This is a genomic window from Bacillus sp. HMA207 (genome assembly GCF_003402455.1).
GTDB classification, from domain to species: Bacteria; Bacillota; Bacilli; order Bacillales; family Bacillaceae_G; genus Bacillus_A; species Bacillus_A cereus.
Map to the genome: position 1 here is coordinate 1977040 of NZ_BEZT01000001.1, position 230686 is coordinate 2207725.

Sequence of the window (230686 nt, forward strand, 5' to 3'; positions counted from 1 at the left end):
GAAAAAACCTGGTAAATGTGTCCAAATGAAATTAGGACCTTCATACAGTCAAAGGGACCTGCTTCCCGCGGCAGGCCCCAATAACTAGATAATGTCGATGAGCAAAAAACTCATCTGGAGTACTTTTATAGTAACAAGTAAAATGTCTTTTGTGTATTGAGAAAGAAGAATTGCATAATTATATGTGAACAATTTAACTCCCAACAATTCATGATAATCATGAATTGTTGGGAGTTAAATATGGTTATAAAATGGAGAAAAGACTTGGAAGTGAGATCGAGGTACACAGAAGTATGTAATCATGAAAAAGACCTGCTAATATAAGCAGGTCAACTTAAGGGGTTTATCCAACAGATTATTATATATGGTAACAACTGAATTGTAGTAAGTCTATACATTTAATATTGAGAAAAATTTTGTGAATGATATATTTTTTGCGCATATATTAACGTCTAAAAAGTTGAGAAAGAAAATTAAAAAGCTTTTTATAAGAGAATAATGGCTGATACTTATAGTATGATTCATATTTCCACGCATCATTATTAGAGAATTGGAGTTTTTGTGTTTTCGTTTTCGCCGTGATGGAACTCATATTACGATGCTTCATATAGTAACCTCCTGAATTTATATGTATACGATTAGTAGTATTCAAGAAAGGGAAATAAAATGAACGTTTAAATTGAAACTCTTTCTTCTTGTGTACTGGATTTATATTATAAATGTTGTAAAACATATAAAATAATGATGCTAGTTAGTATTAAATAGGTGGAGAAACATAGAATAATGAAAAAACAATAAGCATCTAATCATCCCTTTCAAGTCGCATAAGTGATTGATATAATAGAAGTAGATGAAAGATAAAGAAAAGCAGGTGACTCTTTTTTGTTTACTAAAGCACAAGAACTTTTAGCGTCCTACTTTGGTTATTCTTCGTTTCGAAGAGGACAAGATGAAACAATTAAAAACGTATTAGATGGGAAAGATACGGTTTGTATTATGCCAACGGGTGGCGGTAAGTCGATTTGTTATCAAATTCCGGCATTAGTATTTGAAGGAACGACGTTGGTTATATCACCTTTAATATCACTTATGAAGGATCAAGTAGATACATTGGTACAGAATGGCATTTCAGCTACATATATTAATAGTTCTATTTCTATTGCTGAAGCAAATCAGCGAATTCAATTAGCGAAACAAGGACATTACAAATTACTTTATGTCGCGCCTGAGCGTCTTGATTCGATGGAGTTTGTTGACCAACTTATCGATATGAAAATCCCTATGATTGCGATTGATGAAGCACACTGTATTTCACAGTGGGGACATGATTTCCGTCCAAGTTATTTACATATACATCGCATATTAGATTATCTTCCAGAAAAGCCGCTTGTATTAGCATTAACAGCAACAGCAACACCGCAAGTACGTGATGATATTTGTAATACACTTGAAATTAATCAAGAAAATACAATTATGACAACGTTTGAGCGTGAGAACTTATCGTTTTCTGTTATTAAAGGGCAAGATCGAAATGCATATTTGGCGGATTATATTCGTCAAAATCAAAAGGAATCTGGGATTATATATGCAGCTACTAGAAAAGTAGTCGATCAGTTATATGAAGATTTAATGAAGGCAGGAGTTTCTGTATCAAAATATCACGCTGGTATGAGTGATATTGATCGAAATGAGCAACAAGAACTCTTTTTACGAGATGAAGTAAGTGTAATGGTAGCAACATCTGCATTCGGGATGGGTATTGATAAATCGAATATTCGTTACGTAATTCATTATCAGCTTCCAAAAAATATGGAAAGTTACTATCAAGAAGCAGGACGTGCTGGTCGTGACGGATTAGATAGTACATGTATATTGTTATATTCTTCTCAAGATGTACAAGTACAGCGTTTTTTAATTGATCAATCAACTGGAGAATCACGTTTTTCAAATGAACTTGAAAAATTGCAAAATATGACCGATTACTGTCATACAGAACAATGTTTACAATCATTCATTTTGCAATACTTTGGAGAAGAACCGAAAGAAGATTGTGGACGCTGTGGTAATTGTACAGACAATCGCGAGAGCATCGATGTGACAAGAGAATCACAAATGGTTTTATCATGCATGATTAGAACGAACCAACGCTTTGGAAAGCAAATGATAGCGCAAGTATTAACTGGGTCGAAGAATAAGAAAGTTATTGAATTTAATTTTCATACTTTACCAACGTATGGGCTTTTATCGAACCGTAGTGTAAAAGAGGTCAGTGAGTTTATTGAGTTTTTAATTTCAGACGAGTTAATTGCAGTTGAACATGGCACTTATCCGACGTTAAAAGTAACTGAAAAAGGGAAAGAAGTATTACTTGGTAAAGAGAATGTTTTACGAAAAGAACGAGTAGAGACAAGACAAATTGTTCAAGACCATCCTTTATTTGAAGTGCTTCGTGAAGTACGTAAAGAAATTGCACAAGGAGAAGGTGTACCTCCGTTCGTTATTTTCTCTGACCAAACATTAAAAGATATGTGTGTGAAAATGCCGCAAAATGATTCTGAATTGTTGACGGTAAAAGGTATCGGAGAACACAAACTTGTGAAATATGGCTCGCACTTCTTACAAGCAGTTCAGCATTTTATTGAGGAAAATCCAAATTATGCTGAAACGATTAAGACAGAAGTAGTTTCAGAGCGTAAAAAGTCAGGAAAAGCATCCGCAAATTCTCATTTAGAAACATATGAAATGTATAAACAAGGTATTGATTTGAATGAGATTGCAAAAGAACGTAACTTATCAAGACAAACAATTGAAAACCATTTAATTCGCTGCTATGAGGATGGAATGGAAGTAGATTGGCAAAGCTTTGTTCCAGCAGAGTATGAGTCTCTTATTGAAACTGCCGTTCAAAATGCAGATGGTGGTCTGAAATCTATTAAAGAACAGCTTCCGAATGAAGTGAGTTACTTTATGATTCGTGCTTATTTACAAATAAGAAAGTAGAGGCATATAAAGGGGATAAGAATTTATGTATCATGTTTTCGTTTATGGCACGTTAAGAAGAGGACAAACGAATGCTCATTATATGCTAGGTGCAACATGCATCGCAGACAGAGCTTGGACATATGGCAAATTATTTGATACGAACGAAGGATATCCGGCCATGACTTATTCGATTGAAGAACAGGTGTATGGAGAAGTTTATGTAGTAAATGATGAGATATTGTGTAAGTTAGATGAACTAGAAGAATATAGAGGCAATGAGGAGACTGATTTATATGATCGAATCACGCAAACAGTATATGTTGCTGATGGGGAAATTGAGGCATATGTGTATATCGCTCAGGATAAAAAGATGTTAAAGAAAGTGATAGACTCTGGTGACTGGCTTATGTATCAAAAAATATAATAAGGTAGTTTTAAAAATTGGAAAGCAGATAATGACGAATTCATTATCTGCTTTTTATTGTGTGAATAATTGTCGTTCTCTTTTTATTCTTATAGTTCTTAGTACGGTTCCAATTCCGAGAAATAAAACAGTAGCAGCGACCCCGCTAGTAGGATTTAACCAAAAATCACTACTGTTTGTAAGAGTAATAATCCCTGTTATTGTAACTAAAACAGTAGGAACAGCATCCTCGATCGCATGCATGATAACACATGGCCAGACGGATTTTGTAAGTCTATATATTTCAACATACATAATTGACCAACAAACCATAAGGATACAGCCAGATAGAAGCATATTTAATCTTGAGATAGATTCAAAATATTCATTTGAAGAGCCTCCTTTACTTTTATTTATCCTACTATTTATGGGCAGTAAAACGCCCATTGATTAAAGTCTTTAATTTTTACAATGTTTTTTAATAGATAAATTAAATAGGAGACAAATAGAAAGAAGTATCTTTTACATGCATCACTATACTATATGTGTATGTGTGTGATTTAGATGTTGCATATTCTTTTTAAATTAGAAAGATGAAAAGTAAGTTTTTTCGGAAAATTTAAATGGAAACTATTGACTTTATGATTGGATTTTTAATACAATGATACTTCGACTGAAAAATTAGAACGGACAGGAGGGAATCGTCGAAATGAGCAACATATTTGAAGATGAGTTACAAAAAATGAAGGATACTTTACATACGATGGATGAGCAATTGGATAGGCTTGAAAAAATCCCGGTTTATTATGGAGAAGATTTTAAAGAGCAAATTCTTGAAAGTATGAGGGAGTCTAATAGACAAAACTTACGTATTGGTGTGCAAGAGCCGTACTTTGGAAGGTTAGATTTTCAGGAAGATGGAAAAGAAGAAGTTATGCCGATTTATATCGGAAAAGTAGGGGTTTCGGATATGGACACGATGAAGCCAATCATTATTGATTGGCGAGCGCCTGTCGCAAGTATGTTTTATTCATTTACCGGTGGAGAAGAATTAGCATTTTATCAATCACCAGATGGGTTAGTAGAAGGTGATGTGTATTTAAAACGAAACATTTCCATTCGAAAAAGAGAACTTGAACGTGTTGTTGATACATATGTAAAAGGAAATGAAGATGTATCACATGCCGATGATTTTCTTCTATATCGATTAGGTGAGAATAAAGATAATAAGCTAAAGGATATTGTTTCAACGATTCAATCGGAACAAAATGATATTATTCGAGCGGAAAGAAATTTACCATTACTTATTCAAGGGGTTGCAGGGAGTGGAAAGACAACAATTGCTTTACATCGCCTTGCTTTTTTAATTTATGAATATCGTGAACAACTAGAAGCAGAAAGAATGATCGTATTTGCACCGAATAGTCTGTTTTTAGACTATATTTCGAGTGTACTTCCTGAATTAGGTGTAGGGAATATTAGTCAAACAACGTTTCCAGATTGGGCATTACGTACGTTAGATGATTCAGTGAAACTAAAGCAGACAGAAAAAAAATTGAAAGAAGCATTTTCAATTAATCGTGATGAAAAGAAGGTAATGCTAGGTAAATTAAAGGGTACGTTGGAATTTAAGACGTTTATTGAAGAGAGAATGATCCAATTTGAAAATGAGTTAGTTCCGACAAAAGATTTTGAGGCGTGGGATAGAGCGATTATTCCATTAGAAGATGTTAAAAAATGGATGCAAGTTGAATATAAACATTATCCTTTACAGAAAAGAAGAGAACGATTAGTAGGACGAATGAAGCGCTGGATTGAAATTGAACTTAAAAAATTCGGGGAAACAAACGAGAAAAAATTACTAAAAAAAGAAGCGACTAAGAGACTGAACGCATATATGAAGTTTTGGCCGAAAATGAGTGCTCTTTCACTGTATAGTTCAATAGTAAAAAGTAAAGAAATACTTGAGGTATTACCTGAAGAACTTGTTAAAGAAACAGAAAAGAGTTGTCGTAAAAAAGAAGTGTGTGTAGAAGATTTACCAGCTTTAATATACATACATCATCGTATAACAGGGATCGAAATCGGGCAGAAGTTTCATCACGTTGTTATTGATGAAGCGCAAGATTTTTCGCCTTTCCAAGTTTATGTATTAAAAGAAATTACATTAGGTAATTCTTTCACTATATTAGGTGATTTATCGCAAGCGATTTATGATTACCAAGGAATTGAAGATTGGAATGCTTTTAAGGAAGTATTCCAAGAAACCGGTTATTATGAATTGACAAGAAGTTATCGTTCTACAAAAGAAATTATTGAATTTGCAAATGAAATAATTAAAAATGCAGAAATCCCAGTAGGACTCGCAACACCAGTCTTCCGCAGTGGAGAAGATGTGAAAGTAATTCATGCAGAAAATCAATTTACTGAAATTGTGAAGACGGTAAAACATTTGCAAAATGCAGATGTGAAAACAATTGCGGTAATCGGAAGAACAGAAGATGAATGCCGTGATATATATGTGAAATTAACAAATGCAGGATTAACGGTAAACGTAATTGAAGCAAACCAAAGTAAATATGAAGGTGGTATATCAGTAGTACCTGTCTATTTAGCGAAAGGTTTAGAATTTGATGCGGTGCTTTTAATTGATGTGGATGAAGAACATTACAAAAACACAAAACATGATGCAAAGTTACTATATGTCGGATGTACGAGATCACTTCATGACTTATGGATTTTCCATGGTGGGGAAGCGTCACCTTTAATTAAAGGATTAAAATAAAGTAAAACTATAATCAGTGGGGAGTTTTACTGCAAGCTAATGTGGGATACATATAAAAAGAGGATTTTCTAGTACTGTATGAAGATCCTCTTTTTTATATTGAAATAGTAGACGAATTAATGACTTGAGCTGTTGTTTAAATGATATACGATGCTTTTTTCTAATTCCTTAGTTTGTTCTTTTTCCCATATACGAACAGCATCTACTGGAATTTGTGTATGTTTTAACCAATCTAGAATAAGGTGTAGTTGTTCTTGTATTTGCCCAATGTTTTGCTCCTTTATGTTCTTATTCTGAATTCTATCAATTAATTGCAGCATATAGGGAAGTTTTTCTATACATTCGCCTAAATCCCCGCAATAACCTGACGGTAATTCATGTGTACCAAAATCTAAAGTATTGATGTAATTAGAAACTAGGTATATCATGGCTTCTTGTTCGGTATCACCACCTAATTCAATCGCTTTTCGAAGGGATTTTTCTAAATCGTCTTCTTTATTGCTAGAGTCCATATAAATTCCTATCCATCTAAAAGGTCTTGAATCAAATGGGGTGTTTTCTGTCCATCTATATAGAATGTCAATTAGAAAACTATTTAGTGAGAAAGTTAACACCTCATCTTTTTCGTTTGATGCATCTAAAATAGTAAACAGTGAAATGGCAAACTCCTCTTGATCTTTTGATTCCCATTTCTTTGCATTTGTAATAAATGTCTTTAAATGTTTATAAGCTAATTTTCGAAGTCCCGCTTCGCGATGCTGACAGTAACAAATAAAATCATGCCAATGCTCAGTTGTATTCATATGTATAATAATAGTTTGTAATGCAGTGAGAGGTTTATCCATTATAAGTCCCCAATCTATTAAGCACGTGTTGAAAATTTAGTGTTATTATATCATTACATAAATTAAAGTGGGAAGAATTTAAGGTGGATTTTATTGGTCACGGGATCCAATCGATTGGTAATGTAGCGGTTCTAACAGGACTCATTATTGACTTTGAAGATGAAACGTAAAAAAGTTATTATGTTTATCTGAATATTGAAGGAATACAAGAATTTTATTTATTTAATTTTTAGAAAAAATAGACTACAACATTAATAAATGGTATAATTTCCTTGTTATTGGAATTAAAAAGAAAATATTTGAAAAAAAAGGATAGGGTTGGTTTTAATGGGGGATTCTGATCACAAAGAAACAAAGGCAATATTAAAGTTATGGTTTATTTATATACCACTTGCATTTGGAGAGTTTGTCTTTTCGAATATCATAGATTATTTAAAAAAATAAAGATTTTGCATTTGAAAAACAATTAACCTAATTTAATTGTTTTTTTATTTTTCTCTAATAAACCAAACAAAAATAAAAATTTTGAACAAGATGAAGTTTATGAAGGAAATAACGTTGATTAGGTGCTGAAAACGGTGTGAAATCAACAGTGCCTAAAGAATAAAACAGGAATCATTCAACCATGATAATTTTCCGTTTTATTAGCTTCCTATAGTGAGATGTTATGTTCACATCATATGTATACGATAGTTTTCACTTAATATAGCATTACTGGAACTTCAAAATTAGTAGTTAAGGTTGTTACCTTATAGTGTTATATATAACTTAGCTAAAAAAGCACAAATCATATAATTTGCGCTTTTCATTATCTGTTTTTGGTAAAAAATTATAGTTTTTGTCACACTAATACTGTACGATACATAGTATAAAACACATACTGTATGACATATAGTAATGGAAATGAGGTGAGTGAATGGATACTTTATTAAACTCGTTAATTACTGAGTTAAGAAGAGGGACATTAACGTTAGCTGTTTTAAGTCAATTAAGAACGCCGCAGTACGGATATTCACTTGTCCAGTTATTGGAGCAATCAGGGATTACAATTGATCAAAGTACTTTATATCCGCTACTTCGCCGATTAGAAAAACAGGAATTAGTGACGAGTAGTTGGGATAAAACGGAGAGTAGACCTCGTAAGTATTATGTTTTAAGTGATTATGGATTAGAAATATTTTTGCAGTTGAAAAAAGAATGGATAAAAGATTCGAAAGAACTTTATAACTTATTAAAGGAGGAGGAAGGGAATGAATTTAATTGATCTCTATATCCAAGAGGTTGCGAAGAGATTACCTGAAAAAAATCGTGAAGATATTACACTTGAACTAAGGTCAACTATAGAGGATATGTTACCTGAAGATTATAGTGAGGAAGATGTAAAGAGCGTTCTCAAAAAATTGGGGAGTCCGGTTTCATTGGCTAATGGTTATTTGGATAGACCGATGCATTTAATTGGACCACGTTATTTTGATGTATATACAACGTTGTTAAAAATGATTATACCAATCGCAGCTGTCATTGCACTCATATCAATGGTTGCAGAAAATTTTATAGGCTATAGTGGTGATCAAGCGGTATTAAATGTTATTTTGCAATTGATAGGTAAAGGCATTGGGGAAATTTTTGAAGTGGGCCTCCATGTATTTTTCTGGTTGACACTTGTGTTTGTTATTTTAGAAAGAACAGATAAAGACAAAGGTATCGAGCCGTTGACGACAAGTTTAAAAAAATGGACACCAGATGATTTGAAAAACATCTCGTATATCCCAAAGAAAAAAGCAATCTCGAAGTTTGAAGTTTTTGCAGGTTTAATGTGGACAGCAGTTTGGGCTACACTTTACTTTTATGCGAATCATCTTGTTGGCGTATATAACGGTACGGCAAATGGACTGAAGTTTGTTTCGCCAACTTTTAATCAAGATGTTTTATTGCAGTACTGGCCAATCGTTATAATTATGATCGTTTTTGAAATATGTATATCCCTTTATAAATTGGTGCAGGGACAATGGACTCAAAGATTGGCGATTGGGAATGCTATTCTTCAAATAGCTGGGACGATAGTATTCATTGTAATTGTAGTAAATCCACATGTATTTAACGCAGGGTTTATTACGTATTTGGCAAATGCATTTACTATTTCCCCAGAGGGATTTAAAACGTGGCTCATTGGGGGAGGAATTTTCTTCTACACATTATCTGCTGCAATAAATATATTTGATGGTTTCCGAAAAGCTAGTATTCGTATGTAGATAAAAATCGGAAATTTCGATAAAATAAAACTATTAAAAAGATAGTGAAATAAGATGAACATGATGAAAGGAAGAAAACAATGATAAGGGAAGCAACGAAAAGAGATTTAGCATACATTTTAGATATTTATAACGATGCGATACTTTATACAACAGCTGTATATGCGTATAAACCTGTAACCCTTGAAAATAGAATAGATTGGTATGAACAAAAAAAGGCTGAAGGGTATCCAATTTTCGTATGTGAATTAGATAATAAAGTAGTAGGATTTGCGACATTCGGCCCATTTAGAGCGTGGCCTGCTTATAAATATTCAGTTGAACATTCTGTGTATGTAGATAAGGCATATAGAAAAAATGGCATTGGGTCTTCATTAATGAAAGAATTAATCAAAATTGCAAAGGAAAGAGAGTATATGACCTTAATTGCTGGAATTGATGCAGAGAATGAGAAAAGTATTGCCTTGCATCAAAAATATGGATTTGTTCATGCAGGAACAATAAAACAAGCTGGTTATAAGTTTAATAAATGGCTAGATTTAGCTTTTTATCAGCTGGAACTTAACGGTCCTGAAAATCCTATAGAAGAATAAATATTTTTCGGTAGCAAGAAAAAATTCATGCTACCTTTTTCTTATTTAAATAGCTGATATGAGCTGCCGAAAAGTTTTTTTATATTCGATATTGAATTTATTGGTATAATAGGAATGTTTAACGAATTTCCGCTTCTTTATGTGATGGGGGGAAAAGATTTACCGAATCGACGTGAAAATAAAGAGGTAGATGAAGCTTTTGCAGCAGTTTTAAAGTACATATACAAAGAATATAGTGAAAGCATGCTAGGAGTGAGCGATTGAAAAGAAACTTAAAGACTTCAACAATCATTATTTTAATTTTAACGATTATTGTTCTTGAAGTTGGAATCGCACTATATGATCACAATTTGTCATTAGATACAATTTACTTTGCAGCGATCCTTATTTGTATTGTATTGCTTTTTGGCACACGTGTTTCTGAAGAGAAAGAAAGTACATCGAAACGAGGACGAAGAAAAATAGCTGTTATATTTTGGCCATCTATTTTATTGTCTATCGCTTGTTTTGCAGTTATAAGTTACATAAGGGTAGGCTATGTCTCTGTACCAGGGATAATTGGCTTTTCATGCTTTGTTACATATGGTGGATTCGTTTTGATTAGTATTTTAAAGGGGAAAAACAAAATGTAGCTTACTAAGTTGAAAGGAAGCAATGTATATGAAACATATAGAGAACGGTACACGTATTGAAGGAGAATACATTAAAAATAAAGTTATTCAATATAATATGTCCATCTTAACAGATGAAGTAAAACAGCCGATGGAAGAAGTAAGCCTCGTAGTAAAAAATGAAGAAGGAAAAATATTTGGTGGTGTAACAGGTACGATGTATTTTTATCATCTTCATATCGACTTTTTATGGGTTGATAAATCAGTTCGTCATGACGGTTATGGTAGCCAACTTTTACATAAAATTGAAGAAATTGCGAAGGAAAAAGAGTGCAGATTAATATTGCTAGATTCATTTAGTTTTCAAGCGCCAGAATTTTATAAAAAGCACGGTTACAGGGAGTATGGTGTCGTTGAAGATCATCCGAAAGGTCATAGTCAGCACTTTTTTGAAAAGAGATTATAATAGTATTATGTATACTGGTTGATGGGAGAAAGCATATGTACACGTATAAATTGCAACAAGAACAACCAATCTGTGCAGAAAAAATAAAGAAGCTTTATGATTCTGTCGGTTGGTGGCCAGAAAGAAAAGAAGTCGATATTGAAAAAATGTTAAAGAATAGTATAGGCATTGGAGTATGGGAAGAAAATGAATTAGTTGGATTTGCTAGAGTCGTTTCTGATGGTGCTTTTCGAGCATACATTGAAGATGTTGTCGTACATGAGAGTGTAAGAAATAAAGGTATTGGAGAGAAAATGCTTACAATATTACTTCGAGAAATATCTCATATTGATATTGTTAGTCTATTTTGCGGTGAGAAGCTAATAAAGTTTTACGGTGAGCAGCAATTTCAAGCAACGAAGCAAATTGTGATGCATCGTAATCAAACAGGGAAAGAATAAGAGGTGCCAATTAAAATGAATGCAACAAGAGCGTACTGTTTATCGAAAAGAAAAGCGACAGAAGATTCTCCAGATGGCTGGAGTGCAACATGTATGAGGCTTAATAATAAAATATTTGCGATAGTAAATCATGAAGAAGGCGAAAAAGCTGCGATTACATTGAAGTGTGATCCAGAAGTCGCATTAAGAATAAGAGAAGATTATCCAGAAACAATTATTCCAGGGTATCATATGAATAAAAAACATTGGAATACCGTTTATATTCATAAGGGTATAGAGCAGGAGCAAATTAATAAAATGATTGATTGGTCGTATGATCTAGTACTACAATCATTTTCAAAGAAAAAGCAGCAGGAGTTAATGGATTAATATGTATTAGGAGTGTGTGTAATGAAAGATTCGATTAAAGATACGTATGATAAATTAGCGAGTACATATAAAGAAAATCTAGATTTTGCAAATCCATATAACAGTTATTATGAAAGACCGGCGATGATGGAGCTTATTCCAAGGGAACTAGAAGGAAAAAAGATATTAAATGCTGGATGTGCAGCTGGATGGTATACTTCTCAATTCATAGGAAGAGGAGCAAATGTTACAGCAATTGATGTAAGTCCTGAAATGGTAAAAGCAGCAAAAGAAAATATAGGAGAAGAAGCAACGTTCCTTTGTCATGATCTGCAAGAAACATTGCCATTTGAAGATAATACGTATGATGTGATTGTAAGTTCGTTAACTCTTCATTACTTAGAAAATTGGAATCAAGTATTTCAAGAATTTCGTCGTGTATTGAAGCCAGGTGGGGAACTTATTTATTCTATTCATCATCCTTTTATGGATTTCACAAAGTTTCCATGTGAAAATTATTTTGAAAAACAGTTATTAATAGATACTTGGGTTAAACCGAATATTACTATTGAAGTCAAGTTTTTTAGAAGATCATTACAAGACATACTAAATGAAACTACAAATTATTTTGTATTAGAAGAGATAGTAGAACCGAAGGCAATTGAAAAAATGAAAGAAGTAGACGAGAAATCATATTATTATCTAAATACGAATCCACATTTTCTTATCATTAAAGCAACTAATAAATAGCTAGTAAAATAACTTTGTTTTACTAGCTATTTACAGTTTTACATTACATATTAGGGGACTTTAAAATGAATACGAAACGAAATAGAGTAGTATATGCACTATTTACTATAGTTATTATTATTTTAGGTCTTAGCTCAAGAAAGTTTGCTTTTGCACTACCACATCTATTAAATGATTATTTAGGTGATGCTTTATGGGCATTAATGATTTTTACTGGCTTTGGATTTTTGTTTCCTAAAACAGAGACGAAGAAGTTGGCTTTTATTAGTTTAATGTTTTGCTATGGGATTGAAGTGAGCCAATTGTATCATGCGAAGTGGATAGATAGCATTCGTGCAACGACTTTAGGCGGACTCGTATTGGGATACGGTTTTTTGTGGAGTGATTTAGTGGCTTATACAATTGGTGTTGGAGTGGGAATACTTTGTGAGTTTATGTTACGGAGGAAATAATCGATTTTAAAAAGGAGCCCTTTATGAAAAAAATAATATTAATTGGTTCTGGCGGTTCAGGAAAATCCACATTAGCAAGGCAGTTAGAAAATAAATTAAATATTAAGGTGCATCATCTTGATGCATTATTTTGGAAACCGAATTGGGAAGGTGTTCCGAGAGAAGAACAAATAGCAGTTCAAAATAACTTAATTAAAGATGAGAAGTGGATTATTGATGGGAATTATGGCGGGACGATGGGTATCAGACTGAATGCAGCTGATACAATTATCTTCCTTGATATGCATAGAACAATTTGTATTTATCGTGCTTTTAAAAGAATTGTAAAATACCGGAATAAAACAAGACCAGATATGGGCGCGGGATGTGAAGAAAGATTTGATTTGCAATTCTTTAAATGGATATGGGAATATCCTAATACTAAACGACCTACAATTTTAAAAGGGTTAGAGCAATTGTCCGAAGAGAAAAAGGTTATTGTTTTAAAATCTCCAAATGAGGTTCGGAAATTTTTAGAGCACATATAATAATAGAATGTGACACAACAATTCTTTTTGGATCTTACCGATTAGTTTAATTAAACTAATCGTTTTTTATTATGAAAAATTTAACGCTTTTTGAAAATTGTATTTTGTAATGAGTATATGACTATAAGTTCATATAAAATGAACGTTTGGAGGAATAGAAAATGACTAATGATTTAATTCAAACAATCGATTCATTAATGGTAAATATTCCAGTTGGAGAGGTAGTATTAAGAGATGATCGAATAAAAAAAGAATGGATAGTGCAAATTCAACCATTTTTTCTTGCAAAGTATGCTGTAACAATGGAACTATATGATGCTATTACAAATAGTACATTAAATAATTTTGATAAAAATCATAAACCAGTTGTCAATATTTCATGGAACGATGCCATTGCGTTTTGTAATGTACTTTCAAAAAAAGCGGGATTAAAAGAATATTATTCTATTAGTGATGGTGGTCAAATTGTGAAATGTAATTTAGATTCGAATGGCTACCGATTACCATCTGAGGCAGAGTGGCAATATGCATGTAAAGCAAGTACAACTGGATATACATACGGGAAACTCCATGATATAGCGTGGTATAATGAAAATTCAAATGGAGAGATTCATGAAGTTGGCCAAAAAGAACCGAATGCATGGGGGCTTTATGATATGCTAGGGAACGTTTGGGAATGGTGTTATGATTTGTATGATGAAACAGTGTACGGATCATACCGCATTTTTCGTGGTGGTAGTTGGGCTGAAACAGCGAGAGGATGCGGCGCTACTTGTCGTCGTCGAAGCCATCCTACATTTCATATAGATGATCTCGGTTTTAGACTTGCTAGGTCAATTTAGTAGGAACATGTTACGAACAGCTAGGAAAAGAGTATGGAGAGAATCCGTACTCTTGCCAACATAGAAACGATTTAACGTAAGGAGTGTTTATTATGGCGCGTGTTTTATTTATTAACGCTGGATCAGAAGGACATATAAATCCAACTTTACAAGTTGTAGAAGAATTGATTTCTCGTGGTGAAGAGGTCGTTTATTTTTCAATAGAAGCTTTCAGGGAGCGGATTGAGAAGACAGGTGCTACTGTACGAACGATTGATGATCAAAAATTTATAAAAGCGTTTCTATCTGGAGGCAGAAATTATTTACAGGAGAGAATAAATGGCCTTCTACATACAGCGGATATTGTCATACCTAGCGTTCTAGAACAAATTGAAGGTGAACATTTTGATTACATAATTCATGATTCTATGTTTGGCTGTGGCCATTTAATTGCTCAAATCCTTAAACTTCCAGCCATAAATTCATGCACATCTTTTGCGCAGGATGAAAAATCCTTTGAGCAAATGTTAGGTCATCTATCAAAAAATATCTCAGTAGAAATTTATGATAAAATACAGAATGATTTTCAAAACTTAACGAAGGGAATTGCTGAAAAATATGGTGTTGAAATAAAATCATCGTATGAAGTTTTCTGTAATCCTGCACCCCTTACTATTGTATATACAATTAAGGAGTTCCAGCCTTTTGGTGATACGTTTGATGAAACATATAAATTTGTAGGACCATCTATCTCTGCACAAATGAAAAACAGAGACGTTGATTTTACTTCAATTGAAGAAAAAAGTCCGATTTATATTTCATTAGGTACTGTTTTTAATGAAGCGATTGACTTTTATAAACTGTGTATGAAGGCCTTTGAGAATAGTGAGCATACAATTGTTATGTCTATTGGTAGTAAAACAAAAATAAGTGATCTAGGCGAAATTCCTAAAAACTTCATTGTGAAAAACTATGTACCCCAAACTGAGCTGCTTACATATACGAAACTATTTATTACACACGGCGGGATGAACAGTGCGCATGAAGGACTGTATAACGGGATTCCGCTCGTTGTAATACCGCAAAGTGCAGATCATCCAGTAGTCGCAAAGCAAGTGGAGAGTCTTGGAGCAGGAATAAAATTACAAATGCAAGGATTAACTGCGGATCAACTAAGTGAAAGTGTAGAAATGGTATTAAATAATCCGTCATTTAAAGAAGTCGCTTTGAATTTGAAGAAATCTTTCCAAAAATCAGGTGGATATAAGGAAGCTGTTGATGAAATTTTTATATTTGTAGGTCAGTGAAAAAATGAAATTATACATTAGAAAAGCATCTAAATAGGATGCTTTTTATTTAACTTTATAATTCTTATTTTTAATATTTAGTATGGTTAAAACTAAGGCACTGAGAGATATAAGTATAAGAATAAAAGTTAACTAGTTAAATGTATTGTCAATTATGAAGTAAAGATGATAGATAAATATATTCAAATTTTATTTTAAAATGTTAGGACTTAGTTTTACATGTTAGTAATAATTTCACTGTTTCTGCACAACTTCTGCACATACTCAGGTAATTTCTATGTCATGATATATTCGTAAAGTGAAATATTTCACAAGAAAAATATAATTTCACTGCGGTGTATGCATAATTAACACATACATCGGTACAAGTTTGTCTCTTGTTATTCTTTTACATCAAAGCCCACATTCCACTACAAAGTATAACAAGAAGGAGACATGAACATGAATAATCGATTTTTAAAACAACTACAAAATATGAAAATGAACAAAAAAAGTTTAGGAGCTGTAGCATTAACAGCTGGAATTATTAGTACGACACTTATTCCTCAAAATGCTTATGCGCACGGTTTTGTTGAAAAGCCTGGTAGCCGATCTGCTTTATGTAGTCCAACTTATGGTGCGCTAAATGTAAACTGTGGAAGTGTTATGTATGAACCACAAAGTTTAGAAGCTCCAAAAGGGTTCCCACAAGGTGGTCCAGTAGATGGACAAATTGCTTCAGCAGGCGGAAAATTTGGTGGTATTTTAGATCAACAAACAGCAAATCGTTGGTTTAAAAATACAATCACTGGTGGGGAAAATACATTTACTTGGAAGTATACTGCGCCTCACTTAACGAGTAAGTGGCATTACTATATTACTAAAAAAGGATGGAATCCAAATAAAGCGCTAACAAGAGCAGATTTTGAACCAATTGGAACAGTACAACATGATGGTTCTGCAGCTTCAAATAATTTAACTCATAAAATCAATGTACCTACTGATCGTAGTGGATATCATGTGATTTTAGCAGTATGGGATGTAGCTGATACAGCAAATGCATTCTATAATGTAATTGATGTTAATCTTATTAATGATGTGAAACCAGACATAGAAGCGCCAAGTATTCCAAATGGACTTCAGACGCAAAAAGTAACAGCGAATAGTGTAGAACTAACATGGAACGCTTCTACGGATAATGTAGGGGTAAAAGGATATCAAATCTTCCGTAACGGAGAGATGATTGATACAGTACTAGGCACTCATTTTATTGATAAGAAATTACAACCAAGTACAGAATACTCTTATACTGTAAAAGCAATTGACGCAGCTGGAAATGTATCGAAAGAAAGTGCAGCGCTTACAGTAAAAACGACAGTTGAGACTCCTGATACAGAAGCACCAACACAACCAAAAGGATTACATAGTATGGGAACGACAGCGTCAAGTGTGGATTTAATGTGGAGTCCATCTGACGATAATATTGGTGTAGACCATTATGATATTTATAGAGAAACAGAAGGGGCAATGAAAAAGATTGCAACATCCAATACAACTTCTTATTTGGATAAAAATCTGCTCGCTAATACTACTTATAAATATGTAGTGAAAGCTGTTGATGTAGCTGGAAATGAATCCGTACAGAGTGATATATTCACAATTACTACAAAAACTGAAAACGCTTCATATGAAGCGTGGGATGCAAAAAAAGCATATAAAAAGGGAGATAGAGTTCTGCACGAAGGAAAAGTATATGAAGCAGTCCAGAGTTATCAAGGAAATGGTGATCCAAACTGGATTTATGCATTATCATTATGGAAAACAGTGTAAGCTTTACTTAGGTATGAACTAAGAGATGATGGGCTTTGATGCAAAAGGGAATCTTGAGAATTCACTTTTCTATTAATAAAAAAAGGTAGTGTATGAATACATAAGATTCATACACTACCTTTTTATTATGATAATACTTTCGTCATAAGTATGTGCGGAATGCCATCTTCCATAAATATATCAGAAGAAGTTTGATAACCTAGTTTTGTATAAAATCCTTCAGCTTGTGTTTGACCGTGTAGTTTCACTTTTGTAACTTGTTTGTTACGAGCAAGTTCTTCTAACGTTTGAATGATGACTTTACCTAATCCGTATGTACGATAATCTTTTAAAATACAAATACGTTCTAATTTTCCGACACCATCAACAAATCGTATACGCCCTGTGCCTACAGGAAGCTCATGATAATAAACTAAAATATGTTTACATTGCTCTCCGATTTCATCGAATGTATCAAATTCATCTGCAAGAGGGACACCTTGTTCTTTTACAAATACTTCTTTTCGAATATGAAAGGCAGTTTCTAAATCAGCAAGTTCTGTTATAAGTTTGGATTGCAAAATGTTCAGTCCTTTCTAGTGTAATCAGTTTACGTTTTCCTAGTATATCATAATAAAGCACTATTAAGAGAAGAAGAACATACTAAAAAGCCAACTTTAAAAAGTTAGCTTTTATTACAATTTCTTTATCCCATTTTTAGTACCAATAATTGCTGTACTCGTCATACTTATAAACAACCCTGTTTCAACTACACCAGTAATCATTTTTAATTGAGTGTGTAAATGGGCAGGATTAGAAATATGATTAGGGAATATACAATCGATAATCATGTTATTGTTATCGGTTATATAGGTTTCATTGTTTTTCAAACGTAATGTTGTTTGACATCCTAAAGACTGAATTTTATTTTCGGTTTGTTTCCATGAAAAAGGGATGATTTCAATAGGTAATGGAAAAGTACCTAAATGTGTTACAAGTTTCGATTCATCAGCAATGATAATTAGTTTTTTAGAGGAAGAGGCAACGATTTTTTCACGAAGTAATGCACCGCCACCGCCTTTTATAAGTTGTAAATTTGAATCAATTTCATCCGCTCCATCAATTGTAAGATCAAGACTTTGTACGTCGTTTAACGAAATTAGGGGGATATTTAGTTGCTGTGCTAATGCTTCAGTTTCCTTTGATGTTGGTACAGCTTGAAATGATAATCCTTCTTTTACACGCTCACCTAATTTTTGTATTGTCCAATATACAGTAGAACCTGTACCAAGCCCAATTTTCATGCCATCGTTTACAAAGTTAGCAGCATATTCGCCAGCGAGCTGTTTTAAATTCATCGCTTTACTCCGCCGGACGTGGCCCAGCATCAAGACCTGAATTTTCAACTGTAAGTACCGGACGAACGACTATATCTTTATGTACACGCATTTGACAAGATAATCGTAAATGATCTTCAATTCCTTTTTCCGTCATTGCATGTTTCTCATTCGCACTCGCTTCACAGAAATCACCTGCTAGTATTTCTACTCTACAAGTTGTGCAACGTGCATTCCCGCCGCAACGATGAATAATGTTGACACCGCTATCTTCAATTGCTAATACTAACTTTGTTCCTTCTTTCACATCAAAAGTTCCCGCACCTTCAATTGTTAATTTTGGCAAATTTGTTCCTCCTCACGTAAAATTGTACATAACATATTTATGACCGCGAATTATTGAACATAAACATTATTTTTTTATATCCCCGTAACTTTTTTTAATGTTGAATCGTTTATTAAGTAAGCGCTGAAAAGGAGTGGTTATTTTGTGCACAAAAGTAACTCATGTTTTAAAGAACCATATCGATATGAATCATTCAAATATAAACTTTTTAATTGAACAATATGGAGAGTTGAAAAGATACTGTACTTTTTTAACGAAAAACAAATGGGATGGGGAAGATCTCGCCCAAGAAACAGTGTGTAAAGTGCTTCAAAAATATAGAAATAAAGATATTTGTATGACACTCGTCTATAAAATAGCAAGAAATCGTTGGTTAGATCAGATAAAGTCTAAGTCTGTTCATGAAAAAATAAGAGAACAAATCACTTTTGAAGAACCACATGAGAACATTGCAGATTTGCATGAAATGGTAGGGAAAGTATTGTCTTCATTAAATGTACAGCAATCCGCAATTTTATTATTAAAAGATGTTTTTCAATATAGTATCGCTGATATTGCTAAAGTGTGTTTTGTATCAGAAGGTGCAGTAAAGGCTTCTTTATTTCGAAGTAGAAATAGGCTGAAAACTGTAAGTGAAGAAGGGATTGAGATAGTCGAATTCACAGAGGATATTGAAGTTGTTGTAACATCTATTCGTGAGGAAAGACCAGAATTGTTAACGAAACTTCTTCCGACAATAGATTTTACTAAGTTACCATCTAAACAGCCAGTGTTATTATTTAATGTGAAAAACCCTTCTTCCTACAGTTGTATGCTTTGCGCAGCATAACAAGTATTGGAGGAATTTAAAATGCATACAATTCCATATGTAGTAGAACAAACAAAATTAGGAGAACGTTCCTATGATATATATTCAAGGTTATTAAAAGACCGCATTATTATTATCGGCTCAGAAATTAACGATCAAGTAGCGAGTAGTGTCGTAGCGCAATTATTATTTTTAGAAGCAGAAGATGCAGAAAAAGATATATATTTATACATCAATAGCCCAGGAGGTTCAACGACAGCAGGTTTTGCAATATTAGATACGATGAATTTAATTAAACCAGATGTGCAAACGCTATGCATGGGCTTTGCGGCATCATTCGGTGCATTGTTATTATTATCAGGAGCAAAAGGAAAACGGTTTGCGCTCCCTAACAGTGAAATTATGATTCATCAGCCGCTTGGTGGTGCACAAGGGCAAGCAACAGAAATTGAAATAACTGCGAAAAGAATATTAAAGTTAAAGCATGATATTAATAAAATGATTGCAGAAAAAACAGGCCAACCGATTGAAAGAGTAGCACATGATACAGAAAGAGATTATTTTATGACTGCAGAAGAAGCGAAGGCATATGGGATTGTAGATGACGTTGTTACGAAAAAATAAGATGAAAAAGGCTAGAGGATATATTAATTCTCTAGCCTTTTTATTAATCCTTTACCCATTCATCAACTAATGCTTGATTTTTTTTAATCCATTTTCGCGCAGCCTCTTCAGGATCTTTTGTTTTATTTAACATGACCATTAACGTACCGAGCTGTTCATCGTTCATTTTCCATTTATCAAAGTATTTTATAACATCTGGGTGATCTTTTTCGAAACCTTTACGAACGGAGTAATAAATGTCATCTTTTTCACCATATACTTTCTTAGGGTCTTTTAAATATTTTAAGTCAAATTCTGAAAAACCCCAATGCGGATTCCAAAGCGTAACAGCGATTGGTTTCTTTTTTGTATATGCTTTCTTTAGTTCACTCATCATCGCAGCTTCAGAAGATTGGACAAGTTTTAGTTTTATATCATATTCTTTCATTGCTTTATTCGTTAAATTCATAAGACTACTACCGGGTTCGATACCGACAATTTTATTATCTAGTTCATCTTTATGAGCATTTAAATCTTCGATACTGTTTATGTTTTTCATATAAGAAGGGACGACTAAACCTAGTCCAGTACCTTCGTACCATTTTGATTTTAAGACAATATCATCTTTATAACGATCGTTTAGCGGTTTATCTGTAACTGGTAGCCATACTTCTAAATTCGCATCAACATCGCCACGAGCGACACCAGTCCAAATTGCGGCTTTTTCTAAATACATGAGCTCAACTTTGTAGCCTTTTTCTTCTAATAAAACTTTCCACATGTTTGCAGTTGCAATATTTTCTTTCCAACTTGTTACACCAAGTTTAATTTTTCCTTTCGAATTTGCATTTGTTGCATTACATGAAGTGAAAATCATAGTAATAAATAATGCAAGGCATATAAACCAAATTTTCTTTCGCATCGAAAACCTCCTAAGTAACGTTTGCCTTATAAAATAAATGTATAAGTAAGCATTCTTATTATGAACGGAAACGAGAATTTTAAAGAAATCTTATGAATGTCATTTTTATGTAATATTTCTTTGTAAAATCGCAACACTATGTGAATAGATGGGTAGAAAAGGAGTAGTGACATGGATAATACAAAGGTGCGTGTTGAAAACGTAACAAAAGTATTCGGGAAACATCCGCAAAGAGCCCTTTCCTTATTAAAAGAAGGAAAAAGTAAATCGGAAATTTTAAAAGAGACAGGAATGAACGTTGGGGTGAAAAAAGCAACGTTTGAAGTTTACTCTGGAGAGATTTTCGTTATTATGGGTTTGTCTGGTAGCGGGAAATCTACGCTAGTTCGTATGTTAAATCAATTGATTAAACCAACTGCAGGTCATATATACATAGATGGTGAAGACATCGCAACGATGGGAAAAGAAGAGTTACGGAGAGTAAGAAGAACGAAAATGAGTATGGTATTTCAGAAATTCGCTCTATTTCCGCATCGTACAGTTATACAAAATGTTGCATATGGTTTAGAAATACAAGGAGTTCCGGTTGAAGAGCGAGAGAAAAAAGCGTTAGAATCGCTACAGTTAGTAGGACTCGATCATCATAAAGATAATTATCCAAGTCAACTTAGTGGTGGTATGCAGCAGCGCGTTGGAATCGCAAGGGCACTAACGAATAATCCAGATGTATTACTAATGGACGAGTCATTTAGTGCATTAGATCCACTTATTCGAAAAGAAATGCAAGATGAATTGTTAGAGTTACAAGATAAAATGGAAAAAACGATTATATTTATTACGCATGATTTAGATGAAGCGCTTCGAATTGGAGATCGTATCGCATTAATGAAAGATGGAGAAATCGTCCAAATTGGAACGCCAGAAGAAATTATGATGAGCCCCGCAAATGAATTTGTAGAAAAGTTTGTTGCGGACGTGAATTTAGGAAAAGTAATTACGGCTGAGTCTATTTTAAAACGACCAGAAACTTTATTGATTGATCGTGGACCTCGTGTGGCCCTTCAAATTATGAGGAATGCAGGCGTCTCAACTGTATATGTTGTAAACAAAAAGTATGAGTTTTTAGGTATATTAACTGCGGATGATGCGAGTAAAGCAGTACAAAAACAGTGGCCGATTGCTGATTTATTACTTAATGATATTCCGCATGTGTATTTGGATACTTTACTGGAAGAGACATATGCAAAAATGGCAGAGATGAAATATCCGTTACCGGTAATCGATGAGAAGAAAAGGCTAAGAGGAATTATTAAACGTGAAAGTGTCATTCAAGCTCTTGCAGGAAACATTGAGGAAGAGGTGAAAGACGATGAATAGTATACCACGTATTCCATTAGGGGAATGGGTCGACTCATTTGTTGCAAGTTTATATGAACACTTTGAAGGCTTATTCCGAGGATTCTCTTATATTATTGGTGGATTCGTTGATTTACTCACTAATTTTTTAACAATAATACCTGCCATATTGATGATTATTATCTTGTGTTTCTTCATTTGGTACACAACGAGGAAATTATCTTTAGTCATTTTTACGCTTATTGGATTATTATTCATTTTGAATATTAACTACTGGGCACAAACGATGCAAACATTAGCACTCGTACTTACGTCTGTTATTATTTCAATTATTGTCGGAATTCCAATTGGTATATTAGCATCTCAAAATGAGCGTTTCTCAAAATTTTTAAAGCCAACATTAGATTTTATGCAAACAATGCCGGCATTCGTATACCTCATTCCAGCGATTACATTTTTCGGAGTTGGTGTAGTACCTGGAATTATTGCATCGGTAATCTTTGCAATGCCACCGACAATTCGTTTTACTGACTTAGGGATTAGACAAGTTCCAGAAGATTTAATTGAAGCAGCGAATGCGTTTGGATCCACAGCATCACAAAAACTATTTAAAGTACAATTACCACTTGCAACCGGAACGATTATGGCTGGTGTGAACCAAAGCATTATGCTTTCTTTATCGATGGTTGTAACAGCATCACTTGTAGGAGCTCCAGGGCTTGGAGTTGATGTATATCGCTCTGTAACACAAGTTAATATCGGAATGGGATTTGAAGCTGGATTAGCTATCGTAGTAATCGCAATTATATTAGATCGAATTACACAAGGGTTCCATACGAAAAGAAAATAATGACCAAAAAACACACTTTTATAATACAAAGTGTGTTTTTTATTGCATCTAGATTACATATGAACGATAACAGAACCTCCAGCTGGTGCACAAACTTGGTGTTGTTGTTCCATTGATTTGATGAATTGATTATTTTCCTCGATTAATGAGATTAATTTAGTTAATTGACTTTCAAGACTTGCGATATGCTGCATCATATATTGTGAATCATGATGCAATGTATTCCTTGCGGGATGGGGGGAATAAACATACTGTTGATTTATATTTTGATTCCAATGAGGATACATTTGAATTGTTCCTCCTTCAATAAATTACGAAGCTTTCTTATAGTAAATGCCTATGTATAATTAATAGTTACTTGAAAACTTTTCAATATAAAAGGAGTATGTACAGAAAATGGAAAATATTATATGTGAAGTTAAAGTACATTTTTTTGAAATGTTCAAGTGAGATAGTGAATATATTAATACATTCAAGTAAGTGTATGTTGTTTAGCGAGAAATGATGGGAGGAGATGCAATTTTGGCTAAAAATAAAAAAAGAAATGATGCTTTGGCAATAGGTATTGGTATAGGAGTTGTAATCGGTGTATTCCAAGGTTATTTTACAAATAATTTAGTAATCGGAATTGTGATTGGGATCGTAATTGGGATTGCGTTTTTGAAGAAATAATGAGGTTTAAATTCATTTCAAAAATTGCTGTATCAAAAGAGTGAATCTTCGGAATATAAATCCTTTTTTTCCTTTTTTTATGATATTATATATGAAAAGGATGGTGATGAATATGTCAACGAACGATCAAGTAAAACTAAACTGTTTTATTTGTGAAAAGCATAAAGGAAATATTATAGTTCCAGGTGGAGCTATTTACGAAGATGAACTGCTTTACGTTGGACATGTCTACTGGGATAGTGAAGAAACATACTTGGGTTATGTAATGATAGATATAAAAAGGCATGTACCTGGCCTCGCTGAACTAACAGATGAAGAAGCGAAAGCGTTCGGACTTATAACAAGTAGAGTAAGTAAAGCGCTAAAAGAAAGCGAAGGTGCAGAGCATATTTACACTTTTGTTTCAGGGAATGGTGTACCACATATGCATATGCATATCATACCGCGTTATGCAAATACACCAAAAGAGTTTTGGTCACCAACCGAGATAGCGAAATGGACCGGCGCACCATATGGTGACGCAGCGAAAATCAAAAAACTATGCGAAAGAATACGAGAGTATATGGTGAGTGAATATGCATACAACAAATAATAGACAACATTCATGGGTTGGAAGTAGAGAAATGTGTTTAGACGAAATTTCGGTAAAGCAATATGGTGATATCGTGCTCGGTGCATATGGTGGGAATATTAGTGCCGGAGCAAAAAAGAACGAAGATGGTGCGTTAGTTTGGTCAAATGGTGATTGGGAATTTGCAGCTATATTAGATGGACATAATAGTGCAGAAAGTGTTGATTTAGTAGTAAATACAATCGAAAAAGAATATGAAAATATAAAAGTAATTTTGAATGAATCAATTAATACAGTGTTTCAATCTATTGAAAATCATATACTGACAATTTTTCAGTCATCTTCATTTAAGGAAAAGTGCAAAAAAATTAAAGGTGAAACAGCTTGCTTACTATGTGTAAGGAAAGAAAATTATATATGGTGGCTTTCTATCGGTGATGGTTTAGTGTATGTATTTCATGAAGAGTTACATAAGTTAGGACAATATGCATTAAATCAACGTCATTTTTACGAATGGATTGGAAATGTAAACACATTTGATTTACCTGTGCCTTGCTATTCATCAGGTATTCGTGAATTACGTACTGGAAAGAACCGAATTGTAATGGTGACAGATGGTGTATTAGAATGCGGGGAACGCCGATATGAAACACCTGTAAATTTGTATAATGCTATGAATAGAAATGATAAAACACTTAAAGAAAATATTCACAATGTTTTAGAACACGTGCATCATCAGTTGGGACGTGATAGTGCGACAATTATTAGTTGGGACGTAGAAAATAAAAGGAATGCTACGTATCCGAGTGATCAGCCGGAGAAAATGCAAGTAAGAAAATAAAAGGATAGGGTTTTCTGTCAATTATAAAAATAACTCTATTAATTTTATCGGTACTATCTATATTCGTTTTTGAAAAAATAGAAAGAAAAAGGATTAAACATCCCGAAACAAAAGGGATGGGAAATAGATTGTTGTTATACAATACATAAAACATGTCTTGATAAAACTACTACTAAAGAAGATAAAGAAAATGAATACATTATCTACATATTAAAAAATATATAATCCATTTTGTTACGAAAACATAATTAATTTAATAGGAGGGAATGCAATGGGCAACTCTACTATTTGGATTATAGTTATTATTATAATAATTGGAGGATATTTTTTAGAAAAGTTTTTAAGAAAAAAACTAAATATGCCAAAGGGCAATGCTTGGATATATAAGCATGTAAATAGTTTACATGTAAAATTAGAAATAGGTCTTTTTATCGTATATCTTATAGTAAGTTTTATTTATCTGTTCAAAGTAGAAAATGCTAATATAGGAATTGCTGTACTTACTTATTTTGGAGCAATTTCCTTATTACGCGTATGGATGGAATGGAAGTATAGCAGAGAGACAAAGGAATATATTCTTTCTATAATTGGATTCTTTGCATTTGTTTTTATGGTTTCAATGTTACTTTATTTTGATCCTCTTTCTACATACTAATGTCGTTTTGGTTTTTCATGATGAATATTTAAAAAGAGTAGCTACCATTATTTATCTTGATAGTTACTCTTTATATTTACATCTTCTTAAAGCTTCTCAAAACAAGGTATTCCCACAATCTCCAAGGAAGAATCTTCTTCGTAAAGATCATAAATTTTACATCTTTTCCAATAGGATATCGTAAAGTAGTACGCTTTGTTTCAGCAATTTCAACGATTTTATTAGCAACATCTATCGGATTACCAAATGTATCACTACCGCTATTAATATGTTTTTGTATTTTATCCATATACTCTTTGTAAGGAGATGTTGTATCAGATTGATTTTCAGCTAGTTGTTTCCCAACCTCCCATATGTTTGTGTTATAAGAACCTGGTTCAATTAAAGCAACATCTATTCCGAAAGGTTTTACTTCTAAGCGAAGCGATTCACTCCAGCCTTCTAATGCATATTTTGAAGATACATAAGGAGATAAACCAGGGAATCCAACTTGGCCGCTAATGCTGCTTATATTAATGATTTTTCCACTTCTTTGTTTTCTCATATACGGTAAGACAAGCTGGGTAATTGATATAGCTCCAAATAGGTTCGTTTCAAATTGTTTACGGTATTCCTCTACTGGAATTTCTTCTACAAAGCCGCCATTTGCATATCCTGCATTATTAACAAGAAGGTCTACTTTTTGTATTTCTTTTAAAAATAATTGGAAGTTATGTATAGAATTTTGATCGGTTACATCTAATTGTTGAACTTTTATATTTTGCTGTAAGTTAAGTTGAGTAACTTGAGATAGTAAGTTCACTTGTTTTTCAAGGTTTCGCATTGTAGCGATAACTAAATAATCTTTTTTTGCGAGTTCGAGTGTAGTTAATAGTCCAAATCCACTTGAGGCTCCTGTAATTATTGCGATTTTTTTATTCATTTTCTGCCAGCTTTCTTTTTCTTTTATCATAACGAGTTATGATAAGAAAATCTATTATTCTTACATTCAGTATGAAATGAATTTGTATGTAAAAAAGGGGATTATAGGGAATGAGCGTATATAGAGTAGTGTATATTAATATGATAATGAAATGAGGGAAGAAACATGGTCCATGTGAAAGATGTATTAGCAGATCAGTTATTAGCAAATGCGAATGATCCCAGTTGGTATATGCCATTTTCAGATGCAGTTAAGGATTTATCTGAGAGGGAAGCTTTCTGGAAACCGAATGAAGAGTGTAATAGTATAGCCGAAATCGTACAACATTTACTGTATTGGAACTCTACGTGGCAAACTAGGTATAAAGAATCACATGTTAATGCAGTACCCGCTATAGGAGATAATAATAAAAGTTTTATGCTTTCAGATAATCAAATTTTCGATGAATTACGGGAAAAGCTACTAGAAAAACTGTTACAATGGCAAACTCTCATAAATGAAGACAAGGTTGAAAGTGATGTAGCGGGATTTCCCGTTTCTGCAAAATGGTGGGAAGTGTTAGCGAATGTAACAACTCATAATGCATATCATATTGGGCAAATTATTTACATCCGAAAATTACAGCAGAGCTTTGATAATGAATAAGATAATAGTTCTCAAATTAGGTGAACAAAAGTGGACAAAACGAGACAAATGTCTCATTTTGTCCACTTTTTATTATGAAAGAAAAGCGAAAACCTATTAAAGCAAGGATTAGAATTTGGCACGGTACTTGCAATATAAAAGACGAACAAGAAAATAGGAGGGCTGGACATGTTAAAAACAACTGAAAGTAAAGGGAATGAAATTACGAAAGAACAAGCTCGTTGGATGTACGAAAAAATGTTAGAGATTCGTAAGTTTGAAGATAAGGTGCATGAATTGTTCGCGCAAGGCGTTTTGCCAGGTTTCGTTCATTTATACGCAGGTGAAGAAGCGGTAGCAGTTGGTGTATGTGCCCACTTAACGGATAGTGACAGTATTACAAGTACACATAGAGGTCATGGACATTGTATCGCAAAAGGTTGTGATTTAAATGGTATGATGGCTGAACTTTTCGGGAAAGCGACAGGATTATGTAAAGGAAAAGGCGGTTCCATGCATATTGCCGATTTAGATAAAGGAATGCTAGGTGCGAATGGCATTGTAGGCGGCGGTTTCCCACTTGCTTGCGGTTCAGCATTAACAGCTAAATATAAAGGAACAAAAGATGTAAGTGTTTGCTTCTTCGGTGACGGAGCAAATAATGAAGGGACATTTCATGAAGGGGTTAATTTAGCGGCGATTTGGAAGTTACCAGTTATTTTTATCGCAGAAAATAACGGTTACGGTGAAGCAACTACATTTGAATATGCTTCAAGTTGTGATTCTATTGCTGATCGTGCAAAAGCTTATAATATTCCAGGTGTTCAAGTAGATGGAAAAGATCTTCTAGCTGTATATAAAGCTGCTGCAGAAGCAGTGGAACGTGCGCGTAATGGTGATGGTCCAACAATTATTGAATGTATGACATATCGTAATTACGGTCATTTCGAAGGTGAAGCGCAAACATATAAAACATCAGAAGAAAAAGAAGAACATTTAAATGAAAAAGATGCAATTGTGAATTTTCGTAAGCATTTAATTCATGAAGCTTTATTAACTGAGTCTGAACTTGTGGATATGGAAAAGGCAGTAGATGAGGCAGTACAAAGATCAATTGAGTTTAGTGAAAATAGTCCGTATCCAGATGATGAAGAATTATTAAAAGATGTTTATGTTTCTTATAAATAAGAGGAGGGTGAAAAATTATGACTAGAACAGTAAGTATGTCAACTGCAATCAATGAAGCGATGAAAATATCGATGCGCCGTGATGAAAATGTAATTTTAATAGGAGAAGACGTTGCAGGTGGTGCACAAGTTGATCATTTGCAAGATGATGAAGCATGGGGCGGTGTTCTTGGTGTTACGAAAGGACTTGTACAAGAGTTTGGCCGAAATCGTATATTGGATACACCAATTTCTGAAGCGGGTTATATGGGAGCCGCGATGGCAGCTGCTGCAACTGGGTTACGTCCGATAGCTGAGTTAATGTTTAATGATTTTATCGGTAGTTGTCTTGACCAAGTATTAAACCAAGGTGCGAAATTCCGTTATATGTTTGGAGGTAAAGCAAAAGTACCTGTTACAGTACGTACGATGCATGGCGCTGGTTTTAGTGCAGCAGCTCAGCATTCACAAAGTTTGTACGCATTATTTACGAGCATACCAGGTATTAAAGTTGTTGTTCCTTCCACGCCGTATGATGCAAAAGGCTTATTATTAGCAGCAATTGAAGACGATGACCCAGTAATCTTCTTTGAAGATAAAACACTTTACAACATGAAAGGTGAAGTGCCAGAAGGATACTATACAATTCCATTAGGGAAAGCCGATATTAAACGGGAAGGTTCTGATGTAACAATCGTCGCAATTGGAAAACAAGTTCATACGGCGCTTGCAGCTGCTGAGCAATTATCGAAAAAGGGGCTTGAAGTAGAAGTAATCGATCCACGATCTTTATCACCACTTGATGAAGATACGATTTTAGCATCTGTTGAAAAAACAAATCGTCTTATCGTCATTGACGAAGCAAACCCAAGATGTAGTATCGCAACAGATATCGCGGCAATTGTAGCGGATAAAGGATTTGATTTGCTAGATGCACCTATTAAACGAATTACAGCACCACATACACCTGTTCCGTTTTCGCCACCACTTGAAAAGTTGTATTTGCCAACGCCAGAAAAAGTAATTGAAACTATATCAGAAATGATCGGAGACCAATCTTTATTACATGTGTAATGGAACGATGAGAAGGGAGAGAGCAGTATGGCTGTAGAAGTTGTAATGCCAAAGTTAGGTATGGCGATGAAAGAAGGTATTATTACGAACTGGAATATTAAAGCAGGCGATAATGTAGCAAAAGGAGAACTAATTGCTAGTATTAATTCAGAAAAAATTGAAACGGAAATTGAAGCGCCAGCTGATGGTACGGTGCTTGATATAGCTGTAAGTGAAGATGAAGGGGTGCCGCCTGGTACTGTAATTTGCTACATCGGTAAACCGAATGAAAAAGTAGAAATGCAGGAAAGCACACATGTGGTAGAAGAAAAAACATTTAATATAGAAGTACAAAATGTACAAAATCAAGAACCAAATGGGAAAGAAGTAGCCAAGCAAAGAATTAAAATTTCACCTGTAGCGAAGAAAATTGTAAAGTCTGAAAATTTAGATATCAAGGTGTTAGTTGGTACAGGTCCTGGCGGAAGGATTACAAAGGCAGATGTATTAAAAGCACTTGAGGTAAGAGGAATCGTTCCGGAAATATCTGAACAAGAAGAAAGTAACGTGATTCCTGTTACTGGTATGCGTAAAGCGATCGCAAATCGTATGCACGCAAGCTTACAAAATAGCGCACAATTAACGTTAACGATGAAAGTAGATGTAACAGATTTAGTTGCTTTACATAAAGAAATAGCGAAAGTTGTACAAAAAAGATATGATAATAAATTAACCATTACGGATTTCGTCTCGCGTGCTGCTGTATTAGCACTTGGAGAGCATAAAGAAATGAACAGCGCTTATATAGATGATGCAATTCATCAATTTGAACATGTGCATTTAGGCATGGCAGTCGCATTAGAAAAAGGGTTAATCGTTCCAGCTATTCGCTTTGCAAATAATTTATCTTTAGTAGAATTGTCTAAAGAGATTAAGAATGTGGCACAAAAGGCGCGAGCAGGTAGCTTAAGTAGTGATGATATGCACGGAACGACATTTACAATTAGTAATTTAGGTAGCTTTGGTATTGAATATTTCACACCTGTATTAAATACACCTGAGACTGGCATTTTAGGTATTGGCGCAATTGAACATGTTCCTGTATATAAAGGGAAAAAATTAAAAAAAGGTAGTATGTTACCTTTAAGTTTAACATTCGATCATCGTGTACTAGACGGTGCACCAGCAGCTGCATTTTTACGCACAATTAAACATTATTTAGAAGAACCTATAACAATTCTTTTATAAAGAGAAGGTGAGAGAATGAGTAAACTAGTTGTAATTGGAGGCGGACCAGCTGGATATGTAGCGGCAATTACCGCGGCTCAAAATGGCAAAGGTGTCACTCTTATTGATGAAGCTGAACTTGGCGGAACGTGTTTAAATGTTGGTTGTATGCCTACGAAATCACTATTAGAAAGTGCTGAAATACATGACATTGTGAGAAAAGCGAATGATTATGGAGTTACGCTTAATACAGGAAGTATATCAATTGATTGGAATCAAATACAGGCGAGAAAATCACAAATCGTAATGCAACTCGTCCAAGGAATACAATATTTAATGAAGAAAAATAAAATTAAAGTTGTAAAAGGAAAAGCGAAATTCGAAACGGATCATCGTGTGCGAGTTGTACAAGGAAATAAAGAAGAAGTAGTTGATGGAGAGAGCTTTATTATCGCATCTGGTTCCGAACCTACAGAATTACCATTCGCTCCGTTCGATGGAAAATGGATTTTAAATAGTAGCCATGCCATGTCTCTTGAGAGTGTACCATCTTCATTGTTAATCGTTGGCGGTGGTGTAATAGGATGTGAGTTTGCAAGTATTTATAGTAGACTTGGCACAAAAGTATCGATAGTTGAAATGGCACCGCAATTACTACCTGGTGAAGATGAAGATATCGCGAATATTTTAAGAGAGAAATTAGAAAAAGATGGTGTGAAAATTTTTACGGGAGCAGTTTTAAAAGGATTAAATAACTATAAGAAGCAAGCTTCATTTGAGTACGAGGGAATTACTCACGAAGTAACTCCAGAATTTGTTCTTGTTTCTGTAGGAAGAAAACCACGAGTGCAACAATTAGGATTAGAAAAGGCAGGGGTTCAGTTTTCAAATAAAGGGATTTCTGTGAATGAACATATGCAAACGAACGTATCGCATATTTACGCAGCTGGTGATGTAATCGGTGGAATTCAGCTTGCTCACGTTGCCTTCCATGAAGGAACGACAGCAGCATTACACGCAAGCGGAGAAGATGTGAAAGTAAATTATCACGCTGTGCCCCGTTGTATATACACAGCTCCAGAAATAGCTAGTGTAGGGTTAAGTGAAAAAGGTGCAAGAGAACAATATGGTGATATCCTCATCGGAGAATTTCCTTTTACAGCGAACGGAAAAGCTCTTATTTTAGGAGAACAAGTAGGTAAAGTAAAAGTCATTGTAGAACCTAAATACCAAGAAATTGTAGGGATTTCTATTATCGGTCCTTATGCAACTGAACTTATTGGTCAAGGAACCGTAATGATTCATACAGAAGTTACCGCTGATATAATGAGAGATTATATTGCAGCACATCCAACTTTATCTGAGGCGATTCATGAAGCGTTAATGCAAGCAGTAGGACATGCTGTACATGCTTAAATAGAAATATGATAAACCACTATTCTCTAAATGAAAGAGAGAATAGTGGTTTGAATTTTTATAGAAGAAATTAAATATCTTATTACTATTTAATTTCAATCGCTGAAGTAATATCGTTCCAATCAGCAGCTAAATTAGCAGTTTTACCGTACCAATCAGCATGTTTAAATAAAACGCCTTTTCCATATCCTTGTGTTGAAGTGTGCTCCCAAAGTGTAGTTGAATAACTTGCAGAAGGTGACGCTGTACTTACAGAAGAAATTCTGTCATTCCAGCTAGATGGTAAGTTTTTAAAGCCGCTACTCCAGTAAATATATTGTCCACCTTTATCTTTATGTTCATAAAAATCAGTACTACCAGCACCGCTACCTAAAGGATTAATTTTATTTTTAATTGCTTTTTTATCCTTTTCAATATACGCATCTAATGTTTCACGGCTAGTAAAACCATAAGCTAGCCAATCTCCATTTTCATTTTGCTCTGGTAATACCATAGTAATTTGGATATCTTTCTTATCCTGCTCACTTAATTTTGCAAATGAATTAACATTTTGTTCATCCACTTTTAAATAATCAAATGACTTAATTGTGTTACTTTTTTCTTCAGCACTTACCGCACCTAGTCCTCCAGTTAGTGCAAAACCCGCTACTAATGTCCCTGCTACTAATTTCTTCAACATATAACCATCCCTTTTTGTTTGAATTTTTGTACAGGTGAATCTTGTACAGCTAAAATGTATTCTAATTTTATACTTTTGTAAATATTCTGAAGTTTTAGAAATAATAGGCGGAATATTTACAGTTTTACATTTTTTCTTTAGAAAGAATGGTTATTGGAATGATATAATAAGTGGATATATTGTTTTTACTGGATGTAAAGATGTTTTAGGAGAGGTGTCATTGAAATATTTTACAAGAGATTGGTATAAAGAAATGCAAGTTTTAGAATTTGTAAGTTTTATAGATTCTATAAAAGAATGGTCGGAAATGGATATAGAAAGTTTAAAGGAGGAAATTGAGAAAAGGAAAATAGATTTATTAAAGTTCCTTCCTGAATCGATATACTCAATTATACAAAACATCACAACTAATTCAGAATACCCATCAGGTGAACTGAAAAAACGTATGCGAAAGTGGTCAACAGATTATGAGAAAAGAGTGGCACAATTAGATCAATCATACGTAGAATATTTTAATTCCATTGAGAAAAAACTTCCGTCAAATGTCGTTCAGTTACACAAGACATCATTACACGACAGTGTAATTAAAGTAGTAAAGAGAAAGTCAGAAGATACTTTGTCTATCGTATTAGATTGCAGTGGTACTTTTAGTGAATTTGATAAATTTGAAGTAACCTTTATAGGAGTAGCAAAGTGTTCTATGCCGGAAAACTTTGAAAATGCTTGGTGGTTATATCATGAAATAGCTCTTACTGAAGATGGTTTTGAACTAGGTGTTTTATTCGACTGTCCATTTAGAGAAGTGACGATTTGTGCGACAGATGTATTACTTGTGAAGAAATAATTTTTTATGGAGCATTACAAACGTTTGACATAATAAAAAAATAAAGTTATTGTAGATACATGAAGTCTACAATAGGGGCTGTACTATGAAATATTCTAAAGCTACAAATTATGCTCTTCATACAATGCTTTTTCTGGCAAAGGCTACACCAAATAAGTTAGTTAGTGTTCACCAATTAGCAGAAATGCAAAATGTTTCACCAACGTACTTGTCTAAAATACTAACTAAGTTGACGAAGGAAGGGATGATACATTCATCATCTGGTCCAAAGGGCGGTTACTCGCTTAGTAAGAATTGGGAAGATATTTCATTTTTAGATATTATACATGCAATTGAAGGTAAAACATCATTGTTTGAATGTTGTTTACATGACAAACCTGGATGTTTAATTAATGAAGTAATGCTTGCAGCAGAAGAGAAAATGGAAGAAGAGTTACGAAATCAAAAAATCGTAGATCTTGCGAAAAAAATAAAAGTGGATTTTTAATCTGCTTTTATTTTTAAATTAATTAAGGATAAAAAGACTCTTTGATATCTTTAATTGTGGTTAGAAAATGATATGAAGAAGGAGAGAAGATGATGACTAAATTTTGGAATGATCGATATAAATCAGATGAATATTTTTACGGGGAAGAACCTAATACATTTATTAAAGAACAAGCATTTCGTTTAGCAAATCACAATAAAGTAATAGCTTTCGCGGAGGGAGAAGGTAGAAATGCTGTATTTCTAGCAAGACAAGGGAACGAAGTAACAGCTATTGATTATTCGGAAGATGGATTAGAGAAGACAAAAAAATTGGCAGAGAAGCATAACGTAAACGTGCATACAAAAAAAGTAGATTTATTAGCTGATAGTTTGCCAGAAAATGAATATGATGCAGCAATTATGGTATTTGGACATTTTCATGATGATTATAAAAAAATGATATTAGGTAAAATGATACAAACGATAAAGCCTGGTGGTTTAATTATGTTTGAAGTTTACTCAAAAAAACAAATAAACTATGGTACTGGTGGACCAAAAGATGTTGATATGCTGTATGATCCAATTGATATCCTTACTTGGTGTGAAGAGCATAAGGTAATTCATTTCTTTAATGGCGAACAAGAGCGAATTGAAGGGAAAGGGCACACTGGTTTAGCTGATGTTATTCAAGTTGTTATTAGAAAATTATTATAAGTGTTAATGAAAGTTAAATGTATGAATGTAAAAGACCAGTCATGTAAGACTGGTCTTTCTATTTAGATACTAAATTATCAAGCTTCCAATATGTATCTGTTAACGGCGCTGCTTTGCTATCTATGTATAAATACATATTATTTAAATCTTTTGGTGAAGTTTTCATATTAAATTCAATGTCAGTAGTTAAAGAAAATTCAGATGGAATTTTTTTAGCATTTTCATTTTGTATAACTTTACCTTCGTATTTTTCACCCGTTTTGTCATCTTTTATGAAATATTTTATTTCTGAAAGATCTATCGTTTGTCCGTCAACACGAGCGTTATTTATAGTAACGCGAGCTGTGAGACGCCACTCTTTGTCTATTTTTTCGAATTTAGCATTTTCAACAGTTGCTCTATAGTATTCGTTTTTAAATATTTCCCCATAGTGCATTGCATTCTTTTCGAGAGCGCTCTTTTCTTGTTTTGATGTAGTATTGCTATTACATCCTGTTAATATTCCAGTAAATAATAATGCTGTACATGTCGTTTTGATTAATGGTTTCATAGTAATCCCTTTCTGTATTAAAAAGTAAAACATAGGAATAATTTTACATCAATAGGAAGATGAATGGAAGTATTTTTTCGTAATATACAGATATATATTTATTCGGTTGTCAAGTTAACAGGATAGAAAGAGGGAGAAGACTGTATAAAACGGAATAAATAAGAATTGAAAATATTGTAAAATTGAAGAGGCATGCATATAATTAAAATAAAGTTTAAGTTTCTGAATCTTCAATAACGGTGGTGATGACATGTTTACTGAAGAGCGTCGAGAGAAAATTTTAGAGCTACTTAATACAGATGGAAGAGTAATCGCAAAGGATCTTGCGGAAAGATTTGATATGTCTATTGATTCTATAAGAAGAGATTTGTCTATTATGGAAAAGGATGGTTTATTAAAAAGAACGCACGGAGGTGCAATTGAACTTACGCGAGTGAGAAACTTAGCTGCGGAACCAGCTAAACGTTATAGTGATAGCTCAATATATGAGGACACAATTGCAAGAGTTGCGGTATCTTATATACAAGAAGGTGATTCAATTTTTATTGGTGGGGCTTCCGTTCATAATGCGATGCTGAAATATTTACCAGAAGTATCATTTACGGTTATTACGAATTCTATAGAAATAGCTGGTTATCTACGAGAATATAAGAATATTGATACGTATTTAATTGGCGGAAAAGTAAAACCTTCAGGGAATATTACTGATACACTTGCCTCTGAATTGATAAGTAGATTTTCTATTGATCTTTATTTCTCTACAGGTGGAGGCATTTCATTACAAGGTATTAGTACTGCAACACCTGAAGTTGCTTATTTTAGTAAAAGAGTAAGTGAAATTGCTAGAAGAAATATTTGTTTAGTTCCGCATAATAAACTTGGAATAGATTGTTTTATAAGAGGAGAGTCTCTAAAAGAAATTGACATTATTATAACTGACGAAGAGGCTAGTAAAGAAACTGTTCAGGACTTTGAGAAACAAGGTAAACAAGTTGTAATAGCGCCATTATATTCATTTGAAAGGAGTTTGACATGATTGTAAAAGAGCAAGAGTTTTATATAAATGGATTAACTTATACAATTCGTTCTGCAGCTGAGAAAGATGCTGAGCAGTTATCGAAAATTAGAGTTCAGATTGATGGAGAAACTGAAAATATGGATAGAGATGCTGGAGAGGGATTTATAGATGACCTAGGGTTTCAAAAAATAATAAAAACAGATAGTGAAGAGACTAAGAATCTCTTTTTAGTTGCAGAAGTGCACAATCGAATCGTTGGATTTTCAAGATGTGAAGGATCAAATTTTAAGAGATTATCTCATAAAGTGGAGTTTGGCGTTTGCATTTTAAAAGAGTTTTGGGGATATAGAATGGGGAAGAGCCTATTACAACAATCTATTAAATGGGCTGACGAAAATGCAGTGAATAAAATATCTTTACAAGTATTAGAGACAAACGAGAAAGCTATTCATCTTTATAAAAAATTAGGTTTTGAAGTAGAAGGCATTTTGAAAAATGACAAAAGACTATCGGATGGAAAGTATTATAATACGGTAGTGATGGGAAGATTTACCAATACTTTTCATGAAAGAGGTGAAGAAGTATGTTTTACAGAAGGAAGTACTATGTAGTGAAAAATGAATTTATAGAAGTATTTAATGATCATTTCAATAATACGAACTTACCTAATCAATTAAAGCATGGTTCTAGGCTAATAGGACGCTGGATGAAAGATAATAAGAATGGTACGTCTGAAGTATTTGCCATATGGGAATATGATAGTTATGAACAGTATAATGAAATAGAATCGAAAATTAGAAGTGACGAGAGGCATATTAAAGGAATACATGAATGGTATGAAAACCATGGCGGGAAAGAATATGTTTTACAGGAGTACATAGTAGAGATAAAAAATGAAGAGTTAGTATGTACTGTAAAGTAACAGAGGGGTGAGGGATAATAGAAATTAAAACAAAATTATATTTTAGTTTAGCATCCGCTATTTTATTTGCAATAGCCGTGATTGTTTTCTTTATAAATGGTAATCCACAAAAGTGGTTTTGGTTATGTATTTTCTTTGCATCCATTATACAAAATATAGTGCTACTAAAAAAGAATAAAGAAGTGCATTAGGATATTCAAATTATTAACATATTTGTGTCGTATTGCTAGTTGTATTGAAAACGCTTTTATTCAGTTTTATAATAAAAGTATGTTTTATAAATCTCCAAAACAATTAAAAGGGAGATGATACAATGTTAGCTTCACCGTTTTACTTACATACATGGAAAAAGTTTGTTAATGAAGGTGTTCTTGATTCAAATCGTATAAATCAAAGAATTTCAGAATCGTGGCATCGATGTAAACAGGCTAATGTTAATCCTCATATGAATAAAGGTCAGAAAGTTTTGTCTTCTAATATTTTTCGAGAACAAAAGAAAAAGAGTGAAATTTTCCTTGATATAGCATTACCCCAAATACAAAATATGAGAAAAACCATTGATGAACTACAAATGATGGCATTATTAATCGATCCAGATGGTTATGTCCTATCCTTAAGTGGAAATAAACAAACGTTAAAGCGAGCGAAACATATTAATTTTATTGAAGGTGTAAAATGGACGGAAGCAGCTGTGGGGACAAACGCAATAGGAACAGCGCTAGAAATTGAAGAAGCTATTATGATAAGTGGTACTGAACATTACTCCGTGGTATCTCATAGCTGGAGTTGTGCGGCTGCTCCTATTCATAACGATGACGGGAAATTAATTGGTATTCTAGATTTCTCCTGTCCAATTGAATTTTCGCATCCATATATGCTCGGTATGGTAACTTCAATTGCACATGCGATTGAACGTGAATGTAGCATAAGAGTTCATCAAAATGAATTACACTTAATCCATCGTTTTTTAGATGTCATTGATAGTGATGAACAAGTAGTTATTTGTAATCATCGTGATGTTATCGTTTCTGCGAGTAAGAGCGTTCGGGAACGAGTAACTAATTGGTCAAGAATGAAACTTGAAGATTTAGTGCACCATGGATTGGAAACTAAATTAGAGATACCGGTATATAGTAATGAAAGAATGATCGGGAAATGTATGTATTTAAAGGAAAACAAACAAATGAATACATATTCTGCTTTCACATTTATAAAAGGAATTACTTTTCCAGGAGTTACCGGGACAAGTAAAGCATTTCAACACACACTAGAAGAAATTAAGCTTGTTTCACCGACTGATGCTAGTGTGTATGTATGTGGTGAGACAGGAGTAGGAAAGGAATATGTCGCGAGAGCGATTCATGAAAATAGTCCAAGAAAAGACGGACCCTTTATAGCTGTTAACTGCGGTTCTTTGCCTAAAGAATTAATGGAAAGTGAATTGTTTGGTTATGCTGAAGGTGCGTTTACAGGTGCGCGACGTCAAGGATATAAAGGGAAATTTGAACAAGCGAATGGAGGAACACTGTTTTTAGATGAAATTGGCGAAGTACCACCAGAGATGCAAGTAGCCTTATTGCGTGTTTTACAAGAACGCACAATAACTCCAATAGGAAGTTCAAAAGAGGTACCAGTAAATATTCGTATTATTACTGCCACACATAAAGATTTACTAAGGTTAGTAGAAGAAGGGAAATTCCGTCAAGATTTATATTATCGTTTGCACGTTTATCCGTTATATGTTCCATCGTTAATAGAAAGAAAAGAGGATATCCCATATTTTATACAACACTTTTGTGAACGGAAGAATTGGAATGTTGTATTTCCAAAGAGTATATACAATCAATTTTTACAACATACATGGCCCGGAAATATTCGGGAACTAGTAAATGTATTAGAACGTATTTACATTTTGTCGCAAGGACGGGAAATATGCGAAAAGCAAGTCGCTTTTTTGATACAAACAATGACGGGAAATCAACAACAACTTGAGTTACAAGTTGAAAATAAAACAGAACATACATTGAATTTTCGCGAAAAAATACAGCGTGATAGCATGATTGAAGCGTTAGAAAAGACGAACGGAAATGTTTCGTTAGCCGCAAAACTGTTAAATGTTCCTCGAAGTACATTTTATAAACGAATGCAGAAATATAAGCTATAAAGTAGATTTTTGTAATCTACTTTTTCTTTGTGGGCTCATGTTCTGTCGGAATGTGCGCTTACCGGGGAAATAATAGAATTGTTAGAAAATAATTCCCAGAAGGGGGACTTATGTGAAGTATATTGAAATTGGCTTCGGAAATAGGTGGTTCGTTCGAACAGAAACCGAAAATAAAGATGGAACTGAATTTGAAGAACGAGGAATTATAAAACCTATTTATTTTGAGTCACTATATGTACGAATGTGGTTTCGGAAAACGTGTTTAATTTTTGATACGAAAGAAGGATTTAAAAAGATTAAGAAGAAGAGGATTGAATATAAATTTATAGTTGGAATTGTAAGTAGACTGAATAAAGAAAAAGTGTGCTAACATACATAGTTATATTGGCCAGGAAATTCTATTGACTTATATCAAACTCATAAAAAGTAATTTTACTAAATATAAATTGTTAATAAAACCACTAAGGAAACTTAGTGGCTTCTTTTTTTATAGGAAGGATTTTCATATGAATAGGATCTTAACGATTGTACTTGCAATTATTGTAATGAGGTATTCCATTTATAGTTGGAATGATGTTTCGGAACAGAGTATGCTAATTTTACAAACGCTTATAGGGATTATGTTAGTTAGTTTAGGAGTGCAAAATTTTAAAAATAAAGAAAATAAAAGTATGGGCATCGCTTGACTACTCGTTGCGTTATATTTAATTGTTGTATTGTTAGTAAAACATTTTGCATGAATAAGTATTTAAATTATTTATTCATGATTTTCTTATTACGAAAAACATTCTCGCAATAAAAGTTAAAATTCCACTTGTATTTCACTATATAAAATATGGCATAATGATTTAGTTAAATAGAAATGGATAGGGTATTTGAGAGGGGCAGTATAATGAGTTTTGCAATTGAAATAGTAATAAAAGCACCAATGGATATTGTATGTGACTATATAATAGAAGATGAAAAAATAAAAGAATGGAATACGTTTATAATAGAAAATCGCTATCCTTCAAATATGGATAAAGAGAATCCACGTGTAGGAGATAAATATATTACTGTTCAAAAAGTCGGTAAGAAAATATTCGAGGCTGAAGTAGAAATCCTTGAATACGATGCACCGCATATTATTTCACTTGGTAGTGAAATGAAGCAAGGATATTCAGCAATGACTTATATGTTAGAAGAAGATGAGGAAGGTACAGCACTAACATTAATTTCAGAATATGAACCTAGTAATTTTTATTATAAAATGATGTATAAGTTAACAGGCTGGATATCACGAGGTTTAACTATGGAACAAATGGAGCGTCTAGCAGAATGTGTAGAAGCTGCTTATCATAAAGAAGATTAATATTAAAAATATATTAAGGTAAAAGCGTTACTCAATCTCATGAGTAACGCTTTTACTGTTTGAAGATTTTTCATTGAAAATCTCAATAGCTCTTTCATATATTTCTTTATCAACACAAAATCTTTCTGTTATCCAATAATTAAGTTCAGAAGATGTAATGATTTGTTCTCTTTTCTTACCTTGGAAATATTGTTTTAAAACATTATCATTTATAGAAGTCGGAATGCCATTGATATAACCGAAAATCTGAATTTTCTTTAATACAGGAGATGTACGCCAATCGTTAGACCTTGAAATAAGTTCTTTCATATTTGATAAGTGTATTGGTTCTATGTGTAAGGTTTTTGTGGGACCTGGATTTCTAGTAATTTCAATCTTATTATTTGAGACTTCATAAGTGAAAGTTTCTCTTACATTACTTACTTGAAATGATTCATAAAGTGGGTAAGCTTGGAATAAAGGTGCACAGTAACCAACATCAACATAATAAGGTTGGTCTAAGTTAACCCGTAAGCATAAATGTCCGGGGTCCATATACATATATTGAACATCAAAACCAAGATTTGATAATAACCAATGGAATCCAATCGAGTGAGTCCAACAAGTACCGCCCAGACCTTTTGTTGTAATACGGTTTATGTATGTCTCAATGGAAGGAAAATAATTACCTGTTTCATTCCCCTTTTCCCAGTCAATTATTTTAGTAAGGGTTTCCCATTTTATTTTTTCTTGATGAGCTTTAATAAGCTCATTTAAAAACTTTAAGTTAGTAGGTGTTTTGTCGTACCTAAAAATGATAGAAAGCTATTTACTAGTTGTACTTGGGTCATTTTCTTATCCTTTCTATATAGAAATTGTTATTGGTATCATTATAGAATATATGTCAGAAAATACAGTTATTCATTAATGGAGTGGGAGAGAATTATATGTCGATGTCGCTATATTATAAAAAAATCCGGGAGCAATTAGGACATGAACTAATATTCATGCCAAGTGTAGCTGCAGTTATTAAAAACGAGCAGGGAGAAATCTTATTTCAATATCCTGGCGGAGAATACTGGAGTTTGCCAGCTGGAGCAATTGAGCCTGGAGAAACTCCAGAAGAAGCGGTAGTTCGTGAAGTGTGGGAAGAAACGGGTTTGAAAGTGCAAGTAAAAAAACAAAAAGGGGTATTTGGAGGGGAAAGGTTCCGTCATATATATCCGAATGGCGATCAAGTAGAATATATTGTTGTTGTGTTTGAATGTGAAATTACTAGTGGAAAACTGAAATCGATAGATGGTGAATCTTTAAAACTACAATATTTCTCATTTTCTGAAAAGCCTACTTTAGCGCTACCATACCCAGTTAATATATTTTTATAGATGTAAAATAACACACCTTCCTTATTGAAGGTGTGCTATTTATATAACCCGGTCGTATACATCTCCGTTAACGTATACACAATTTCCTCTAAGTTAATCTTTTTGTCATTTTGCGTAATAGTCCAAAGAAACGATTCATTCATCGAGAACCAACCACGTGCTACAATCTCTTTATTTAAATTAGGTTGTGCTAATCCACTTTCTTGAGAGTAAGTAATATCCTGTTTAATGCTTGTTATAAAACGTTCCCGAATCTCATCCCATTTTTGCCGTATTTCTCTTGATAATCCTATCGCTTCCTCTACAACTTGCAAAATAGCGCGTTCTTCATTTGCTAATTGCAGGAATGCTCTAACTTGATTTTGGATCATTATACGTGCTTCCTCTTTTGTTTGTGGAGAAAAAGAGCGTTCAGCGATATTATAAAAACGATTCATAACATCTTCCATTAAACTAATTAGGAGATCATCTTTGTTTTTGAAGTATACATATGCTGTTCCGTAACCAGTTTCTGCATGTTTAATAATTTGTGTAATTGTCGTTTTTTGAAATCCATTATTTATAAAAATAGTGTAACCAGAGTGTAATAGTTTCTTCTTCGTTTCTAAGGAGCGGTGTTTTCTTGATGAAAGAGTAGAGTTTTTCAAAGAATCACCTCTTTATACTGAAATATCTGAAAATATAACTGTATTGTAAAAGAAGTTCATATATAAAGTCAACTGACATAATATCATTGACGTTGTATCAATTAAGGTGATATATTTCAATTAGTTAGAATAAAAAGAAAATTAAGAGAAGGTGACACCATGTATAAAGAACCATTTCAACCAACTTATGAGTATGCGCTTGAATGTGATAAACATGATGAACTGAAAGATTTTCAAACTGAATTCTATAAAAAAGAAGGTACTATATATTTAGATGGAAACTCATTAGGGCTACTTTCAAAAAGAGCAGAGAAATCATTACTTACGTTGCTAGATTCGTGGAAAGAGTATGGCATTGACGGCTGGACAGAAGGTGAGCACCCGTGGTTTTTCCTTTCAGAGAAATTAGGTAAACTTACAGCCCCTCTTATTGGTGCTTTACCGGAAGAAACTATTGTAACCGGTTCTACAACTACAAATATACACCAAGTTATTGCGACGTTTTACGAACCAAAAGGAATACGTACAAAAATACTTGCGGATGAATTAACTTTCCCATCAGATATTTATGCACTTCAAAGTCAAATTCGTTTAAAAGGATTAGATCCAGAGGAGCATTTAGTAAGAGTGAAAAGCCGAGATGGTAGAACACTTTCTGAAGAAGATATTATCCATGCGATGGAAGATGATATCGCTTTAATTTTATTACCTTCTGTTTTATATAGAAGTGGTCAAATTCTTGATATGAAACGTTTAACAACGGAAGCTCATAAACGCGGCATTCACATTGGATTTGATTTATGCCATTCAATAGGATCTATTCCGCATCATTTCAAAGATTGGGATGTCGATTTTGCTGTTTGGTGCAATTATAAATATTTAAATGCAGGACCGGGTAGTGTTGCAGGCCTTTATGTAAATAGTAAACATTTTAATAGACTGCCAGGATTGTCTGGATGGTTTAGTTCTAGAAAAGATAAACAGTTTGATATGGAGCATACATTAACAGCTGCTGATCATGCAGGTGCTTATCAAATTGGTACACCGCACGTATTAAGTACAGCACCATTAATTGGTTCACTTGAAATTTTCAAAGATGCTGGTATTGAACGTTTACGTGAGAAATCTTTACATATTACGAGATACATGCTGAATTTAATTGGACATGAATTAAAAGATTTCGAATTTACAATTGGAAATCCATTAGAGGATGAAAAACGAGGCGGGCACATTTATTTAGAGCATGCAGAAGCAGCACGTATATGTAAAGCACTAAAAGCAAATGGAGTAATCCCAGATTTTAGAGCGCCAAATGGGGTGAGACTTGCGCCGGTCGCTTTATATAACACATACGAAGAAGTGTGGAAATCTGTACAAATATTAAAGAAAATTATGAAAAATGAAGAGTATAAGCAGTTTGAAAATAAGCGAGAGGTTGTGGCATAAATATGAAAACATCAGAGTGGATTGATATTTCACAACCGCTAAATAATAATATTGCAACGTGGCCAGGAGACACACCGTTCTCGTATGAAGTTTCATGGTCAAAAGAAGAAAGTGGCTCAGTAAATGTCGGAAAGTTAACGATGAGTATTCATACAGGCACTCATATTGATGCACCATTTCATTTTGATAATGATGGAAAGAAAGTATTGGATTTAGATGTTCAAGTTTATGTTGGCCCAGCACGGATTATTGACGTTTCTAATCTTGAAAGCATCGGGAAAAAGGAATTAGAAAGCTTTCATTTAGAAGGTGTAGAACGATTATTATTACGTACATCTTCACATGGAAAAGCTGAAGAATTTCCAGAGGTGATCCCTCATTTACGTGCAGACATAGCGTCGTTTCTTTCAGAGAAAGGTATTCGTTTAATCGGAGTAGATGTACCATCAGTTGATCCGCTAGATGATAAAGAATTAGCAGCGCATCATCAATTATTTAAACATGGAATTCATATTTTAGAAAATGTCGTACTAGATCATGTAGCAGACGGTGATTATGAACTTATTGCATTACCACTTGCATTAACTGATGCAGATGGAAGTCCAGTTCGAGCCGTTATTAGACCAATATAAGTAGAATCATATAAAAGGGGCGTTTGGCTAATATGAAAGAAAATGAAAAAGTAATTATGGAAAAAGGGATTCATACGGATTTTAAAGAGAATATGACGTATGGGGAGTATTTACAATTAGATAGTTTACTATCTTCTCAAACAAGATTATCGGACCATCATGATGAAATGTTATTTATCGTTATTCACCAAGCAAGTGAGCTTTGGATGAAGCTCATTTTACATGAGCTAAATGCGGCGATTGAATCTATTAAACAAGATAAATTACAACCAGCTTTTAAAATGTTAGCACGTGTATCAAAAATTCAGTCTCAAATTATTCAATCTTGGGATATTCTTGCGACATTAACACCATCAGAATATATTGAGTTTCGTGACTCACTCGGTCAAGCTTCAGGTTTTCAATCGTATCAATATCGTATGATTGAGTATGCACTTGGCTATAAAACGCCACACGCATTAAAAATTTATGAAAAGGATCCAGAATTACATGCACGACTTCATAAAGCGCTACATGCACCAAGTCTATATGATGTCGCGATTCAAGCATTAGTAAAAGAAGGATTCCCTATTCATAAAGATGTGTTAAACCGTGATATTACGCAGCCTTATGAAGAAGATGCAACAGTAGAAGCAGCATGGTTGGAAGTGTATGCGGATGTGAAAAAATATTGGAATTTATATCAGCTTGCTGAAAAATTGATTGATATTGAAGACTGGCTACAACAATGGCGTTTCCGTCATATGAAAACAGTAGAAAGAATTATTGGACATAAAATGGGTACAGGTGGATCCTCCGGTGTTTCTTATTTAAAGCGAGTACTTGATCAACAATTCTTCCCGGAGCTTTGGAATGTTCGTACAAAATTATAAAAATAAACCTGTCAGTTCATTATGGCTGACAGGTTTATTTTTATTTGAGCACAATTATGTTTAAAATGAAGGAACAAGATATAATAAATGGAGTAACTATTTAAATGGAGGTAAAGTTTTTGGATTTCAAGCAACTAGAAAATAAATTCGAAAAGAAAAAAGTGAATACATTTCTTGTTTATCAAAAAGGGGAATTAACAACTGAGTATTATAAAACACCCGAATGTGCAAATAATTTATATAAAATAAATTCGATTACAAAAAGTATCGTATCTTTATTAATTGGTATTGCAATTGATAAGGGCTATATAAATGATATACATACATCAATTACAGAGTGGATTGAAAATGTACCTGGGGAAAAACATGATTTAACGCTATATCACTTATTAACAATGACTACTGGTGAGGACTGGAAAGAGTTTGGGAATGGAGTAGTATTCCCAAATGACTTTGTAGAATCAGAGAACTGGGTACAGTACATATTAGAGAAGCCAATAATTGAAGAACCTGCTACAAAAATGAATTATAATTCAGGTTCTTCTCATTTACTGAGCTATATTATTCAAGAAGCTACTGGAATGTCGACAGAGCGGTTTGCAAAGAAATATTTATTTGATCCATTAAAAATTAACGAATACGAGTGGCAACAAGATCCGCAGGGTATATATGTAGGTGGCTTCGGTATGAAAATGAAATCTACCGATTTGTTAAAATTAGGGAAATTATGTTTACAAAATGGATATTGGAATGAAAAAGAAATTGTATCAGCGAAATGGTTAGAAGAGTCAAGTAGGGCTCTATTTGAAACATATGAACATGTCGGCGCATATGGGTATCACTGGTGGGTATTACATAACGAAAGATTTCACATACCGTATTGTATATATTTTGCTATGGGATACGGCGGACAATACATCGTTATCATTCCTCAATTAGAAGTAGTAGCTATTATAAGTAGTCATATGCCAAAACGTGGGCTCGTTCCGTTAAAATTATTTATTGAGCATGTACAGGGAAATTCTAATTATATATAAGAAAAGGAGGGAATGTATGAAAGATGAAAAAATTTTATCTTTATTTAGACTATGTTTAAGCCTTCTAGCATTTAGTACAATCATTACGCAATTTATAATACGGGCACAAGTGAAACCGTTCAACCCAGTTAACTTTTTTAGTTTCTTCACTATCGAAAGTAACATTTTAGTTGCATGTATTCTCCTTTTAAGTAGTATCGGAACAGCTACATTTGGTCGCTCAGAACAGTTTGGTATACTTCGTGGTGCAGCAACGGTATACATACTTACGACTGGACTCATTTATTTTTTATTATTAAGAGGGTTAGAAGAATCACTTCAAACGGCAATACCATGGGTAAATACTGTGCTACATTATATCATGCCGATTACAATGCTTTTAGATTGGATTTTAAATCCACCTATTAAGAAAATCACTTGGAAACAAGCTGCAAGTTGGCTTTTATTCCCATTTTTTTACGTTGTATATAGCTTAATACGTGGTCCAATCGTGAATTGGTATCCATATCCGTTTTTAGATCCGAGAATAGGTGGATATGTTAAAGTACTTTTATACAGTATAGGGATAGCAGTTGTAATTGGTGCTATTTGTATATTGGTAAGATTTTTAGGGAATCGAAACTTTAGAAAAGAATTTTAGAAATGCAAGAACCCCCACTGTGTCTGTTTTTAACAGTGGGGGTTTCACTTTATCCAGCTATTTGTCGGGCTGCCCGTAAAAGTCCGATTGGTGAGGGCTGATAATCAGTGGGAGATGAACAAAACCCCCACTGATTAAAGTTTCACTTTATCTACTCGTCTTCTGAAACGACAGCTTTATAAATTTCTCCGTCTTCGTTTCAAATTCTACATCAACAAAAACACCGTATTCTTTTCCGTTCTCACGTAACCACAATTTAAATTTTTCAACAGTTATTTGAACTGTTTTTGGTTTTCTACCTATATGAAGATAGTCAATAATTTCTGCTTTTGGGTATTGTTCTTTCGTCTTTTCTACGGCAAGTTTACCCCATTTGGCATACGGTGGCTGCGCACGAACAATTGATGAGCCTGTATATATATTTGAACATGTTGTTAGGAACAGAATGACGAGTGCGATGTGTTTTAAAGATTTCTTCATGATGAACTCCTTTTATCCTTTTTTTATATTGTTTACATATTTTTTCAACGATATTAGTTTGGATTTTTTTGTCTTCTTTACATAAAAGCGAGGCTTTTACAAAACATAACCAAGAAATCATTTCCGTAATTAAGGAGGGAAAATTATGCGCCAAAAAGCTATTTTTAAAATAGCAGTTTTACTTGCGTTCATAGGACTGTCTTTAATGGTCAGTAGTATACAACTAAAGAATGTAGAAGCTTTTTCTAATCAAGTTATTCAAAGAGGAGCATCTGGCGAAGATGTCATTGAACTGCAATCTCGTTTGAAATATAACGGGTTTTATACGAGAAAAGTGGATGGTGTTTTCGGATGGGGTACATATTGGGCACTTCGGAATTTTCAAGAGAAATTCGGATTACCCGTTGATGGTTTAGCTGGAGCTAAAACGAAGCAAATGCTCGTGAAGGCAACGAAGTATGACAAGTCAACTGCTAATAAAGGGACGACAACAAATAAAGGAAATAGCGGCAGAACTGCACAAGAGAATAAACCACCTCAAAATAAAGGGACAAATGTTCCGAACGGTTATTCTCAAAATGATATTCAGCTGATGGCAAACGCAGTATACGGAGAATCACGCGGTGAACCATATTTAGGACAAGTTGCAGTAGCTGCCGTTATTTTGAATCGTGTTACAAGTGCGTCATTCCCAAATACTGTTTCAGGTGTAATCTTTGAACCTAGAGCATTTACAGCGGTAGCCGATGGACAAATATATTTAACGCCAAATGAAACAGCAAAAAAAGCAGTTTTAGATGCGATTAACGGATGGGATCCAACAGGAAATGCTTTATATTATTTCAATCCAGATACTGCGACTAGTAAATGGATTTGGACTCGTCCACAAATTAAAAAAATCGGTAAACATATTTTCTGTAAATAGAGCGGAGGTGGGACAATGTTACGAGGTATTATCATTGTATTATTAACAGTCGGTGTAGTAGGAACAGGCTATTGGGGCTATAAAGAGCACCAAGAGAAAAATGCAGTTTTAATTCGAGCGGAAAATAGCTATCAACGTGCATTCCATGATTTAGCATACGAAGTCGATTTATTACACGATAAAATTGGCACAACACTTGCGATGAATTCACGATCATCTTTATCACCTGCATTAGCGGATGTATGGCGTTTAACATCTGAAGCTCGCTCGGATGTAGGGCAACTTCCTTTAACATTAATGCCATTTAATAAAACGGAAGAATTTTTAGCGAATATCGGTGATTTCAGTTACCGTGCAGCCATTCGTGATTTAGAAAAAGAGCCGTTAAATGAGCAAGAATATAAAACGCTACAAACTTTATATTCAAATGCAGGAAATATACAAGATGAACTAAGAAAAGTACAACATCTTGTTTTGAAAAATAATTTACGCTGGATGGATGTAGAAATGGCACTTGCATCAAATCGCGATCCAGCAGATAACACAATTATTGATGGATTGAAAACTGTAGAGAAAAACGTAACATCATATTCTTCTACAAACTTCGGACCGACCTTTACAAGTGCGCAAAAAAATAAAAAAGGTGGATTTGAAGCGGAAGGAAAGGCAATTTCTAAAGATGAAGCGGCGAAAATTGCCAAATCATTTTTGAATTTAAAAGGAAATGAAAAAGTAGATGTTGAGAAAAGCGGAAAAGGTGCGAAAGAATCCTTCTATAGTGTGAAAATTAAAGATGAAGCAACGAACAATGAGTTCTATATGGATATTACCGGAAAAGGCGGATATCCAATTTGGGTTATGAATAACCGCGAAATTAAAGAACAGAAAGTTAGTTTAAACGATGCAGGTAGTAAAGGTTTGAAATTTTTAAAGGACCATAAGTTTAATAATATGGAGCTTTATGATAGCTCTCAATATGATAATGTTGGTGTATTTACGTATGTAGTAAATGAAAATGGAGTACGAATTTATCCAGAAGCAATCCAAATGAAAATTGCTTTAGATGATGGTTCTATCGTTGGGTTCTCCGCAAAAGAATACTTAGCGTCACATCAAAAGCGAACAGTTCCATCGGCAAAGCTAACTGCAGCAGAAGCAAGAAAGAAAATCAATCCGGATGTAAAAGTTATGGAAGAACGTAAAGCTTTAGTAGTCAATGATTTGCATAATGAAGTACTTTGCTATGAATTTGTAGGCACTTTAGGAAAAGATACGTACCAAATATTCATTAATGCTAATAGCGGGGCTGAGGAAAAGGTAAAGAAAATGCAAGCTGTTGAAAAAATTTATGATTAAACCTTAATAGTGAAGTGGTGAAAATAATGAAAACTCTAATATATATATTGATGCTTTGCTTCGTTATAACTGGATGCAGTATTGGAAAAAAAGACAATCCAAACGAAAAGCCGGAACAAAAAAATGTTTCAATGAAAAATGTTAATTATACGAATAAATCAAATAAGCCAAATGAAAAAGCAGCAGATCATTTAGCATCTTTAGCAGCAAGTGTGCCAGGTGTGAATGATGCAACAGCGGTCGTTGTTGGAAAATATGCTATTGTAGGTATTGATGTAAAAGCAAAACTTGATCGAACTCGAGTTGAATCAATTAAGTACTCTGTTGCAGAAAGTTTAAAAAATGACCCTGACGGTGCTAATGCAGTCGTTGTAGCAGATGTTGATACGTATGAACGCCTCAAACAAATCGGAAAGCAAATTAAAAAAGGAAAAACAGGTGAAGGTATACTAGATGAATTAGCTGCTATTGTGGGCCGAGTAATGCCACAAGTTCCAAATGATATGATAGAAAATAGAGAAACGAATCCAATTAAAGATAATGATAAACAATTACCAAAAGATGAAGAACAAGAGTTAAGAAAAGAACAGGATGATCAATCAAATAATCATTTGAATAAATGAAATTAGCCTCGTACTTAATTGTACGAGGTTTTTAAATATAATATTAAATATTCAGTTTATTTTTAAGGGAATATATGGTTTAATTATGATGGGAGGGACAACTGTTATGATGAAAAAAAGCGCATGTATATTGTTTAGTTTATGCTTAGGTTTCAGTATGACAGCGTGTGAACAGAGAAAAGAAGTGAAAAACCAAACAGCAACTTCTTCTACTGTGATGGAAAGGCAACAGAAAGAGTCTATCAATATAAATCATTTCTCGAGTATAAATGAAGGAATGACTTATACAGAAGTGAAAGATTTAATTGGTTTTGAAGGAGATTTACTTATAGAAGAAGGGGTAGAGCATTCTACACAAATTAAACAAATTTTTGCTTGGAAAGGGAACGATCCAAATTCATTTGTTGAAATTACCTTTTTAGATGGAAGAGTGCATTCAAAAGCACAGCAAGGTATAAGTTAATAAGCTAAAAAATGGGAGAGTTTAGCATGAACATACACACAGGGGAAATTCAATTAGCTCCGTATAAGGAGAAATATAAAGAAGTTATACAAACATTTACTTTACCAAGTGAACAAGTTCAGTTTACATCAGATCCAAGCGCATTACTGGAGAAAGCAAAAAGTGATCATACAAAAAATGTGATTGTTATTTTAGATCGCAATGGGGTACCGGTGGGTCTTTTCGCATTGGAAACGGGAGATAGAGTAAAGGAGTTCACAGATAATGAGGATGCTTTACTTTTAACTTCATTTTCTATAAATCACAATAGACAAGGGAAGGGATATGCTAAAAAATCACTGTCACTATTACAAGAGTTTGTAAAACGTTATTTTCCAATAAAAAATGAAGTTGTACTTGCTGTGAATGAAAGAAATATTCCTGCACAAAATTTATATGCAAAAGTTGGTTTCCAAGATAAAGGTTTTAGAAGAATGGGACCAATTGGCCAACAAATAATAATGCATTTACCTATAATGAGATAGAAAACTTACTCTTGAATATTCAAGTAGTAGGTTTTTTTATTTTAACAATATATAATATATGTATATAAAATGAAACAGGAATGAAGGATATAAAAAATGAATCAAGATAGAAAATGGAATATCGTTGGAGGAAGAGTGATTAAAACTGGGATTGCAGTTTTTCTTACAGTGTTAGTTTGTGATTTTTTTAACATCCCAACTTGGAGTTATAAAAATGATTTAAAAGATTATAAACCAAATCATTATTATCACCATTTTTCAAGTGAATCTATTATTTTATTTGAGGTATTATCTATTCATGATATGTTAGAAGAATTAAAACAAATATCCGAGAAATATGAGTGGGAAAACCGATTCAATTGATAAGTTCATTTTACTGTGGGGGGGATAATATGACACTTTATATTGCATTACTAAGAGGAATCAATGTCGGTGGCCATAAAGTAATCAAAATGGCTGATTTAAAACGAGTGTTTGAATCAATAGGGTTAAAACAAGTGAAAACATATATACAAAGTGGTAATATTGTGTTCGAATCTGAGGAAGGTATAAACTTTCTAAAGGACCGAATACAATCTGAAATAAAAAAAGAATTTGATTTCGATGTTCCAGTCATGCTAAGAACACATGATGAATTTATAAATATTATTAAACAATGTCCATATGAAGTTCATTCATTGTTAGAAGGAGAAAGTGTTCATATTGCTTTTTTAGCTAATGTACTTTCTGAAGAAGAGAGTAGTCAATTGCTTACATTTAAAAATGAACTTGAAGATTGCTATATAGATGAGAAGGTCGTTTATTTATTTTTCAAAAATAGCATTCGAAATTCTAAATTAATGAACCAGTTTCAGAAGTCACATACACCAGCTACAGTTAGAAATTGGCGGACTGTGAATAAATTAAAAGCAATTGTAGAGAGTATGTAAATATAAAAAGATGAGGTTTTCTACATGTAGAAAACCTCATCTTTTTACTTATATTGTTTTGCAACTATGAGTTCGACAATAGGATAAATAAAGAATGAAGAGCAAATTGCGATGAACAGAGGGAGGTTTTTTACTCCATCTAAATTAGCCCCCATAGAAAATCCTTCGGAGAAGATTAATAAAAGGAACATTACAACTACAAGTACAAAATACGCAATTTTAAAGCTTTTATATGTAATTTGTTGTCCCATCTCATCTTGACTTTCTTCTGACACACCGTGGGGACCTCCCCAAGTAATGTGATTAATTAAATTACTAAGTATTAACGAAATAGCAAAAATCGTACCACCTAAAATAGAACCTTCAGTTATGTATTTATATGTGCCATGTACTAGTATTGCAATTAATGCTAAAACAATGATTATAAAAATAGTTTTTTTAGTATTCAATAAATAATTGCCCCCTCGATTGTAAAAAACTTTTTACAAATATAAGTATAAAATTGGAAAAGTATCATGTCAAATACTTTTTACATGAAATATGTAAGTATGCAATATTTTGGTTTTATGATAAATAAAAAATTACAATACATTTGAATGTAAAAGAATGGGCTCGCATATATTTGGAAGGGATGTCAGATTAATTTAGGGGGTAGTTATGTCTATACTTTTAAAAGCTGGTGCAGATGCAGGAAACAACGGTTTGAAGTTAATGGTGAAAGGGCAAGACCCTATTTTTATTCCGAGTATTTATTCTTTATATATAGGTGAGCCTACAGGACTCTTAGATGAGGTAGATGTTTCATTATCTGAATTAGAAAACCACATTGATGTGACTATAAGTTCGCCATCGTTAATGCTAAATAATGTACGATACATCGTTGGAGAAAAAGTTATTCAAGATCAATTAAAAGGTACTGAGGTAGAGAAGAAATCGAATAAGTCAACGGATGAGTTAATGGTTATTACAATACTATCAGGTTTGGCGGTAAGCGCTATGCGTCAAAGTCCAACTTCTAGCCATATTAATATTCGTTATGATTTATCTGTCGCTCTTCCTATGCAGCTTATTACACAAGAAATAGCTGCTGAAAATGCAAAACGTTATATGGGAAATCATAAGGTTATTTTCCATTATCCGAACGGACGCGATGTGACAATTAATGTTTCAATTGAGTATTGTAAATGCCTGCCTGAGGGCGCTTCTGGTACGTGGGGCATTGTATACGATGAAGAAGGAAATGTTGTGAAACATAAAATAGAATGTGAGCAAAATCAAGTTTCTGAAATTGATTTTGTAGATAAAACTCTACTCTCTTTTGATATTGGTGCAGGGACGACAGAAGAAGTCGTTTCATTAGGGGTGAATTTCCGTCCGCAACTAAGTAAAGGTTTATCTTATGGTGTAAAAGAGACGTTACTACAAATCATTACGAGATGGAACCGGAAGTATCCAACTAAAACGATTGATAGTATTACAGAATTCAATCAAATTTATTTAAATGATAAGCATCCGAGAAATACCTTATTAGTTGAGGAATCACAGCCAGCGCTATTAGGTTTAGCAGCACGTGTTGCAACAGATATTATAAATAAAATTGATGATATGAAAGACGATCCATACGTGTTTATTTATGGCGGGGGTGCAGTAATTATTAAAAACAGTTTAAAAATGATTTTAAAGCAAAAAGGACGACTCAAAAATGTAATCTTTGTAGATAATCCGTTATTTACAAATGCACGAGGATTATTAGTCTATACTTGTTCGCCAAAATATAGAGAGCATAAGCAAAAAGAGTTAGGATTTACAAACTTAACGATAAGTTAGTTGGTGGAAGTATGCGATCTAGGCGATATAAACGTGGTGATCGAGTAAAAATCAATATTCATAAATCGGTATCACCTGAAATGCTTGCGTGGCTGAATAAACAATCAAATCCAACTAATTTCTTCTTTTTTGCTGCGCAGCAACTATTTAAACAAGTTGGAGATATTGACGTTTCAAAAGCTTTACCAAGCAGCCATGTTTTCTCATTATATGTGGAGCCTTCATCCTTATTAAAAGTCGAAGTAAACCCTTTTAAAAACATGACACTAGACACAAATACATCCACCGAAAATGCAAAAAAAAAATTATGGGAATCTGTTGATCAATTAGATTGTCCATTTTTTTAAACATAGAAAAATATACAAAGTCCCCATCACTATACATACGAATACAGTGATGGGTTTTTGTTTGTAACTAGAAGGGGGCACAATTTGTGCCCCCTTCCATTAGTTATTTATCTAAATTTTAGATGTATGTTTAGAAACAGCGTTAATTATGCTTTCCCAGTCATCTGGATGGTTTTCATGGCCTGCCCCTTTAAGGGTTAATAGTACTGAGTTTGGAATTTCATCAATTAGTGCGAGGCCATGTTCAAATGGTAGTGCTGTATCGTCTGTTCCGTGAATAACTAATGTAGGTGCTTGTATGGATTGAAGTACACCTTCATATGCATCATCACCTTGAAGTAAAGCGTGATTAAACATACTTAATAAATTGTTTGCGCGTTCTATTTCTTGTTTTACTTGTTTATAAACTCTATTTTCATCAAATATTCGTTCTGATCCACATAATAGACGAGATCCTGAAACTAAATACTCTGCCACATCATTTTTATTTGCCCAATCTATACTTGTGCCATTTACATGATGTGTTAAAATCCTTTCATCCATTGGAGGTAAATCGCGAGTATTGTCATCAGATCCTATTACACTAGTCGCTAGTAAAGTCAGCGTCAAAATTCTTTCGGGATGTTTTACAGCAGCAATTTGAGCAATCATACCACCTAATGACATACCAAATAGGTGAGCTTTATTAATATGATAAGCATCTAGTACTCCAATTGCATCTTCAGCCATATCTGTTACTGTATAATTGGAAGTTCTAGGTTCATATGTAACAGAGCGTCCAACATCGCGATTATCAAAGCGAATAACAAATTTTCCTGTGTTCGCCAACTGTTCACAAAATTCTTCATCCCAATATATCATTGAACAAGTAGCTCCCATAATTAATAAAATAGCGGGATCATTAGAGTTACCGAAGCTTTCTGTACATATATCAATACCGTTTATTTTAAATATCTTTTCACTCATAAAGTTAGCCCCATTTCTTTTGAATTTAATTAATAATACAGTTTTGAATAATTCTAAGATGTGTGTAAGATTCTTTTTGAAATTCATCCCGCTATTTGCCGGGCAGTAAGAGCCCGATTGGTGAGGAATGATTAAAGTTTCACTTTATAATGCTTTTTGCATAATTACCCCCAAAAATAAGTATATGGTAATTCAAGGCAAAAAATTTTGAGAAATAATTGTATGTTATTAAAATAAACAGCAAGGAGGAGAGGAAATGAAAGCAATCGTTATTGATCGATATGGCAGTGTTGAAGAATTAAAAGAAAGACAAGTTTTAAAACCGGTTGTTAAGAATAATGAGGTATTAATACGTATTTATGCAACATCTGTTAATCCAGTTGATTGGAAAATAAGAAAAGGTGACTTACAAGAGCAGTTACGCTTTTCATTTCCAATCACTTTAGGATTAGATGTAGCTGGAGTTATTGAAGAAGTTGGAGAAGATGTAGAGTGTTTCAATATAGGAGATAAAGTGTTTACGAAACCTGAAAATATAGGAAGCGGCTCTTATGCTGAATTCATTGCAGTACAATTAGATTTAGTATCACATATGCCTAATAATATTAGTTACGAAGAAGCAGCTTCTATTCCTCTTGCAGGACTTACAGCGTGGCAAAGTCTTGTAGATTACGCAAAAATAAAAGAAAATGACCGTGTATTCATTCATGCTGGAGCTGGTGGCGTTGGAAGTTTGGCAATCCAAATCGCAAAATCATTTGGAGCTTTTGTTGCCACGACTGCTAGTAGTAAAAATAAAGAATTTTTACAGTCTTTAGGAGTGGATCTCGTTATTGATTATAAAAAAGATAAATTTGAAGAACTAGTATCAGATTTTGATATTGTGTTAGATACAATAGGTGGCGAAGTGCAAGAAAAAAGTTTTCGAATTATTAAACCTGGTGGTGTTCTAGTTTCCATTGTTCATGAACCACTACAAAAAGTAGAAGGAATAAAATCAGGATTTTTATGGCTAAAACCAAATGGAAAACAATTAGAAGAATTATCAGCTTTAATTGTAAACGGAAAAATCAAACCAATCATAAGTAAAGTGGTGCCATTTAATGAAGCAGGAGTTCAAGAAGCTCATATTTTGAGTGAAGGACAACATGTTAGAGGAAAGATTGTAGTTAAAGTGGAATGATAATAAAGATTACAGCTTATAGAGTAACTAGATTTGAATAACGAAAAAGCTCAACAATAGATAATATCCCATACTATACATTTTCATTTGCGGGTATTATTTATTGTTGGCTAATGTGATATTGCTTCTAACAAATACTTTTTCGTATTGTATCATATAATTTCTCTAATCCAATTTCCATATCTTTCTCGTTTAACATTGAATAGCTAATTCTTAATTGGTTATCATTTGTTTCGTAGTTTAATAGACAAGCTGTTCCTGGTAAAAAAGAGACATCTACTTCATTTGCTTTTTGTAATAAGGTAAAGGGATCTATCGAATCAGGTAGTGTCACCCATAAATTAAAACCTCCATTTGGTATTTCAAAGTGTAGTTCTTTTAATGGCGATAATATATCAATTGTTAAATCACGTCTCATTTGTAAAGCTGTACGTAATTTTTCTAAATGGTTTTTCATACGTTCTGCACGTAAAAACGGTAGAAGTGCCTTTTGTGTTAATAAAGGACTACCGATATCCATTGAACCTTTTACTGCATATAGCCATTCAAAAATAGGACCATCGGCAATAAGTGCTGCAATACGCAGTCCTGGTGCTAACGTTTTACTAAATCCTTTTATATATATTACGTGGCCATCCTTATCAAAACTTTTGATTGGGGGCGGGATTATAGCATCCTCAAAATATATTTCTCCGAAAGAATCATCTTCAATAATAAAAAATTGATATAGCTCCGATAGTTCTATAAGTTCCATTCTTCGTTCTTTACTCATTACTGTACCTGTCGGATTCTGGAAGGTGGGATTCGTATACAATAAAACGGGATTTTTACTTTGACAAATATCATCAATTAAGTCGGAGCGAACTCCATGATTATCAAGAGAAACGGGAATGATTTGAACACCTTTATTGATGAAAATATCAAGCGCAGCACTGTAACATGGACTTTCTACCAATACAATATCTCCAGGTTTTAATAATGTTTGAGCAATTAAATCAATTCCTTGTTGTGCGCCGCTTGTAATTAATAATTGAGATGGGTCTGTCACTAATTTCTGGTGTTCATGTAAGTAATTTGCTATTTCAACTCGCAATTCATAATCGCCTTGAACTGGCCCATAAGTTGCTAACAACATCGGATTTTTATCCAGCAATTTATGCATTTCATCTGCCAAAAATGGATTTGGTAACAGACGAGGATACAGAATTGCTTGTGAAAAATTATAATATTTACGGTGCTTATTCATTGCATATTGAGAACGCATAACATTAATCGTTTTCGTTTGTTGCCATTTATACGGAATTGGTTTGAAATCTTTCTTTACCCGTTTATATATGTAAGCACCTTTTCCTTGTTCGATGCGTATATACCCTTTCGTTTCTAACTGTTTATACGCTTTACGAACTGTTAATACATTGATTTGTAAATCTGTGGCCATACAACGTAAAGAAGGAAGAGATTCACCATGTGAAAGCATACCACTTTGTATTCTGTCAACAATTTGCATATATATTTGCTTGTAATACGGTATGTTTGTTTCTTTACGCAATACAATTTTCATAGGTTCACCTATTTTTCTTTTTAACTTAATTAAAGCGAAAAATATATAGGGAATCAACTACAACTTGAAGTAACTGTTATATGTACCGATACACTGTTATACACCATAGCCTCTATACTCATTCTAAGAGTAAAAAGGAGGAAGCAAAATGGTCATTTTTAATTACATTTTAGTATGTATTATTTTCGGGACAACATTTTTAACGATAAAAATTGGAATTGAAGCAGGGGCGCCACCGTTGTTTTCAGCAGGAATTCGCTTCTTTTTAGCGGGCATAATCCTTATGATTATTTTTAAATTAAAGCGAAAAGAAATTATGCCACATATATTTTCAAAACGCATTATGTATGCTGGATTTTGTTTAACATTTATGACATTCGCAAGTTTATATTGGTCAGAACAATATATTTCTTCGGGATTAGCTGCTGTTCTTTCTGCTACGGGACCAATGATGATTTTATTAATACAAGCAAAGAGGAATAGGGAGAAATTACAAAAGGAACAACTCGTTGCTTTAGTTATTGCACTAATAGGTGTTATATTTGTTTCTTTACCAGGAATGCATCAACAAGTAAGTTTCATATGGAGTATTGCTTGTATTGTTTTAGTTATAGGGGAGTTATTTTACGGAATAGGCTCTATTCGTTCGAAAGAAATACTGTCAGATTTATCAAATGTATCACCATTTCTTATTAACGGTATTCAAATGTTTTATGGAGGGATTTTACTACTAATCGCATCTATTATTGTAGAACAACCAAATGTAACCGTATTAACTTCATGGAGTGTGCAATGGCCTATTTTATATCTCATATTTATCGGATCGATTGGTGGACACGGATTATATTACTGGCTCTTATCAAAAACAAATCCAGTATTTCCATCGACGTGGTTATATGTATCACCATTAATTGCAATAATTGTGGGATATATCATTTTAGGAGAACCTTTAAATCCTACAATGGGAATGGGGGCTTGTCTTATATTGATTGGTGTATTTTTGGCCAATCGTTCAACACTACGGACTTATTTCAAAAAAGGGCGGTTATTAGAGAAGGAGATGTAGTTTAATAAAGCAATAGCCCTGTATATTACAGGACTGATAAAATCAAAAACACAGTTGGAAAAATAACCAACTGTGTTTTTGATAATTAATTCACTTTTTTAATAAAGCCTTTATAATGACGTTTTACAAGCTGGCTTTCTAACGTCTTCATAGTTTCTAGTGCTACACCGACAATGATAAGTAAGCTTGTACCACCAATTTGAGCAGAAGGTGGTAACGTAGCAATTTTCGTGAATACGAGCGGTAATATAGAAATAGCACCTAAGAAAATTGCACCGATAAATGTTAGACGGTATAGAATTTTAGTTACATATTGTTCAGTTGCTTTACCAGGACGAATACCAGGAACATATCCATTTTGCTTTTTCAAATTCTCAGCCATTTGTTCAGGATTTACTTGAATAAATGCGTAGAAGTATGTGAAAGCAACGATAAGACCGACATAAAGTGTCATTCCAATTGGATGTGCGAAATCAAGATTTGCAACTAACCATTTTGATACGCTTGAATCAGGGAAGAGCTGCGCAATTGTACGCGGCGTCATTAAAAATGCAGAAGCAAAGATAACTGGTATAACACCAGCACTATTTACTTTAAGCGGTAAATGAGTGTTTTTTGCTCCTTGATATTGATTGTTTCCTGAAACAGCTTTTGCATATTGGATCGGTATTTTACGTACAGCTTGTTGAATGTAAATAACACCAACAACTATCGCTAAAATTACGAGTCCAATTAAAACAATTTTTATTATGTGCATAAATAGCTGATCGCCAGCATTTTGGAATTGTTGTAAATAAATTTGATTTGCAACATTTGGAATCGCAGCAACAAGACCTGCGAAGATAATCATCGAAATACCATTACCAACTCCGTTAGCGGTAATTTGTTCGCCTAACCAAAGTAAAAATGCAGTACCTGCAGTTAAAACTGTCGCAATAAATAAGTATGTAGTCCAGCTTTGATCTGTTATTAATTGTCCACCTGCTATATTATTAAAGCCATAAGACATTCCGATGGCCTGTATGAATGCGAGAATGATTGTAAAGTATCGAGTGAATTGAGCTGATTTCTTACGGCCCATTTCTCCTTGCTTTGCCCATTCCGAAAATTTAGGTATAACATCCATTTGTAGTAACTGTACTATGATGGAAGCTGTAATATATGGTGTAATACCTACAGCAAAGATTGAGAAGTGTTGCAATGCTCCTCCGCCAAATACGTTTAACATACCTAGAACGTTAGCTTGATCTTGTACTTTTAATACCTCTGCGTTAGTATGAGGAACTGGAATAAACGTGCCAATTCGAAAAACGATTAACATCGCTAGTGTAAAAAGGATTTTCCTTCTTATCTCAGCTACTCTCATGAAATTTGAAATCGTACGAAACATTATGTCGCCTCCTATATTTTTATCAGTAAAAAACTGATTATTATACCCTATGAAGTAACCACAAACCTCCTTCCGCACTAAATTCATTTGACAAATGGATTTTCATACACTTTGTAGTTTTCACGGATATAAAAATATAAGGTGTTATATAAGCGACCTATACACTTCACGTAATCATTCAATACCCATAATATATCGAATAAATTAACAAATGTACATACATACGCATTAAAAATGAATAAATAGGGTCATTTTTTACATTTATTTAATGATAAATTGATAGGACATTATACTGGTAAATGCGCTTCGTATATTCCTTTAATCAATTAAAATCCTCCACCTTTTAAAAAGAATGTAAAATCAAATAAAAGTATGAAAGTACATACTACTTTAGTAGTAATAGTAATCAATTATATTTCAATTCAAATTCATCTCCCGCTGATTAAAGTTTCACTTTATATGATTAGAGAATTCTTTTTATTTAAGAAGGAATAAATGTTAAAGAAAGCTAATTAAACAGTGTACATATTTATAGGGGAGAAGATATAAATGAAAGTTGTTATAAAAAAATTACCACCATTAGAAGTAGCGTATATAAGACGAACTGGTAGCTACTTTGAACCGCAAGATCACTGGAGAAAGTTACTGAATTGGTCAATTGAAAATAAACTGTATCCACCAGAGCAATCATTTATCGGAATATCATTGGATAATCCTGAACTTGTTGCAAGTCATAAGTGCCGGCATGATGCATGTATTACGATTCCTGAAAACTTTGATAAAGAAAAGTATCATACTGTGCAATTTAAAAGATTAGATGGAGGTACATATGGTCTATGCCAGTTCTATGATGAACCTCATAAATTAAGTGAAGCGTATCAATACATGTATGCAGAGTGGCTACCAAATAGTGAGTATGATGCAGATTATGATAGAGATAATTTAGAGTTTTGCTTAAATAATGTTGCTGAAGATCTAGAAGGAAAGTTAAAGGTTGATTTATTTGTGCCAATTAAAAATATATAAAAAACAAATAACTTCATTTGTGGTTTTAAAATGAAATTGGACTAGTAGTGAAAGAAAATCTTTTTTCGAAGATAATATTTCTAGCGTAGAAATTTAAGTATGTAGGCTGCAATGAAAGGAGAATCCACATGGATAAAATTGTAAATGACAAGTTTTATGAAACGAGAAATCAATTAGTTGAGGAAATTACTTTGTTGAGTAATGCTCAATTTAATAGGAAACCAGATAAGGATAAATGGAGTATTGCACAAGTTTGTCATCATTTAGTTTTATTAGATGAGAGAGTGATAACAGTTATTTCGTCAGGATTAAAAAAGTTAGATAGTACCCAAAATGAGCGTAAAGAAATTCACACTATTTTATTAGATAGAACGAAAAAGTTTATAGCTCCAGAAATGATTGAACCAAGTATAGAACCATTTGAAGTGCAGCAAATGCTCAATATGCTAAACGAATCAAGAAAAGAATTGATGCGTTTCCTGAGTACAATAGAAGATGAGTCTGTATTAGCGAAAAAATCAGTGATGCATCCAGCTCTTGGAGAATTGCCCCTTGATCAGTGGATAGAACTGATCTATTTGCATGAACAGCGTCATATGTTACAAATCAAAGAGATAAAATTGCTTTGTGAAATTGAAAAGTAAAAATTATTCCCTATTTATTATCGATACGTATTATAAACAGGGAAAACGGTTGATTCTTATTGATTCAGAAGAAACCAAAAATAGAATGAAATTAGTTGAAAGTAACCAATAAGCTGAAGAAAATATGAAACTATCCGATTTTCTGTATAAGTGTAACCCCCGTCTTAAATGAAGAGCGGGGTTATTTTTTTGAAAGTGTTTTTATTTAGAAGGAGATAAATCAGTAACTGTATATGCCCGTTTTAATAAATTGAAATGATGATTTTTATGATGATAAATGATATGTCCTTATTTTGAAAGTACACTTCACACTCTTAAGAAAGGGGTATTCTGTCAGGACATGATAAAATACAATTCTGTTAGAGGATGTATGCAATTTATTCTCTTTATTTTTGCAACAGAACCACCTTCAAAATTATCTTTTGTAGTTGAAGTTTCCTGAATAATAAGTTACATTTTTAAAGTTCAAGCAACTTTATGAAAGTACAAAAAGGGGAGAAATATTATTATTATGCAAAAAATGAAATGGAAGAACTATGTATGTTACTTTGTAATTCTATTACTGCTTGGAACCGCATTAATAGTCAAACCATCTATCTCTAAGGCTGAGGAATCTGAAGTTAATATCACATTGTTAGGTACTGCAGATATTCATGGTAGATTTATGCCTTGGGATTATGCGCTTGATGGAGCAAATATGAGTGGAAGTTTGACACAGCTTTATACGGTTATAAAGAAGGTCCGTCAAGAAAATCCAAATACCATATTAGTAGATGCTGGGGATACAATTCAAGGAAACTCAGTAGAATTATTCAACGATAAGCGACAATCGCCAATGATGGTAGCGATGAATACAATGGGATATGACGCCTGGGCATTTGGAAATCATGAATTCAATTTTGGATTAGATACATTGAAAAAAGTTAGTGCGCAATATAAGGGAAAAACGTTAGCAGGAAATATTTATAAGGAAAATGGAGAGCGCTTTCTTCCTGCATATACAATTGTAGAAAAAGGTGGAATTAAAGTTGGGATTATTGGTATGAATACACCAATGATTAGTGATTTTGAAAAAGGGACAGATCACTTAGATGGTTTAGTGGTGAAAAATCCGGTAGAAGAGACGAAAAAGGCAATTAAGGAATTAGAAGGTAAAGTAGATGTAATGGTAGGAGTTATGCATATGGGATTAGAAAATGAGAATGGTATCCCTGGTACTGGTGTTCAAGATATTGCAAATGCTTGTCCGGAACTAAGCGCTATTTTTGCGGCTCACATGCATAAACTTGTAAAAAAAGAAGTTGTAAATGGCGTAATTATTACAGAACCAGATAAATATGGAACACATATTTCACGTATTGACCTTACTTTTACAAAGCAAGATGGGAAGTTGGCTTTAAAAAATAAAACTGCTACCGCTATACCTGTAAAAAATGCTGATGGAACAACGATATTATCTGATCCTACACTTGAAGAAACATTAACACCTTTTCACGAATATGCGAGAGGAGATGCAAATGTTGTAGTGGCTCAATTAAAGGGTAGAAATCTTGTTCCTGAAAATGAAATAAAGGGTATTCCAAGTGTTCAGATTCAAGAAACACCTTTATCAGATTTCTTTCATGAAGTCATGCTCTACTACAGTAAAGCAGATGTAGTAGCCCATCAAATTGATAATGATTATGCCCGTTTAGATATAGGTCCTATTAAGAAAAAAGATATTGCGTACAATTACCAATATGCCTTGGGAGAAATTACAGTATATAAGATTTCTGGAAAAGATTTAAAAGACTATATGGAATGGGCAGCAGGATATTTTAACTCATCTCGTGCCGGAGATGTAACCGTTAGCTTTGATAAAACCCGCCGTGCCTCTAAATACAGTACGAACGATTTCTTTGGAGGCGTAAAATACGAAATTGACTTAACAAAACCATATGGAAGTAGAATTACAAATTTACGCTCTATTCGTACAAACAAACCAATCAAAATGAGCGATGCTATGACGCTGGGAATGAATGCATATAGAATGGAGGCTCTTCAGGCAAAAGGAGGAGCTTTAGAGGGGCGTAAGTTTGAACAAATTTGGTCATCTAAACAAGAGAATGCATTTGGAGAAACAGGTGGGACCATTCGTAACCTTGCTATTACATATTTAAAAGAGGTAAAGAACGGTGTATACACGCCAAAAGTTATGCGTAATTGGAAAATTACTGGTGTAGATTTACATTCTTCAGAGCATAAGGCGGTAGTTGATCTTGTGAATAAAGGGATTTTAGAAATTCCAAAAACAGAAGACGGAAAATACACAAATATAGCATCTATAAATACGAAAGACTCAATTTCAAAAGAAGAGATTATATTACTCTCACAAAAAGCAAATATTAATCCAAATCAGTTTAATCATGTAAAGACAAAAGGTGAATTTTACAAAAAACTTAGTAGGATTACTAAAAAAATATAAATTATAAAATTTCTTATAGTAATTGTTATTTTAATAGCATGAAACCCACTCTTAAAATAGTTAAGAGTGGGTTTTTATGTTGTTATTTAGATATAAGTATACTTTTATTAGAATGAATATAGATAATTAATAACTAACCAATTGGATGAGCGTCTTAGGGAGCTCTTTTTTATTGAAATTAATGCATTTATATGAGTTGTTCTTTAATTGTAGCATCATCCTTAATTTATGTAATTTTGCATAATGTTACATAAATTGTGTATTTTCTCTTTTTTTAGACATTAATAGACAGTATACTTTGTACAAGCTTTCTATTTCAAAAATTATACGAGGTGAAATAATGAAAAACAAAAAGACATTAACTAAGGTAGCATTAACAACAGGATTAGCTTTAACAGCTGTGGCACCATATGGGGTAGGTCATGCAGAGGAAACAGATCAACTACAAGTTCAAATTCAGGAGGAATCGTTCCGTTCGGGTGAACTTACACAGCCGTCACAAAAGGCACCAGAAAATGTAGTAAAGGATGCACTTAAGGAGAAAACAGAACAAGCTCTGTCCCAAAAACAAGTCAATGGAGAAGCAGGAGTAGATTATAAAGTCCTTCAAAAACGTGGTTCGTATGATGGAACTACACTTGTGCGTATGCAGCAAACATACGAAGGAAAAGAAGTATATGGACATCAATTAACTGCACACGTAGATAATAAGGGTGTTATTAAAAGTGTTTCAGGCGATAGCGCGCAAAATTTAAAACAAGAAGAATTGAAAAAAACTATTAATCTATCAAAAGATGAAGCAAAACAATATATTTATACGAAATACGGGAACGATATCAAGTTTATTTCTGAGCCAGAAGTTAAAGAGGTTATTTTTGTTGATGAAAATAATGGACAAGCTAGCAATGCATACCAAGTTACCTTCGAAGCTGCAACACCAAACTATGTTTCTGGTACTTATTTAGTAAATGCACAAAATGGTGATATGTTAAAAAATATGGTAAAAGAATCTAACTTAAAAGCAAGTGAAAAACTAGTTGGAGCCTTAAAGAAAAGTAAACAAAGCAGCCTTACATCATTAACGGGAACAGGAAAAGATGATTTAGGTATTAATCGTTCATTTGGTATCTCTAAACAAAGTAATGGCAAATATGCTCTTGCTGATTATACAAGAGGGCAAGGCATTGAAACATATGATGTGAATTACAGAGATATTACTAAAGAAGAAAGCTATTATCCTGGTACATTAGCGACAAGTACTTCGGCAACATTTAACGATCCAAAAGCAGTAAGTGCTCATTACTTAGCAACAAAAGTATTTGATTTTTATAAAGATAAATACAAGCGTAATAGCTTTGATAATAAGGGACAAAAGGTAGTTTCAGTTGTACACGCTTGGGATTCTGAAGAGACGAATGATCCGAAAAATTGGCAGAATGCATTAAGTGCTAATAATGGAAGTATGCTTGTATATGGCGATCCTATTGTTAAAGCATATGACGTAGCTGGACATGAATTTACACATGCTGTTACTTCTAGCGAATCTAATCTTGAATATTACGGGGAATCCGGTGCGATTAATGAGGCGCTATCTGATATTATGGGAACATCTATTGAGAAATACGTAAATAATGGAAACTTTAACTGGACAATGGGAGAACAAACGGGATCTGTTTTCCGTGATATGGAAAACCCAGCTTCTGTGCCATCTTCACTTGGAGTGCCTTATCCAGATGATTACAGTGAATTTAACGATTTTAATGGATGGGATCAAGGCGGTGTTCATTTTAATTCAAGTATTATTAATAAAGTTGCGTATCTGATTGCAAAAGGCGGAACTCATAACGGAGTAACTGTTAAAGGAATTGGTGAAGATAAAATGTTTGATATTTTCTATTATGCAAATACAGATGAGTTAAACATGACTTCTAATTTCAAAGAATTGAGATCAGCATGTATTCGAGTGGCAACTAATAAATATGGTGCGAATACAGCTGAAGTTCAAGCAATTCAAAAAGCATTTGATGCAGCAAAAATTAAGTAATTTAGAAATATAGTTATCATTCATATATTAATACATTATGAAAAACAGCTAATGTCATTTTAAGGATATTAGCTGTTTTTTACGTAGCAATGTATTATTGAAAATAAACTGACTAAGCAATAATGAGGCACTTTATCTGTAAGAAGTTGTGACAAATAAATAAGGTTTAAAATATATAAAAACAGAAAATTAATAATATATTGACCTCTTGATAGAAAGTCTATAAAATGAAAGCGATAACAAACGATTGCTTTAAAATGTTTTCCCTGATCTTTTAGTATTTACAAATATATGAAGGCATAAAAAAATCTATTTTTTTAAGCACTAATGCAAACGTTTTCGTATTAAAAGGTCATTGAAATACATACGTGAAAATAGCCAATATGGAGGTGAAGTAAAAGAGATTTCTAGATTAATTTAAGCAGTGTTATGTAGTGAAAGCATAATAAATCGTTAGTAATATTTGAAGAAAGGGTGTATGTGGTGCAAATTATAAAAAGATTAATTAACAAAACAGTTTTATTACTTACTTTAATCGTTATGTTATCATCTGTTTTCTCCTTTCAGAGTGTGAAGGCAGTTTCAAATTCGAAAACAACTGAAATTATCATTCATTACAAAGAAAAGCTTGGAAATACAAAAGACTGGAATCTTTGGTTATGGGGAGAAAATGCAAATGGTACATCTTATGAATTTACTGGTGAAGATGAATTTGGAAAATACGCTAAGATAAAAATAGACGGTGACTATAATCGTGTAGGATTTATAGTTCGAACAAATGAATGGGAAAAAGATGGTGGGGATCGTTGGATTGAAAATATAAAGGACGGTCGTGCTGAAGTATGGATTCTTTCGGGTGATGAAAAAGTATATAACTCTAAGCCATCATCGGATCTCTCAATTCAAAAAGCAACTATTGATAGTCTCCATGAAATTACTGTAACGACTAATGTCCCGTTTCATATTAAGGAAAAGAAAATTGAAATTGAAGGCATTAAAATTAAGAATATTACTCCTTATGATATAAACAGTGGAGATATTACTAATAAGGTCAAAATAATTACGGAACAGAAAATTGATTTAAAACAAACATACAAAGTTAAAATAGAAAACTTAGCTGATACGAATACTGAAATTGGTAAAGTCATTCGTAGCGAAGAATTTGATAATTTATTTTATTATGGTGGTAACGATTTAGGAAATACATATACTCCGCAACATACAAAGTTCCGTTTATGGGCTCCTACTGCAAGCGAAGCAAAGTTAGTTACATATAAAAACTGGAACGATAAAATAGGTGCTGAAATAAACATGCAACAAGGTGAAAAGGGAACTTGGACAGCAGAACTAAAGGGGAACCAAAAAGGGCTCTTTTATACGTATAAGGTCAAAATTGGTGATAAGTGGACTGAAGCGGTTGATCCATATGTGCGTGCTGCTTCTGTAAATGGGGATAAAGGTGCAGTCGTTAATTTAGAAGAAACAAATCCGAAAAAATGGAAAGCAAACAAAAAGCCAAAATTTAAAAATCCGGAAGATGCTATTATTTATGAGTTACATGTACGCGATCTTTCCATTCAATCTGAAAGTGGTATTAAACAGAAAGGGAAGTATTTAGGTGTAACAGAAAAAGGAACAAAAGGGCCAGAAGGTGTAAAAACAGGACTTGATCATATAAAGGATCTTGGTGTTACTCACGTTCAGTTTTTACCGATATTTGATTATGCTTCTGTAAATGAAGAGACTTTAAATGAACCGCAATATAACTGGGGATATGATCCTAAAAATTTCAATGTTCCAGAAGGCTCCTATTCTACAAATCCTTATGAGCCGACTGTGCGAATAACTGAATTAAAGCAAATGGTTCAAACACTACATGATAATAATCTTCGAGTGGTGATGGATGTAGTATATAACCATATGTATAACGCTGCTGAATCTAATTTCCATAAGTTAGTTCCAGGTTATTATTATCGTTACAATGAAGATGGAACATTTGCAAATGGAACTGGAGTAGGAAATGATACTGCTTCAGAAAGAAAAATGATGAGGAAATTTATGATAGATTCCGTCACATATTGGGCAAAAGAATACAATTTAGATGGATTCCGTTTTGATTTAATGGGTATTCATGATTATGAAACGATGAATGAAATACGTAAAGCTGTTAATCAAATTGACCCTTCTATTATACTACACGGAGAAGGATGGGATTTAAATACACCTCTTGCAGCTGAGCTGAAAGCAAATCAAAAAAATGCAGAGAAAATGAAAGGGATTGCTCATTTTAACGATAATATACGTGATGGGTTAAAAGGTAGTGTATTTGAGGATAAAGAAAATGGTTTTATAAATGGAAAGGAAAACATGGAAGATCGTATTAAAAAAGGTATTACGGCAGGTATTGACTACGATACAAATTCGTCTACCTATCAAGATCCAGAGCAGGTGCTAACTTATGTGGAAGCACATGACAATCATACATTATGGGATAAACTTGAGTTAACTAATCCAGGTGACAGCGATGAAGTGCGAACACAAATGCACAAATTGTCTTCTTCGATTTTATTAACATCACAAGGAATTCCATTTTTACATGCAGGGCAAGAGTTTATGCGGACGAAATACGGTGATCATAATAGTTACAAATCTCCAGACTCAATTAACCAGATGGATTGGCTGCGCCGTGCAACGTTTAATAATGAAGTAGATTATATGAAGGGTTTAATAGAATTACGCAAAAAGTACTCAGCTTTTCGAATGACATCTGCAGAGCAAATAAAAACACACGTATCATTTATTGATGCTCCAAAAAATACTGTAGCTTATATAATAGAGGGGAATAAACATGAATACTTTACAGTGGCTCACAATGCAAATAGAGAAGCTGTTGAAATAACACTTCCATCGAAAGGGCCTTGGAAAGTACTAGTAGATGGCAAGCAGGCGGGAAGTAAACTACTTTATGTTGTCCATGACAATAAAATTAAAGTTCCTGCATTAAGTTCATTTGTCTTAAAAACAGAGAAACCGATTAAATAAAAACGAAGAATGTGGAAATAAATACTGCATTGAGCAAATTTAACAAGGATTGCAAATGAAAAAAGCGAAGTGAAGATTATTCTGACTTCGCTTTTAAAGTTAATGTAATATAATTTCACATACTGTAATTATATTACAATTTAATAAAAGAAATAAGCAATAGATTATTTCTTTTATGACAGTAGGAGGAGAAGATATCTTTGAGTTTATTTATAAAATTACCTGAAATACATTCGTAATTCATATAATGTTTATTATATATTCGAACATATAACGAACTAGATGTTCGAGTTGTATTAACTCCTACAAATCGTTTAAAAATAACAAAGGCGTAAAAAGTATATGGAATTAAAATAGAGAAAAGACACCATTCAAGGTGTCTTTTCTCTATTTTGAATATGAAATGTAAGTAACTCGATTGTATGTAATAGTATGTGATATTTTCACACTAACTGATTAAGAAAAATTTAAAACTCTTTTCTTAATCTATTTGTAATAAATTACATCATAAAATTTTATCGATATAATAAATAAAACTTTCTCAACATTATTTGATTTAATAACTATATTCAACCGTTCTCCAATCCATTACAATAATTTCACATTGGAAATACATGAATATTCTCAATGTTACAAATGGTTTATACCTTATAGGATTACTATGGGAAAGGATGTGAAATATCCAAAAAGAAATCATTTTTTATGATGAAATAAAAAATTTTAATGAAGAAAAAGTTATTTCATTATTTTCAAGTTTTGTTAAAGTGCATGTATTTATAATCACTATGAGACAAGGAGCAGAATCCGAAAAAATTTTTGTAAATTAGAAAATTGCATTTCAAAAATAAGTTAAATGTTTATGGAGGGTTATATGAGCGAGAAAATTTATTACTGGTCTCCGATTAAGCATTGGGAGAAGTTGCATAATGAAGTTTTGATAGGGGAAATGAGATTTACAGGTATTCTGTCTGAGTGGTTTCCAGATTTTTATTTTATGGCTCAAAAAGGTGTGAAAATTAGTGAACTAGTAGAGCGCTTTTCGTTAGGAAATGTAGAAGAGACACAAAAAAACATAGAGCTCATGATAAAAAATCGTGTGTTAGTAAGTAATATATTACACCCAAGAGAAGTATTTTCTTCACAAGAAAAGATTTTTTCAAATCCATATAGCAACCAGATTCGCTTTTCTAAAGAAAAGTTAGATAAGTATATGAGTAAACAATTAAATCGCACGCACGTTGCTGCACGGTCGACCGAAATTCAACTTGAAACAACAAATGAGCTACCTACTATAATCAAGGAACGTAGGTCTTGTCGTCAATTTGATATGGAAAAACATATTAGTTTTTCGGAATTTTCCCGATTCTTATCAACTCTAAAACAGGTTAGGGAAGAAAAAATATACTATCATTACGCAAGTGCAGGCGGGCTCTATCCCATTGATATCTTTGTTTATGTAAAACCAAAACGTATAGAGGATATGAAAGCTGGATTTTATTATTATAACCCATCAAAAAATAGTCTTGTGATTGTAAACAACATTGATCAAGTAATCAAAAGTGATCATGAGTTAATTAATCAGGATTTATTTACTCAATCTGCCTTCTCAGTTTATTTGGTTTATAATGCGAACGCTTCCATCCCGAAATACGGTTCAGATGGATATTTATTTGCTTGTATTGAGTCAGGCATTATCACTGCTACCTTAAATATGGTTGCTGAGACATTAAATTTAGGGGTTTGTTCAGTCGGTCATATGAAATTTGAAGATATTCAGCAATTTTTATGTTTGGATAATCATCAAGTGTTTCTTCATGGGCTTGAAGTTGGCTTGAAAATTAACGAGTAGAAGAAATGAATATTAGGGGGATAAAGATAAAAATGCACATTAAAGATCGAAGTTCGATTCATGAAAATAAAGAAGTAGAAGCGTTTTGGAAGGAGCAATTATCTTCCGAGATTCTCGATTTTTCTGTATTTAAATTTAATAGCGATTACCAACTAAATAAAGAAACACCTTGTGAATACGTTCAAGTCATAGTGAATGTAGAATTTAGTAAAAGTATACAAAAAATAAGTAAGTCTCAAGATTTATTATTATTTAGCTGGTTTCAAGCCGCTTTAAGGGTTTGTTTGGCACATTATACAGATCAAGAAAGAATTACTATTGGTATTCCTATAATTGAAAAGAATCTTGAACAAAGTGAGAATCTTAATAAGTTGATTCCTTTAGGAAGTGAAATCCAGCCGCATCACACCTTTAAACAATTAGTAAATGAGATTGAACAAACGACTTTATTCGGGTATAAAAATCAGGAGTATCCGCTCTCTGAATTATTAGTTAAACACAATTTAACTCCTTTTCAAATTGTAATCGGGATGGAAGGATTACATAATGAAAATTCGCTAGAAGAATACGCAGAGAATAATTTAGCCCTATGGATACGAAGAAAATGGAATGAAATACATAATGAATTTGAATTTCAAATTTCTTGCAAGTCCCGTTCATTCTCTTCTTTGCAACAGTTTGCCAATTCGTATTGTTATGTTTTAAAGCAAGTTTCACAAAATCCGAATTTGGCATTGAAAGATATTTGTATTATTGCAGAAGAAGAAAAAGAGTTGTTAGAAGGATTGAATAATTTTCAAACGGGCATAGACTTGTTTCAATCATTTCAAGATTTGTTTGAAGCGCAAGTATTAAAAACTCCAGATCAAATTGCTGTTGTTTGTAATGATCAATCTTTGACATATAGAGAATTGAATAAGAAAGCGAATCAATTGGCTTCTATTCTTCAAAGTAAAGGTGTTTCAAAAGAAAGTATTATTGGCGTTATGTTAGATCGGTCATTAGAAATGATTATTGGTATGATGGGGATTTTAAAAGCAGGAGCAGCGTATTTACCAATCGACCCTAACTACCCAACTGAACGAATTGAATATATGTTACAAGATAGTCAAGCAAAATATTTACTTAGTAAGCGAACAGAGGAAGTATTGCCACAATTTGCAGGTGAAGTACTGTATCTTGATAAAGAATATCTTTTTCAAGGTGAAGAAAGTAATTTAGTACGAGAACATAATCCTAATGATTTAGCTTATGTTATTTACACATCAGGATCGACAGGAAATCCAAAAGGGGTAATGATAGAACAAAAATCGCTAGTTCATTTTTTAAATGTAATGAGAGAAAAAGTAAAAGCTAATCAATCATTCTTGTTTCTTGCTAGTGTATCTTTTGATATTTCCTTGTTAGAAATATGTCTTCCTTTAACGCAAGGTTCAAAAGTAGTAATTGCTACAGAGGACCAGTTTGCAACAAAAGAATTGGCTCATTTGGTCAAAAAACATAAGGTGGATTTATGGGAATCAACGCCATCGCGAATGGAAGTGATTTTGAGTGATCCAGAAGGGGCGATTTTTCTAAAAGATTTAAAATCTATTTTATTAGCAGGAGAATCATTTTCCATTGATTTGGTTGAAAAAATTCGTTGTATCAGTGAAGCAACAATTTTAAATATTTATGGTCCCACAGAAACAACCATTTGCGCAACAGTAAAAGACTTGAGCACTTCCAAAGAAGTTACGATTGGCAAACCTAACCCGAATTATCATTCCTATATATTGAATAAGTATGGCCAATTAAAACCATTTGGAATTCCCGGTGAACTCTGCATTGCTGGCGTAGCGGTAGCACGAGGGTATCTTGGTAAAAATAAACTGACAGATGAAAAGTTTGTACCGAGTCCTTTTGCGGCAGGGGAAATGATGTATCATACAGGTGATCTCGTTCGTTGGTTGCCTAATGGAGAACTTGAATATTTAGGTAGAATGGATCATCAAGTGAAAATTCGGGGGTATCGGATTGAATTAAGAGAAATCGAAACTCAATTAAGGGAATATCCAGAAATAAACCAGGCTATCGTTGTTGATCAAGTGTATGGAAATAGGAAATTATTAGCTGCCTACTATGTATCGGATAACAAGGTGTCTTTTGATGAAATCAGAAAATATTTAAGTGATAAATTACCTGAGTTTATGATTCCTGAAAAAATGATTCAGGTAGAAGAGATTCCATTGAATCCAAATGGAAAAGTGGATAGAAAAAGATTGTTGGATATAACACAAACGGATTATGTATCAATTCCATACGTTGCTCCGCGCAATGAAATTGAACAAAAATTAGTGCGTGCATGGGAAAAAGTTATGGAGATCGAGGGAATCGGTATTCATGATAATTTTTTTGCATTAAAAGGAGAATCTATTAAAGCACTTCAGGTAATTAATTTATTAAGAAAAGACGGCTTAAAAATAAGTACAACAGATTTTTTTAAGCACCCCACAATCGCTCAACTGAGTTCTTGTGTAAAGCTAGAGCATAAAGAGGAAAACCTTGAAAGTAGACCAACTCATGTTAAAGATTTGTCTAAGCCATTTTCCTTAACAGAAGTTCAGACAGCGTATATGATAGGACGGAATTCACAGTTTGAATTAAGTGGTATTTCCCCTCAAACATATTTTGAATATGAAACAGCTTTGGATATCAATCGTCTTTCAAAAAGTTTTCAAAAGGTAATTCATCGTCATCCAATGTTGCGAGCTGTAATTTTACCAGAGGGAAAACAGCAAATATTACAAAGCGTTCCTGATTACGAGATTGAAATAGTGAGTCTCATAGATTTAGATGATAGGAATCAACATGCTCGCTTACAAGAAGAGCGTTCTCGAATGACTAACCATGTATTCCCTTTGGGGCAATGGCCTTTGTTTGAATTGAAAGCTTTTCTTTTAAAAGAAGACACGTATTTATTATGTTTTCGATACGATGCTTTATTAATGGACGGAGCAAGCATGAACATTGTTGGACAGGATTTGTTGCATTATTATTATAAACCAAATCAAAAATTAGAATCTTTATCTTTTGATTTTCAAGATTATATGTTTATCTATGATGAAATGGAACAAAGCGAAGAATATAAAACAGCAAAAGATTATTGGACAAGTAAGCTTCCTGACTTTCCGTTTGCACCTTCTTTGCTGTTAAAAAAGGATCCAGCAGAGATTGCTACTCCTAAATTCCAATCACTTACAAAAATCCTGGATAATAAAAAATGGACAAAGCTACGAAAGTTAGCACAAGAGAAAGAGGTAACGCCTTCCGCTCTACTTTGTACAATATATGGTGATGTGTTGGCATATTGGAGTAATCAACGTCGATTAGCAATTAACTTGACTGTATTTAACCGTTATCCTGTTCATGATGAAGTAGAACAGATTGTTGGAGATTTCACATCACTTATTTTATTGGATGTTGATGTAAAACCAGAGCAAACTTTCTTTACTAGAGTAAAAGAAACGCAAGCTACTTTATTAGATGGCCTTGAACATCGTCATTACGATGGAGTTAACTTTATTCGAGATTTTACTCGATATCATCAAATGACGCCAAAAGCAGTTATGCCAATCGTTTTCACCTCGATGTTAGCAGGTGCAGGTGCTTTCTCTTGGGAACAACTTGGTTCTCTTCGCTATATTCATGCTCGGACTCCACAAGTGTATTTGGATAATGTAGTAATTGAAAAAAATGGAGAGTTATTAATTAGCTGGAACTATGTTGAAGAGTTGTTTGATGTTGATGTAATAGAAGCAATGTTTTCCCAATTTGTTGACTTATTGGAACAATTGGTGAAACAAAGCGATATAACATCTTTGCAGATGAAAGAATCGGATCAAACTTTAATTAAGCAATACAATGAAACAACAGAAAAAATACCTTCAACTACTCTGTATCAATTATTTACAGACCAAGTAAAACGTACACCGGATGAAGTAGCAGTGGTATTTGAACAAGAATGGTTAACATACTCGGAACTTCATAAACGTTCTAATCAAATTGCCCACTTCTTAAAAGAGCAAGGTATTGGTCTAGGTGACAAAGTGGGTCTTTTAGCAAAAAGGCGAGTTGACACAATTGTTAATATGTTAGGTGTTTTAAAATCAGGTGCCGCTTATGTTCCGATTGATCCCGATCATCCTTTAGATCGCCAAACATATATTTTAAAAAATAGCTCATGCAAGCTTTTATTAGAACCTAGTCTTTATGAAGAAAATCATTTGTCATTTTATACAACAGAAGATATGCCCGCTATTGCTGGTCCAGAAGATATTGCCTATATTATATACACTTCAGGAAGTACAGGAAAACCAAAAGGAGTAATTATTACTCACCAAGCGGTTACGAATACTATTCAAGACATAAATCAAAAATATGAGGTGAATGAAGATGATCGTATTATTGGTATCTCTTCCATGTGTTTTGACCTATCTGTATACGATATTTTCGGAGCTTTAAGCACAGGTGCAATGTTAGTAATGATTCGTGATCCGAGAGACATGCAAGAATTAATCCGCACTGTCGAACGTAGAGGGATTACAATTTGGAATACAGTGCCTGCAATCATGGATTTGGCATTGGAGCAAGTAGGTTCTCATTTTGAATATCCTTCTTTACGTTTAGTTTTACATAGTGGAGATTGGATTCCGCTTTCTTTACCAGAAAAAATAAAACGACATTTTCCGATTGCAGAAGTAGTCTCACTAGGAGGGGCAACAGAAGCATCGATTTGGTCAATTTATTATCCGGTCAAACAGGTGGAATCACATTGGAATAGTATTCCATACGGGATGCCCTTGGCAAACCAAACGTATTATGTGTTGAACTATGAAAAGAAAATGTGCCCTGTTGGTGTAATTGGAGATTTATATATCGGGGGAGTGGGCCTTGCTAAAGGATATTTAAATGATAAAAAGAAAACAAATGAAGCGTTTGTGTCACATCCTGATTTTGGTCTTATATATAAAACAGGGGATTGTGGAAAAATGCATTCTGAGGGATATATTGAATTTTTAGGCCGCCAAGACTACCAAGTGAAAATTCAGGGATATCGAGTAGAGTTAGAAGAAATCTCTCATTGTCTTCTAACTTATAAACAAGTCGAACATGCTGTCGTAATTGATCAAACAGATGAGAACGGAATAAAATTTTTAGTTGCATATGTGGTAACTGAGCAAAATATTAGTACAACAGAACTACGAAAGCATTTGCAAGATCACTTGCCAGATTATATGATTCCTTCTTATTTTGTTTATTTGGACCAATTACCCCTGACTCCAAACGGGAAATTAGATAGAAAAGCGCTCCCTACTCCGGAGAAACAAAAAAATGAAGTATTTATTGCCCCAAAAACTGAAATGGAAAAAATATTAACTAGTATTTGGCAAGAAGTACTCAAAATAGATCAAGTTGGAGTAAATGATCATTTCTTCGCCTTAGGTGGAGATTCGATAAAAGCGATTCAAGTGTCCGTCAGACTGTATCGACAAGGATTCGAGCTTGAACCAAAAAATATATTTTCATTTCCTATATTAAGGGACATGGTTCAATTTGTTAAAAAGCTAGACCAGTTTTCAAGTTCACAAACAAATGATGTAAACATAATGAACGATAATAAAGCTACATTACTAAATGTTAAAGATAAACAACTTAATCAACATACACTTAACAAAATACAAGAAAAAATGCCGGATATAAAAATAGAACGTATTTACCCGTTAGCACCTTTCCAGGAAGTTATTTATGAGCATGCTACGAATGAACCTGATACAAATGCATATTTTGAACAAACAATTTGGGCACTTGAGGGGGAGCTGGATATTAAACTCTTTATTCAGTGTTTCCAACAATTAGTTGATCGTCATGATGCTTTAAGAACAATAATTGTGCAAGATGAACAAGCAAAACCTTGGCAAGCTGTTCTATATGATGTTCAAATAAATTCAGAAATAAAAAACTTGATTGAGATGACGAAACAAGAACAGCAAGAATTCCTAAAACAGTGGATGAATGAAAATTTAAGTCGAGGATTTAAAAATGATGAACTTATGACACGTCTCTGTATATTCCAACTAGGTAATAACGAGCATAAAGTAATTTGGAGTTCCCATCATCTATTATGTGATGGTTGGAGCGTCAGCATTTTGATAGACGAATTATTCCAGCTCTACGAAACTACAAATGCCGGAACTACGGCGGGGTTACCCATGGTAAAACCTTTTGAAACATTTATAGATTGGACTTTGGCACAAGATCATGAGAAAGCACGTCATTTTTGGCGAGATTATTTATCAGGATACAATCAGAAAATTAGTATTCCTAAAAAGAAAGTCCCATCTAAAAGTGAAGGGTTAAACTTCACTTTTATGGATTTAACATTAGACAAGGATTTGACTGATCAGTTACAGACATTTGTAACTAAAAATAATATAACTATGAATACGGCATTACTAGCTGTATGGGGAATATTGCTTGGCAAATTCAACGGAACGAGAGAAGTAGTATTGCCTAACCTAGTATCAGTCAGACCCCCCGAAGTAGAAGGAATTGAAAATATGTTCGGTCTGTTCACAAATGTTTTGCCTATCCGATTAGCATGGACAGAAACGCAATCTTTTGTGGACTTCCTGCAAAAGGTACAACTAGAGACATTGAAATGTAATGAGTATGCATACTATTCATTTGTTGATATACAAAAGCAAAGTGAATTAAAAACTGAGTTGACTGACCATCTTTGGGTTTTTGAAAACTATCCAACTAATCCAGCAATCTTTTCTTCAAATGAAAACAGACATTTTGCTATCACGGATTACGAAGTTGTTGATGAGCCACATGTAAAGTATGGAATTATGTGCTTCCCTGAAGAAAGACTTACAATAAAGTTTGGATATGATCAAACGGTATATGAAACAGAGAAAATACAGGAAATATTAAATCACATCCAGGGGTTAATCAACACGATTCTTCAAAATCCAATACAAACAATTTGTGATTACAAATTATAAAAAATGAAAAGGCGAGCAAAAACTCGCCTTTTTAAATAGAATAGGAGTAAATCAAATGACAAAAAAATTACAGTTATCAGCCGAAGAAATGCGTCAGTTAGGATATCAAGCGGTTGACTTAATTGTTGATCATATGAATCATTTAAAAAGTAAACCAGTTTCAGAAACGATTGATAGTAATATTTTTAGAGACAAGCTAATTGAAACGATTCCGGAAAACGGATCTAATCCAAAAGAATTACTTCATTTTCTTAATAACAATGTGTTTAATCAAATTACTCATGTGGATCATCCTCATTTTATGGCTTTTGTGCCAGGTCCTAATAATTATGTTGGTGTATTAGCAGATTTTTTAGCAAGTGGGTTTAATGTATTTCCTACAGCTTGGATAGTAGGTGCAGGTGCCGAACAAATTGAATTAACGACAATTAACTGGTTAAAATCAATGCTAGGATTCCCTGATTCAGCTGAAGGATTATTTGTCAGTGGTGGTTCCATGGCTAATTTGACTGCACTTACTGTAGCGAGACAGGTCAAGCTGAATAATGACATAGAAAATGCGATTGTTTATTTTTCTAACCAAACTCATTTTTCTGTAGATCGAGCACTTAAAGTATTAGGTTTTAAACAGCATCAAATTTGCCGAATTGAGACAGATGAAGACTTAAAAATTTCAGTTAGTACTTTAAGAAAACAAATAAAAGAAGATCGATTAAAAGGGAAAAAACCATTCTGTGTTATTGCTAATGCAGGGACAACGAATTGCGGAGCGGTGGACTCCCTCGATGAATTGGCTGATGTATGTGGTGATGAAGATATATGGCTACACGTGGATGGGGCTTATGGGGCTGCAGCAATTCTCAGTGAAAAAGGAAGGGAGTTATTAAGTGGAATTCATCGTGCCGATTCTTTAACGTTAGACCCGCATAAATGGCTTTTTCAGCCTTATGATGTTGGTTGTGTACTTATTCGAAATAGCCAATATTTAAGTGAAACATTCCGTATGATCCCAGAGTATATTAAGGATACAGAAACTAATATAGAAGAAAAAGTGAATTTTGGGGAGCGTGGAATTGAACTTTCTCGTAGATTTAGAGCATTAAAGGTATGGCTTTCTTTTAAAGCATTCGGAGTTACAGCTTTTCGTGAGGCAATTGATCATGGCATTATGCTAGCTGAACAAGTTGAAGAGTTTTTAAGGAAAGAAAAAGATTGGGAAGTAGTAACACCTGCCCAATTAGGAATTGTTACTTTTCGTTATATTCCATGTGAGCTAACATCTACAGATACAATTCATGAAATAAACAAAAAATTGGTGGAAGAAATTAATCAAAGAGGATTTGCTATGCTAAGTACGACTAAATTAAAAGAAAAAGTAGTAATTCGACTTTGCTCTATCAACCCAAGAACAACAAAAGAAGAAATACTTCAAATCATGATGAACATAAAAGCATTAGCAGAGGAAATAAATACATCGCCTAAACATCTTATATCTGTTTCTCAACCTTGATATATTAGGCGGATTTTACATATTAATAGCCGATTCTTATTTAGAATCGGCTATTATATTTAAATGATAAATACATATATACTATTTATAAGTGTTTCTCTTGTAATGGGATTAAGCCTCAACCTTGGATACTCGTTTGAAACCAGTCTTTATTGCTTGTACTATTTCGTTCACAGCATAAATAGATACATCGGCATTTGGATTTAACCCTTCAAACCAGTGATAGGCATTTGGATATAAATGAAACTCCACATCAACACCAGCTTGTGCTAGTTTGCTTACATAGGTTAATGTTTCGCTGCGGAATGGATCTAATTGACCAACAAATGTGTAAGTATACGGTAAGTCACTATAATCCTCAGCTCGAGAAGGTGCTGCATAGGCAGGGATTTGATCCGTTCCATACATTTCTCCTAAATACATTTTCCAGCCAGCTTCATTTGCCTTTTGGTTCCAAACAAATCCCTCTTTAATTTCATTCGCTGAAGGTGTATCATTTCTGTCATCAATCATTGGATATAGTGGCATTTGTAAACAAATTGAAGGATATTTTCGATCTCGTGCTAATAATGATAATGCTGCTGTTAGTCCACCGCCAGCGCTTACTCCTGCAACCCCAATTCGATTCGAATCAATGTTTAATGACTTTGCATTATCAGCAATCCATTTTAAAGCTGAATAACAATCCTCAATTGGTGCTGGGTAAGGGTGTTCAGGTGCTAAGCGGTAGTCTACAGACACGACCACACAGCTAGCTTCTTTTGCAAACCTCATACAAGTATCATCGTTATCATCTATAGACCCTAAGATATAACCTCCACCATGTATCCATAATAAGACAGGTAAAGATTCATGATTTGATTTTGGACGATAAATTCGTAATGGTAACGGATTATCATCAGGCCCAACAATGACTTTATCTGTTAAAGAAAGAGAGTCATCAACAACGGTAGGTGGTCTCATTTGAGCTATTCCTTCTCTGATTGATTGCAAATTTTCTGGGCGTAAATCGAGATCCGGAAACATCTCTAACCCTTGTAATAATTCTGGATTTACTCTAGTTTTCATTTTAGCACCTCTATTTGTAATTGTTTTCAAATAAATGAAGTGTATTCTAAGTAGTTTAATTGTGAAAGAACACCACAATTAAATTGTAAATTGGATATGTTATAACGGTCAACAGAATATTCGGAAATTAAAACCTTTCTCAAGAAGGAGTTTCATGCAATCAATAATACAAGTAGTGGATTTAAGAGCAAAGAGGTTTAATGTCGTTGTAATTATGTACATTAGAAAAATTTCTTTTCTAGACTCATGAAGAATTATGAAAAGCAAAATTTTATAGATGGTTATCTTAAAAATAAACAAAGAGAGAAGAATTAACCAATGTTCTTCTCTCTTTTTCATATGTAATTAGGGTATCCATAACTGTAAATACGGATGGTATAGATTAATGGATGAATAATTTATTTTTAAATTAATAACGTAATACATAAAGATTTTTGTATGTAATATTGCATATACAGGGACCACTGGTGAAAATGCTGAGCAATGTTTTTCCATATGGTAAATTAGTTCCTTAGTTATTTATTTTATTTCATTTTCAATCGTGTAAGGCTTGGGGCTAAGATTTACAAAGGTGACTAGTAAAAAATATAACAATACAAGTATAAGATTTTGTACTTAGTAATCTCGCGATTTAAGGCATGACATTGGATAAGTGTGGGGAGTTCAATCGATTTTGAATAAAATCAATAGTATCAGTTGCAATTTTTTTACGTTTAAGAACGATCCCGGCATGCCCGCATGTATAAATATATCGTGGAGGTCTTTCCCAAGATTCCCACAAGTAGTCTGTATCCTCAGAATGCACATATAGATCATGCTTACCTGAAATTAATAAAATATTTTCTTTTTTTACTTTTGGCAATGCTTGACTCGGTTCAGTGATTTTCCAATAATCTATTAAATCATCATACGTAACACCATGATGTTCCAAGTCTTCTCTAATAAATTTACCTGGAGTTGTATTCCAAATCGAATAAGAAAGTCGATTTGCATAGAAAATGGATGCTAACACATCAATTTCTTCTTCAACAAGAGAGGTTAAGTTAGTAATAAATCCGCCTAAACTAATTCCTATTAGAATCAGGGGCCCCTTTTTATTTGCTTTAATCCATTTAATCAAAGCTCGTAAATCAGCTACCGCTTGTCTAGTTGCTTGTAATGTTCGTTCAATATTTGCACTTACCATATACTCTCCACTGAATAAGGATTGATCGGGTTTTCTTTCAAAATGATAGGGTAGAGTGAAATAATACATATTCCACTTCAGGCTGGTCATATGATCGTGGAATATTTTTTTCACACGTTCGTTAGAATCCATTCTCCAACCGTGAACAAAGATAACATGAGGTGCATTTTCATTTTTATGTAAGAATAATTCCCCAGTTACAGAGTCGTTGTGTGAATCACCGGATTGAATCGAACTTTTATAGTTGAATTGCCCAACCATGTATTCATTTTCCTGCTTTGAATGCTTAATGTCAAAATGAAAATGTGATGGTTTTACTTTATAAAAAGATTCTATGTTCTTTATATTTAATGAAGTGTTAGAAAGGGAAGTAAACTGAAACGCTACACTTCTTTTTTTGTGTAAATCATATAAGGCGTACCGATCAATGAGTTTTGAAAAAATCAAATTAACCTCCTCCAAAATACATATTGTTTAAAACATAGACAAAATTTATGTTTTAAATTAAGTAGGAAATATTCTCTTTTCCTAATAGTAGGTGCTTGAATTATAAAAATAGGTGATAAATTTTCATATTATATTATAAAGCTTACAATAAATAATTTATACTAAAATTTAAGAAGTAAGTTAATATTATTATCCTTATAAAAGAATGTTAACTTGCTTCTTTTCTTATTAAAAGCTGTAATTTCTATGAAGAACAACTTACAATTCCCATATAGATATTCACAAATTGGTTCTCTATATTTATTGTATAGAAATTATACAATAAATATATTTTTTATGTTACATACATTAAATCAAGCTTAACCTCTCTTTTCTATAAGTCTCTTAAATTGACTAACTCCTTACCAATATTCAAAAACGACTGCATTTTTGAATTTGTGTTCTAGTTTTTCTGGAACAGGTAAATAACTACACATAAACTCCTTATATCTCTAGTTAAACTACCGATTAGCTCCATATAAACTCTAGATAACCTATATAGAATACAAGTTATCAAGGAGGTAAGAAAAATGAATTTTATGAAACGAGCAATTCTCAGTATGAAAAAAAGGATAGGAACATCATTAATTTTGATGGCAGTTTTTCTGATTGTTACAAATTTGGTTCTTTCAGGTTTCACAATCCAAAATGCATCAAAAAAAGCAGCGGATGCTGCAAGAAAAAAACTTGGTGCAGATGTTACTTTAGGTCTTGATTTCGACAAAATAGGTCAAAAAGCTAAGGAAACTGGAGAAATGCCAAATCCGCCGCAGCTCGATGCAAAAGAAACAGATCAATTAGCGAAGTCCAAGTATGTAAAAGATTATAATTACATAGCTAACACTTTCGGTATTTCTGATGGGCTTAAACTAGTAGGAGCTTCAGAAGGAGAAGAAGAAGGAAAAGGTAAAGTGGGAATGACGGCTGCGCGAGGCGGTTCAAGCTCTAGTACAGAAATAGATATGAATGCTTCTTTTATGATTGAGGGAGTTCGCAAGACTGCATTACAAGAAAGCTTTAAAAACGGAAAAAGTAAAATCATTGATGGAAAACCAATAACAGAGCAAATGAAAGATCAGAATGTAGCTTTAATGGAAAAACGATTAGCGGAATTAAACAATTTGAAAGTAGGAGACAAAGTTAAAGTACAATCAGGGGATAAGAAGGAAACTCTTGAGGTTGAAATTATCGGCATTTACGAAACAAATGAGCAAGCAATGGGTCAACAGGCTCCTCCTATTATGGATCCAGCTAATAAACTATATATGCCGCATTCAACTATGAAAAAATTAGAAGTAGACCAAGGTATAAGTAGTGGTCAAGTCGTGTATTTCTTGAATGATCCACAATATATTGATGCATTTAAAAAAGAAGCAAAAAAATCTAACATTGATTTTAATTATTATAAATTAGATGCGCATGATTCATTGTACAAGCAAATGATTGGTCCTATCGAAAATATCTCTTCGACTTCTCAAATGATTATTTATATTGTATCGATTGCAGGTGCAATTATTTTAGGATTAATCATTATGCTATCAATTAAAGGACGTCGTAAAGAAATGGGAATTCTATTGTCTATTGGAGAGAAAAAGTGGAAACTGATAGCGCAATTCGTAGTAGAAGTAGTGTGTGTCGCTATTTTAGCATTTGGATTATCCATAACAACAGGAGCTAAAGTTTCTCAATATATCGGAGATAATTTACTTTCGAATGAAATTGCTACTGCAAGCGAAGAAACAGATACTTCGCAACATGGTACTGTAATGATGGCTGGATCTGGTGGTACTCTACAAAATCAAAAAGAAGATCCAATTGATAAAATTGATGTAAGTGTAACAGGAGAAGATGTAGGGAAAATGGGTGGAATTGGACTAGCTATTGCTATAATAGCAACGCTTCTTCCAGCATTATCTATTCTACGTTTAAACCCAAAACAAATTCTTTTAAAAGATGAATGAGGAGGCTTAATATGGAGACGATTTTACAGTTTAAAAATTTGGATTATTATTATGAAAGTAATGGGAAAAATGTAGCGATACTAGATAATGTTAACTTTTCTTTTCAAAAAGGACATTTCTACACGATTTTAGGACCATCTGGATCTGGTAAAACCACAACTCTGAGCTTAGGTTGTGGACTGGATGTCCCTAAAAATGGTTATGTACTGTATAATGGTAAAGATATTAGAAAAATTGGTTTGGATCGATACCGTAATCAAAATGTATCTGTAATTTTCCAATCTTATAATTTGATAACCTATATGACAGCTCTTCAAAATGTCTTAACAGCAATGGAAATTACGGGTGTTAAAGTGCAAAATAAAACAGCAAGAGCATTAGAATTGTTAGAAAGGGTAGGACTCACAGAAGTTGAAGCGAAACGAAACGTCCTGCAACTAAGTGGCGGGCAACAACAGCGTGTAGCAATTGCTCGAGCACTATCTTGTAATGTTGATTTACTGATTGCAGATGAGCCGACAGGAAACCTCGACGAGGAAACTGCAATGGATATAATAGAACTATTTCAAGAACTTGCACATAAAGAGAATAAATGCATTATTGTTGTGACGCACTCACAGGAGGTTGCTAAAAAATCAGATCGTGCAGTGTATTTAAGTAAGAAGAAGTTAGTCATAAATGAAATCTAATATAAACATCGTAGCTGTTTAATTCACATATTTTTCAAAAACTAGACCTTTCAAAAGCTTATATTTGATTTATAATAAAATCAAGCCATAATCAAAATGGTCTCCCTGTACTGAATGTTAAAATAGTTTGTCGTTCCCGTTTTAATAATATTTGAAAAAGAACTTGTAGAATATCCTACAAGTTCTTTTTATTATAATTGGTTACCTATATCATGGGATAATTACACATAAAAAACGGGACATTACCTAGATGTATGATCTAAATGCTGTCCCGTTTCCCTATGTATCTGTATAGTTATTGCAGAATTAAACCTACAATCATAATTAAACTAAATACTATCATCCAACCAAACGCGCAATAGCCAAAAATTCTAATCCATTTAGGTAATTGATTCATGTTAATTTTATTTGTGGGAACTCCTTGCATAGAAAACATCATTTTTTGATCTCTATCTCTATTATTTTGTTGTTCATACATAATATCATCACCTTTCCAGAACTATTGTGTTTATAGTATATCAGCCTAAAGAAAATTATGTACAGAATAAGAGGGGATAACATATATATTATGTGGTGAATTTTATAAATAAAGACATTTAATTGCCATGGTTCTAAGCGCTAATCCGTTATAAATTCTGAAAAAGAGCCCTACATAAATAGGAATCTTTTTCTTCAAATATTAAGTTGCTGGATATACATCAGAACCAAGGTAACGTTCTTTTATAATTTGAAGATGATGAAGCTCATGACCAGCAATGATGTATGCTAATGCACGAACTGTAACTTCAGAATTATTCGCATTTCCTCTTTGTGACCAAGCTTCTTTATCTAAGCTTCTAAGTAAACACAGGGTAGATTGGCGAACAACAATTAAATTCTCAAGAAGATTTTGCATAGATTGCTTATCAAAAGCAGCTCTAAGAACATACATATCATCATTATAGCCTGGAAGTTCTGCTGTCTCGCCTCGAGCGATAGATAGCAATCGATACGCCATAATCCGTTCTGTATCTGCTATATGACCCATTACTTCTTTTATACTCCATTTAGTAGGAGCATACCGGAAAAGTCCCTCACTATCAGAAATTTCCTTTAATAAGAGATTCGTTTCCTTCATTTGTTGTTCTAGAATATGTATGATATTTCCGTCTGATACCAAGTTGGTATACGTTGCATAATAGGAGCTATATTCACTTACTTGTGGTCTTATTTGCATACGAATCATCCTTTATGTTTAATCTTTACATATAGCTTATCATAAAAGAATTCCAAATTAATCTGAAAAATGGAGGCAAATATGCATTTTTCATCCTCCTTTTTAGTTTCATAGATGAAATGCATCTCAAATAAGAGAATCTAATTTGCGCTATGCGGAATTTCGTTTTTTTGCTGTTATAGTAGAAGATAAATATGTAAATTGAATACAGTTTGTCACTACTTATGATAATCGCCATTTAAGAAGCAGCATTTGTCCATTAAGTGAAAAACCTGTTAATAAGTTTATATTTACTACAAAAACAAACAAACTCGTCCTATTTAAAGGAGAGTTTGTTTGTTTTTGTGTTTAGATAATGGAATGCTCATGCGAAATTGTACACTATGTTCCATATTTTTTATTGAATACTTTATATCTAGCGTTTCAAGAATTTGTTTAACAATATATAACCCCAAACCACTTCCTCCAGTATTTCGATTTCTTGATTTTTCAATTCGATAAAATGGTTTGAAAATTTGTTGTAAATCTTCGTCTTTAATATTGACACCTGTATTTATAATTTGCATTTCGATTTGACCTTGTTTCGAATCCTCACTTAACTTTATATAGACTTTTTCATTATGTGGTGAATACATAACCGCATTGTGAATAATATTTTTACATGCTTTTTCTAAAAGAGCACAATCTGTATAAATAGAAAGGTCAGAATCAATTTCTTTTATTATTTCGATGCTTTTTTGAGAAGCAAAAAATTCGAGATCTTTTGTGATTGTACCTATTAACTTTGAAGGATTAACTTCCTCTACTTTTAGTTTGAAGGTGTGTTGTTCTAATTTCGATACGCTTAAAATTTCACGAACTAATTGTTCCATACTTTCAATAATTTGATGATTTTTCTTTAAATATTGATCGCGATTTTGATAAGGGCCAATATTGTAAATCATCCCTTCTAAGTAGCCTTTCATTACAGTAAGAGGGGACTTTAATTCATGTGCTACAATCGCAAAAAACTCTCTGCGTTTTGTTTCTATTTCTCTTTCTTTTTCAATATCATTTTTTAATTGTTCATTTGCTTTTTTTAAATCAAACATAGCTTGTTGTAAGTTAATAGACATGTCATTCAAACTATTAGACAATTCTCCTAACTCATCTGTAGAGCGAACCTCAATTTTTTCGGAGAAATCTAAATTTGCCATCTTTTGTGCACCTTCATTAATATAAATAAGTGGCTTTGTAATAAACCTGGAATAAAAATAAGCACTCCCTATACCAATTACGAGTACAATGATACTAATATAGGGGAGAAAGCGGACTAAAACCTGTGAAGCTTCATCAATCGGTTGAAATGTAGCAAAGACTATAAGCGTTAAACTACCATCTTGGAATTGAATTGGTTTCGTAACGTTATATGAATTGCTAAGGGTACTTGCATTCTCGAATCGTGTTGCTTTAGTAACTACTGTTTTTTGCGTACCACTTTGAATAAAAGAAAACGAAGGAGAGTAAATAATTACCCCTTCTTTATTTTGAAGGTAAAGCATCGCATTATTTTTTTTTGCGTATTCATCAAAAAGTGGTATCGCATCTTGAAACGTAAGATTTTTAGACTTATCAATGATTTCGTTTATCCCTGTTTGAAGTTGATCTGTTTTATATTGCTCATAAAATGTAGGGAGAAAGAAGTATAAAGTTAAATAAATCAATACTGCAAAGGATAACAAAATGAGAGATGTAGTCATAAAGAGTTTATAAGTGATTTGCTTCATTTTCATGAGTTTCACAATACTATTCATCAATTTTATAACCAATACCCTTTATTGTTTTAATATAAGGGATAGCTAATTTTTTGCGTAGGTTTTTAATATGTGTATCAATTATTCGTGTTTCTCCAAAATAATCGTACCCCCAAACTTTCTCTACGATATTTTCTCTTGTAAGTACTTTTCTCTCATTTTGGAATAGTAGTTGTAGAATTTCAAACTCTTTTGTCGTTAATATAATTTCAACGTCATTTACATACACTCTATATGCATCCACATCGATACGAACTTCTTTAAATATCAAATGATTATTTACATTTTTATCATAACTTCTTCTAAGTACAGCTTCGACTCGTCTAATCAAAACATGAAATGAAAAGGGTTTTGTTATATAATCATCGATCCCAAGATCGAATCCTTTCATTTGATCTTCCTCTTCTTCCAACGCAGTTAGCATAATAATTGGTACGTTTGACTGACTTCGAATCATTTTAGAAACTTCAAACCCATTAAGATTGGGCATCATAACATCTAGAAGAATTAAATCAAATGATTGCTTATTAAATTGTGTCATACCCTCTAGTCCATCTGAAGCGACTACGACTGTATAATGCTGTGTCATTAAAAATTGTTTAATTAATTCCTGAATTTCTTGATCGTCCTCTACCACGAGGATATGATAGTTTTTCATAATATCACCTCTGGTAGTCATTATAGCCGTACAATCTGGAGTTTATGTGGAGATACAGTAGTAAACTTCATAGAACGCTTACTACCAAAAAGTATTATTAGCTATATTACTTTTTTATGGAGAAATAATTGCTTAAAAAAACTTATTGTATGAATTGGTGTACGATTAATATTTACGAAAAACTAATGTATAATAATGTGAATTGTATGTAGTTTCTTAAAATTTGCGAAAATATACTTTTGCTTCTTTACCAAAAGAGGAAAAGGAATTTCAATATAGAAGAAACTACCGTAATACTAGAGTGTGTGCCAAGAACTTTGGATTTCTTTCATCTAGTTTCTATTTAATCGTTAATCACTACATAATAATGTTCTTGCTAAACCAAAAGTTTAAAGGTACAAACTTGGAGAGATTTTTATAATGCTAGAAAGGTTGTGAAATGATTTGATGGGTTATAAAGCGATGCTGTTTGATTTAGATGATACATTACTTGATAGGGATAAAGCAGTAGAGGCATTATTTTTAATTGTTTTAGAAAAGTGTTATGAAAATGTAGATGGTGCGGCTAAAAGCAACATGTTACAGAAATTCAAAGAATACGATAAAAGAGAATATGGCATAAGTAATAAAACGACAGTTTTAGAATCATTGTTTGATGAATTCACGCCGAAGTATAGATTGCCACGCAATTACATCCAAGATTTTTGGAATAATAATTTCCCTAGATGTTTTTCAATAGACCAAAATACTATTCATTTCTTAAATCAAATAAAGAAGCACTTTAAAGTTGGAATTATAACAAATGGCTCAACTCAGAGGCAAAAAGCTAAAATATTTAACACGAATTTAAATAAGTATTTTGAAACAATCATTATTTCTGAGAAAGTGGGATTTAGTAAACCTGATAAACGTATATTCGAACTAGCATTAAATAAGTTAAATTTACAACCGGAAAATACTTTATTTGTTGGGGATGACTTAGAAAAGGATATTGCTGGTCCTCAAAATGCAAATATAAAAGGTGTGTGGTTTAACCCTCAGAAAATCAAGAATACTACCAAAATACAACCATATACCGAGATTAACACTTTGAATAGTTTGTTAAGTTATGTTACTCCACAATATTTTTATAACAAGTAAAGGCAATTCCATATATATATTCAAAAATATAAAAAAAGAGAAACTATCATTAATTTCATTGACCGTATTAGTAATAAAAAATATATACTTACAATAAAAAATATAGGCGATTTTAATAGCTGTGGCTAATTTAATCTATGATTAATACGAAGTCTTGTAAAACAATTTTACTCATACTGTGTAAATTATAAAGGGGTGAGACTATGGAAATAAAGAAAGTAGTAATCGATGGAATCAATATTGCGGTCATTAGGAACGATAAGGTATTAATATCGGATGTTCAGTCTGCATTAGATACTATGGCAACAGTTCAATATGAGGTAGATGCGAAACATATTATTATCCATAAATCTTTAATAAGTGAAGATTTCTTTGATCTAAAAACACGGCTTGCGGGCGATATCCTTCAAAAGTTTATAAACTACAAGGTAAAGATTGCTATTGTTGGAGATTTCTCTATGTATACTAGTAAAAGCTTAAAGGATTTTATTTATGAATGTAATAAAGGGAATGACATTTTTTACTTAGCAACTGAACAACAAGCAATTAAAAAACTAAGTACATTAAAGTAATAATTATATCCTGCTAAATTCCCCCATTTCACTTAGTTCATAATTATATACGATATAGAAGAACTGATGTTTGTGGTAAACTAAGAGATGAATAAAGGGGGAGTTTTTTTGAACAATTTTAATAATATAATCCAAGATTTAAATAATATAGTTTACAAACCTAACAACTTAATGATTACGAATCTAAAAGAAGAAAAGCAAAACGCAGAATATGCCGGATGTTTATTCCACTTAAATAACAAAACCATTCGTTTTAGAAAATCAAAAGTTACACCTAATAAAATTGGTCAATTCGTTTCTTTTTGGGAGAAAGATGAAAATATGCGAAATAGAGCTTTCTCTTATGAAGCTGCTCCTGATTTATTAGTAATCACTTGTATTGCTGATAATAAACTAGGGCAATTTATTTTTCCTAAAGAGATTCTTCTTAAAGAAAAAATATTGAGAACACAAAGTCAAACAGGGAAAATGGCAATGAGAATTTATCCTGTTTGGGATACCACTGTTAGTAATCAAGCTAAAAAGAGCCAAGCATGGCAACTTCAATATTTTGTTGATTTAAGTGATAGTAATAGTTTACCTATAGATAAACTATTAAATTTATATTCGTAGCTTTTGGTTTGCCACAAAAAGAAGTGATTACAAAAAACATGTGTAATGACACCTCCTATGTGAATCGTAATTTTTGTACCGGTACAGTTTAATGAAATGTACGTTGTTACAGTGCCCCTTAAAATTTACAATCAGCATATATTATTTAAACTTATAAATTTTTAAGGGGTGCTAAATATGACAAGTTTACAAGATCAGCTTTTCACAAGATTAAATCTTAAAAAACGTAATGAAGTAACGTTTGAAGAATTACCTACCATACTCTTTTCGTTTGCGCATACTATACCATTTGAGAATTTAGATGTTATAGCACGAAATACGAATCAAATCTCTCTGGAAAACTTACGAGAGAAAATTTTAACTAGTTCCCGTGGTGGACTTTGCTACGAATTAAATACTCTTTTTTACTATTTCTTAAGAGACTGTGGCTATGATGTACAACTGGCATTAGGTACGGTTTATAAAAACGATATAAATGCATGGGCACTTGAGGATGGCCATATAACAATTATTTTAACTTATGATAATGTACAGTATTTAATTGATGTAGGTATAGCTTCGTTAGTACCTCTTGTTCCTGTACCTTTTACTGGTAAGTCTGTCTCTTCAAAAAATGGTTCGTACCGGGTGAGACGAAAAGATACGAGTAAAGGAAATTATGTTTTAGAAAGAATAGATACTGATGGAGAATGGAAAGTTTGTCATGCTTTTTATAAACATAATATTGATGAGATAGTAGTAAACGATGTTCAAAGAAGAGTGATAGAAGATGAGAAGTCTATTTTTAATAAAGGACCAATTGCAGTAAAGTTGACGAACTCCGGTCATATTTCATTAACGAATACAAGTTTAACTGAAATTATTCATGGGGAAAAAACTAAGCTTGAAATTACAGAAGATCAATATAGAGAGTTTTTATATACTTTATTTTCTATTAAGTTATGAATAAACAAATAGCCGGTTCTTATTCAGAAGCGGCTATTTTTATTATTTTTGATGTAAATGGTTTTCTTCTAATACGTTTCGGAAACTGCGGTATAGTTAATGTTTTTAATGTTTCCTCAGCTTCTTCATATGTATGAAAAATTGGTTCTTTTCCATCATCCCCTTGTAAAACTAGCCCTTCATCCCGGATTACATATGGCATAAAACCACCCCATCTATTAAAGAATTCTGTTCTTTTGCAGCAGAATAACACGATTTAAAGTTTGATTTTCTTAATACATATAATACACTAGAACAGTACGAAAAAGTATGTACAATGAATTTTGAATGTAAAGGAAGATTATTATGTCAGTTATTGATAAATTGAAACTTAATAAGTATACAAATATGGTCGTTATTAACGAACCAAGTGATTATGACATTTTTACAGGTAAAGAAAATGGATTCTCAAAAGAACACGATGCTATCTTTATATTTGTAGAAACGCTTGATGAAATGGTGAAACAAACGAATTTTATTATTAGTAATGAAGAATTACTAATTGAAAAAGGTTACCTATTCTTCGCATATCCGAAAAAAGGTAATGCTCGTTATAGTACGTTTATTCACCGTGATGAGATGTTTCCGGCATTAAACGTTGGAGAAGATGGTTATGTGGGAGAAAGCGATATTAAATTTGCACGAATGGTAAGTATGGATGAAGTCTTTACTGTTGTAGGTTTAAAACGTGAAAAGAAAAAAATAACGAAAACATCTGCTATGAGTCAATGTGTTGCCGATTATGCAGATCGAATTAAAGATGTTGAAGCATTACTAGCTAATCATCCGAATGAACTTAAGTTTTATCAAAGTTTAACGCCTGGATACCAAAAAGATTGGGCACGTAATCTTTTTTCTGTGAAACAAGAAAAAACTCGTGAAAAACGTCTAGAGAAAATGATAGAAATCCTTTCACAAGGGTATAAAACAATTGAATTATTCCGTAAGAAGAAAAAATAATGATTAAGGAAGTCACAATGCTGCAACAATTAATTGTGATGAGTACATTGAAAAAAGCATTCCTTCCATTATACTAAGGAATGTTCTTATATTTATATAATTAGCAAAAGAGAAAAGGTGTTTGAAATGAAATCGTATATTGTAGTTGGATCTGGAATTTTAGGAGCGTCTACTGCTTATCATCTTGCTAAGACAGGTGCGAATGTTACTATCGTGGATCGCCAACAATTAGGGCAAGCAACTGATGCAGGAGCAGGAATTGTATGTCCATGGTTATCACAGCGTCGTAATAAAGCATGGTATAAAATTGTTAAAGGCGGTGCACGTTACTATTCTTCGTTAATTCAGCAATTAGAAGAAGACGGTGAAACTGACACAGGATATAATCGTGTAGGTGCAATTAGTTTACATACTGACGAGAAAAAGTTAGATCAAATGGAAGAGCGAGCTTATAAACGACGTGAAGATGCCCCGGAGATTGGTGAAATCACTCGCTTATCAGCTGAAGAAACAAAAAAATTATTCCCAGCATTATCAGACGAATATAGTTCTGTTCATATTAGTGGTGCTGCACGAGTAAATGGGAGATTATTACGCAATGCATTAATAAGTGCTGCGAAAAAACATGGTGCAACTTTCATAAAAGGCGATGCTATATTAGTCCGTGAAGGAAATCATATTACGGGAGTTACAGTAAACGATGAAACAATTTTAGCAGAAAAGGTTATTGTAACTGCAGGCGCATGGGCGAATGAAATCTTGAAACCATTAGGAATTAATTTCTTAGTTACATTCCAAAAGGGACAAATTGTTCATCTGCAAATCGAGAATACAGCAACAGAAAATATGCCAGTTGTTATGCCACCGAACGATCAATATATTTTAACGTTTGACAATGGGCATGTCGTAATTGGTGCAACACATGAGAATGATACTGGTTTTGATCATCGTGTAACAGCAGGTGGTTTACATGAAGTATTCCATAAGGCATTAACAGTTGCGCCTGGCTTAGAAAATGCTACAATGCTTGAAACGAGAGTTGGATTCAGACCATTTACACCAGGATTCTTACCTGTTATCGGACCGCTACCTAACTTTGAAGGAATTCTCGTTGCGAATGGATTAGGGGCTTCGGGTTTAACAGCTGGTCCATATCTAGGAGCGGAACTTGCTAAACTAGCGCTCGGAAAAACGATTGAATTAGATTTAAATGATTATGATGTTGCTGGCGCAATTGAATAATATAGGGTACTGCTAACATTTAGGAAAAACCATGCTAAACAAATTCGACAAGAAATAATCAGTTTTTCCTCTGTTAAGAGTAAGCCTGTTTATGAAAAATAAAATTATTTAAAAATAGAGGGCCGACATTATAAACCTGCATTAATAATGTAGAATTGTGATGGCGGCTCTTTATTCATATTGATTTAAAACTTATTTTCGAGAGGAGGTTAAGTAATGAGGGCGTCATATCAAGTATTGATATTTCCTTATATAAAAACTGCCGATTCTATTCAATATGCCATTTTTAACCGAAGTGATTATGGTTATTGGCAAGGAATAGCTGGTGGCGGAGAAGACGGTGAGATTCCTATTGAATCAGCAAAACGGGAAGCGTTTGAAGAGGCTGGTATTACAAGAGAATGTCCATATATACAATTAGATTCTGTGTCTTCACTACCAGTAGAGGATGTAGTTGGAGGATTCCTTTGGGGAGAAGAGGTTTATGTAATAAAAGAATTTTCTTTTGGAGTTAAAGTCCCTACAAAAAACATATCATTATCTAAAGAACACTTTAATTATAAATGGTTATGCTTTGAGGAAGCAGTAACGCTTTTGAAATGGGATAGCAACAAAACAGCATTGTGGGAATTAAACAAAAGACTATTAAAACAATAAAAGTTTTTGCTAACAAAAATAGTTGTGGAAGAAGAATTGAACCATTAACAAACCCTTGCTACACTTCTAAACAATGTTTTATAGATTTGGCATGGGTAATGAACGAACAGAACTTGTACTAAGAAAAGCCCTATACACTTGCCTCTGAAAAAATGAAAATAGTTAGAAATATTTTTATATCGTACGGTTTTTGGCTATGAATAACGGAATAAATATTAAGTATTCAACAGTTCAAATAAAACGAGTTAGCTTTTTATTTTAGGAAGAAAGATGACTCGTTTTATGCTAAAATTCGCTTAGTGTATATTTTCGTTAAAATGTGGGTGGGGCCCCTTTTAGCAAAACCGGAGTGGGAATGATGAGTATAAATAGTTTTGTGGGATTGATAAATAACGAATTATTAAAAGAGGTAAGTATCAGAAGTGAGGATGAATTCGAGCCTGTAGTAGTTAAAGATATTCCTAGACTTTGGAAGTGTTTAGGAACAGGTAATTATGCCGCAGTATTCATGCACAAAGAATACAAAGATTGGGTAGTGAAAGTTTACGTGCGAGAAGGAGAAGGAATTGAAAAAGAGTCAGAAGTATACCGAAGAATCGGAAATCATCCTTCTTATTCAAAGCTTATATATAAAGGAGAAAATTTCATAGTATTGAAACGTTTAAAAGAAATTACCTTATACGATGCTATTCATAAGGGGATTAAAATTCCTAAGCAGGTAATACTTGATATCAATAAGGCTTTAGAGTATGCGAGGGAACAGGGATTAACTCCTTGTGATGTTCACGGGAAAAATGTGATGATGGAAAAAGGAAGGGGATATGTAGTCGATGTATCTGATTTCTTAAAAACAAAAGAAGATAGTAAGTGGAGAGACCTAGAAAAGGCATATTTCACCTTTTATTTTCCTTTCATATATAAATTGCCTTTCCCTATTAAAGTACCGTATTTTATGTTAAACATTGTTAGACGTTCGTATAGAAAATATAAGAAGCTTAAAAAGAAATTCAAATTGTAAAAGGATCACATATGTTCCTGAAAACGAGTTAAATTCACATAAATAACTTTAGAAAAATTTCAAATTTTGTTTAGGGGCTACTCCAAGACCTTAGCTTGCTGGGCATGTGGTGTTACCTCAAAAAATAAAAAGATTAGGAGTGAATCCTAATCTTTTTATTTATACATATTTTTGTTAGTTATATCACTATCAATTCCAAAACGGGATATTTTGAATAAATGAAACCGTCAAAATAAGTGTTGATGCGGAACCAGCAGTTACTAAAGTTACTATTTTTCGTCCATTCTGTTCTTTTGAAGGTTTTATAAGTTCTGTAATTAACACAATCCATATTATGATAGATACTATTGAAATAATATTTATAGACATATGTAACACATCTCTTCGTGTTTTTACATAAATATTTCTTCTCTTATAAAATAAAAACAATTTAACAAGAAAATATGTAACGCATTAAAAATCAATATTTTCCTGTTAAACCACCTTTTTTAAATAGAAATACGACTGATAAAACGATAACAACAGCCTTCAAACTGCCCCAATATGGATAAATAGCATGATCTGTTAGACTAGCATATTGAAAGATATTCTCTAAACCGAAAATTCCTATCATGACTGCTAAAATGAATGAAGCTGATCCATACATCCCTTTACGATAGAGGGTAAATAAATAGACTGCGAAAATTAGTGGTAAGATGATTTGTAGTACGATTATCATAGTTCGTCCCCCAGATTATTTATAATTATATTATATATAAAATTGTAATAAAAAGGAATACGACTTATTTGATACTAACAGAACTACTCTAATCATATTCTTCTATAAAAAGAAGAAAAAGGGGTGTACAGTTAATTGACAAAAGTTAAAGTTAGTTTACGACCCATTGTTCATAATATAAATTTACCAACCGTATTGAAAACAACAATACTTCCAGGTGAATCGACCGAAAGACTATTTATCGCAACTCAATTAGGGGAGATTTTTTACATAGGGGACGGAGTTATAAAGACATTTTTAGATATTCGTCACCTAATTATTAAATTAGGTACATTTGAAGAAGGTGTTTCTAGTAGCGGTTATGATGAACGCGGATTGCTTGGACTTGCGTTCCATCCACAATTTTATCAAAATGGGTTATTTTATCTTCATTATTCAGTAGCTGGAACTCAAGGGCCAGGTGCATTTTCTGAGCAATTTAAACCGAATCCTTGTGACCCTAAAACGCTAAATTTAAAGTGGGTTAATAGAAATACGCAATATGATCACATTGATACAGTAGAAGAATGGACTTTACAATCTAATGGTCAAGCTCAAAAGCTACGAACATTACTGAATGTAAGAAGACCATTTTTTAATCATAACGGAGTCAATAGTTTAAACTTTTCACCTGAGACTGGAAAACTTGTTTTTACAAATGGAGATGGCGGGTCAGGTTATGATCCATTTAATTTAAGCCAAGATGATTTAGAAATAGCAGGTAAAATAATTGAAATCGATGTAAGTAAAAATACATTTATAAATAACCCTCCTGTAGTTACACGCTTTAATGAACTTCCTTTATCTATACAAGAAACACTTACAGTAATTGCAAAAGGAGTACGTAATATAACCGGCATTTCATTTCAAAGGTTTTATAATCAATATATCAAATACGCCGGAAATGTCGGACAAGATATTGTAGAGTCTATTTTTTCATTTATTCAATATAAACCTATACCGGTTACAGAACTTGTTCAAATGCATTTTATGAGGTTAACTCCCAATCAAGATGGGGTTATCAATTTTGGGTGGCGAGGATGGGAAGGTGATTTACCTACTTCTTTTATACGACATTGTTCTGAGAATCAGACTTTGGATGAGAGAACAATGGTTTATTATGATGAAACAATACAAACTTCAGTCAAGCGTATTCTGCCTCTACTTAGTTATTTTCATAAAGATTCTAGAACAGATAAGTTTGGAGGAACTTCACTTACAGGAGTTCAGCCATATATGGGAAATGCAATTCCACATTTAACAGGTAGCGTTGTTTTTACTGACCTTGCCAAGAAAGGAGAATCTCAGTCTCCAATTAAGGGTGTTTTAGCCTATACTAGAGCAGGTACAGATGGTAAACATGCTGACTTTCATGCTATTGAAACCAATTATGATTTTGGTACGCAACCAGCTTATTATATGAGTTTAGGAACAAATTCGGATCAAACTAAATTATATTTAGGAGTTTACAGTTCTATGAAAGTAACTGATTTTAACAAAGGTACCATTTTTGAAATTATTCCCTGATACGATATACAATCGTAGTTTAATAATCCAAGGAATTTATTTTGTTTCAAAACGCACAATTTATCCCCCTAAAAGTCTTTTATTATATAGTAATTCATAACAAGTAGAAAGCAGCTCATAAACCACTACTGTATGAATAATATAGAAAGTAATGAATGAGGCATCTTTAGGGGGAGATATTGATGAATCGGTTTGTACGTTATTGGTATCAACTGATGATAGAACATGATACGAGTTTTGTTCATAAAAGAAAATTGTCCCTTGCGAATAAGTTAGTACTTACAGCTTTGATGAGTGCATTGGCCACCATGTTTCAAGCAGCTGGGAACTTAGTTCCTGGTATAGGTTTGCTCATTAGTCCATTTTCGACATTACCGATTTTTTTTGCTATTTTCTATTCTATTCGTGAGGGAATACTTTCTTATATTCTTACTATTTTTCTATTATTTATTATTGAGCCCAGTGAACTAATTGTCTTTCCTTTTACTACAGGCTTATTAGGTCTAGCCTTAGGAGTATCTTTTTTAAAATTAAAGAGGAGAATTTGGATTGTTTCCTTTTCAGCAACTTGTCTACTTATTGGTATTATGATCGTTCTCGATGTTTTCCGTTTTCCGGTACTTGGTCCTGCTGTTCATACAACTATGGATATAAAAATTATTTTATCAATATTTATAATGAGTTTTCTATACTGTTGGATTTATGCAGGTTTTTGCAGAATAATGATGAATAGATTATATAAAGTGTTGTATTGACAATGGCATAATGAGGATTGGAGATTGAATTCATGACTAACGTTGCAGTTAGAAGACCGAATTTGAATGATATAGATGAACTATATTTATTTTTCCGTATAGTTATTACGAATACATACAAAAATGAAGGATTGTCACAATTATTAGATGACATAGAAAATGAAATTAACTCAAAAAAGCAGTATTTGAAAAGTGATTTTGATAGTAACGGAGAAAGTCGTTACTTTTTATTAGCAATTGATACAAGTAACGATAAAATCATTGGAACAATCGAAATCGGTCCAGCAAGTACATTGATTAATAGTTGTACAGGTGGTGTACTTAAAAATTTGTATGAAATAGGAACTGTATTCATACTTCCGGAGTATCAGAGAAAGGGAATAGGGAGTTTATTACTACATACAATGTTTCTTACATTACTTAGCAGAGGGATAACAGAATATTGTTTAGATAGTGGATATAAAAATGCGCAAAGTATATGGATGAAAAAGTTTGGAAAACCTAGCTATGTATTGAAAGATTACTGGGGAGAATCCAGTGATCATATGATTTGGAAGAAAAGTTTACATGATACACCTATAATATTTGAATTATAAAATGAAATATGCCTCTGAACATAGCTTTTCTTACTTATGTATGCTATTATTTATCTTTATAATAAAAGAGGACGTGAATGAACTTGATTAAAATTAATATTCCTGAAGCTGATGTTTCAATTACTGAACGTAAACAAGTTATTAAAGGAGACGAGCCAATCATTACTCCAATTAATGGATTTATCGATTTCCACTTGTTCCCTAGAGATAAAGGCGGCATTTTTATGTTTTACAATATTAATGACGAACTTCTTTTCGTAGGTAAAGCTCGTAAAATTAGACAACGTATTAAGAAGCATTTTGAAGATAATGTTTCACCAATTAAAAATCACCGTGATGAAGTATACCGCATTGATGCATGTATCGTAGAAGATCCAACAGAAAGAGAAATTTACGAAACATATATCATTAATGAATACAAAGCGAAATATAACGTTGATAAAGTATTCTACAAATAATCAACATTAATAAAAAGCAATCCTAGCTAATATGCCAGGATTGTTTTTTATTTAGATTTATTCTTCATATCTTTCTCCTTTTTTCAAATGATTAGCAGCAACAAAACAGATTACACCTATAAATATAAGTACAATACCAACCGTTTTATGTTTTCCCTCAAAGAAAGGAATATCTGAAATAACATTTGTCATACATAGTCCTAAAAATACAAGGATAGGGCCCACCCAAAGTAATACATTACCGAATTTTGTGTGCTTCCACATAATAACCCTCCTTAACCCTCTTTACATATATATCCATAAATGAAAAGTAAATTCATAGAGAAATATAGTTTTTTTCATATCGAAAATTTAACCCTCATATATTGGTACAAGCAAAAGAGAAAGGAGACCATCATGAATTGGTTAGAAGCTTTCATACTAGGTATAATTCAAGGTTTAACAGAATTTTTACCAATCAGTAGTACCGGACATCTTTATTTAGGAAGGCATTTGTTCCGATTAGATGAGGCTGGCTTATTTTTAGATACGATGCTGCATATTGGGACTTTACTTGCGGTTTTTATTTATTACAAAAAAGAATTTATATATTTAATTAAAAACCCATTTTCAAAGCTCATGTTATTACTTATCGTTGGGACAATACCCGCAGTTGTAATTGGTTTATTGTTTAAAGATTTCTTTGAAGATATTTCAAAAACAGGAATCACGATCGGTTGGGAGTTTTTAGTGACCGGATTCTTTCTCTACACGGCAGATAAACAAAAGAATGGTCGTAAAAAAATGGATGACATAACATATAAAGACGCATTAATTATCGGTTCATTTCAAGCTGCTGCTATTTTTCCAGCCATTTCCCGTTCTGGAATGACAATTGTCGCTGCATTATGGAGAAAATTAGACCGTGAAACTGCTGCTTACTTTTCTTTTTTACTATCGACACCAGCCATTGTTGGAGCTATCATTTTGCAATTTATAGACGTTTTTCAAGGGAAAGCAGAATCTATTTCTAGTACATCTTTAATTGTCGGAACGTTATCAGCAGCGTTTTTTGGATACATAGCTGTTTCATGGATGATTCAATATTTAAAACGTCACTCCTTAAAAGTATTCGCGTATTACGTATGGGGATTAGGTATTTTAATTTTAATGTTGCAATTTACTGATGTATTTTAAGTATAATGATAAAGAAGTTAATTAGTTTAAGATCCTGTTTCATTCATACAAGGCAGGATCTCTTTTTATTAAGGGGGAAAATATGTTTAATAAGGCTATCGTTATTGGTGGAAGTATGGCAGGAAAGTTTGCAGCAAAAGCATTATCAACTTCTTTTAAAGAAGTAATCATTATAGAAGCTGGTGAAAGATGGGATGGAAAGTCTTCGAGAAAAAGAGTTCCACAAAGTAATCATCCTCACGTGTTATTAAAAGGTGGAGAAAACGCAATTGAAGAATTGTTTCCTAATATTACGAATGAATTAATAGAAGCAGGTAGTATCGTAAATAACTTTACTCGTGATTTGAAATGGCATCAATTCGGTCTATGGAAACAGCCATTCATAGGGGAAGTACATATGATTCAACAAAGTCGTCCTTTGCTAGAATGGCATATTCAAAAACGAATACATCAAATTTCAAATATTACTATTAAATATGAAACATTGGTTAAAGGGTTATTGGTAGATGCAAAGCTTAACAAAGTGTGTGGAGTAAAAGTTAAATATCTAGAGACAAACACACAAGAAGAAGTTCATGCGGATCTTGTAGTTGATGCGAGTGGATTTGGCTCAAAAAGTATAGAGTGGCTACGAGAATACGAAATTGAAGTACAAGAAGAGAAAGTTCGTATTGATTTATTTTACGCAACGAAAATGTTCAAACTTAAAGAAAATGAGAAATTAGACTGTTGCAATGTGCTAATGTCTCCGAGTTTCCCTGATAACCCTTATGGCGTTCTTATTCAAACGATAGAAGATAATCGTTATTTTGTTACTTTCAGTGGATACGCAAACGAGAAAGCACCACAAACAGATGATGAGTTTTATGATTTTGCTGAAAACCTATCAATTTCTAATGTTACAGATTTCTTAAACAAGGCCGAGGGAATTACTGATATAAAGACATACAAAATTCCTTATCAAGTACGCCGGCGATTTGATTTAGTGAATAATGTACCAGAAGGATTATTAGTTGTTGGAGATGCGCAATGTCGTTTTGATCCCGTTTTCGGCCAAGGCGTATCAGTTGCTGCTATGGAGGCTCACCAATTGCAATTACTTTTGCAAGATAGAAAACAACTTGATAAAACATTTACACAACAATTTTATAAAAAGGCAGCTACTATAATAGAAACCCCTTGGGATATGACAACAACAGAAATATCACGTCACCCGCAACTAAAGAGAGAATTAACTACAAAACAAAAATTTCAGCTATGGTATACGAAACAAATATATCGACTATCTGCAAGTAATTCTGATGTTTATATTCGGTTAGTACGAGTGATGAACTTAATTCGTAATCCATTTCATCTTTTTCATCCGAAAGTGTTACTATCTATATTACTTAATCGAAAGAAATAGCAGGAATATAATTGATTAAAAAAGAATGTATAACAGTTAGTAAATCAAGAAGGAGAATACGGGATGGAAATATACATAGAGCAACTAAAGGAACAAGATGCTAAGGATTTATTTATGTTTGAACTTACGAATAAATCTTTTTTTGAAACAATGGTACCAAATCGTGGCTCAAAATATTTTGAATTTGAATATTTCCAAAAACTACTAGACGATTTATTAATAGAACAAGCGGATGGAGATTCTTATTTTTATTTAATTCGTAATGAAGAAAAAGAAATTGTAGGGCGAATTAATTTAGTAGATATAGATACGGAAACTCGAATTAGTTCCCTCGGGTATCGGGTCGGAGAAAAATTTACTAAAAAAGGAGTTGCAACAGCAGCCGTAAAATTAATTTTAGATGTAGCGAAAAATAATGAAATTACTGAAGTTCATGCTAAAACAACGACTAATAATCTCGCATCACAAATTGTACTAGAAAAAAGCGGATTTTCTTCTTATCAAAATGAATCAGATATAACATCTGTAGAATTACATGGAGAACATGTGAAGTTTGTACACTATATTTGGAGAAATACTTCGCGCTTATAATAAGGAGGACTTATTCATGAATGATTTACGTTATCCAATTGGCCAATTTACATACAAACGTCCTATAACTGAAGAAATGATTGATACATGGATTCAAGAAATTGAAGATTTACCTAATGAACTAACAAAGGCAATTAAAGATTTAGATCAGAAGCAGTTAGATACACCATATCGCGTTGGAGGGTGGACTGTCCGTCAAGTTGTTCATCACGTTGTTGATAGCCATATGAATAGCTACATACGCTTCAAATTAGCACTTACAGAAAAGAATCCAACTATTAAACCGTATAAAGAAGAGAAGTGGGCAGAGTTACCCGATTCAAAATTACCGGTAGATGTTTCACTAGTAATGCTAGATTCATTACATAAAAGATGGGTTAACCTTTTATATTCTCTAGAAATTGAAGATTTAGAAAAGACATTTAACCATCCTGAAACTGGTGAAACAGAACTTGCTGTTGCAATAGGACTATATGCATGGCATGGTCGTCACCATACCGCTCATATTACTTCTTTAAGAAAGCGTCTAAATTGGTAACATGGAGATTATATTAGAAAAGGTGACAGAAACTGATGCAGAAGTTATATTTCAAATGCAAATAGACTCATTTAGCTCTTTATTACATAAATATAAAGACTATGAAACAAATCCAGCAAATGAAACTATTGAAAAAACTATTTTTAGAATAAATAATCCCAGCAGTAATTTTTATAAGGCGATAATAGATTCGAAACTTGTTGGAGCAATATGTATATCCGCAAAAGAACTACCTTATAAATTTTGGATTAGTCCAATGTTTATTCATCCAATCTATCAAGGGAAAGGAATTGCTCAGAAGGTACTTATTTTAATTGAAGAAATGTTTCCAGAAGCACGAAGTTTTGAACTTGCTACGATTTTAGAAGAAGAAAGAAATTGTTTTCTATACGAGAAAATGGGGTATAAAAGAACAGAAGTAATAAAGAAATTAAATGATAAAACTACACTTGTTTATTACAAAAAAGAAAGGTAAAGCATTTAAAATACGCTTTACCTTTTTATGTTATTTCAGATTAAATATACAAAAATAATGTATGTTCTTCCAAAATACTCGGGTTAGTAATTTTGAAAATGAATAAAGATACAAAAACCACTACTTTGTCGTAAAGGTTACTAGCGCTTTTTGAATGCTTAAAATACTATCGTCACCTTTAAATTCTTTCGTAATTGGTTCCTCCATACTAGACACCCAAATTTTAAGTTCTGCATCTAAATCAAAATGCCCAGCCGTTTCGATGCTATATTGTGTAATACTTTTATAAGGAATAGAATGGTATTCTGTTTTTTTGCCAGTTACTCCTTGTTTATCTACTAATATAAGACGACGATTTGTAAATACGATTAGATCACGAATTAATTTATAAGCATGCTCTACTTTTTCATCGTCTAGCATAATCTTCTCTAAATCACGTTCTACACTTTCAGAACTCGTATTTGATGCATTTCCTAAAATACCGCTAAATAAACCCATATTAAATTCCTCCTTTAATATATGTGGAATGAATTACTTATATTGTAACATGTTACTCACAAAGATATTATGACATTACTTTAGTAGTTTCTGGTTATTGTTGTAATTAGTTTATATAACCTCATCTTAAAATCTTATGCTAATATGAAATTAAGAAAAAAGAAGCAGAGGGATATAACATGAAGAATATTGGTTTAGTATTAGAGGGCGGAGGAATGAAAGGTTTATATACTGCAGGTGTACTCGAATATTTCATGGAAAAGAACTTATTCTTTCCATATGTAGTCGGCGTATCAGCTGGAGCCTGTATGGGAGCAACCTATTTGTCACGTCAAAAAGGTAGAAATAAGAAAGTAAATACAGAGCTAGTATCAGATTACAGGTATATATCTTATCGAAACTTAATTCGAAAACGTGAATTATTCGGAATGGATTTTTTATTTGATGAAGTACCTAATAAAATTGTACCATTTGATTTTCAAACTTTCTTAAACTGTAATGAACAGTTTGTTATAGGGACAACTGATTGCGAATCAGGACAAGCCATTTATTATAATAAAGCAGAACACGGAAATGATATTTTAAAAATCATTCGTGCATCTAGCTCTGTGCCGTTTATAGCACCTGCTGTAGAATATAATAATCGAAAATTATTAGATGGAGGGATTATAGACCCTATACCTGTTTTGAAAGCCCAAAAGGATGGTTATGAAAAGAACGTTGTAATTATGACAAAGCCAGAAGGATATGAGAAGCAGCGAAATAAATTTTCAGGCCTGGCTAAAATTTTATATAGAAAATATCCGAAAATCGCAGAGAATTTAGTAGACCATTATCGTTTTTATAATGAGACGATATCTTATATGAATCGAGAAGAACAAAAAGATAATTTTTATGTAATTCAACCAAGTGTACAGCTTCCTATAAGCGGAATAGAAAGAAATAAGGAAAAGCTCGTTAATCTATATAATCTTGGGTATATCGATGCTCAATATCATTATGAAAACTTATTAAATTGGATAGAGAAATAAAGGGGTGGAAAGTTGAAGTTAGGAAACGAATTATTTTTAAGGAATTGCAGAAAATGCATAGTCCACTTCATAAACCGTTTCCTTATCGTGCTACAGCAAAATTGCAGTGAGATTTAAAAAGTAAATTTACCGAAGATGACTGTATAAACGCTGATTTTAATCATTATTGGATGCATACAGCAGCTACTTTAAATTCTGTACTAAATGGAAACGAACAGAACATTACGTTTCAACAAATAAAGTGGTTAAGAAAATCGTTTTTCGAGTGGTTTCCGCAATATCGTTTTCTAGAAACAGAAATTGTGAATTATCCCATTTTGTATAGAGATTTCATAAGTTATGAGAAGACCAGAAAGCTATTACTTTATTACCTTACTGAATAAAAGCGAAAACGTACAGGTTACATTACTTGTACGTTTTTTTGTTCATAAAACATTCAATATTAACAACTAGTTTATATAGGAATTCTAATGAGAAGAAAGAAGTACATATAATAGAATGATACAGGGGAGGAGAGAGGAATAGCTGTTTTACTTTAAGTTATTGTCCAACTCGAATACAGTTAGTTATTTATGTTAAAATATTTCGAGTGAAATCAAGCTTTTAAGGATTTCATTAAACATTAAACAAAACAAGTTAGCAACATAGAAGGGATAACATTAACATGAAAAACGTATCAAATATAGATAAAGTAGAATCAATAAAATCTTTACAGTCAACAATTAGTAAACTTGAAAATGCCTTATCACAGATGACTCAAAAAGGATCAAATACTACTTTAGTGAAAAAAAGACTCAAAGCAGCTAGTATCGGCTTAGCTATGTTAGAAAGTGTTTGGAAGCAAGAAACTCATCATTATACTCAGGAAGATTTAGCAGAAGCTCGTAATGTTCTAATTGGTTTGCTTCCATCAATTGAAAAGATTTACGTTAAGTCAAAGCTTGGGAGTCCTCAAAGAACGCTTTTAGAAAGAAGAATAAAATCATTAGAACTTTCTATTCAGGCAATTGATTATTTTTCTAATAAATAACTTCGCTAAACAAATAACTTACGACTACTTTTATATAGGGATTCTAATGAAAAAAACTACATATAGAATAAATACTACAAAGGAGAAAGAGAGGTGACTACAATAATCAGTCCTAAGTTAGAGAAGCTTAAAAATCAATTAAAGAATGGAAACAAAAAAGCTCTTTATACTTTTTTGCATGAAATCAAGTCAAATCACACGCCACTAATAGAACAATGCCCTGCAGATAATCAGTATAAACTTATAACGTATATATGGTTAGGCGATCAAAATACTGAAAATGTTTATGTATTCGGTAGTTTTCCTGGTTGGGATCTGTCTGTAAATCAATTACAACGATTGTTACAGACAGATATTTGGTATGTAACGTTTAGGACGGATAAGAGTTTTATTTCAACGTACTATTTTTCAGTAAACGATGTTTTCGAAAATGATTGGATAAAGCGTAGTGAACAGTACGAAATAGACCAATTTAATCGAAATACATTTGGAGAAGGTACCAATAAAGCGTCTGTGTTAAACATAGGAATGGAGGTGCAATATAGCAGTCGTTTTCCTTCAAATGATTATCCATCCGGAAAGATTGAAACATATTCTTTTTATAGTTCGATTTTAAATAACACACGCAAAATTCATATTTATACGCCTCATGATTATTCTCACACTTCACATATTCAAGAACTTCTCATTGTATTTGATGGGAATTCATTCATTAATGACCTTTCAATCACAAAAACACTTAATTATTTAATTTACGAAAAAGAAATCCCATCGTGTATTGCTGTTACTATAGATCCTGTTGATCGATTAGAAGAGCTAACTTATAACGATAAAATGAATACATTTTTAACAAAGGAATTACTTCCGTGGATTCAATCTAAGTATCACGTTTATCAAGAAATGAATCATACAACAATTGCTGGTTTCAGTCTTGGTGGCTTAGCAGCTTTTTATGCAGCACTTCAAAATCCACATATTTTCGGAAATGTGTTGTCAATGTCTGGATCCGTACATTGGAAAAAGGACGATTATGAAAATGCAATTCCTTGGATTGAAAATCAAATTTCATTAATAGATTCTAATGCAACTCACCTCAATACTTACATAGCAGTAGGTGAACTTGAAAACGAACCTCTTTTAACGGCTAATAGACGGCTATATAAAGCTTTAGAAGAAATGAAACACCAAAACCACTTACGAAGAGTTTCAAGGCGGACATGATAGCGTATGGTGGCGAGAAAAGCTATTCGATGGGTTAAGGGCATTAGAAAATAAAAAGGAGAGAGAATCTATGAATCAAGAAGAACTAGATAAAAAACTAAAAAAGCAAGAGATTTTAGTAAAAGATGAGAAAGTTTGGTCCTATACGTATGAAGATCATATTAGTTCTATCGTTAAAGAAGCAGAAAAGAAAGGGTCTTTTGATCATTTACCTGGTAAAGGGAAACCTCTTAATCTTGATAAAGATCTTTCGTACAATCCTGAAAAGCAACTTTATAGAACTTTAGCAAATAATCATGTTTTACCTAGGTGGATTGAGCTTTCAAAAGAAATTGACGATTTAAAAGAAAAGCTAAAAGAAAATACAAATACTGCAGAAACAGCGGATTTAATTCGAACTATTAATAAAAAGGTATTAGAACATAATCTACTTTGTCCACCAAGCGCGCAAAAAATGAGGGTGAAAATGGATTTTTAACGATTTTCAATTGAGCTATCGCTTACTATATAATTAAGTTAGGCATTTTCAATTCATTACTAAAGGGAGGCAAATGTAGTGAAGAATACGTATCAACTTCAAATTCCGAAAGAACTAGAACAGTATCGTAGTATTTTAGAAGAAAGTGTGAAACCGTATGTTAAAGTGTCTGGAACGCAAGCAGAGACAACGCTTTTTGAAAGTAAGTTTGGTGGATATCCGTATTTACCTATAGATCAAGAGCATCCTAAAGACTCAAACGGACAACCTATGATGCTACTTGCGCAGTTAAACCTTGAAGAAATACCAAATATTGAACATATGCCTCAACATGGAATGTTACAGTTTTTCATAAGTGCTGAAGAAGATCTTTTTGGAGCAGATTTTGATCATCCAACAGTCCAAAAAGACTTTCGAATTATTTATCATTCTACAATTATAGAAGATTTAAATAAGGTTATTACTGATTTTAGTTATTTAAACACTTTAGATTTAGAGAATTTTATCATACCCGAAGCAGCAAAACTAAAGTTTGAGTTGGCATATCAACCAGTAACACCAAGAGATTATCGATTTGAAATGATTTTTAGTGATAACATTGATTGGGAAGAAATTGTTGATGAAGAAAATAATACAGAATTAGGCGAACTGTATGATGATTTATGTAAGGATCAAGGACATAAAATTGGTGGTTATCCATTTTTCACACAGACAGATCCAAGGGAATGGGAAGAAAAATACCAGCAACATGACATATTATTGCTGCAAATCGATACAGACGATTCATTAAATATTATGTGGGGCGATTCTGGGGTTGCTAATTTCTTTATACGTAAGGAAGATTTGTTAAATCTAGATTTTTCCAATGTCATTTACAATTGGGATTGTTACTAGAAGATATAAATAAAATAATAGCAAACAAAAAATCTTCCTGAAGGTGAGGAGGATTTTTTTATGTTAAAAATAAGCGTTATGTTAACTAGGATAAAAAACAATGAGTGTAATGAAAGTCAAGTCTAAATAACAGAAATAACAACAAATAATGTAAAGTTGTAAAACATGTGCAAATAGCAATAAATTCATTAAGTAAAACATAAAATAAAATTACTAATTTATATTTTGTATAGAAATAATTTTTCTGTATAAAAATTTCTTGCCAATCAAAAATGTTTTTAATTCGTTAAATCTTAAGCGATTATTGATTAAGATTTGCTGTGATGAATTTATAACAAATAAAAACGATAAAAACTGAAGAAATTTGTTTAGATAAGATTTCATGTGAATCTCACTAAAAATCTCTGTTCCGTCTCATTAAGTATAGTTTACTTGGTTTTTGATACCTGATATTACTTTGTTTCTATAACTGCCTATAATATATATTATGTCTACTAGAAAAAAGTAATAAACTTATTATAGGTTAGTTTCATTTGGTATACTTCCCTTTTCTTTATTTATTAGTGAATAGTTCGTTGATGCAGGATTAGCGTAAATAATCATTAATAAAACATAATAAAAAGCAACTTGCTTTGAATTTGACTAAACTATATTTATAATTTGTTTGCTTTAGCAATTACTTTGATTTCAATTAATAATTCATCGTGAATTTTAATTTTATAATTGAACTTGTTTGTGAATTATTCGATTATCATTACAATTATTCTTTTTCTTGAAAAATATTGTATTTACGCTTTAAATGTAAACCTTTATCTTTATAAATCCACCGTGAAAATTTATTAACATTATTTTTACCACTTAGGTAAATACGATATTGTTTTTCTTTGTCAACAAAACTTAATTGGAATTTATTATTCTCAAGGATATCTTTAAAAGAATTCATAAAATTATATGATCCACCAACAAAACTAACAAAGTATTTGTGAGAGTTAACATGACCATCCCCATCAAAATACCCACGAACAAAATGATGCAAATATTCTTCTGGTACAAAAGGAAATTCGATGTTAAATGATTTACATGGCATAATTCCGTGTATGTTCATAAGGTCGTCTTTTATTGTTTTGCTATTAATATTTAGCATATATACGCCTGTTTTTTTGTTTTGATAAAGTGGCTGGTTTGTTTTTAGTTCTTTTTTTATATCTTCTAAAATATAACTTTCTTTTTGAGATATACTGACACATTGATTTTCTTTCTGTATAACACCATCTGCTGCTATAAACCCTAAAATATAAGCCATATTGTTTGACCACGTTTTAAAATAATCTTCTGTTATGTCATACTTTCTCTTCCAACTCCCTATAGCGCGTCTTGGTACGTTATTGTCTGATAAAACCATACGAATATACCTTGCAGACACATTAGCGAGCATGGCGATTTCTGCGGTGCTCTTCCCTTCAGTATACAAATGCATGATTTCAGATTTTGATAGTTTACATTTTGATTTCTTTTTTCGCTCTATGTGCACTTACATCCTCTCCTTCCTTTCTTTTATTAGAGACATATTTTCTTCTATAACATACAACGAAACGTATGTTCTTTGTTGCGTATAAGAAGGAATTTACTAAATAAAAACAATTTACATGTACTTAATATTTGTTTTAGCTGCCACTGTGCAATTTGTACTTTATAGATACAAATAATGAATTTGACGAATTTATGAAATACAAGGCAATTTAGATGAAAGGTAAAATAATATAGTTTAAACTACAAATAGCCACAATAACAACATACGTAAATTGTTAATCGTAAAAAGGAGAACGAATGAATAAGAAATATACAAATCAAATTCATACTGATATGAGTTTTAAACCGAAAGATATTATAAGTTTAATGACGGATTACTTTAAAATAAAATCAAAGCTGCGTCCTATAAAGGATTTGCCTATCGTTTTATCAAATAAAGATAATGAATCGTTAGAGAGTGTTACATGGTTTGGCCATTCTGCTTCTCTTTTGAAAATAGAAGGTAAAAAACTATTATTAGACCCTATGTTTGGAGATGCCTCTTCCCCATTTCCTTTGTTTAATAGTAAACGCTATAGTGGTACTTTTTCTTTAGAACGTGATGACCTTCAAGAAATTGATGCGATTATCATTTCTCATAATCACTATGATCATTTGAATTACAAAAGTATTATGCAGTTAAAAGATCGCGCAAAGCACTTTTATGTTCCAACTGGAGTTGCACAATATCTTATTAAATGGGGTGTTTCGCCTAGTAAAATTAGTGAACATAATTGGTGGGACGAAATTACATTTGATAATATTAAGTTAGTTTGTGCTCCTGCAAGGCATTTCTCTGGACGAAGTATGACAGATAGAGATTGTTCATTATGGTGTTCATGGCTTATCCTTGGTCAAAAGACTAAAATTTTCTTTAGTGGCGATAGCGGTTATGCCCCTCACTTTAAGGAAATTGGTGATAAATATGGTCCATTCGATCTTACATTGATGGAATACGGACAATATGATCCGAGGTGGTCTGCGATTCATATGTTGCCTGAAGAAACTGTACAAGCTCATATTGATGTACAAGGAGAATTACTTCTTCCGATTCATTGGGGTGCTTTTACATTAGCATTACACGAATGGAGTGACCCGATAGAACGTGTTACGAAAGAAGCTAACCGTTTAGGAGTTAAAATTACAACGCCTCAAATTGGTGAATCTATTACGTTAAAATCTACAAATTATCCTTCATCCGCTTGGTGGAAGGAAATTTAATTTTAAAATATAAAAAGAGCGAATCCTCTTATAAAGAATTCGCTCTTTTTTCTGTATTTAAACTTATTTCACAATATTGGATTTCCCACTATCTAAAACTCTATTTGCTGGTACACTGGACATTTCAACCACTGTATTCATACTCTTATCAGTCAGTTCAATGAGTTCGTTTTCATGTTTTATTTTATTTAAATCCCACACCATCCCATGAAATTCATTATGTTGACCACTTACCTGTATAATGCTTTTTGTTTTATTTGAAGGCTGTATTTGAAGGTTTGTAAATTGATTCCCACTAATTTCATTTGGCGTAGTTACTTGACTATCCATATAAATCATATTTACACAGTCTTCTAAAGAAAAGTTCATAAAACGATTGGCATTTATCCAAGCTTGTCCGGTGCTCGGTTTTTTCGCTACTAATTTCAGTCCAGTTTCCATTCCTACAACTTTAATATTTTCGAAGTTAACAAACGAAATTTCATTTTCTTTTCCAGCAGAGTATAAAGAAATTCCGGTACCTTTATTCGTTTCCGTCCAATTGATAATATTTATATCTTTTATTTGTGTTTTGTTCCAAGTGTTATAATATTTATTTTTACCGTCTAAATAAATAACTTCAGAGTTAAATTTAGGATCGTCAATAGTTATATACGCTCCTTCAATGGATGCGTTTTTCTCTAGTTCTAAAACTCTAAAGTTTCCCTCAACTACAAATTGGGATCCGTAACCAAATAATAATTTCACACCTTTTTTAACAATGATTGGTGACGTGATTTTATACTTTTTATCATCAAGCAATACAGTTTTAATTTTACTAGACTCTGCTTTATTGATAGCAGATTGTATTTTTATTGAATCATTTTCCCCTTTAAAGTTTTCTACATACAAGTTAGTACTTTTAGCTGCATAGTCTTTTTTGTTGTATTGATAAAAAGCAAAAATAATTAAAACTATACCAATGAGTAAAACAATTATTTTCTTCATCGTACTCACCCCATATCGATTAATCTATGGCTTTTATATTCAGGTTATTATTATTTTGCTTTGTATTTCAGATTACCATTGCTGCTTTGTCTATTAATCCCTTCCTCTATCCTTAATAAGCTCTTACTGGCGATATAAGATGTACTGCTGCAGATTGCTCTCCTGCTTCAATCAATATCGGTCGCATAGAACCTCCAAAACTTAAAGTAATCGTTTCTTCTTTTATTGCTCTTAAAGCATCAACCATAAAACGCCCATCGAAAGATATATTTAATTGTTTTTCACCTTCAATCGCATCTATTTGTTGCGTTTCAGATATTTTCCCAATTTGAGAAGCGTTTGAAGAAATTTTAATTGTGGATTCGTTTATGATTTCTAAGTTAACATTGTTATTAACCCATTCACTTGCTAATAAACTTGATCGGTCTACACCTTGTAATATCTTTTTTCTATCTACGTTAATAATCGTTTTAAAATCATTTGGAATAAGGTTAGAAATATTAGGATATTTCCCTTCAATTAGTCTTGAATATAATGTAGTTGTTCCGAGCGTAAATATAATATGACTCTCTGAAAGGTAGATATATACGAATTCCGAATTGCTGTTCATTAATTTTAGAAGTTCACTAATGGTTGCGCTTGGTACAATACAATTTGCTTTTACATCTGAGGAAAGTAATGTTTCGCGTATCGCTAGTCTATGTGAGTCAGTTGCAGCGCAAATTAACTTATTATTAGATAACTCTATATGCACCCCAGTAAGAACAGGTCTAGATTCATTTTTTGCTACCGCAAAGACTGTTTGTTTAAATACTTCAATCAATTGCTCTGTCTCTACCTTGATTTCTGCATGATTGTCTATAAGCGGTACATTCGGAAACTCATCTGCAGGAAATCCATTTAAACTTAATGTGATTTCTTCTGATTGTATCTTAATAGTTTGCTCATTCTTACTTTTTATTGCGATATCACTTGGCATTTTCTTTATTATTTCAATGAAATACTTTGCAGGTACAACAATAGTTCCTACCTTTAAAATAGTTGCAATCTTTTCGTCTTCAATTGAAACAGGAATGAATTTTTCAATAAAAATATTTGAGTTACTTGCAATTAAAGTAATTCCAGATTGATCTGCAGTTATTTTTATACCAGATAATATAGGAATTAAAGATTTTGTTGATATTGCTTTGTTGACTTCTGAAAGTGCTTGAGTGAATTGTTTGTGATTAACGATAAACTCCATGTTTCCCCCGCCTTACATGAGATAATATTTTTATGAAGATTGATGAACGATTGTTCCGTTAAAAAAATAAGGTACTGTTTCTTTCTTTTGTAATAAATATAGTAAATGTTCTGGTATGCGTAAATACGGTGCTGCTATATGTAATTCCATCCAAGTAATCTCTTCGATTTCTTTTGGCCTTGATATATATGTCTCCCCGCCGATTATTTCGCCTAGAAAATTAAAGAAAATTGCATGATGATCTCTTTCCTCGAAAAAGGCTTCACTGATAGAACAAATCCCGTTTACGTTTATATGTAACCCTGTTTCTTCTTTTACTTCTCGAATTACTGCTTCTTCTAATGTTTCTCCTAGTTTAACTGCGCCACCTGGTAATGTATAATAAGAACCATTTTCCCCTTTGTTTTTTACCATTAAGATCTTTTCATTTGTTTTATCGTACAAAATCGCGTATGTAACATTAACTTTTTTCATATGTACCTCCTCTATTTTAAATAAAAGGAATTTTCTGCCTTCTATTCATTCTACCATTAACTCCTTTTAATATATATAAGTTAGTTAAGTCTTGCCTTTACCGCTATTGTTGGAGTTAATAAGAATAGGCTACTGATATAAAAAAAGAACGTACCTTAGGAAGATTATCCAAAGTACGTTCTTGCAGTTTTAGTATAAAAATTGATTCAATTAATACTGAAATTAATAATAACCTCGCCCTTATTGCATTTGTATTTCAAATACTAACGTTAACAAATTCTATATACTTTTTAACCGTTTTTCTAAATAATAATGATTATGTCCTTTCGGATGATCTTCACTTACTCCAATTACTTTATATCCATGTTTCTTATAAAAATCAGGTGCTTGGAAACTAAAAGTATCTAAATTAATTAACCTACACCCTTTTTCAATTGCAAATTCTTCAATAAGCTTTATTAACTTGCTTCCGTAACCTTCATGCCTATATTCTTCAGAAACCCATAGAAAGTCAACGTGTACATGGTGCCAAAAAGTTATTGCTGTTACCCCACCTACTATTTCTTCTTTTTCATTTCTTACTATGAAACTAACCTTTTCTGAAGGTGTTTTTTCTTCATCTGCAAGATATTTTTGATTGTATTCAATTACTTTCTCTCTTATGTAATCACTATCTTCTTGTACCCACTGCTGTACTATTTTCATTTTAAGTGTCACGCTCCTTTTTACTTATCTATTCAATTTTATAATGAAATTGTCCTGTCTTTAATAAGTTCGTAAAGAAGCAAAGTTAATGGAATAAAAAAGAGCCCTAACATGAGGACTCTTTTTAAAATTAAGCTACTTTCCGATGTAAATGTTTTAGTTCCTTTTTCTTTTCTACATTTGGTGGACGGATTAATATTGAAATAATGAAGGAAATAACACTTAAAATACCGATTATAATGAAAGTTGGTTGAAATCCCCCAAGTATCGCTCCAATAAATGATCCTGCAAGCGCACCAAATCCAAAACCTTGGTAGACAATCCCGTAATTTGTACTATGGTTTTTTAATCCAAAAAAATCTCCGACAATAGCTGGGAATATAGTTATATTACCGCCGAAGCAAAAGGCGACACTTGCTACACAAGCAAAATAGATTCCGTAATTTAGCGGAATAAAACTTAAAGTAAAGACTGACAAACCTATAATAATAAACGTTGCAGAGACAATTTTCATTCGGCCGATTTTATCTGATAACGTCCCAAGAATGATTCTACCTACTGTATTAAAGATCGCAATCATAGCAACGGCGTTTGCAGCGGTTGCTGCGCTAAGTCCAACAAGTTGTACGCCGATATCTTTTACCATACTGATTAAATACAAACCACCCATACACGAGGTGAATAACATAAAAAATAGCAGATATACTTGTTTCGTTCGCATCATTTCACGCGGAGTATAGTCATTGTGTAATGTTTCAGTTACAGCATTACTTACAATTGCCTCACGTAAGAAGAACGATCCGATTAACACTAAAAGTAACACGATAATACCCCAATATAAAAATGCTTGTGATACACCAAGGTTATCGATAAGATTTCCGTTTATATATCTAAAGATTAAGCTGCCCATTCCATACGCTGATACAGATATACCTGAAATAAGCCCTTTCCGATTTGGAAACCATTTAATTAAATTAGATAGTGATGTAATATAAGCTGTTCCATCCGCATAACCAACAACGACACCAGCTAATAAATATAATAGTGGTAAAGAAGAAACTTGTGAACTAAGTATTAAGCCGAGTCCTAAAACAATTCCTGCAGTAGCAATAAGTTTTCGAAGTCCTAATTTTTTCTGCAACTTGGCTGCAAATAAAGTTGAGAATGATAAAGAAAAACTTGTTATGGAGAAAGTTATCGCTACTGAATTAAGATTCCATCCAAACTTACTTACAAGGGGTTGATTAAATAAACTCCATGTATAAATTGTTCCAAGGCCAATTTGAACAATGATTGTACCTAGAACAATTAGTAACGGATTTATAGAAGTTTGTTTCATACTAACTGTCCCCTTCTTTTATCTTGACATGAATTTTCACAGTTAGTATATCCATCATAAATTGCAAGATACTGTACGGAAAATGGTAATTAAGTTCATATACACAAAAAGACACTTCATAAAGAAGTGCCTTTTGCAGGTTATATCAGATGTTTCTAAAGAAAGCTTTGTTAAGATAAGCCATTTTCAAATGCTTATGTATATATGTTATCAAATAATTTCTTATATGTGATGAGACTTAAGACGTATTTTTCATTCATCATATAGTCGGATGAAAAATTAATATTCGATTTCATCAAAATCTTTCGGCTGCGGTACAGTTTGCATATTAGCTGCATCTTTAGGATCGCTATAAATCGCATTTTGCTCTGTATTTACATCTTTTATATTTTGTTTTTTATTTTTGTTCACTTTATCTTTCACTTTCAATCACTCCTTTTTGTTATAGGAGTAATTATGCCCTATTACCGTTACTAAATGTATCAGCGACTAAATTACTAAATTCACGTAAAATTGTCCTGTCGTTCGTTTCTTCTAATCCGTGCGAATGTGTTACTAAATGTCTTATCGTCGTTTTACTAAGCAATGCAGGATCAAAGTCTTTAAAATATTTTATCGCTTCATCATCAATAGAGTTTATTTTTCCCTCATAAAGCGCATACGCTATCATTAATCCTAAATAACTTTTTCTAGCAGAAGCAACGTTAAATTGTGAAGATTCTGTTACTTTCTTGCTTGTAGATGTATTTGAGTGATAACCACTATAATGCTCTAGTACGATTTTATTATCTTTTATAATACAAAGTGCTGTAGCAGAACTATGATTTTTTTCTTTTATATCCTCTACCCAAGAAATCAACTTATCATATGTATACAAATAAATCCCCCTTAATACACATCAAAATTACAGCATGAAAGAAAAGTGCAAAATAATTTTCACACCTTTCTTTCATGTAAAATAGCTTTGATGTTCTATACTTAAATGATCCACCAGTTCCAGCAATTAAAGCAACTGAAACATCCTGCGCATCCTATACATCCACCGCAACGACCTGCACAACCACCACATCTACCGCCACATCCACCGCAACGTCCACCGCAACCGCCACATCCGCCGCAACGACGTGCATCGTCTTGAATGTAATAGTATGGATATTGACTTTGTTGTTGATCCCAATACACAACATTGCCAGTTTGATAATCATTAAGGTTTAATGATTGTAGTTCTTGTTGAAACTGATTCATTATGAAACCCTCCATTTATAAATGTAAATTCCGTCCAAATATTAAAGTTAATAAATTCTTTTAAACAAAGTAGAAACAAGACTATAGACTAAATGCGTACATCAACAAAATATGAACTTACACTAGGTGATGTACCTTGTTTTTTAGCCTATTTTCTTTATATTCATTCGATGGACGTATTTACTATAAATAAAGTGATTTAAAAATTACTAATCCAACAATTTAGGAGTTCATCATTTAACTTACTTTCTAGTAATTCCTTTACTAAAGGCATTGGCATGATTTCATAATGATTTAAGGCTTCTTTATTATAAGCCATCCAGTGAAATGCTAAATGAGACTCGCTAGATTTCGGTGTTAAGTCCGTATGTAAATCTTGTGACTCTACTTCAAAAATGTGGTTAATTTCATGATGAAGAACTTTTTTATCTTGCCATTGATTTTCTATGACGCCTAAAAATTGTTGTATACTACAGTTTACTCCAAGTTCTTCTCTTAACTCTCTTTTTAATGCATTCTCTGCTGATTCTCCAATTTCAACATGGCCACCAGGTAAAAAATAATGATGGCCGATATATTCAGCAACTAATAATTTTTCATCTTTTATCATGACTGCTCGTACAATATGATGAAATTTACTTTTCAATTGATATTCCTCCTAGTTATTTAATGTATAGTTTCTCAAAATAGTCATTTAGTATTGGTATAATATAAATCATAGGTGTTTCATACGGATGAATATCATTAATAACTTCAAGAGCATCTTTTACAAGTTCTCGTTTACACTTTATTTCAACTTTACATTCTTATCCTTCGCATATTTGACCAATTTCTCCATTAAAAGGAGATGCCTCTTCTAAAGGTCTCCAATATCCTTTCACTGAACTATAGGAAAGACAATGGTCATATTCGCCCGTTTTACATGCTCCAGTTTTATTTAATTCATCCCTTAATGTTTCAATATATTCTTCAGGAATGAACACTTCAATTTTCACTTCAGTAAATTGCATATTTCATTTCACACCTTTACTTCTTAATAGTTAAACAAATAAACGGTATACTTGCTCACCATCATACTCCTGTCCTAATGATATGAAACCATATCGTTCATATAATTTCTTTGCAGAGAGATTATCTTTATGTACGGTTAATCTTATTTCTTTACACGATTTAAAAGTATTTTTTATTATATTAATACTTTCTTGTAATGCTGCTTTTCCATAACCATTACCTTGTTGCGATTGATCAATAATAAATCCGTTAATCCAATACATATCCGATGTCTCTATTACAACAGCATGCATAACAAAACCAACCATAAGGTCACCATCGTATATAGCGAATGGTATGTACTCTACATTGTCACCATCTGGTTTTATATATACTTTAGCAAGTGAAACTGCTACAGCGGGGACAAATTTTCTTTGATCTTCTTTAACTTGTAACTTTAATGCATCTTCCCAATTGTCTCTCGTAACAACCTTTAACTGGACATTCAATATTGTAAGCTCCCTTATATAGAGGATGTATGTTTATATTCAACGTAGTGAAATAATTCCCTTTTTCGACAACAACTTATAACATGATTTTTATAAAATCTTGAATGAATTTTTGTTCATCTATTTCTAGTGCTATATGGGCTCCATCAGATATAGAGCTAGGGCGAAAATCAGCAAATGTTTGTCCTTTCGTATCTCCGTATGTATCTACATTTACTGTACGATGCACAAATTCAAAAAAACTTGGATTTACTAATCCGCTTATTGCAACCACATCATGTAGCAAAGGTCCTTCCATAGATGGATTAAGTTTTTGGTATGCGGATAGGTAGTAGTCATACATTGGTTTCATTATCATATGAAATGGATTCTTTGCATTAGCTTGAATATAGTTAAATACATTTGGTGTTAACACAGCTTTGTTTGTTACATTTAAAGGGAATATGAATAAATTCTTTGCTTGATGGAAAACAATTTTACTTGCTATCGGATCTCCATACACGTTTGCCTCTGCTAATGGCGTAACGTTTCCTACTTCTAAAAAAACACCACCCATGAAATAGATTCCTTTTACATTTAGCATTAAATCATTCCATAAATTAAAAGCAATTGCTAACGAGGTAGATCTTCCTACATCAACAATCGTTAAATCTTTTCCGTACTTTATAAGAATCGCAGCAATACTGCCGAAATTATATATTGGAATAGATAATATATTTTCTGGAACATGGATGGGCCCTAATCCTTCTGCTCCGTGAATTTCAGGATAGTACGTAGTGATTTCTTCTGTAAGTGGTTTTGTTGCACCACTAATGACAGGAATGTCTTGTCTATTTGCTAACTGTAAAATATACGCTGCATTATGTGCAGCATGTATATGCTCAACATTTCCGTATCCGGTTACAATACCGACAATTTCAATTTCGGGATGCAGTAAACCATACATAATGGCAAATGAGTCATCAATACCTGGGTCTCCGAAAAATAATACTTTTTCCAAGAAATACTCTCCCTTCATAAAAACATAGAGTCATCAATAACTATGTATATGAAAAAAGCAAGTATATCTATGCGAATTTTAGAATGGATAATGTTTTACAAAACATTAAAAAGGAACTAGCGAATGCTAATTCCTTTCTTCAGTAACCATTCTCAAATTTAATTAATTATCGTATCCTTCATAAATTGCATCATTTATTAGATTTTGTGTTTTTTTATCATCAGGTACAGGCTTCCACCAATTTCCTGTAATAAATAACATAGTTAATAAATTATAACTATCACTAAAATAACTTTCTTTCTTATTCTTCATCCAATCCCAACCGCTATTTACCCACTTTTGATTATTGCTACTCGTTATACTTGCAGCAATAAACGGTGAAACAAATACAGCAGTTGAATAACTACCAATATTGGATCCGTTTAATTGATAACCATCCACAATTTTAGAAGGATTTCCATTCGTTTTATTTTGAATCCATGAAGAGACTTTATCAGAAATGACTTTACTTCTTTTCTCGCCGTACATCGCATAGTCCATTACAATTCTCAATGGTACCCGACTAGCATTGTAATAATATGCATTTGTATATTCTGACTCATCTAAGAAGTCTTTAGGTGCGGGTTGTGGTGGGTTTTTTACAACGAAATCTGAAATAAGTCCTGTATTTGGAGAGTACTTATTACTAAATTGCGTATAAACATCGTACAAATTATTAATAACAGTAAGCCAAGTTTTATCACCTGTAAATTCATAAAATGCTCTAAGGTGTGACATCATCCAATCAGATGGTCTCGTATCAAGTGAACTTTTAGAATCCCAATCTCCTAAATTTAGTCGGTTATTATTTGTAACATTACTAGCTTTAATACCTTTTGTAATCATGTCTTGTGCTTCTTTCAAATAATTAACTGTTCCATTAGATCCCCACTGCTTATGAGCAAGAAGAAGAGAATACGCAATATCTAAATCTCCATCAGTAGCAGAATCAAAATGACCTTGTGCTTTTTTACTATCTGCGACAACCCATCCCATTAAATTAGGATTTTGAGAGCTTTTAAAAGTTCTTGCTGTTTTAAATAAACCGTCATAGATTTTTTGAGCATTCGAATCATAACCAGCCATTAATACTGTAATTATCATCCCATACCCTTGACCTTCTGAAGTTCCAAGTGGCTTAAACCCATCAGCATCACCTGTAATCTCTCCTTTTACATAATAACCACCAGGTAAAGAAGATAAATCATTTTTCAAATATTTCTTTTTCCAATTATCGTAGTAACTTCTTACAGAAGCATTTAAACTTTCCTGTGTAACATGATTCGGTTTTATAACACCTGCATAATTAACTTGCTGGGGAAATGGTTTCATCTCCTTTGCAGCAGCTACTTGTTGATTAACTACGGGAATAGAATTTTGTATTGAATTGTCCGTTACACTTGCTGCGAAACTAGAATTAGAAAAACTAGCTAGTCCGATTCCTACAATAGAAATACATGTGAAAATTTTTCTTTTTCCATTCATTATGTTGTCAGCTCCTTTTAAAATGCTTACTACATAAAATGTAACATACAATATTTAACTGAAATACAAAATATTATATTTATCAACATAAGAAAGAAACTATATAAAAAAGTATCATAAAATTATTATTGAATTACATTATACGGATTGATTATTTGCTAAATTCCTATGTTTTTCTTTTCTTAATACCGGTATATGAGCAATCACAATTCCAAGTATAGTAATCCCTCCGCCAATTATCGAAACTAAAGTTGGCACTTCTCCTAACCATATCCAAGCAATGAAACACGCAGTTATTGGCGTTAAATATAGAGAACTTGTTGCTTCAGAAGCACCAGCACGAGATATAATATAGGCCAATGCAATATACGGGAGTACTGTTGGAAAGACACCTAAATATATAACGCTCAAGTTAACTTCAAGAGGAGCTGCTAGTATTTCTTGATAAACTCCGGGTAAGAAAATAAGCATACATACAGTACTAGACAAAATTGTATATATGGTAAATGGTAAGAAGCCGTATTTTTTTAAGTAAGATGTTTGGAAAACGAAAAATAGACTTTCTGAAATCGCCGCTAATAATATAAATAATCCCCCGCTATTCAATTGAATAGCATCGCCCTGGCTAAATGAAATTAAGGCAATTCCTGTAAAACTAATTACACCACCAAGCCAACCATTTAATTTCATTTTGTCATTCAAAAAAACAGAAGCAAGAATTGCCGTCACTATTGGGGTGACTGAAATAATTAAACTTGCAGATCCAGCATTTACTGTTTTTTCGCCGTAATTTAATGCGATGTGATAAATAGTAAACCCTAAAGCACCAAATATAAAAATTGCTGGGATATCCTTTAAATCCGGTAGTCGTAGTTTGTATATAAATGAAAATAACAAAAGTATAAATGAAGCGATTAATAAGCGTAGTAAAGTAAGGTGTTCAGGCGTATAAGATTCAAGCCCCATACGAATTGCTGGAAAAGCAGTTCCCCATATAAGAATTGTAAAAGCGTGAGCACATATAATGCGTAAATCCCATTTTTTATTATGCATATTTTCTCTCCTTCCCTAAAAAACCAACCATTTTTAAATTACCAATTATTTCTTTTCATCATATTTAATAGTTGATACAATGTCTTCAACCAGTTATTTATCGGAAAAACCAACCACTTTGAATCTTTTAAATAAACGAAGGAGTTTTTTATATGACAACCGATAAAAAAGTGCCCAAATATCGGCAGATAATAGACTATATGAAAGAAAAAATTGAAAACGGAGAATGGCCAATTGGAAGTAAAATCCCTAGTCAGCGGCAGTTAGCAAAATTATTTCATGTAAATCGAAGTACTGTAATAAATGCGCTAGATGAACTTATGGCAGATGGTTTAATTCAAGGACAAATCGGAGCAGGAACAATTGTAACAAATAATACATGGTCATTATTAGCAACTAATCCCCCGCCCGATTGGAGTGAATATGTAAAGGCCGGTATTCATAAACCAAGTAAGTTAATGGTGCGAGAAATAAATGAAGCAGAAGCAAATAAAACGCTTATCCATCTTAGTAAAGGTGAACTTGCACCTCATCTTTTTCCGCTCGAAACTATGCAATCTATAATTAAAAACGTCAGTGAGGAATTAGATTATTTCGGATACGAAGAACAAAAAGGTTTTTATCCGTTACGGGAAGCAATAAGTAAATACGTAAAATCATTTGGAATACATGCATCACCGGGTTCTATATTAATAGTCTCGGGTGCACTCCAAGCATTACAATTAATATCAATTGGTCTTTTACATAGAAAATCAACTGTTTTACTTGAACAACCTTCTTACTTATATTCACTTCATGTTTTTCAATCAGCAAATATAAATTTATCCGGTATATCAATGGATCATCACGGTATTTTACCTAACGACTTATTAAAGCGAATTAAATATAGTCAAAAGAATAATATTTTATATTCAATCCCTTGTTTTCAAAATCCAACGGGGATATTGATGTCCAAAGAGCGAAGAAAAGAAATATTAAAAATATGTGAAAAAGAGCAATTGCCTATCATCGAGGATGATATTTACCGAGAGTTATGGCTTGATGAATCACCTCCAGCTCCTTTAAAGTCGATGGATAAACATGGACATGTATTATATATTGGTAGTCTCTCTAAAACACTTAGCCCAGGACTTAGAATTGGATGGATAATCGGACCAGAACCTGTTATTGATAGATTGTCAGATATAAAAATGCAAACAGACTATGGATCCAGCTCTTTATCTCAAAGAGTAGCTGCTGAATGGATAAATGAAGGTTTTTATGAAGCACATGTAGCAAACGTAAGAATGCACCTGAAAGAACGAAGACAAATAATGATACGAGCTTTAAATAAATATTGTGCAGATATTGCATCATGGGATATTCCTAGTGGTGGATTTTTTATATGGCTAAAGGTTGTACATAACATTCCGATGAAAAAACTATTTTCAGAGGCACTATCAAAAGGAATTCTTTTAAATCCGGGACGTATTTATGAAGAAGAATCAGATCAGTACATTCGTTTATCATATGGATATGCTACTCCAGAACAAATGACTAACGGAATTAAATTGCTCAGTGAATTAATTCGGAAGTTAACGGCATAAAAAAAATCCTCTTTTGTTTTTGGAGGATTTTTTTATGTATCTTATTTACCACAATTTCATTTCCTGCCCTAATAAAATAAGTTCTTCATAAGGATCTCCGTCAATATTTAATACTTGAGCAAAAGCAGGTTCTGTTTTTAAACCTTGTTCCTTTAAGTGAATAACTTCTTCCCTTATATGGGGATGCTGCATTAATAACATGTGCTCCACTATCATATGTCTATATGCATTTTGATTACGCACTGGCTTAGGTTGAGCAAATAATTCAAATTCAAAACCTTCGAATTCAAAATTCACCTTTATCGATTCAGTACCTTTAATTTTTTTCTTTTTAATGTTGAACCCTCCATAAGAACCATATAAAGATCTCATTTCCTGCTCAAAAACATCAAAGTTATATACTTCCATTACAATATCTAAGTCAGATTGAGGAGTATCAATTCTTATCGGGATTGTCCCGCAAAGAACGGGATTATATAAAGCTAAATCTTCCATTATGTTTAGGCTATTCAAAACATCATATATTTTTTGTTGCTTGTCATTGCCCGATTGTAAATATGTAATAGATGTAAACATAGAAGTCTCTCCTTCATTTAACATAATAATCAGCTCACTAAATTTGAGAAAATAGTTCAATCATTGGATTTTGTTCTAGGAGTACCTTTATTTCAATATATTAAGCCGAACTAACTATATTTTTCAACTTTTCTCCTATACTGCAATACTATAAAAATAAAAAAGGAGGAATTATTATGAGCATTTTTAACATTCTTTTAACCGTACACATCCTATTTGGAACAATATGCTTAATCACTGGTATTGTAGCGATGGTTGCCCAAAAGAAGAAAGGAAAACATACCGAATGGGGCGAAATATATCATGCATCCTATGTTGTCATTACCCTTACGGCAATACTATTATCCATTATCAACTGGGATAAAATTGCATATTTATTTTATGTAGCAATCTTCTCTTATTCATTTGCGATTTATGGATACCTTGCACGAAAAAAACGTTGGAAAAATTGGCTCCATCACCACATTAGAGGTATGTTAGGTTCTTATATAGGGGCAGTCACCGCACTTTTAGTAAATGTCGGCATCCATATTCCTATTATAAATTTACTTCCGCCAATATGGTTTTGGTTTTTACCCACCTTAATTGGTATCCCCCTCGTAGCCAGTGTATCAAAAAAATATAAAAAGCGTAGTTGAAATTAATTACATTTTGATTACTTTCTGATTATTAGAATGAAAAATTATACTCTATGTATCACGAATGATATCATGAGTGCTCGCCCTATGAATATTTAAAATAAAATGCCGCCCAACAGGACGGCTCTTATTTTTACTTTACAAACGTAACATATTCACCAGAAACCCATTGATTTCCACCAACATTATACCAACCATCTTTATATCCAAATGATTGATATTTTTCACCTTGATACACGTTTTTCACAATGCCGTAATTTGTTCCTGGGCCGGTACGAACACGCAATAACATCAGCGATTATAGTAACTACACCTACACCCTCGTTTGATGATTGTGAAGGTGTTGGTACATTTCCTCCCGTATAACGAATATATGATGGATCGTTATAAATCCACTGATCGCCACCGAGATTTAACCAGCCATTTGATTGTCCAAATACTTTGTAGGACTCTCCTTTCCCTAATTGACGAATAACGCCATATCCAGTACCAGGTCCTTTTCGTAAATTTACATTACTACCGTTAATATAAGCAATCCCTACACTATCATTCGACGGGGGAGGAGTCACTACGTTTTGAGCACCTTTTCCAAAAGTATCCGTTCCATATCCTTTGTAGTTATATTGCAAATGCGGGCTATCCACAAATCCTTTCCAGTCACCGCCCCATTCAAAGCCAATTTGTTTAGCATAACGAATTGCTGATGCCCACGGTTCTTTATTATAGCCATTCCAATCTTCTGTACCATTCGACTGAATTGGAACAAAATCTAATGCCTGTCCTACTAAGTGATATGAGCGCATCGTTTGTGATGCTCCTTTACGAACATATTCACGTTGTTGCTCGACCGTACGGATTGTTTCATAAATTAATACTTCAATTCCATTGTCGATACAGTACTGATACCACTTAAAAGCTGCAGCTTTCGTATTATCCGCTAATTTATTCAGATTACTTACATTTCTATTGTGGTATTTCAATATGCAACATCTCCTTTTCTATTATCCTATGCAAAACTCGTCTCATGGGTTGTACATATACCTAGAACGATCCGAAGTACAAATACATAAGAAGCCAATTCATCTAAATAGATTTACATTTCTAGCTTCAAACTTTGTAAACTGAAATCGAAGCAATAAAAAAACCGCAACCCAGGTCTTCTAGTTGCGGTTTTTGGTATTTTCTTTTTATATGCAACATGCCACCTTGCATTATTAATCCTAATATATAGGTTGTGTAAATTTTCCCTTTATGAATAACACTTCTTATTCATGACTTTTCAAATCCAATATTGAATGTAAACGATCCGGATAATTAGTAAACATCCCGTCGACTCCCCATGAAAGTAACTTTTTCATATCTTTTTCATTATCTACTGTAAATGGATGAACTTCTAATCCGTTTTTCTTTATTTTATTTACATAATCTGAATCAATATATTTGTAATTCATACCAAGACCTATGCAGTACGTTTTATACTTTTCTATCTCTAATTCTGTTAATTGAACTGCTTTTTTATAAGGTAATAATTGTACTAAAGATATATTACTATTTAAGCTATGAATCTTTTGCAGACTTTCTTCACTAAACGATTGAATAATAACTTTATCCTGTATTTCATAGTGATTAATAATTTCTAATAATTTTTCTTCCATTCCTGGATATTCATTAGGTGATTTTGTTTCAATATAATAGTTTGCGTTATGCCCAAACGTTTCAATAATTTCTGTTAATGTTGGGACTTTAGCATTTTCAAATTCTTTCTTTGCTAAGTTCGGATATTTTTCGTTGAAAAAAGAATCTGCATTTAGTTGCTTTATTTCTTCTAATGTATGCTCTTTCACTAGCCCAGTACCATTTGTTGTACGGTTTAAGGTTTCGTCATGCATTGCCACTAAATGCCCATCTTTTGTCATTTGGAGATCAATTTCTATATAATCTCCATTCATTTTTTGTCCTAATTTATATGCTGCTATTGTATGTTCAAGCGCATATGCAGAAGCACCTCTATGTGCGATATTTTTTATATGATTTGATTGATTAATAGCTTTAGTATACTTATGTTCATTTATTTTCTGAAAAACAAAGATACTTATTACTATAAATGCACAAATTATTGTAACGAGATATATCTTTTTCATAACGATTTATAAGCTCCTATATAAAGACGATTTAACTTGAATGATTTACTCAATTAAATGTCGATTTTCCAATACAGTCATTTTGCCGATATCTTGAAATCCCAATTTTTTATAAATATTGATTCCATCGGGTGAAGCTTGTAATACACAATACGTATTTTTAAATTTATGTGCTTCTTGCAGCAGGAAATTGAACATAGCAGATCCGAACCCTCGTCCTCTCATTCCTTCTTTCGTTGCTATGTCATAAATACCAATACTATCTTTTGAACATATCAATGAACCAACAGTTACGATTTCACCTTCATAAAATCCTAAAAATAATTTCAGATTCTCACTGTTACATATATCAAGATTAGAAATTTGATTATAGAATGCTTGTACATGTATACCTTCTTCTGATGTGCCGAATAGATTAGCTAATGTTTCTCCAAATTTTTTTATTTTTCCAGATGAAGATGCTTGTTGAATAGTAAAACTTACTGGCATCTTTATTGTTGGGGAAATTATTTTTAAGTCTGCTACCATCGCAATATTCTGTTCCACTTCTTTTAAACCGATTTTAATTAACTCACTTTTTATATCCCGCTCTTGCTCCTCATCCCATAACCAAACACTCATTGGAAAATTTCTTTGATAATAGTATTCTACCTCTTTATATAATTTCTCGATCCCTTCCGTTAAATTATTGTTTAGTAGAGTGATGATATTAAATGTATCGGCAGGTAATCCACAATCAACAGCAATATAATCTTTCGTTTTTTTATACTCATTCCGGGCACAAATTGTGCAACATATGAAGTTTTAAATGCAAAGTTTTCTAGTAGTAGTTGTTTATAATTCATCAATAGTTCTCCTTTTCATAAAAAGTAACACTCGAATTTTTCTATATTAAATATAACATATTAGAAATTTACCATTTTCTATAAAAAGTACCTCTTTAAATTGTGCTCTATAGTTTAAAATAATTAAAAATGATATAACGTTGTCGGAATGAAAAAAGTGGTATATAATAAATATTAACATTACTAGTAATTATTTTAGGTATTCCTAGAATAAAGGAGCGATACATATGAAAATTACTATTTATTTCGGAAGTCATGAAGATCAAGATGTTCGTACTATGGACTGTCATTTAGATGTAGAAGATACAGAAGAGATTGTTTCTGTATCATAATATAAATAGTTAGGGTAAACCCTATCCCTTACAGCGTTTAAGGCACCTTTTATAAGGTGTCTTTTTTGTTATATTTTCATCAAAAACCCTTTACTTTATAGCGTTTTAATAGTAAAATGTAAATATACGAACAAATGTTCTTTTTATTTTAAACGTACATGAAGGGATGATTTTAACAATGGCTCCATTAAAGCGCAGAGGAAGAAAAAAGCAAGCACCTATTATTTCAAATACAGGCTTTATCGGCTCTGTCTTTATTGATACATTGGAGTTACAAAAGAAATCCTATTATTTCGCTCGTAAAAAACTTCAAATTGTTCATCACGTACTAGATGGTCTCTCTGGAGCAACAAGTGCTTTATTTAAAGAACATAACATTTCAGCATACATGTCATGTGTGTATTTACATAAACAAAAGAAAATTGGTTTTGTTCTTTCAACGAAACCATTTGAACAAAGTGATGGCGTTGCTTATTTTGTAAATTATTTAATCGAAAAGAATTTTTACGGCGGCCATGACGAAGATGTAGAATATCAAGAAGTATTTAATACAGGTTTTATCGGTGTAGTATTCGCTGATTTATCTAGTATAGATCGCTTTAATTTCGAGTTTGAAATGGGTATGCTAACGAAATTAATGAAAGATATGATTATTCCGGTTAAAGAACTCTTTTTACGCCATAATGTACCGGCTTACATCTCCACTTCTCACTTAGAAGAACAAAACAAATTAGGTTTCGTTCTCTCTGTAAAGCCATATGACGAACGCGCTGAAGCAGATTTATATTTTGAAGCATATTTAAAAGAACGCGGATTATTTATTGGTGATGAAGAAGATGATATTGATAAGATTGTCATTAGAAAAACCGCTGAATTACGATAGAAAAGCGCAGGATGCTGATCCTGCGCTTTTTATAATTTATGAAACTGATTTACCAAATAAACGGTATTAATTTTTTTGTTTTCTGTTTATAGACTGTAAATTGTTCTCCATACTTTTTCTGTAAGTAACCATCAGATTTTGGAATATATTTAAAAACGAATACAAAGAACAGGCCTAGAGGTATAAATAAACTATAAATATTGCTAGCGATAAATGCTAAACCTAACACCCAAAGGCAATCCCCCAGATAATTAATATGAATCGCATATTTAAATAAACCACCTGTATATAGCTTACCTTGATTTACAGGATTGTCTTTAAAGGATTTTCTAAGTAGCTCTGAAACTGTGTTTAACATACTTCCTCCTAAAAACAATATCCAACCTATTGTAAGTAATATTAAATTAGGATCCTGATTACTAGTAATCATTAAGATTGGAAAACCTAAATAATAAATTCCAAAAGCAATACTGTTCATAATGGCTTCTTGCCATGAAATCCCTCTAGGCAACCATATAAACATCATAGCCGTTAATCGTAAAGCGGTGATAATTAAAGCTATAAACAGCCCTATTGAAATGCCTGGTTTGAAATAAGTAATGAAAAGTAAGTAATACGCAATGATTAGATAGATAATCTCAGTAACCAAAATTAATATTTTTTCTTTTATTGTTGGCCGGTTTATACCATACATTGTGATACGCTCCTCCCTTTATTCATTTTATAGGAAAATAAACTTCTATGATATTATTCTCCTCCTGTGTGCTATAAGGATTCGTTTTATAAACTTCAAACGGAGCTCCATTCAGTTTATAGTTATTTTCTTCAATCCAAACGTGTAGCTTTGTATGAATAAAAGGTAATTCTTCGTAAGAACCAATAAGCGTAGCCATTGCGCAAAGACCGGGATTAAACAATTTTGTTTTATTTGTGGCTTCTGCAAGGGGAATCGCAATTTCCACATCATAATTTTCAGGTACATATTCTGAACTATGGAAAATAGCAAGTGGTTTTGCAATAGGTAATAAATTTTCAAATGAAATTTTACTAAACAACTCATTAAAGTGTGTTAGGAAATCAACGGTATTAATTTGTTTTCGCTGAGATGATATATTATAGGTTAAGTGATTTACAAGATTAATCTCAATATGATTTAAGTAACCTATGATACTTTCTTCTTCATCTAATTGTTGAATATCACGCTTTAATTTTTTTAATAAAGAAGAATAATATGTTATCTGCTGTGTTAGATTTTCTTGTTTGGTTTTCATTTTAGAGTTAAGCAATTCAGTTTTCTCCCGATTTTCTAAAATATCCTTAATTTCTTCCAGCGAAAATAAATAAGTTTTTAATCGTGTAATCAATAAAGCTATTTCTAATTGGAAAATATCATAGTAGCGATATCCATTCTTAGGGTCTATGAAAGCTGGTTTTAAAAGCCCAATTTCATCATAATAGCGCAGCGTCTTCATTGTAAGATGAGATATTTTTGAAAACTCTCCAATTGAAAGCATAACACTCACCTCCTGTAATTAATTATTTTAAATATACTGCTTCCTGTAAGGGGAAGGTCAATCAACAAAGTTAAATTTTCTTATTGTATTTAGAACGATATTCATCCCCCTCAACCTACAATTTTAAAGTAGTCTCCAAAACGAATATGTAATCTTTTCAAAATTGTTCATGGGAAATCAGCCGATTTTTTCATTTTATAGTATTTGCATTTCTTATCTTGAAAAATGTAGCAGTATCCATTATATAAATAATCTAAGATCTACTAAGCGCTATAATCTTTCGAATGAACTTCTAATATGAAACAATTCGATGAAACTTTAATTACTATTAAATATAAGATTCCCCCTACAATTGTAATCATGTAGGCTGGAATATAATTTAATAATAGACCGGATAGCGCCATTGCTATAGGAAGCATCATTTTACTTATACTTAATCCAATGCTGAGAACCCTCCCTCTATATTCATCAGGAATCTCTTTTTGCATGAAATAAGCTATAGGTATATCAATAAGCACTATAATTAGTCCTAAAAAGAACATAACAACACAATAGGTAATAACGTATACAAAATCATTTACCTCAAAACTTTTGAATAAAACTGGAATTCCTGAAATAATCATAAAAACCGCCAACATAAAGCTTAACTTTTTCAAAAGATAAGCGTAAGAAAAACGATCGGTTATCTTTTTTACTAAAATCGCACCAATTATCATGCCTACTGGAAAAGTCCCTTGAATCATACCAAATTGTTTAGAACCAAGATCGAGAACTGTATTAATAATGTATGGCAATGGAACAGTTACAGCAAACCCTAAGAAGAAATTAAGTGAAATTAAAATACTGAACGTATTTTTTAAGCTTTTCCGCTCCATTAAGTAAGAGTATCCCTCCTTTATATCTTCAATAAAATTAATTTTTCTAATTGAACATTCCTCATTTATGTTTTGCTCAAACAATTTAAAGTTAATAAATAATATGGAAATAGCCGAAAGGATAAATGAAATACCGTTTATAATTATAAAAATTTTAATATCAAAGACTGCAAAAACAATACCACCTAACATAGGACCTAGAATTAAAGATATAGAATCGATAATTTTATTTATAGAGTTAATACTCATTAGCCTCTCTTTGGAGACGATATTTGGTTTTGCAGCTTCTAATCCTATTCCAAAAAATGTTGTAAATACCGTTATAAGAAAGGTAGTAGCATAAATGGTGAATAAGTCTAATCCATAATTACTGCTAAATATATAAACAGTAATTAATAAGCTTCCACTTAGTAAATCCATACAAATGACCAATTTCTTTTTATCAACTTTATCTGCAATTACACCAGCAAATGGATTCATAACAATCATCGGAATAGTTCCTAAAATAAGCGTAATGGCAAAATTTAATGCTGATCCGGTTATATGTAAAACATATAATCCTAATGCAAAACTATAAATAGAGCTACCAAATATTGATACTGTTTTCCCGAATGAATAGAGACACATATTTCTTAGTTCTTGGTTTCTTTTTTTATTTTCTATATGTAATCGTAAACTTCCCATCACTTTTCCCCCTACCTAACTTTGTGTTACGTACATTGTAAGTTCTTGGGTCAACCCAATAGCAATATGTACGATTTGAAAAGTTTTAAGGGGAAATAAATAAAAGATGGGGTTAACCCCATCTTTTTCCGAAAAATGAATATGTATAAATTTCTTCTCCTTGAACAAAGAAATCTTCGTACTTTCCGCCTCTTTTTAAATAATTTGAAGTGCTTTCATCAATCGATTGAAACTGTAAATTTTGGATTTCTTTCGTTACTTTTGCAGATGTAAAATTCCCTCGGAGTCTAGGTGCAATTTGGCTATTTATACTAAATTTATTAAATAAAATAAATGAACTTAATAAATAACAATTGTGTTTAAAAAGGGAATTTAATTCGCGCAATAAGAACTCCTCATGTTCAAAACTATAATTACTTGTACCTGATTGATCGATTACAATATCAATAGAACTACTCTGAATAGGTATGTTTAGAAAGTCGGCACAAATAAATACAATATTTCTTTTCACATTTCTTCTCTCAATTACATCTTTTAAAAGTAAAAGTTTATTCAAATCTCGATCAACAGCAATATATAAACAATCTTCCGGTAGTTCTTCATAAATATTTCGTAAAAAGAACCCAATACCAGACCCTAAATCAAGTAGTATTTTTTCATTTAAATCTAGTTGCATTAGTTTCTTTTTTGACCATTCTCCTCCTCTTTGAACATTTTCCAAAAAAGCAGTATCGGTTTCATGGATATAATCCGAAATAGAATCTTCAAGTGATGTCTTTTCATACGCTTTCAACGAGTTACCAGCTGTTAAAACCCCTGAAATAATCGCGTATTCTTCACCACAATTACAAATTAACTTTCCTTCAATAATTTGATTCTTATTAATAATCCCATCTTCAAGAATTAAATTTCCGTTACACTTAACACATTTAAATAAATGAAGTACTTTTAAATCTACCCCTAAAATTGAACTCGAGATTTCAGTTTCTATAGATAAATTATGTAACGCTTCCTTTAATTTATCCCGTTTCTTCTCCAAAAGTTCTATTTCCTGTTCCATTTCGTCATATTTTAGTTTAAATAAAGATTGGTAAAAGGTAATTTTTTCGTAATTCATAGATTTCGCTAAATTTTTATAAAAAAATAGTTCTTTAATTTCATTCAAGCTAAACCTTAAATCTTTGTAATGTAATATAAGTTCTAAATCTCTTTGACAATACTCATCAAAAAAATAGTGCCCTCCTTTTTTTTCAGGAATAATGAGACTGAGATCCATATAATGTCTAATTGTATCAATACTTATGTTATTTACTTCACCAAACTTACCGATTTTCATAATATCCCTACCATTTAAATATTTTTTTATATAGATTTCTATTTTTATCTTTAAAAATCCTTTCACCTTTTTTTATCAGCATTATTTACGGAATAAACAAATAGTATTATTTATATTGTTGTGCCTAATAATATAACATGCAACTTTTGGTTTTATGTATGTTAAATTGTCAGTATCAAAATTATTAAACCTAAATAGATTTATTACTCTCTACTTAATGAAATGTACCTATAAACGGACATTATAGCATCGCTTTATTGAATTGTTGGAGTAGGATTACTGTAGAAGGTTACATAGGGGGAGCGTCAGGAAAATGCCGATTTACAATGATAAGGGAATTCCAAATTAAAAAGCGCAATTTCTCTGCAAATCAAAACAGAGAAATTGCGCTTTTTAATTATTTCATTTTTTTATTGAATTCATTAACTGGAAGAAGTATTCAGGTTTATGAGTCTTATTTAGGTTATACCATGAATGTAATGCATCTGGTGTAAATACATCTATTTTTTTCAGTACCTCCCTTGCAAATTCCAGAGGAGCTATTCCTGATGCAGTAACTAAATTCGCATCAGATACCGCAGATCCCAACTCATAAAACTTTTCTCCTTTATAGTTAGGACATACCATTTTAGTATATTCTAAGTTATTACTTGTATGCTTTCTAGTATCCAAGTACCCCATATTCGCTAGGGCATCAGTTGCACCACAAATTGCAGCAACAATAGTGCCAATCTTTAGAGCTTGGCCAATTCTTTCCAAGATAGGTTGATGAATTTCTTCGCTCCAAGTAGTCCCTCCTGGTAAAATTAAAAGATCTTTACTCTCAAGAGTACATTCATCAAGGGAAATATCTGGTTTTATGCTCAGTCCTCCCATAGTAGTAATCATTTCTTTATTAGCTCCTACTGTAATTACTTTTAAAGGTGCTAAATCTTTTTTGAAATATCTTCCTGAGTTTAGTTCAGCAATTAAATATCCATATTCCCAGTCCGACATTGTATTAAATACATATAGAAAAACTTTTTTTGTTTGCATCCAATAACACTCCAATCACAATTTATATAGCTATTATAATATAACTTCCCTGACAGTTAACGTCAGGGAAGTTATCATACTTGATGAAATTTTATTAATTCCGACAGAACTTCAATAAGTCTTTTCTTAAGACTTATTGGCTCAATAACTTTAATAGATTTATTGTACGGTAAAAGTAAATAAGGTACATAGGTATGTATCATATCTTTTTCAAGAAGAAAAACAGCTTGATTTGAAGTCCGTTCTTGTAAATAATGTCCTAAAAACCAATGTTGGCAAATATCAGCTAATACATTTTTATCCCCATTAATAACCAAAGAAATAATATCTTTCTTATCTTCTATAGTTGGAAGAAGACTTTTTATAAAAAAGTCCCGTGCCGAAAAATTTTCTGGCCGGTTAAACTTATTTTCCGTTAACATTAAACTTTTAATTCGATCTACTCTAAAACTACGGATATCATTCCTAAGATGACAAAATCCAATCACATACCATTTATTATTCCAATAGATAATTCTGTATGGATCGACCAATCTATAATTTAATTTCTTTTCACCATTTTTATGGTAAAGAATTTTTACTGAGTACCCGTCAGCTACGGCCTGCTCCAACTCCTTCAAAAAAGTTTCTATAGAGAGCGGACTTAATCGACTTATTACTTCAAGACTAGTTAAATGTTGATTTATCTTTGTTTCCTGCTCTTGATTTGAGTATTTACTTAGTTTTGAAATGGCCCTATTTAATGCTTCACCTCCATAATACCCGGCTTCTTCTGCAAAAACAGCAGCATGAAATAGTGAAGTTTGCTCCTCAAAATCAAAAAAAAGAGGGGCTTCAATAAAATTGTTCAATAAAGTGTATCCGCCGTTATGTCCTGGTTCTGAAATTATAGGTACTCCACTAGTTGAAATTGTATCAATATAACGATACACAGTCCTTATATTCATCTCTAACTTTTCTGAAATTTGTTTCGCAGTAATTTTTTCACCTGAACGAAGCATCCAAAGAATTGCTAACATATTGTCAATTTTAGGCATATAATTTCACCTCTATATGAAACTTATTTTCTATTATAAATTTCCGATTTTCGGTATAACTCATCAATTGTTCCTTAAACTTTTTCTTCAAAAATAATATCCATTCTGATTTCGTTCAGTTGCTGAAATTGCCTTGAAAAATTCTGGTTAATTGAACTGACACGTATAATAGCATAAATGGTACTGCAAGCGTAACTAGTTTCCTTACTTTTATATTAACCTTTCCCCTTGAAACTAAAGATATATCTTTTATATACTATTGGTTAAATTTGGATGGATGAATATTATTTTATATTGAAAAAATAAATACGTCAAAATTATTTTACGGAAATTATAAAAATCATATTATATATAGATTAGTAAACTACTGAAATAATGCCCCCTAAAAGCGAAAAACGTGTTTCTATCTGTGAGTTTATAAGAAAGGATGACGTTTTTATTTCTATTTGTATGTGTGATAAATTACACCTATTTCCCTGAGAATTTTAAAAATCCTCATCCCCAATACCATACGAGTTGTTGCTACGGGTCTTGGTTTTGTACAAAAAATCGATAGAAACCAAGAAAATGATTTTATATCTTTTTATGTTTAGAGGAATTAAAAAATCACTACACCCCCTTCATATACGTGTAATATACAGGGATTTATAACTTGATATAGAACATAAAAAGGAGATGTTTATATTATAAATAAAATGATATATATAAGTGGAGGGTTAGAAAATGAAAATTGCAATAGTCTGCTTCGATAACTTTACTGATATAGATGTTTTTCTACCATGGGATTTATTAAATCGTGTACGTTTAGTCGGTGGTCTTTCTGATTGGGATGTACAGCTTTTAGGAACGGAAGAAACTCATATATCTATGTCTGGCTTGCGTATTCCCATGACAGGAAGCATATCTGATATCCCTTTTGCCGACGCTGTAATATTTGCAAGTGGTAAAGGTGTAAAGGATTTATATAAAAACCAACAATATATTAATAGCATTCATGTAGATCCTCAAAGACAATTAATAGGATCTATGTGCTCTGGTTCACTACTATTAGGAGCTAAAAAATTACTAACTGGTAAAAAAGCTACAACATATCCATCCGCAGTAGAACAGCTAAAACAATTTGATGTAGACGTTATTGAGCAAAGTTTCGTAAACGAAGGAAATATCTCGACTGCTGCGGGTTGTTTTGCTGCTCAAGAACTCTCAGCCTGGATTATAAGGACCCTACTTAATGAAGAAATGGTTGATATTGTACTAGAAACTGTTCAGCCAGTAGGAAAAGGTTTATATTTTTAATCTCAAATCAAGTCAAGGAATTGTGGTTGCTCCCCAAAACGATAAAATAAGATTTTTGTTTCAAGTTAACACAAATTTCGTTCTAGAGTGCTATAAAAATTCAACTTGATGATGGCGTGCACCATTTATAAATAAAAAACCCGTGAACTATTCACGGGTTTTACTTTAATAACTAATTGCAATTGTACCTTCACCTGCATGAACCGCAAATGAAATTGGTAATGGATATAATTTGAAATCCATTTCAGGGAATGCTTGTCTAATATCTGCAATCCATTCTTCAGCTCCAGCTTTATCGTTAGCATGGAACATGTGAAGTACTTTTGGTAATTCTTTTTCAAGTTCATTTTTAATATATTCTCGACATTTTTGGATTTTACGAACTTTCTTTTCAAGTAAAAGCTCTCCACCTTTTACTTCTAATATTAAGTTGACACTTAATAAACTTCCAAGTAAAAATTGAACTCCCTTTACACGCCCACTTGCATAAAGGCCTTTTAAACTTTTCGGGAATACGTGGAAAGGTCTTCTTTTTTCCTCTACTAATGTTTTGTGTATATCTTGTAAAGTCATACCATCATTGTATAACGATTTCGCTTTTCTAATTAGTTCATCCATTGGATAACTTGTTGTTTCACTGTCTAATACCGTTAATGGAAAACCTGCCATTTCTGCAGCTAACTTCATATTTTGATAGGTTCCACTTACTTTTCCGCTAATAGCAACTGCAAATCCTTCTTCATATTCTTCTTTGCATTTCGAAAATAACTCTACCATTTCCCCTATGTTAGGCTGTGATGTAGTGACAGTTTTACCTTCGTTCAAAGCATTATAAACGCGCTCACGCACACCTTCTTCACAATCTTTGTACGACACACCATCAATAATAACTTCAATTGGGATAACAAAGTTATCTCCTTCTGTTTTAAAACTCGCAGTTGTACTATCAGTAATCCAAGCAACACGATTCATGTTGTTCCTCCCTTAATTCAATTCCTCTTTTCTAATTTTTCTATATATTTATGTTATGAAAAGAGAATATCCCTGTAATAGTAACAGGACTTTATTGTTTTGGCTATAGTAGATGCATATTAAATGTGACTATTTCTTGTCTATTTCACAAATAAAAAAGAAAATCAAGGAATTTGCTCGATTTTCTTCTTATCATATACTATTTAAAAGTTTCATTATCTAAAATTACTACATAATCATTCGTTAATCGTCCAGCTTCTTTTGTATAACTAACAAGCCTTTGTATATTATCACAGCAAATTTTTGCTCCCCATACGAGTAACGGTACGCCAATAAAATCAATATGGAACCTTCTAGAAAACAGCCCACCGAAAGTCATCGGTAAAGGCACTGTTGGTGATGTATTAGAAAATATAATCTTTTCATGGCTTTGATAATGTTTTTGCAAGATTTCTCCTAAATGCTTCATCGCAGGTACAACAACTTTTGATGCGCCGCATCCAATCGTATATACAGGATGACCATGTTCATCGATTCCATGAAAAATAATTTTTCCCATATCTTCTGTTTTCAATTTATTAAAGTAATCTACATTCAAAATTTCTTCTTTCGTTAACTTACGATCCGTTGGTAGTTTATTTAAATGATACGCTGCAGCTAGTGAGGTAGTATGTGTTCCACCAAAATCTGTGTAAATGTATATCATATTATCATCCCTTGTTGTAAAAGTTCAATGTTAATTAGTATTACCGTTCTTAGCAATGTTAAACAAGGGATGTTATTTGTCCCATATGAATAATGGACTGGATTGTTACAAAGCACAACAAAGCCGGAATGAGCCAAATACGGTTTATTTTCACTTTTCGTTCTTTACTTTGCATCAAAACAATAATAAGAACAACAAGTAAAATATCCATTTAGAATCCTCCTATAAACTTGCTTATCTTTAAAGATTATATTCTCCTCTTTTCACTCCATACTTGAAATACGATAGCTACTTTCAAGTGTAAGATGGAAAATGTGATTTCTCATCAGCCTTAAGCATTATTTATAAAAATAAAAAGACGTACTTTTTACTCGTACGCCTTTAATAACTCGTTTAAACTCCTATTTATCAACTAATTCCATACCTTTAGAATTAGTTTTACCCAACACTCGAATGTTAAATTTATTAATGGCTTTTAAAAAGATATTATAAATACAATATCCAAAAATAGAACCTAGAACATTACAGATCACATCATCAATATCAGTAATACGTCCCACTCCACTAAATAACGACTCAATTAATTGTAGCAATTCAATACTAGCTGATATAGAAAATCCTAATAAAATTGTATTTTTGAATTTCTTATATTTATCCCATAGGATAGGTGCTAAAAATCCTAAAGGCATTAATAATAAAATATTCCCGCCTACATTTCTTACAATTAGACCAATCATAAATAGGGCATCTCCATCATAAGCACTACCAATTTGATTGATGTCTTTAATAATTGATGCAAATGGTATTATATTGACCGAGCGATTCAGATTTTCAATATTAGAAGGAAAACCGATTGGTAAAGGGAATAAAGTTACTGCAACAACCATACAAATGTAGACCACGAATAAAAAACTTACTAGTTCTTTCCACCAAATCACATATTTTTTATTTTTGGTACCAATTAATATTCCACGTACAATTAAATAACAAATAACCCCTAAAATAATAAACAAACTACCGTTGATCATATACAAATTGTTAACACATCCTTTCATATGAAGTAATAATTAAAATTTACAACTATATAGTAATGTTTTTTTATTTAAAAATCCATATATTTATATATAATTGTGTGGAATTACAAAAAAACCTTATTAAATGAATATAGGGTTCCTCGTTAACTAAAATATTTTTCAAAACAGAAACAAGCATGAACCCGTTTAAATTATTTTCGTATCTCTTCTTTTATATCCATATAATTAAAAAGCTCTTTCTATTTCTGTCATTAATTTTTCGGGTCCTGCCCCTTTATTCGATGGAATAACTAAAGCGATTCCTAATTCTGGATATATGGCCGAGCGAAAACTGACGCCTGGATCATATCCCATTACATGATATTTGAATACCTTGTTTTCTCGTGTTTCAATCCATATTCCATATCCGTAAGATTGTTTATCATTTACTTGAATGTGGGGAGTTAAAAGTAACCTTGTATATTCCTTTCCTAAAATTTCATTATTAAATAGTGCCGCCCAAAATTTCAGCATGTCTGGTGCAGTAACATATGCACCTCCATCAGCTCCTCCTTTTATTGGTATAGAGTAGATGTTTGTTCTCCAATTTTGGTTGGTTTCGTCCTTTATATATCCTAGAGCTGTATGTCTTGGTAATCTATCTAACGAAAAATAGCCAGAATCATTCATACCAACAGGATTAAAAATGTTTGTTTCTATATACTCCGTGAATTTAAGTCCCGTCTGTTCTTCTATTATTAATCCAAGTATAATAAAACCTGCGTTGTTGTAGTGAAACTTATTTCCAGGTGCAAACATCATATTATTGTTTTGAAATAATGGTAAAAAGTCTTTTACGCTCTTTAATAGATACATAGGTGTTTGTTTCCAAAGGTCTTCGAAGTTATCCATAATACTTTCATCAAAATAATCTGGTATACCAGCACTATGCGTTAGTAGTTGATGTATTGTAATATCTTCATCGAAGTTTGGAAATTTTATCTCTAGACAATCTTTTAATTTTGTATGAAAAGAAATAACACCTTTTTCAACAAGTTGACAGATGCCAATTGCAGTGAAGATTTTACATCCTGAGGCAATGCCAAATCTTGTTTGTATCGTATTGTTTATACATTCACTTTGGTTTGCGTAACCCAATGCTGTTTCATAGACTAAATCTTTTTCTTTTTTTACTAAAACTACTCCAGAGAAATCTATTTTCTTTTGTATTTCTTTTACAATTTTATCAATTTCATCTTTTGTTTTTATCACGACAACCACCCTTATCTTTCGGTATTGTTCTTTCCTCATATTAATTTTTCCATATAAAGAGGAAAGAACCCTCTTATTAAATACGATAAATTGTTAATGAGAACACAAAGTTCATTTCGAAGTTATCCCGTTATTTATGAGCAGTAAGACCCCCATCTCAAAATTCAGTAGAAGCAAAGAAATGAGGTGGGGGCCCTGCTGCCCGTAAAAGCCCGATTGGTGAGGGCTAATAATCAGCGGAGGATGCCCCCCTGATTAAAGTTTCACTTTATTGATTCAGTAGAATACAACTTAGATTGTGATGGGAATAAAGTAAACACACACAAGACGATAGTAATAAATAACATGATCAATGAACCTACAATAACTACAAGTTGTATAGAAATGAACTGAGTCGCAACACCAGATAATATTGTAATAAAGATTGTTACTAACGCAATAACAAGTCCATATATACTCCCGATCCGTCCCATTATATGAACGGGAACGTTATTTTGGTAAAATGTATAAAATCCTGTATTTGCATATGCCATAGAGAAAGATAAAATAAAGAATCCAATAGCAGCTATTAAAAATACATTTGAAAAAGCATAAATTAAATAACCAATTGCGATGAATAGTGATCCTATTCCAATTAGAAATGAAGGTGCTAATTTCTTTGATAAAATTGTATTTGTTATGGCACCTAAAATAAATCCTGCACCAGCTATACTAACTAGAAAACCGTATTCACTATCTGTTAGTAGTAATACCTCTTTCGCAAACGATAGTTCAAGTGAATCAGTAGCAGTTGCTAATACGAACATACTTTGAAATAAGAAATACACACATACGACATACACATGTTTTCTACTAAAATTTATAACAGTGTTCCAATCTTTTTTTAATACTGTAAGTGATAATGTATTACTAGTTGTATCCGAATCTTCTTTCTTATCAAGATTCGGTAAAAGTAATGTAATGAATCCTGATAAGAGAAATGCTATAGCATTCATATATATAGCAAACTCTGGTGTACCTGCAATTAATAATCCCCCCGCTACTGCTGGTCCAATTAATGATGCACCAGATCCTATTAAAGTACGTAATGAGTTGAAACGTTGTCTTTGCTCTACTGGAATTAATTTCGTCATATACGTCATAGCAGTTGGCTCATAAATTGCACTGGCCATACTTATAAAGAATACGAATACATAAACAATCCAAAGTGACGGAAGTAAAGGTAAAATAGCGATAAATAACGCACGATATATATCGAGGTGAATCATTAATTTCCGTTTATTTAAACGATCAATCATACTCCCAGACCAAGCGTTTGTAAATAAAGTGGCTAATGGTTTTATTACATATAAAGTAGCAACAGCTAAGGCTGAGCCACCCATATTATAGACAAGTACATTCAGTGCTATTAAGTAAATCCATGCCCCTAAATTCGCAATACCAACTCCGGACAATAGTAATAAAGGATATTTCCAATCTTTAAGTAAATTTTTCATTTTTGGCCCCCGCTTTCAAAATTGTTTTACAACAATAAAAAAATCCCACCCCCAAGACTTTTAATCTTAGGGACGAGATTTATCATCGCGGTGCCACCCTAGTTTGTTAATATGTCACCATACTAACCTTATCAGGTACTGCATTCTAATTCATGCTTATACCATAGCTCTATAACGGGAGCTCCCGTCACACCATCCCCTAATAATAGGTTCCGATGTGCTGCTCAGAGGCTTGGTTCAATAAAGAATTTTTACTCCTTTTCAGCTACATGGAGCTCTCTGTGAAAAATTCATTTTATTTACTCTTCTCTTCACTGCATTTATTTTTTCCATATTATCACATATAAATTTAACTGTAAATAAACAATAATCAGATATTTAATAACGTGTCACTGTTAGTTCTTTTATTTATTATTTTTTCTAAAAATTACGGTGCGTGAAATTACTCGCAACTCTAAAGAAAGAGCTATTTGCATATAGCTCTTTCCAAATGCCTGGATTAATTCGTATTCGCCTCTGTTAACGGTTGTAACGGCGGTTCTAATTCTAGTTCTAGTGTATCTCCTTCTTGTAAATCTTGTCCTTTTTCAATACTTTGACTCGTTACATAACCCGTACCAGAAGTTTTCAAATCTAATTTCAAAAGTTTAGAGAAATGCATAACATCACGCATGGACCACCCTTTTACATTTGGCATTTGTGCGTTATTCCCTAATAAAAATATACGATCACCTTCACTCATTACCTCGCCAGACTGTGGATATTGTTTTATTATTTTTCCTTCTCCTAAAATTACCGGCTGTAGCTTCTCTTTTTCTACACTTTTCTCTATTGTATCCATCGATTGATTTACATAATTTTGTACTTTTAATTGAGATTGTTTCGCTGCATCAGCTATTTGTTTTTCTGTATACGGTTTCACCTTTAAATATTCAAGGCTGTTTTTTATAACAGGTTTAAATATTTCAGCAAGAGGCTGAGCTCCATACTCATCTCCTTTTAACTTTGGCTGCTTAATAGCTAAGTATACGATTAACTCCGGATCGTCAATTGGAGCCATTCCTAAAAAGGAGAAAATGTAATTCTCTTTCCCTTCCATATATCGGCCATTTTCAGGATTCGGGATTTGTGCTGTTCCTGTCTTACCTCCAATTGGATAACCATCCACTTTATACATTGTACCAGTTCCTTTTGAAGATGTTATAACACGCTCCATTAAGCTTCTAACCTTGTCCGCTGTTTCTTTTTTTATCGGATTCCCAATTTCTTTCGGTTGATTTTCCATAATAACTTCTTTGTTTGTTGGATTTACAACTTTATCAACGATATATGGTTGCATCATTTTCCCGTCATTTGCTATAGCAGTAGCCGCTTGGATTAATTGAATCGGAGTTACTGTAGAACCTTGACCGAAAGAAGTTGTAACCTGTTGAATTTGTGTATTTAATAATAAAGTATTTTTCCTTTCTCCAGGTAAATCTATCCCTGTTTTTTGATTGAATCCAAATTTATTCATATATTGCTTAAATTTATTTGGTTTCAGTAACTGATCTTCTAAAATAGAAAAAGCTACGTTTGATGACCTTTCAAATCCTTCATCAAATGTAATTGATCCCCATCCAAATCCACCATTATGGTCTTTTATATCAGATGAACCAACGGAATATTTTCCAGATTGAAAATATTCTTTTCCGTTATATACACCTTCATTAATGGCAGCTGCTAATGTAAAAACTTTCATTGTTGAACCTGGTTCATATGCATTTGCAATCGGGTCATTTAAAAAGTATTCGATATCACCTACATTAGGATTGTAACTAGGTTTACTAGACATCGCTAAAACCTTTCCTGTTTTTGGATCAGCAATAATGCCAATTAACATAGAAGGATCATAATGTTCTTGCGCTTTGTTCATCGCTTCTTCTAAAAAACTATTAATTTGTTTATCAAGCGTTAAATATACGTTATTCCCATTTTTAGCTGGTTCTACTTTACCTATATCATTTGTAAGCGGAATTCCCCTTCGTGTACCCACATATTCTATATTTCCGTTTGTAGAGTGCAAATATTTATCCAAACTCTTTTCAAGCCCAAACTTCCCTTCCGTATTCCCTTTATCATCTGGTCTAGCAAAACCAAGTATATAGGATGCAAAGTCTTCATTCGGATACACTCTTGCTTTTTCCGACATAAAAGATACACCTGGTATTTTTAAATCATTAATTTTTTCCTTCTTTTCCCTAGATAAGTTCCGACCAATTTTCCCAATTTCAACTTGCGTACGCCCTTCATGAAAGTTTTTTAATACTTCTTCTTTATCAATTTCAAGCGCATCGGCTAATTGTTGTGCGGTTTCATCTTTATTTTTCACTTTATCTTTTCCTTTTAAATTCACAACAACTCGATACGTTGTAGAATCTTGTACTAACACCTTTCCGGTTTGATCATAGATAGTGCCACGATTCGCTTCTAAAACACCTTTTTTATTATGTTGTTCATTCGCGAGATCCTTTACATTCACATTATGCACGACTCCTACTGCCTGAATATAGAATATACGCAAAATCATAATAAGAAACAAAACAATAAAAGCAATCATCATATATCGAGCGCCTTTATTCGTTTGGAGTTTTTGCATACTTATCTCCTCTCTTTTGGAATGGATTCGTACGAAGATCCGTTTTAAAATTTGTAGTTTTTGTTTACGATACTATATGTTTCGAAGTTTTCTTTTTAATTCCTTTAAAACAATGCAAAACTAACTGTTGTTATTTTGTGTTATTATTTTATATATTTAAAATACGGTGCGTGAAATTTCAGAATATTAATTAGTACAACTTGATTACAGAGCACTCTAAACTCTTTTCGTATTTCCTATAAAAAAATTCCCCTCTGGATGTCCAAAGGGGAACTTTTTATAAGAAAATTATGCGATATGGTTATATTTCGCTAAGAAAGGAATTCGTCTCGCTACTAATGCATACATTTTGAATACAAGTTTCGCTATTGGTTCAAACATACGTGTACTTTGCATTACTAAAGCACTCGTAATAAGTGTTAAGAATGCTGCACCAAGTATATCTAAAGGATAATGAACACCTACGTACATACGTGATATACCGACTAGTACTGCCCATAATAGCGCGATATATTTCAGTTTTTCTCCTCTAAGAATAAATACGAAGGCGATTGAAAATACAAGTACAGAATGATCACTAACGAATGATGAATCTGCTGCATGTGGTACTAATTGATGTACATCATGTGATACGAACGGACGCGGATGGTAATATACCGCGTGTATAAGAACATTTACTAATAATGCAATAATAACCGAAAGCGTCGTATATAAAACTGTATATTGTTTTCTAATTGCCTTTTCTTTCTTTCCATTATTAAACCATAAGATAAACATAAATAGAACGGCTACGTATGCAGCGCTATTTGTAATAGCAATCATTAACGTATCTAATAGTTTGGATGAATCAGCAAAATTATTAAACCACTGAAATACTGTGTAATTCATTAAACTCTCTCCTTACATACAAGTGTTCTTGATTTACACAGTATACAATACCATTATGAAAATAGGCTTAAACTTTTTTCATCTAATTCTCATTTTACTATTACTCATGTGACAATTATTAAACAAATTTTATACGCTATTTATGTATAAAGCCGGTAAGCCTTTATAATAAGGCGGTTCGTATTTTTTTCATATTTGAAATACATAACATGTTCATTTAAATATACTAATTGCAAAATCATATTTTTTAATTCATTTGAAGTACAATATTTCCAAATTGTTCTCCAAGTTCCATACGGCTTAATGCTCGAATTGCTTCTTCTAACGAGTAAACTTTATCAATAATTGGTTTAATTTGATGTTTTTCTATAAACTTTATCATCTCATTAAATTCCTCACGGCTACCCATGGATGTTCCCATAATATCAATTTGATTGTAAAATAGCGCGCGTAATGGTAATTCAATTTTATCGCCTGAGCTTGCACCAAAATTCACGATTCTTCCGTTTGGTTTTAAGACATCAAAATATTTCAAAAAAGTTGCCGGACCAATACTATCTATTATTAAATCAACTTTTTCACCTTGTAAGCTCTCTTCCCAATTTCCAGCACTATGAAAAGAAATATCTGCACCATATTTCTTAGCAAGTTCCCTTTTATTCTCTACCCTTGAAGTAACACTCACTTTTGCGCCAATTGCTTTCGCGAATAACATGGCAAATGTAGCAACACCACCGCCTATTCCCGGAATTAAAACGTGTTCGCCGCACTTCAATCTACCTTTTGTAAAAAGCGCTCTATATGCAGTTAATGCAGATAAAGATAAAACACCTGATTCTTCCCAAGTAAGATATGACGGCTTTTCTACTACATTTTCTGCTGGTACAATTACATATTCAGCAAACGTTCCATCTTTCGGTCCACCTAGCACTTCTGGTAACTCCGGTACTTCAGTAGCATGTTCCCATCCAATACTAGGATTAATAATAACTTCTGTATGTAGTGTAATATTTGAAACTCCTTCTCCTATTTCTGTAACAATTCCTGAGCCATCTGACCCTATTACTAATGGTAGATCCATTTCTTTTCTATTGTTTATAATAAATAAATCCCTATGATTTAACCCTGCAGCTTTTAACTTTACTTTTACTTCACCTGCATTAGGACTTATCTCAGGTGAAAATTTATATTCTAATCCCTCTAATCCTTTTTTATATTGATGTACAATAGCTTTCATAGCTTAATTCCCCCTTAATATTTCCAATGTACTAGAAATATCAAAATAAATAAAATAGTTTGCCTCCAATAATTAGAAATTATATATTTAGTCATGAAAAAACAAAAAATCCCACTCCCTATAAAAAGTATAGGAAGAGGTTTCAAAACTAGTTAGATAAGAATCTATAAATTCATTGAGTTCTAGCCAATTCTAATATTTTTCGAATAAACGGCGCTTTTGCCTTTGTATATGAAACACGACCAAAAGCATATGTAATAGCAAGCATCTCTTTTAATTCTCTATATTCTTTACGTGCCCATTCATTGCTTATTAGAAAGTCACGAAATAAAATATTGTTTCTCCACTCGTCACTATTATAAATATAAACATGCAAATGATGAGTACCTGCTCTCCACTTTCCTTTTCTAAAAAAACGCCAATTCGTTGCATCTTTTGGAACATACTCATATCCAATTTCCGATAGAACTGCAATCCACTTTTCAGTTATTTGCAATTCTGTTACGCCAATCATCATATCAATAAGAGGTTTAGCTCCTAATCCTTCTACTGCTGTGCTTCCTATATGTTCAACAGCAATTATTTCTTGTCCTAACAAGGAACAGAATTTCTCTTTTTCTTTTATATACTCTTCAACCCATTCTTTTTGATACGGTTTAATAACAATTTGTTGATCCATTGTATTCACCTCTCTATAAATATTTATCATTATATTTATAAAATTTTATATTATTAGCATAGGATTTCCATAAAATATGTCGAATAGTGGAATGTACAACTTAATTATATTAAATGTGAGGTAATCTATGAAAGATAATTCCGTGGAAATTCAGTTAAATAACGTAACATTCCAATTAAAAGAATATCATAATTTTGATTGGCTTATTAAATTAGGGACCGTATTTGCAGTTTTTGACCAACAAGATTCAGGTAATATAAGTTTTGGTGTAGAAAAAGATGGGCATAAGAAATTTATCAAATACGCAGGAGCACAAACAATTGCATATGAAGGAACAACGGGTGATGCTATTGAAAGGCTAAAAAATTCAGTTACTATCTATGAAGATTTAAAGCATAAATCGCTCATAAGATTAATTGATCATTTTCCAGTTCAATCTGGATATGTATTAATTTTCGATTGGTTTGATGGTGAGTGTCTTCATTCGCATTGGCGTTTCCCATCTCCTGAAAAATATAAAAATCCAAACTCACCATTTTATAAATTTAGACATTTATCTGCTATAGAACGAATTCATTCCTTACATTCCATTTTTTCTTTCCATACTTATATAGAAAAGAAAAACTATGTAGCATTAGATTTTTATGACGGTAGTATTTTATATAATTTTAATACAAACGAGACTAAAATTTGTGATATAGATTTATACAGTAAGAAACCTTACATAAATAAAATGGGTCGGCTATGGGGTTCCTCCCGTTTTATGTCACCAGAGGAATTTGAACTAAACGCAACAATTGATGAAAGAACAAATGTATTTAATATGGGAGCAATGGCTTTCTCACTTTTAGGCGGTGAAAAAGATCGTTCCTTTATAAAATGGGAAGCAAGTAAGGAATTATATGAGGTAGCGTATCGTGCTGTAAGTGACAATCGAGCAGAACGGTATGCATCAGTTATAGAATTCTACGAAGCGTGGTTAAAAGCAGCTAACGCAGAAAAGATATAACCCTAAATTATTAAAAGAAATATAGAGTTTATACTATACTTGTTTTGTTTTCTTTGCTATTGCAAACTTCAAAAAAGCTGCAAGTAGGAGGAGGAGCGGTATGCCCTGAATAAAGAGAAATCCTCCAAAAAAATCAAGCTTAGTACTATATGGAGAGTCTGTTGCCATCACACCTATAAATAAAGCCATTGGACTTGTGAGTAGATTTATCCCTAAACAGATCATTATCAATGATAGATTTTTAGCCTTAATTTTTGATGAACCAGACAAAAAAATAAGAATATCGCAGTACCAAATATAAGAAACAGTTTTACATAAAAACTTACCATAATATCCCTCCATGAATCTAATTGTACCATTAGCAAGGACAAACTTGATTAAATAGGATATTTATGTAAGTCAGATATAGTGTCTCTTTATCAGTGGCAAGAAAAAAGTGGATCCCTACTCTCTCACAAGGAATCCACTCTTTCTATTTCTACAACTCTATTTTTATACGTTCCTCTTCTTGTCCTTACGCGAACTGCCATCACTAGATCATTAACATAATTATCTTTAGCGGAAGTTAAAGGTTTTTATTTTTGTCCTCTAGTTTTCTAGCCGGACTATATTCTATTTTCAAGCCCATTTCTATCCCCCATGAATAAAACTCAACGTTCTGTTTATACTACAACTACATCTAGAGACACATCACTGTTTAGAGCGGCTAAGTTTTGTTAGCTGCTCTTTTATTTATGGTAAAATGAAACTTTTTAACAGAATTACTTTTGTATAACATTTCCAATCTCGCTTACACTATAACTATAACTTTAAGTTACACATCTATTACTTATAGGGCCTAATTTTCTTTTGTGTAACAATTGGTTAACTCATAAAGTTAACCAATTTGTTGTGTTAAATATTTTTTATTTCTCAATACTTAATACCTGGAATTAATTCTCATTTATTGGTACTAAACTATTGACATTGATTTTCCTCATATGCAATTTTTGAAAAGGCCTTTTCTCTCACATCAAGCTCTTTTATTTATTAAAAAAAGATTATTTTATATAGATTACTATAAGCATCCATAAAGCCAAAGCACCAATGATAGCGAGTACTATACGTGTAGATAGTATCCTTACTTCAAAGTCTGTTTTTTTGGAAGGTTCAGGATATGCAATTATGTAAATTCCCTTTAATAATGCAAACCATGCAATAACCGTTAGGAATCCCTTCCAGTTGAATACCCATACATTATGTAGAATTACAGTACCTAATCCTAGGAAAATCGATAGAAAACCATACATAATACCAAACCCTCTGTCTTCAACCACTAATTTTTTCAAGTCACGTAGCACCGATGGACGGACGAAAAGTATTCCCGATACGATAACCGTCATCCATCCCCAGAACAGCCCTAAAAAAGTACTAGTTTCCATTATTATTTCACTCCCCTCAATTATATTTATATTTCAGATATTCCTTCCTTTAGAACAATTCCAGCACTTTTATGTGTAGGTTAAAGTCTGCTCTTTTTTAATACAAACATTCCGTATTCAATGCCCATACTTAATCACACCATTTCTCTACAAAATGAAATTTTTATTAATCTTCCTCATCTCCGTAACAGTTATATAATTCCTAGCATTCTTCCGACTTGCTATTCTACTTTGATTCACTGGTCTTGTATAAAAACGAACTGTCGCAGGAAGTACGCCCATATAATTAGCGCATTTCTGTATAGTTCCGATACATAACAATGATTCACGTTTATAAACGACGTACTCCTTTAAGTTCATTTCTAAGTCCCCTTTTCTAATACAATAGCGTTTTTGTTTAGTTTCACTCTAAAAGTAAAATTTTCATTTTTTCATTCAATCAAGTTCATAAAATATTCTTTTCCCCCTATAAAATAATGATTAGGTGTCCCACGCGCATTTTATCCACTGGAAATAATACCTTTCACGTACTTACGTATTAGAGACTTCATTTCTGCTTCTTCTGCAATAGCAATTTTGTTCACTTTTTTGATACATTTATGAAACATTCACATGTTATCTTCAATATGTTCTATTCTTTTTGAAAAACCATGTGAGAATACCAAACTAAGAAGCCCTAGAGCCCTAACTCTAGGGCTTCTTGTTTTTAAATAAGGATTTTGCTAAAAAACTGCACATTTATTAAGAACATACATAAAATATAATGTGGTATTCTTTTTCAATATTAATATTTATCCGAGAGCGCCTTGAATGGCGCTCTTTAATTTCCAAATAACATTTTCATGTAATTACGAGAGCGGATTTTATTATGATGTACAAGCACTACTTCACTTTATTAAATAGACTATATAAATATCTAAAAGAAGGGAGCTTTTAATTCATATGGCTGATTACTTCTATAAAGATGGTAAAAAATATTATAAAAACCAATCGCATTCCAACAATCAAAAAAACAACTGTTTTATTGAAACTCATACGATAGCTGGTTCTGCAGAAAATGCAAATGGAAATATACCTGTGTCTGTTTTCCTTGAAACCACCGCTCCACAAACTGTATTTGAGGATTTTACAAACAATCATAATAAAACATTAATTCAGTTATTCGTTGTTGGTATGAGTGCACCCGTTCAAGTAACTATTCTAACAAGAAGATCTAGCGTACCAATTACTACTATATTACAACCTGTTCAAACAAAAATATTTCAAGTTGAAGATTTTCAAAGTCTTACTTTTACAAAGCAGGAAGGTTCTACTAGTGTAGTTAGTTTATTTGTTCAAAAAACATTTTGTATATGCTGTAATGATAATAACGATTTATGTAATGAATATTACCAAGAATGTAATTGATAGATTAAATCACCAGAAGAATCCTTTATATAAAGGGTTCTTTTCCTTTCACTCCCCTCATTTCCCCATTTTTTATTAAAATAACTATTTTATTATGTTTCCTAACTTACAGTAATGTCCTTAAAAAACATTCATATATATTTATCAGATGCACTTTTAAATCCCAGAGTATCAAATGCTTTTAAAAGTTAACTGACCAACAATATTCAACTTCTCTTTAAAAATAACTTAGATACAAAAAAGCTACGTTTTATATAGGATAAAAAATTATCTTACGCAAAGGAGCTTGATTATTTGTGAATTACCAAAATGATAATAACCCTAACATTCACAAACCTTGCACTTGTCCATCCCCCACGGCTAACAGTTTAAATGTTGTTCAAACTACCCCATCAATAGTCTCTGTAAATTCTGCGATTCCACTAGATACCGTGGTAAATTCTAATGGTACGGCAATCTCATTCACACCACCAACAACTGTTTTACTTGAAGGTGGAAGAACCTATTTGGCAATCTATGAAGTGCAAGTTATCATTCAACCAGGAGGTAATTCGGCAGGTATCACTATGTATCTTAATAATAATCCAATCATTGGCTCTGGTACTTCTCTGGGATATACTGCAGGATTCACTTCTGTATCAGCACCCGCTATTTTCACTACACCTTTAGGTATAACAAGTACTCTTACTGTTAATGTAGGACCATATTCTAATACATTAAATACATTGGGCTTAACTCTTGCTGTTGTAGCATTAACATAATAAAATGTAAAACTCTCTAAAATGATTTTATTTATCCCTTAACTGTCTATTGGGCTAGCCTCTAAGAACTCCACATAACTACATATAGAAAAAGAACATTATTTGGTTCCATAGTACTAGGTGACTCGGCTAGCACAATTGCTGAGTCACCTATTTATCTATAATAAAATAAAGCTTTTGTTTAATTTATTACTTGTTCTTTTTTATGCATTATTCTATTACAATCCATTTTCATGTTATAATTACCAACAGTACATATTTTAATAGGCACAACAAATTCCTATTATTTCTAAATGGATTAACAAATAAAAATACGTGTAAAAGAATTCAGTGTTTTACTGAATTCTTTTTATGGATCTTTCAAAATCTTTTACCTCTTCCTTCATTCCTTCTTTTTAATAAACTTCAAATTTTATTACAATAACGCTTTTTTAAAATACAATCGCTTGCCTATAAACTTTGTAACCTTCATTTTCTTTCCTATGATTACAACATCCTCCTAACAACCAAGTATTGGTTATATATCCCATATGAACACCTCTATTTTATTGGCATATACTTTGAAGGAAAAAACATTTCACATTAAACATACACCTACAAACTCAGTTGCTAATAATTTACCAAAAATTACTTAATATTCAATTTTTAAAAGGAGGTATTTATGAGATATAATCGAAAATCAAATTCCAAAAATCCGTGTGATAAATTTCAGCAACCCTGTTTTATTTCTATATCCCCTTGTGATCAAAGTAATTGCTGTACACCTGTTTTTTTCTCGAATTCTCAACAACAAGAATTATTACAAATAATAAATCAATTAAATCAAGCCATCCTTTCTTTTTTCACAACACCAAATCCAACAACTATACAAATACTCCAATCAGCATTACAGGCATTAAATGATTTATTAATAACAGTACAACCAAATACACCAAATAGAAATTTAGTTATAAGAACTATAAATCAATTAATTAATTCCTTACCTACTGCATCCCTCACTCAAATCTCAGCATTATTCCAATTTCTATTCCAAAGCTTGTCTTCACTTATAAGTTGTTCAAATATATCAGACCCCTTATTACAGCAAACATTCAACTTAATTTTACAAGGAATCTTAAATAGTTCGCTATTAAGTAACATCGGAAAACCGGGGCCGACTGGAGCCACTGGACCTAGAGGATTTCCTGGACCTAGAGGCGCTCAGGGTTCTCAAGGTGTGCAAGGAATTCAGGGGCCGGAAGGACCAGAAGGACCGGAAGGACCTCAAGGTGTGCCAGGGATTCAGGGACCAGAAGGGCCGGAAGGACCGGAAGGACCTCAAGGCGTGCCAGGGATTCAGGGGCCGGAAGGACCACCGGGACCTCAAGGACTTCAAGGCGTACAAGGGATTCAAGGGCCTCCGGGACCTACTGGTTCAGGGACCGGAATGGGAATTCCCGGACCACCGGGACCCACTGGACCTCAAGGTGTACAAGGAATTCAAGGACCTGAAGGGCCGGAAGGATCCACTGGACCTCAGGGTGTGCCAGGTATTCAAGGGCCGGAAGGACCACCAGGAACCACTGGACCTCAAGGGGTGTCAGGTATTCAAGGGCCGGAAGGACCACCAGGAGCCACTGGACCTCAAGGGGTGCAAGGAATCCAAGGGCCGGAAGGACCACCGGGACCTACTGGGGATTGTGATTGTCCACCGGGACCTACTGGACCGACCGGACCTACTGGGCCAACCGGACCTGCATGTAATTTCCTAGTATATGCTACAAATGCAGGACTCATAGATGACCCTACAAATGATACAGTATCTGTAATTAACACCGGAACAAATATAGTAGTTGATACAATTACTGTAGGTAATGCACCACTTGAAGTAACGGTTTCACCAAATGGAGCTCGTGCCTATGTTACTAATATTTTTTCTGATACCGTTTCCGTTATTGATACTGCTACGAATACTGTTATCGCTACCATTCCCGTTGGAACTGATCCAATCGGTGTAGCTGTTTCTCCAGATAACACAACTGTTTATGTTGGAAATCATGGTAATAATACTGTTTCTGTTATTAATGCAGCTACCAATGCAGTTATCACTACCATTCCTGTTGGCCTCGCTCCACAAGGAATCACTGTTTCACCAAATGGGACCTTTGCATATGTTGCAAACGAATTAAGCAACACAATTTCTGTTATTAATACTGCTACCAATGCAGTTATCGCTACCATTCCTGTCGGTATTCGTCCTAGAATAATCGTCTTCACACTAGATGGTACTCGTGCTTATGTCACAAATCAAAATAGCAATACTGTTTCTGTTATTAACACCGCTACCAATGCAGTTATTAATACAATTAACGTAGGTACCGAACCTGTTGGTATAGATATTACACCGGGTGGAAATCTTATATACGTTGTAAATAAAGTTAGCAATAATGTATCTGTAATAAATGTGGCGACAAATACTGTGATTGATACAATTTCTGTTGGTTTATCCCCTGATCAAGTAACTATCATACCTGATGGCACTCGAGCATATGTTACAAATCAAGCTAGTAATACTGTTTCCGTTATTGATATTGCTACGAATACTGTTATCACTAATATCCCAGTAGGTGTCGCTCCAACCGGAATAGCTACTGGAACTATTTGTGAATAAAATAAAGAAATGAAAGCCACAGATAGTTTTTATTAACATTGATAGTATGTGATATTCTTTCTTTAACTACGTTCAAACAACCAGGATAAACCTCTATATTCTGTTAATATTCTTTTCTGTTTTGTCTTACAGAACCTGCTGAGCCGCTAGCTGTTGTTAGCTGCTCTCTTTCTATAAAATCCAAATCAAATACCAATCATTTTACTGAAATTGATTTTTCTGGAATTACATGATAATATTTACCTATAAAATTATTACTCTTATACAAAGAGCTATGAGCCTTTCCACTCATGGCTCTTTTTTATTACGATTTTCACTTCACATCTACACGATCAACTTTACCGTTTATCCAAACCGCGACTTGCTCACCAAATCCACTCATTGGTGGATTGACTACTGTTACATTTCCGCCCTTCACTATTAAAAGTTTGTTGCTACCAACATCAATTTCTACTTTTTTCAAATGTCCATCTCCCTTTTACTACCGCATGTACTCGACAACATCAGTTTTAAAGCCACTTCCCAAATAAACCCTTACTGGAATTACTACACGACCTAGCGCGTCCACTTTTCTTGAAACACCTGTTTTTTCATAGCTTACTCTCCTTTAGTATTTTTATATTTATTTAGAATCTCATCCAAACGTTTCTAATTACGAATGGTTTCTGCTTATCAAGATTTAGATTTAATTAATTGTAATAAATCGGTTGGGGGTTTATACAGAAATGCTTTCAGGGAAATTTTTATAAAGAAATCAAAAATGCAGCAGTGAAAAAAATTAAAACTCATAATTTAAGATATACACACGCAACTATACTATTGAAACAAGGAGTTAACCCTAAAATTATCAGTGAGAGATTAGGTCATACTGACATTTCATTAACTCTTAGTATTTATTCTCATGTTTTATCGAACATACAGGAAGAGGGAGTAAAAAATTTTGGTAAAAGTATCATTGGATAGTTAACGTTTGCAAACTGTTTGTATTTTATAACAAAAAGCCAAACAAATCTTGTATTAACAAGGTTTATTCACTTTAACATATGTTATCATGTATAATACATATGTTAAGTAAATTTTGAATAACGAGGCAAATATTATGGACTTTGTTTATATTAATCAAAACGTATTAAATAATCTTCTATACATTTTATGTAGTATATTTGTTTTTTATTTCATATATGATAGCAGGCATTATTTGAAAAAATACAAAATATTACTGATTACCCTTTGTTCTAGTATCCCGCTTATTTTATGTATGCGATACCCTATCTATATGGATGAAAGTTGTATTCATGATTTAAGACAAATTCCGGTCATAATAGGTACGCTTTATGGTGGATTCCCTGTCGGTATCATATTGTTTACAATTTTATTAATTACAAGATTTATATTTTATGGCTTTAATATGCTGACAGTCGTTGTTTACGGAATAATGTTCATCGTTACAGCACTCGCATCTTCAAAATTTAATACATATAATAGAAAGCTTAAAGTAGCTTTTTCCATGTTTTTAACCTTTTTCCTAGCAATATTTACAACTGTAATTGTATTAACTTTATCAGATTTTGAAGTGAATAATTTGTATATTATTTATTTCATGGTATTACCGACTACTTTAATGTTATTTATTGTTTATATAAATGAAGTTATAAAAGATGCTGTATTAATGCGCTCAAAATTAATTAAAATGGAAAAAATGGAGATTGTTAGCCAACTCGCTGCAAGTATATCGCACGAAGTAAGGAATCCTTTAACGGTTGTAAAAGGATTTACACAGCTTTTAAAAACACCAAATTTAACTCCTGAATCAAGAGACGAATATATTAAACATATACTTGAAGAGTTAAATCGTGCCCAAGAAATTATCGATGATTACTTAACGTTTGCCAAACCTGCTCCAGAAAAATTAGATCAAATTTCAGTAAAACAAGAGTTAAATCGAGTTATTAATATGATATTGCCATTGTGTAATATGAATACGATACATATTACACAGGATTTTTCTGAGGCAACCATTGTTGGTAATAAACAGCACTTTCAACAATGTTTTTTAAACTTAATCAAAAACAGTATTGAAGCAATGCCTAATGGTGGTACCTTAAATATTTCCTCATCTATCAATAATAGTAAAGTTGAAATACGAATTGAAGATAGCGGAGTTGGAATGTCACAGGAGCAAATACATCGATTCGGTGAACCGTATTTTAGTACAAAAACAAAAGGAACCGGTTTAGGTACAATGGTTGCTGTTAAGATTATTGAGACAATGCATGGAAGTTTAAAAATCCGAAGTATCGTTAGTAAAGGAACGACTTTAATGATTACGTTCCCGAAATATAGTAAGAATACGCATTAAAACAAATAAAAAAGGAGCGACCATGCTCCTTTTTTATTTGTTTCGATACATAAGTATCTTCAATGTTTTTTAGTTTACATTTGTGAAGACTAATTAAAAATTAGTATCCTCCGCCCCAGCAGCTGCATCCTACAATTATTAATAGAATGAATAACACAACTAGTAAAGCGAAACCTCCACCAAAACCACAAGAACCACCGTAACTCATATTTTCTCCTCCTTTTGGTTTGAAAACTAATAGGTAGTTGATCATTTTAACTGGTTCGTATTATACATTATGTATATATCCCTTTTTTGAGCATGTCTACATAAAAATAAGTAAAAGCACTCGTTTAAAGAGTGCTTTAAAATGGATACCAAAAGTTTTGAAATACGTTTAATTTTAAATATACCGCAACAATAAATATGAAAATACCGGCAAATAAAGCGATGAAATCTTCACGTTTCGCCTTACTTGTATAAAACCATGTACGTTTATCCTTCTTTCCAAATCCTCTTAAATCCATTGCATTTGAAACCGTATCTATTCTTTCTAGAGAATGAATGATTAGTGGCCAGAAAATTAAAACACGGTTCTTCATACGAACCCATAAACTTGCTTCTCCTTTTTCAAAAGCCACTCCTCTCGCTTCTTGCGCGTGTTTAATAATTTTATATTCAGACTGAATGTCAGGAATATAACGTAGTGCAATATTTATTGCATATGTAATCTTATAATGAATACCAAGTTTACTTAAGCTACTTACAAATTCGCTTGGATCTGTCGTGTAAATAAAAAGAAGTGTAAATGGTAATAACGTAAAATACTTTAATGAAAGTGTAGCTGCATAAAATAATGTTTCATATGTAATCGTTGCATATCCAACATGTAAAAACACGGTATATGATTCAGTTAATTCAGATCCATGAGTTGGTGTAATAAATAAAATCATGACAGAGTTTAATAAACTAAATGTAAATATGACACTAAAAACAATTAAAATTTTACGAAATGGAATTTTAGCAATGCTGAGTCCGATACACCCAATGATAAATAATATTAGCAACACCCGAAAATCAAAAAACAAAAAAGTAAGCGTCATACAAAAAATAAATAAAAACAATTTCACTACCCCATCCATACGATAAAAATATGTACTATGCACCTTCCTCCCTCCTATTACTATCTAAATAAAGCTCCATAAATTTTTCTGGACATGAAATCCCACTAAATTTAACAAGCTTGGTTAAAGAACTCTCTCTTAAGTTAGCTCTTTGTAACGTTTCTTGATTACCAAATACATTAGACACTGTATTATCCGCAATAATTTTCCCTTCATGTAGAACTACTGCACGATCTGCATATTCTAGTGCGAGATTCATATCGTGAGTGATAAAAACAAATGAAATACCCTTTTTTGCTAGTTTTTTAATAAACGACATAAATTGTTTATAATGATAATAATCTTGTCCCGCTGTCGGTTCATCTAATATGATAAGCTTAGGATTTGTTGTTAATACAGATGCGATTGTTAATCTCTTTTTTTGCCCATAGCTTAGTGCTTGAATTGGCCAATTACGAAATGGATATAAACCACAAATTTTTAAAGTTCCTTCTACTCTATTCTTAATTTCTTCCTTAGAAAAATTATGTAATGTTAATGTAAATGAAACTTCTTCAAAAACAGTAGGCTGTGTAATCATATGATTTGGATTTTGCATCACGTAAGATATGATTTCCCCACGTTTACGAATAGACCAAGAACTAATATCTTCACCTTTTAACAAGATTTTCCCATTTTTCATTTTGTTTATGCCTATAAGACTATGAGCTAATGTTGATTTCCCTGCTCCATTATGTCCTAACAGTGCCACAATTTCTCCTTCATATATTGAAAGGTTTACATTTTCTAATACTTTTTGTTTATTAGGGTATGAAAATGATAAATTCTCCACTTTAAGTAATTCCTTGTTTTTAGCATTCCTTTTTAATATGACTTGTTTCTCCATCCACTCTTTTATAACGTTGCTTACCTTTTCTTTTTGAAGGTTTTCCATTGGATATATTACGTCATTATTACTATCAAAATGTAATCTCTTTAATGCTTCGATGTAAATAGGCTCTCTTAAGCCAATACGTGGTAATATATTTGACGCTAAGATTTCTTTTGGTGTTCCCATCGCAATGACTTTACCTTCATCAATTAATATAACTTTGTCTAAATCCAGTTTTAAAATTTCTTCTATCCTATGTTCGATAATAACAATCGTTTTATTATACTGCTCATGTATATCTTTCATAAGTTCTATCGTATGTATGGCGCTTAGTGGATCTAAGTTCGCTAATGGTTCATCGAACAATAATATATCCGCATTTGTTGTTAATAAACCAGCAAGAGAAACTGTTTGCTTTTGACCTCCTGATAATTCATGTGGACTTTGTTTATGAAACGTATGCATCTTCACCTTTCTTAATGAATCCGAAACAATCTTTTTCATGTTATCTTGCTTTACACATTCATTTTCTAAATAAAAAGCTACATCTTCTTCTACTGTCAGACCAATAAATTGAGCATCTTGATCTTGCAAAATTGTTCCTACCTGTTTACTTTGTTCAAAAATACTTCCTTCCCTTGGGTCTTTACCGGCAATTAAAACGTTACCTGTGCTATTCCCTTCGTAAGAAAATGGGATTAGCCCATTTATACAATGAGCTAATGTCGACTTTCCTGAACCACTTCGTCCAGCAATTAGCACTTTTTCCCCAGGGTATATATGAAAGGTAATATCACTTAAAGTAGGCTGCGCAGCATGCCCATATTGAAAGGTGAATTGTTCAAACGAAATAATTGGTTGCATGTTAACATCCCTACTTTTCAATTTTTAAATGTGTATGTTTCTTATTGGATTTCGCCAAACCAATTGTAAGTGGCAATCCAAGTACTAAGAAAACGATGACATCGGAAATTGTTGCTCCTAATACTTGGATAACAATTTTGTCAAATGGTTCTCCCATCACAATAATATCGAATGCCCCAGCAAATATAATAGCGATGACAATACCAACTAGCCCAGTAATTGCTAAATAAGAAATATCCCCCTTGTTAAACAACCCGTTTTTCACACTAAAGCCAACTCTTTTTTGAATAAGCCCCATTGAAAAACCAATAATACCTGAACTAATAACCCAGCCCCACCAAATACCCCAGCCAGCAATCGTATCTGTTACGGTATGACCGATAAGTCCGATTAACAGTCCTGCCACTGGACCAAATAATGCTCCAAAAACAGTTAATATAGCTAATGCTGGTTTAATAAATGTATTCGGTGCAATAGAAAACCCCCAAAGTCCTAATATCCCGTATAATGCTGCTCCAATACCGATTGCTACTACTAACTTTGTTGATAATTTGTTCATGACAATTCCCCTCTCGTATTAGTCAACTTTTATTACTCTATATTTAATTTAAAAATGAATTATGCATCGACACTCCCTTTCTATACAACAAAAAAATGACCTCTTACATAAGAGGTCATTTTCTTTCACGTTCAAGAATCCTCTTATCTTTCAAAAAACACATCGTGTCCTCTGCGGAATTAGCACCTTCCTATAAAATTGCATAGGGGTTGCTGAGGTTTCTTAGGGCCGTTCCCTCCACCTCTCTGGATAAGTATTAATTTGTAATTCGTATTATGGCACTAAAGAATGTAAATTTCAACACTTTTCTCACTATTTTTATTTTTTATTAAACAGTGCATTTAAATCATTGTATTCTTATCGGAATTATGAAATAATAAATTCAAAATCGTTTCGGGAGGAATGCATTATGAAAGTTATTGGTTTGATTGGAGGATTAAGTTGGGAATCTACATCATTATACTATAAACATATTAATACACTTACACTCTCTCAATACGATCAAAATGCAAAGTTAGTTTTATATAGTATGGACTTTGGTGAAGTAACTACTTTATTACAAAACCATCAATATGAAGAAGTGAAAAATGAACTAGTTACAGTTGCAAAGAAAGTTGAAAAATCTGGGGCTGAATGTTTATTAATGTGTTCAAATACTGTACATCTATTTGCTGAGGAGGTAGAACAAGCAATATCTATCCCGCTTCTTCACATTGGTGATGTAAGTGCTAAAAAAATGGTAGAACAGAATATAAAACGTATCGGACTATTAGGAACAAAACAAACGATGGAGCAAGATTTCTATAAATCACGATTAGCGAAATATAACATTGAGACAATTATCCCAAATGATGAGGAAAGAACTTTTATCCACCATGTCATATTAGATGAATTAAGTAGAGGGATCATTTCAGAAACATCTAAAGAAAGGTTATTACAAATTACAAAATCATTAATTCAAAACGGCGCTGAAGGTATATTATTAGGCTGCACTGAAATACCTTTACTCATCTCCCAAAATGATCTTACTGTTCCCGTTTTTGATACTGCTTTTTTACATGCAAATACTGCTGTACAATTTGCTGGATAAGAATACACAAGCATAAAGGTGAGAACCTCTATGCTTGTATACAGTTACGACTATTTATCCCGCTATTTGCAGGCAGTAAAGCCCCACCAATTAAAGTTTTACTTTATTTAAAAGAGATTCAATAACTGCAATGGCTTCTTTTGAACCACCACATTCTAAAAAGCTATCATTAAGTTTTCTTATACCATGTTTATACTTTTCATTTGAAAGTACATCTGTTACGGCCTCTTTTAAAGAGTACACATTAACATGTTCTTTCAATAGTCTATGTGCTGCTTCCAGTTCAGTTAATCTTTGCGCTATCATAGGCTGATCTTTATCATGCGGTATTATTACAAATGGGACATTATAATGAATGGCATCGTGTACGCTATTCATACCGCCATGTGTAATAAAAACATCTGCTTCATTTAATATTTCTGATTGAGGTACGTATGGAGCAATTATAAAATTATCTGGCGTTTGCTTTATTTTTGAAATATCATTTCTATCACCAATTGCCATTACAACTATCCCATCAAAATCTGAAAAAGTATCAATACAAGTATTAAAGAATGGTTCGAGTCCTTCAAGCAGTGTTCCCATTGAAATGTAAATAACTTTCTTTTCTTTAAGTGATTCCAGTGGAAATTTTATATTTGTTTTACGCTTTGAAATACTCGGTCCAATAAAAATGTTATTTTCTCCGAACGATTCGCTATTAGGTTGGAAATAACGACTTGTGTATACGAGACAAACATCACCCTTATTATTCATAAATTGAAGATTATTCTTTGGTTTTACTCCAAATTTATGTTCCATCTGATTTAGTAATTTTTCAGAGATTTCCTCTGGTTGGAATGGCATATCTGCATGTGGATGAAAAGGTAATGTCTTCAAAAATTCTGGCGGAATTAAAAATATAGGTGAGGACACTACACCTGGAACTTGTAAATACTCCTTTACTAACTCTCCTGCACCAAATATATCATAAATTACGAAATCAAAATTTATACTTTCACATAATTGTTTCGTAATTTCTAATATATATAAAGAAGTTTGAACATGCACATGAAAGAAAGCATTTAACCCAGATGAGGTTTCAGCATCAATAGAAATCTCTTTTAATAGATCCGGATGAGTATGTACAGTAGCTCCTAAATCTTCAATTCTATCCTTAAAGTTTGCCGTTGTAATATAATGTACGTTATCCCCTCGTTCAGTAAAAGCTTTTACTAAATTTAATGTAGGGTTTACATGTCCCTCTGCTGGAAAATTAACCACCAAAATATTTAGCACTTATTCCTCACTCCTTACATTTCATTGTTTTAATTAAGCATACTGTTATTTGTACAAGTAATCTTCCCCTAATAGTCCTAATATGCTTGCTACATTATATTGATAAATAATTTTCAGTCATCAACATAAAAAAAGCATCTACCTATGTAGATGCCTAACCGTGATAAGGAGTGTTCTGTGAGGTTAGAACAAGCTTTTCTGCTTGTCCTATGCTATCAATATATGATTTATTTTATAAAACGTGAATCGTTAATAGAATTATTTTATCCATTTCTACTTTACCTATTATATTTGACTCATCAATAAGTCCAAGTGTATTCCTGCTATCTTTACTATGATTACGATTATCACCTAACACAAATAATTTATGCGTAGGAACTTTTATTTCTCTAAAATTTGAAAAACGATTGGATACTTGCGACTTATCTAAATGTATATACGACTCATCACGCTTTTTACCGTTAATAAATACCTCATCCTCTTTTAGTTGTATGTTATCCCCCGATAATCCAATAATTCGTTTCACATAGTAAGTAGGCTCGTCTTCTTTTTTTATAATGACAACATCTCCATGATGAAAAGACGATAAACAGACGTTTACCTTATTAACAAGTATATAATCTTTTTCATTCAAAGTAGGTTGCATAGAAATTCCTTCTACCATACAAAATAAAAAGGACTTATTAATAAAAATAACCCCTATTATAATGAATATGTAGCTACATATGTTCCGCCAATATTTTAGAATAAACAGCTTCATATATACCTCATTTCTAATCTATTCCCAGATAAAAACGCCTCTAGTTTACAGAAATACTAGAGACGTTTCGTACATTTTAATTCTCTTTAGGGGCATCTGTTTTTGGCGCTTCACCAGTTAATCGCTTATTTTTTAAATCAAAATAAGCATCTAAAACTTCTTTTCCAATATCGGAGTTAATTCCCGATTTATCATTTTCAACCCATGGTACTACAACAGAAAATGCTACTTCTGGATCATCATATGGCGCATATCCAGCCAATGTTAAGTTATAACATTCTCTACGATCACCTTTCGCATTTCGCCCAATTTCATTTTCTCCACCATATACAGTTTGTGCGGTCCCTGTTTTACCAGCTGGTTTATATGGTGCTTTTTGGAACGCTCTTACTCCCGTTCCATCTCCCTCTTGAAATACTTTTCTAAATCCTTCTTTTACTTGATTAATATATTCTTGTTTCATATCGATTCTATTTAAAACAACGGGTTCTATTGATTGTACTACTTTACCAACCTCATCTTTTTGAACGGTTTGTTCTCTAATCTCTTGAACAATTTGTGGCTTCATTCGATACCCTCCATTTGCGATAGTCGAAATATATTGTGCAAGCTGAAGTGGTGTATACGTATCATATTGTCCAATAGAATAATCTAATAAGAAACCAGGCTGATTATCTTTTCTTCCGATTTGCCCTGCGGTTTCATTTGGTAAATCAATACCAGTTTGTACGCCTAGTCCAAATTGCCTGAAATAATACCTCATTTTATCAAAATATTCTTGTTTAATATCTAGTGAACTATTTTTCACATAACCCACGCCAGCAATTTTTAATGCTATATTAAACATATAAACGTTTGAAGAAACTTGTAACGCTCTTAGATCGTCTATATCACCAAAATTTTTCCAAGACTTCTTTTCCTTAGTTCCTTTAAATTTCATAGGTGCATCATAAAAATGTGTTCCAGGAGTTATTGCATTTGTTTCAAACCCTGTTAACACTGTCGCACCTTTAACCGTTGATCCAAGCTCATATGAACTTGTCAGCGTGCCTAAAGCATAATCTTCAACTTCCATTTTCCCGTCTTTTTCTACAAGCCTTTTCCCAGCCATTGATAATACTTGGCCATTTTTCGGATTCATCATCACTACGAAAGCACGGTCTAACATTGATTCTGATCCTTTATATTGTTTTAATATTTTTTCTATGCTCTCCTCTACTTTTTTTTGCAATTCCATATCTATTGTTAAAGTTAAATTTTTACCGCTTTTTCCTTCCGAAACCGTTTCCGTTCTAATAGTATTTCCTTGTTTATCAGCAATGCTTCTTACTTCTTTTTTTGTACCATGAAGTACATCTTCGTATTGCTGTTCGATATAACTTTTGCCGACCCTATCATTTCGGCTATAATCACGCACTAAATAATAATCTAATCGTTCACGTGGCAATCCTTCATCAGCATTTGAAACGTTACCAAGGACAGAACGGAATAATCCATCATTTACATAGATTCTCTCCCAATCAACTGATGCGTCTACTCCTGGAAGGTTCGCTAAATTTTCACTAATCACCGCATATTCCTGTTCACTAACGTCCTTTTTAATAATTTGAGGTGCCATTTGAAAACCTGAGGTCATTTTACTTTTAATAGCTAACACTTCTATATCTTTAGCCGTTAGTTCTTGAAGATTTTTATCTGTAACGCGTTTCCTTTTTAAATCTTCTATTTTTTTGTCTAGCTCTTTTCCGGTAATATCCTTATCTCGGAACTTATCTATTTCTTTTTTTGATACTAAGTCTTGAGCAAGTTCTGGATTTAATTGCATCCAAAAGTCTTTCTTATCAGTCTCAGTTAACTTATCTATATCTTCTTGTGGCATTTCAATAATATCTGCAAGTTGTCTTGCTGATTTTAATATTTCTTCTTGTTTTACACCTTTCACCTTTGTATATGTAATCGTACGTAAAGACTTATTATCAACTACTGGATTTCCTTCACGATCAAATATTTTCCCACGTGGTACAGAAAGGCCCACGGTTGCATTTTCTCTCTTCTCTAATTCATTTTTATATGTTTCTCCATCAAAAATTTGCACTTTCCCTAATTGAATAATAATGCCAGAAAATAATAAAAATACACAAAGGAATAAAATATTTAACCGGAGAGGTACTACTCTACCACTTTTCTTCTCTTGCTTTTTCACTTTGTCATAATCTCCTCCTTACAATATTTCAAATAATAATCACATTTCTATATTAAAAGTAATGTACAATTTCTATACATTGCTTTGTACAAATATTAATATAATGTTTAAAACTTAATAGAAATTAAAACAAAGGTAAAGAAAAGGTAAAGTTTACTAAATTAAATATAAAAAATACCCAATAACAAAAAGCTTAGTTTTCACTAATCGCTTTGTTATTGGGTATTAATTGATTTAAGAATTACTACTAGTGCGTATTGCTATACATTTATCGTCACAATTAGAAAGAGATTGTTTACTTAGTACTTTCGGTAAGTAAATAGTTACTGTTGTCCCGATACCAACCTCGCTCATGATACTAATTGTCCCTTGATGACTTTCAATAATTTTATAACTTAACATTAATCCAATACCAGTCCCTTTTTCTTTCGTACTATAAAAAGGTTCACCTAATCTCTTAATTCTTTCTTCAGGTATTCCTATTCCTTCATCTATTACATGAATGATGACACCATCATCATTTATTTCTTTTATGTGAATTGAAATTTCCCCACCATTTGGCATAGCTTCGATTGAATTTTGCAAAATATTAATAAATACTTGTTTCAATTGATTTTCTGAGCATTCAATAATTATATCTTTGTCATCCGTAAATAGTTCAACTTGAATATTTGTCATAATTGCTTTTGTATTCATTAACGATACGACATTTTTAAAAATTTGATAAATATTTTTCTTTTCTGTATTTATCTCATCTGTTTTAGCAATTGCCAGAAATTCTTGCAGGATCGCTTCTATCCTTTCAATTTCAGAGAGCATAAGATCAAAATATTTTTCTTGATCTTCTTTATTAATTTGAAATAACTGTATAAATCCTTTAATTACAGTTAAAGGATTTCTTACTTCATGAGCCACGCCAGCTGCTAATTGACCAATTGCTGCAAGCGTATCTGATTTATTTAGCAATTCTTCTGTCTTTTTTCTCTCTGTAATGTCGCGTACAATAATCATAATTTTATCATGTAATAATGGTAAGCACCTAGCCTCAAAGAAATTAATACTTCCATTAAGTGTGAGTGGATATTCTACAATTACATTCGTTCCTTTTTCCTTCACTTGATTAATGGCTTCCTGAAACTGCTGTGCTACTGAAGATGGTAATACTTCGTAAAACTTTTTTCCCATAAAAGCTTCTGCAGGTACGTAAAACTTTGTAGGAGATCCTGCCTTGTAATCTATAATTGTGCCATCATCTTCTGTTAAGAAACATAAATCTGGTAAAGCTTTAAAAATTAATTCCAGTTCAGATGTTTGTTGTTTTAACTGCTCTTCTATCGCTTTTAAATGTGTAATATCTACACCAACAGCCCAATAACTATATCCTGTTACAGGAAACTGTTCTGATATATTCGACCACATTATTGTTTTGACTTCACCATTTTTACATGTTAAGTGCATTTCCCAATCTCTGAAATTTTTTCCACAAGTTAAAAATTTCTTTTGTATTTGATGGCGATAATTATAATCAGGATACAGTAATTGCAGTGCATTGGGATTTCCAATTATTTCTTCAGCGGTATAACCCGTTACAATTTCGCATTCTCGATTCCACAAAACAAAATCTCCATTATAATCAAGCGCATCGACCATAACAGGCATGTTTTGTAAAATCGTATGTAGTTCCTCCTCTTTCTGAGAAAGCAACGTTGTATTTTTACTTTGAAATACTTTTATTGCGCTATCTAAAATTAAACTTGAGAGCATTTCAAAGTATTTTTGACAACTGAAAATTTCACTTTTTTTGGACCATACAACAAAAGATCCTAAATGTTGATTGTATAAGAAAATGGGGATTTCAATCTTTGGAAGTTTACTCTTTTTTATCTCATTCATTCCGAATGAAAAAACACATTCTTTTTCAGCATCAAGAAGTTGATGTGATATATTAGTTAATTTATAAAATTGTTCTGCCATGGTTTCTATTGTACTCACATCAATAAGTTCCATTAGCCGCGAATTCATTCCTTTTTCACCTCAATATGTAAAATTAATACAAATCTAAAATTCATACTTCTCCATTATACGAAGAAAGCTAGTGTAGGTATATAGCTGTAGAATAATTATTCGAACAAATTTTATTTTTCAATTAAAATAAGAAAAGAATATATATACTGAATATACCTTTAATTAGTATATATTTCGTTGATTCCTCACTTATTGTCTAGTAACTTGAATTCCTCCTTACATTCACTGAATTTTCACTTGAGAGTCATACACGTTACTAATAGCGGTATAAACATGCAATAAGTATAAAGTTCATAAAATATTCACAATTTTTATGAAAAATATAAACATTTATTCCAATATATTCTATATAATAAAATGTAATAAGGCTTCTATGAATCTCATAGAATACCTTACCCCTAATAAAAAAGAAAAAAGAATCCATTTGGATTCTTTTTTCTTTTTTAATTACATTACATATTTATATAAAGCATGTGCCACACCATGTTCTTCATTTGATAACGTTTCGTATTTACACATTGCTTTTATTTCTTCTACTGCATTCCCCATTGCAATTGATATGTTCGCTTTTTCCATCATAGAAACATCGTTTAGCCCATCACCTATCGCTACAGTGTTTTCAACCGGAATATTAAGATGTTCTGCTAAAGTATATAATCCATTCCCTTTTTGAGCATCTCGATGATTAATCTCTAAATTGTGCCAATATGAAGATGTAATTGCTAAATCTGTATTATGAAGAAATGTTTCTTTTAGTTTTTTTAATTTCTCAATTTCATAAGAAAATGGTAATAGTTTATGCACATGTATATCTGTTTCTACAATTGGTTTACAACTTTCCGCACTATGAAACGCTGTATGCTCAAGATATAATGCTGCGATTGTTTCTAACTCTTTCAAGTCGAAATTTTCTTTTGAATTCTTCACATGCTCAATTTCATTACGTACACTCTCTACTCCATAATCCGGTACATACACACCTTTATCAGTATAGAGCTGATAATATAAACCATTCTCTTCAAGATATTCTACAATTTCAAGTGCCTGCATATTTTGAATTGGATATCTCTTCATCATTTTTTTATCTTTATATATAAGAGCACCATTTTCCGCAATGATTGGACACTCTAAATCAACTTCTAACAATAATCGCTCAATGTCAACAATAGAACGTCCTGTACAAATTGCTACAACATGGCCAGCTTCTTGACATGTTCGAATTGCTTCTGCATTTTCTTTACTTATCATTTTATTCCCCGAAAGAAGAGTTCCATCTAAATCAATTGCAATTAATTTCATTATTTCTTCACCACTTTCTATAAATACACGAGTTCTAATTAATTATTAGGTATCGTTTTCATACAATCCTCGTGAGGTACTTCTTATTTATAATTTATGAAAAGCGTTTCAGGTCAAGAAATAATTAAAAATAAAATCCAAAGCTTTTCTTTTTAAAAAAGCTTTGGATTTTAAACTATGAATTATAACTAATGTATTTCGTCTCACACATGTACACATTTTTTTCTTCAGTTGGGATATATACTTTAAACTTTTCTAACCGTTTTCCATAGACATGAATCGTAATAACGCTTTCATTTTTGCTAATTTCAAGAATATGACAATCCGCTGGTGGAATTACTTTATCTGTTTCTCCTTCTCCCAAATAAAGATTTCCTGTATGTGTTAAATAAACAAGTGAATTTCCAAGTTGTTTCGTTTGTATAAAGTTCTGCACCATAATCCTTCCTGAAAAAACGCCTTCTACTCCCCATGTGCCGTCATGATCATGTAAAGGTGTAGATTGTCCATCTTTCCATACGAGAGCTAGTACTTCAAAACGTTTGAGCGGATCTTCATACAATAAATGTCGTGCATATTGAGTCAAATTGGCCTTCTGTTTATCTAACGGAAGCCATGTTTTCTTTTCTAAAAGTTCTTCTAGTAACTTTTCAATGCCACACACTATTTCTTCTTCAAATAAACCGTTTTCCATAAGATCTGTAACACCTTTAATAAACTTTTGAAATGATTTACTTCCATTACAAGTCAACATAAGAATCCTCCTCTACGTTTTATACAATTCCATATTAAGGTAATTACCGAAAACTCACAATTGAGAAACAAAAAACAAGATGCAAATGTATGCACCTTGTTAAGATTTTTATTTAGCTTTCAAACGAATAGGTAAGTATTTTAATGTTTGTTCATTTTCCAATATACATTTTTCTAAACATAAAGATGGGGATAGCTCTATTTTTTCAAAAGTATTTATAAAGGTAGTTAATGCAATCTCAGCCTCTAAACGTGCAAGTGGTGCTCCTAAGCAAAAGTGAGGACCTTTCCCAAAGGTTAAATGCTTTTCATTTCCTGTTCGATGTACATTAAATTGAGAGGCTTGTGAAAATTTTTTCTCGTCTAAATTCGCTGCACTAACCCACGCAACAATCATCTGATCCTTTTTCATTAAAGGACCAAATATATTTGTATCCTCTGTAATCCTCCGGGCCAATGTAACAGGAAAGCGATAGCGTAATACTTCCTCAATCGCTTTTGAAATTAAGTTAGGTTCTTTTCTTAACTCTTCATAAATTCCAGGTGAATCTACTAAAAAGCAATAAAAGCTATTAATAATTAAATTTGTAGTGGTTTCATTCCCAGCCGCTAGTAAACCTAATGAAAAGGTTACAATTTCCTCATCGGTTAATCTTTCGCCTTCATATTCAGCTCGAATTAAATCAGATATGATATCATCGGTTAAATGATATCTCTTTTCCTGAACAATCGGTAAAAGGTATGCTTTGAATTCATTTAATGCTATCCCTTTCTCGGCATCCAGATCATTAAACTTTTCTTTACTATACGGCATAAATAAAATATCAGACCATTCTTTAATTTTTTTACGATCTGTTGTTGGGACTCCTAATAAATCAGAAATAACGGTAACAGGTAAAGGTGCAGCAAACTGTTCAACGATATTAACTTCACTACATTTTTCGATATGTTGTACAAGTTCATCTGCGATAGCCTGTATTCGAGGTTTCCACTGTTCTAAACTTCTTGGAGTAAATGCCTTAGAAACAATGGAACGTACATTGCGATGTTCTGGTGGATCTGTAGAGTTTATATTTATTCTAGTTTCTAAAGGAGGGATTGAGAATTGTCTGCGCTCCCTTCTACTTGAAAATAAGCGATAATCTGATAAAACACGATTTACATCATCATATAAAAAAACATTCCATACATCCTGCTCTTCATCATAATGAACTGGGTGATTATCCCTCATCAAACGATACCATTCATATGGATTCCATAATTCTTCTTTTGTTTTCAGCTTTGAAATTTCATGAACTAAAATAACATTTTCAGGTGAAGCCATAGTTCTTTCCTCCCTTTTCTTTTACAATAAAAGTGATAGGTCGGCAGTTCAAAGTTGTATAAACTATCATATGTTATTTTAACATATACAAAAGGAGATTTTTCATTAGAGAACTTGAGAAATATATAAGGGGGATTTTTATGTACGTTGACATTTTACTGCTAGCAGAATTAACGACAGGACCAAAACATGGATATGAAATCAAAAAAAATGTTCAAAATCGTTTAGGTGAGAATTTTGAGTTAAATCACAACATGCTTTACCCTGCCCTTCGGCGCTTTGAAAATATGGGTGCTATAACGAAAAAAATACATAAACAAGTTGGAAAACCAAACCGAAATATGTACGATATAACAGAAACAGGAGAAGAAATTTTTTCTGAAATGTTACGAGAGTTTCCCGAAAAACTTGCGACAAATAATGCAGAATTTCTTGTTCGTATCGCGCTATTTGAAAAACTTGAATATGAAGCTAGAAAAGAGATTTTGACTGTACGTCAAAACGTACTACATAATCAACTTACCGCTATTCAGTCTCTAGAGGTTACCTCACCCTTTATTACTGAAGTCATTGAATTTAGTAAATCACGAATTGAACATGAATTGAGTTGGATTACATCACTTATGAAGAAAATATGAAAAAATAACAAGAAAAGTTAAAAACAATGAATGAAAATGATATTTATTATCAATACTATCATTAATAAAAGGGCAACCACGATTTGGCTACCCTTAAAAAATTCACACTTCTGGATCGAATGTTTTGCAATCTGTTTCTTCCGTTGTAGATGCATGTTTACCTTTATGACTTACTACGTAAATTGCCTCTGCACTACATTTATTACCGTTCGCCCAAAATTTACAGTTGTTTACTTCACATAAAACGTCTTGTGCCATAGTATCACACCTCCTTGTTCTATTATCATTAACAAAATTCGGAGGTATGATACTATTTGTCATCCATTTTTCATTCCCTTTTTAGCTTTCTTAATGGTTCAATATCTCCGCGTACAATAGCATCAATATTTCCAGTTATTTTTTCAATATCAAAATGCCACCATTGAATTTGCAATAATTCTTGAATTATTTCATTTGAAAATCTCTCTTTTATTTTATTTGCAGGGTTTCCACCAACAATTGTATATGGTGCGACGTCTCTAGTCACAACAGATTTAGCTGCAATGATTGCACCATCCCCTATTTTTATTCCGGGCATAATTGTTGTATCCATACCAATCCAAACGTCATTTCCTATAACTGTATCACCTTTATAAGGTAAATCAGACAAACTAGGTGTATACTTCTCCCACCCATTTCCAAATATATTAAATGGATATGCCGAAAATCCATCCATCCGATGATTGGCTCCGTTCATAATAAAGTTAACTCCAGATGCAATACAACAAAACTTTCCAATAATAAGGCGATCTCCAAGAAATTCATAATGATGTAATACTCGATCTTCAAATGTTTCTCCATCTTTCGCATCATAATAAGAATAGTCACCAACAAGTATATTAGGTTTTGTTATTATATTTTTTATAAATTGAACGTTTTGATTTCCTTCAATAGGGTATTTAACATTTGGATTAGGATTCATTTTGTACGGCACTTCCTTTACCACTTATTTCACTTTCTACCGCTATTACTGGCTTTAAATTGTATATAGGTAAAATAAACAATAATCCAATTATAAAAAGTAAAGCCGTCCCTTCATACATCATACTTAATGAAAACATCTCTTTTAATGAGCCAGCTATACTCATCGTTACTACCATTGAACCGGTAAAAAGCGGACTTAAAATACCATTTACACGACCTATAAAATCGGTATCGCTATTTTGAATAATAAGTGTATTTATACCAATTTGGATACAAGGAAGAGCTAAACCACTAAAAAGCTGCGCTGTAAGTGTCACCCATAAATTTGTAGAATATCCTATAATGCCAATACCAATTGCTTGACCAAGCATACCGATAATTAACATCTTTTGCGGAGCAACATTTTTCGCAAATACCATTGCTAATGCTCCGCCAACAATCATTCCCGCACCATTTACTGTTAGTAGCCACTGTAAACTCTCTTTTGATAATCCTAACTGCTCAGTCACAATAAATATACCTAATGGCTGAATTAATCCTATACCTAGTCCTGCAGCCATAAAACAAAGCCCTAGCAAAGTTAATGCTTTTTTCTTTTTGACATACTTAATACCATCCTTCATCTCTTGCAACAGAGTGATATCCTTCTTTTCTACGTCGTTTTCAAGATCTTTCGGAAGAAATAACAATACAACTGCCGCAAGTAAAAACGAGATACCTGTTATGATGATTGAAATATAAATTCCAAAACTATGAAAGATAAATGTCCCTAGTATTGGTCCTAATACCATAAATATTGCAAATATCGTTTGATATATAGACATTGCTAATTGAATTTGTTCTGTTGATAAATGTTGTTTAAACAATTTCATTCCAGATGGTTGTGAAAACTGTGAAAGGATTGCAGAGATGAGTGTCACAAAAAACACAATTTTCCACGTTCCAAACATAAGCGTAATTAATACAGCGAATACTGAAATGGAACTTAACGTTTCACACCATATCATTGTCTTCTTTGGCTTCCACCTATCAGCAAAAGTACCGCCAATAAATGAAAAAATAAAAATTGGAGCGAATTCAGCAACTGAAATCATCGAAATAGCAAAAGCATCACCTTTTGTCATTTCCATTACATATAGTAATACCGCAAAGTTTCGAACCCATATTCCTATTTGTAAAAATAATGCTGATGCTAAAATCCCTTGAACAAACCGATTTTTTAATACTTGTGATGCCCCATTGTTTTGTTTCGTTACTACATTTGTCGACATAAAAAAGCCTCCTATTTCATGTTCTGAACAGGAGGCAGCACAAATCATATAAAAAGACTATATATTCGCAGAGCGAAATACATCCCTTTTCTATAAATGTACAGACTAACCCTATTCAGAAGAATATTTCGTTTTTTAACGAAGATCTCTTACAAATAGAATTAGTTGATCATTGGGATGTTTTCACCCTTCCGTTTCGAATTTAAATAACACATACATACTCTATGTAAATCATTTTCGATGTATGCATGTCTCCTTTTAACTATTCTAGAAAGTTAAAGGTAATTCCTCTAAAGAACGCATTAAATAGTTACCTTGCCATTTAATTTCTTCACGATTCCCTTTTATTTGTAGTTCAGGCATTCGATTAAACAAAGTAGTAATAGCAATCTTTGCTTCTAACCTCGCAAGTGGAGCTCCTAAGCAGAAATGACTACCATGACCAAAGGCAATGTGACGGTTGTTCTCCCGTGTAATATCAAATATTTCTGGATTTTCAAATACTGTTTCATCACGGTTCGCTGAAGCCAATGCAATAATAACCATATCTCCTTTCTGTATTGTTTGATGGTGAATTTGAAAAGGTTCCGCTGCCCATCTTGCAGTTGTAACCTCAACTGGAGAATAATAACGCAATCCTTCCTCAATAGCCGAATCAATTAGTTTTGGATTATCTTTTAATAACTGTAATTGATTTGGATTTTCAAGAAGTGCTAATACCGTATTTGTAATTAAATTCACTGTCGTCTCATGTCCTGCGACAATTAATAGCATTATCATTGAATATAGTTCCCGAGCGCTAAGTTTATGCCCTTCACTCTCTGCAAGTATTAAAGCACTCACCAAGTCTTCTTTTGGCTCTTTTCTTTTAATATCAACTAAATATTGAAGATATGTAATAAACTCAGATAGTTGTTTTTCGATCTCTTTTATTTCTTCAGGTGTTTCTGGTGATGCAATAACAGCATGAGACCAAATTCTAAATTTCGCTTGATCTTCTTTTGGAATACCGAGCATCTCACTTATTACAATAATTGGTAACGGAAACGAATAATCATCCACAAGATTTAATGTACCTTTTCGCTCTATATTACTTATCAAATCATCTGCTATTCTCTGAATTCTTCCGTCTAATTGTGCAATCATCTTCGGTGTAAAAGCTTTTTGAACTAAAGATCGTAAACGACTGTGGTTAGGTGGATCTGAATTTAGCATATGTGTTGTTAAGTGGTCACTATTATCAACGGAAAGATACATGTTCTTTATATCTTGAGAAAACACATTTGTCCAATCTTTTTTTAAACGATTATCTTTTAAAAGTGGCAGAGCATCTTCATATCTAGTAATGAGCCATTCTTTACCGATTTCAACTTGGTTTACAAATAATATAGGTTGTTTTTTTCGCGATTCTTTATAAATTTCATACGCATCTTCTTTAAACTGAGCTGAAGCTAAATTAATGCCATCCTCTATGCTTAACCCAACTTTGTTTTTCATTGACATTGTATTCCCTCACTCTCATTTGTTTTTGAAAACCAACCAACATATGCATTATACTCTAATAAAAACGTGAAAATTGTAAATTTTTAATCAAAATCTTACTTCGTATATTGAAAAATAAAAAAGTGAGAGAGTACAATCGTTTTACTCTCCCACCTCTCTTTATGCGAAGCACATAAAATTACTAATTTGTTGATAGCGATAACTTACTTTACGACGACGACCACCTTGCCAAGTGTAACCTGATACTCCGTTTCTTCTCACTTCAGTCGGAAAGAACCATAAATCCCTTCCAAAAGGTCCAGGACGATGTAAACGTAAATAGCCCCATCTTCCTAAACAGTTACACATCCATGATTTCATATTGCCTGGTTGTGCTGGAGAAGCAAATGTAGACGGTAACGATGGCGCTTGTGACGGTGGTGGTGACGTTGGAGCATCCTCCGCATCATCTGGTCTGTAATCTTCTTGTTCAATATCTCTCACTTCATTTGTAGGTTCATACCCGTAGTCATGTGGATTATAATACATCGCTTGATCATATGGATAATTTTGTTGGTTATACATATTAACAAATCACCTTCTTTTCATTCATTACCTTTATCATTCATATGTGATATGCCCTCTCTGGGAAGCTTATGTATAGCCCAAATTCAACTTAAAAAACTCGTATTATTAAAAATACGAGTTTTTTAAAAATAGAATATTTTTATCATCTCCTTAACTTCACACTATAAAAACGCATTTCATCTAACGAACCTTCAAATTCAAATACTTCTTGTTTAATTAATTGTTTCAAGCGATATTCTAAGAAAGTATCTCCAACCAATTGTTCAACAAGACCAAGTGCTTCACCAATTACTCTAGGAGCTTTGAGGAACTCTCGATCAGCACCCACACTTTTCGCGCATTCAATTATAAATTGATCAAAATAATCTTCCTGTACAGAATGCACTTCATTTTCTTTCCACACTCTTAAACATTCTATGCTTTCCGATAATCTATTCCACTCATGTTCAAACTTCATGCGCTTCTCTTCAGTTAAATAAGGTAACTTTATAAAACTTTTTTGGAATAGAGCTAAACTTTCAGGTGGTAATTCTCCCGTTCCACGAATATCATACTCTTGTTTTAATATTTCTCTGCTTGCTTCAGACGTATTAATTATTCGAATGTTTTTCTTATCCTTTAATTGTGCTATTATAAAACTTAGACCTACATGTTCATGTGCATTATCAGCCCTCCAAATTGTAATAGGCGTTTCAACAGGAATAGTATGTAGTTCTTCTATAGTTGCTATAAATCTTAATAAATATTCTTCTTCAAAATAACTATCATATGCAGTTAAGTTATTTATTAACCACTTCTGTCTTGCTAGTTGCCCCTCATTCGTATGCAACTTATATATCGGTCCAATTGAAAAGAATTCCGAAAAAGCAACAACACTCTCTTCAAATAATTCTTCTTGACTTAACATATATTTCAAGCAACCAGCCGTTGAATCATCAAAAGCAATATGTACGTGCGTACTTTCTTTTACATTCCTTTTATAAGTAGGATTACTTGTTAATTGTTTCGGAATATCCATCAAATTTTTAATTGTATCTTCACTATAGTTTTCTTTTAATAAGTTTAACTGTATGAGAATACTTTGAAGTAAACCTTTAGCCTCATCTTCGTACATATCCTCTACAGCATTTTTAATTTTATCTATCACACAAATCCCTCTATTCATTTCAAAAATAACGTAGATTATAGTGTATCATTTTAGTATAGTTCTTTAAAGTCAAATTCAGATTACTACAGCAATCTGGATTTTCAACAAAAGCTCCCCTTATATTTTTGAATTGCTAAATATTTTTACTTTGAAAATCCCTGTATCTAAATGTATAATTATATAAAAACAAAAATATAGGAGCTATATTTATGGATAAAGTACTTACAAATTATAAACATTACTTAAAAAATTGGAGATTTATATTTATTTGCATACTACCTGCTATTGCCTTATTCGTTACTTTCGATGTCATCTTTGAACTACTGTTTCATCAAAATTTCTACTTATCTAACTTAATTTCTGCTATCATATTATTTTTAATATTTATTAACGTTAAAGATAAATTTAAAATTAAAGGCTAAAAAACACTATTTCAAAATAGACCTTTATTATTGCATCCTACTATAAAATAAGGCTCATAGTAGATTTTCATAAAAAAATAAGAGCACCCTGCAATTGGCTGCTCTTATGTGATTAGAGGTTTTTTCTGAGTATTAAGTAGGACACGAAGATCTTGTCCTACTACATAATATATGCTTGTACTTATTATTTCGTGCATGTATTAAGCACCATGTTCAGGTACTTAATATATGCATAGTCATTGCTAAAAAATATACTCAAATATTCACTGTACAATTTCATATTTATAAATTAAAAAACATCCTCAATGGATGTTTTTTATCTAACGATTTTAAGCTTCCATAAACTTAGCCGGTACACCAATTTTTTCAACTACAGAAGATATATTAGTAGGATTAATCATTACATTTTCAATACATACTAATTTATTTTCTAATATCCCATTCTCTGTAGTAATAAGTTCTTCAAACCGATCTAAAGTCATTGAGAATTTATGTTCACTTCCACCATTCATACTAACTTTTACATACTTCATAGTGTCACCGCCTTTCATAATAATTTACCTTTCGACAAGAAGGCGCTTACATCCTTTTTATTTACTCTTAGATTTCTCACGTTTACATATATTTTGAGAACGGAAACTACTATTATTCACTCACAAAATTATTGCTAATAAAAAAGATAAAGATAAAAATGCACAAAGTGGAATATATAAACCGGTATCCATTCTTGCAAAGTGCGTATCTTTTTGGCGTTTAAAGATACCAAAATAGTTAAATTCACCAATTACTCTAATAGAAAAGACGATCATACAAATCCAGGAACCGACTTGAATAATAACATTAGGAACTGCAAAATGAACAATATTTGCTTGTTGCAACAAAATTATTGCTGCCATACTTAATAATAATGCAATGAACAATGTCATTCCGGCGCGAGGTGTAAACGCCTTTTCCCCTGATTTAGTTGGAATAACACTATTTGTCCCCCAATTACCTCCGAAAGCCCAATATACATGTAAAAAGCTAACTAAGAATAATATACAAGCAGATATATATGTAATGATAAGCATTTTATCCTCCCCTTATTTCATTTTGGTTCCTACCTATAAAATATGCTGTTCCCCTCCGCAATAGCAACCTTCATTTCATTACATAAAAAAACCGTAATGATTTATCAATATTAAGATAAGTCATTACGGGGTTATTAAACTTCATTATGCATTATACCTATTTCTTCGGCGTTCCATCCTTGTTTGACCTTGAACTGCATTTTCTTTGTATGGATCTATTTGCTCTGTCATTTCATATGTTGCAACTGGTTCATCGTACTTATACTCATGGTTCTTTTCTGCCATTTTACTTTTAGATTCTTTCCCACCAAACTTAAATAGTTTCATCTTTAATTTCGGCAATCTTGGAAGTCTAATCTTAATTGATAATCTTTTGCGTTTCTTTTTTGGTCCAAGTAGATTTATATTTTCTTTATTATTATCTTTCTCTTTGCGGTGAATGAACATCGCAAGTAATCCTCCTACTACAAGTCCTCCAATTAATAGTAATATATATACATAATGGCTTGTCATTAAACTCGTTATGCGTTCAAGTATGACTAACGACTGTACTTCTTTTATATCCCATAGTAAAGCGGCCCATAATGAGAATAAGCCCAAAGTAAGTCCATATGTACGAAAACGGAATAAACATGGAATTAACGCGACACATGCAGCAATTTTTGCATTTGTTATGATTGAACTTGTTGAAATATCCTGATGCCAAATAACTAACAGTAATGTTATAAATGGCGCATACGCTATCCAGCTGCATATACGTGAATACATCTTTTTAGCAAAATAACTACCGAAACTAGTAAAAAATAAAAGCCCTCCAATATATATAGATTGTTCTAGAGGGATTTGCTTTGTAAGTCCTGCAATTGGAAAGAGGCCGCTCAATAGCATTAAGAGCACATCTAATTTCTTCACAATTCCCCATTCCTTTCAAATTTTTTCAATTAATAAAAATCTTTTTCCATATGATATAGTTTTTGTATTTCTAAAAAACATATTAATCCTGTCTGCACATAAAGTAAATATGTAAACGAAAAGATACTTGACAAAGGATATCCTTATTTACATAAAAAAATGACAAATCCTGATCGATATAACGAGCAGGATTTGTTTACTAGTATTTAAAGTAGAGTAATTGAATCTTTCTTTTCTACCTTTACTACATCTACATCCAATTCATCATCAAATTCTTTAAACTCTCTTGCATCTATGTCAGTAATATAAGTCTTCATTACTTTTTCCATATGTACGGAATATGTCATGTGTACATTCTTTTTCGAAAGCATACTAGAATTACAGCACATGTAATGTATCATTTTAGCGATATAATCCCTTTCTACAGGTTTTACACCCAATGGTAAAATTTCAAGTATATATCGCTGAAAAATCCCACTACAATTAAGTGAATATTCACCAGTGCTATAATACATCCCTTTTTGATCTGCATATAAGCCAATGCTATCTAGAGCATCATCCCGCTCTATTACACCGTAACTTGGTACATCAAAACCTGTATTTATTCTAATAATATTTAAATTTGGAACCTTTAAGACCTCTGGAACAATATCAGGTAAAATATCTATATTAATTTCTTTATTTTGTAACTCTTTTATCCAATATTTTCTCAAATTTGCATCTACAATGAAGTAAACTTGTTCATTTTGTTCTTTTGCATATTGTACAATTTCCACTAATGTTTCGAAAACATATTGTTTAAAAAGAGCCCCCATATCATTTCTCTTTGATGGTTGTGGTAAAAATGCATTATGTTTATTTATATTTAATAATACGTAATCAATCGTTTGCCACTCTGTACTCCCATATAATTTATATAAAATTTCTTTTCCTTTTATTTTTGAAAAAATAGGTAAGAAATCGAATTTCGATATTCGTTCAATTGATAAACTAACATATGTACAAGGTAAATTTATCTTATTCCAACTACGCTTCAAAAATCCTTTTTGTTCTAATAGACTAAAAACACTATTTACAATTGTTTTACGAGATACATTTTGTCCTATAAATAAATTAATAAATGTTGAAATACGGTTTGTTCTTGCAAATCCCTCTCTAATGATTTGTTTTGGATCAATTTTTTCGCGTCCATCACAATTTTTCATTGCGATTAATGCTAATGTCGCATCACTGCGCTCACCCGCGGTAGCATAGACAGCTTTCTTAACATCATCTACAAGATTTGTTTTATATTTTTGGCAATATTGCATTTTATATGGATTTTGTAACACCTTTTCAATATTGTATCTCACAATCTTTAATAACACCGGAAAATCTGTATTCAATACATAAGAATTTTCACCAACTTTAGTCAAAACAATTTTGCTATCAAGTAATGCTTGTTCTATTTCCAGCGCTATATTTTCAGACCAAACTTCTAATGTTAATGTCTCTAATCCTTTTGGTGCAAATAAAGGAAATAATTCATTTTTGTTATTTGTTGCTACCTTTTTACATTCTGGAAGTATTGTGAAATAAGAGAATTTACGCTGAAATTCTTTAAATAAATACTCTCTTTCCTTTACTGTTATACCCGGTTCTATTTTAGTACCTCGAACTTTATAAATTCTCTCATTGTATGGAAATAACACCCTTTTATTTTCCCCTACAATATAATCTTTCGGATATTGGAGAATATGGTCTAAATCCACCTCTCCCCCTATTTGAAAATCATCTTTTAAATTTCTAAATATCTTAATCCATTTCATGCCGGTTGTAGCTTGTTGTATTTTTAGTTTTACAAACCGTATTTTTTTATTATTTGACGCAAACTCTGAGGTAGAAATCAATATCATGCCTCGTTTTCGTCTTAAAAGTAAAGGAATATCTGGATGATTATATTCTTGATATTAAGACTGTTTTTATGAGCATTTCGTATAAGTATGATGTAACTGATTAAAGCTATTTTCAAAGACGACATATCGGCGATAATTTATGTCTATTCTGTATAAGTGTTAGCAAGTTCGTTTGCAAACTTGTTAGCACTTTTTTAAAACATAAACCAGAGGAGATTCATACTATTTAGTAACAATGTAAAATTGAATTTATCAAGGATAAACCATTTAACAATTAGTTTGCAGCACTGAATGATTTACAAAAGAATCCCCATCGATACACTACGAATAAAAATAATCAGCTAATCGAGGGAATATAATTATTTTTATTTAATTCGCACTTGTACTTCTTGTTCTTGTATTACTTGAATGATTAACTCCAATACAATATTTTGTATTAACTGATGCTCATTATCATGAAGTGTACTTTGTTCTGATATGTATTGAATACATTGATATATATACCCTTCTACCAATAAGCTCCCTTTTTCAACTGTAAGTGTATTTTGCCCATTCTTTTTTACCTTTGGTATTAAAAATTCGGTTTTTGTCAAAATAATCTCCTGTTCAACCTCTTTTATTCCTATGACTTTTTCTTTAAATACAACCTTTTCTCGTAAACTAATTTCACCTTTATATCTTCCTATTTCTATTGGTAGTTTCGCTGTAATAAAATTATTTACGTCTTCCCCATTTTCACTCTCTAATATTATACTGTGAATAGGAATCCATGAAGATGCCTCTACCTTATTCTCTTCTTTATTCCCTTTATTTTTTTTGTTATATAATTCAAAATGAACTCTCTTCTCATGAAGATTTAAAGAAACTAATTTACAATAACTATCCGAATGATATTGTTGCACTGTATTTAATAACTTACAATCTAATTCACGCCCTTCTACACCTTTTTCATTCCTAAATACAAATGCTTCTTGATTTTTTACATTTATTTTTGGAAATATTTTAAAACTATTTACTTCTGAAAAAATAGAAAATGGTGTTTTGACCACCAGTGAGCGTATTAAAGGCCCTATTTGTGATCCAGTCGCTTGACCTTCTTCCTTTAATTCAGGTGGTACTTCTTCTTTTTTACCTCTTTTTTCGTGTGAATTATCTTGTATATTCAGGTTTTTATACTTGTAAATTTCATCCCATATTCCCTTACCAATCCATGGATTTTTCATCACCATCCCCCCGTCTGATGAAATTCAAAAAATTTGTTTTTTGTATGTGACCATTTCATCATTATATATGTTGTATAAAAATAAAAAGAAATTGTCTTTGTTAAAAAGACAATTTCTTTTTATTTTTATAGTGCTACTTGTACTTGTTGTACTTGTAAAACTTTTAAAGTAAGATCTAGTACAATTTTTTCACGAAGCGTATCAAATGGTTCGTTTAGCTCTGTAGAACAAGGTGAAAAGTCTAATTCAAAAAATTGAGCGCTTACTAATTCACAATATGGTTGTTCGTTATAAAAAACTGCATTTTCAAAGAAATATTTGTCTAGACGTGGTAAATCACCGTTTTTAGGATTTATAAAATGAGAAGTAGTGTCCGAAGAAGAAGCTACTAAAGCTAATGATAGAAAATCACCTTCTGTCAGATCTGCAAAACCAGAAAATGGAACATTTGCAATACGATCGTATAGAACTCCATTACACTCGTTATTTGCATATTCAATATTTTTACGAATATAGCCTTGTACAAATAATTTTGCTCTTGTAACTCGTCGGTAAGGTGTACCTGGTACTGGTACAAATGCTACAGGCACTAACTTACATTGTGTTAAAAATACGTTTTTTAATATGCGTTTAATTTCAACTGCTGGAGGCTCTAATGAAATATCGGACTCTACAACAATTTGAAGCGTTCTTTCAGCTAATACAACTGGAATCTTTACAATGGGTGCTCCTGGAGTAACAATTGGTGTTGCAGTCTCATCACTTAATGGTGTTTGGGTTTGCCCTGCTACCTGACATGGTACATTAATTGGACATTGTTCGCTCATGTTTTATGCTCCTCTTTTTATAAGATTTTAGAGTTTACAAAATTTTCAAACTCATAATACCTGTATATGTCTTTCTTCTATTAATGTTTGGGTTCTATAGTAGTCTCTTTAATCATTATCATTAAGTTGGTATAATCTAATCATTTTTATTGAAAATTCAGAAAATTAATGTTTTTAGATAGATACTAGATTATAGTAATTAAAAAGCTGACTAATTATTTTCAGCTTTTTAATTACTTTACATACACATAGGCTTCATTTGCTGTTACATAGTATGTTTTACTTTTCAAACTTTACATATTCACTAGAAATCCATTGATCGCCGCCAACATTATACCAACCGTCACTATATCCCCACGCTTGATATTTTTCACCTTGGTACACATTTTTCACGATGCCATAGTTAGTTCCTGGACCAGTACGAACGCGTAACACATCAGCAGTAATAGTTACTACACCGATGCCATCATTTGAAGATTTAGAAGGTGCTGTTGCATTTTCTCCTGTATAACGAATGTATGATGAATCATTATATACCCACTGATCACCACCCAAGTTTAACCACCCATTTGACTCACCCCATACTTGGTAGCATTCCCCTTTACCTAACTTACGAATAACTGCATATCCAGTTCCAGGTCCTTTTCGTAAATTCACGTTATCGCCGTTAATATAAGCAACTTTTGTACCATCAATTGAAGGTGGAGTAGGTTTTTGCATTACTGGATTATTACTTCCGTTATATGCATTTTGGACTCTTTCAATAAAGCTATTCCAACGTCCTTCTGCTAACATACGATGAGGACAATACTTTCCACTCCATGATTGATGTGTGCGAACTTTACTAATTGGAATATTGTACTGTTTCATTAGTTGAGCTACAACGATAGCTGCATTATCTTCTGCTTTATAATATCGATCTCCACCACTTAAAGAGTAACAGATTTCAACTCCAATAGATTTACGATTTCCGTTACCACCACCATCACCGCAATGCCAAGCATTACGTTCTAAAGGAATTCCTTGTACAGCTTCTTTATCATCTACCGCAATATGAAACGAGACTTGATTATCATTACGAATCATATATGCTACTTCATTTGCTGCTGTAGCATCGTTATAAGTATTGTGGACAGTAATGAATTCTGGATTCATTGTATAAGGGCACTTAGTACCATATTTGCTTGCATCAACTAAATTTTTTCTAATTTCCATTATTGAACATCTCCCTTTTTCTCTTCTTGTTTTTGTTTACCACCTAAAATTTCAACTGCATTTGTTAAAGCTTGTGGCAACGGAATACCCATTCGACCAGCATTTTCTAAAAGTGAAAGTAATTCATTACCCATGAAGAAGAAAATTGTTGCTTCTCGAATAGCACTATTGCTTCCAAGTGCCACATCTAGCTGGGTCGCCACTCCAACCAAAAGAAAAAGCACCACCTTTTTGGCGATGCCTTTGAAGCCAACTTTACTTTTTAGCTCTCCGTTATATCCTGCTGCGACTACTCCTGTGATATAGTCGATAGCTGCCATGATTACTAGAACTTTCAATGTTGCATCCCATCCTCCCAAGAAATACCCACAGAAGCCACCAAAAGTAGCTATAAATGTTTTCAGTAATACATCAATACGATCCACATTCTTTCCTCCTTTTCATAATAAAAAAGACCAGCTATTGCTGCTCTTGCTCTGTTTGTGTGTTATTTTCATTGGTTGGTGTTGGCGGTTCTTGAGATGGATAATTCCCTGTAAGTGATGTATAACACTCTAAACAAATATTCTTTTTCGCAAACCCCATATCCAGTGCGTACAGACGAGCTCCACGTTTACATATTTCGCATCTTGTTGCAATACGGAAATATATCGTGCCATCCGTTTCCCCCCACACCTCTACTTTATTCGCACCATATAAACCGGCATTGTTTAGCATATCAAAAGGAATTCGCACAAATACTCCGTTTTCGTTTCTTTCTGAATCTACTAACCTACCAGCAAACGGAGCGCCTTGCCCCGCTTGTAAGGGATAACCTTGTAAGTCTTTGTAATCATCCATATATTTTCCTCCTAAACGTTAGGTAGCTTGTACCATTGTCCTCCCATTCCCATAAAATAAAACCCATAGCCTTGACCGCCATCAAAGAAACGAATGGATCCAGCTTGGCCCATTTTATTACGCCCTAAATTTATTCCCTGCGTTAGAATAGATTGATTTATGAATACATCCTTTTCTGTACTTATATCAAAGGTCTGCCCATGAGCACCTGGACCTATGTTGTTATTTACGCTGCCTATAGCAATTCTATTAAACGGTTGAAGACCATCAGCCCTTTCTGCTGCCGCACGATCCCAGTTATACATGCAAGCATAGTTACCACTAACCAATGTTATCCCTGAAACACAAACAGCTCTACCCGCAGAAACTTGTGCATTTGCAGCTGTAACTTTAACTACAATCATATGTTCTTGTGGATTGTAATTGTTAGGAACGGTAAATGTGAAATTATACCTTCTAATTTCACCATAAAATGTAGATGGCTCTGGAAAATCTTTATATATTTCGTGCCAAATTTTATAACTCACTTCATCCAATGGCGTAACAAAGCATACCTGCAATCGTGGTTTTGCTGTTACGCGTACACCATTAATCTGTGCGGTTCTATAATGGGCTGATAATGTATAAGAGTTTCCTGGATGAATCCCGTTTTGAACTTTTGTTTCTGGATAATTATACGTGTCAACCCGGACTGCATTTACCATTTGTTCATAGTTAAATATAAAAGTGTTATTTTCTATCACTACACCGTTTCCTTGTACTTTCCAAGGTAGACCATACCCAGTACCAAACCCCTGATAATTTTGGTTACCTATGTTCAATTTTGGAACACTAGAAAAATCGTGATCTGCTATTAAATTTCGTTTTGGCATAACGGTTGTTTTCGTTCCCCATTCATCTTCAAAAAGGAAGTCTAACATTTTAACAGTAACGCCGTTTTTATCGATGGTAATTTTATCGCCATTAACTTTGATAAGATTCGTATCAATACCCTTTGCGGTTAACCATTGCACCATTGTGTCTGCGTTAATATCTAGTTTTGCAGCATTAATTGTAATTTTGCCAGGGGACATATTGATGGCAGTGACAATGCCGTCCTTTAAAATCTGCGCTATAATTCCTTCGTCTAACACTTCTAACCTTGATTCCGTTTTCTTTACATAGGCATTATAAGTCTCATTTATAAATGTTTCTTGTTTTTCAGAGATGATTGAAACGCCTTTTTCATTAGCACTAATACCTCTTTCTAATTCTGTAACTTTTTTAGTGTAATCTTCAGTTGCTATCTTATCGGTCAATTCTTCCATGATTTTATCTTTATCTACAATATCAACAGGGTTCTCCATAAATGAAGAAGGTTTATCACCAATTTGTAGCATGGGTTGTGCCATCCATAGACGACCATTTTTACGAACCCAAAACAGCACTTTAACTTTTTTTGTGCCTTCGATTAATAGCCCTACCACATGTGTACGAATCCATGTGCCTTGTGAAATAGTTATTTCTTGCAAGTAACTTTTAATCATTTTATTGTTTACATCGTAACATTGGAGCTCGATAGCAGCTCCAGCATCTATACTAGCTTTGTTATCTGTATAAAAGTAAGCAGAGAAAACATAATTCCATCCAGGACCAGCGTTTATATAATCGTGCGATGCTCCTTTATACAAATTGCTCGCATTACCTGTAGTAATTACACTAAGTGAATTGCATCCCTTATAAGTAACTTGTGTATCTCTTGCTGCGTTTGAAGTTAATTGCCAATATTTCGTGTCGTTCTTCCACAAGACATTGCGTAAAACCGTTTGGTTACCAATTCCACCAACGTAATCTTCAACATCTTTCATTTTTAATTGCAATTCCAATGCTTTACTATGTTGTTCTATCTTTGAAGTAGCCTCACTAAGCGTCTTCCCTTGCTGAGTTTGTATTTCTTGTACTTTACCGACGCTTTGTGAAATACTATCTGCGTTTTTCTCTACTGTTGTTACTCGTTTATCAAATCCCGTTTGATTTTGTTCAACCTTAGTTATATTTTCTTTTATACCATCCACACTTTTTTCAATTTCGGTTGTTCTCTTGGTGAATTCATCGGTTGTTACTTGATCTTCAGGCGCTGGTGTCCATCCAGTAGCTTTATTTCCTTTTTCAAGTTTAAAATTTTGAATAATGATTTTTGTTGTTTTAGCATCTATTCCCCAAAATTCCAGTCTCGCTTGTCCTGTGTTATTAAGCTGTTCTGTAATTTTTGTAGTGTACGTAACTCGTTGGAATTGGTCCGTAATTCCTGTGAATATTTGTCTAACGAATGTATATTTAGGCGAACCGTTTTCGCCATAAAACTGAACGCGACCTGCCGTTTTATCCGTTGTTATAATTTTTACATCGAAGCTAAAAGTTACGGTTTTGTCTACTAATTCACTAAAGATTTGATTTAAGTTATTCTTAAATACTCCATAAGCTGAATTTGAAGATAATTGCGTCGTTTCCCAATATTTCGTATCTGATATTAAATTACGTACTCCAATTTCTTGTTCATTGAAGTTCTTTTCTACACTTGTTAACTTCTCGCTAATTTTACCTGCTTGCGCCTTTATTTCAGTTGTGACTTTGATAAAATCGTTACTGTCTGCCTGATCTTCAGGCGCAGGTCTCCACGGATAAACTTTTTTAGTTAGGGATAGCATAGGTGAAGTTTGTTGGTATAAAGCACCTTTAGGTATTGATTCAGCTTCGAATCTATATACAATATTGGGATCAGTGGCATCAGATCCGACTAGAATTGTTACTGAAACCCTTTTCCATTCTCCATTAACTGTTGTTTTACCAGCACTGTTAGGAAAGAATACTTGTGTAGATTCCCCGCCTATCATTCTAGCTGTTACAGAAAATGTTACAGTGTCGCCAATTTTTATTTTCCCACGCTTAATTAATTCACTGGGTTTTACGGCGATACCTTGCCATTCTGTATCTGTTTGCGCGATAGCATTCCCATTGTACGTGTCCTTAATAACAGATAAGTGAGCACCTTTTAAAGATAATTCTTCGTTAGCTGTTAACGTCTTAGTTCCTCTTACAAGGTTAATAACATCACCATCAAGGTTATTCACATTATTTTCGATTCGTTCGATGGTTTGCTTTGTTCCATTTGCATCTTGTTCCACTTGATTTAACTTTTGGATTGTTTGCGATGACGTTTTGTTGATTTGCTCGATTGAACTGGATATACCGTTAATATTTTGTTCTGTCTTTACTACACGATCGGTAATTCCGCTTTGATCTTTTTTGATATCAGATACAGTATTTTTTAATCCTTCGACACCTTTTGAAGTTTCAACAATCGTTCGGCTCATACTTTCTTGAGTACCTTGTAAACTTTTGATTGTCTCTTTTGTTCCCTTGTCACTTTCTTCAAGCGTCTTAGTTACCTGACTGACTCTTTCTTGTTCCCCTTTAACAGCATCGAAGTCTTTTTGTAAATTATCCGCTTTCGTTTCAGCTTCTTTAACCCTAGCATCTAGCTTTTCTGCACTAGCATTAATCTCTTTTGTCACATGCTCCAACGTATCGTTCTTAATTGCTTCCACATCAGGAATAAGGAGCTCCCAATCTTTACCGTTCCACACTTTTAAAATACCAGGTTTACCATTGCTAATATCTCGCCATAATGTTTTACCTACTATAAGATTATCGGTCGGTGGATTTTTAGCTTCAATGATATTTACCGTATTATTTTTTAGGTTTTCCTGGACCTTTTCAGCAAGTTTCTTGGCTGTTTGAGATTCTTTTTGAGCTTGTTCGGCTGTCCCTTTTGCTTCCTCTGCTAATTTTTCTAGTTGTTCCAATAATTCTTTATTGGCTTTATTACCCAAAGAAGCAAGTACTCTATTGTAGAGTTTTCGCATTTCTTCATTCGGATCAGTCATTTCACGATAATCACCAAATACATATTTATCTTGTGAAGGGTCTGTAAATGACTCATCGCCAGCGATTGCACGAGCTTCTAGATATAGTTCAGGAGTAAAACCTGTATCTTTAATTCGGATTGTGTCCCCTTCATTAATCAGCTCGTGAGCTAATCCGAATACACGACCTATACTTTGTGCTTGAACATCGTAAGAAATAGAGGAATTTATCCGTTTGGCTAATTCTGTTTTCATAAGAGTCATTAAACGTTTCGGTGTTATATCGCCTTCTGTTTCTGGTGTATAAAAGCCAAATTTATGTTGACCACGTTCGTTCCATCGTTGGAAAGCATCACTGTCCACAAGATAAGGCATACCGTCATTTATGTCGGTGATTGTAATAAACCCTTCCCCTTCTTTTTTGGAGAAACCAAGCAATGCTGTACAAATGTTTTGTGAGTTCTCAACACGTTTAATTCCCACTAAATCTTTGCCAAGTGTTACTTCTTTCCTTGTTTCTTGACCGCGTTTCTTTACCATGTCCACATAGCGACTGACAATTTGGGAACCAACTACTTCAGCACGGTATTGGATTTCTAACTCGAACAAAGAAGCGATATCTTTTAAAAATTTCAGTGGATCTATGAATTCATCAATTGTCATTGTGTGGAAACCAGCGTATTCTGTTCTTCCTCTTTTCCATTTCGTACCTACAAGAGCCATATCAATAAACTCATTTACTGTTTTACCTTCCACCTTCTGTGGAGTAATAATGCCAGCTTTCGCAAGTTGAATCCATTCACCAGATGCATAAGCAATGACTGATCTATCATTAGAATCCTTTTCGGTTTCAGTAATAACATATGGAACGATACGCCCGTCACGCACTTCTTTTAATACTAAATTTTGCTGCATGAGTGTAGCTGCATGTTCTGTATTATCAAACACTTTAAATTCTAATGTATCTATGTTGTTCTTAATTTCCCAATGTCGTTTATCATCCCAATAATCTTTTGTTTGTATATTAGAAACGATTTGACTCGTTTTAAAATCAACAACATGTAATGTTCCGCTTGGTGTTCTCATCTAAATCGCTCCCTATACGTTATTTTGGCTATCCCTACATCAGAAGGCATAATCTCAAGTTTGTTCGTTCCTTTTTGAATAACGGGATAATCGCTGAATATATCTTTTAAATTTATAGCTTTTTTACCATTGATTGATACAAGGCTTCGCTCGGTATCAATAACTACTTTATCGCCAACATCAAAAATATAAGGCGGATTATCTTGGGTATTCATATTAACTTTCCAAATTTTCAAGTCATCAATGCTCATGTCTGTACAAAACATGTTATCTGAAAATTGACTGATGCTTATTTGAACTTGTGCCACTTTGTCCATATTCATATTGTTTTCATCTTCCCACACGACAAAGCGCTCTGAATCATCCTTTTCGGTATTCCATAAAAACTTAGAAATATAAGCTTCCCACCTATTGCCGGTACGTGCTAACCATAATCGACCACGATATTGATTCCATGTAGTAGGATGATCTCCAGGTTCATTTATAAGCACTCGCTCGCCGTTTGGTTTCTTTTTGTTACCAAGCTTAGCGAACCCTGTATTCTGTTCTGCTTGCCAATGAACATCATTCATAGAAATACGAGCTACATAGTCGCTATTTTCATTTAATAAACCTATTTCAACACGCCCCATTTGATCGGGGTGAGAGCTTCTTAACCCAACATACGCCTGCATAATAAAATCTTGTAGTGGGCCTTGTGGGATGTTCTTTTTAGCTATGCAACCATGCCATCCTTTTATATTTGTTTCACCTAAATAAACCGGAACTAGGCGTGAGCCTGCATCCACTTTAAAAGCCCCGCCCCCTACCATATCTTCTGCATTCGGAACATCCGTCCATCCTATAGTGGTAGACATTTCATCCCACATTACCCGCTGATTTCTTTCGACAGGTATCTGATTTACGCTAAGCGGCCATCCGATACGAAAATAATTGTCTCCATTCCATACATCAAGAAATGTGGAAGGATTCGTTACTTCAACTTCTATAATTGGATTGGATTCTACACTGCCTTTGTTTTGAACATTTGCTATTAACCCGCTTGCACCTGTTTGAAAATCTACTGTTCGAGTAGGGCCTAATTTATATGGCATTGGACAAATGAACTTAATTGTCCCTATTCCAAGTGTTACAAATTCATCTGGATCAAAGCTATCTTCCACAACTGCTAAATATGTTCTATTTGGTTCCATATCAAAAATAAGTTCTGCTGGTTGGCCTGTGATTAACCATTCTGCAATTTCTTCTTTCATAGTTTCCAAATCTGAACCCTCAGGAACTATAATTCCTACAGGAATAGATAAAACACGCATTTCCGTTTGGGTGTTTAATAGTCTTGCTCCTGTATATCCTGGGACACTTAGAAAATTCCTTTTCACCGGTGCCCACGCTGGTCTTTTCCATCCCTTTTCTATTTGAACAAAATTTTTGCGTATGTTGTTAAATGTAAAAGAACTCATACTGTCACCCCATTTCTTTATAAAATAAAAGAAACCCAAACCTAAAAGTCTAAGTTTCTTTTTGCTTCTCTATCTTGATACTCGGTTGTATAACGATACGTACCGCGTGCAACGTCTCTTCCTTCTAAACTAACAGGTACTTCCACAATTAAATCACCACCAAGCATTGGAATTACTCCACCACCTGATGAACCAAAAGAGTTATTAATGACTTGATTTGATACACTATTTGTCATGGCTTGTCTACTGTTTGACATACTTCCATACACACCACTCATGACAGACTTTAATCCGGATAGCTGATTCATAGAACTAGCCATCATACGACTCATATCACCCATTAATTGATTTATTTCTCCTGATATAGCAAATTGTTGTCGCGGCATGGCTGCTACGATTCCTGCGCCAATATCTCCAAGTGTCTTTTTATTCAATGGTAAAACCGCTTCTTTTCCGGCTTCTCCTGCACCTTGCAAGTTTCCACCATTCATTCCAAAGATAGTGGGTTTAGTGAAGATACCACCTTTTGCACGCCAATCTATATTTAGTCCAGAAGGGAATGTAATATCTTTTCCTAAAATATTTTTTGTACTAGTTTGCAAGCTAAAGTGTGGAAGAGGTGGCATCTCAGGTTTAGGAATCTTTAACTTCAAGTCACTAAAGAAACTCTTGATTTTCCCTATAAACTTTTCTACACTGTCAACTGCATCTTTTATTGGATCAATAATAAAACGTTTAGCTGCTTCGAATTTTTCTTGTGCCGCACTCTTTACGGAATCGAATTTTTCTTTAGCTGAATTATATAAATCAGTGAATTTTTGTTTGGCTTGATTATACGTCTCAGTGACAGGATCAATTACATATTTCTTCACTAAATTCCAAGCTGTAAGTGTATAAGATTTTATAGATTCCCAGTTGCTTAATATCCAATTTGCTAATTCACCAAGTTTTTGCTTGGTTGTATTCCACAAGTCTTGAACAGGTTGAATTACATACTGTTTAACCAAATTCCAAGCCATAAGAGTATACGATTTAGCAAGTTCCCACTGTGAGCTTAACCAAGAAATCAAATCACTGAATTTTTCTTTTGTTGTACTCCAAGCTTCCTGGACTGGCTGAATAATATATTGCTTAAGTAATCCCCATGCAACTTGAGCCACGGCTTTTGCAATTTCCCATTGTGTACCAAGCCATGTAACCATTTCGCCAATTTGTTTACTCACCCAATTGTAAGCTTCTTGGATTGGTTGAATAATATACTGACTTATCGCTGCCCACGCAATTTGTACACCTGCTTGGATTAATAACCAACCTGCCTCTAGGACCGTAGAAATCAATGAAATGATAGGGTCTAAGACCGTAAGTACAGTATTCCACGTTTCCTGCCAAGCTTGTACGAGTGTTCCCCACAATTCAGAAGCTGTTGTAACTAAAGAAGTCCACCAAGAAGACGCCGTTTCAACAATTCCGGACCATAAACTACTAAAAAATTCACCTATCGGATCAAAGAAACTATGCATCATTTCAGTGAATGAAGCCCAAGCTCCAGAAAAGAATTCAACAATAGAATTCCAGGTAGTACTACATATCTCACCTATACCTGTCCATAAATCGCTGAAAAATTGACCTATCGGATCAAAAAATGCATGCATTGTTTCTAAAAATGAATTCCATGCTTCACTAGAGGATTGAACGATGCCATTCCAAAGTTCTATTAAATATTCTTTAATAGAATTCCACATATCTATAGTCCACTGTTTTATAGAATCCCAATTTTTATAAATAGCAATTCCTAGAGCCACTATAGCTGCGATAATAATAGGGACAATAGCAACAAGTCCGGCTGCTGCTAAAGCTCCAATTTCAAAAAAGCTCATGACTGTCATGACTATAGGAGCAAGCGCCATAATTGCACCTGAGATTATACCAATAGCCATTGCGACAGCTGTTAATGTGGCTGCTAACTTTGGATTGTTTGAAACCCATTCAGCTATTTTGGAGATGACATCCGCTATGACACTAAGAACTGGCTGAAGCGCAACTTGTAAATCCTGCATCGCTTTTTGAAATTTAACTGCTGGGTTTGCATCCATTTTCTTAATAGAATCATTCAGTTTATCTTGTTGCTTCCCAAAATCTACTGTTTTCTCTTTCGCACCTAGCAAAGTATTAATTATGTTTTGCCCTTGATCTTCATACATTGTTCCGAAAAACTTAACACCTAATTCATTACGCTTTGTTTCATCATCAACTTGCGATAGAGCTTGTGCAATCTCGGTCATTGCTGCTGAACCTTCTTTACCACCATTAGCTACAGCTTGACCCCATTTTTGAACTTGTTCTGCTGAAATTTGTGTACCTTCAAGGGCTTCTGTCATTGCTTTATCGACACCTTGACCGAATTCAGCCGCTTTTACACGACCTTCTTTCAGTCCATCTAGCAAATTATCGATATTCCAGGTTCCTGTTTCAACCCCAGCTGCCATAATAGCTTGTACTTCTTCAGCGTTGTATCCTGCTCGCGTTAACTGACCACCATATTCGGCGATAATATCTAATTGTTCCGGTGGAAAACCCATTTTTAATAAGGCATCAGCCATACCAAGAGCACCTTCTTGTGAAATGCCTAATTCATTACCGATTTCATTCGTTTCTTGAATTAATTCAGTAAAATCAATGCCAGCATAAGCATTAGAAATAACAGCTGCACTCTTTACGAAAGAAGCATTTGCTTCATCACTAACATCTTTATTCAAAGCCCATTGTCTTCTTACACCCTCAAGTGCTTCTTCTGCATCTAATCCATAGGCTGAAATTCCTCTCACAGCATCCTCTACTGATTTTTTTGAGGATTCAGGAACATCAAATCCTATTTCAATTTTTGTTTTTAACTTTGACATATCAAGTGCTTTTTCAACAGCTGCTGCCATTCCGCCACCAGCTGCCATTCCACCGATAACATTTTCTAATCCAACTTTTAGACCTTCAAACTTCTTCTCAGTTCTTCCGGCTTCTTGTTGTAAATCCCTCAGTTCATTTCGTACTTGCTGAATTGAATTACCAGCATCTACAGATCGTAGTGCTCGCTGTAATTTCTCTATATCTGTTTCTGCCCCTAACGCTTCACGGCCAATAATTCCAATCGCTTGCTCTAACTGACGACTTGTAGCTGTTCCATTTCGAATTGCATTCACAAGACGATTTCCTAATGCTCCTGCAAAATCATCAACGCTTTTTCCTGTAGCTCTAAACAATGTTTCTAATTGCCTTGTAGAACTCGCTACATTCTCTTGCTCAGCTTTCATGTTTCCGAGTTTATTTTTCAGACCATTAAGCGATCCTTCTGTAAATTCAATTTCACGTCTGAATGCACGATATTGTTCTTCAGAAATTTTACCGTTTTGAAATTGAGCTTGTACTTGTTGTTCCGCTGCTTTCAACTTATCTAGCTTTTGCGTTGTATTTTCTATTTGTTGTGTAAGTAATTTTTGTTTTTGAGAAAGTGCCTCCACATTACCAGGATCGAACTTTAACAAACGCTCGACATCTTTTAGTTCCTTAGCTAAAGAATCGCTTTGTTTATTAACATCTTTTAGAGCGTTTTGTAACGGTTGAGTGTTACCATTAATTTCAATCGTAATCCCTTTAATTCTTCCTGCCATTTTCTCACCCCTTTCTTAGAATGAATCGAAGTCTTTTTGACCTGCTTTTCTAACTTTTTCTTTATCTGGATTCTCTAACTCAGCGAATTCAGCAATGTAATCAAAGCAATCACCTACGGTCATTTCTTCTAAGTCACCATGTGTTAAATTTGCTTTATAACAAAGAGCAAGAAACAATTCAGTGGTAAATTCTTCATCACTGAATGTCCCTTGCTCTCCATTGTTTTTCTTTATTTTTTTTTTGCTCCCATAGTAACCTGAACTAATTCCATAACTTCAGGCATAATTTCTTCAATTGGGAATTCTTCAAATCCATCTAGCCATGTCATAGGATCAGGAATATTTGGATCAGCCGTTTTAGCATATAACCAAGTTAGGTCATAAATAAGTTCAAAATCTACATTACTTAAATCAACATTAGACATATCAAGAGGTTGTTGTGAGCCATCTGGTGAAGTTAATGTACTAATTGCCCCTAAACCCATCAAATCTGCAAATAAATTACGTCTGAATTGTGCTTTATATCGTTTAACTGTTGCTGCTGTAGCTTTTAATCTAACTTGTTTTCCATCTATTGTAATTGTCTTTTCCATTCACTTACGCCCCTTTTGCTAATGCAGGTACTTTTGTATACACTTTTTTGTACCAATTATCATAGATTTCTTGTTTTGATTTTGTTGTAGTTTTCGTTTTAACCATACGTTTTCCATTAATATCAATAGGGCTTGATACAAATTTAAGCTCATTTGTATTTGGCTCCGCTGAATTAGTTTTCGTTTTAGATGCAATCGTTGGACGACTTGCTGAACAGTTAAACATAACATGTCGAGTCGCTCGTACATCGCCATCAAATTCAAACAATAAAGCAAATGGTTTTCCTTTTGCGTCAGCTAATTCATTTAATACACCGTCTTCTGCGTCTAATTCCTCTCCTAATGCATCAACTGCAAATTGCTCTGGAATAGTCGCAATAGATAACGTCCCATCATAACCTTGGTTATTACTTGCTGCGTAGTAAAGCATGTCATCTGCATAGAACTCAATTAAATCCCCTCGTGGATCAAATGTTAATTCAACCGCACCTGGTAATCGTATCGGTGTACTAAATGTAACTACACCATCTTTAATGTCATAGAGTGCATAGTGGACATTTTTCAGACCGAAAGCTACTTTATTTTCATTCATTTATATCAACCTCGTTTCATATATTTTTTGATACATTTTTTCAGATTCAATAAATGTCCCATACGAGTCATAAGGTATCTCATGATCGTCCAGGACCTTTTCAAGTTTTGCTTCTGTGACTAAATCTTTTTTAGTTGTATAAAGCTCTATATTTAAATCATTTATTTTGTGATACACCTTGTTATCAGCCATTAAATTTGCTGATCCATCCACAAGGAAACATATATATGGTGGCGCTGGAACTGGGTTACCTGGTGTTGCTGTGAAATGCGAATAAGCCACAGGATATCCTGTAGCTTCAAGAATTTTTATTAATTCACCTAATGTCATTATTCAAGCGCCCTTTCAATCCGTCTTGGTAATTCATTAATTACATACTCTTCAACTGGACGAATATGCACTTGAGCCGGAACACGTCCACCGCCAACTTTCGCATGTCCCTTTTCTAAAAGATGTGTTAATTGTCCTTGAGTATTATGAATAACAACACCATTATCTTCTTTTTTCTTACGCCACCCTTTACGGTAAGCACCTGTTTTTTTAGGACTATTTTGCTTTAATTTATTCACAGCAACATCAGCAACTTCTTCCTGCGCTGTCAGTAATTCTTCTTCCACAACATTTGCATATCTTTGCAATTCTCTAGCAAGTTCGCTCGCAAAATCATTCATATTAAACATGCTCCTTTGCGATAATAGTCAATGTTTGATACAATTCATCATCATTCATTGGCGGTTCGATAATGTCAAAGATACGATCCTTCATTTTAATTCGCATTAATTCTGTAATTCCTGTTGTATAGGGAATTACAAACCGATAAATTCGTGTAGACTGTGAAGCCGAAGCTTCAATGTACTCTGAACCTTTTACCGTTTTTATCATTGCCCATGCTTTTTTTACTTCTTGCCAATTACCTGTTTCAACTTCTTGATTCAAATCATCTTTTATTACTTCAGGTTGCTCAATGATAATTCGATTTCTACAATCACCTGTATTCAGTGGTTTTTTGTACTGAAAAGGACGCATATTAATCACCGTCCAATTTAATTTCTTCTAATGCTTTATCGATACCTAAACTATTAATCTGACTTAAAAAATTCTTGTCAAAATACTCTAATGCATCGTTATAAACATAACGAGAACGTTCAAAGACTAATTCTTTGAACTCCTCGTCTTTATTTACATCATAATTCCCACAAACCCTAATTAATGCCTTGTTAGACGTAGAAAGGATGCGCTTTAGGTTACCATCTTCCTCATCCCCTAAGTGCATCCTATCTTTAAATTCCTGTAATATTTCATTTGAAATTACTGTTTCCATTTACATCATTCCTTATTTAGTTGCTGGTGGAGTTGGTGGTGTAAATGAAATTTCTAAATCGTAAACAAGAGCCGCTTTATTATCTTTCGGTTTCCCATTAGCAAATTGTTTAATTGTATAAAGAGTAGCATCTTCGAAAGCTAATGTTTGATCAAATTCTTTTAGCTTGTATCCACCTGCGATTGCAGCAATATATTGTCCTTTTACAAAGAATAATGCTTTACCAACAGGAACTTCCTCACACTCTACAGGTTTAATGTTATAAGGCAATGCCATTACCCATTGACCTGTTGCGGTCTGGATTGTATTACGTGCTTGTACGCCAATCGCATCAATCGGGTTAACTACCATTACAATTTTATTTAATACTTTTCTGGATTTCCCTTTCGCATCAACAGATAAAGCTTTTACTACTTCATAAAGTTCGCCTGCTACAATTTCCCCTTTATCAGAGGGAGCAAATGTTAATTTGCCAGAAGATTTTTTATCAGTAACAGCGCCTGTTTCTGGATTTACATCTTTCATTAAACCAACTGGTTGATGTGCTACAGATCCGCCACCATTAATAAAACCAAATTCTAGACCAACAGAATATGTTTCTACTAAAACAGTTCGAACATAGCGTTCAATCCATTCCGGCCCAAGTTCCTTCATATCATTCGGAATAGCTGCGAATGCAGTTAATTTAAGTTGGCCAATTTTTTCTTGTTTGAAGATAGCATCAATTTGTCCACGGATTTCCCCGAATAATTCGCCCCATACATACGCCTTCGTTGCATCAGAGTAAATAAACTTCGTAACTGCTCCTAAGTCTTGCAAACCAATTTCAGCTAATAAGGGATGTTCTGTAACTAAATCTTCAAACACACGCTCTTGCGTCGTTACAGGAAGGATTGAGCCATCTGTAAATCCACCTTCTTTAACAACTGCATTAAAGAATGTTGTTTCTGATGAAGTTAAAACATTTTGACCACGTTGCTGTAAAATGGAACGATCAAGCATATCGTTATTTACTTGTTCACGAACTGTATTTGCTACATCTGTTTGTAGTGCATCAAAGAAACCTTCAAACGCTGACGTCTGTTCTTGTTCTGTGCTTTCCGCGTTAGTTAAAGTATCCGTCAATTTTGCTTTTGCCTTATTAAATGCTTCAGATTTATTAAATTTAATAACCATTATGTGTTTCCTCCGTTTTTTATAATTTTAAAAGGAGCCCTTTAATCCCACTGTTTTTTACAGGTTTAGGATTCGGCTCCTTTGGTTGTTCTTCTATATTGTTTTGTAAATCATTCAGGATTTCATTTTTCAATCCTGATAATGCTGCATTTAAATCTTCTTTTGTAATTCCTTGGCCTTTGTTCATGGTTCCATTTCTAAAGCCATCGATTACTTTCTGCGGAAGCATGGCAGCAGTAGCCGTTGAAGCCGTCATTTTAACTGGATTCTCCATAAACATGATTTCATCCGCGAAATTGCTTTCTAATGCTTGTTGCGGACCCATCCAAGTTTCTTCAGCCATCATGTTAAGTAGTTCTTCCTCAGATTTACCACTTTTAATGACATAGGCATTTACAATTGCTCGATCTGTTATTTTTAACATCTCGGCTGCCTTTTCCATGTCACGATGATCTCCACCATGCCACTTAGCAGCGTTGTGAATCATGATTTTTGCTGTTGGAGAAATTCGAACTTTATCACCAGCCATCGCAATTACAGAAGCTGCACTTGCTGCCAAACCAACAATTTGAACTTCTACATGACCAGGATAATTTTTTAATGCTGTGTAAATTTCCGAACCCTCATCTACATAACCGCCAGGACTATTGATCGATACAATTAAATCCTCACTATTTGCATTATCCAGTTGTTTTGTAATCTTACCTGGGCTTGTCGCATCTATTTCAAACCAATCATAAATCCAAGCTTCATCATTCGAAATGATTGGCCCTTTAACGTCAATTTTCACCGTCATTTGTATTCTCACCTCCTTCAGATTCAGTTAGTTTCGTATAGTTTTTCGTAATATGATGTGTATTTAAGTTAGGATCATCAGAAACTTCATATCCTACTTCTAATCGAATCTCATTCCCTGTAAATGCACTTGAAGAAATGAGTTTATCGATGCTTGTCGCAAGATCAAATATGCTTTGATAAGAAACAGCTTTAACTTCAATTTTTTGTCCTGAAAGATACTCTTCTTCTTCAAAAAATTTAACGTTTGCTTCATCAGAAAGCTTTTTTAATAGAGGTTTCACTGTGAAAAGCATATAATTTTTCGTTTGCTTCTCCACATCAGCCATTTCGCCATATATCAAAGCAGTTGGAATACCAAAAGCCATTGCTACTTGATTTAAGAAGCCATTTGTTACTTTATTAATTTCCTCCACACTCTGCCCAGAACTCGCTCCACCTGACGTTTCAGCATACTTAAAACCTGGTTGTTGTGGAATGATAGCGACATCTTTTTCTCCAATCGCTTTGTACATGTTATCAATAAACTCTTGCAGTTTTGATTGATGTTCTTTGCTCTTTGCAGCGAGCATGTCCATATCAACTGTTCCGCGAATTTGATTCTTACGTTTTTGAGAACTTAATATTCTACCGAATAAATCACCATAATCAGTAAACAAACCATCGATAAGAGGTGATAACTTATCATTCCTGTATCTTAAATGAATAACTTCACTTTGTTTAAAACTTCTCTTAAACTGATAATCTTTTACAGTGACATTTGTAAAAGTATCTTCAAACACAGCATATTCATTATGTTCAAAGTCATCAGCAATAAGTAAATCGCCATCATCCGCTTGTATAATCAAAGCTTCATTATCATAAATAAGTTTGTAAATGAAACTCTCCCAAAAGGTACTTGCTGTCATATTCTTATTCGGTCTGACATTTAATCGATAGTAAAGCTCATCCTTTTCAAATTCTTCACCATTTTTCACTCTAAATTCTGACTGACTAATTGTTCTCCCTAAAAAGGATATACAGGTATCAATCGCCAGTCGCTTCATGTGTACTCTATTGGCTTTCTCAATAAACATTTCCACATCAAACATAAATCCTACTTCACTATTTCTTTTAAATACTGCATCTAGCCATCCAATGATTATCACCCCCTTTATTAGAATTTAATACCATCTAACATAAAGTCGAATTCATCCACAAGAATGTTATCCGCTTGCCATAGCGCATGAATAAAAGCTTGAAATCCATCTGTTTTACGCTTAAATTCATCTTTTTTCAGATACTCTTTGTTGCCGTCTTTTTTGATGTGGACGTAGACGTTGTTAGTGTACCAACGCATCAATGGATTATCTCCAAAAATAATGCGATTGTTTGCAAACAACGTTTCAACTCTTGGTGCTAAAAGAGAATGTATTGCCTTTGGATTACGGATATACAACAATATAAATCCTTCAGCTTCAAGTGCCGTTTTGACAAGATCAAGGCGGAATGTATCGGCTACAATCGTATTAACACCGTATAACTCACGCATTTTTACAAACCAATCTACAATGTGAGAGATATTAATAACTGGTTCATCCACAATAGTTAGTAAGCCATTTTCAGCCCATTCATATATAGGTGCTTTTAATTTCACCTTGTCCAAAAATCCTTTACGTACAAATGAATGACCTTTCCATATATAATCTTCACCATGTTTAAAGAGTAGACCAACCGCAGCAAAGTCTTTAATGCTGGCGAAGTCGAGTCCACCTACAGCTACTTTATGTTTTAAATCTGGAACCTCTCTGAGCGTTTCCCCATCTTCTTCAAAACCAGTACGCATGATTTCTTCCCATGAAGCTACAGACTTTGTTAAATCTGTTTCAGGATAATTCATACGTTTTGTTATGAATTCTTCACGGTTTGAAGGATTATTTTCTAATTGTTTATATTGAGTTAATACCTTTTTAAATAATTGTTTAGCATAAGAACTTCTCGGCTCGCTAAACATCGGATTCGCTTTTTCCCATACATCAGGATTATCAATTTCTTCTGGATTATCTATCTTGCAAATGAAAGGGAATAATGGATCTTCTAAATCTTTCCCCTTTAGAATATTCATCGCCCGCTCTTTTGTTTTGTCCAGGAATCCATCGCGGACAAAGCCATCTGTACCAATAAAAAATTCTCTAGCATTTGGCACTTTTCCAAGTCCACTAGAGAATACATTTACTACATCAAAGTTTTCATATCGATGTATTTCATCGTAAATAACACAACCGTCACGAAGTCCATCCTTAGAACCAGCATTAGATGTATGATATTGAATAATGCTTTGCGTATCGTTACTCAGTATCTCTACCTTGGTTCGATAAAACATATCTTCTAGTATTTCTTTTCCTTTAATAGCATCATAGACTTCACGAAAAGAAACTTTGGCCTGTTTCTCGTTGTTCGCCACAATTGAAACATTGTATCGATCTATTCCGTGCAGCGGACTAATAAAGAAATGGCATAATGATGAAATTAAACCGTTTTTACCACCACCACGAGCCATCATAATTAAAAATTGCTCGTAAAAAACAGAATCATCTTCTTTATAGAAAAGAAAAACGAATGCTGTTAGGAACTTTTGAAATGCTTGCAATTCAAAGTACCATTTCTCAGTGAATTTTATATAGTCCTCATGCATTTCATTATCGAAATACAAATCATCGCGTATTAAAATGTATTTCTCCAGGTACTCAATTAGCATTATGCGCTCTTTATTCAGCTTAATTTTCCCTGCGCGATACATCTCAATATATTCAGTGACATAATTATTTTGAATCATGTTAAATCTTTAACTGAGCGCACAGGTTTTGAAGGAACTTTCTTTTCTTCTGCCGATGCTTCTAATCCAAGTGCATCTAAAATCTTTATCATTCGATCATTTGTTTTATGTAAATCATTAATAGAAGGATTGGATTTCGGACCATGCATGCCAGATACTTTTATTCCTGTTTCTTCAATATCATCAACAAGAACACACTTTAAATCCCACAACGATAAATAGTCTTGAATTAAGTCAGTATAATGATTACCTACAATCTTTTTTTCTTTTAATTGATTTGTTAGATCCTTTTCAATCCTTTTTCTCATTGTTTCACGCTTCACTCTAGCCACAATATCCCTCCCTTCTGATTTACATCGTTTTCCAATTTGATATAACGCGCGAATTTGGTTCTAAATTTGAAAAATCGACCCCCTCCTCCGGTGCCCCTTAGAGCATTTTTTGATGAAATATTTTAAGGGGGGGTGCTATCTTTAAATTGTTTTACCACTTTTCATCATGTTTCCATTTATTTTGTTTCTTTTCGTAAACTCTTCCATGTTCTTTGTTATGACAATTCACACAGACTGTTTCAAGGTTATCAATATCAAGTGCAAGTTCTGGATGATATTCTAGTTCTTTTATATGATGGACAACTAACTGTATCTTCTTACGCTTTGCACTTTCGCTGTACTCATTGGTATCTGTTTGAACACGACCGTTACGTTTACATTCCTGGCACTCATAGTTGTCTCGCTTCTTTATTTGTTCGCGTGTACTCTTCCACTCACCACTGTCATAGAACTTACGCTTCTGTTGTTTGGTTTTATATTCTTTCATAACCGATACAACTCTACCTGTTCTCCCGCAATAGGATGATTATGTTGGATGATTTCAGTATTGCAACACTTATTATCAGTTGGTACATGTTCAACATGAATATATGTCCGATTAATCTTATCCATCGATTGTGCTTCCCAATCAAATGCAACACGTAACTTTCTATCTATCTGTTCGCCTTTGTAATGAACTATTGGTACAGCATCTATATCTTTTAATGTAATCGTTAGTAATGGTTCTTCATTATCTTTTATATCATCCGATTGTTTGTACTTCCCTAACTTAAACATACCTACAAATGCATCATTACATTTCGGACAAACAGTTACTTCTTGATATTCTTCCTTAGATGGATAATTAACTCTATCCTGATGACCACTCGCTAAACATTTAGAAGTATGGTAATAGTTAACCTCACACATCTCCCCTCACTCCTTATGCTGATTTTTATAAAATAAAAAAGCATCTCTAATTGAGATGCTCTACATTTAATTTGTTACTCCACTTATTCAATGAATTATAGATTTCTAATGCTTCTTCACTTTTCATTTCATGAATACGTTTAATTCGATTTATTTTCCTAAAGCATTGATATATCGACATAACATCTGCAACAAATACTAAATCGTTAATTTTATTTAATTGAGGCTTAATTTCATTATATGTATCCTCTTTAAAATCATATTCACTAATGATATAGCCACCAACTAATGTCTCATCCGATTTATTTTTGAAAGCCTGTATTACTCCAGTTGAGATTATCTCTAGATTGCCACTTATCTCAGAATATAAAAACGTCTCAATAAATCTCCTAGACAATCTCTCTTCTTCTTTTTTTGCTTCTGCTGCATCATTTTGCGCTTTTTCAATTTGAAGTTGCGATCCTTTTATTGCACCATAATAAGCCGCTACTGCCGATATAATGCCCACAATAACTGTCACAATACCACTTATAATTGCGACGATAATATTTGGATCCATTAAATCACCCCCTTCCTACAATTATACATTAATAATACATTTTAATATTAATAAATTTGATTATCGTAATGACTTTTTAATTTATTTCACTTTTTAAATTTTAAATTCACTCATATTACTAAACAATTTATCTAATATATCAAACATTTCGCCTAGTGTTCTTCCGTCAAAAATAACAACGTGCATCACTTTCAGCTTCCTTTAAAATAAAAAAGCACCCGAATGGATGCTCTTTTCACTTGATTATTTATTAATATAAAGTACGTTTTTCAGGCATAATGTTCTCCTTTGTTGCCCTTTTTTTATGTGAAAATGTTTATACTTCATCAAGTAATTTAATTAAATTATATAATTCGTTTCCAACTTGACTTCTTATAAATGATGCACCATCATCAAGCCAGCGAGTTCCCCCTGTACTCAAAATTTGCAAACTATTTATTCGTAGTAAAGAAGACTTTAGTATTTTATATTCCTCATCTTGTCTAAGTTGCGGATCTAATAAGTCTTCTCTTTCAGCGAACACATTTATTGGTAAATCCAAGTACACACATGCAGTATTTACAGCTTCCTCATTTGGATATAACTCAAAATACACATACACTTTCTTGAAATTTTTCAAATCCCAATCATTCATATTTTTTAATCCGTTGATAAGAATCCAATCATTATAATCAAATTCTCTTTGTCCATCTAGCACTTGACCAGCTATAATTCCTAAAATTTTTGAAGAAATATCAGATACTGTTTTTGTCGCCTCTTCTAAAATATCTAGTACCAAAATTCTATTAGCATCTTTATCTAATAGACCATTTAATTTTTGCAATTCGTCAGAAGTAAGATCTTCTCTTGAGAATATCTTTATAGCTAATCCTTGAAGAAATTGTTTACACTTATGTTCTCTTCTTTTATTCATCAAATTATTTAGAAAACTAACATAAGGACTATATTCAGAAAGTGTATCAACCACTTCATGTCCCTTCCCTAAAAAGTCCCCAACGGTATCAATTACCTCTTCTGGTGTATTGAACGAATCTAACTTATCTTTAAAACCCATCATATTCCCCCCTATATATTAGATAATCTAATTTTATACCATTTATATACAGGAATAAATTATAAATGAGCAACCGTGTACCAGTTTCTTCTTCTTTAATTTCTTTTTTATTACTATATAAATACGGTAAATGAAGTTTTATTCTTCTTCCAATCACTTAATGCCGTTATATTCATCCGCTTCAACAATATTAAGTAACTGAAAGAAGAGCAAAAGCTCTCCCTAATAACGGTACCATTCAATCATTACCATCTGCTGGTTTCGGATTTTATGTGCCATCATTATGAAACCGTTTAAACAACATATAGTTTATAAAGGAACATTTATGAGTTGTGTTTTCCGCCACTTCTCACAATACAAATATATCACGTTAATTCCAAAACAACCGGCATATTTCCTGCCAAAAAGCGGTCACGACTCTGCCACTTATCTTTTATGTAAATTTCTTAATAGTTGTATAGATTTTGGAATCCCTGTTTCTAATTCACTTTTATCATATTCTAATTTTAATTCTTTCCTTAATTGTTGATATTCTTTTACCACTATTTTAATTAACTCTTCAACCTTTTCATGGTCACCACCACCTGATTCCGTACAACTCCGAATATAAGCATCTAATTCATTTAATAATTTAAAACTTGCATATGAAGAATTCTCCAAGGTAAATTCAATCATATAATTATCATTAATAAATGGTGGTGATCCTGCATCAGAAAAATATAATTCTTTTGCACCATTACGTCTGCCATGTGTCCTTATCAAAGACAACCTAGCGTTTATTATCATATACAGTGGTGAGTATAATTCTTTGAATTTTTCTTTTCTCTTCCTTTTTCTTTCTTTTCTAGGTTCAATGACAAAGTGCAATAACACAAATGTACCCAAAGCAACTATTGCTGGGACAGTAAATGTTGAATCAACTCCCATATTTCCACCTCAATCCATTACATTATTTAATTTCTATATTAAGTATATTAACATACTACTCCACTTACCCATATCTTATATTTTGTGTAACTAATCTAAATGCTACAGCCTTTGATATCCATAGCTTCATAACACTTCCTCTTTTGAGTTACACAACACAATAAAAATGAGTAACTGTATAGAATGGGGTAGAATAACATGGCCACCAATTTAAAATTTTAATGTACTCCAAAAATAAAAATCCACTGCATTTAATTACTTTAAATAGTCAGTGAATTTTTATTTTATTAGCTTGATAGTGGTGAAATACTGCCAGAATTCCAAAAATTTTGTATGCTAAGAGAATTTCAACCTAAAAAGTTGGATTCCTATGAGTTAAATAAAATGAATAAAGTCTTTTACACTCTCTTCTTTAAGAACGTTTCCATAATATCCTTCCTGAACCTTTCATAATCAAACTGAAAAGCTACATTATGCGTTTTATAGCCTGGATTAGTAACAAAACGAAAGTCTGCAATGCTTTGACCAAACCCTTCCCCTTGATCAGGAATTACTTTAATGGGTACTCTCGAAAGGCTAACAGCCTCCCTATTTAACAAATACCACACTGTTACAAAATCATGCATAGGACTTCCACTTATACCTGGATTAGACTTGGAGTAAAAATTATAATAATAATCTAACATAGGTTTAATGATAAGCCCTGCAAGATCCTGTGTATTCCGATGAAATGCATCAATTTGCTGGACCATTTCGGGTGTAACAATCGCATGTTGGGTCACATTTAAAGGAATAATTGTCAAGTTCTTTGCATGTTGCAGAATTAAGTTTGCTGCATAAGGGTCTGCGTAAAAATTAGCTTCAGCCACAGCAGTTACGTTACCCGGATAGAAAAAAGCTCCCCCCATGCAAATGCATTCTCTTACATTTCGCATTGTTTCTAAATTCAATACAAAAGTTGTAGCTAGTGAAGAAAGTCTTCCTAAATTGATAATTGTAAGTTCTTCTAAATTCGATTCTATAATTTGATAAATATCATTTAAAGGATAAACTGGATATGAAATTTCAGGTGGAATAATAGGTCCTAATCCAACTTTTCCATGTACCTCAGGGAAATACTGAGTCAATATACCTGTCAATGGTACAGAAGCACCCAGGAATACAGGTATTTCTTCTCTTCCCGCAATGTACTTTAAATAGTTAATATTTCTTATTACATTTTCTCTTGATACATTTCCATAATCGGCCACGATTCCTACAAGTTGAATGTCTTTACGAAAAAAGGTGTAGAGTATAGCAAATGCATCATCAATCCCTAAATCTGTAAACAGGAGAACCTTTTTTTGCATATCTCTTCCTCCAAAATTTATAGAATTCTACTTTCGCCAATGATGTAGTGATTAGACTACGCTTGTATATATATTTTTTATGTATTCTTAAAGAGTGGATTCTATTCACTTGAAATAGCTTTGCTCATCTAAATTTGATTTTATGTTCAAGCGTAAGTTTCGGTTCTTAAGTCGATAAGCATGTGTTGTTATCCTTGAATAAAAAAAGCAATGATTAGATTTTAAACCTATTCATCGCTTTATCCATTGCATCTTGGTTTACTCCTATATATCTCAAAGTTACGCGTTCACTTGAATGATTGAATATCTCCATTAGCAAGGCTATGTTCTTTGTCTGCATGTACATATGATAACCGAACGTCTTACGTAATGTATGCGTTCCAATCTCGTCTATGCCAAACTCTGTTGCTGTACTACTAAGTATTTTATACGCCATGCTTCTTCCAATTGGTCGATTCTTTCCTTGCCTGCTCTTAATTAAATACTCATGGTCTTCCATATCTTCAATGTACCACTTTAATTCTCTTCTTAATGCTGCAGTAATCTGAATACGTTTCTGCTTCCCCGTCTTCATTTCACGCATGGAAATATGACTTCCCTTTAAATCTCCAACCTTCAATTTTAGAATGTCACTTATACGTAAGCCCGTATTGATTCCCATTACAAACAAGATATAATTACGTTCACTCTTTTCTTTTAAATACTCTTTAATTTGTTGTATTTGCTCTGGATCACGTATCGGTTGAACAAAATTCATTATTTATTACCTCCAGTTTCTACTGTCTCATAAACTTCTAATCCTAGTGCAAAAGCAAGTTTATAAAACGCTTTAGACTTCCAACGTCGATAAGTGCGCTCTGACATCCCTATCTCGTTATAAACCATGTAGTCACACACATCCTCTTCTTCTAAATAACGTTTATAAATAATATCTCTTTGAATACTTCCTGCACGTCCGTTTCCTAATCGATTTAGAAACTGATCAATACGTAATGACATTTTTTCAAGCCACTCTTCTCTTTTGCTTTGCTGAATATTTACTACAGCAACATCTTCTAATGGTTTTCCAACTGTATGTGTAGGACCATGCTCACGTATTTCATAAGAAGGAGTGACTTTCATTTCTTTACGCATCATCCCGAATTGTCTATGTATACGTATGCTTTCCAACACACCTTCTAATTCCGCTTGTGTCGCCGTTCTGTCAATTTTTGATAAGAAAGATAATTGTTTAGTCATGTAAGACCACTCCTTTTTATTTTTAAATTACTTTTGTCTTATTGCTCCACGTCTTCGTTCATAGCAAGGTCTATGCATCCCCATTAAATCTTCAATATCACGAGTGCTTAATTTCTCTTTTTGTTTTTTCTTGTTTTTCTTCTTTCCTTGCTTGGATTTCTTTTTCCATTCAAGTAATTGATCCTTTAACACCTTCATTTCCCCATCTCCCTTTTCAAAATAAAAAGGACACCTATTCGTAAAACAGCCTTAATTGCTGCTTTAATGAATTGGTGTCCTCTAGTTTTCTAGCCGGACTATATTTATTTCATGATACTTGTCTGTATAAACAGATTCCTCCAAGCTTTATCTATTCTATCTTTCTCATATTTTTGTATAACCTTTGTACGACGAGCAATTGCTTTTTTTAGTTTCTTTTTCTTTAAATTATTCAACCCTCTCACTCCTTCTTGTAAAACAGTTTTGTCCATTTTGGGGCGTTTTCATTACTTTAATACCTTATTACATTCAAAAAACTGCTCAAATGGAAGTTTTACCTATATAATTTCAAAAGGATTATTTTGTTTAAATTTATACTACATCTTATAAACACATACGAATTATACTTTTTTACTAGTATACAAGCCGTATCTTTTAAAAGAATCACAACATAGAATACAATACAGGACAAGACTTTCAAAAAACTTGTCTAAGTTTATTCTCAAAAAGGGGTGAACATAAATGCCTATCGTTAAGCCTTTTATAGCTGGAAGACGATTTGTAAGTACAGCAGCTACAGGGACTGTCGCTGGAGCGGATTTAACTTTTGCTAACACAGACTTCACCGATGATACTGGTGCTGTAACAACCTTCCCTGCTTCTTATGCTTTTTTAACGCTTTATATTAATGGTGTTATTCAAACAGGTGATACTATTACTGGTGTGACTACTACAGCTGCTACTATTGTAGGAGGTGCCGTACTAGATGGAGGTACTCCTATCGCAATTGAATTTACAATAACGTAAATTTAGTTGTCTTTTTAGGGGTTTCATTAAAAGAAACCCCTAATTTTAAAAAACTGATATTAATTTTAGTAGCAACTACATAACACAGTGCATATACTAGTTTTGAATGATAGGAATTTATACTCACTCTCGAAAAGAGCACCTATAGATAGTGCTCTTTTTTAGCTTCCTCTTTTCTACAAAATAAAATTTTTATATACATAAATACCGGACTAAATGCCTAAAATAATTAAAAATTTAGGCGGTATTCAATGAAAACAGTACTCACAACCCTTAAATATTTATTAATTACACTTGGAATTTCTTGCTTAATTATTTTAGGTTACATATGGTATTTTCCACATTAATTTAAAATGCCTAACGTTCTTTCTGGTGCGTAATACCCAAACATAACGCCCCATGCATCTTTTTCAATACCAAGCCTGATTTTCAGCATTCTTTTTCTCCATTCCGATCCCAATTACAACATTACCTAACATATCCGCTAAATTATGAGCTTCTTCCATGTTTGATGTATGGAACCTAATTACTCTACCGTCAGGAAAATTCATTGAAGCTCCTCGAGATTTTTCTGATCCGAACGTGCTGCAATAAACTCCAGTTTTACGCCACAAACACTTATTTTTGTCTATGTGACATGCACTACCCATTTCTTTTTTCCTCCCCTGAATAAAACTCAATATTCCGTTAATACTGTAGACAACCCATTAAGTTACTTTCTCCTTGTTCCCCCTTGGAGGACCGAGCAGTTAGCTTTTGCTAGCTGCTCTTTGTATTTTAAATTTTATTTTCACCCCTACTACGGAATTTTCATATGTTATTGTGTAGTCGCATCTTTTCGGTTGTGAGCTCATTCATTTTATTTCTTAAAAACCTTCATGAAATATCATGTACTAAACACTCTGAGGAATAGCGCTGTTCGAAGGCGCTCTTTTTTTCATCCTAATAATCTTCACAATTCTGTACATACTACTGATAAGCTGCTTTCTTAACAGTGTTTGCAGCCCGGAACCTTTTTTAGGAATGGAGCAGTTAGCTTTTGCTAGCTGCTCTTTTTTTCGTATAGGTACCCATTTACTCTAAAATGAATAAACTATCTTGAACCTTATTTTTCAGTCATTTACTGTTTCATGACTTACAAACATAACCCCAATACATGGAATGCTTTTTAAGCGAGCACTCTGGAACAAGTGCTCGTTTTACTTTGGCATTTTTCTACAAAATGAAATTTTTATACAAAATACACATAACTCAATCTACATAATTTCATACGATATATTGCATCATTTCTTTTTAGAGTGGATAGTCGTTACAGAAGGGCACTTTACAAAGTGCTCTTACATTTACATACCAAATAGCGTTTTTGTTTAAATCCACTTTTTTAACTGTGGCTTTACTAACACTTTTGTGCTAGAATCCACTAGGATATTATTTTGAAATTATTTTTGGAGGCTTTATGAATAATCAAAACAACAATGAAACAAACAACATCAATAGAGTATTGGCAATTTTTCTAATAGTATCACCACTATTAATGCCTATCGTACTACCTACAGCCATAATTGTAGGAATGAAACAATGGATGCCTGATGACGTTGAATACCCAAGTATAATGTCACTATTGACTTTATGTATTGGATTTTTCATAGTTGGAATCATCTTCTCTTTCTTATTACGCGTATTTAAACTATCTGAAGAAAAGCTAAAAGAATTAGGTTTCTTAGGATTTACAATTTCAATTGTTAGTACATTCCTGTCAATGTATGTCGGATATTTTTGGCTAGCAAAACTTAATTTCACAGCAGTGCAATTATCACCACATGCTGTATTAACCTTTGCAATTTTATCTACAATTCTTTTAGAAGTAATATTTAAGCTGATTGATAAATTTGATACACCTGATACAAAAGAAACAATTGAATAGATATTAAAATGATTATCTTAGAGTACATATCAACATGTGCTCTTTTTTCTTTTTAATCAAATAACGATTTTATTAAGTTTTTTATACAAATTGTACATCCTTTATTACTGCCCATTTCCTCTTATTCTGCATTCCTATAAATAGACAACAGCATAGGATAAACAGGAAATGATAAAATCATGAGAGGAGCTTGGATATGCAATATAATCCACGTTATTATCAATGTCAAAGCTCAATGGATAACATCTGGAATAACAATAATTGGATTTACGGTTGGAATCCTTATTATTACAGTTACAACAATAATGCTTGGGACCACAACCGGAATCCTTGTTGTGAAAATGTTAGATTAACAGATTATGGAGCTAGACCATTTGTATTGAATATTAACCAAGCCACTAAACAAAACAATACTTATCGCACCGCTATCTGGACAGGAAAAAACTTACAAGTAACTTTAATGAGTATTAATGTTGGAGATGACATAGGTTTAGAAGTACACCCTACAACTGATCAATTCATACGTATTGAAGAGGGCCAAGGACTCGTTCAAATGGGTGATAACAAAGATAAATTAGATTTTCAAGAAATGGTCTATGATGACTATGCAATTATGATACCTGCTGGAAAATGGCATAATGTAATCAATATGGGGAATAAACCACTTAAAATTTACTCTATATATGCACCTCCAGAGCATCCCTATGGTACAGTTCATGAAACAAAAGCGATTGCCATGTCTACTGAAGCAAATCGGTATTACTAATGAGAAATTATCTTAGTCTTAAACAAAATTATTGCTTAAATACTTCAAAGCCATAAAAAATTTAAAATAACTCTTAGTCAGAGAGCCCCTTAAAAACCGCTCTTTAATTTTTAAATAAAGATTTTATCTAAATCCATTCACTAATCTCATACTTTGACATACAATAATAGTGCCTTTCTATATAATGTGAGTTCGTCACTGTCGTTATAATGAGGTATAAGGAGCGCTCACGATTAGCGCTCTTTTTATTTAAATAAAGATTTTATTTTTAATTACACCTATCTAAAAAACATACATACAATATATTGGGTATTCTTTTTCAACATTAGTTCTAGTCAGAGAGCACTTTTAAAAGTGCTCTTTTAATTTATTTGGATGGATTATGTTTTACATATAATAAACATAAAATGCAAAGAGCAGACAAGACATATTTTTTAATTAAATAAGGATTTTGTTTAAATTTCATTAACCTTATTGATTCCTTTGCATACAGTATTATCACAAGGAATTCCACAGGTGGCTCTGGTCCAGTTACCTTGAATTTCTTGCACACCTTGTGGGAAGAATCCGTTTATAACAAACGGGTTCTTTTATTTTTGCTCATACAATAAGAATTTTGTTAAAAAACTGCACATTTATTCAGAACATGCATAAAATATAATGTGGTATTCTTTTTCAATATTTTTTATCCGAGAGCGCCTTGAATGGCGCTCTTTAATTTTCAAATAATTACGAGAGCGGATTTTATTATGTTGTACAAGCACTACTTCGCTTTATTAAATAGACTATATAGACATCTAAAAGAAGGGAGCTTTAAATTCATATGGCTGATTACTTTTATAAAGATGGTAAAAAGTATTATAAAAACCAATCGCATACGGACCACCAAAAAAATAACTGTTTTGTTGAGACTCATACAATTAGTGGTTCAGGAGAAAATTTAAATGGAAATATACCTATATCTATTGACCTCCTAAATACCACTCCACAAACAGTATTTGAAGATTTCACCAACAATCACAATAAAACATTAATTCAGTTATTCGTTGTCGGTATGAGTGCACCCGTTCAAGTAACTATTCTAACAAGAAGATCTAGCATACCAATTACTACTACATTACAACCCGTTCAAACAAAAATATTTCAAGTTGAAGATTTTCAAAGTCTTACTCTTACAAAGCAAGAAGGTCCTGCTAGTGCAGTTAGTTTATTTGTTCAAAAAACATTTTGTATCTGCTGTAACAATAATAACGATTCATGTGATGAATATTACCACGAGTGCAACTAATAGATTAAATCACCGTAAGAACTCTTTATATAAAGGGTTCTTTTCCTTTCACTCCCCTCATTTCCCCGTTTTTTATTAAAATAACTATTTTGTTATATTCCTTGCACTTTTAAATGAGACAAGCATATGTTGTAATATAGTGTTTCATCACTTATATACACTTCCTTTTTTCAAGAGTACATATTCGATATGTACTCTTTTTGCATCACTATAAAATAACGCTTTTATAAAGTAATTGATAGCCCTGCAAGCCTTTTATCATATATATAGAATTTTCTCCATACCGTATACAAAGATGAGATTTCTAGAATATGCTGGGAGGTAACATATGACTAACTCAAATATTTACGACTTCATCATGAAATACGCCCGAGGACCCCATTTTCATCAAGAATTCCCAATAATATTATTTTGGAGTCAAAAAAGCGGATGTACATCACTTGCTCATTGGTTTTTTTATCAAATCAACTTGTTTAAGGAAGCCATTAAATATAACCCATTCATCCATAATTATGAATTCGACATTTACAAAAATTCAGTTTACTACTTTACTGGACTTGCTAATGCATTATCCGCAAATGAAAAACCGACATATAAACTTGTAAGAAACCCCTATAAAAGAGCAGTAAGTTCATTTCTCTCACTAATCGCTCCACCAAATATTGAACATCCCGAATGGCAACCAATTAGACATTTTTTATATCATGATAAAAACTGCAATAAAAAAATCTCCTTTAAACTTTTTTTATATTACTTAAAAGCACATATGAATAATTTAGATGATGTGAACCCCCACTATGTGCAACAATATGTCCAAGATGAAGAAAAGTTTGTTACAAACTATATTCACCTTGAAAATTTCTCCTCTGAAATCTCAAATTTAGAGAATATATATGACTTAAAAAAGTCCCCATTAGATATATTAACTAAGTCATGGCATCATCAAAGTGGGATCACCATTTTTAAAGGTAACTATGCAGATGCTGATATTACTGACCCTCTATTCCCACGACTCCCAACATATGAAAGTTTTTATGACTCCGAAACTATTCAATTAGTTGAAGATATTTTCAAAAAGGATTTCACTGTATACAAATACTCCTTAACCCCCCTCTAAAATATAGGCATTTTTATAATCATAGGTTCATATTTATTACAGAGAAACTTAAGCCACCTACTTAAGTTTCCTCATAATACTTCTGCAAATTGAATGTGGGCGCTATTTTATAGTGCCTTTTTTTCTATGTTATTTTTAACAAAGGCTTTTAAGGATAAGCATCATAATATATTAGAGCAAGATGTATTTTATCCTTGTCTAAAAGGAGGGGTTTTCATTAGTGCAACTTTAATTTCCCATTTCTATAATGAAGAGTATCTGCTCCCTTGGTGGTTAATGCACCACACAAAATTATTTGATCACGGCATTCTTATTAATCGTGGGTCTACTGATCGTTCAGTTGAAATATGCAAATTATTTGCACCTAATTGGGAAATCCGCGATTCAAAAGTATTAGAATTTGATGCCATATTAGTTGATCAAGAAGTAATGAACATAGAGAAAGAAATTACGGGATGGAAAATGGTGTTAAATACCACTGAATTTCTTTGCTGTGTTGATAAGCATGCCTTTTTCTCATCTCTTGCTACTTTAGGGAAAAACATGTACGCAATTAGGACTATTCTAATGGTAGATGATCCTACTCACGGTTATACCAATCCGAGATACGGAATTCCCCTTGTCAAACAACGTTATCATGGGAAAATACTCACCCCTAATCCACCTGCCCCATACTATGGCGGTAGATTAGTCCACAATTATTTTCATGGTAGTTATTGGGCAGGACGACATTGGTCACCGCATCCATTTATGATTTACATGTATCCCGCTTTCGTTTTAAAATTCTTTTACAGCCCCTGGAATACAGCTATGAAAAATAGAAAATTACAAATTGGTCCTACTCTTTCAAAACATAGCATCCAGCATGGATTAGGTACTTATCACCTGGTAACACTAGATACATTAGAAAAAAATTATATACACTTTACAAACTCAACTACTGACCTGCGATTAAACCAGGAATATCAGGTTTTATTTCCTGATTTATGTTTTCCTAACCATTAATACATCAAAAAATATTTTAAAACTTTTTATATAAACAAAAGTCCCCTTGTATTTATAAATTATCATTTTACTAGAATTTTCAAATTTTACACCAATTAATTGACTGACATTGAATTTTTTGGGATTATATGATAATATTTATATATAAAATCATTACCCTTATAAAAAGAGCTATGAGCCTTTCCACTCATGGCTCTTTTTTATTACAATTTTCATTTCATATCTACACGATTTTGACTAGCTTCTCGGCTAAATCCGTCTGGGTATCTTGTTGCCAATTTAGATATATTCATTTGAGCAATATCTTCTAGGGTATATCCCATTTCATGAGACATGATTGAAATGTAGTACAAGATGTCCCCTAGCTCTAAAGCGATTTTATGTGTATTTCCTTCTTCTTCTCCTGGACAATGAGCTGGATCAAATCCATGACCATGAAAAATTGCTTTTTTTACAACATCAGCAACCTCACCAGCTTCTCCCGTAAGCCCTAATGCTGCATTTAAAACACGTCCACCAAAATCGTTATTTGTATTCCATGTACGTAATGCCGCTTCTTGATATTGATCTAATTCACAAATTTGATTGATATTCATTACAACTTGTACTTCCATTGATTCACTAACTAATTTAGTTGTTTCATATACACCGTTTTCCATAGTGTTCATTTTATTTTCCCCTTCCTATTTAACAAATCCCTAATCCTATCGGACGATTTTCAATTAAATACTTATCAGCCTGATCTATTACAAGGAGTGCAACTTCCGCTTGATGCCTTCTTAACGTTTTTGCCATCTTTGGCAAGCTCATGCCCTGACTCCACATTTCACGAAAACGAATTACATCTCTTTCATCCCAAATGAAGTTAGCTTCTTCTAAAGCGATGTATACCTTTAACCGTGATTCCTTCATCACTTCATGGTTTCTCGCTACACTCATAAGCGAACCTACTTTCTAGTAAAAAATTATTTTATCTTTTCAGTAAACTTAGTATCTACACGATCAACTTTACCGTTTACCCAAACCGCAACTTGCTCACCGAATCCACTCATTGGCGGATTTACTGCTGTTACATTTCCGTCCTTCACTATTAAAAGTTTGTTGCTACTAACATCGATTTCTATTTTTTTCATATGTCCCTCTCCTTTTTACTACCGCATGTACTCGACAACATCAGGTTTAAAACCACTTCCTAAATAAACCCGTACCGGAATTATTTCTTTTTTATCCCTTGCTGCCTTACACAATTCTTCAGCTGTATCCCAATTGAAAAACTTATCTACAGCTCTTTGAAATCTCCATATTGCCATTACATACTGTTCAAAAATATCATAGCGATCATCTTGTTTAGTTGTGCGTGGTAATTCATCCGTACACTTTGCATTCGTTGGAACCTGGACGCGTACATCAGCATATGTAGTGCGTCCTGTACCTCTTTTCACATTTGCCTTCATTACATCGAACTCACAAATTGCTGGCTCTACATCGAAAATGTTTAGTTGCTTAGGCATATGCCATCCCACTCTTCTGAATAAGATCCAGTAATTCAATTGCCCCTTCCTTGCTTAAAAACATTCGGCCACCTAGCAACTCTATGTTGGTTTCAGAAACTTCACCCGTTACAAAGCATGACTTTTCATATTTTCTTAGAACAATGTTTTCCCCATCGACATGAAAATCTAGTGCCGTACCTTCGACAATCCCTAAAGTTCTGCGTAACTCTACTGGAATTACTACACGACCTAGCTCGTCCACTTTTCTTGCAACGCCTGTGTTTTTCATACCTTACTCTCCTTTAGTATTTTTATATTTATTTAGAATCTCATCCAAACGTTTCTTATTATCTTTAAGATCATCACTTTGAGTTTGGTGTGGCTGCTGTATTGGCTCTTGTTCTTCTTGTTTACGTAACCAATCTGGTACAACTTCCGTTCGTTTGGAATAACCTTTACCAGTACGTTTGTTGTTTTTCTTACTCATTTCAAATCGAGTATCTAAAGCAGCAACATCATTTAATGTTTTTACTTTTTCCTTTTCCCAACTACTTAAAATACTGCGAATATATCTCCACTTTGGCACATTTTCATCAATTGCTTTATTAACAGCGTGAATAACTAATTCATTACCGAATCTATCGCAAAACTCACCTAATTCTTGAATTGCAATTTCACTTAACGGAATCCCCTTTTCAAGTAAAAAGTTGTAACTAGTTTTAAATTCTTGATCAATTAATTTCTGAGATGAAGTAGCATCATCATCATTTATCTTTGTAGTAATATTTGTAGTAATCTCTGTATTTGTCTTACGTTCTAGTGTAAGAGACTCTTCCGTTTTATCGTAGGAGGGTATTGCTTTAGAATGTAAGACACTCTTGCTTTCTAAAGTAATAGGACTATTACTTTTCATTGTAGGAGGGTTAGCATTTCCCCAATACATAATAGATATTTTCTGAATCATTTCAGGTACAGGTTCAACATACATAACGTTATTACACCTAGTTCCGTTAACAAGAATCGTCCTAAATTCAATTTTTATAAGTCCACGTTCTTTCAGAAAGTCACATGCTTCTTTTACTTGTCTTTTTGTAAATCCAAATGAATCTGCTAATTGTTGATAACTCTTTTGAAGCGTGTCTGCCTTAAACTTTTGTTTATATTGAACTTGACTAGATTCTTCACTTCTTACTTCAGTAGGTTTATACCAATAAACAATTTCTCCTAAGACAGTAATTGCAACAATATTAGGTTTACCATTACCTAATGTAAGTGTTTTAAACCATCCATGATCTATAACATTTCCACGAAAATTTATTTGCCCTATTTGTAATACCTTGTTGTTCATAGCTTTCACTCCTTTCAATAAAACCAATGTGCTATTTTCCTACTTTCCGTGGTATACTTATAACAACTTGTTTTTTGAAAAGGACCCACTGCCATGGGTCTTTTTACTTTGCTTCACATCACTCCAAGCCCATTGTTTTATTGGCTCATAAGTTATGTAAAATAAAAATGAACCACATGCAATTAATATCGCTAATATAGCTAATGATGTTGTATCTTCCACTAAATCACCTCCTTTTGTGCTTCAAGCCAGGCTTCTAAATCCTTTTGTAAAAAAAGTAGTTTACGCCCTTCTCTTATTACTGGAAACTTAGGATGATTTGCTAATTCATACATTCTACAAACCGCTATGTTTAAGAAAGCTGCTGCTTCCTTCACTCGCATTACCTTGTTTGGTTGTGATTGTTGTTGGAATGACGCTAAAGCTGCTTGAATTTCTTCGCGAACAACTTCGCGGATTGACTCTTTAATGATTTGATCTAATCCCATTTTGTTTTGCTCCTTTCTTATTTACTTAACTAACCTTAACTTAACTTTAAGTTAAGTTAAGGACAAAAAATTTTAATTGCATCTAGCTTCACTTTAAAAAACTCAGCAATTTTCACAATTAAATCATAATAAGGTCGACGCTTCCCGTTTTCTATATACCAATAATAAACTTCAGTAATACCCACGGCTTCAGCTACTTCCCTACATGTATACCCCTGCTCTACACGTAGCTGCTTTAGAGTTTTCATAAACAACTCCTCTCTTCCGTTTTTGTTGTTAATTACATAATAACTTAACCTAAGGTTAAGTTCAAGTGTTTCCCAAATCTTTTTCCAAAAAAATTACCTTTCCACTTAACTGATAGTTAATATATAATGACAGTGTGACACCATAATAGTAATTAAGAAACAATAATTTCATATAAAATAAACTTGGGGTGTTTTTTATTATGTTTAGTCATAAGAGGTTGAAATCATTAATTGAAAAGAAGAGCATTACCCAACAACAGTTAGCTGATGCAATTGGTGTTAGTCACGTTTCTGTTTATAATTATGTCGAGGGGAAAAAAGCACCCGGTACACGTACACTTCAGAAGATAGCAAATTATTTAAAAGTAACAACGGATTATTTGTTAGATTTATCTGATTCACCAGATTTAACAGCCGGCGAGGATATACAGTTAACAAAAGAAGCACACGAAATTCTTCAAATCATTAATGACTTACCTGAAGAACAACGAAAAAAAGCATTAGAACAATTAGAGATGTTTGTGAACTACGAGAAATCTAAAGGAAATATGTAGTGTAAAAAGACTATCCAAAAGTTAGATAGTCTTTTTTACATAATTTTTTCTTTTTTTGGTTCACTCAAACAGATAGAAAATAATTTCTCTTTCGGATTATCCTCTTCTTTTAAAAGTAATAAAGCTCGTTTAATTAGATTAACTTCCCCTTCTTTGCTCTTCATCTTCTACGATCTCCCTCTTTGTATTTTTGTATTTTTTTACAAAAATTTCTTTTTTCTTCTTTTAGCAAAAAAAGAAATTTCTCCTAAAACTACAAATGACACCGTCAATTAAGACGATGCCATTTGTAATATATATAAACCTTTATTATGTATTTTACCAACCGCCACCAGGGTCAACCATCATGTGTTGGACTGTAGGTTTTAAATCATTTGTACTAGGTTTTTCTTTAATAGAATCAGTGTTAATGAATAATGTAGCAGCTATTAATAGTGCAGGAAGGATTGTAATTATTTTTTTCATTATTTCACCTCTTTCCAAAGACAATTATACCAATTATTCAAATTAAACCCAAGTGTATTTTTGGTAAATTCGAATAAAATATATTACCTGATTTTTGACACATCAAAAGAGATCGTTTCATTAACTCTTCTTTTTTAGTACCTTCATATGTTAAACCTAAATATGCAGTCTGTATGTCTGTTAATCTTCCATTCTTCTCTTTTAATTGATCCAAAAGTTTTCTCGCTTCCATCTTCTTACCTTGTTTAATCCTTAAATATGCTAGTTCACCTGAATGAACAACATCTAAGCTACTAATTTCTTTATCATGATGAATCTTTAGAAATGATAATGTATGTTGCACCATTTTTCTTTTTCTCTCAATTCCATTAGTCTTACTATCCCCTATCACTTCTAAGGTCTTTTCCAAATAATATTTCGCCCTTTCATATTCATTCGCTGAAAAAATATACGATTCTCCTAACTTTAAATATGCATTTACTTTTGGAAAAGAAAAAAAGTTATCCCATTCAAGATCATCTAATAGTTCCTTACTAACATGCCTTGCTTCAATGACTTCACCACCCTGCAACGAAGTAACGGCAATGGCCTCTTTATATCGTAATTTATAACATTCTCGAATGTACCTATTACTTATTGTATTTATTTTCATTTCAAGAGATTTTAACCGCTCATTTAAAGAAGTAAAGTTACCCGATTGATATTGCGCTTGGCATAATAAAATTTCAATTAACACCTCCATCTCTGAAGTTTTTATTGATTTACTTTCCAAGCTTAATGCCTTATGATACTGTGTAGCATCAATTTCACCTATATATCGTCTATATATAATTCGATACACATTAGCGAATTCTCTATTTTCTGCTACCTTTGATTGTGATTCACTATTTATAATATTAATTAATAGATTAAACTTTCCTCTTAAAGCTAAATCCTCCATTGCCTCACGTAAGTTTTCTGATTTTGGTTTCGTTATATGTATATAATCTGTTAATAAATTTTCTTGAACCTGTATGCCTTTGTTTAATAGGATGATGGTCTTGGAAAGAAAGCCAAAACTCATGTCTGTGTTACCTTTAAAAATTTTTGTAACAGTACTAGGCTTAACTCCCCAATAATCTGCTAGTTTATTTTTCCTTATTCCAGCTGCACATAACTCTTTTTCAATTTGATTTAGAGCTTTCCACATGTTTTGTCCCCCTTATTGGAACAAGACACACTTCCCTATCTTGAAAACGCACCTCAATGATGAATTACATCTAAAAGTTGTGTTATACTAGCCGTATATGTTACGTATAGTCGTAACTGAAAGGCTCATGGCAAATGTTTTCCCTACTACAATTAGGGCAAACGGTGTAAAAGTGTTCCCAGCACAATTACACACGCTATGGGTCTTTTTCGTTCCATCAAATTATATTATTAAGAATATTCTATCACAAATAACCCAAACAGCTATTCTCTCATATTCTGAAAAAACTTGAGAAAGTTAAATATAGTTATAAACACCTAGTTTTTTACCCTTTCAAATAAATTATGCAATATTGCATTTGATAATCCTTTTCGTTGTAACCACACTAATTACATTTTTCTTTTAACTCAAACTTTATATGTAGAGGATTGCTTAGTTTTACATGTATATCCCATAATTTAAAAATAAGAAAAGCCACTCACCTAAGTGGCTTTTCTTATTCTTAATAAACAATATTAATTTAAATTCATCATTTTCTTCACGCTATTTTTAAAATGAACATAATTATGATTTTCTGCTAAACGGCCTTTTACTCCAATCTGCAGATACATTATTTAACAAGAAAAGTGTATTTGGAACTGGTGATGGAAACCTCGCAGCTTGAAAATTTGTAAGAAGCGGAGATGCAATAACGCCATCTATGGTACTACCGGCTTGGACTTGCACCATATCCCCTGCATTCAATTGTACAATGGTAGAAACTGTTACCGCATTTAAAAGCCCAGTATTTCCACCAAAAAAGCTATCATCTCCTGCTATTAAAGCACTGTTAACTGTTATAAATACTTCCGTCACATAATTTAGAGTATCATCAGTAGGACTAAAAATTATAGTAGTAATAATTAAATATACTCCATCTTGTTGCGGTATAAATGTTGATACACCATCATATTCACCATTTAAATCGAATTGTGTAGTTTCAAATGTTACTATAGACAGTGTATTAGCAGTAACGGACTGATCAGTAGATTTGAAAGCTCTGAATGCAGATTCAAATCCCGTTGGACCTGTTGGGCCTGTTATTCCGGTTACCCCCGTTGGACCTGTCGGGCCTGTTATTCCGGTTACTCCCGTTGGACCTGTTGAGCCTGTTATTCCAGTTGCTCCCGTTGGACCTGTTGGGCCTGTTATTCCAGTTGCTCCCGTTGGACCTGTTGGGCCTGTTATTCCAGTTNNGGGCCTGTTATTCCGGTTACCCCCGTTGGACCTGTTGAGCCTGTTATTCCAGTTGCTCCCGTTGGACCTGTTGGGCCTGTTATTCCAGTTGCTCCAGTTGCTCCTGTTGGACCTGTTATTCCAGTTGCTCCCGTTGGGCCTGTCGGACCTGTTGCTCCACTTGTTCCCGTTGGACCTGTTGAACCTGTTGCTCCACTTGCTCCCGTTGGACCTGTTGGACCTGTTGGACCTGTTGGACCTGTTGCTCCCGTTGGTAGAGTAAATGAGGAAATCGGTGGCAATGTCGGTCCTATTAAACTCGAATCCATTGAACTAGCAGATAGATTTTTAGAGTTTAATCCTTCCCATTTTTTTTTCCTCTCCATATATCTCACTCCAAATAAAAATCATTTCTCAATTAAGAAAATATTAATTGTACAAAATATGATATATATAAGATGTACTATTCCAAATAAAATATTCTAAATGAAAATATTTCCTTAAATATACAAAATTCTTTTATAAAATTAATTTTTGTAAAAAACAACAAATATATTAAATAATCAATTCTGTTCATATATGGTAAAATATATCCATCGCTGATATGTCCAAACATGTAATTTTCATAGCAGCAAAATTACAACTAGACTTATACAACATGATTCAAAACAAATGAAGGAGTGTTTTAAGTGAAAGGACATATTCGAAAAAGAGGAAATAAATACTGTATCGTTATTGATATCGGTCCTGATCCAGAGACAGGAAAAAGAAGACAGAAGTGGTTTTCTGGATATAAGACAAAAAAAGAAGCACAGGCTGATGTGGCAAAGAAGATTACCGAGTTGAATGAAGGAACTTTTATAGAACCATCTAAAGTTACGTTAAAAGATTATCTAAATCATTGGCTAGAAATTAAAAGTATGAGCATAGAAAAGAGTACCTTTGCTGGCTATAAGGCATTTATCAACCAACATGTTATACCTAGTATAGGAATGGTTGCGCTCCATAAATTAAATGTTATACACATTCAAAAATGTTATAAGACTGCGATAGATAAAGGGATTGCAAACAATTCTATTCTGCTTATGCATAGAATTTTAAAGAGCGCTTTAAACCTAGCCGTAAAACAAAATATTATTTCTCGAAATCCAACAGATTTTGCTGAGATACCTAAAAAAGAAAAAACCCCTATCCAGACTTGGACAGAGGAAGAAGTAAAAAAGTTTTTAGCTCATTCACAAGAATCACGATATCACATTGGGTATCTACTTGCAATAACTACAGGTATGCGTCTGGGAGAAGTTCTAGGGTTACGATGGCAGGATATTGATTTTGAAAAACATACTGTTACAATAAATCAAACATCCGGTCATGACAATAAAATCAAAAAAACTGCAAAAACAAATTCATCAAAACGTACAATTCCTGTACCAAATGAAACAATAGCAGCCTTAAAAAGGCATAAAATTTTAATCAATAAAGAGAAATTAAGGTTTGGTTCTGCTTATCTAGATCAAGATTTAATAAATTGTAATGAGTTTGGAAGAATAATAAAAAGAGCACATTTCAGAAAAAGTTTCATTAGGATGACACACAAAGTAGGTATAAAAGAAATTAAATTCCATGATTTAAGACATACACACGCCACTCTACTATTGAAACAAGGAGTTAACCCTAAAATCATCAGTGAGCGATTAGGTCATACAGATATTTCAATGACATTAAGTGTCTATTCTCATGTTTTACCGAATATGCAGGAAGAAGCTGTTAAAAACTTCGGTAAAAGTATCTTTGGATAACCTATGTTTGCAAAATGTTTGCATTTTATCAAAAAAAGCCAAACAAACGTTGTCATATCAAGGTTTGTTTGACCTAACATCTTATATTCTTGATAAAATCTCCGAATTCCTATTGAAATATTTAATAATGGAGCGTTCTCACCACCGCGGGTTATGCATTCGAATCGATATACATAGGAGAAAAAATCTTGTGTTTTTTCATCTTTTATCGGCCCAGACATCGCCTCACAAATATTTTGTGATCTAAGAGGGGAAAAATAGATTTCTTCTTCATTTGTATTTTCTAAATATATAGGACGCTCACAAAAAATATGTGAGATTAAAGCGGGCACCCACTTAGAATACGTTTCATTATCATGTAGTACTGGCAAATTAGAAATCAAATCGGATTGCCATTCATATTTTGGTGGTTCTACTAATCTATTTGGTTTCCAATCATGAATAATCTCATACCAACTTTGAAAAATATAATCGAGCTGCTCTTGTCTAATAGGTTCTTTCGATACAATCCATGGTGTATTTTCATTTAATACGTACGGGTTATGCTGAATAAACAATATATCCGAAAACATATCATACAATCTTTCATTCAAACGTTTCAACTTACTCGTTAATAAAAATGTCTTATAATGTATCTCTACGATGTCCAGCCATTCAATAGGAAAGTATATAAATGATACCTTTTCATTTAAAAGGGGGTTTACTATATTTTCAAATGTTAGCAGCCTTAATTTTTTCATAAAATGATTCCTTCCTTTCTTCAGTTGTCTTGATTATCAAAAAGCTAGAACAATAGTTACTTAATCTAATCCATTTAAACCAAGTATTTAAAAGAAACGTAAAAACTGTTTATCTACATAAACTATTATCAAACCGACTCTTTTAAAAATTCAAAGTAATTATCATGTATAACACCTCTATAATATTTGTATTTCAATACATTAGAATTATACATTACACATAATGCATTGTACTTATCATTTACAATAACTTTACAAAAAAACCAAAAAAGAACACCTTAATTCGGTGCCCTTTTTACAAATATCAACCTTTATGTAATTGAACATATAGATAACAGTAATCCCCCAAATGAAATTGCTCCTAGTAAACCTACTACAACTCCTGTTAAACAAATACAATCAGCAAGACAAATAGAAGACTGCGATAATGGAACGAATGACCTACTTGTACCCGAACCATATTGTTTTATCTTCTCATAATTCATATCTAACATTAAATGTAGACATGTTACACCCTCCTCAATAGTATGTAGAGATTCTTTTTCTAATCGCTCCAATAATTTACTATCAAAAGCAACTGCTAGAGGGTACTGCTTATCCGATTTCATATTTTGATAAGTTAGTTGCAAACGAGATAATATATTATTTTTCTTCTTTTCAGATGTTACTGTACATTTCATATTATTAAATTCATTTAATAACAGTGATAATTCATCTCTTTTTCCGTATAAATCTTTAGCTATTTTTCTCTTTAGTTTATACGAATGGAAAATAGATTTTAGTTCAACCATATTCATACACTTCCTAATTACATAGTATTTACCCTATTATTTTGTAGATAAACAGTACTTTTTAATCTTATTTAAAATACACTTAAGCAACTTATTTTACTATCGATTAACATTACATTAACCTTACACGGTTGTAATAAAATCATTAGCTAGAAGGAAGCAATGCCCAAACTAGACAGATATTTAATGATAAAACCATAAGAAAAAAACAATGATTAGATTTTAAATCTAGTCATTGCTTTATCCATCACATCTTGATTACATCTATATATCTTATTGTTACTTTTTCACTTGAATGATTGAATATATCCATTAATAATGGCTATATTCTTTGTCGGCACGTACATATAACTAATGTTTTTTAATTGCTAAAGTGAAACTTTAATCAGCTCTCACCAATCGGGCTTTTATGGGCAGTCCGCCACCTAACTTCTCTTTGCTCTCGCTGAATTTTTTTTGGGATGTTACTGCCCGCAACTAGCAAGATAGATGTTATCAATATTCATACGTTACAATAGTACCGGTAGTATCAGTAAAACCATCAAAACAGTTAGAGCAACCACCACAGCCGCCACAACCGCCACAGCCTCCGCAACCAAAACAACCGAAGCAACCAATACAACGGAAGCCACCACAACGGAAGCCGCCACAACGACCTCCACCACAACCGCCACAACGACCAC

Annotated in this window: 237 protein-coding genes, 12 pseudogenes, 1 riboswitch and 1 other annotated feature (1 of these 251 cut by a window edge); of the genes and pseudogenes, 111 read left to right on the forward strand and 138 right to left on the reverse strand. The window is 32.9% G+C overall.

Going from position 1 to position 230686, the window contains the following annotated elements:
* Positions 1–445: 445 nt before the first annotated feature.
* The gene (locus HMAS_RS27635; RefSeq protein ID WP_000682743.1) at positions 446–607 is read right to left on the reverse strand and encodes a hypothetical protein; all 162 of its coding nucleotides are present in this window, start codon (positions 605–607) and stop codon (positions 446–448) included.
* Positions 608–882: 275 nt separating this feature from the next.
* On the opposite strand from HMAS_RS27635, the gene recQ reads away from it, so the two are divergent.
* Together recQ and HMAS_RS10380 are read left to right on the forward strand one after the other, a co-directional pair.
* Entirely contained in the window at positions 883–3000 is a 2118-nt protein-coding gene (recQ, locus tag HMAS_RS10375; protein ID WP_074619084.1) for a DNA helicase RecQ, read from the forward strand.
* Between the two features lie 25 nt (positions 3001–3025).
* Positions 3026–3406 (forward strand): gamma-glutamylcyclotransferase family protein, encoded by a 381-nt coding sequence (locus HMAS_RS10380; protein ID WP_116344787.1) that lies wholly within the window; start codon positions 3026–3028, stop codon positions 3404–3406.
* Positions 3407–3460: 54 nt separating this feature from the next.
* Here the strand turns inward: HMAS_RS10380 and HMAS_RS10385 are convergent.
* A pseudogene (locus HMAS_RS10385) lies at positions 3461–3775 on the reverse strand (CPBP family intramembrane glutamate endopeptidase); the annotation flags it as partial.
* Positions 3776–4094: 319 nt separating this feature from the next.
* Between HMAS_RS10385 and HMAS_RS10390 the strand changes: the two are divergent.
* Positions 4095–6170, forward strand: coding sequence for a HelD family protein (locus HMAS_RS10390; protein WP_048535473.1), 2076 nt, complete (start codon positions 4095–4097; stop codon positions 6168–6170).
* A 116-nt stretch (positions 6171–6286) separates the two neighbouring features.
* Here HMAS_RS10390 and HMAS_RS10395 read toward each other — a convergent pair whose 3' ends face one another.
* On the reverse strand, positions 6287–7015 hold the full coding sequence (locus tag HMAS_RS10395) for a hypothetical protein (RefSeq protein ID WP_116344788.1): 729 nt from the start codon (positions 7013–7015) through the stop codon (positions 6287–6289).
* A 916-nt stretch (positions 7016–7931) separates the two neighbouring features.
* On the opposite strand from HMAS_RS10395, the gene HMAS_RS10400 reads away from it, so the two are divergent.
* The 13 genes from HMAS_RS10400 (at position 7932) to HMAS_RS10460 (ending at position 17391) form a co-directional block, all read left to right on the forward strand.
* Positions 7932–8279, forward strand: coding sequence for a PadR family transcriptional regulator (locus HMAS_RS10400; RefSeq protein WP_116344789.1), 348 nt, complete (start codon positions 7932–7934; stop codon positions 8277–8279).
* The gene (locus tag HMAS_RS10405) at positions 8266–9267 is read left to right on the forward strand and encodes an HAAS signaling domain-containing protein (RefSeq protein ID WP_049108054.1); all 1002 of its coding nucleotides are present in this window, start codon (positions 8266–8268) and stop codon (positions 9265–9267) included. The genes HMAS_RS10400 and HMAS_RS10405 overlap by 14 nt, the downstream gene beginning before the upstream one ends.
* Positions 9268–9347: 80 nt before the next feature.
* Complete coding sequence (locus HMAS_RS10410) at positions 9348–9860, forward strand: GNAT family N-acetyltransferase (RefSeq protein ID WP_006918666.1); 513 nt, start codon at positions 9348–9350, stop codon at positions 9858–9860.
* A gap of 260 nt (positions 9861–10120) precedes the next feature.
* The gene (locus tag HMAS_RS10415; protein ID WP_025709477.1) at positions 10121–10492 is read left to right on the forward strand and encodes a hypothetical protein; all 372 of its coding nucleotides are present in this window, start codon (positions 10121–10123) and stop codon (positions 10490–10492) included.
* A gap of 28 nt (positions 10493–10520) precedes the next feature.
* Positions 10521–10937: a GNAT family N-acetyltransferase gene (locus tag HMAS_RS10420; RefSeq protein ID WP_000680416.1), complete on the forward strand. Its 417-nt coding sequence runs from the start codon at positions 10521–10523 to the stop codon at positions 10935–10937.
* Between the two features lie 35 nt (positions 10938–10972).
* Complete coding sequence (locus tag HMAS_RS10425; RefSeq protein WP_025709475.1) at positions 10973–11377, forward strand: GNAT family N-acetyltransferase; 405 nt, start codon at positions 10973–10975, stop codon at positions 11375–11377.
* Positions 11378–11392: 15 nt separating this feature from the next.
* Positions 11393–11746, forward strand: a complete 354-nt coding sequence (locus HMAS_RS10430) for an MmcQ/YjbR family DNA-binding protein (protein WP_000994622.1) — start codon at positions 11393–11395, stop codon at positions 11744–11746.
* 21 nt (positions 11747–11767) lie between these two features.
* Positions 11768–12475: a class I SAM-dependent methyltransferase gene (locus tag HMAS_RS10435; protein WP_116344790.1), complete on the forward strand. Its 708-nt coding sequence runs from the start codon at positions 11768–11770 to the stop codon at positions 12473–12475.
* Positions 12476–12540: 65 nt separating this feature from the next.
* Positions 12541–12927 (forward strand): DUF2809 domain-containing protein, encoded by a 387-nt coding sequence (locus HMAS_RS10440; protein WP_061113045.1) that lies wholly within the window; start codon positions 12541–12543, stop codon positions 12925–12927.
* A gap of 23 nt (positions 12928–12950) precedes the next feature.
* A complete protein-coding gene (locus HMAS_RS10445) occupies positions 12951–13454 on the forward strand; it encodes a DNA topology modulation protein (RefSeq protein ID WP_116344791.1) in 504 nt (167 codons plus the stop codon).
* A gap of 161 nt (positions 13455–13615) precedes the next feature.
* Positions 13616–14296, forward strand: a complete 681-nt coding sequence (locus HMAS_RS10450; protein ID WP_025709470.1) for a formylglycine-generating enzyme family protein — start codon at positions 13616–13618, stop codon at positions 14294–14296.
* 92 nt (positions 14297–14388) lie between these two features.
* Complete coding sequence (locus HMAS_RS10455; RefSeq protein ID WP_116344792.1) at positions 14389–15582, forward strand: macrolide family glycosyltransferase; 1194 nt, start codon at positions 14389–14391, stop codon at positions 15580–15582.
* 441 nt (positions 15583–16023) lie between these two features.
* Positions 16024–17391 (forward strand): lytic polysaccharide monooxygenase, encoded by a 1368-nt coding sequence (locus tag HMAS_RS10460; RefSeq protein ID WP_001065145.1) that lies wholly within the window; start codon positions 16024–16026, stop codon positions 17389–17391.
* A gap of 125 nt (positions 17392–17516) precedes the next feature.
* Here the strand turns inward: HMAS_RS10460 and HMAS_RS10465 are convergent, their stop codons facing one another.
* The 3 genes from HMAS_RS10465 to HMAS_RS10475 all read right to left on the reverse strand — a co-directional run bounded on the left by HMAS_RS10465 (position 17517) and on the right by HMAS_RS10475 (position 19053).
* Positions 17517–17951 (reverse strand): GNAT family N-acetyltransferase, encoded by a 435-nt coding sequence (locus tag HMAS_RS10465; RefSeq protein ID WP_001190865.1) that lies wholly within the window; start codon positions 17949–17951, stop codon positions 17517–17519.
* A gap of 114 nt (positions 17952–18065) precedes the next feature.
* Positions 18066–18728 carry a ribose 5-phosphate isomerase A gene (gene rpiA / locus HMAS_RS10470; protein WP_044306431.1) on the reverse strand — a complete coding sequence of 221 codons (663 nt, stop codon included), beginning with the start codon at positions 18726–18728 and terminating at the stop codon, positions 18066–18068.
* A gap of 4 nt (positions 18729–18732) precedes the next feature.
* Positions 18733–19053, reverse strand: coding sequence for a 2Fe-2S iron-sulfur cluster-binding protein (locus tag HMAS_RS10475; RefSeq protein ID WP_116344793.1), 321 nt, complete (start codon positions 19051–19053; stop codon positions 18733–18735).
* Positions 19054–19195: 142 nt separating this feature from the next.
* Here HMAS_RS10475 and HMAS_RS10480 point away from each other — a divergent pair, with 142 nt between their 5' ends.
* Positions 19196–19882 carry an RNA polymerase subunit sigma-70 gene (locus HMAS_RS10480; protein WP_016122653.1) on the forward strand — a complete coding sequence of 229 codons (687 nt, stop codon included), beginning with the start codon at positions 19196–19198 and terminating at the stop codon, positions 19880–19882.
* Between the two features lie 21 nt (positions 19883–19903).
* Entirely contained in the window at positions 19904–20485 is a 582-nt protein-coding gene (gene clpP, locus HMAS_RS10485; RefSeq protein ID WP_025709468.1) for an ATP-dependent Clp endopeptidase proteolytic subunit ClpP, read from the forward strand.
* 43 nt (positions 20486–20528) lie between these two features.
* Here clpP and HMAS_RS10490 read toward each other — a convergent pair whose 3' ends face one another.
* Positions 20529–21386, reverse strand: coding sequence for a glycine betaine ABC transporter substrate-binding protein (locus HMAS_RS10490; protein ID WP_001227615.1), 858 nt, complete (start codon positions 21384–21386; stop codon positions 20529–20531).
* A gap of 171 nt (positions 21387–21557) precedes the next feature.
* On the opposite strand from HMAS_RS10490, the gene HMAS_RS10495 reads away from it, so the two are divergent.
* Complete coding sequence (locus tag HMAS_RS10495) at positions 21558–22763, forward strand: quaternary amine ABC transporter ATP-binding protein (RefSeq protein WP_000370606.1); 1206 nt, start codon at positions 21558–21560, stop codon at positions 22761–22763.
* The gene (locus tag HMAS_RS10500) at positions 22756–23592 is read left to right on the forward strand and encodes an ABC transporter permease (protein WP_001084759.1); all 837 of its coding nucleotides are present in this window, start codon (positions 22756–22758) and stop codon (positions 23590–23592) included. The genes HMAS_RS10495 and HMAS_RS10500 overlap by 8 nt, the downstream gene beginning before the upstream one ends.
* 53 nt (positions 23593–23645) lie before the next feature.
* Here the strand turns inward: HMAS_RS10500 and HMAS_RS10505 are convergent, their stop codons facing one another.
* On the reverse strand, positions 23646–23879 hold the full coding sequence (locus HMAS_RS10505; protein ID WP_116344794.1) for a hypothetical protein: 234 nt from the start codon (positions 23877–23879) through the stop codon (positions 23646–23648).
* A 217-nt stretch (positions 23880–24096) separates the two neighbouring features.
* On the opposite strand from HMAS_RS10505, the gene HMAS_RS10510 reads away from it, so the two are divergent.
* The 4 genes from HMAS_RS10510 (at position 24097) to HMAS_RS10525 (ending at position 26331) form a co-directional block, all read left to right on the forward strand.
* On the forward strand, positions 24097–24264 hold the full coding sequence (locus tag HMAS_RS10510) for a hypothetical protein (RefSeq protein ID WP_000508397.1): 168 nt from the start codon (positions 24097–24099) through the stop codon (positions 24262–24264).
* Positions 24265–24364: 100 nt separating this feature from the next.
* Positions 24365–24856 carry an HIT family protein gene (locus HMAS_RS10515; protein WP_116344795.1) on the forward strand — a complete coding sequence of 164 codons (492 nt, stop codon included), beginning with the start codon at positions 24365–24367 and terminating at the stop codon, positions 24854–24856.
* Entirely contained in the window at positions 24840–25676 is an 837-nt protein-coding gene (locus HMAS_RS10520) for a PP2C family serine/threonine-protein phosphatase (RefSeq protein WP_070180191.1), read from the forward strand. Before HMAS_RS10515 ends, HMAS_RS10520 begins: the two co-directional genes overlap by 17 nt.
* A 271-nt stretch (positions 25677–25947) precedes the next feature.
* Positions 25948–26331 (forward strand): DUF4181 domain-containing protein, encoded by a 384-nt coding sequence (locus tag HMAS_RS10525; RefSeq protein WP_000528446.1) that lies wholly within the window; start codon positions 25948–25950, stop codon positions 26329–26331.
* Between the two features lie 76 nt (positions 26332–26407).
* On the opposite strand, the gene HMAS_RS10530 is transcribed toward HMAS_RS10525, so the two are convergent.
* On the reverse strand, positions 26408–27253 hold the full coding sequence (locus HMAS_RS10530; protein WP_046392803.1) for an oxidoreductase: 846 nt from the start codon (positions 27251–27253) through the stop codon (positions 26408–26410).
* A 165-nt stretch (positions 27254–27418) separates the two neighbouring features.
* On the opposite strand from HMAS_RS10530, the gene HMAS_RS10535 reads away from it, so the two are divergent.
* The 5 genes from HMAS_RS10535 to lpdA all read left to right on the forward strand — a co-directional run bounded on the left by HMAS_RS10535 (position 27419) and on the right by lpdA (position 32739).
* Positions 27419–27898 carry a DinB family protein gene (locus tag HMAS_RS10535; protein ID WP_046392802.1) on the forward strand — a complete coding sequence of 160 codons (480 nt, stop codon included), beginning with the start codon at positions 27419–27421 and terminating at the stop codon, positions 27896–27898.
* Positions 27899–28066: 168 nt separating this feature from the next.
* A complete protein-coding gene (gene acoA, locus HMAS_RS10540; protein WP_000921272.1) occupies positions 28067–29065 on the forward strand; it encodes an acetoin:2,6-dichlorophenolindophenol oxidoreductase subunit alpha in 999 nt (332 codons plus the stop codon).
* 17 nt (positions 29066–29082) lie between these two features.
* Positions 29083–30117, forward strand: a complete 1035-nt coding sequence (acoB, locus tag HMAS_RS10545) for an acetoin:2,6-dichlorophenolindophenol oxidoreductase subunit beta (protein ID WP_000198892.1) — start codon at positions 29083–29085, stop codon at positions 30115–30117.
* A 27-nt stretch (positions 30118–30144) separates the two neighbouring features.
* The gene (locus HMAS_RS10550; protein WP_116344796.1) at positions 30145–31344 is read left to right on the forward strand and encodes a dihydrolipoamide acetyltransferase family protein; all 1200 of its coding nucleotides are present in this window, start codon (positions 30145–30147) and stop codon (positions 31342–31344) included.
* A gap of 15 nt (positions 31345–31359) precedes the next feature.
* On the forward strand, positions 31360–32739 hold the full coding sequence (gene lpdA, locus HMAS_RS10555; protein WP_000041217.1) for a dihydrolipoyl dehydrogenase: 1380 nt from the start codon (positions 31360–31362) through the stop codon (positions 32737–32739).
* An 85-nt stretch (positions 32740–32824) separates the two neighbouring features.
* Here the strand turns inward: lpdA and HMAS_RS10560 are convergent, their stop codons facing one another.
* Entirely contained in the window at positions 32825–33418 is a 594-nt protein-coding gene (locus HMAS_RS10560) for a hypothetical protein (protein ID WP_000914443.1), read from the reverse strand.
* 220 nt (positions 33419–33638) lie between these two features.
* Between HMAS_RS10560 and HMAS_RS10565 the strand changes: the two genes are divergently transcribed.
* The 3 genes from HMAS_RS10565 to HMAS_RS10575 all read left to right on the forward strand — a co-directional run bounded on the left by HMAS_RS10565 (position 33639) and on the right by HMAS_RS10575 (position 35444).
* Positions 33639–34262, forward strand: coding sequence for a DUF4085 domain-containing protein (locus tag HMAS_RS10565; protein WP_048558523.1), 624 nt, complete (start codon positions 33639–33641; stop codon positions 34260–34262).
* Between the two features lie 85 nt (positions 34263–34347).
* The gene (locus tag HMAS_RS10570) at positions 34348–34749 is read left to right on the forward strand and encodes an Rrf2 family transcriptional regulator (RefSeq protein WP_000877650.1); all 402 of its coding nucleotides are present in this window, start codon (positions 34348–34350) and stop codon (positions 34747–34749) included.
* An 89-nt stretch (positions 34750–34838) separates the two neighbouring features.
* Entirely contained in the window at positions 34839–35444 is a 606-nt protein-coding gene (locus tag HMAS_RS10575; RefSeq protein ID WP_049108040.1) for a class I SAM-dependent methyltransferase, read from the forward strand.
* 58 nt (positions 35445–35502) lie between these two features.
* Here the strand turns inward: HMAS_RS10575 and HMAS_RS10580 are convergent, their stop codons facing one another.
* Entirely contained in the window at positions 35503–35994 is a 492-nt protein-coding gene (locus tag HMAS_RS10580; RefSeq protein ID WP_000803253.1) for a hypothetical protein, read from the reverse strand.
* A 250-nt stretch (positions 35995–36244) separates the two neighbouring features.
* On the opposite strand from HMAS_RS10580, the gene HMAS_RS10585 reads away from it, so the two are divergent.
* The 7 genes from HMAS_RS10585 (at position 36245) to HMAS_RS10615 (ending at position 41449) form a co-directional block, all read left to right on the forward strand.
* Positions 36245–37030 (forward strand): DeoR/GlpR family DNA-binding transcription regulator, encoded by a 786-nt coding sequence (locus tag HMAS_RS10585; RefSeq protein WP_006924315.1) that lies wholly within the window; start codon positions 36245–36247, stop codon positions 37028–37030.
* A complete protein-coding gene (locus HMAS_RS10590) occupies positions 37027–37623 on the forward strand; it encodes a GNAT family N-acetyltransferase (protein WP_000635682.1) in 597 nt (198 codons plus the stop codon). Before HMAS_RS10585 ends, HMAS_RS10590 begins: the two co-directional genes overlap by 4 nt.
* Positions 37596–37934 (forward strand): NIPSNAP family protein, encoded by a 339-nt coding sequence (locus tag HMAS_RS10595; protein WP_000499991.1) that lies wholly within the window; start codon positions 37596–37598, stop codon positions 37932–37934. Before HMAS_RS10590 ends, HMAS_RS10595 begins: the two co-directional genes overlap by 28 nt.
* A 313-nt stretch (positions 37935–38247) precedes the next feature.
* Positions 38248–40098 carry a sigma-54-dependent Fis family transcriptional regulator gene (locus HMAS_RS10600; RefSeq protein WP_000881435.1) on the forward strand — a complete coding sequence of 617 codons (1851 nt, stop codon included), beginning with the start codon at positions 38248–38250 and terminating at the stop codon, positions 40096–40098.
* Positions 40099–40210: 112 nt separating this feature from the next.
* Positions 40211–40468: a DUF3977 family protein gene (locus HMAS_RS10605; protein ID WP_000873828.1), complete on the forward strand. Its 258-nt coding sequence runs from the start codon at positions 40211–40213 to the stop codon at positions 40466–40468.
* A gap of 136 nt (positions 40469–40604) precedes the next feature.
* Positions 40605–40784, forward strand: a complete 180-nt coding sequence (locus HMAS_RS10610; RefSeq protein ID WP_001079917.1) for a DUF3953 domain-containing protein — start codon at positions 40605–40607, stop codon at positions 40782–40784.
* Between the two features lie 206 nt (positions 40785–40990).
* Positions 40991–41449 carry an SRPBCC family protein gene (locus HMAS_RS10615; RefSeq protein ID WP_000006415.1) on the forward strand — a complete coding sequence of 153 codons (459 nt, stop codon included), beginning with the start codon at positions 40991–40993 and terminating at the stop codon, positions 41447–41449.
* Positions 41450–41476: 27 nt separating this feature from the next.
* Here HMAS_RS10615 and HMAS_RS10620 read toward each other — a convergent pair.
* Positions 41477–42279 (reverse strand): annotated as a pseudogene (locus tag HMAS_RS10620) (arylamine N-acetyltransferase).
* A 96-nt stretch (positions 42280–42375) separates the two neighbouring features.
* Between HMAS_RS10620 and HMAS_RS10630 the strand changes: the two are divergent.
* Positions 42376–42813 carry an NUDIX hydrolase gene (locus HMAS_RS10630; protein WP_000062926.1) on the forward strand — a complete coding sequence of 146 codons (438 nt, stop codon included), beginning with the start codon at positions 42376–42378 and terminating at the stop codon, positions 42811–42813.
* Positions 42814–42848: 35 nt separating this feature from the next.
* On the opposite strand, the gene HMAS_RS10635 is transcribed toward HMAS_RS10630, so the two are convergent.
* Positions 42849–43460: a TetR/AcrR family transcriptional regulator gene (locus HMAS_RS10635; RefSeq protein WP_000798542.1), complete on the reverse strand. Its 612-nt coding sequence runs from the start codon at positions 43458–43460 to the stop codon at positions 42849–42851.
* 159 nt (positions 43461–43619) lie between these two features.
* On the opposite strand from HMAS_RS10635, the gene kynU reads away from it, so the two are divergent.
* The 5 genes from kynU (at position 43620) to HMAS_RS10660 (ending at position 48087) form a co-directional block, all read left to right on the forward strand.
* A complete protein-coding gene (gene kynU, locus HMAS_RS10640) occupies positions 43620–44906 on the forward strand; it encodes a kynureninase (RefSeq protein WP_000276298.1) in 1287 nt (428 codons plus the stop codon).
* A 2-nt stretch (positions 44907–44908) separates the two neighbouring features.
* Complete coding sequence (gene kynB, locus HMAS_RS10645; protein ID WP_000858074.1) at positions 44909–45538, forward strand: arylformamidase; 630 nt, start codon at positions 44909–44911, stop codon at positions 45536–45538.
* 32 nt (positions 45539–45570) lie between these two features.
* Entirely contained in the window at positions 45571–46410 is an 840-nt protein-coding gene (gene kynA / locus HMAS_RS10650) for a tryptophan 2,3-dioxygenase (protein ID WP_116344797.1), read from the forward strand.
* A 119-nt stretch (positions 46411–46529) separates the two neighbouring features.
* A complete protein-coding gene (locus HMAS_RS10655; protein ID WP_098955068.1) occupies positions 46530–47447 on the forward strand; it encodes a serine hydrolase domain-containing protein in 918 nt (305 codons plus the stop codon).
* Between the two features lie 16 nt (positions 47448–47463).
* Positions 47464–48087, forward strand: a complete 624-nt coding sequence (locus HMAS_RS10660) for a Pr6Pr family membrane protein (protein WP_116344798.1) — start codon at positions 47464–47466, stop codon at positions 48085–48087.
* Positions 48088–48234: 147 nt separating this feature from the next.
* Here HMAS_RS10660 and HMAS_RS10665 read toward each other — a convergent pair whose 3' ends face one another.
* A complete protein-coding gene (locus tag HMAS_RS10665) occupies positions 48235–48567 on the reverse strand; it encodes a DUF3889 domain-containing protein (RefSeq protein ID WP_116344799.1) in 333 nt (110 codons plus the stop codon).
* Between the two features lie 145 nt (positions 48568–48712).
* Between HMAS_RS10665 and sleB the strand changes: the two genes are divergently transcribed.
* From sleB to HMAS_RS10700, 7 genes and pseudogenes are all read left to right on the forward strand, one after another.
* Complete coding sequence (gene sleB, locus HMAS_RS10670; protein WP_116344800.1) at positions 48713–49492, forward strand: spore cortex-lytic enzyme; 780 nt, start codon at positions 48713–48715, stop codon at positions 49490–49492.
* Positions 49493–49507: 15 nt separating this feature from the next.
* Positions 49508–50848 carry a germination protein YpeB gene (gene ypeB / locus HMAS_RS10675; RefSeq protein WP_000943727.1) on the forward strand — a complete coding sequence of 447 codons (1341 nt, stop codon included), beginning with the start codon at positions 49508–49510 and terminating at the stop codon, positions 50846–50848.
* Between the two features lie 26 nt (positions 50849–50874).
* A complete protein-coding gene (locus HMAS_RS10680) occupies positions 50875–51471 on the forward strand; it encodes a YhcN/YlaJ family sporulation lipoprotein (protein ID WP_000854053.1) in 597 nt (198 codons plus the stop codon).
* Positions 51472–51577: 106 nt separating this feature from the next.
* Positions 51578–51934 carry a hypothetical protein gene (locus HMAS_RS10685; protein WP_000976446.1) on the forward strand — a complete coding sequence of 119 codons (357 nt, stop codon included), beginning with the start codon at positions 51578–51580 and terminating at the stop codon, positions 51932–51934.
* A gap of 11 nt (positions 51935–51945) precedes the next feature.
* Positions 51946–52458, forward strand: a complete 513-nt coding sequence (locus HMAS_RS10690) for a GNAT family N-acetyltransferase (protein ID WP_002024242.1) — start codon at positions 51946–51948, stop codon at positions 52456–52458.
* Between the two features lie 96 nt (positions 52459–52554).
* Positions 52555–52626, forward strand: a pseudogene (locus HMAS_RS28050) (hypothetical protein); the annotation flags it as partial.
* Positions 52627–52850: 224 nt separating this feature from the next.
* On the forward strand, positions 52851–53387 hold the full coding sequence (locus tag HMAS_RS10700; protein ID WP_000177388.1) for a DUF1697 domain-containing protein: 537 nt from the start codon (positions 52851–52853) through the stop codon (positions 53385–53387).
* A 44-nt stretch (positions 53388–53431) separates the two neighbouring features.
* Here the strand turns inward: HMAS_RS10700 and HMAS_RS10705 are convergent, their stop codons facing one another.
* Complete coding sequence (locus HMAS_RS10705) at positions 53432–53836, reverse strand: hypothetical protein (protein WP_046392790.1); 405 nt, start codon at positions 53834–53836, stop codon at positions 53432–53434.
* 208 nt (positions 53837–54044) lie between these two features.
* On the opposite strand from HMAS_RS10705, the gene HMAS_RS10710 reads away from it, so the two are divergent.
* Complete coding sequence (locus HMAS_RS10710) at positions 54045–55214, forward strand: ParM/StbA family protein (RefSeq protein ID WP_000025622.1); 1170 nt, start codon at positions 54045–54047, stop codon at positions 55212–55214.
* Between the two features lie 11 nt (positions 55215–55225).
* A complete protein-coding gene (locus HMAS_RS10715) occupies positions 55226–55561 on the forward strand; it encodes a hypothetical protein (protein ID WP_001257760.1) in 336 nt (111 codons plus the stop codon).
* Between the two features lie 111 nt (positions 55562–55672).
* Here HMAS_RS10715 and HMAS_RS10720 read toward each other — a convergent pair whose 3' ends face one another.
* A complete protein-coding gene (locus tag HMAS_RS10720) occupies positions 55673–56527 on the reverse strand; it encodes an alpha/beta fold hydrolase (protein ID WP_001290788.1) in 855 nt (284 codons plus the stop codon).
* A gap of 256 nt (positions 56528–56783) precedes the next feature.
* Here HMAS_RS10720 and HMAS_RS10725 point away from each other — a divergent pair, with 256 nt between their 5' ends.
* Positions 56784–57710: an NADP-dependent oxidoreductase gene (locus HMAS_RS10725; RefSeq protein WP_000644581.1), complete on the forward strand. Its 927-nt coding sequence runs from the start codon at positions 56784–56786 to the stop codon at positions 57708–57710.
* A gap of 127 nt (positions 57711–57837) precedes the next feature.
* On the opposite strand, the gene HMAS_RS10730 is transcribed toward HMAS_RS10725, so the two are convergent.
* Positions 57838–59271, reverse strand: coding sequence for a PLP-dependent aminotransferase family protein (locus HMAS_RS10730; RefSeq protein ID WP_046392788.1), 1434 nt, complete (start codon positions 59269–59271; stop codon positions 57838–57840).
* A gap of 148 nt (positions 59272–59419) precedes the next feature.
* Between HMAS_RS10730 and HMAS_RS10735 the strand changes: the two genes are divergently transcribed.
* On the forward strand, positions 59420–60337 hold the full coding sequence (locus tag HMAS_RS10735; protein ID WP_000234337.1) for a DMT family transporter: 918 nt from the start codon (positions 59420–59422) through the stop codon (positions 60335–60337).
* 85 nt (positions 60338–60422) lie between these two features.
* Here HMAS_RS10735 and secY read toward each other — a convergent pair whose 3' ends face one another.
* Positions 60423–61727: a preprotein translocase subunit SecY gene (secY, locus tag HMAS_RS10740; protein ID WP_000490135.1), complete on the reverse strand. Its 1305-nt coding sequence runs from the start codon at positions 61725–61727 to the stop codon at positions 60423–60425.
* Between the two features lie 549 nt (positions 61728–62276).
* On the opposite strand from secY, the gene HMAS_RS10750 reads away from it, so the two are divergent.
* From HMAS_RS10750 to HMAS_RS10785, 8 genes are all read left to right on the forward strand, one after another.
* Positions 62277–62753: an AraC family transcriptional regulator gene (locus HMAS_RS10750; protein ID WP_000869617.1), complete on the forward strand. Its 477-nt coding sequence runs from the start codon at positions 62277–62279 to the stop codon at positions 62751–62753.
* 128 nt (positions 62754–62881) lie between these two features.
* Entirely contained in the window at positions 62882–63397 is a 516-nt protein-coding gene (locus tag HMAS_RS10755) for a DinB family protein (RefSeq protein WP_000358016.1), read from the forward strand.
* A gap of 511 nt (positions 63398–63908) precedes the next feature.
* The gene (locus HMAS_RS10760; protein WP_116344802.1) at positions 63909–65861 is read left to right on the forward strand and encodes a bifunctional metallophosphatase/5'-nucleotidase; all 1953 of its coding nucleotides are present in this window, start codon (positions 63909–63911) and stop codon (positions 65859–65861) included.
* 340 nt (positions 65862–66201) lie between these two features.
* Positions 66202–67905, forward strand: coding sequence for a M4 family metallopeptidase (locus HMAS_RS10765; RefSeq protein WP_116344803.1), 1704 nt, complete (start codon positions 66202–66204; stop codon positions 67903–67905).
* Positions 67906–68388: 483 nt separating this feature from the next.
* Positions 68389–70947, forward strand: a complete 2559-nt coding sequence (gene pulA / locus HMAS_RS10770; protein WP_116344804.1) for a type I pullulanase — start codon at positions 68389–68391, stop codon at positions 70945–70947.
* Between the two features lie 871 nt (positions 70948–71818).
* Entirely contained in the window at positions 71819–72796 is a 978-nt protein-coding gene (locus HMAS_RS10775) for a SagB/ThcOx family dehydrogenase (RefSeq protein ID WP_016122625.1), read from the forward strand.
* 32 nt (positions 72797–72828) lie between these two features.
* Positions 72829–79845 carry a non-ribosomal peptide synthetase gene (locus tag HMAS_RS10780; protein ID WP_116344805.1) on the forward strand — a complete coding sequence of 2339 codons (7017 nt, stop codon included), beginning with the start codon at positions 72829–72831 and terminating at the stop codon, positions 79843–79845.
* Positions 79846–79900: 55 nt separating this feature from the next.
* Complete coding sequence (locus tag HMAS_RS10785) at positions 79901–81355, forward strand: pyridoxal phosphate-dependent decarboxylase family protein (RefSeq protein WP_000162820.1); 1455 nt, start codon at positions 79901–79903, stop codon at positions 81353–81355.
* A 111-nt stretch (positions 81356–81466) separates the two neighbouring features.
* On the opposite strand, the gene HMAS_RS10790 is transcribed toward HMAS_RS10785, so the two are convergent.
* Together HMAS_RS10790 and HMAS_RS10795 are read right to left on the reverse strand one after the other, a co-directional pair.
* Positions 81467–82423 carry an alpha/beta hydrolase gene (locus HMAS_RS10790; protein ID WP_000857943.1) on the reverse strand — a complete coding sequence of 319 codons (957 nt, stop codon included), beginning with the start codon at positions 82421–82423 and terminating at the stop codon, positions 81467–81469.
* 631 nt (positions 82424–83054) lie between these two features.
* A complete protein-coding gene (locus HMAS_RS10795; RefSeq protein WP_006922694.1) occupies positions 83055–84056 on the reverse strand; it encodes an alpha/beta hydrolase in 1002 nt (333 codons plus the stop codon).
* Positions 84057–84625: 569 nt separating this feature from the next.
* Between HMAS_RS10795 and HMAS_RS10800 the strand changes: the two genes are divergently transcribed.
* Together HMAS_RS10800 and HMAS_RS10805 are read left to right on the forward strand one after the other, a co-directional pair.
* The gene (locus tag HMAS_RS10800) at positions 84626–86056 is read left to right on the forward strand and encodes an ABC transporter permease (RefSeq protein WP_116344806.1); all 1431 of its coding nucleotides are present in this window, start codon (positions 84626–84628) and stop codon (positions 86054–86056) included.
* An 11-nt stretch (positions 86057–86067) separates the two neighbouring features.
* The gene (locus HMAS_RS10805; RefSeq protein WP_070179370.1) at positions 86068–86745 is read left to right on the forward strand and encodes an ABC transporter ATP-binding protein; all 678 of its coding nucleotides are present in this window, start codon (positions 86068–86070) and stop codon (positions 86743–86745) included.
* Positions 86746–87040: 295 nt separating this feature from the next.
* Here the strand turns inward: HMAS_RS10805 and HMAS_RS10810 are convergent, their stop codons facing one another.
* The 4 genes from HMAS_RS10810 to HMAS_RS10825 form a co-directional block, all read right to left on the reverse strand.
* On the reverse strand, positions 87041–87223 hold the full coding sequence (locus HMAS_RS10810) for a hypothetical protein (protein WP_000273238.1): 183 nt from the start codon (positions 87221–87223) through the stop codon (positions 87041–87043).
* Positions 87224–87424: 201 nt separating this feature from the next.
* Positions 87425–87961 carry a DinB family protein gene (locus HMAS_RS10815; protein WP_046392780.1) on the reverse strand — a complete coding sequence of 179 codons (537 nt, stop codon included), beginning with the start codon at positions 87959–87961 and terminating at the stop codon, positions 87425–87427.
* A gap of 320 nt (positions 87962–88281) precedes the next feature.
* A complete protein-coding gene (locus HMAS_RS10820; RefSeq protein WP_002024224.1) occupies positions 88282–89733 on the reverse strand; it encodes a sensor histidine kinase in 1452 nt (483 codons plus the stop codon).
* 13 nt (positions 89734–89746) lie between these two features.
* Positions 89747–90412 carry a response regulator transcription factor gene (locus tag HMAS_RS10825; protein ID WP_000800727.1) on the reverse strand — a complete coding sequence of 222 codons (666 nt, stop codon included), beginning with the start codon at positions 90410–90412 and terminating at the stop codon, positions 89747–89749.
* 447 nt (positions 90413–90859) lie between these two features.
* Here HMAS_RS10825 and HMAS_RS10830 point away from each other — a divergent pair, with 447 nt between their 5' ends.
* From HMAS_RS10830 to HMAS_RS10845, 4 genes are all read left to right on the forward strand, one after another.
* Complete coding sequence (locus HMAS_RS10830) at positions 90860–91552, forward strand: HAD-IA family hydrolase (RefSeq protein WP_116344807.1); 693 nt, start codon at positions 90860–90862, stop codon at positions 91550–91552.
* Between the two features lie 203 nt (positions 91553–91755).
* Positions 91756–92124, forward strand: a complete 369-nt coding sequence (locus HMAS_RS10835; protein WP_061457311.1) for a DUF4180 domain-containing protein — start codon at positions 91756–91758, stop codon at positions 92122–92124.
* 87 nt (positions 92125–92211) lie between these two features.
* A complete protein-coding gene (locus HMAS_RS10840) occupies positions 92212–92736 on the forward strand; it encodes a MepB family protein (protein WP_074619061.1) in 525 nt (174 codons plus the stop codon).
* A 177-nt stretch (positions 92737–92913) separates the two neighbouring features.
* Positions 92914–93681 carry an arylamine N-acetyltransferase family protein gene (locus HMAS_RS10845; RefSeq protein WP_000202756.1) on the forward strand — a complete coding sequence of 256 codons (768 nt, stop codon included), beginning with the start codon at positions 92914–92916 and terminating at the stop codon, positions 93679–93681.
* Between the two features lie 19 nt (positions 93682–93700).
* Here the strand turns inward: HMAS_RS10845 and HMAS_RS10850 are convergent, their stop codons facing one another.
* Positions 93701–93883 carry a hypothetical protein gene (locus HMAS_RS10850; RefSeq protein ID WP_001147159.1) on the reverse strand — a complete coding sequence of 61 codons (183 nt, stop codon included), beginning with the start codon at positions 93881–93883 and terminating at the stop codon, positions 93701–93703.
* A gap of 143 nt (positions 93884–94026) precedes the next feature.
* On the opposite strand from HMAS_RS10850, the gene HMAS_RS10855 reads away from it, so the two are divergent.
* From HMAS_RS10855 to HMAS_RS10870, 4 genes are all read left to right on the forward strand, one after another.
* Complete coding sequence (locus tag HMAS_RS10855) at positions 94027–94680, forward strand: YdeI/OmpD-associated family protein (RefSeq protein ID WP_000110841.1); 654 nt, start codon at positions 94027–94029, stop codon at positions 94678–94680.
* A gap of 126 nt (positions 94681–94806) precedes the next feature.
* A complete protein-coding gene (locus HMAS_RS10860) occupies positions 94807–95922 on the forward strand; it encodes an NAD(P)/FAD-dependent oxidoreductase (RefSeq protein WP_000844396.1) in 1116 nt (371 codons plus the stop codon).
* 216 nt (positions 95923–96138) lie between these two features.
* Positions 96139–96579, forward strand: coding sequence for an NUDIX hydrolase (locus tag HMAS_RS10865; protein WP_016122617.1), 441 nt, complete (start codon positions 96139–96141; stop codon positions 96577–96579).
* A gap of 355 nt (positions 96580–96934) precedes the next feature.
* Positions 96935–97597, forward strand: a complete 663-nt coding sequence (locus tag HMAS_RS10870; RefSeq protein ID WP_006929730.1) for a serine/threonine protein kinase — start codon at positions 96935–96937, stop codon at positions 97595–97597.
* 189 nt (positions 97598–97786) lie between these two features.
* Here HMAS_RS10870 and HMAS_RS10875 read toward each other — a convergent pair whose 3' ends face one another.
* The gene (locus HMAS_RS10875) at positions 97787–97966 is read right to left on the reverse strand and encodes a hypothetical protein (protein ID WP_000026325.1); all 180 of its coding nucleotides are present in this window, start codon (positions 97964–97966) and stop codon (positions 97787–97789) included.
* A gap of 91 nt (positions 97967–98057) precedes the next feature.
* Complete coding sequence (locus tag HMAS_RS10880; protein WP_000587700.1) at positions 98058–98315, reverse strand: hypothetical protein; 258 nt, start codon at positions 98313–98315, stop codon at positions 98058–98060.
* A gap of 135 nt (positions 98316–98450) precedes the next feature.
* On the opposite strand from HMAS_RS10880, the gene HMAS_RS10885 reads away from it, so the two are divergent.
* From HMAS_RS10885 to HMAS_RS10900, 4 genes are all read left to right on the forward strand, one after another.
* Positions 98451–99881 (forward strand): PQQ-dependent sugar dehydrogenase, encoded by a 1431-nt coding sequence (locus tag HMAS_RS10885; RefSeq protein ID WP_044306483.1) that lies wholly within the window; start codon positions 98451–98453, stop codon positions 99879–99881.
* A gap of 182 nt (positions 99882–100063) precedes the next feature.
* Positions 100064–100636 (forward strand): hypothetical protein, encoded by a 573-nt coding sequence (locus HMAS_RS10890; RefSeq protein WP_001079232.1) that lies wholly within the window; start codon positions 100064–100066, stop codon positions 100634–100636.
* Positions 100637–100668: 32 nt separating this feature from the next.
* Positions 100669–101232, forward strand: a complete 564-nt coding sequence (locus HMAS_RS10895; RefSeq protein ID WP_006929726.1) for a GNAT family N-acetyltransferase — start codon at positions 100669–100671, stop codon at positions 101230–101232.
* Between the two features lie 77 nt (positions 101233–101309).
* A complete protein-coding gene (locus HMAS_RS10900) occupies positions 101310–101690 on the forward strand; it encodes a nucleotide excision repair endonuclease (RefSeq protein ID WP_001048941.1) in 381 nt (126 codons plus the stop codon).
* A gap of 57 nt (positions 101691–101747) precedes the next feature.
* Here the strand turns inward: HMAS_RS10900 and HMAS_RS10905 are convergent, their stop codons facing one another.
* Entirely contained in the window at positions 101748–101954 is a 207-nt protein-coding gene (locus tag HMAS_RS10905; protein ID WP_000265477.1) for a hypothetical protein, read from the reverse strand.
* 132 nt (positions 101955–102086) lie between these two features.
* Here HMAS_RS10905 and HMAS_RS10910 point away from each other — a divergent pair, with 132 nt between their 5' ends.
* The 5 genes from HMAS_RS10910 (at position 102087) to HMAS_RS10930 (ending at position 105875) form a co-directional block, all read left to right on the forward strand.
* On the forward strand, positions 102087–102866 hold the full coding sequence (locus tag HMAS_RS10910) for an undecaprenyl-diphosphate phosphatase (protein WP_001104303.1): 780 nt from the start codon (positions 102087–102089) through the stop codon (positions 102864–102866).
* A gap of 82 nt (positions 102867–102948) precedes the next feature.
* A complete protein-coding gene (locus HMAS_RS10915) occupies positions 102949–104271 on the forward strand; it encodes an FAD-dependent oxidoreductase (RefSeq protein ID WP_000482056.1) in 1323 nt (440 codons plus the stop codon).
* Between the two features lie 63 nt (positions 104272–104334).
* Entirely contained in the window at positions 104335–104862 is a 528-nt protein-coding gene (locus HMAS_RS10920) for a GNAT family N-acetyltransferase (RefSeq protein ID WP_016122611.1), read from the forward strand.
* 16 nt (positions 104863–104878) lie between these two features.
* Complete coding sequence (locus tag HMAS_RS10925; protein WP_006929720.1) at positions 104879–105400, forward strand: YfiT family bacillithiol transferase; 522 nt, start codon at positions 104879–104881, stop codon at positions 105398–105400.
* Position 105401: 1 nt separating this feature from the next.
* Positions 105402–105875 carry a GNAT family N-acetyltransferase gene (locus tag HMAS_RS10930; protein ID WP_116344808.1) on the forward strand — a complete coding sequence of 158 codons (474 nt, stop codon included), beginning with the start codon at positions 105402–105404 and terminating at the stop codon, positions 105873–105875.
* Between the two features lie 120 nt (positions 105876–105995).
* Here HMAS_RS10930 and HMAS_RS10935 read toward each other — a convergent pair whose 3' ends face one another.
* Positions 105996–106373 carry a PH domain-containing protein gene (locus tag HMAS_RS10935; RefSeq protein WP_000522476.1) on the reverse strand — a complete coding sequence of 126 codons (378 nt, stop codon included), beginning with the start codon at positions 106371–106373 and terminating at the stop codon, positions 105996–105998.
* Between the two features lie 179 nt (positions 106374–106552).
* Here HMAS_RS10935 and HMAS_RS10940 point away from each other — a divergent pair, with 179 nt between their 5' ends.
* The 6 genes and pseudogenes from HMAS_RS10940 to HMAS_RS10965 all read left to right on the forward strand — a co-directional run bounded on the left by HMAS_RS10940 (position 106553) and on the right by HMAS_RS10965 (position 111027).
* Complete coding sequence (locus HMAS_RS10940; RefSeq protein WP_016122609.1) at positions 106553–107404, forward strand: patatin-like phospholipase family protein; 852 nt, start codon at positions 106553–106555, stop codon at positions 107402–107404.
* A gap of 53 nt (positions 107405–107457) precedes the next feature.
* Positions 107458–107787: pseudogene (locus HMAS_RS10945) on the forward strand (YxiJ-like family protein).
* Positions 107788–108068: 281 nt separating this feature from the next.
* Positions 108069–108434 (forward strand): hypothetical protein, encoded by a 366-nt coding sequence (locus HMAS_RS10950; protein WP_000800305.1) that lies wholly within the window; start codon positions 108069–108071, stop codon positions 108432–108434.
* Positions 108435–108527: 93 nt separating this feature from the next.
* Entirely contained in the window at positions 108528–109655 is a 1128-nt protein-coding gene (locus tag HMAS_RS10955; protein ID WP_116344809.1) for an alpha/beta hydrolase-fold protein, read from the forward strand.
* A gap of 70 nt (positions 109656–109725) precedes the next feature.
* A complete protein-coding gene (locus tag HMAS_RS28055) occupies positions 109726–110133 on the forward strand; it encodes a DUF1992 domain-containing protein (protein ID WP_006929710.1) in 408 nt (135 codons plus the stop codon).
* A 78-nt stretch (positions 110134–110211) separates the two neighbouring features.
* Complete coding sequence (locus HMAS_RS10965; RefSeq protein WP_006929708.1) at positions 110212–111027, forward strand: YwqG family protein; 816 nt, start codon at positions 110212–110214, stop codon at positions 111025–111027.
* A gap of 760 nt (positions 111028–111787) precedes the next feature.
* Here the strand turns inward: HMAS_RS10965 and HMAS_RS10970 are convergent.
* Complete coding sequence (locus HMAS_RS10970) at positions 111788–112558, reverse strand: LAGLIDADG family homing endonuclease (RefSeq protein ID WP_116344810.1); 771 nt, start codon at positions 112556–112558, stop codon at positions 111788–111790.
* A gap of 296 nt (positions 112559–112854) precedes the next feature.
* Between HMAS_RS10970 and HMAS_RS10975 the strand changes: the two genes are divergently transcribed.
* Positions 112855–113817 carry an MBL fold metallo-hydrolase gene (locus HMAS_RS10975; protein ID WP_116344811.1) on the forward strand — a complete coding sequence of 321 codons (963 nt, stop codon included), beginning with the start codon at positions 112855–112857 and terminating at the stop codon, positions 113815–113817.
* A gap of 63 nt (positions 113818–113880) precedes the next feature.
* On the opposite strand, the gene HMAS_RS10980 is transcribed toward HMAS_RS10975, so the two are convergent.
* The 14 genes and pseudogenes from HMAS_RS10980 to HMAS_RS11040 form a co-directional block, all read right to left on the reverse strand.
* Positions 113881–114804 carry a hypothetical protein gene (locus tag HMAS_RS10980; protein WP_044306484.1) on the reverse strand — a complete coding sequence of 308 codons (924 nt, stop codon included), beginning with the start codon at positions 114802–114804 and terminating at the stop codon, positions 113881–113883.
* A gap of 112 nt (positions 114805–114916) precedes the next feature.
* Positions 114917–116047, reverse strand: coding sequence for a DNA polymerase III subunit beta (dnaN, locus tag HMAS_RS10985; RefSeq protein ID WP_116344812.1), 1131 nt, complete (start codon positions 116045–116047; stop codon positions 114917–114919).
* A 30-nt stretch (positions 116048–116077) separates the two neighbouring features.
* Complete coding sequence (locus HMAS_RS10990; RefSeq protein ID WP_000757608.1) at positions 116078–116521, reverse strand: NUDIX hydrolase; 444 nt, start codon at positions 116519–116521, stop codon at positions 116078–116080.
* A gap of 279 nt (positions 116522–116800) precedes the next feature.
* Positions 116801–117226, reverse strand: coding sequence for a GNAT family N-acetyltransferase (locus tag HMAS_RS10995; protein WP_000706906.1), 426 nt, complete (start codon positions 117224–117226; stop codon positions 116801–116803).
* Between the two features lie 130 nt (positions 117227–117356).
* Positions 117357–118565: an L-lactate MFS transporter gene (locus HMAS_RS11000; protein ID WP_006929696.1), complete on the reverse strand. Its 1209-nt coding sequence runs from the start codon at positions 118563–118565 to the stop codon at positions 117357–117359.
* Between the two features lie 279 nt (positions 118566–118844).
* The gene (locus HMAS_RS27645) at positions 118845–118988 is read right to left on the reverse strand and encodes a hypothetical protein (RefSeq protein WP_000653680.1); all 144 of its coding nucleotides are present in this window, start codon (positions 118986–118988) and stop codon (positions 118845–118847) included.
* A 76-nt stretch (positions 118989–119064) separates the two neighbouring features.
* Positions 119065–119442: pseudogene (locus HMAS_RS11005) on the reverse strand (serine hydrolase); the annotation flags it as partial.
* Between the two features lie 101 nt (positions 119443–119543).
* On the reverse strand, positions 119544–119810 hold the full coding sequence (locus HMAS_RS11010; RefSeq protein WP_001071389.1) for a heterocycloanthracin/sonorensin family bacteriocin: 267 nt from the start codon (positions 119808–119810) through the stop codon (positions 119544–119546).
* Positions 119811–120009: 199 nt separating this feature from the next.
* The gene (locus tag HMAS_RS11015; RefSeq protein WP_116344813.1) at positions 120010–120456 is read right to left on the reverse strand and encodes an NUDIX domain-containing protein; all 447 of its coding nucleotides are present in this window, start codon (positions 120454–120456) and stop codon (positions 120010–120012) included.
* A 16-nt stretch (positions 120457–120472) separates the two neighbouring features.
* A pseudogene (cutA, locus tag HMAS_RS11020) lies at positions 120473–120820 on the reverse strand (divalent cation tolerance protein CutA).
* Positions 120821–120850: 30 nt separating this feature from the next.
* Positions 120851–121309 (reverse strand): GNAT family N-acetyltransferase, encoded by a 459-nt coding sequence (locus HMAS_RS11025; RefSeq protein ID WP_046392770.1) that lies wholly within the window; start codon positions 121307–121309, stop codon positions 120851–120853.
* Positions 121310–121385: 76 nt separating this feature from the next.
* Positions 121386–122309, reverse strand: coding sequence for a nucleoside hydrolase (locus HMAS_RS11030; RefSeq protein WP_025709391.1), 924 nt, complete (start codon positions 122307–122309; stop codon positions 121386–121388).
* Between the two features lie 162 nt (positions 122310–122471).
* Positions 122472–123833 carry a glycosyl hydrolase family 8 gene (locus HMAS_RS11035; protein ID WP_001013592.1) on the reverse strand — a complete coding sequence of 454 codons (1362 nt, stop codon included), beginning with the start codon at positions 123831–123833 and terminating at the stop codon, positions 122472–122474.
* 138 nt (positions 123834–123971) lie between these two features.
* Positions 123972–124886: a DMT family transporter gene (locus HMAS_RS11040; RefSeq protein ID WP_025709387.1), complete on the reverse strand. Its 915-nt coding sequence runs from the start codon at positions 124884–124886 to the stop codon at positions 123972–123974.
* A 152-nt stretch (positions 124887–125038) separates the two neighbouring features.
* Between HMAS_RS11040 and HMAS_RS11045 the strand changes: the two genes are divergently transcribed.
* Positions 125039–126472 (forward strand): PLP-dependent aminotransferase family protein, encoded by a 1434-nt coding sequence (locus HMAS_RS11045; RefSeq protein ID WP_000205599.1) that lies wholly within the window; start codon positions 125039–125041, stop codon positions 126470–126472.
* Between the two features lie 45 nt (positions 126473–126517).
* On the opposite strand, the gene HMAS_RS11050 is transcribed toward HMAS_RS11045, so the two are convergent.
* The gene (locus HMAS_RS11050) at positions 126518–127048 is read right to left on the reverse strand and encodes a DUF4269 domain-containing protein (RefSeq protein ID WP_000495168.1); all 531 of its coding nucleotides are present in this window, start codon (positions 127046–127048) and stop codon (positions 126518–126520) included.
* A 176-nt stretch (positions 127049–127224) separates the two neighbouring features.
* Between HMAS_RS11050 and HMAS_RS11055 the strand changes: the two genes are divergently transcribed.
* Complete coding sequence (locus HMAS_RS11055) at positions 127225–127686, forward strand: hypothetical protein (protein WP_006929674.1); 462 nt, start codon at positions 127225–127227, stop codon at positions 127684–127686.
* 133 nt (positions 127687–127819) lie between these two features.
* Here the strand turns inward: HMAS_RS11055 and HMAS_RS11060 are convergent.
* The 3 genes and pseudogenes from HMAS_RS11060 to HMAS_RS11070 form a co-directional block, all read right to left on the reverse strand.
* Positions 127820–128666: pseudogene (locus HMAS_RS11060) on the reverse strand (SH3 domain-containing protein).
* A gap of 285 nt (positions 128667–128951) precedes the next feature.
* Entirely contained in the window at positions 128952–129827 is an 876-nt protein-coding gene (locus HMAS_RS11065) for a glycerophosphodiester phosphodiesterase (protein WP_088859526.1), read from the reverse strand.
* Between the two features lie 45 nt (positions 129828–129872).
* Positions 129873–130672, reverse strand: a pseudogene (locus HMAS_RS11070) (GNAT family N-acetyltransferase).
* Between the two features lie 510 nt (positions 130673–131182).
* Here HMAS_RS11070 and HMAS_RS11075 point away from each other — a divergent pair.
* The gene (locus tag HMAS_RS11075; protein ID WP_000035355.1) at positions 131183–131887 is read left to right on the forward strand and encodes a hypothetical protein; all 705 of its coding nucleotides are present in this window, start codon (positions 131183–131185) and stop codon (positions 131885–131887) included.
* 49 nt (positions 131888–131936) lie between these two features.
* Here HMAS_RS11075 and HMAS_RS11080 read toward each other — a convergent pair whose 3' ends face one another.
* The 6 genes from HMAS_RS11080 to HMAS_RS11105 all read right to left on the reverse strand — a co-directional run bounded on the left by HMAS_RS11080 (position 131937) and on the right by HMAS_RS11105 (position 138368).
* A complete protein-coding gene (locus HMAS_RS11080; protein WP_116344814.1) occupies positions 131937–132581 on the reverse strand; it encodes a methyltransferase family protein in 645 nt (214 codons plus the stop codon).
* 22 nt (positions 132582–132603) lie between these two features.
* Complete coding sequence (locus tag HMAS_RS11085; protein WP_048535410.1) at positions 132604–133401, reverse strand: MerR family transcriptional regulator; 798 nt, start codon at positions 133399–133401, stop codon at positions 132604–132606.
* 263 nt (positions 133402–133664) lie between these two features.
* Positions 133665–134960, reverse strand: a complete 1296-nt coding sequence (locus HMAS_RS11090) for an MFS transporter (protein ID WP_048535409.1) — start codon at positions 134958–134960, stop codon at positions 133665–133667.
* A gap of 112 nt (positions 134961–135072) precedes the next feature.
* Positions 135073–136296 (reverse strand): methyltransferase domain-containing protein, encoded by a 1224-nt coding sequence (locus HMAS_RS11095; protein WP_000690072.1) that lies wholly within the window; start codon positions 136294–136296, stop codon positions 135073–135075.
* A gap of 402 nt (positions 136297–136698) precedes the next feature.
* Positions 136699–137331 (reverse strand): type 1 glutamine amidotransferase family protein, encoded by a 633-nt coding sequence (locus HMAS_RS11100; RefSeq protein ID WP_001193598.1) that lies wholly within the window; start codon positions 137329–137331, stop codon positions 136699–136701.
* Positions 137332–137405: 74 nt separating this feature from the next.
* Positions 137406–138368, reverse strand: a complete 963-nt coding sequence (locus tag HMAS_RS11105) for a helix-turn-helix transcriptional regulator (RefSeq protein ID WP_116344815.1) — start codon at positions 138366–138368, stop codon at positions 137406–137408.
* 723 nt (positions 138369–139091) lie between these two features.
* Between HMAS_RS11105 and HMAS_RS11110 the strand changes: the two genes are divergently transcribed.
* Positions 139092–139664 (forward strand): DJ-1/PfpI family protein, encoded by a 573-nt coding sequence (locus HMAS_RS11110; RefSeq protein ID WP_000684456.1) that lies wholly within the window; start codon positions 139092–139094, stop codon positions 139662–139664.
* 165 nt (positions 139665–139829) lie between these two features.
* Here the strand turns inward: HMAS_RS11110 and HMAS_RS11115 are convergent, their stop codons facing one another.
* From HMAS_RS11115 to HMAS_RS11160, 10 genes are all read right to left on the reverse strand, one after another.
* Positions 139830–140636, reverse strand: coding sequence for a DegV family protein (locus tag HMAS_RS11115; protein ID WP_001082413.1), 807 nt, complete (start codon positions 140634–140636; stop codon positions 139830–139832).
* 199 nt (positions 140637–140835) lie between these two features.
* Positions 140836–141342 (reverse strand): DUF3189 family protein, encoded by a 507-nt coding sequence (locus HMAS_RS11120; protein WP_000639421.1) that lies wholly within the window; start codon positions 141340–141342, stop codon positions 140836–140838.
* A 58-nt stretch (positions 141343–141400) separates the two neighbouring features.
* The gene (locus tag HMAS_RS11125) at positions 141401–141553 is read right to left on the reverse strand and encodes a hypothetical protein (protein WP_000353713.1); all 153 of its coding nucleotides are present in this window, start codon (positions 141551–141553) and stop codon (positions 141401–141403) included.
* A 190-nt stretch (positions 141554–141743) separates the two neighbouring features.
* A complete protein-coding gene (locus HMAS_RS11130) occupies positions 141744–142376 on the reverse strand; it encodes a VanZ family protein (RefSeq protein WP_000281844.1) in 633 nt (210 codons plus the stop codon).
* 225 nt (positions 142377–142601) lie between these two features.
* Entirely contained in the window at positions 142602–143627 is a 1026-nt protein-coding gene (locus tag HMAS_RS11135) for a serine hydrolase domain-containing protein (protein ID WP_000598050.1), read from the reverse strand.
* A gap of 263 nt (positions 143628–143890) precedes the next feature.
* The gene (locus tag HMAS_RS11140; protein WP_000793348.1) at positions 143891–145123 is read right to left on the reverse strand and encodes an MFS transporter; all 1233 of its coding nucleotides are present in this window, start codon (positions 145121–145123) and stop codon (positions 143891–143893) included.
* Between the two features lie 65 nt (positions 145124–145188).
* Positions 145189–145447 (reverse strand) — a binding site (T-box leader).
* 175 nt (positions 145448–145622) lie between these two features.
* Positions 145623–147761: a penicillin-binding protein gene (locus tag HMAS_RS11145; protein WP_001170943.1), complete on the reverse strand. Its 2139-nt coding sequence runs from the start codon at positions 147759–147761 to the stop codon at positions 145623–145625.
* A gap of 288 nt (positions 147762–148049) precedes the next feature.
* Positions 148050–148649 carry an undecaprenyl-diphosphatase gene (locus HMAS_RS11150; protein ID WP_001110124.1) on the reverse strand — a complete coding sequence of 200 codons (600 nt, stop codon included), beginning with the start codon at positions 148647–148649 and terminating at the stop codon, positions 148050–148052.
* Between the two features lie 247 nt (positions 148650–148896).
* Positions 148897–149886 carry a zinc-binding dehydrogenase gene (locus tag HMAS_RS11155; RefSeq protein ID WP_065223098.1) on the reverse strand — a complete coding sequence of 330 codons (990 nt, stop codon included), beginning with the start codon at positions 149884–149886 and terminating at the stop codon, positions 148897–148899.
* A 172-nt stretch (positions 149887–150058) separates the two neighbouring features.
* Positions 150059–150565: a GrpB family protein gene (locus HMAS_RS11160; protein WP_065223097.1), complete on the reverse strand. Its 507-nt coding sequence runs from the start codon at positions 150563–150565 to the stop codon at positions 150059–150061.
* Between the two features lie 127 nt (positions 150566–150692).
* Here HMAS_RS11160 and HMAS_RS11165 point away from each other — a divergent pair, with 127 nt between their 5' ends.
* Entirely contained in the window at positions 150693–151574 is an 882-nt protein-coding gene (locus tag HMAS_RS11165) for a protein kinase domain-containing protein (RefSeq protein WP_000654539.1), read from the forward strand.
* A 33-nt stretch (positions 151575–151607) separates the two neighbouring features.
* Here HMAS_RS11165 and HMAS_RS27915 read toward each other — a convergent pair.
* From HMAS_RS27915 to HMAS_RS11180, 3 genes and pseudogenes are all read right to left on the reverse strand, one after another.
* Positions 151608–151903, reverse strand: a pseudogene (locus HMAS_RS27915) (hypothetical protein).
* A 711-nt stretch (positions 151904–152614) separates the two neighbouring features.
* A complete protein-coding gene (locus HMAS_RS11175; protein ID WP_044306489.1) occupies positions 152615–152995 on the reverse strand; it encodes a hypothetical protein in 381 nt (126 codons plus the stop codon).
* A 147-nt stretch (positions 152996–153142) separates the two neighbouring features.
* Positions 153143–153355, reverse strand: coding sequence for a hypothetical protein (locus HMAS_RS11180; RefSeq protein ID WP_044306490.1), 213 nt, complete (start codon positions 153353–153355; stop codon positions 153143–153145).
* 582 nt (positions 153356–153937) lie between these two features.
* Here HMAS_RS11180 and HMAS_RS11185 point away from each other — a divergent pair.
* From HMAS_RS11185 to HMAS_RS11200, 3 genes are all read left to right on the forward strand, one after another.
* On the forward strand, positions 153938–154402 hold the full coding sequence (locus HMAS_RS11185; protein WP_046392764.1) for a hypothetical protein: 465 nt from the start codon (positions 153938–153940) through the stop codon (positions 154400–154402).
* Between the two features lie 296 nt (positions 154403–154698).
* Positions 154699–155163, forward strand: a complete 465-nt coding sequence (locus HMAS_RS11190; RefSeq protein WP_001109240.1) for a hypothetical protein — start codon at positions 154699–154701, stop codon at positions 155161–155163.
* A 661-nt stretch (positions 155164–155824) separates the two neighbouring features.
* The gene (locus HMAS_RS11200; RefSeq protein WP_116344817.1) at positions 155825–157813 is read left to right on the forward strand and encodes a beta-propeller fold lactonase family protein; all 1989 of its coding nucleotides are present in this window, start codon (positions 155825–155827) and stop codon (positions 157811–157813) included.
* Between the two features lie 313 nt (positions 157814–158126).
* Here the strand turns inward: HMAS_RS11200 and HMAS_RS11205 are convergent, their stop codons facing one another.
* Positions 158127–158276 carry a DUF3954 domain-containing protein gene (locus HMAS_RS11205; protein ID WP_000754941.1) on the reverse strand — a complete coding sequence of 50 codons (150 nt, stop codon included), beginning with the start codon at positions 158274–158276 and terminating at the stop codon, positions 158127–158129.
* A gap of 305 nt (positions 158277–158581) precedes the next feature.
* On the opposite strand from HMAS_RS11205, the gene HMAS_RS11210 reads away from it, so the two are divergent.
* Positions 158582–158776 (forward strand): tyrosine-type recombinase/integrase, encoded by a 195-nt coding sequence (locus HMAS_RS11210; protein ID WP_071730388.1) that lies wholly within the window; start codon positions 158582–158584, stop codon positions 158774–158776.
* Between the two features lie 136 nt (positions 158777–158912).
* Positions 158913–160172 carry a sensor histidine kinase gene (locus HMAS_RS11215; RefSeq protein ID WP_070180162.1) on the forward strand — a complete coding sequence of 420 codons (1260 nt, stop codon included), beginning with the start codon at positions 158913–158915 and terminating at the stop codon, positions 160170–160172.
* Between the two features lie 100 nt (positions 160173–160272).
* Here the strand turns inward: HMAS_RS11215 and HMAS_RS11220 are convergent, their stop codons facing one another.
* The 4 genes from HMAS_RS11220 to HMAS_RS11235 form a co-directional block, all read right to left on the reverse strand.
* The gene (locus HMAS_RS11220; RefSeq protein ID WP_000120182.1) at positions 160273–160380 is read right to left on the reverse strand and encodes a YjcZ family sporulation protein; all 108 of its coding nucleotides are present in this window, start codon (positions 160378–160380) and stop codon (positions 160273–160275) included.
* A gap of 136 nt (positions 160381–160516) precedes the next feature.
* The gene (locus HMAS_RS11225) at positions 160517–161317 is read right to left on the reverse strand and encodes an energy-coupling factor transporter transmembrane component T family protein (RefSeq protein WP_048535402.1); all 801 of its coding nucleotides are present in this window, start codon (positions 161315–161317) and stop codon (positions 160517–160519) included.
* Positions 161310–163010 carry an ABC transporter ATP-binding protein gene (locus HMAS_RS11230; protein ID WP_063264111.1) on the reverse strand — a complete coding sequence of 567 codons (1701 nt, stop codon included), beginning with the start codon at positions 163008–163010 and terminating at the stop codon, positions 161310–161312. Before HMAS_RS11230 ends, HMAS_RS11225 begins: the two co-directional genes overlap by 8 nt.
* Before the next feature lie 10 nt (positions 163011–163020).
* Complete coding sequence (locus HMAS_RS11235; protein WP_061112981.1) at positions 163021–163569, reverse strand: ECF-type riboflavin transporter substrate-binding protein; 549 nt, start codon at positions 163567–163569, stop codon at positions 163021–163023.
* Positions 163570–163709: 140 nt separating this feature from the next.
* A riboswitch (SAM riboswitch) is annotated at positions 163710–163825 on the reverse strand.
* Positions 163826–163978: 153 nt separating this feature from the next.
* Between HMAS_RS11235 and HMAS_RS11240 the strand changes: the two genes are divergently transcribed.
* Positions 163979–164659, forward strand: a complete 681-nt coding sequence (locus HMAS_RS11240; protein WP_000864400.1) for an aspartate/glutamate racemase family protein — start codon at positions 163979–163981, stop codon at positions 164657–164659.
* 90 nt (positions 164660–164749) lie between these two features.
* On the opposite strand, the gene HMAS_RS11245 is transcribed toward HMAS_RS11240, so the two are convergent.
* From HMAS_RS11245 to HMAS_RS11275, 7 genes are all read right to left on the reverse strand, one after another.
* The gene (locus HMAS_RS11245; RefSeq protein WP_065223093.1) at positions 164750–165937 is read right to left on the reverse strand and encodes a macrolide family glycosyltransferase; all 1188 of its coding nucleotides are present in this window, start codon (positions 165935–165937) and stop codon (positions 164750–164752) included.
* A gap of 232 nt (positions 165938–166169) precedes the next feature.
* A complete protein-coding gene (gene lepB, locus HMAS_RS11250) occupies positions 166170–166697 on the reverse strand; it encodes a signal peptidase I (protein ID WP_088867792.1) in 528 nt (175 codons plus the stop codon).
* A 76-nt stretch (positions 166698–166773) separates the two neighbouring features.
* Positions 166774–168900 (reverse strand): peptidoglycan D,D-transpeptidase FtsI family protein, encoded by a 2127-nt coding sequence (locus HMAS_RS11255; protein ID WP_088867791.1) that lies wholly within the window; start codon positions 168898–168900, stop codon positions 166774–166776.
* Positions 168901–169134: 234 nt separating this feature from the next.
* The gene (locus HMAS_RS11260) at positions 169135–170922 is read right to left on the reverse strand and encodes an ATP-binding protein (protein WP_116344818.1); all 1788 of its coding nucleotides are present in this window, start codon (positions 170920–170922) and stop codon (positions 169135–169137) included.
* 450 nt (positions 170923–171372) lie between these two features.
* Positions 171373–172224: a Cof-type HAD-IIB family hydrolase gene (locus HMAS_RS11265; RefSeq protein ID WP_000766385.1), complete on the reverse strand. Its 852-nt coding sequence runs from the start codon at positions 172222–172224 to the stop codon at positions 171373–171375.
* 175 nt (positions 172225–172399) lie between these two features.
* The gene (locus HMAS_RS11270) at positions 172400–172978 is read right to left on the reverse strand and encodes a cysteine dioxygenase family protein (RefSeq protein ID WP_000954437.1); all 579 of its coding nucleotides are present in this window, start codon (positions 172976–172978) and stop codon (positions 172400–172402) included.
* Positions 172979–173086: 108 nt separating this feature from the next.
* Complete coding sequence (locus HMAS_RS11275; protein WP_116344819.1) at positions 173087–174301, reverse strand: cytochrome P450; 1215 nt, start codon at positions 174299–174301, stop codon at positions 173087–173089.
* A 140-nt stretch (positions 174302–174441) separates the two neighbouring features.
* On the opposite strand from HMAS_RS11275, the gene HMAS_RS11280 reads away from it, so the two are divergent.
* A complete protein-coding gene (locus HMAS_RS11280; protein WP_000289121.1) occupies positions 174442–174939 on the forward strand; it encodes a PadR family transcriptional regulator in 498 nt (165 codons plus the stop codon).
* Between the two features lie 102 nt (positions 174940–175041).
* Here HMAS_RS11280 and HMAS_RS11285 read toward each other — a convergent pair whose 3' ends face one another.
* The 6 genes from HMAS_RS11285 to HMAS_RS11315 form a co-directional block, all read right to left on the reverse strand.
* Positions 175042–175197: a DUF1540 domain-containing protein gene (locus HMAS_RS11285; RefSeq protein ID WP_000046095.1), complete on the reverse strand. Its 156-nt coding sequence runs from the start codon at positions 175195–175197 to the stop codon at positions 175042–175044.
* A gap of 70 nt (positions 175198–175267) precedes the next feature.
* Complete coding sequence (locus HMAS_RS11290; RefSeq protein WP_001069247.1) at positions 175268–175900, reverse strand: Vat family streptogramin A O-acetyltransferase; 633 nt, start codon at positions 175898–175900, stop codon at positions 175268–175270.
* A complete protein-coding gene (locus HMAS_RS11295) occupies positions 175890–177173 on the reverse strand; it encodes an MFS transporter (RefSeq protein WP_000106383.1) in 1284 nt (427 codons plus the stop codon). The genes HMAS_RS11290 and HMAS_RS11295 overlap by 11 nt, the downstream gene beginning before the upstream one ends.
* A 267-nt stretch (positions 177174–177440) precedes the next feature.
* Positions 177441–178676 carry a cytochrome P450 family protein gene (locus HMAS_RS11305; protein ID WP_046392757.1) on the reverse strand — a complete coding sequence of 412 codons (1236 nt, stop codon included), beginning with the start codon at positions 178674–178676 and terminating at the stop codon, positions 177441–177443.
* A gap of 159 nt (positions 178677–178835) precedes the next feature.
* Positions 178836–179240, reverse strand: coding sequence for a hypothetical protein (locus HMAS_RS11310; RefSeq protein WP_000282680.1), 405 nt, complete (start codon positions 179238–179240; stop codon positions 178836–178838).
* A 145-nt stretch (positions 179241–179385) separates the two neighbouring features.
* The gene (locus tag HMAS_RS11315; protein WP_025710280.1) at positions 179386–180390 is read right to left on the reverse strand and encodes a DUF1835 domain-containing protein; all 1005 of its coding nucleotides are present in this window, start codon (positions 180388–180390) and stop codon (positions 179386–179388) included.
* Positions 180391–180599: 209 nt separating this feature from the next.
* Between HMAS_RS11315 and HMAS_RS11320 the strand changes: the two genes are divergently transcribed.
* Positions 180600–180812, forward strand: a complete 213-nt coding sequence (locus HMAS_RS11320) for a hypothetical protein (protein ID WP_000362067.1) — start codon at positions 180600–180602, stop codon at positions 180810–180812.
* Positions 180813–181141: 329 nt separating this feature from the next.
* Here the strand turns inward: HMAS_RS11320 and HMAS_RS11325 are convergent, their stop codons facing one another.
* The 34 genes from HMAS_RS11325 to HMAS_RS11485 all read right to left on the reverse strand — a co-directional run bounded on the left by HMAS_RS11325 (position 181142) and on the right by HMAS_RS11485 (position 213002).
* On the reverse strand, positions 181142–181345 hold the full coding sequence (locus tag HMAS_RS11325) for a hypothetical protein (RefSeq protein ID WP_000878369.1): 204 nt from the start codon (positions 181343–181345) through the stop codon (positions 181142–181144).
* A gap of 120 nt (positions 181346–181465) precedes the next feature.
* Positions 181466–181882 (reverse strand): DUF3995 domain-containing protein, encoded by a 417-nt coding sequence (locus HMAS_RS11330; RefSeq protein WP_000905571.1) that lies wholly within the window; start codon positions 181880–181882, stop codon positions 181466–181468.
* 144 nt (positions 181883–182026) lie between these two features.
* Entirely contained in the window at positions 182027–182794 is a 768-nt protein-coding gene (locus HMAS_RS11335; protein ID WP_044307542.1) for a DUF3959 family protein, read from the reverse strand.
* Positions 182795–183000: 206 nt separating this feature from the next.
* Positions 183001–184683, reverse strand: a complete 1683-nt coding sequence (locus HMAS_RS11340) for an RNaseH domain-containing protein (protein WP_116344820.1) — start codon at positions 184681–184683, stop codon at positions 183001–183003.
* A 371-nt stretch (positions 184684–185054) separates the two neighbouring features.
* Positions 185055–185912 carry a BC_2427 family protein gene (locus HMAS_RS11345; protein ID WP_116344821.1) on the reverse strand — a complete coding sequence of 286 codons (858 nt, stop codon included), beginning with the start codon at positions 185910–185912 and terminating at the stop codon, positions 185055–185057.
* Positions 185913–186037: 125 nt separating this feature from the next.
* On the reverse strand, positions 186038–186739 hold the full coding sequence (locus HMAS_RS11355) for a CsxC family protein (protein ID WP_001294984.1): 702 nt from the start codon (positions 186737–186739) through the stop codon (positions 186038–186040).
* 279 nt (positions 186740–187018) lie between these two features.
* Positions 187019–187954, reverse strand: coding sequence for an N-acetylmuramoyl-L-alanine amidase (locus HMAS_RS11360; protein ID WP_116344822.1), 936 nt, complete (start codon positions 187952–187954; stop codon positions 187019–187021).
* Positions 187954–188379, reverse strand: a complete 426-nt coding sequence (locus HMAS_RS11365; protein WP_000373890.1) for a phage holin family protein — start codon at positions 188377–188379, stop codon at positions 187954–187956. Before HMAS_RS11365 ends, HMAS_RS11360 begins: the two co-directional genes overlap by 1 nt.
* Positions 188380–188413: 34 nt before the next feature.
* Complete coding sequence (locus HMAS_RS11370; protein WP_086385679.1) at positions 188414–188794, reverse strand: hypothetical protein; 381 nt, start codon at positions 188792–188794, stop codon at positions 188414–188416.
* Positions 188795–188805: 11 nt separating this feature from the next.
* On the reverse strand, positions 188806–193785 hold the full coding sequence (locus HMAS_RS11375; RefSeq protein WP_116344823.1) for a phage tail spike protein: 4980 nt from the start codon (positions 193783–193785) through the stop codon (positions 188806–188808).
* Complete coding sequence (locus HMAS_RS11380) at positions 193782–195245, reverse strand: distal tail protein Dit (RefSeq protein WP_116344824.1); 1464 nt, start codon at positions 195243–195245, stop codon at positions 193782–193784. The genes HMAS_RS11375 and HMAS_RS11380 overlap by 4 nt, the downstream gene beginning before the upstream one ends.
* A 41-nt stretch (positions 195246–195286) precedes the next feature.
* Positions 195287–198907, reverse strand: a complete 3621-nt coding sequence (locus HMAS_RS11385; RefSeq protein WP_116344825.1) for a DUF2207 domain-containing protein — start codon at positions 198905–198907, stop codon at positions 195287–195289.
* A gap of 15 nt (positions 198908–198922) precedes the next feature.
* A complete protein-coding gene (locus tag HMAS_RS27920; protein WP_086401731.1) occupies positions 198923–199084 on the reverse strand; it encodes a hypothetical protein in 162 nt (53 codons plus the stop codon).
* A gap of 53 nt (positions 199085–199137) precedes the next feature.
* A complete protein-coding gene (locus HMAS_RS11390; RefSeq protein ID WP_086401730.1) occupies positions 199138–199500 on the reverse strand; it encodes a hypothetical protein in 363 nt (120 codons plus the stop codon).
* Between the two features lie 4 nt (positions 199501–199504).
* A complete protein-coding gene (locus tag HMAS_RS11395) occupies positions 199505–200092 on the reverse strand; it encodes a major tail protein (protein ID WP_086401729.1) in 588 nt (195 codons plus the stop codon).
* Complete coding sequence (locus tag HMAS_RS11400) at positions 200093–200422, reverse strand: hypothetical protein (protein ID WP_116344826.1); 330 nt, start codon at positions 200420–200422, stop codon at positions 200093–200095.
* Positions 200422–200763 (reverse strand): HK97 gp10 family phage protein, encoded by a 342-nt coding sequence (locus tag HMAS_RS11405; RefSeq protein WP_061457258.1) that lies wholly within the window; start codon positions 200761–200763, stop codon positions 200422–200424. Before HMAS_RS11405 ends, HMAS_RS11400 begins: the two co-directional genes overlap by 1 nt.
* Before the next feature lies 1 nt (position 200764).
* Positions 200765–201118, reverse strand: coding sequence for a phage head closure protein (locus tag HMAS_RS11410; protein WP_061457257.1), 354 nt, complete (start codon positions 201116–201118; stop codon positions 200765–200767).
* A gap of 1 nt (position 201119) precedes the next feature.
* Complete coding sequence (locus HMAS_RS11415; protein ID WP_086401727.1) at positions 201120–201413, reverse strand: hypothetical protein; 294 nt, start codon at positions 201411–201413, stop codon at positions 201120–201122.
* Between the two features lie 12 nt (positions 201414–201425).
* Positions 201426–202589 carry a phage major capsid protein gene (locus HMAS_RS11420; RefSeq protein ID WP_098213917.1) on the reverse strand — a complete coding sequence of 388 codons (1164 nt, stop codon included), beginning with the start codon at positions 202587–202589 and terminating at the stop codon, positions 201426–201428.
* Positions 202590–202608: 19 nt separating this feature from the next.
* The gene (locus HMAS_RS11425; protein ID WP_116344827.1) at positions 202609–203385 is read right to left on the reverse strand and encodes a head maturation protease, ClpP-related; all 777 of its coding nucleotides are present in this window, start codon (positions 203383–203385) and stop codon (positions 202609–202611) included.
* A complete protein-coding gene (locus HMAS_RS11430) occupies positions 203369–204532 on the reverse strand; it encodes a phage portal protein (RefSeq protein ID WP_414635040.1) in 1164 nt (387 codons plus the stop codon). Before HMAS_RS11430 ends, HMAS_RS11425 begins: the two co-directional genes overlap by 17 nt.
* A gap of 8 nt (positions 204533–204540) precedes the next feature.
* A complete protein-coding gene (locus HMAS_RS11435) occupies positions 204541–206199 on the reverse strand; it encodes a terminase TerL endonuclease subunit (protein WP_000615714.1) in 1659 nt (552 codons plus the stop codon).
* Positions 206196–206531, reverse strand: coding sequence for a P27 family phage terminase small subunit (locus tag HMAS_RS11440; RefSeq protein WP_000124848.1), 336 nt, complete (start codon positions 206529–206531; stop codon positions 206196–206198). Before HMAS_RS11440 ends, HMAS_RS11435 begins: the two co-directional genes overlap by 4 nt.
* 151 nt (positions 206532–206682) lie before the next feature.
* Positions 206683–207018, reverse strand: a complete 336-nt coding sequence (locus HMAS_RS11445) for an HNH endonuclease (protein ID WP_116344828.1) — start codon at positions 207016–207018, stop codon at positions 206683–206685.
* Positions 207015–207440, reverse strand: a complete 426-nt coding sequence (locus HMAS_RS11450; protein WP_116344829.1) for a hypothetical protein — start codon at positions 207438–207440, stop codon at positions 207015–207017. Before HMAS_RS11450 ends, HMAS_RS11445 begins: the two co-directional genes overlap by 4 nt.
* 46 nt (positions 207441–207486) lie before the next feature.
* Positions 207487–207999, reverse strand: coding sequence for a hypothetical protein (locus HMAS_RS11455; protein WP_116344830.1), 513 nt, complete (start codon positions 207997–207999; stop codon positions 207487–207489).
* A gap of 316 nt (positions 208000–208315) precedes the next feature.
* Complete coding sequence (locus HMAS_RS11460) at positions 208316–209056, reverse strand: hypothetical protein (protein WP_162871150.1); 741 nt, start codon at positions 209054–209056, stop codon at positions 208316–208318.
* Positions 209057–209479: 423 nt separating this feature from the next.
* Positions 209480–209980, reverse strand: coding sequence for a hypothetical protein (locus tag HMAS_RS11465; RefSeq protein WP_116344832.1), 501 nt, complete (start codon positions 209978–209980; stop codon positions 209480–209482).
* 398 nt (positions 209981–210378) lie between these two features.
* The gene (locus HMAS_RS11470) at positions 210379–211329 is read right to left on the reverse strand and encodes a nucleoside hydrolase (protein ID WP_001170296.1); all 951 of its coding nucleotides are present in this window, start codon (positions 211327–211329) and stop codon (positions 210379–210381) included.
* A 214-nt stretch (positions 211330–211543) separates the two neighbouring features.
* Positions 211544–212086, reverse strand: coding sequence for a site-specific integrase (locus HMAS_RS11475; RefSeq protein ID WP_046392735.1), 543 nt, complete (start codon positions 212084–212086; stop codon positions 211544–211546).
* On the reverse strand, positions 212086–212568 hold the full coding sequence (locus HMAS_RS11480; RefSeq protein WP_046392734.1) for an ArpU family phage packaging/lysis transcriptional regulator: 483 nt from the start codon (positions 212566–212568) through the stop codon (positions 212086–212088). The genes HMAS_RS11475 and HMAS_RS11480 overlap by 1 nt, the downstream gene beginning before the upstream one ends.
* Before the next feature lie 27 nt (positions 212569–212595).
* Complete coding sequence (locus tag HMAS_RS27650; RefSeq protein ID WP_033695145.1) at positions 212596–212766, reverse strand: hypothetical protein; 171 nt, start codon at positions 212764–212766, stop codon at positions 212596–212598.
* A gap of 104 nt (positions 212767–212870) precedes the next feature.
* Entirely contained in the window at positions 212871–213002 is a 132-nt protein-coding gene (locus HMAS_RS11485; RefSeq protein WP_116344833.1) for a DUF3983 domain-containing protein, read from the reverse strand.
* A 286-nt stretch (positions 213003–213288) separates the two neighbouring features.
* Here HMAS_RS11485 and HMAS_RS11490 point away from each other — a divergent pair, with 286 nt between their 5' ends.
* Positions 213289–213573, forward strand: a complete 285-nt coding sequence (locus tag HMAS_RS11490) for a DUF4183 domain-containing protein (protein WP_001123250.1) — start codon at positions 213289–213291, stop codon at positions 213571–213573.
* 410 nt (positions 213574–213983) lie between these two features.
* Here the strand turns inward: HMAS_RS11490 and HMAS_RS11495 are convergent, their stop codons facing one another.
* A complete protein-coding gene (locus HMAS_RS11495; protein ID WP_046392733.1) occupies positions 213984–214223 on the reverse strand; it encodes a hypothetical protein in 240 nt (79 codons plus the stop codon).
* A gap of 806 nt (positions 214224–215029) precedes the next feature.
* Between HMAS_RS11495 and HMAS_RS11500 the strand changes: the two genes are divergently transcribed.
* From HMAS_RS11500 to HMAS_RS11525, 5 genes are all read left to right on the forward strand, one after another.
* Positions 215030–215497, forward strand: a complete 468-nt coding sequence (locus tag HMAS_RS11500; protein ID WP_046392732.1) for a hypothetical protein — start codon at positions 215030–215032, stop codon at positions 215495–215497.
* A gap of 196 nt (positions 215498–215693) precedes the next feature.
* Positions 215694–216263, forward strand: a complete 570-nt coding sequence (locus tag HMAS_RS11505) for a cupin domain-containing protein (RefSeq protein WP_046392731.1) — start codon at positions 215694–215696, stop codon at positions 216261–216263.
* 823 nt (positions 216264–217086) lie between these two features.
* Positions 217087–217551, forward strand: coding sequence for a hypothetical protein (locus tag HMAS_RS11515; RefSeq protein ID WP_046392730.1), 465 nt, complete (start codon positions 217087–217089; stop codon positions 217549–217551).
* A gap of 328 nt (positions 217552–217879) precedes the next feature.
* On the forward strand, positions 217880–218668 hold the full coding sequence (locus tag HMAS_RS11520) for a sulfotransferase family 2 domain-containing protein (RefSeq protein ID WP_116344834.1): 789 nt from the start codon (positions 217880–217882) through the stop codon (positions 218666–218668).
* A gap of 276 nt (positions 218669–218944) precedes the next feature.
* Positions 218945–219673 carry a hypothetical protein gene (locus tag HMAS_RS11525; RefSeq protein WP_033666571.1) on the forward strand — a complete coding sequence of 243 codons (729 nt, stop codon included), beginning with the start codon at positions 218945–218947 and terminating at the stop codon, positions 219671–219673.
* A gap of 212 nt (positions 219674–219885) precedes the next feature.
* Here the strand turns inward: HMAS_RS11525 and HMAS_RS11530 are convergent, their stop codons facing one another.
* The 9 genes from HMAS_RS11530 to HMAS_RS11565 are packed head-to-tail and all read right to left on the reverse strand — an operon-like array spanning position 219886 to position 223250.
* Positions 219886–220341, reverse strand: coding sequence for a nucleoside triphosphate pyrophosphohydrolase family protein (locus tag HMAS_RS11530; RefSeq protein ID WP_001094973.1), 456 nt, complete (start codon positions 220339–220341; stop codon positions 219886–219888).
* 19 nt (positions 220342–220360) lie between these two features.
* Positions 220361–220612 (reverse strand): hypothetical protein, encoded by a 252-nt coding sequence (locus HMAS_RS11535; protein ID WP_000109499.1) that lies wholly within the window; start codon positions 220610–220612, stop codon positions 220361–220363.
* Between the two features lie 26 nt (positions 220613–220638).
* On the reverse strand, positions 220639–220806 hold the full coding sequence (locus tag HMAS_RS11540) for a DUF3954 domain-containing protein (protein WP_000717826.1): 168 nt from the start codon (positions 220804–220806) through the stop codon (positions 220639–220641).
* 18 nt (positions 220807–220824) lie between these two features.
* Positions 220825–221184 carry a hypothetical protein gene (locus HMAS_RS11545; protein ID WP_001125968.1) on the reverse strand — a complete coding sequence of 120 codons (360 nt, stop codon included), beginning with the start codon at positions 221182–221184 and terminating at the stop codon, positions 220825–220827.
* Complete coding sequence (locus HMAS_RS11550; protein ID WP_063547383.1) at positions 221177–221455, reverse strand: AbrB/MazE/SpoVT family DNA-binding domain-containing protein; 279 nt, start codon at positions 221453–221455, stop codon at positions 221177–221179. The genes HMAS_RS11545 and HMAS_RS11550 overlap by 8 nt, the downstream gene beginning before the upstream one ends.
* Before the next feature lie 3 nt (positions 221456–221458).
* Positions 221459–222514, reverse strand: coding sequence for a DnaD domain-containing protein (locus tag HMAS_RS11555; RefSeq protein WP_116344835.1), 1056 nt, complete (start codon positions 222512–222514; stop codon positions 221459–221461).
* A gap of 57 nt (positions 222515–222571) precedes the next feature.
* Positions 222572–222736: a hypothetical protein gene (locus HMAS_RS27655; RefSeq protein WP_000390285.1), complete on the reverse strand. Its 165-nt coding sequence runs from the start codon at positions 222734–222736 to the stop codon at positions 222572–222574.
* Positions 222736–223002 (reverse strand): helix-turn-helix domain-containing protein, encoded by a 267-nt coding sequence (locus HMAS_RS11560; RefSeq protein WP_000522028.1) that lies wholly within the window; start codon positions 223000–223002, stop codon positions 222736–222738. The genes HMAS_RS27655 and HMAS_RS11560 overlap by 1 nt, the downstream gene beginning before the upstream one ends.
* Positions 223003–223058: 56 nt before the next feature.
* Positions 223059–223250, reverse strand: a complete 192-nt coding sequence (locus tag HMAS_RS11565) for a helix-turn-helix domain-containing protein (RefSeq protein ID WP_000854271.1) — start codon at positions 223248–223250, stop codon at positions 223059–223061.
* 200 nt (positions 223251–223450) lie between these two features.
* On the opposite strand from HMAS_RS11565, the gene HMAS_RS11570 reads away from it, so the two are divergent.
* Positions 223451–223804 carry a helix-turn-helix domain-containing protein gene (locus HMAS_RS11570; protein WP_000491272.1) on the forward strand — a complete coding sequence of 118 codons (354 nt, stop codon included), beginning with the start codon at positions 223451–223453 and terminating at the stop codon, positions 223802–223804.
* Between the two features lie 35 nt (positions 223805–223839).
* Here HMAS_RS11570 and HMAS_RS28230 read toward each other — a convergent pair whose 3' ends face one another.
* The 5 genes and pseudogenes from HMAS_RS28230 to HMAS_RS28240 all read right to left on the reverse strand — a co-directional run.
* The gene (locus HMAS_RS28230; RefSeq protein WP_255913732.1) at positions 223840–223968 is read right to left on the reverse strand and encodes a hypothetical protein; all 129 of its coding nucleotides are present in this window, start codon (positions 223966–223968) and stop codon (positions 223840–223842) included.
* A 154-nt stretch (positions 223969–224122) separates the two neighbouring features.
* Complete coding sequence (locus HMAS_RS11575; protein ID WP_000720927.1) at positions 224123–224269, reverse strand: hypothetical protein; 147 nt, start codon at positions 224267–224269, stop codon at positions 224123–224125.
* Positions 224270–224306: 37 nt separating this feature from the next.
* Positions 224307–225458 carry an AimR family lysis-lysogeny pheromone receptor gene (locus HMAS_RS11580; RefSeq protein ID WP_116344836.1) on the reverse strand — a complete coding sequence of 384 codons (1152 nt, stop codon included), beginning with the start codon at positions 225456–225458 and terminating at the stop codon, positions 224307–224309.
* A 564-nt stretch (positions 225459–226022) separates the two neighbouring features.
* Positions 226023–226313, reverse strand: a complete 291-nt coding sequence (locus HMAS_RS28235) for a hypothetical protein (protein ID WP_281994056.1) — start codon at positions 226311–226313, stop codon at positions 226023–226025.
* Positions 226314–226612: 299 nt separating this feature from the next.
* Positions 226613–227059, reverse strand: a pseudogene (locus tag HMAS_RS28240) (exosporium leader peptide-containing protein); the annotation flags it as partial.
* Positions 227060–227362: 303 nt separating this feature from the next.
* On the opposite strand from HMAS_RS28240, the gene HMAS_RS11590 reads away from it, so the two are divergent.
* Positions 227363–228472 (forward strand): tyrosine-type recombinase/integrase, encoded by a 1110-nt coding sequence (locus tag HMAS_RS11590; RefSeq protein WP_116344837.1) that lies wholly within the window; start codon positions 227363–227365, stop codon positions 228470–228472.
* A 41-nt stretch (positions 228473–228513) separates the two neighbouring features.
* Here HMAS_RS11590 and HMAS_RS11595 read toward each other — a convergent pair.
* From HMAS_RS11595 to HMAS_RS11605, 4 genes and pseudogenes are all read right to left on the reverse strand, one after another.
* Positions 228514–229212 (reverse strand): annotated as a pseudogene (locus HMAS_RS11595) (pPIWI_RE module domain-containing protein); the annotation flags it as partial.
* Positions 229213–229523: 311 nt separating this feature from the next.
* A complete protein-coding gene (locus tag HMAS_RS11600) occupies positions 229524–230009 on the reverse strand; it encodes a hypothetical protein (RefSeq protein WP_025709564.1) in 486 nt (161 codons plus the stop codon).
* Between the two features lie 209 nt (positions 230010–230218).
* Positions 230219–230353: pseudogene (locus tag HMAS_RS27925) on the reverse strand (site-specific integrase); the annotation flags it as partial.
* 145 nt (positions 230354–230498) lie between these two features.
* A protein-coding gene (locus HMAS_RS11605; RefSeq protein ID WP_001071364.1) for a heterocycloanthracin/sonorensin family bacteriocin crosses the window boundary here: on the reverse strand, positions 230499–230686 show its 3' portion. Its footprint extends 133 nt past the window's final position; 188 of the gene's 321 nt are visible here — the last part of the coding sequence; its start codon lies off the right edge, out of view — the gene reads right to left on this strand; it ends in the stop codon at positions 230499–230501.

Coding starts and splice junctions, on each gene's coding strand:
- HMAS_RS11160 (WP_065223097.1), bottom strand. CDS start 150,565: ATGGATCAACAAATTGTTATTAAACCGTATCAAAAAGAATGGGTTGAA.
- HMAS_RS11065 (WP_088859526.1), bottom strand. CDS start 129,827: ATGAAAAAGATATATCTCGTTACAATAATTTGTGCATTTATAGTAATA.
- HMAS_RS10880 (WP_000587700.1), bottom strand. CDS start 98,315: ATGATAATCGTACTACAAATCATCTTACCACTAATTTTCGCAGTCTAT.
- HMAS_RS10530 (WP_046392803.1), bottom strand. CDS start 27,253: ATGAATAAAAAAATCGCAATAATTACAGGAGCCTCAAGTGGATTTGGA.
- HMAS_RS10510 (WP_000508397.1), top strand. CDS start 24,097: ATGGGAGGAGATGCAATTTTGGCTAAAAATAAAAAAAGAAATGATGCT.
- sleB (WP_116344800.1), top strand. CDS start 48,713: ATGCGCCAAAAAGCTATTTTTAAAATAGCAGTTTTACTTGCGTTCATA.
- lpdA (WP_000041217.1), top strand. CDS start 31,360: ATGAGTAAACTAGTTGTAATTGGAGGCGGACCAGCTGGATATGTAGCG.
- HMAS_RS10800 (WP_116344806.1), top strand. CDS start 84,626: ATGAATTTTATGAAACGAGCAATTCTCAGTATGAAAAAAAGGATAGGA.
- HMAS_RS10550 (WP_116344796.1), top strand. CDS start 30,145: ATGGCTGTAGAAGTTGTAATGCCAAAGTTAGGTATGGCGATGAAAGAA.
- HMAS_RS10595 (WP_000499991.1), top strand. CDS start 37,596: ATGTTTTACAGAAGGAAGTACTATGTAGTGAAAAATGAATTTATAGAA.
- HMAS_RS11455 (WP_116344830.1), bottom strand. CDS start 207,999: ATGGATCCAAATATTATCGTCGCAATTATAAGTGGTATTGTGACAGTT.
- HMAS_RS11075 (WP_000035355.1), top strand. CDS start 131,183: ATGGCTCCATTAAAGCGCAGAGGAAGAAAAAAGCAAGCACCTATTATT.
- HMAS_RS11395 (WP_086401729.1), bottom strand. CDS start 200,092: ATGAATGAAAATAAAGTAGCTTTCGGTCTGAAAAATGTCCACTATGCA.
- HMAS_RS10425 (WP_025709475.1), top strand. CDS start 10,973: ATGTACACGTATAAATTGCAACAAGAACAACCAATCTGTGCAGAAAAA.
- HMAS_RS11040 (WP_025709387.1), bottom strand. CDS start 124,886: ATGCATAATAAAAAATGGGATTTACGCATTATATGTGCTCACGCTTTT.
- HMAS_RS10445 (WP_116344791.1), top strand. CDS start 12,951: ATGAAAAAAATAATATTAATTGGTTCTGGCGGTTCAGGAAAATCCACA.
- HMAS_RS10430 (WP_000994622.1), top strand. CDS start 11,393: ATGAATGCAACAAGAGCGTACTGTTTATCGAAAAGAAAAGCGACAGAA.
- HMAS_RS10830 (WP_116344807.1), top strand. CDS start 90,860: ATGGGTTATAAAGCGATGCTGTTTGATTTAGATGATACATTACTTGAT.
- HMAS_RS11290 (WP_001069247.1), bottom strand. CDS start 175,900: ATGAATCCTAATCCAAATGTTAAATACCCTATTGAAGGAAATCAAAAC.
- HMAS_RS10450 (WP_025709470.1), top strand. CDS start 13,616: ATGACTAATGATTTAATTCAAACAATCGATTCATTAATGGTAAATATT.
- ypeB (WP_000943727.1), top strand. CDS start 49,508: ATGTTACGAGGTATTATCATTGTATTATTAACAGTCGGTGTAGTAGGA.
- HMAS_RS11265 (WP_000766385.1), bottom strand. CDS start 172,224: ATGAAATTAATTGCAATTGATTTAGATGGAACTCTTCTTTCGGGGAAT.
- HMAS_RS10410 (WP_006918666.1), top strand. CDS start 9,348: ATGATAAGGGAAGCAACGAAAAGAGATTTAGCATACATTTTAGATATT.
- HMAS_RS10805 (WP_070179370.1), top strand. CDS start 86,068: ATGGAGACGATTTTACAGTTTAAAAATTTGGATTATTATTATGAAAGT.
- HMAS_RS11490 (WP_001123250.1), top strand. CDS start 213,289: ATGCCTATCGTTAAGCCTTTTATAGCTGGAAGACGATTTGTAAGTACA.
- HMAS_RS10815 (WP_046392780.1), bottom strand. CDS start 87,961: ATGCAAATAAGACCACAAGTAAGTGAATATAGCTCCTATTATGCAACG.
- HMAS_RS10785 (WP_000162820.1), top strand. CDS start 79,901: ATGACAAAAAAATTACAGTTATCAGCCGAAGAAATGCGTCAGTTAGGA.
- HMAS_RS10810 (WP_000273238.1), bottom strand. CDS start 87,223: ATGTATGAACAACAAAATAATAGAGATAGAGATCAAAAAATGATGTTT.
- HMAS_RS10455 (WP_116344792.1), top strand. CDS start 14,389: ATGGCGCGTGTTTTATTTATTAACGCTGGATCAGAAGGACATATAAAT.
- HMAS_RS11110 (WP_000684456.1), top strand. CDS start 139,092: ATGAAAATTGCAATAGTCTGCTTCGATAACTTTACTGATATAGATGTT.
- HMAS_RS10940 (WP_016122609.1), top strand. CDS start 106,553: ATGAAGAATATTGGTTTAGTATTAGAGGGCGGAGGAATGAAAGGTTTA.
- HMAS_RS11375 (WP_116344823.1), bottom strand. CDS start 193,785: ATGAGAACACCAAGCGGAACATTACATGTTGTTGATTTTAAAACGAGT.
- HMAS_RS10685 (WP_000976446.1), top strand. CDS start 51,578: ATGATGAAAAAAAGCGCATGTATATTGTTTAGTTTATGCTTAGGTTTC.
- HMAS_RS10990 (WP_000757608.1), bottom strand. CDS start 116,521: ATGAAAAAAGTTAATGTTACATACGCGATTTTGTACGATAAAACAAAT.
- HMAS_RS11345 (WP_116344821.1), bottom strand. CDS start 185,912: ATGAAAAATCCATGGATTGGTAAGGGAATATGGGATGAAATTTACAAG.
- acoB (WP_000198892.1), top strand. CDS start 29,083: ATGACTAGAACAGTAAGTATGTCAACTGCAATCAATGAAGCGATGAAA.
- HMAS_RS11280 (WP_000289121.1), top strand. CDS start 174,442: ATGTACGTTGACATTTTACTGCTAGCAGAATTAACGACAGGACCAAAA.
- HMAS_RS11285 (WP_000046095.1), bottom strand. CDS start 175,197: ATGGCACAAGACGTTTTATGTGAAGTAAACAACTGTAAATTTTGGGCG.
- HMAS_RS11555 (WP_116344835.1), bottom strand. CDS start 222,514: ATGAACAACAAGGTATTACAAATAGGGCAAATAAATTTTCGTGGAAAT.
- HMAS_RS10950 (WP_000800305.1), top strand. CDS start 108,069: ATGAAAAACGTATCAAATATAGATAAAGTAGAATCAATAAAATCTTTA.
- HMAS_RS10840 (WP_074619061.1), top strand. CDS start 92,212: ATGAATAAAGGGGGAGTTTTTTTGAACAATTTTAATAATATAATCCAA.
- HMAS_RS11370 (WP_086385679.1), bottom strand. CDS start 188,794: ATGGATGATTACAAAGACTTACAAGGTTATCCCTTACAAGCGGGGCAA.
- HMAS_RS11185 (WP_046392764.1), top strand. CDS start 153,938: ATGGCTGATTACTTCTATAAAGATGGTAAAAAATATTATAAAAACCAA.
- HMAS_RS10600 (WP_000881435.1), top strand. CDS start 38,248: ATGTTAGCTTCACCGTTTTACTTACATACATGGAAAAAGTTTGTTAAT.
- HMAS_RS10435 (WP_116344790.1), top strand. CDS start 11,768: ATGAAAGATTCGATTAAAGATACGTATGATAAATTAGCGAGTACATAT.
- HMAS_RS11100 (WP_001193598.1), bottom strand. CDS start 137,331: ATGCAAACAAAAAAAGTTTTTCTATATGTATTTAATACAATGTCGGAC.
- HMAS_RS10660 (WP_116344798.1), top strand. CDS start 47,464: ATGAAAGATGAAAAAATTTTATCTTTATTTAGACTATGTTTAAGCCTT.
- HMAS_RS10570 (WP_000877650.1), top strand. CDS start 34,348: ATGAAATATTCTAAAGCTACAAATTATGCTCTTCATACAATGCTTTTT.
- HMAS_RS10715 (WP_001257760.1), top strand. CDS start 55,226: ATGCGATCTAGGCGATATAAACGTGGTGATCGAGTAAAAATCAATATT.
- HMAS_RS10905 (WP_000265477.1), bottom strand. CDS start 101,954: ATGTGGAAGCACACAAAATTCGGTAATGTATTACTTTGGGTGGGCCCT.
- HMAS_RS10730 (WP_046392788.1), bottom strand. CDS start 59,271: ATGAAAATTGTATTGCGTAAAGAAACAAACATACCGTATTACAAGCAA.
- HMAS_RS10920 (WP_016122611.1), top strand. CDS start 104,335: ATGGAAATATACATAGAGCAACTAAAGGAACAAGATGCTAAGGATTTA.
- HMAS_RS10535 (WP_046392802.1), top strand. CDS start 27,419: ATGGTCCATGTGAAAGATGTATTAGCAGATCAGTTATTAGCAAATGCG.
- HMAS_RS11575 (WP_000720927.1), bottom strand. CDS start 224,269: ATGAAAAAAATAATTACAATCCTTCCTGCACTATTAATAGCTGCTACA.
- HMAS_RS11475 (WP_046392735.1), bottom strand. CDS start 212,086: ATGAATTTTGTTCAACCGATACGTGATCCAGAGCAAATACAACAAATT.
- HMAS_RS10490 (WP_001227615.1), bottom strand. CDS start 21,386: ATGCGAAAGAAAATTTGGTTTATATGCCTTGCATTATTTATTACTATG.
- clpP (WP_025709468.1), top strand. CDS start 19,904: ATGCATACAATTCCATATGTAGTAGAACAAACAAAATTAGGAGAACGT.
- HMAS_RS10560 (WP_000914443.1), bottom strand. CDS start 33,418: ATGTTGAAGAAATTAGTAGCAGGGACATTAGTAGCGGGTTTTGCACTA.
- HMAS_RS10460 (WP_001065145.1), top strand. CDS start 16,024: ATGAATAATCGATTTTTAAAACAACTACAAAATATGAAAATGAACAAA.
- HMAS_RS28055 (WP_006929710.1), top strand. CDS start 109,726: ATGAATCAAGAAGAACTAGATAAAAAACTAAAAAAGCAAGAGATTTTA.
- HMAS_RS11545 (WP_001125968.1), bottom strand. CDS start 221,184: ATGCCTAAGCAACTAAACATTTTCGATGTAGAGCCAGCAATTTGTGAG.
- HMAS_RS10975 (WP_116344811.1), top strand. CDS start 112,855: ATGAATAAGAAATATACAAATCAAATTCATACTGATATGAGTTTTAAA.
- HMAS_RS10895 (WP_006929726.1), top strand. CDS start 100,669: ATGACTAACGTTGCAGTTAGAAGACCGAATTTGAATGATATAGATGAA.
- HMAS_RS11010 (WP_001071389.1), bottom strand. CDS start 119,810: ATGAATCAGTTTCAACAAGAACTACAATCATTAAACCTTAATGATTAT.
- HMAS_RS10525 (WP_000528446.1), top strand. CDS start 25,948: ATGGGCAACTCTACTATTTGGATTATAGTTATTATTATAATAATTGGA.
- HMAS_RS10860 (WP_000844396.1), top strand. CDS start 94,807: ATGAAATCGTATATTGTAGTTGGATCTGGAATTTTAGGAGCGTCTACT.
- HMAS_RS10630 (WP_000062926.1), top strand. CDS start 42,376: ATGTCGATGTCGCTATATTATAAAAAAATCCGGGAGCAATTAGGACAT.
- HMAS_RS10890 (WP_001079232.1), top strand. CDS start 100,064: ATGAATCGGTTTGTACGTTATTGGTATCAACTGATGATAGAACATGAT.
- HMAS_RS11600 (WP_025709564.1), bottom strand. CDS start 230,009: ATGAATATGGTTGAACTAAAATCTATTTTCCATTCGTATAAACTAAAG.
- HMAS_RS11305 (WP_046392757.1), bottom strand. CDS start 178,676: ATGTCAATGAAAAACAAAGTTGGGTTAAGCATAGAGGATGGCATTAAT.
- HMAS_RS11325 (WP_000878369.1), bottom strand. CDS start 181,345: ATGAAGTATGTAAAAGTTAGTATGAATGGTGGAAGTGAACATAAATTC.
- HMAS_RS10720 (WP_001290788.1), bottom strand. CDS start 56,527: ATGAGTGAAAAGATATTTAAAATAAACGGTATTGATATATGTACAGAA.
- HMAS_RS10390 (WP_048535473.1), top strand. CDS start 4,095: ATGAGCAACATATTTGAAGATGAGTTACAAAAAATGAAGGATACTTTA.
- HMAS_RS10505 (WP_116344794.1), bottom strand. CDS start 23,879: ATGTATCCTCATTGGAATCAAAATATAAATCAACAGTATGTTTATTCC.
- HMAS_RS11530 (WP_001094973.1), bottom strand. CDS start 220,341: ATGAACACTATGGAAAACGGTGTATATGAAACAACTAAATTAGTTAGT.
- HMAS_RS11150 (WP_001110124.1), bottom strand. CDS start 148,649: ATGAATTACACAGTATTTCAGTGGTTTAATAATTTTGCTGATTCATCC.
- HMAS_RS11390 (WP_086401730.1), bottom strand. CDS start 199,500: ATGGAAAAGACAATTACAATAGATGGAAAACAAGTTAGATTAAAAGCT.
- HMAS_RS11275 (WP_116344819.1), bottom strand. CDS start 174,301: ATGGCTTCACCTGAAAATGTTATTTTAGTTCATGAAATTTCAAAGCTG.
- HMAS_RS11415 (WP_086401727.1), bottom strand. CDS start 201,413: ATGGAAACAGTAATTTCAAATGAAATATTACAGGAATTTAAAGATAGG.
- HMAS_RS10615 (WP_000006415.1), top strand. CDS start 40,991: ATGAGTTTTGCAATTGAAATAGTAATAAAAGCACCAATGGATATTGTA.
- HMAS_RS11480 (WP_046392734.1), bottom strand. CDS start 212,568: ATGACTAAACAATTATCTTTCTTATCAAAAATTGACAGAACGGCGACA.
- HMAS_RS10755 (WP_000358016.1), top strand. CDS start 62,882: ATGGATAAAATTGTAAATGACAAGTTTTATGAAACGAGAAATCAATTA.
- HMAS_RS11310 (WP_000282680.1), bottom strand. CDS start 179,240: ATGTATAACCAACAAAATTATCCATATGATCAAGCGATGTATTATAAT.
- HMAS_RS10515 (WP_116344795.1), top strand. CDS start 24,365: ATGGTGATGAATATGTCAACGAACGATCAAGTAAAACTAAACTGTTTT.
- HMAS_RS11140 (WP_000793348.1), bottom strand. CDS start 145,123: ATGAAAAATTTACTTAAAGATTGGAAATATCCTTTATTACTATTGTCC.
- HMAS_RS10575 (WP_049108040.1), top strand. CDS start 34,839: ATGATGACTAAATTTTGGAATGATCGATATAAATCAGATGAATATTTT.
- HMAS_RS10700 (WP_000177388.1), top strand. CDS start 52,851: ATGACACTTTATATTGCATTACTAAGAGGAATCAATGTCGGTGGCCAT.
- HMAS_RS10380 (WP_116344787.1), top strand. CDS start 3,026: ATGTATCATGTTTTCGTTTATGGCACGTTAAGAAGAGGACAAACGAAT.
- acoA (WP_000921272.1), top strand. CDS start 28,067: ATGTTAAAAACAACTGAAAGTAAAGGGAATGAAATTACGAAAGAACAA.
- HMAS_RS10820 (WP_002024224.1), bottom strand. CDS start 89,733: ATGAAAATGAAGCAAATCACTTATAAACTCTTTATGACTACATCTCTC.
- HMAS_RS10865 (WP_016122617.1), top strand. CDS start 96,139: ATGAGGGCGTCATATCAAGTATTGATATTTCCTTATATAAAAACTGCC.
- HMAS_RS11240 (WP_000864400.1), top strand. CDS start 163,979: ATGAAAGTTATTGGTTTGATTGGAGGATTAAGTTGGGAATCTACATCA.
- HMAS_RS11035 (WP_001013592.1), bottom strand. CDS start 123,833: ATGAATGGAAAAAGAAAAATTTTCACATGTATTTCTATTGTAGGAATC.
- HMAS_RS10735 (WP_000234337.1), top strand. CDS start 59,420: ATGGTCATTTTTAATTACATTTTAGTATGTATTATTTTCGGGACAACA.
- HMAS_RS10405 (WP_049108054.1), top strand. CDS start 8,266: ATGAATTTAATTGATCTCTATATCCAAGAGGTTGCGAAGAGATTACCT.
- HMAS_RS11570 (WP_000491272.1), top strand. CDS start 223,451: ATGTTTAGTCATAAGAGGTTGAAATCATTAATTGAAAAGAAGAGCATT.
- HMAS_RS11235 (WP_061112981.1), bottom strand. CDS start 163,569: ATGAACAAATTATCAACAAAGTTAGTAGTAGCAATCGGTATTGGAGCA.
- HMAS_RS11155 (WP_065223098.1), bottom strand. CDS start 149,886: ATGAAAGCTATTGTACATCAATATAAAAAAGGATTAGAGGGATTAGAA.
- HMAS_RS11320 (WP_000362067.1), top strand. CDS start 180,600: ATGGATAAAGTACTTACAAATTATAAACATTACTTAAAAAATTGGAGA.
- HMAS_RS27650 (WP_033695145.1), bottom strand. CDS start 212,766: ATGAAGGTGTTAAAGGATCAATTACTTGAATGGAAAAAGAAATCCAAG.
- HMAS_RS10500 (WP_001084759.1), top strand. CDS start 22,756: ATGAATAGTATACCACGTATTCCATTAGGGGAATGGGTCGACTCATTT.
- HMAS_RS11120 (WP_000639421.1), bottom strand. CDS start 141,342: ATGATATACATTTACACAGATTTTGGTGGAACACATACTACCTCACTA.
- HMAS_RS11500 (WP_046392732.1), top strand. CDS start 215,030: ATGAATAATCAAAACAACAATGAAACAAACAACATCAATAGAGTATTG.
- HMAS_RS10495 (WP_000370606.1), top strand. CDS start 21,558: ATGGATAATACAAAGGTGCGTGTTGAAAACGTAACAAAAGTATTCGGG.
- HMAS_RS11230 (WP_063264111.1), bottom strand. CDS start 163,010: ATGCAACCAATTATTTCGTTTGAACAATTCACCTTTCAATATGGGCAT.
- HMAS_RS10850 (WP_001147159.1), bottom strand. CDS start 93,883: ATGCCATATGTAATCCGGGATGAAGGGCTAGTTTTACAAGGGGATGAT.
- HMAS_RS11385 (WP_116344825.1), bottom strand. CDS start 198,907: ATGGCAGGAAGAATTAAAGGGATTACGATTGAAATTAATGGTAACACT.
- HMAS_RS10870 (WP_006929730.1), top strand. CDS start 96,935: ATGATGAGTATAAATAGTTTTGTGGGATTGATAAATAACGAATTATTA.
- HMAS_RS10875 (WP_000026325.1), bottom strand. CDS start 97,966: ATGTCTATAAATATTATTTCAATAGTATCTATCATAATATGGATTGTG.
- HMAS_RS11105 (WP_116344815.1), bottom strand. CDS start 138,368: ATGCCTAAAATTGACAATATGTTAGCAATTCTTTGGATGCTTCGTTCA.
- HMAS_RS11450 (WP_116344829.1), bottom strand. CDS start 207,440: ATGTGTGAGGTTAACTATTACCATACTTCTAAATGTTTAGCGAGTGGT.
- HMAS_RS10900 (WP_001048941.1), top strand. CDS start 101,310: ATGAACTTGATTAAAATTAATATTCCTGAAGCTGATGTTTCAATTACT.
- HMAS_RS11560 (WP_000522028.1), bottom strand. CDS start 223,002: ATGGGATTAGATCAAATCATTAAAGAGTCAATCCGCGAAGTTGTTCGC.
- HMAS_RS10915 (WP_000482056.1), top strand. CDS start 102,949: ATGTTTAATAAGGCTATCGTTATTGGTGGAAGTATGGCAGGAAAGTTT.
- HMAS_RS10780 (WP_116344805.1), top strand. CDS start 72,829: ATGCACATTAAAGATCGAAGTTCGATTCATGAAAATAAAGAAGTAGAA.
- HMAS_RS11425 (WP_116344827.1), bottom strand. CDS start 203,385: ATGACGGTGAAAATTGACGTTAAAGGGCCAATCATTTCGAATGATGAA.
- HMAS_RS10395 (WP_116344788.1), bottom strand. CDS start 7,015: ATGGATAAACCTCTCACTGCATTACAAACTATTATTATACATATGAAT.
- HMAS_RS11580 (WP_116344836.1), bottom strand. CDS start 225,458: ATGTGGAAAGCTCTAAATCAAATTGAAAAAGAGTTATGTGCAGCTGGA.
- HMAS_RS10855 (WP_000110841.1), top strand. CDS start 94,027: ATGTCAGTTATTGATAAATTGAAACTTAATAAGTATACAAATATGGTC.
- HMAS_RS10665 (WP_116344799.1), bottom strand. CDS start 48,567: ATGAAGAAATCTTTAAAACACATCGCACTCGTCATTCTGTTCCTAACA.
- kynB (WP_000858074.1), top strand. CDS start 44,909: ATGAAAACATCAGAGTGGATTGATATTTCACAACCGCTAAATAATAAT.
- HMAS_RS11405 (WP_061457258.1), bottom strand. CDS start 200,763: ATGAATGATTTTGCGAGCGAACTTGCTAGAGAATTGCAAAGATATGCA.
- HMAS_RS10580 (WP_000803253.1), bottom strand. CDS start 35,994: ATGAAACCATTAATCAAAACGACATGTACAGCATTATTATTTACTGGA.
- HMAS_RS11200 (WP_116344817.1), top strand. CDS start 155,825: ATGAGATATAATCGAAAATCAAATTCCAAAAATCCGTGTGATAAATTT.
- HMAS_RS11085 (WP_048535410.1), bottom strand. CDS start 133,401: ATGCTTTCAATTGGAGAGTTTTCAAAAATATCTCATCTTACAATGAAG.
- HMAS_RS11095 (WP_000690072.1), bottom strand. CDS start 136,296: ATGAAAATCGGTAAGTTTGGTGAAGTAAATAACATAAGTATTGATACA.
- HMAS_RS11420 (WP_098213917.1), bottom strand. CDS start 202,589: ATGGTTATTAAATTTAATAAATCTGAAGCATTTAATAAGGCAAAAGCA.
- HMAS_RS11145 (WP_001170943.1), bottom strand. CDS start 147,761: ATGCAAAAACTCCAAACGAATAAAGGCGCTCGATATATGATGATTGCT.
- HMAS_RS11330 (WP_000905571.1), bottom strand. CDS start 181,882: ATGCTTATCATTACATATATATCTGCTTGTATATTATTCTTAGTTAGC.
- HMAS_RS10710 (WP_000025622.1), top strand. CDS start 54,045: ATGTCTATACTTTTAAAAGCTGGTGCAGATGCAGGAAACAACGGTTTG.
- HMAS_RS10790 (WP_000857943.1), bottom strand. CDS start 82,423: ATGAAAACTAGAGTAAATCCAGAATTATTACAAGGGTTAGAGATGTTT.
- HMAS_RS10935 (WP_000522476.1), bottom strand. CDS start 106,373: ATGGGTTTATTTAGCGGTATTTTAGGAAATGCATCAAATACGAGTTCT.
- HMAS_RS11515 (WP_046392730.1), top strand. CDS start 217,087: ATGGCTGATTACTTTTATAAAGATGGTAAAAAGTATTATAAAAACCAA.
- HMAS_RS11565 (WP_000854271.1), bottom strand. CDS start 223,250: ATGAAAACTCTAAAGCAGCTACGTGTAGAGCAGGGGTATACATGTAGG.
- HMAS_RS11215 (WP_070180162.1), top strand. CDS start 158,913: ATGGACTTTGTTTATATTAATCAAAACGTATTAAATAATCTTCTATAC.
- HMAS_RS10925 (WP_006929720.1), top strand. CDS start 104,879: ATGAATGATTTACGTTATCCAATTGGCCAATTTACATACAAACGTCCT.
- HMAS_RS10930 (WP_116344808.1), top strand. CDS start 105,402: ATGGAGATTATATTAGAAAAGGTGACAGAAACTGATGCAGAAGTTATA.
- HMAS_RS10585 (WP_006924315.1), top strand. CDS start 36,245: ATGTTTACTGAAGAGCGTCGAGAGAAAATTTTAGAGCTACTTAATACA.
- HMAS_RS11165 (WP_000654539.1), top strand. CDS start 150,693: ATGAAAGATAATTCCGTGGAAATTCAGTTAAATAACGTAACATTCCAA.
- HMAS_RS11295 (WP_000106383.1), bottom strand. CDS start 177,173: ATGTCGACAAATGTAGTAACGAAACAAAACAATGGGGCATCACAAGTA.
- HMAS_RS10590 (WP_000635682.1), top strand. CDS start 37,027: ATGATTGTAAAAGAGCAAGAGTTTTATATAAATGGATTAACTTATACA.
- rpiA (WP_044306431.1), bottom strand. CDS start 18,728: ATGAATTTAAAACAGCTCGCTGGCGAATATGCTGCTAACTTTGTAAAC.
- HMAS_RS10910 (WP_001104303.1), top strand. CDS start 102,087: ATGAATTGGTTAGAAGCTTTCATACTAGGTATAATTCAAGGTTTAACA.
- HMAS_RS11495 (WP_046392733.1), bottom strand. CDS start 214,223: ATGGGTAGTGCATGTCACATAGACAAAAATAAGTGTTTGTGGCGTAAA.
- HMAS_RS11050 (WP_000495168.1), bottom strand. CDS start 127,048: ATGTTTACATCTATTACATATTTACAATCGGGCAATGACAAGCAACAA.
- HMAS_RS11080 (WP_116344814.1), bottom strand. CDS start 132,581: ATGTATGGTATAAACCGGCCAACAATAAAAGAAAAAATATTAATTTTG.
- kynU (WP_000276298.1), top strand. CDS start 43,620: ATGTATAAAGAACCATTTCAACCAACTTATGAGTATGCGCTTGAATGT.
- HMAS_RS11525 (WP_033666571.1), top strand. CDS start 218,945: ATGCACCACACAAAATTATTTGATCACGGCATTCTTATTAATCGTGGG.
- HMAS_RS11535 (WP_000109499.1), bottom strand. CDS start 220,612: ATGAGTGTAGCGAGAAACCATGAAGTGATGAAGGAATCACGGTTAAAG.
- HMAS_RS10690 (WP_002024242.1), top strand. CDS start 51,946: ATGGGAGAGTTTAGCATGAACATACACACAGGGGAAATTCAATTAGCT.
- HMAS_RS11465 (WP_116344832.1), bottom strand. CDS start 209,980: ATGGGAGTTGATTCAACATTTACTGTCCCAGCAATAGTTGCTTTGGGT.
- lepB (WP_088867792.1), bottom strand. CDS start 166,697: ATGAAGCTGTTTATTCTAAAATATTGGCGGAACATATGTAGCTACATA.
- HMAS_RS11045 (WP_000205599.1), top strand. CDS start 125,039: ATGACAACCGATAAAAAAGTGCCCAAATATCGGCAGATAATAGACTAT.
- HMAS_RS11445 (WP_116344828.1), bottom strand. CDS start 207,018: ATGAAAGAATATAAAACCAAACAACAGAAGCGTAAGTTCTATGACAGT.
- HMAS_RS11220 (WP_000120182.1), bottom strand. CDS start 160,380: ATGAGTTACGGTGGTTCTTGTGGTTTTGGTGGAGGTTTCGCTTTACTA.
- HMAS_RS10750 (WP_000869617.1), top strand. CDS start 62,277: ATGAAAGTTGTTATAAAAAAATTACCACCATTAGAAGTAGCGTATATA.
- HMAS_RS11270 (WP_000954437.1), bottom strand. CDS start 172,978: ATGTTGACTTGTAATGGAAGTAAATCATTTCAAAAGTTTATTAAAGGT.
- HMAS_RS11000 (WP_006929696.1), bottom strand. CDS start 118,565: ATGAAACAAACTTCTATAAATCCGTTACTAATTGTTCTAGGTACAATC.
- HMAS_RS10680 (WP_000854053.1), top strand. CDS start 50,875: ATGAAAACTCTAATATATATATTGATGCTTTGCTTCGTTATAACTGGA.
- secY (WP_000490135.1), bottom strand. CDS start 61,727: ATGTTTCGTACGATTTCAAATTTCATGAGAGTAGCTGAGATAAGAAGG.
- HMAS_RS10440 (WP_061113045.1), top strand. CDS start 12,541: ATGAATACGAAACGAAATAGAGTAGTATATGCACTATTTACTATAGTT.
- HMAS_RS10995 (WP_000706906.1), bottom strand. CDS start 117,226: ATGAAAATAGTACAGCAGTGGGTACAAGAAGATAGTGATTACATAAGA.
- HMAS_RS10825 (WP_000800727.1), bottom strand. CDS start 90,412: ATGAAAAACTATCATATCCTCGTGGTAGAGGACGATCAAGAAATTCAG.
- HMAS_RS11055 (WP_006929674.1), top strand. CDS start 127,225: ATGAGCATTTTTAACATTCTTTTAACCGTACACATCCTATTTGGAACA.
- HMAS_RS10835 (WP_061457311.1), top strand. CDS start 91,756: ATGGAAATAAAGAAAGTAGTAATCGATGGAATCAATATTGCGGTCATT.
- HMAS_RS10760 (WP_116344802.1), top strand. CDS start 63,909: ATGCAAAAAATGAAATGGAAGAACTATGTATGTTACTTTGTAATTCTA.
- HMAS_RS11540 (WP_000717826.1), bottom strand. CDS start 220,806: ATGAAAAAAATAGAAATCGATGTTAGTAGCAACAAACTTTTAATAGTG.
- kynA (WP_116344797.1), top strand. CDS start 45,571: ATGAAAGAAAATGAAAAAGTAATTATGGAAAAAGGGATTCATACGGAT.
- dnaN (WP_116344812.1), bottom strand. CDS start 116,047: ATGGAGTTTATCGTTAATCACAAACAATTCACTCAAGCACTTTCAGAA.
- HMAS_RS11180 (WP_044306490.1), bottom strand. CDS start 153,355: ATGAACTTAAAGGAGTACGTCGTTTATAAACGTGAATCATTGTTATGT.
- HMAS_RS11125 (WP_000353713.1), bottom strand. CDS start 141,553: ATGGATATTTTACTTGTTGTTCTTATTATTGTTTTGATGCAAAGTAAA.
- HMAS_RS11460 (WP_162871150.1), bottom strand. CDS start 209,056: ATGATGGGTTTTAAAGATAAGTTAGATTCGTTCAATACACCAGAAGAG.
- HMAS_RS10845 (WP_000202756.1), top strand. CDS start 92,914: ATGACAAGTTTACAAGATCAGCTTTTCACAAGATTAAATCTTAAAAAA.
- HMAS_RS11435 (WP_000615714.1), bottom strand. CDS start 206,199: ATGATTCAAAATAATTATGTCACTGAATATATTGAGATGTATCGCGCA.
- HMAS_RS11400 (WP_116344826.1), bottom strand. CDS start 200,422: ATGACATTAGGTGAATTAATAAAAATTCTTGAAGCTACAGGATATCCT.
- HMAS_RS28230 (WP_255913732.1), bottom strand. CDS start 223,968: ATGAAGAGCAAAGAAGGGGAAGTTAATCTAATTAAACGAGCTTTATTA.
- HMAS_RS10980 (WP_044306484.1), bottom strand. CDS start 114,804: ATGAAGAAAATAATTGTTTTACTCATTGGTATAGTTTTAATTATTTTT.
- HMAS_RS10610 (WP_001079917.1), top strand. CDS start 40,605: ATGAATAGGATCTTAACGATTGTACTTGCAATTATTGTAATGAGGTAT.
- HMAS_RS11175 (WP_044306489.1), bottom strand. CDS start 152,995: ATGGAAACTAGTACTTTTTTAGGGCTGTTCTGGGGATGGATGACGGTT.
- HMAS_RS10420 (WP_000680416.1), top strand. CDS start 10,521: ATGAAACATATAGAGAACGGTACACGTATTGAAGGAGAATACATTAAA.
- HMAS_RS11260 (WP_116344818.1), bottom strand. CDS start 170,922: ATGAATTCGCGGCTAATGGAACTTATTGATGTGAGTACAATAGAAACC.
- HMAS_RS11380 (WP_116344824.1), bottom strand. CDS start 195,245: ATGAGTTCTTTTACATTTAACAACATACGCAAAAATTTTGTTCAAATA.
- HMAS_RS10520 (WP_070180191.1), top strand. CDS start 24,840: ATGCATACAACAAATAATAGACAACATTCATGGGTTGGAAGTAGAGAA.
- HMAS_RS11360 (WP_116344822.1), bottom strand. CDS start 187,954: ATGGAAATTAGAAAAAATTTAGTTGATGCAAGCAAATATGGTACTAAG.
- HMAS_RS11355 (WP_001294984.1), bottom strand. CDS start 186,739: ATGAGCGAACAATGTCCAATTAATGTACCATGTCAGGTAGCAGGGCAA.
- HMAS_RS11470 (WP_001170296.1), bottom strand. CDS start 211,329: ATGCAAAAAAAGGTTCTCCTGTTTACAGATTTAGGGATTGATGATGCA.
- HMAS_RS11090 (WP_048535409.1), bottom strand. CDS start 134,960: ATGGGAAGTTTACGATTACATATAGAAAATAAAAAAAGAAACCAAGAA.
- HMAS_RS10400 (WP_116344789.1), top strand. CDS start 7,932: ATGGATACTTTATTAAACTCGTTAATTACTGAGTTAAGAAGAGGGACA.
- HMAS_RS11505 (WP_046392731.1), top strand. CDS start 215,694: ATGCAATATAATCCACGTTATTATCAATGTCAAAGCTCAATGGATAAC.
- HMAS_RS10725 (WP_000644581.1), top strand. CDS start 56,784: ATGAAAGCAATCGTTATTGATCGATATGGCAGTGTTGAAGAATTAAAA.
- HMAS_RS10775 (WP_016122625.1), top strand. CDS start 71,819: ATGAGCGAGAAAATTTATTACTGGTCTCCGATTAAGCATTGGGAGAAG.
- HMAS_RS11115 (WP_001082413.1), bottom strand. CDS start 140,636: ATGAATCGTGTTGCTTGGATTACTGATAGTACAACTGCGAGTTTTAAA.
- HMAS_RS11550 (WP_063547383.1), bottom strand. CDS start 221,455: ATGAAAAACACAGGCGTTGCAAGAAAAGTGGACGAGCTAGGTCGTGTA.
- HMAS_RS10765 (WP_116344803.1), top strand. CDS start 66,202: ATGAAAAACAAAAAGACATTAACTAAGGTAGCATTAACAACAGGATTA.
- HMAS_RS27635 (WP_000682743.1), bottom strand. CDS start 607: ATGAAGCATCGTAATATGAGTTCCATCACGGCGAAAACGAAAACACAA.
- HMAS_RS11520 (WP_116344834.1), top strand. CDS start 217,880: ATGACTAACTCAAATATTTACGACTTCATCATGAAATACGCCCGAGGA.
- HMAS_RS11410 (WP_061457257.1), bottom strand. CDS start 201,118: ATGCGTCCTTTTCAGTACAAAAAACCACTGAATACAGGTGATTGTAGA.